Origin of the sequence: uncultured Sphingosinicella sp., from assembly GCF_963974575.1 — a bacterium.
In the GTDB taxonomy this organism is placed as follows: Bacteria; Pseudomonadota; Alphaproteobacteria; order Sphingomonadales; family Sphingomonadaceae; genus Sphingosinicella.
The window spans coordinates 169119-393546 of sequence record NZ_CAXBBQ010000004.1 but is presented as its reverse complement, the minus strand read 5'-3'; the positions used below and the strand labels follow the sequence as shown (position 1 = coordinate 393546).

Annotated in this window: 224 protein-coding genes (2 of these 224 only partly in view); 131 read left to right on the top strand and 93 right to left on the bottom strand. The window is 66.0% G+C overall.

Annotated elements, in window-relative coordinates; genetic code table 11:
• The 3 genes in view from AAC014_RS09895 to AAC014_RS09885 are tightly spaced (at most 1 nt apart) and all read right to left on the bottom strand, a layout consistent with a single transcriptional unit that may run on beyond the window.
• A protein-coding gene (locus AAC014_RS09895; RefSeq protein WP_339707678.1) for a molybdopterin-binding protein crosses the window boundary here: on the bottom strand, positions 1-359 show its beginning. Its footprint begins 403 nt before the window's first position; 359 of the gene's 762 nt are visible here — the first part of the coding sequence; its start codon is at positions 357-359; its stop codon lies beyond the left edge, outside the window.
• Positions 356-1147, bottom strand: coding sequence for a cytochrome b/b6 domain-containing protein (locus AAC014_RS09890; protein WP_339707675.1), 792 nt, complete (start codon positions 1145-1147; stop codon positions 356-358). Before AAC014_RS09890 ends, AAC014_RS09895 begins: the two co-directional genes overlap by 4 nt.
• Before the next feature lies 1 nt (position 1148).
• On the bottom strand, positions 1149-2045 hold the full coding sequence (locus AAC014_RS09885) for a hypothetical protein (protein ID WP_339707673.1): 897 nt from the start codon (positions 2043-2045) through the stop codon (positions 1149-1151).
• 80 nt (positions 2046-2125) lie between these two features.
• Here AAC014_RS09885 and AAC014_RS09880 point away from each other — a divergent pair, with 80 nt between their 5' ends.
• The 6 genes from AAC014_RS09880 to AAC014_RS09855 all read left to right on the top strand — a co-directional run bounded on the left by AAC014_RS09880 (position 2126) and on the right by AAC014_RS09855 (position 7031).
• The gene (locus tag AAC014_RS09880; protein WP_339707670.1) at positions 2126-3313 is read left to right on the top strand and encodes a toxic anion resistance protein; all 1188 of its coding nucleotides are present in this window, start codon (positions 2126-2128) and stop codon (positions 3311-3313) included.
• Positions 3314-3316: 3 nt separating this feature from the next.
• On the top strand, positions 3317-4030 hold the full coding sequence (locus tag AAC014_RS09875; protein ID WP_339707667.1) for a hypothetical protein: 714 nt from the start codon (positions 3317-3319) through the stop codon (positions 4028-4030).
• 78 nt (positions 4031-4108) lie between these two features.
• On the top strand, positions 4109-5401 hold the full coding sequence (locus tag AAC014_RS09870) for an acyl-CoA dehydrogenase family protein (RefSeq protein ID WP_339707664.1): 1293 nt from the start codon (positions 4109-4111) through the stop codon (positions 5399-5401).
• On the top strand, positions 5402-5896 hold the full coding sequence (locus AAC014_RS09865; protein ID WP_339707661.1) for an NAD(P)H-dependent oxidoreductase: 495 nt from the start codon (positions 5402-5404) through the stop codon (positions 5894-5896).
• A gap of 9 nt (positions 5897-5905) precedes the next feature.
• A complete protein-coding gene (locus AAC014_RS09860) occupies positions 5906-6679 on the top strand; it encodes an SDR family NAD(P)-dependent oxidoreductase (RefSeq protein ID WP_339707658.1) in 774 nt (257 codons plus the stop codon).
• A 61-nt stretch (positions 6680-6740) separates the two neighbouring features.
• Entirely contained in the window at positions 6741-7031 is a 291-nt protein-coding gene (locus tag AAC014_RS09855) for a hypothetical protein (RefSeq protein ID WP_300539483.1), read from the top strand.
• Here the strand turns inward: AAC014_RS09855 and AAC014_RS09850 are convergent.
• Positions 7016-8884 carry an NAD(P)/FAD-dependent oxidoreductase gene (locus AAC014_RS09850; protein WP_339707651.1) on the bottom strand — a complete coding sequence of 623 codons (1869 nt, stop codon included), beginning with the start codon at positions 8882-8884 and terminating at the stop codon, positions 7016-7018. The genes AAC014_RS09855 and AAC014_RS09850 overlap by 16 nt on opposite strands.
• Before the next feature lie 147 nt (positions 8885-9031).
• On the opposite strand from AAC014_RS09850, the gene AAC014_RS09845 reads away from it, so the two are divergent.
• Positions 9032-9973, top strand: a complete 942-nt coding sequence (locus tag AAC014_RS09845) for a hydroxymethylglutaryl-CoA lyase (RefSeq protein WP_339707648.1) — start codon at positions 9032-9034, stop codon at positions 9971-9973.
• Here the strand turns inward: AAC014_RS09845 and AAC014_RS09840 are convergent.
• The 3 genes from AAC014_RS09840 to AAC014_RS09830 are packed head-to-tail and all read right to left on the bottom strand — an operon-like array spanning position 9961 to position 12572.
• A complete protein-coding gene (locus tag AAC014_RS09840; protein ID WP_339707645.1) occupies positions 9961-11259 on the bottom strand; it encodes an MFS transporter in 1299 nt (432 codons plus the stop codon). The two genes, AAC014_RS09845 and AAC014_RS09840, sit on opposite strands and share 13 nt — an antisense overlap.
• A complete protein-coding gene (locus tag AAC014_RS09835; RefSeq protein WP_339707642.1) occupies positions 11256-12128 on the bottom strand; it encodes a DMT family transporter in 873 nt (290 codons plus the stop codon). The genes AAC014_RS09840 and AAC014_RS09835 overlap by 4 nt, the downstream gene beginning before the upstream one ends.
• Positions 12129-12188: 60 nt before the next feature.
• On the bottom strand, positions 12189-12572 hold the full coding sequence (locus AAC014_RS09830) for a hypothetical protein (protein ID WP_339707639.1): 384 nt from the start codon (positions 12570-12572) through the stop codon (positions 12189-12191).
• 201 nt (positions 12573-12773) lie between these two features.
• Between AAC014_RS09830 and AAC014_RS09825 the strand changes: the two genes are divergently transcribed.
• From AAC014_RS09825 to AAC014_RS09810, 4 genes are all read left to right on the top strand, one after another.
• Entirely contained in the window at positions 12774-13358 is a 585-nt protein-coding gene (locus AAC014_RS09825) for a urate hydroxylase PuuD (RefSeq protein WP_339707893.1), read from the top strand.
• Between the two features lie 157 nt (positions 13359-13515).
• Entirely contained in the window at positions 13516-15219 is a 1704-nt protein-coding gene (locus AAC014_RS09820; protein WP_339707636.1) for an EAL domain-containing protein, read from the top strand.
• Positions 15216-16751, top strand: coding sequence for an ATP-binding protein (locus tag AAC014_RS09815; RefSeq protein ID WP_339707633.1), 1536 nt, complete (start codon positions 15216-15218; stop codon positions 16749-16751). Before AAC014_RS09820 ends, AAC014_RS09815 begins: the two co-directional genes overlap by 4 nt.
• Positions 16752-16761: 10 nt before the next feature.
• Positions 16762-17496 (top strand): response regulator, encoded by a 735-nt coding sequence (locus tag AAC014_RS09810; RefSeq protein WP_339707630.1) that lies wholly within the window; start codon positions 16762-16764, stop codon positions 17494-17496.
• On the opposite strand, the gene AAC014_RS09805 is transcribed toward AAC014_RS09810, so the two are convergent.
• From AAC014_RS09805 to AAC014_RS09770, 8 genes are all read right to left on the bottom strand, one after another.
• Positions 17493-18461, bottom strand: coding sequence for a zinc transporter ZntB (locus AAC014_RS09805; protein ID WP_339707627.1), 969 nt, complete (start codon positions 18459-18461; stop codon positions 17493-17495). The genes AAC014_RS09810 and AAC014_RS09805 overlap by 4 nt on opposite strands.
• Positions 18458-19234, bottom strand: coding sequence for a siroheme synthase (locus AAC014_RS09800; RefSeq protein WP_339707624.1), 777 nt, complete (start codon positions 19232-19234; stop codon positions 18458-18460). Before AAC014_RS09800 ends, AAC014_RS09805 begins: the two co-directional genes overlap by 4 nt.
• A gap of 22 nt (positions 19235-19256) precedes the next feature.
• A complete protein-coding gene (locus tag AAC014_RS09795; RefSeq protein WP_339707621.1) occupies positions 19257-20012 on the bottom strand; it encodes a phosphoadenylyl-sulfate reductase in 756 nt (251 codons plus the stop codon).
• Positions 20005-20430 (bottom strand): DUF934 domain-containing protein, encoded by a 426-nt coding sequence (locus tag AAC014_RS09790; RefSeq protein ID WP_339707618.1) that lies wholly within the window; start codon positions 20428-20430, stop codon positions 20005-20007. Before AAC014_RS09790 ends, AAC014_RS09795 begins: the two co-directional genes overlap by 8 nt.
• Positions 20423-22057, bottom strand: coding sequence for a nitrite/sulfite reductase (locus tag AAC014_RS09785; protein ID WP_339707615.1), 1635 nt, complete (start codon positions 22055-22057; stop codon positions 20423-20425). The genes AAC014_RS09790 and AAC014_RS09785 overlap by 8 nt, the downstream gene beginning before the upstream one ends.
• Positions 22057-22353, bottom strand: coding sequence for a DUF2849 domain-containing protein (locus AAC014_RS09780; protein WP_339707612.1), 297 nt, complete (start codon positions 22351-22353; stop codon positions 22057-22059). The genes AAC014_RS09785 and AAC014_RS09780 overlap by 1 nt, the downstream gene beginning before the upstream one ends.
• Positions 22350-23096: a uroporphyrinogen-III C-methyltransferase gene (cobA, locus tag AAC014_RS09775; RefSeq protein ID WP_339707610.1), complete on the bottom strand. Its 747-nt coding sequence runs from the start codon at positions 23094-23096 to the stop codon at positions 22350-22352. Before cobA ends, AAC014_RS09780 begins: the two co-directional genes overlap by 4 nt.
• A 91-nt stretch (positions 23097-23187) precedes the next feature.
• Positions 23188-23946, bottom strand: coding sequence for an enoyl-CoA hydratase (locus AAC014_RS09770; protein ID WP_339707607.1), 759 nt, complete (start codon positions 23944-23946; stop codon positions 23188-23190).
• Positions 23947-24046: 100 nt separating this feature from the next.
• Between AAC014_RS09770 and AAC014_RS09765 the strand changes: the two genes are divergently transcribed.
• The 5 genes from AAC014_RS09765 (at position 24047) to AAC014_RS09745 (ending at position 30720) form a co-directional block, all read left to right on the top strand.
• Positions 24047-25693, top strand: a complete 1647-nt coding sequence (locus tag AAC014_RS09765; RefSeq protein ID WP_339707604.1) for a thiamine pyrophosphate-binding protein — start codon at positions 24047-24049, stop codon at positions 25691-25693.
• The gene (locus tag AAC014_RS09760; protein WP_339707601.1) at positions 25690-26919 is read left to right on the top strand and encodes a hydrolase; all 1230 of its coding nucleotides are present in this window, start codon (positions 25690-25692) and stop codon (positions 26917-26919) included. The genes AAC014_RS09765 and AAC014_RS09760 overlap by 4 nt, the downstream gene beginning before the upstream one ends.
• 87 nt (positions 26920-27006) lie before the next feature.
• The gene (locus AAC014_RS09755; protein WP_339707598.1) at positions 27007-28026 is read left to right on the top strand and encodes an arginine N-succinyltransferase; all 1020 of its coding nucleotides are present in this window, start codon (positions 27007-27009) and stop codon (positions 28024-28026) included.
• Positions 28013-29446, top strand: coding sequence for a succinylglutamate-semialdehyde dehydrogenase (gene astD, locus AAC014_RS09750; RefSeq protein ID WP_339707595.1), 1434 nt, complete (start codon positions 28013-28015; stop codon positions 29444-29446). Before AAC014_RS09755 ends, astD begins: the two co-directional genes overlap by 14 nt.
• Positions 29443-30720, top strand: coding sequence for an N-succinylarginine dihydrolase (locus tag AAC014_RS09745; RefSeq protein WP_339707592.1), 1278 nt, complete (start codon positions 29443-29445; stop codon positions 30718-30720). The genes astD and AAC014_RS09745 overlap by 4 nt, the downstream gene beginning before the upstream one ends.
• Here AAC014_RS09745 and AAC014_RS09740 read toward each other — a convergent pair.
• From AAC014_RS09740 to AAC014_RS09730, 3 genes are all read right to left on the bottom strand, one after another.
• Positions 30699-32078, bottom strand: coding sequence for a YdiU family protein (locus AAC014_RS09740; RefSeq protein ID WP_339707589.1), 1380 nt, complete (start codon positions 32076-32078; stop codon positions 30699-30701). The two genes, AAC014_RS09745 and AAC014_RS09740, sit on opposite strands and share 22 nt — an antisense overlap.
• Positions 32075-32728, bottom strand: a complete 654-nt coding sequence (locus AAC014_RS09735) for a TetR/AcrR family transcriptional regulator (protein WP_339707586.1) — start codon at positions 32726-32728, stop codon at positions 32075-32077. Before AAC014_RS09735 ends, AAC014_RS09740 begins: the two co-directional genes overlap by 4 nt.
• 70 nt (positions 32729-32798) lie before the next feature.
• A complete protein-coding gene (locus AAC014_RS09730) occupies positions 32799-34544 on the bottom strand; it encodes a hypothetical protein (RefSeq protein ID WP_339707583.1) in 1746 nt (581 codons plus the stop codon).
• Positions 34545-34654: 110 nt separating this feature from the next.
• On the opposite strand from AAC014_RS09730, the gene AAC014_RS09725 reads away from it, so the two are divergent.
• Both AAC014_RS09725 and AAC014_RS09720 read left to right on the top strand, forming a co-directional pair.
• Positions 34655-35809 (top strand): glycosyltransferase family 4 protein, encoded by a 1155-nt coding sequence (locus AAC014_RS09725; protein ID WP_339707580.1) that lies wholly within the window; start codon positions 34655-34657, stop codon positions 35807-35809.
• A complete protein-coding gene (locus AAC014_RS09720; RefSeq protein ID WP_339707577.1) occupies positions 35806-36885 on the top strand; it encodes a potassium channel family protein in 1080 nt (359 codons plus the stop codon). Before AAC014_RS09725 ends, AAC014_RS09720 begins: the two co-directional genes overlap by 4 nt.
• Before the next feature lie 4 nt (positions 36886-36889).
• On the opposite strand, the gene AAC014_RS09715 is transcribed toward AAC014_RS09720, so the two are convergent.
• On the bottom strand, positions 36890-37177 hold the full coding sequence (locus AAC014_RS09715) for a PilZ domain-containing protein (protein ID WP_339707574.1): 288 nt from the start codon (positions 37175-37177) through the stop codon (positions 36890-36892).
• Between the two features lie 464 nt (positions 37178-37641).
• Here AAC014_RS09715 and AAC014_RS09710 point away from each other — a divergent pair, with 464 nt between their 5' ends.
• The gene (locus AAC014_RS09710) at positions 37642-39264 is read left to right on the top strand and encodes a hypothetical protein (protein WP_339707571.1); all 1623 of its coding nucleotides are present in this window, start codon (positions 37642-37644) and stop codon (positions 39262-39264) included.
• Between the two features lie 88 nt (positions 39265-39352).
• Here the strand turns inward: AAC014_RS09710 and AAC014_RS09705 are convergent, their stop codons facing one another.
• On the bottom strand, positions 39353-41110 hold the full coding sequence (locus AAC014_RS09705) for a DUF885 domain-containing protein (RefSeq protein ID WP_339707568.1): 1758 nt from the start codon (positions 41108-41110) through the stop codon (positions 39353-39355).
• Between the two features lie 63 nt (positions 41111-41173).
• Here AAC014_RS09705 and AAC014_RS09700 point away from each other — a divergent pair, with 63 nt between their 5' ends.
• A complete protein-coding gene (locus AAC014_RS09700) occupies positions 41174-42544 on the top strand; it encodes a peptide MFS transporter (RefSeq protein ID WP_339707565.1) in 1371 nt (456 codons plus the stop codon).
• On the opposite strand, the gene AAC014_RS09695 is transcribed toward AAC014_RS09700, so the two are convergent.
• A complete protein-coding gene (locus tag AAC014_RS09695) occupies positions 42541-43512 on the bottom strand; it encodes a GlxA family transcriptional regulator (protein WP_339707562.1) in 972 nt (323 codons plus the stop codon). The genes AAC014_RS09700 and AAC014_RS09695 overlap by 4 nt on opposite strands.
• A 114-nt stretch (positions 43513-43626) precedes the next feature.
• Here AAC014_RS09695 and AAC014_RS09690 point away from each other — a divergent pair, with 114 nt between their 5' ends.
• Positions 43627-44454, top strand: coding sequence for an alpha/beta hydrolase (locus tag AAC014_RS09690; RefSeq protein WP_339707559.1), 828 nt, complete (start codon positions 43627-43629; stop codon positions 44452-44454).
• 53 nt (positions 44455-44507) lie between these two features.
• Here AAC014_RS09690 and AAC014_RS09685 read toward each other — a convergent pair whose 3' ends face one another.
• A complete protein-coding gene (locus tag AAC014_RS09685; RefSeq protein ID WP_339707556.1) occupies positions 44508-45191 on the bottom strand; it encodes a DJ-1/PfpI family protein in 684 nt (227 codons plus the stop codon).
• A gap of 81 nt (positions 45192-45272) precedes the next feature.
• Between AAC014_RS09685 and AAC014_RS09680 the strand changes: the two genes are divergently transcribed.
• Complete coding sequence (locus AAC014_RS09680) at positions 45273-46238, top strand: helix-turn-helix domain-containing protein (protein ID WP_339707553.1); 966 nt, start codon at positions 45273-45275, stop codon at positions 46236-46238.
• On the opposite strand, the gene AAC014_RS09675 is transcribed toward AAC014_RS09680, so the two are convergent.
• Complete coding sequence (locus AAC014_RS09675) at positions 46210-47280, bottom strand: beta-N-acetylglucosaminidase domain-containing protein (protein ID WP_339707550.1); 1071 nt, start codon at positions 47278-47280, stop codon at positions 46210-46212. The genes AAC014_RS09680 and AAC014_RS09675 overlap by 29 nt on opposite strands.
• Positions 47281-47310: 30 nt before the next feature.
• On the opposite strand from AAC014_RS09675, the gene chrA reads away from it, so the two are divergent.
• The 4 genes from chrA to AAC014_RS09655 all read left to right on the top strand — a co-directional run bounded on the left by chrA (position 47311) and on the right by AAC014_RS09655 (position 52094).
• Positions 47311-48645: a chromate efflux transporter gene (gene chrA / locus AAC014_RS09670; RefSeq protein ID WP_339707547.1), complete on the top strand. Its 1335-nt coding sequence runs from the start codon at positions 47311-47313 to the stop codon at positions 48643-48645.
• A 39-nt stretch (positions 48646-48684) separates the two neighbouring features.
• Entirely contained in the window at positions 48685-49383 is a 699-nt protein-coding gene (locus AAC014_RS09665; protein ID WP_339707544.1) for a hypothetical protein, read from the top strand.
• 29 nt (positions 49384-49412) lie between these two features.
• Positions 49413-51569, top strand: coding sequence for a methylmalonyl-CoA mutase (gene scpA / locus AAC014_RS09660; RefSeq protein WP_339707541.1), 2157 nt, complete (start codon positions 49413-49415; stop codon positions 51567-51569).
• Between the two features lie 84 nt (positions 51570-51653).
• On the top strand, positions 51654-52094 hold the full coding sequence (locus tag AAC014_RS09655; RefSeq protein WP_121052213.1) for a hypothetical protein: 441 nt from the start codon (positions 51654-51656) through the stop codon (positions 52092-52094).
• Between the two features lie 36 nt (positions 52095-52130).
• Here AAC014_RS09655 and AAC014_RS09650 read toward each other — a convergent pair whose 3' ends face one another.
• A complete protein-coding gene (locus tag AAC014_RS09650) occupies positions 52131-53255 on the bottom strand; it encodes a right-handed parallel beta-helix repeat-containing protein (RefSeq protein ID WP_339707536.1) in 1125 nt (374 codons plus the stop codon).
• Between the two features lie 106 nt (positions 53256-53361).
• On the bottom strand, positions 53362-53886 hold the full coding sequence (locus AAC014_RS09645) for a CDP-alcohol phosphatidyltransferase family protein (RefSeq protein WP_339707890.1): 525 nt from the start codon (positions 53884-53886) through the stop codon (positions 53362-53364).
• 115 nt (positions 53887-54001) lie between these two features.
• Between AAC014_RS09645 and AAC014_RS09640 the strand changes: the two genes are divergently transcribed.
• The 4 genes from AAC014_RS09640 to arfB are packed head-to-tail and all read left to right on the top strand — an operon-like array spanning position 54002 to position 56145.
• Positions 54002-54421 (top strand): TIGR01244 family sulfur transferase, encoded by a 420-nt coding sequence (locus AAC014_RS09640; protein WP_339707533.1) that lies wholly within the window; start codon positions 54002-54004, stop codon positions 54419-54421.
• Between the two features lie 4 nt (positions 54422-54425).
• Complete coding sequence (locus tag AAC014_RS09635) at positions 54426-54818, top strand: hypothetical protein (RefSeq protein WP_339707530.1); 393 nt, start codon at positions 54426-54428, stop codon at positions 54816-54818.
• Between the two features lie 5 nt (positions 54819-54823).
• A complete protein-coding gene (locus tag AAC014_RS09630) occupies positions 54824-55729 on the top strand; it encodes a sterol desaturase family protein (RefSeq protein ID WP_339707527.1) in 906 nt (301 codons plus the stop codon).
• On the top strand, positions 55726-56145 hold the full coding sequence (gene arfB, locus AAC014_RS09625) for an alternative ribosome rescue aminoacyl-tRNA hydrolase ArfB (protein WP_339707524.1): 420 nt from the start codon (positions 55726-55728) through the stop codon (positions 56143-56145). Before AAC014_RS09630 ends, arfB begins: the two co-directional genes overlap by 4 nt.
• A gap of 63 nt (positions 56146-56208) precedes the next feature.
• Here arfB and AAC014_RS09620 read toward each other — a convergent pair whose 3' ends face one another.
• The 6 genes from AAC014_RS09620 to AAC014_RS09595 form a co-directional block, all read right to left on the bottom strand.
• The gene (locus AAC014_RS09620; protein ID WP_339707521.1) at positions 56209-57558 is read right to left on the bottom strand and encodes an ammonium transporter; all 1350 of its coding nucleotides are present in this window, start codon (positions 57556-57558) and stop codon (positions 56209-56211) included.
• A 15-nt stretch (positions 57559-57573) separates the two neighbouring features.
• Entirely contained in the window at positions 57574-57912 is a 339-nt protein-coding gene (locus AAC014_RS09615; RefSeq protein WP_339707518.1) for a P-II family nitrogen regulator, read from the bottom strand.
• A gap of 171 nt (positions 57913-58083) precedes the next feature.
• Positions 58084-58290 (bottom strand): DUF2007 domain-containing protein, encoded by a 207-nt coding sequence (locus AAC014_RS09610; protein ID WP_339707516.1) that lies wholly within the window; start codon positions 58288-58290, stop codon positions 58084-58086.
• On the bottom strand, positions 58290-58856 hold the full coding sequence (locus AAC014_RS09605) for a pyridoxamine 5'-phosphate oxidase family protein (protein WP_339707513.1): 567 nt from the start codon (positions 58854-58856) through the stop codon (positions 58290-58292). The genes AAC014_RS09610 and AAC014_RS09605 overlap by 1 nt, the downstream gene beginning before the upstream one ends.
• A 20-nt stretch (positions 58857-58876) precedes the next feature.
• Entirely contained in the window at positions 58877-60295 is a 1419-nt protein-coding gene (tldD, locus tag AAC014_RS09600; protein WP_339707510.1) for a metalloprotease TldD, read from the bottom strand.
• A gap of 24 nt (positions 60296-60319) precedes the next feature.
• Positions 60320-60520, bottom strand: coding sequence for a zinc-finger domain-containing protein (locus tag AAC014_RS09595; protein WP_121052190.1), 201 nt, complete (start codon positions 60518-60520; stop codon positions 60320-60322).
• 375 nt (positions 60521-60895) lie between these two features.
• Between AAC014_RS09595 and dksA the strand changes: the two genes are divergently transcribed.
• From dksA to AAC014_RS09575, 4 genes are all read left to right on the top strand, one after another.
• Positions 60896-61360 (top strand): RNA polymerase-binding protein DksA, encoded by a 465-nt coding sequence (gene dksA / locus AAC014_RS09590; RefSeq protein WP_121052532.1) that lies wholly within the window; start codon positions 60896-60898, stop codon positions 61358-61360.
• A 154-nt stretch (positions 61361-61514) separates the two neighbouring features.
• Positions 61515-61994: a flagellar basal body-associated FliL family protein gene (locus tag AAC014_RS09585; RefSeq protein ID WP_339707503.1), complete on the top strand. Its 480-nt coding sequence runs from the start codon at positions 61515-61517 to the stop codon at positions 61992-61994.
• A complete protein-coding gene (gene fliM / locus AAC014_RS09580; RefSeq protein ID WP_339707501.1) occupies positions 61991-63058 on the top strand; it encodes a flagellar motor switch protein FliM in 1068 nt (355 codons plus the stop codon). Before AAC014_RS09585 ends, fliM begins: the two co-directional genes overlap by 4 nt.
• Positions 63059-63061: 3 nt before the next feature.
• Entirely contained in the window at positions 63062-64669 is a 1608-nt protein-coding gene (locus AAC014_RS09575; RefSeq protein ID WP_339707498.1) for a hypothetical protein, read from the top strand.
• On the opposite strand, the gene cysQ is transcribed toward AAC014_RS09575, so the two are convergent.
• The 3 genes from cysQ to AAC014_RS09560 are packed head-to-tail and all read right to left on the bottom strand — an operon-like array spanning position 64639 to position 66381.
• Entirely contained in the window at positions 64639-65424 is a 786-nt protein-coding gene (cysQ, locus tag AAC014_RS09570) for a 3'(2'),5'-bisphosphate nucleotidase CysQ (protein WP_339707495.1), read from the bottom strand. The genes AAC014_RS09575 and cysQ overlap by 31 nt on opposite strands.
• Positions 65421-65741, bottom strand: coding sequence for a GntR family transcriptional regulator (locus AAC014_RS09565; protein WP_339707492.1), 321 nt, complete (start codon positions 65739-65741; stop codon positions 65421-65423). Before AAC014_RS09565 ends, cysQ begins: the two co-directional genes overlap by 4 nt.
• Before the next feature lie 58 nt (positions 65742-65799).
• Complete coding sequence (locus AAC014_RS09560) at positions 65800-66381, bottom strand: nitroreductase family protein (protein WP_339707884.1); 582 nt, start codon at positions 66379-66381, stop codon at positions 65800-65802.
• Positions 66382-66486: 105 nt separating this feature from the next.
• Here AAC014_RS09560 and AAC014_RS09555 point away from each other — a divergent pair, with 105 nt between their 5' ends.
• Positions 66487-68523, top strand: a complete 2037-nt coding sequence (locus AAC014_RS09555) for a TonB-dependent receptor (protein WP_339707489.1) — start codon at positions 66487-66489, stop codon at positions 68521-68523.
• A gap of 22 nt (positions 68524-68545) precedes the next feature.
• Here AAC014_RS09555 and AAC014_RS09550 read toward each other — a convergent pair whose 3' ends face one another.
• On the bottom strand, positions 68546-69043 hold the full coding sequence (locus AAC014_RS09550; RefSeq protein WP_339707486.1) for a DUF6265 family protein: 498 nt from the start codon (positions 69041-69043) through the stop codon (positions 68546-68548).
• Positions 69044-69334: 291 nt separating this feature from the next.
• Between AAC014_RS09550 and AAC014_RS09545 the strand changes: the two genes are divergently transcribed.
• Genes AAC014_RS09545 through AAC014_RS09525 form a run of 5 tightly spaced genes read left to right on the top strand, consistent with a single transcriptional unit; the run spans position 69335 to position 75105 of the window.
• The gene (locus AAC014_RS09545) at positions 69335-70900 is read left to right on the top strand and encodes an oligopeptide:H+ symporter (protein ID WP_339707483.1); all 1566 of its coding nucleotides are present in this window, start codon (positions 69335-69337) and stop codon (positions 70898-70900) included.
• A complete protein-coding gene (locus AAC014_RS09540) occupies positions 70897-72318 on the top strand; it encodes an amidohydrolase (protein WP_339707480.1) in 1422 nt (473 codons plus the stop codon). Before AAC014_RS09545 ends, AAC014_RS09540 begins: the two co-directional genes overlap by 4 nt.
• Positions 72315-73613, top strand: coding sequence for an amidohydrolase family protein (locus AAC014_RS09535; RefSeq protein ID WP_339707477.1), 1299 nt, complete (start codon positions 72315-72317; stop codon positions 73611-73613). The genes AAC014_RS09540 and AAC014_RS09535 overlap by 4 nt, the downstream gene beginning before the upstream one ends.
• A gap of 20 nt (positions 73614-73633) precedes the next feature.
• Positions 73634-74323 carry an NnrU family protein gene (locus AAC014_RS09530; protein WP_339707474.1) on the top strand — a complete coding sequence of 230 codons (690 nt, stop codon included), beginning with the start codon at positions 73634-73636 and terminating at the stop codon, positions 74321-74323.
• A complete protein-coding gene (locus AAC014_RS09525; protein WP_339707468.1) occupies positions 74314-75105 on the top strand; it encodes an SDR family oxidoreductase in 792 nt (263 codons plus the stop codon). Before AAC014_RS09530 ends, AAC014_RS09525 begins: the two co-directional genes overlap by 10 nt.
• Here AAC014_RS09525 and AAC014_RS09520 read toward each other — a convergent pair.
• Entirely contained in the window at positions 75102-76100 is a 999-nt protein-coding gene (locus AAC014_RS09520) for an aldo/keto reductase (protein WP_339707465.1), read from the bottom strand. The genes AAC014_RS09525 and AAC014_RS09520 overlap by 4 nt on opposite strands.
• Entirely contained in the window at positions 76072-77511 is a 1440-nt protein-coding gene (locus AAC014_RS09515) for an alanine/glycine:cation symporter family protein (protein ID WP_339707462.1), read from the bottom strand. The genes AAC014_RS09520 and AAC014_RS09515 overlap by 29 nt, the downstream gene beginning before the upstream one ends.
• Before the next feature lie 94 nt (positions 77512-77605).
• Here AAC014_RS09515 and glmM point away from each other — a divergent pair, with 94 nt between their 5' ends.
• From glmM to AAC014_RS09485, 6 genes are all read left to right on the top strand, one after another.
• Positions 77606-78943 carry a phosphoglucosamine mutase gene (gene glmM, locus AAC014_RS09510; protein WP_339707459.1) on the top strand — a complete coding sequence of 446 codons (1338 nt, stop codon included), beginning with the start codon at positions 77606-77608 and terminating at the stop codon, positions 78941-78943.
• Complete coding sequence (gene thiD, locus AAC014_RS09505; RefSeq protein WP_339707456.1) at positions 78940-79740, top strand: bifunctional hydroxymethylpyrimidine kinase/phosphomethylpyrimidine kinase; 801 nt, start codon at positions 78940-78942, stop codon at positions 79738-79740. Before glmM ends, thiD begins: the two co-directional genes overlap by 4 nt.
• Entirely contained in the window at positions 79737-80348 is a 612-nt protein-coding gene (gene rnhB, locus AAC014_RS09500; RefSeq protein ID WP_339707453.1) for a ribonuclease HII, read from the top strand. Before thiD ends, rnhB begins: the two co-directional genes overlap by 4 nt.
• Positions 80349-80543: 195 nt before the next feature.
• Positions 80544-81647, top strand: a complete 1104-nt coding sequence (locus AAC014_RS09495; protein WP_339707450.1) for a DNA methyltransferase — start codon at positions 80544-80546, stop codon at positions 81645-81647.
• A gap of 3 nt (positions 81648-81650) precedes the next feature.
• Entirely contained in the window at positions 81651-82709 is a 1059-nt protein-coding gene (gene folP, locus AAC014_RS09490; RefSeq protein ID WP_339707447.1) for a dihydropteroate synthase, read from the top strand.
• 103 nt (positions 82710-82812) lie between these two features.
• Complete coding sequence (locus tag AAC014_RS09485) at positions 82813-84021, top strand: hypothetical protein (RefSeq protein WP_339707444.1); 1209 nt, start codon at positions 82813-82815, stop codon at positions 84019-84021.
• On the opposite strand, the gene AAC014_RS09480 is transcribed toward AAC014_RS09485, so the two are convergent.
• Positions 84018-85199 carry an acetyl-CoA C-acyltransferase gene (locus AAC014_RS09480; protein ID WP_339707438.1) on the bottom strand — a complete coding sequence of 394 codons (1182 nt, stop codon included), beginning with the start codon at positions 85197-85199 and terminating at the stop codon, positions 84018-84020. The two genes, AAC014_RS09485 and AAC014_RS09480, sit on opposite strands and share 4 nt — an antisense overlap.
• A 5-nt stretch (positions 85200-85204) precedes the next feature.
• Positions 85205-86767, bottom strand: coding sequence for an ABC transporter substrate-binding protein (locus tag AAC014_RS09475; protein WP_339707435.1), 1563 nt, complete (start codon positions 86765-86767; stop codon positions 85205-85207).
• A 243-nt stretch (positions 86768-87010) separates the two neighbouring features.
• Here AAC014_RS09475 and AAC014_RS09470 point away from each other — a divergent pair, with 243 nt between their 5' ends.
• The 6 genes from AAC014_RS09470 to AAC014_RS09445 are packed head-to-tail and all read left to right on the top strand — an operon-like array spanning position 87011 to position 91827.
• Positions 87011-88021, top strand: coding sequence for a cysteine synthase A (locus AAC014_RS09470; protein WP_339707881.1), 1011 nt, complete (start codon positions 87011-87013; stop codon positions 88019-88021).
• An 18-nt stretch (positions 88022-88039) separates the two neighbouring features.
• Positions 88040-88759, top strand: coding sequence for a cell division ATP-binding protein FtsE (gene ftsE, locus AAC014_RS09465; protein ID WP_339707432.1), 720 nt, complete (start codon positions 88040-88042; stop codon positions 88757-88759).
• The gene (locus tag AAC014_RS09460; RefSeq protein WP_339707429.1) at positions 88756-89649 is read left to right on the top strand and encodes an FtsX-like permease family protein; all 894 of its coding nucleotides are present in this window, start codon (positions 88756-88758) and stop codon (positions 89647-89649) included. Before ftsE ends, AAC014_RS09460 begins: the two co-directional genes overlap by 4 nt.
• Positions 89646-90191: a YdcF family protein gene (locus tag AAC014_RS09455; RefSeq protein WP_339707426.1), complete on the top strand. Its 546-nt coding sequence runs from the start codon at positions 89646-89648 to the stop codon at positions 90189-90191. Before AAC014_RS09460 ends, AAC014_RS09455 begins: the two co-directional genes overlap by 4 nt.
• Positions 90191-90874 (top strand): lysophospholipid acyltransferase family protein, encoded by a 684-nt coding sequence (locus AAC014_RS09450; protein ID WP_339707424.1) that lies wholly within the window; start codon positions 90191-90193, stop codon positions 90872-90874. The genes AAC014_RS09455 and AAC014_RS09450 overlap by 1 nt, the downstream gene beginning before the upstream one ends.
• Positions 90874-91827 carry a DUF2125 domain-containing protein gene (locus tag AAC014_RS09445; RefSeq protein ID WP_339707421.1) on the top strand — a complete coding sequence of 318 codons (954 nt, stop codon included), beginning with the start codon at positions 90874-90876 and terminating at the stop codon, positions 91825-91827. Before AAC014_RS09450 ends, AAC014_RS09445 begins: the two co-directional genes overlap by 1 nt.
• On the opposite strand, the gene AAC014_RS09440 is transcribed toward AAC014_RS09445, so the two are convergent.
• Entirely contained in the window at positions 91772-92680 is a 909-nt protein-coding gene (locus AAC014_RS09440; RefSeq protein WP_339707418.1) for a prephenate/arogenate dehydrogenase family protein, read from the bottom strand. The two genes, AAC014_RS09445 and AAC014_RS09440, sit on opposite strands and share 56 nt — an antisense overlap.
• Complete coding sequence (gene hisC, locus AAC014_RS09435) at positions 92680-93780, bottom strand: histidinol-phosphate transaminase (RefSeq protein WP_339707415.1); 1101 nt, start codon at positions 93778-93780, stop codon at positions 92680-92682. The genes AAC014_RS09440 and hisC overlap by 1 nt, the downstream gene beginning before the upstream one ends.
• Before the next feature lie 168 nt (positions 93781-93948).
• Here hisC and AAC014_RS09430 point away from each other — a divergent pair, with 168 nt between their 5' ends.
• From AAC014_RS09430 to AAC014_RS09410, 5 genes are all read left to right on the top strand, one after another.
• The gene (locus AAC014_RS09430) at positions 93949-94248 is read left to right on the top strand and encodes a hypothetical protein (protein WP_339707412.1); all 300 of its coding nucleotides are present in this window, start codon (positions 93949-93951) and stop codon (positions 94246-94248) included.
• 187 nt (positions 94249-94435) lie between these two features.
• Positions 94436-94867 carry a nucleoside deaminase gene (locus tag AAC014_RS09425; protein ID WP_339707878.1) on the top strand — a complete coding sequence of 144 codons (432 nt, stop codon included), beginning with the start codon at positions 94436-94438 and terminating at the stop codon, positions 94865-94867.
• Positions 94868-94968: 101 nt separating this feature from the next.
• The gene (locus tag AAC014_RS09420; protein ID WP_339707409.1) at positions 94969-95712 is read left to right on the top strand and encodes a LuxR family transcriptional regulator; all 744 of its coding nucleotides are present in this window, start codon (positions 94969-94971) and stop codon (positions 95710-95712) included.
• 155 nt (positions 95713-95867) lie between these two features.
• Positions 95868-96491 (top strand): acyl-homoserine-lactone synthase, encoded by a 624-nt coding sequence (locus tag AAC014_RS09415; RefSeq protein ID WP_339707406.1) that lies wholly within the window; start codon positions 95868-95870, stop codon positions 96489-96491.
• Positions 96492-96600: 109 nt separating this feature from the next.
• Positions 96601-96843, top strand: coding sequence for a hypothetical protein (locus tag AAC014_RS09410; protein WP_339707403.1), 243 nt, complete (start codon positions 96601-96603; stop codon positions 96841-96843).
• Here the strand turns inward: AAC014_RS09410 and AAC014_RS09405 are convergent.
• Positions 96818-97291: a cytochrome c gene (locus tag AAC014_RS09405; protein ID WP_339707400.1), complete on the bottom strand. Its 474-nt coding sequence runs from the start codon at positions 97289-97291 to the stop codon at positions 96818-96820. The genes AAC014_RS09410 and AAC014_RS09405 overlap by 26 nt on opposite strands.
• A 157-nt stretch (positions 97292-97448) precedes the next feature.
• On the opposite strand from AAC014_RS09405, the gene AAC014_RS09400 reads away from it, so the two are divergent.
• Both AAC014_RS09400 and AAC014_RS09395 read left to right on the top strand, forming a co-directional pair.
• A complete protein-coding gene (locus AAC014_RS09400) occupies positions 97449-97817 on the top strand; it encodes a PRC-barrel domain-containing protein (protein ID WP_339707397.1) in 369 nt (122 codons plus the stop codon).
• A gap of 94 nt (positions 97818-97911) precedes the next feature.
• On the top strand, positions 97912-98886 hold the full coding sequence (locus tag AAC014_RS09395) for an esterase-like activity of phytase family protein (RefSeq protein ID WP_339707394.1): 975 nt from the start codon (positions 97912-97914) through the stop codon (positions 98884-98886).
• Positions 98887-98945: 59 nt separating this feature from the next.
• Here the strand turns inward: AAC014_RS09395 and rpmB are convergent, their stop codons facing one another.
• Positions 98946-99242: a 50S ribosomal protein L28 gene (gene rpmB, locus AAC014_RS09390; protein ID WP_293776792.1), complete on the bottom strand. Its 297-nt coding sequence runs from the start codon at positions 99240-99242 to the stop codon at positions 98946-98948.
• Positions 99243-99326: 84 nt separating this feature from the next.
• Positions 99327-100091 carry a ZIP family zinc transporter gene (locus AAC014_RS09385; RefSeq protein ID WP_339707390.1) on the bottom strand — a complete coding sequence of 255 codons (765 nt, stop codon included), beginning with the start codon at positions 100089-100091 and terminating at the stop codon, positions 99327-99329.
• 120 nt (positions 100092-100211) lie between these two features.
• Between AAC014_RS09385 and AAC014_RS09380 the strand changes: the two genes are divergently transcribed.
• Both AAC014_RS09380 and AAC014_RS09375 read left to right on the top strand, forming a co-directional pair.
• Entirely contained in the window at positions 100212-100493 is a 282-nt protein-coding gene (locus AAC014_RS09380; RefSeq protein ID WP_339707389.1) for a YciI family protein, read from the top strand.
• 172 nt (positions 100494-100665) lie between these two features.
• Positions 100666-101997: a hypothetical protein gene (locus AAC014_RS09375; RefSeq protein ID WP_339707387.1), complete on the top strand. Its 1332-nt coding sequence runs from the start codon at positions 100666-100668 to the stop codon at positions 101995-101997.
• On the opposite strand, the gene AAC014_RS09370 is transcribed toward AAC014_RS09375, so the two are convergent.
• A complete protein-coding gene (locus AAC014_RS09370; RefSeq protein WP_339707385.1) occupies positions 101994-102608 on the bottom strand; it encodes a TetR/AcrR family transcriptional regulator in 615 nt (204 codons plus the stop codon). The genes AAC014_RS09375 and AAC014_RS09370 overlap by 4 nt on opposite strands.
• Positions 102609-102728: 120 nt before the next feature.
• Here AAC014_RS09370 and AAC014_RS09365 point away from each other — a divergent pair, with 120 nt between their 5' ends.
• Both AAC014_RS09365 and AAC014_RS09360 read left to right on the top strand, forming a co-directional pair.
• On the top strand, positions 102729-105041 hold the full coding sequence (locus AAC014_RS09365) for a TonB-dependent receptor (protein WP_339707383.1): 2313 nt from the start codon (positions 102729-102731) through the stop codon (positions 105039-105041).
• A 44-nt stretch (positions 105042-105085) separates the two neighbouring features.
• Positions 105086-106309, top strand: coding sequence for an MFS transporter (locus tag AAC014_RS09360; RefSeq protein WP_339707380.1), 1224 nt, complete (start codon positions 105086-105088; stop codon positions 106307-106309).
• 269 nt (positions 106310-106578) lie between these two features.
• Here the strand turns inward: AAC014_RS09360 and AAC014_RS09355 are convergent, their stop codons facing one another.
• From AAC014_RS09355 to AAC014_RS09345, 3 genes are read right to left on the bottom strand one after another with little or no spacing between them, the layout of a single operon-like run.
• Entirely contained in the window at positions 106579-107328 is a 750-nt protein-coding gene (locus AAC014_RS09355; RefSeq protein WP_339707377.1) for a class I SAM-dependent methyltransferase, read from the bottom strand.
• A 13-nt stretch (positions 107329-107341) separates the two neighbouring features.
• Complete coding sequence (locus AAC014_RS09350) at positions 107342-108511, bottom strand: acetyl-CoA C-acetyltransferase (protein WP_339707374.1); 1170 nt, start codon at positions 108509-108511, stop codon at positions 107342-107344.
• Between the two features lie 39 nt (positions 108512-108550).
• The gene (locus AAC014_RS09345) at positions 108551-109639 is read right to left on the bottom strand and encodes an alpha/beta hydrolase (protein WP_339707371.1); all 1089 of its coding nucleotides are present in this window, start codon (positions 109637-109639) and stop codon (positions 108551-108553) included.
• On the opposite strand from AAC014_RS09345, the gene phaR reads away from it, so the two are divergent.
• Positions 109638-110183 carry a polyhydroxyalkanoate synthesis repressor PhaR gene (phaR, locus tag AAC014_RS09340; RefSeq protein WP_339707368.1) on the top strand — a complete coding sequence of 182 codons (546 nt, stop codon included), beginning with the start codon at positions 109638-109640 and terminating at the stop codon, positions 110181-110183. The genes AAC014_RS09345 and phaR overlap by 2 nt on opposite strands.
• A 12-nt stretch (positions 110184-110195) precedes the next feature.
• On the opposite strand, the gene AAC014_RS09335 is transcribed toward phaR, so the two are convergent.
• Genes AAC014_RS09335 through AAC014_RS09320 form a run of 4 tightly spaced genes read right to left on the bottom strand, consistent with a single transcriptional unit; the run spans position 110196 to position 113942 of the window.
• Positions 110196-111140 carry an acetyl-CoA carboxylase carboxyltransferase subunit alpha gene (locus AAC014_RS09335; RefSeq protein ID WP_339707365.1) on the bottom strand — a complete coding sequence of 315 codons (945 nt, stop codon included), beginning with the start codon at positions 111138-111140 and terminating at the stop codon, positions 110196-110198.
• Positions 111141-111149: 9 nt separating this feature from the next.
• Positions 111150-112037 (bottom strand): tyrosine recombinase, encoded by an 888-nt coding sequence (locus AAC014_RS09330; RefSeq protein WP_339707875.1) that lies wholly within the window; start codon positions 112035-112037, stop codon positions 111150-111152.
• 2 nt (positions 112038-112039) lie between these two features.
• Positions 112040-113821 carry a hypothetical protein gene (locus AAC014_RS09325; protein ID WP_339707362.1) on the bottom strand — a complete coding sequence of 594 codons (1782 nt, stop codon included), beginning with the start codon at positions 113819-113821 and terminating at the stop codon, positions 112040-112042.
• Positions 113802-113942 carry a hypothetical protein gene (locus AAC014_RS09320; RefSeq protein WP_339707359.1) on the bottom strand — a complete coding sequence of 47 codons (141 nt, stop codon included), beginning with the start codon at positions 113940-113942 and terminating at the stop codon, positions 113802-113804. The genes AAC014_RS09325 and AAC014_RS09320 overlap by 20 nt, the downstream gene beginning before the upstream one ends.
• A gap of 101 nt (positions 113943-114043) precedes the next feature.
• On the opposite strand from AAC014_RS09320, the gene AAC014_RS09315 reads away from it, so the two are divergent.
• Together AAC014_RS09315 and aroB are read left to right on the top strand one after the other, a co-directional pair.
• Complete coding sequence (locus AAC014_RS09315) at positions 114044-114622, top strand: shikimate kinase (protein ID WP_339707356.1); 579 nt, start codon at positions 114044-114046, stop codon at positions 114620-114622.
• Positions 114619-115707 carry a 3-dehydroquinate synthase gene (gene aroB / locus AAC014_RS09310; RefSeq protein WP_339707353.1) on the top strand — a complete coding sequence of 363 codons (1089 nt, stop codon included), beginning with the start codon at positions 114619-114621 and terminating at the stop codon, positions 115705-115707. The genes AAC014_RS09315 and aroB overlap by 4 nt, the downstream gene beginning before the upstream one ends.
• A gap of 247 nt (positions 115708-115954) precedes the next feature.
• Here the strand turns inward: aroB and AAC014_RS09305 are convergent, their stop codons facing one another.
• Positions 115955-117580, bottom strand: coding sequence for an alkaline phosphatase D family protein (locus AAC014_RS09305; RefSeq protein ID WP_339707350.1), 1626 nt, complete (start codon positions 117578-117580; stop codon positions 115955-115957).
• Between the two features lie 150 nt (positions 117581-117730).
• On the opposite strand from AAC014_RS09305, the gene AAC014_RS09300 reads away from it, so the two are divergent.
• Genes AAC014_RS09300 through AAC014_RS09290 form a run of 3 tightly spaced genes read left to right on the top strand, consistent with a single transcriptional unit; the run spans position 117731 to position 120132 of the window.
• On the top strand, positions 117731-118507 hold the full coding sequence (locus AAC014_RS09300) for a class II aldolase/adducin family protein (protein ID WP_339707347.1): 777 nt from the start codon (positions 117731-117733) through the stop codon (positions 118505-118507).
• A 48-nt stretch (positions 118508-118555) separates the two neighbouring features.
• Positions 118556-119494, top strand: coding sequence for a metal-dependent hydrolase (locus tag AAC014_RS09295; protein ID WP_339707344.1), 939 nt, complete (start codon positions 118556-118558; stop codon positions 119492-119494).
• Complete coding sequence (locus tag AAC014_RS09290; RefSeq protein ID WP_339707341.1) at positions 119491-120132, top strand: trimeric intracellular cation channel family protein; 642 nt, start codon at positions 119491-119493, stop codon at positions 120130-120132. The genes AAC014_RS09295 and AAC014_RS09290 overlap by 4 nt, the downstream gene beginning before the upstream one ends.
• On the opposite strand, the gene AAC014_RS09285 is transcribed toward AAC014_RS09290, so the two are convergent.
• From AAC014_RS09285 to AAC014_RS09265, 5 genes are all read right to left on the bottom strand, one after another.
• Positions 120129-121154 (bottom strand): NADP-dependent oxidoreductase, encoded by a 1026-nt coding sequence (locus AAC014_RS09285; protein WP_339707338.1) that lies wholly within the window; start codon positions 121152-121154, stop codon positions 120129-120131. The two genes, AAC014_RS09290 and AAC014_RS09285, sit on opposite strands and share 4 nt — an antisense overlap.
• Before the next feature lie 68 nt (positions 121155-121222).
• Positions 121223-121555, bottom strand: coding sequence for a DUF423 domain-containing protein (locus AAC014_RS09280; RefSeq protein WP_339707335.1), 333 nt, complete (start codon positions 121553-121555; stop codon positions 121223-121225).
• Complete coding sequence (locus AAC014_RS09275; protein WP_339707332.1) at positions 121555-122703, bottom strand: acyl-CoA dehydrogenase family protein; 1149 nt, start codon at positions 122701-122703, stop codon at positions 121555-121557. Before AAC014_RS09275 ends, AAC014_RS09280 begins: the two co-directional genes overlap by 1 nt.
• On the bottom strand, positions 122700-123095 hold the full coding sequence (locus AAC014_RS09270) for a RidA family protein (RefSeq protein WP_339707329.1): 396 nt from the start codon (positions 123093-123095) through the stop codon (positions 122700-122702). The genes AAC014_RS09275 and AAC014_RS09270 overlap by 4 nt, the downstream gene beginning before the upstream one ends.
• A 158-nt stretch (positions 123096-123253) precedes the next feature.
• Complete coding sequence (locus AAC014_RS09265; RefSeq protein WP_339707326.1) at positions 123254-124765, bottom strand: CoA-acylating methylmalonate-semialdehyde dehydrogenase; 1512 nt, start codon at positions 124763-124765, stop codon at positions 123254-123256.
• A gap of 118 nt (positions 124766-124883) precedes the next feature.
• Here AAC014_RS09265 and AAC014_RS09260 point away from each other — a divergent pair, with 118 nt between their 5' ends.
• Positions 124884-125765 (top strand): LysR family transcriptional regulator, encoded by an 882-nt coding sequence (locus tag AAC014_RS09260; protein WP_339707323.1) that lies wholly within the window; start codon positions 124884-124886, stop codon positions 125763-125765.
• Here AAC014_RS09260 and AAC014_RS09255 read toward each other — a convergent pair.
• Positions 125762-127579: a monovalent cation:proton antiporter-2 (CPA2) family protein gene (locus AAC014_RS09255; RefSeq protein ID WP_339707320.1), complete on the bottom strand. Its 1818-nt coding sequence runs from the start codon at positions 127577-127579 to the stop codon at positions 125762-125764. The genes AAC014_RS09260 and AAC014_RS09255 overlap by 4 nt on opposite strands.
• A 79-nt stretch (positions 127580-127658) precedes the next feature.
• Between AAC014_RS09255 and AAC014_RS09250 the strand changes: the two genes are divergently transcribed.
• Positions 127659-128132, top strand: a complete 474-nt coding sequence (locus AAC014_RS09250) for an isoprenylcysteine carboxylmethyltransferase family protein (RefSeq protein WP_339707317.1) — start codon at positions 127659-127661, stop codon at positions 128130-128132.
• Here AAC014_RS09250 and AAC014_RS09245 read toward each other — a convergent pair.
• Genes AAC014_RS09245 through alr form a run of 4 tightly spaced genes read right to left on the bottom strand, consistent with a single transcriptional unit; the run spans position 128116 to position 131154 of the window.
• Entirely contained in the window at positions 128116-128553 is a 438-nt protein-coding gene (locus AAC014_RS09245) for an iron-sulfur cluster assembly scaffold protein (RefSeq protein ID WP_339707314.1), read from the bottom strand. The two genes, AAC014_RS09250 and AAC014_RS09245, sit on opposite strands and share 17 nt — an antisense overlap.
• Positions 128554-128582: 29 nt before the next feature.
• Complete coding sequence (locus tag AAC014_RS09240) at positions 128583-129353, bottom strand: ATP-binding cassette domain-containing protein (protein ID WP_339707312.1); 771 nt, start codon at positions 129351-129353, stop codon at positions 128583-128585.
• Positions 129350-130135 carry an ABC transporter permease gene (locus AAC014_RS09235; protein WP_339707309.1) on the bottom strand — a complete coding sequence of 262 codons (786 nt, stop codon included), beginning with the start codon at positions 130133-130135 and terminating at the stop codon, positions 129350-129352. The genes AAC014_RS09240 and AAC014_RS09235 overlap by 4 nt, the downstream gene beginning before the upstream one ends.
• Positions 130132-131154, bottom strand: coding sequence for an alanine racemase (alr, locus tag AAC014_RS09230; protein ID WP_339707872.1), 1023 nt, complete (start codon positions 131152-131154; stop codon positions 130132-130134). The genes AAC014_RS09235 and alr overlap by 4 nt, the downstream gene beginning before the upstream one ends.
• Positions 131155-131313: 159 nt before the next feature.
• Between alr and radA the strand changes: the two genes are divergently transcribed.
• Genes radA through cysS form a run of 3 tightly spaced genes read left to right on the top strand, consistent with a single transcriptional unit; the run spans position 131314 to position 134774 of the window.
• Positions 131314-132699: a DNA repair protein RadA gene (radA, locus tag AAC014_RS09225; protein ID WP_339707306.1), complete on the top strand. Its 1386-nt coding sequence runs from the start codon at positions 131314-131316 to the stop codon at positions 132697-132699.
• Between the two features lie 17 nt (positions 132700-132716).
• Positions 132717-133352, top strand: a complete 636-nt coding sequence (locus tag AAC014_RS09220; protein WP_339707303.1) for a CvpA family protein — start codon at positions 132717-132719, stop codon at positions 133350-133352.
• Positions 133353-133394: 42 nt separating this feature from the next.
• Positions 133395-134774, top strand: a complete 1380-nt coding sequence (gene cysS / locus AAC014_RS09215) for a cysteine--tRNA ligase (RefSeq protein ID WP_339707300.1) — start codon at positions 133395-133397, stop codon at positions 134772-134774.
• Between the two features lie 9 nt (positions 134775-134783).
• Here the strand turns inward: cysS and AAC014_RS09210 are convergent, their stop codons facing one another.
• Positions 134784-135215 (bottom strand): MAPEG family protein, encoded by a 432-nt coding sequence (locus tag AAC014_RS09210; protein ID WP_293776879.1) that lies wholly within the window; start codon positions 135213-135215, stop codon positions 134784-134786.
• Positions 135216-135321: 106 nt separating this feature from the next.
• Here AAC014_RS09210 and AAC014_RS09205 point away from each other — a divergent pair, with 106 nt between their 5' ends.
• A complete protein-coding gene (locus AAC014_RS09205) occupies positions 135322-137643 on the top strand; it encodes a patatin-like protein (RefSeq protein ID WP_339707291.1) in 2322 nt (773 codons plus the stop codon).
• A 105-nt stretch (positions 137644-137748) separates the two neighbouring features.
• Complete coding sequence (locus AAC014_RS09200; RefSeq protein ID WP_339707288.1) at positions 137749-139233, top strand: replicative DNA helicase; 1485 nt, start codon at positions 137749-137751, stop codon at positions 139231-139233.
• Positions 139234-139237: 4 nt separating this feature from the next.
• Here the strand turns inward: AAC014_RS09200 and AAC014_RS09195 are convergent, their stop codons facing one another.
• From AAC014_RS09195 to lgt, 9 genes are all read right to left on the bottom strand, one after another.
• Complete coding sequence (locus tag AAC014_RS09195; RefSeq protein WP_339707285.1) at positions 139238-140020, bottom strand: hypothetical protein; 783 nt, start codon at positions 140018-140020, stop codon at positions 139238-139240.
• A 69-nt stretch (positions 140021-140089) separates the two neighbouring features.
• Complete coding sequence (locus AAC014_RS09190) at positions 140090-140560, bottom strand: pyridoxamine 5'-phosphate oxidase family protein (RefSeq protein WP_339707282.1); 471 nt, start codon at positions 140558-140560, stop codon at positions 140090-140092.
• 92 nt (positions 140561-140652) lie between these two features.
• A complete protein-coding gene (locus tag AAC014_RS09185; RefSeq protein WP_339707279.1) occupies positions 140653-142443 on the bottom strand; it encodes an ABC transporter ATP-binding protein/permease in 1791 nt (596 codons plus the stop codon).
• 17 nt (positions 142444-142460) lie between these two features.
• Complete coding sequence (locus AAC014_RS09180; protein WP_339707276.1) at positions 142461-143027, bottom strand: DNA-3-methyladenine glycosylase I; 567 nt, start codon at positions 143025-143027, stop codon at positions 142461-142463.
• 1 nt (position 143028) lies between these two features.
• On the bottom strand, positions 143029-143961 hold the full coding sequence (locus AAC014_RS09175) for a ribose-phosphate pyrophosphokinase (protein ID WP_121052045.1): 933 nt from the start codon (positions 143959-143961) through the stop codon (positions 143029-143031).
• 102 nt (positions 143962-144063) lie between these two features.
• Complete coding sequence (gene pgeF / locus AAC014_RS09170) at positions 144064-144828, bottom strand: peptidoglycan editing factor PgeF (protein ID WP_339707272.1); 765 nt, start codon at positions 144826-144828, stop codon at positions 144064-144066.
• Complete coding sequence (locus AAC014_RS09165; RefSeq protein ID WP_339707269.1) at positions 144825-145349, bottom strand: GNAT family N-acetyltransferase; 525 nt, start codon at positions 145347-145349, stop codon at positions 144825-144827. Before AAC014_RS09165 ends, pgeF begins: the two co-directional genes overlap by 4 nt.
• Complete coding sequence (locus tag AAC014_RS09160; RefSeq protein WP_339707266.1) at positions 145346-146356, bottom strand: SAM-dependent methyltransferase; 1011 nt, start codon at positions 146354-146356, stop codon at positions 145346-145348. Before AAC014_RS09160 ends, AAC014_RS09165 begins: the two co-directional genes overlap by 4 nt.
• Positions 146353-147192 (bottom strand): prolipoprotein diacylglyceryl transferase, encoded by an 840-nt coding sequence (gene lgt / locus AAC014_RS09155; RefSeq protein ID WP_339707263.1) that lies wholly within the window; start codon positions 147190-147192, stop codon positions 146353-146355. The genes AAC014_RS09160 and lgt overlap by 4 nt, the downstream gene beginning before the upstream one ends.
• Positions 147193-147295: 103 nt before the next feature.
• Here lgt and AAC014_RS09150 point away from each other — a divergent pair, with 103 nt between their 5' ends.
• The 8 genes from AAC014_RS09150 to AAC014_RS09115 all read left to right on the top strand — a co-directional run bounded on the left by AAC014_RS09150 (position 147296) and on the right by AAC014_RS09115 (position 156257).
• Entirely contained in the window at positions 147296-148483 is a 1188-nt protein-coding gene (locus tag AAC014_RS09150; RefSeq protein ID WP_339707260.1) for an acyl-CoA dehydrogenase family protein, read from the top strand.
• 9 nt (positions 148484-148492) lie between these two features.
• Positions 148493-149629 carry an acyl-CoA dehydrogenase gene (locus AAC014_RS09145; protein ID WP_339707257.1) on the top strand — a complete coding sequence of 379 codons (1137 nt, stop codon included), beginning with the start codon at positions 148493-148495 and terminating at the stop codon, positions 149627-149629.
• Position 149630: 1 nt separating this feature from the next.
• Positions 149631-151352: a class I adenylate-forming enzyme family protein gene (locus AAC014_RS09140; protein WP_339707254.1), complete on the top strand. Its 1722-nt coding sequence runs from the start codon at positions 149631-149633 to the stop codon at positions 151350-151352.
• Positions 151353-151365: 13 nt separating this feature from the next.
• Positions 151366-151941: an HD domain-containing protein gene (locus AAC014_RS09135; RefSeq protein ID WP_339707251.1), complete on the top strand. Its 576-nt coding sequence runs from the start codon at positions 151366-151368 to the stop codon at positions 151939-151941.
• 44 nt (positions 151942-151985) lie between these two features.
• On the top strand, positions 151986-154250 hold the full coding sequence (locus tag AAC014_RS09130) for a molybdopterin cofactor-binding domain-containing protein (protein ID WP_339707248.1): 2265 nt from the start codon (positions 151986-151988) through the stop codon (positions 154248-154250).
• Positions 154250-155269, top strand: coding sequence for a ferrochelatase (gene hemH / locus AAC014_RS09125; protein ID WP_339707245.1), 1020 nt, complete (start codon positions 154250-154252; stop codon positions 155267-155269). Before AAC014_RS09130 ends, hemH begins: the two co-directional genes overlap by 1 nt.
• A 61-nt stretch (positions 155270-155330) precedes the next feature.
• Positions 155331-156053, top strand: coding sequence for an acetoacetyl-CoA reductase (gene phbB / locus AAC014_RS09120; protein ID WP_339707242.1), 723 nt, complete (start codon positions 155331-155333; stop codon positions 156051-156053).
• A 3-nt stretch (positions 156054-156056) separates the two neighbouring features.
• Positions 156057-156257 (top strand): ribbon-helix-helix domain-containing protein, encoded by a 201-nt coding sequence (locus AAC014_RS09115; RefSeq protein WP_339707239.1) that lies wholly within the window; start codon positions 156057-156059, stop codon positions 156255-156257.
• 12 nt (positions 156258-156269) lie between these two features.
• Here AAC014_RS09115 and AAC014_RS09110 read toward each other — a convergent pair whose 3' ends face one another.
• Together AAC014_RS09110 and purE are read right to left on the bottom strand one after the other, a co-directional pair.
• The gene (locus AAC014_RS09110; RefSeq protein WP_339707236.1) at positions 156270-157331 is read right to left on the bottom strand and encodes a 5-(carboxyamino)imidazole ribonucleotide synthase; all 1062 of its coding nucleotides are present in this window, start codon (positions 157329-157331) and stop codon (positions 156270-156272) included.
• Positions 157328-157816 carry a 5-(carboxyamino)imidazole ribonucleotide mutase gene (gene purE / locus AAC014_RS09105; RefSeq protein WP_339707233.1) on the bottom strand — a complete coding sequence of 163 codons (489 nt, stop codon included), beginning with the start codon at positions 157814-157816 and terminating at the stop codon, positions 157328-157330. The genes AAC014_RS09110 and purE overlap by 4 nt, the downstream gene beginning before the upstream one ends.
• A gap of 132 nt (positions 157817-157948) precedes the next feature.
• Between purE and AAC014_RS09100 the strand changes: the two genes are divergently transcribed.
• The 3 genes from AAC014_RS09100 (at position 157949) to AAC014_RS09090 (ending at position 160932) form a co-directional block, all read left to right on the top strand.
• Complete coding sequence (locus AAC014_RS09100) at positions 157949-158680, top strand: GGDEF domain-containing protein (protein WP_339707230.1); 732 nt, start codon at positions 157949-157951, stop codon at positions 158678-158680.
• A 79-nt stretch (positions 158681-158759) separates the two neighbouring features.
• Positions 158760-160166, top strand: a complete 1407-nt coding sequence (mgtE, locus tag AAC014_RS09095; protein WP_339707228.1) for a magnesium transporter — start codon at positions 158760-158762, stop codon at positions 160164-160166.
• Positions 160167-160170: 4 nt separating this feature from the next.
• Positions 160171-160932 (top strand): response regulator, encoded by a 762-nt coding sequence (locus AAC014_RS09090; RefSeq protein ID WP_339707226.1) that lies wholly within the window; start codon positions 160171-160173, stop codon positions 160930-160932.
• A gap of 7 nt (positions 160933-160939) precedes the next feature.
• Here AAC014_RS09090 and AAC014_RS09085 read toward each other — a convergent pair whose 3' ends face one another.
• The gene (locus AAC014_RS09085; RefSeq protein WP_339707224.1) at positions 160940-161632 is read right to left on the bottom strand and encodes a head GIN domain-containing protein; all 693 of its coding nucleotides are present in this window, start codon (positions 161630-161632) and stop codon (positions 160940-160942) included.
• 62 nt (positions 161633-161694) lie between these two features.
• Positions 161695-162789 carry an ATP-dependent 6-phosphofructokinase gene (locus tag AAC014_RS09080; RefSeq protein ID WP_339707221.1) on the bottom strand — a complete coding sequence of 365 codons (1095 nt, stop codon included), beginning with the start codon at positions 162787-162789 and terminating at the stop codon, positions 161695-161697.
• A 370-nt stretch (positions 162790-163159) separates the two neighbouring features.
• Here AAC014_RS09080 and AAC014_RS09075 point away from each other — a divergent pair, with 370 nt between their 5' ends.
• A complete protein-coding gene (locus AAC014_RS09075) occupies positions 163160-163993 on the top strand; it encodes a THxN family PEP-CTERM protein (protein ID WP_339707218.1) in 834 nt (277 codons plus the stop codon).
• 75 nt (positions 163994-164068) lie between these two features.
• Here AAC014_RS09075 and AAC014_RS09070 read toward each other — a convergent pair whose 3' ends face one another.
• Both AAC014_RS09070 and AAC014_RS09065 read right to left on the bottom strand, forming a co-directional pair.
• A complete protein-coding gene (locus AAC014_RS09070; protein WP_339707215.1) occupies positions 164069-165580 on the bottom strand; it encodes an acetyl-CoA acetyltransferase in 1512 nt (503 codons plus the stop codon).
• Positions 165580-166863 carry an acyl-CoA dehydrogenase family protein gene (locus AAC014_RS09065; protein WP_339707212.1) on the bottom strand — a complete coding sequence of 428 codons (1284 nt, stop codon included), beginning with the start codon at positions 166861-166863 and terminating at the stop codon, positions 165580-165582. Before AAC014_RS09065 ends, AAC014_RS09070 begins: the two co-directional genes overlap by 1 nt.
• A 197-nt stretch (positions 166864-167060) precedes the next feature.
• Here AAC014_RS09065 and AAC014_RS09060 point away from each other — a divergent pair, with 197 nt between their 5' ends.
• The 20 genes from AAC014_RS09060 (at position 167061) to AAC014_RS08965 (ending at position 189411) form a co-directional block, all read left to right on the top strand.
• Complete coding sequence (locus tag AAC014_RS09060; RefSeq protein ID WP_339707209.1) at positions 167061-167324, top strand: hypothetical protein; 264 nt, start codon at positions 167061-167063, stop codon at positions 167322-167324.
• 285 nt (positions 167325-167609) lie between these two features.
• Positions 167610-168083 (top strand): hypothetical protein, encoded by a 474-nt coding sequence (locus AAC014_RS09055; RefSeq protein WP_339707206.1) that lies wholly within the window; start codon positions 167610-167612, stop codon positions 168081-168083.
• Positions 168080-169024, top strand: a complete 945-nt coding sequence (gene rsmH, locus AAC014_RS09050; protein ID WP_339707203.1) for a 16S rRNA (cytosine(1402)-N(4))-methyltransferase RsmH — start codon at positions 168080-168082, stop codon at positions 169022-169024. Before AAC014_RS09055 ends, rsmH begins: the two co-directional genes overlap by 4 nt.
• Positions 169021-169536 (top strand): hypothetical protein, encoded by a 516-nt coding sequence (locus AAC014_RS09045; RefSeq protein WP_339707200.1) that lies wholly within the window; start codon positions 169021-169023, stop codon positions 169534-169536. Before rsmH ends, AAC014_RS09045 begins: the two co-directional genes overlap by 4 nt.
• An 80-nt stretch (positions 169537-169616) precedes the next feature.
• Positions 169617-171230: a penicillin-binding protein 2 gene (locus AAC014_RS09040; protein WP_339707869.1), complete on the top strand. Its 1614-nt coding sequence runs from the start codon at positions 169617-169619 to the stop codon at positions 171228-171230.
• Positions 171231-171233: 3 nt separating this feature from the next.
• A complete protein-coding gene (locus tag AAC014_RS09035; RefSeq protein WP_339707197.1) occupies positions 171234-172649 on the top strand; it encodes a UDP-N-acetylmuramoyl-L-alanyl-D-glutamate--2,6-diaminopimelate ligase in 1416 nt (471 codons plus the stop codon).
• A complete protein-coding gene (murF, locus tag AAC014_RS09030; RefSeq protein ID WP_339707194.1) occupies positions 172646-174013 on the top strand; it encodes a UDP-N-acetylmuramoyl-tripeptide--D-alanyl-D-alanine ligase in 1368 nt (455 codons plus the stop codon). The genes AAC014_RS09035 and murF overlap by 4 nt, the downstream gene beginning before the upstream one ends.
• Position 174014: 1 nt before the next feature.
• Positions 174015-175085 carry a phospho-N-acetylmuramoyl-pentapeptide-transferase gene (gene mraY, locus AAC014_RS09025; protein WP_339707191.1) on the top strand — a complete coding sequence of 357 codons (1071 nt, stop codon included), beginning with the start codon at positions 174015-174017 and terminating at the stop codon, positions 175083-175085.
• Positions 175082-176419: a UDP-N-acetylmuramoyl-L-alanine--D-glutamate ligase gene (murD, locus tag AAC014_RS09020; protein WP_339707187.1), complete on the top strand. Its 1338-nt coding sequence runs from the start codon at positions 175082-175084 to the stop codon at positions 176417-176419. The genes mraY and murD overlap by 4 nt, the downstream gene beginning before the upstream one ends.
• The gene (locus tag AAC014_RS09015) at positions 176416-177579 is read left to right on the top strand and encodes a putative peptidoglycan glycosyltransferase FtsW (protein ID WP_339707184.1); all 1164 of its coding nucleotides are present in this window, start codon (positions 176416-176418) and stop codon (positions 177577-177579) included. The genes murD and AAC014_RS09015 overlap by 4 nt, the downstream gene beginning before the upstream one ends.
• Positions 177576-178709 (top strand): undecaprenyldiphospho-muramoylpentapeptide beta-N-acetylglucosaminyltransferase, encoded by a 1134-nt coding sequence (murG, locus tag AAC014_RS09010; protein WP_339707181.1) that lies wholly within the window; start codon positions 177576-177578, stop codon positions 178707-178709. The genes AAC014_RS09015 and murG overlap by 4 nt, the downstream gene beginning before the upstream one ends.
• Positions 178706-180118, top strand: coding sequence for a UDP-N-acetylmuramate--L-alanine ligase (murC, locus tag AAC014_RS09005; RefSeq protein ID WP_339707178.1), 1413 nt, complete (start codon positions 178706-178708; stop codon positions 180116-180118). The genes murG and murC overlap by 4 nt, the downstream gene beginning before the upstream one ends.
• Before the next feature lie 20 nt (positions 180119-180138).
• A complete protein-coding gene (murB, locus tag AAC014_RS09000; RefSeq protein WP_339707867.1) occupies positions 180139-181023 on the top strand; it encodes a UDP-N-acetylmuramate dehydrogenase in 885 nt (294 codons plus the stop codon).
• Complete coding sequence (locus AAC014_RS08995) at positions 181020-181928, top strand: D-alanine--D-alanine ligase (protein ID WP_339707175.1); 909 nt, start codon at positions 181020-181022, stop codon at positions 181926-181928. Before murB ends, AAC014_RS08995 begins: the two co-directional genes overlap by 4 nt.
• 113 nt (positions 181929-182041) lie before the next feature.
• Positions 182042-182806 carry an FtsQ-type POTRA domain-containing protein gene (locus AAC014_RS08990; RefSeq protein ID WP_339707172.1) on the top strand — a complete coding sequence of 255 codons (765 nt, stop codon included), beginning with the start codon at positions 182042-182044 and terminating at the stop codon, positions 182804-182806.
• Positions 182803-184074, top strand: coding sequence for a cell division protein FtsA (gene ftsA / locus AAC014_RS08985; RefSeq protein WP_339707169.1), 1272 nt, complete (start codon positions 182803-182805; stop codon positions 184072-184074). The genes AAC014_RS08990 and ftsA overlap by 4 nt, the downstream gene beginning before the upstream one ends.
• A 114-nt stretch (positions 184075-184188) precedes the next feature.
• The gene (gene ftsZ, locus AAC014_RS08980; protein WP_339707166.1) at positions 184189-185679 is read left to right on the top strand and encodes a cell division protein FtsZ; all 1491 of its coding nucleotides are present in this window, start codon (positions 184189-184191) and stop codon (positions 185677-185679) included.
• 131 nt (positions 185680-185810) lie between these two features.
• Entirely contained in the window at positions 185811-186938 is a 1128-nt protein-coding gene (locus tag AAC014_RS08975; protein WP_339707163.1) for a CaiB/BaiF CoA-transferase family protein, read from the top strand.
• Positions 186935-188251, top strand: coding sequence for an SPOR domain-containing protein (locus AAC014_RS08970; RefSeq protein ID WP_339707160.1), 1317 nt, complete (start codon positions 186935-186937; stop codon positions 188249-188251). The genes AAC014_RS08975 and AAC014_RS08970 overlap by 4 nt, the downstream gene beginning before the upstream one ends.
• Positions 188251-189411 carry a deoxyguanosinetriphosphate triphosphohydrolase gene (locus tag AAC014_RS08965; RefSeq protein WP_339707157.1) on the top strand — a complete coding sequence of 387 codons (1161 nt, stop codon included), beginning with the start codon at positions 188251-188253 and terminating at the stop codon, positions 189409-189411. The genes AAC014_RS08970 and AAC014_RS08965 overlap by 1 nt, the downstream gene beginning before the upstream one ends.
• Here AAC014_RS08965 and AAC014_RS08960 read toward each other — a convergent pair whose 3' ends face one another.
• On the bottom strand, positions 189412-191073 hold the full coding sequence (locus tag AAC014_RS08960; RefSeq protein ID WP_339707154.1) for a GGDEF domain-containing protein: 1662 nt from the start codon (positions 191071-191073) through the stop codon (positions 189412-189414).
• Positions 191074-191281: 208 nt separating this feature from the next.
• Here AAC014_RS08960 and argS point away from each other — a divergent pair, with 208 nt between their 5' ends.
• From argS to tatC, 8 genes are all read left to right on the top strand, one after another.
• Positions 191282-193015, top strand: a complete 1734-nt coding sequence (gene argS / locus AAC014_RS08955; RefSeq protein ID WP_339707151.1) for an arginine--tRNA ligase — start codon at positions 191282-191284, stop codon at positions 193013-193015.
• 1 nt (position 193016) lies between these two features.
• On the top strand, positions 193017-193871 hold the full coding sequence (locus AAC014_RS08950; RefSeq protein ID WP_339707148.1) for an SPOR domain-containing protein: 855 nt from the start codon (positions 193017-193019) through the stop codon (positions 193869-193871).
• Positions 193872-193878: 7 nt separating this feature from the next.
• Positions 193879-194886: a beta-N-acetylhexosaminidase gene (gene nagZ, locus AAC014_RS08945; RefSeq protein ID WP_339707145.1), complete on the top strand. Its 1008-nt coding sequence runs from the start codon at positions 193879-193881 to the stop codon at positions 194884-194886.
• The gene (locus AAC014_RS08940) at positions 194883-195644 is read left to right on the top strand and encodes a ScpA family protein (protein ID WP_339707142.1); all 762 of its coding nucleotides are present in this window, start codon (positions 194883-194885) and stop codon (positions 195642-195644) included. The genes nagZ and AAC014_RS08940 overlap by 4 nt, the downstream gene beginning before the upstream one ends.
• Positions 195641-196279 (top strand): SMC-Scp complex subunit ScpB, encoded by a 639-nt coding sequence (gene scpB / locus AAC014_RS08935; RefSeq protein ID WP_339707139.1) that lies wholly within the window; start codon positions 195641-195643, stop codon positions 196277-196279. Before AAC014_RS08940 ends, scpB begins: the two co-directional genes overlap by 4 nt.
• A gap of 82 nt (positions 196280-196361) precedes the next feature.
• Positions 196362-196589, top strand: coding sequence for a twin-arginine translocase TatA/TatE family subunit (locus AAC014_RS08930; protein ID WP_121051966.1), 228 nt, complete (start codon positions 196362-196364; stop codon positions 196587-196589).
• A gap of 23 nt (positions 196590-196612) precedes the next feature.
• Complete coding sequence (gene tatB / locus AAC014_RS08925) at positions 196613-196942, top strand: Sec-independent protein translocase protein TatB (RefSeq protein WP_339707130.1); 330 nt, start codon at positions 196613-196615, stop codon at positions 196940-196942.
• Positions 196939-197715, top strand: a complete 777-nt coding sequence (gene tatC, locus AAC014_RS08920) for a twin-arginine translocase subunit TatC (RefSeq protein WP_339707127.1) — start codon at positions 196939-196941, stop codon at positions 197713-197715. The genes tatB and tatC overlap by 4 nt, the downstream gene beginning before the upstream one ends.
• 29 nt (positions 197716-197744) lie before the next feature.
• Here the strand turns inward: tatC and AAC014_RS08915 are convergent, their stop codons facing one another.
• A complete protein-coding gene (locus AAC014_RS08915; RefSeq protein ID WP_339707124.1) occupies positions 197745-197876 on the bottom strand; it encodes an entericidin A/B family lipoprotein in 132 nt (43 codons plus the stop codon).
• 214 nt (positions 197877-198090) lie between these two features.
• Positions 198091-199260, bottom strand: a complete 1170-nt coding sequence (locus AAC014_RS08910; protein ID WP_339707121.1) for a histidine kinase dimerization/phosphoacceptor domain -containing protein — start codon at positions 199258-199260, stop codon at positions 198091-198093.
• 12 nt (positions 199261-199272) lie between these two features.
• Between AAC014_RS08910 and AAC014_RS08905 the strand changes: the two genes are divergently transcribed.
• The 10 genes from AAC014_RS08905 (at position 199273) to AAC014_RS08860 (ending at position 208172) form a co-directional block, all read left to right on the top strand.
• On the top strand, positions 199273-199740 hold the full coding sequence (locus tag AAC014_RS08905; RefSeq protein WP_339707118.1) for a hypothetical protein: 468 nt from the start codon (positions 199273-199275) through the stop codon (positions 199738-199740).
• A 180-nt stretch (positions 199741-199920) separates the two neighbouring features.
• On the top strand, positions 199921-200715 hold the full coding sequence (locus tag AAC014_RS08900) for a response regulator (protein WP_339707115.1): 795 nt from the start codon (positions 199921-199923) through the stop codon (positions 200713-200715).
• 68 nt (positions 200716-200783) lie between these two features.
• Positions 200784-200924, top strand: a complete 141-nt coding sequence (locus AAC014_RS08895; RefSeq protein ID WP_170151780.1) for a hypothetical protein — start codon at positions 200784-200786, stop codon at positions 200922-200924.
• Positions 200925-200946: 22 nt separating this feature from the next.
• Positions 200947-201693 carry a NepR family anti-sigma factor gene (locus AAC014_RS08890; RefSeq protein ID WP_339707108.1) on the top strand — a complete coding sequence of 249 codons (747 nt, stop codon included), beginning with the start codon at positions 200947-200949 and terminating at the stop codon, positions 201691-201693.
• Positions 201694-201707: 14 nt separating this feature from the next.
• Positions 201708-204473 carry a bifunctional [glutamine synthetase] adenylyltransferase/[glutamine synthetase]-adenylyl-L-tyrosine phosphorylase gene (locus AAC014_RS08885; protein ID WP_339707105.1) on the top strand — a complete coding sequence of 922 codons (2766 nt, stop codon included), beginning with the start codon at positions 201708-201710 and terminating at the stop codon, positions 204471-204473.
• Positions 204473-204934: a peroxiredoxin gene (locus AAC014_RS08880; RefSeq protein ID WP_339707865.1), complete on the top strand. Its 462-nt coding sequence runs from the start codon at positions 204473-204475 to the stop codon at positions 204932-204934. Before AAC014_RS08885 ends, AAC014_RS08880 begins: the two co-directional genes overlap by 1 nt.
• A complete protein-coding gene (locus AAC014_RS08875; protein WP_339707102.1) occupies positions 204927-205724 on the top strand; it encodes a ferritin-like domain-containing protein in 798 nt (265 codons plus the stop codon). The genes AAC014_RS08880 and AAC014_RS08875 overlap by 8 nt, the downstream gene beginning before the upstream one ends.
• Before the next feature lie 110 nt (positions 205725-205834).
• Positions 205835-206977, top strand: a complete 1143-nt coding sequence (locus AAC014_RS08870) for a M23 family metallopeptidase (protein ID WP_339707099.1) — start codon at positions 205835-205837, stop codon at positions 206975-206977.
• 63 nt (positions 206978-207040) lie between these two features.
• On the top strand, positions 207041-207370 hold the full coding sequence (erpA, locus tag AAC014_RS08865) for an iron-sulfur cluster insertion protein ErpA (protein WP_339707863.1): 330 nt from the start codon (positions 207041-207043) through the stop codon (positions 207368-207370).
• Positions 207371-207401: 31 nt separating this feature from the next.
• On the top strand, positions 207402-208172 hold the full coding sequence (locus AAC014_RS08860; RefSeq protein WP_339707096.1) for an exodeoxyribonuclease III: 771 nt from the start codon (positions 207402-207404) through the stop codon (positions 208170-208172).
• Here AAC014_RS08860 and AAC014_RS08855 read toward each other — a convergent pair.
• From AAC014_RS08855 to AAC014_RS08830, 6 genes are all read right to left on the bottom strand, one after another.
• A complete protein-coding gene (locus tag AAC014_RS08855; RefSeq protein ID WP_339707093.1) occupies positions 208169-209314 on the bottom strand; it encodes an N-acetyltransferase in 1146 nt (381 codons plus the stop codon). The two genes, AAC014_RS08860 and AAC014_RS08855, sit on opposite strands and share 4 nt — an antisense overlap.
• A gap of 8 nt (positions 209315-209322) precedes the next feature.
• On the bottom strand, positions 209323-210096 hold the full coding sequence (locus AAC014_RS08850) for a sterol desaturase family protein (protein ID WP_339707090.1): 774 nt from the start codon (positions 210094-210096) through the stop codon (positions 209323-209325).
• A 74-nt stretch (positions 210097-210170) separates the two neighbouring features.
• Entirely contained in the window at positions 210171-211337 is a 1167-nt protein-coding gene (locus AAC014_RS08845) for a hypothetical protein (protein ID WP_339707088.1), read from the bottom strand.
• Between the two features lie 8 nt (positions 211338-211345).
• On the bottom strand, positions 211346-212821 hold the full coding sequence (locus tag AAC014_RS08840) for an oligosaccharide flippase family protein (RefSeq protein WP_339707085.1): 1476 nt from the start codon (positions 212819-212821) through the stop codon (positions 211346-211348).
• 62 nt (positions 212822-212883) lie between these two features.
• A complete protein-coding gene (gene lptG, locus AAC014_RS08835; RefSeq protein WP_339707082.1) occupies positions 212884-213987 on the bottom strand; it encodes an LPS export ABC transporter permease LptG in 1104 nt (367 codons plus the stop codon).
• On the bottom strand, positions 213984-215207 hold the full coding sequence (locus tag AAC014_RS08830; RefSeq protein WP_339707080.1) for an LptF/LptG family permease: 1224 nt from the start codon (positions 215205-215207) through the stop codon (positions 213984-213986). The genes lptG and AAC014_RS08830 overlap by 4 nt, the downstream gene beginning before the upstream one ends.
• Before the next feature lie 121 nt (positions 215208-215328).
• Here AAC014_RS08830 and AAC014_RS08825 point away from each other — a divergent pair, with 121 nt between their 5' ends.
• The 4 genes from AAC014_RS08825 (at position 215329) to AAC014_RS08810 (ending at position 218600) form a co-directional block, all read left to right on the top strand.
• The gene (locus tag AAC014_RS08825) at positions 215329-215874 is read left to right on the top strand and encodes a DUF2141 domain-containing protein (protein WP_339707078.1); all 546 of its coding nucleotides are present in this window, start codon (positions 215329-215331) and stop codon (positions 215872-215874) included.
• Between the two features lie 2 nt (positions 215875-215876).
• Positions 215877-216848 carry a diacylglycerol kinase family protein gene (locus tag AAC014_RS08820; RefSeq protein WP_339707075.1) on the top strand — a complete coding sequence of 324 codons (972 nt, stop codon included), beginning with the start codon at positions 215877-215879 and terminating at the stop codon, positions 216846-216848.
• Complete coding sequence (locus AAC014_RS08815; RefSeq protein WP_339707072.1) at positions 216845-217762, top strand: hypothetical protein; 918 nt, start codon at positions 216845-216847, stop codon at positions 217760-217762. Before AAC014_RS08820 ends, AAC014_RS08815 begins: the two co-directional genes overlap by 4 nt.
• 148 nt (positions 217763-217910) lie before the next feature.
• Positions 217911-218600, top strand: a complete 690-nt coding sequence (locus tag AAC014_RS08810; RefSeq protein ID WP_339707069.1) for an MBL fold metallo-hydrolase — start codon at positions 217911-217913, stop codon at positions 218598-218600.
• Here AAC014_RS08810 and AAC014_RS08805 read toward each other — a convergent pair.
• The 4 genes from AAC014_RS08805 to AAC014_RS08790 all read right to left on the bottom strand — a co-directional run bounded on the left by AAC014_RS08805 (position 218590) and on the right by AAC014_RS08790 (position 222833).
• On the bottom strand, positions 218590-219798 hold the full coding sequence (locus AAC014_RS08805) for an aminotransferase class I/II-fold pyridoxal phosphate-dependent enzyme (RefSeq protein ID WP_339707066.1): 1209 nt from the start codon (positions 219796-219798) through the stop codon (positions 218590-218592). The two genes, AAC014_RS08810 and AAC014_RS08805, sit on opposite strands and share 11 nt — an antisense overlap.
• A gap of 9 nt (positions 219799-219807) precedes the next feature.
• Complete coding sequence (locus tag AAC014_RS08800; protein ID WP_339707063.1) at positions 219808-220056, bottom strand: acyl carrier protein; 249 nt, start codon at positions 220054-220056, stop codon at positions 219808-219810.
• A gap of 70 nt (positions 220057-220126) precedes the next feature.
• Positions 220127-221035: an NAD-dependent epimerase/dehydratase family protein gene (locus AAC014_RS08795; protein WP_339707060.1), complete on the bottom strand. Its 909-nt coding sequence runs from the start codon at positions 221033-221035 to the stop codon at positions 220127-220129.
• A 13-nt stretch (positions 221036-221048) separates the two neighbouring features.
• Positions 221049-222833 carry a fatty acyl-AMP ligase gene (locus AAC014_RS08790; RefSeq protein ID WP_339707057.1) on the bottom strand — a complete coding sequence of 595 codons (1785 nt, stop codon included), beginning with the start codon at positions 222831-222833 and terminating at the stop codon, positions 221049-221051.
• Between the two features lie 165 nt (positions 222834-222998).
• Between AAC014_RS08790 and AAC014_RS08785 the strand changes: the two genes are divergently transcribed.
• A complete protein-coding gene (locus AAC014_RS08785) occupies positions 222999-223520 on the top strand; it encodes a RecX family transcriptional regulator (protein WP_339707054.1) in 522 nt (173 codons plus the stop codon).
• Here AAC014_RS08785 and AAC014_RS08780 read toward each other — a convergent pair.
• A protein-coding gene (locus AAC014_RS08780) for a molybdopterin-binding/glycosyltransferase family 2 protein (RefSeq protein WP_339707051.1) crosses the window boundary here: on the bottom strand, positions 223511-224428 show its 3' portion. It continues 660 nt past the right edge of the window; 918 of the gene's 1578 nt are visible here — the last part of the coding sequence; its start codon lies beyond the right edge, outside the window; its stop codon occupies positions 223511-223513. The genes AAC014_RS08785 and AAC014_RS08780 overlap by 10 nt on opposite strands.

The window sequence follows — 224428 nt, the reverse complement described above, 5'->3', positions numbered from 1 at the left end:
CGTGCGGGAAGGGCGCGGATCGCAACCAGCGACAGGGCCAGCGAGCGCTCGACCAGCCCGTCGACAACGAGCCGCCAGTCCGCAAAGCCGTTCGCCGCATGGCGCGCATAGGCTGGGTCTGCCGGCAGCGTGTTGCCGTTCATGCGGAACACAGGCGACATCTCCGCCGCGCTAAACTCCCGCGCCAGCGCGTCGCGGTCGCTGATCAGGCGCTGCGCGCGCATTGTAAGCTTTTCGGCGCTGAACAGGGCCTCTCGGAAGCCTTCGCTCTGGCCGAGCCGGTCGCAGCCCGAAACCGCGAGGCCGGCGCCGGCAACGAGACTCCCTATGATTCCGCGACGGGTAACAAGGTGTTTCATGGGGTATCATCCGGTATGCGGTGGCGGCCGGTGATCATCGACCTGATCCCGGTCAAGGGGCCTGAGAGCAGCACCATCAGCAGATGCACGAGGATGAAGGCGGTGATCAGCGTCGCGCTGATGAAATGCACCGAACGTGCCGATTGCCGACCGCCGAACAGGTCGACGAGCCACGGCCACGCCGCGTCCATCGCGGGCGACATGGCAAGACCGCTCAGCACCATCACGGGCAGCAGGACGAACAACGTGCCTGCATAGGCGAGCTTCTGCAGCACATTGTAGCGGAGGGCCGCCTCGCCGCGTGGGAAGCGAAGCCGGGCGTGGGCCTTGATGTCCTGCCACAGGTGGCCGGGCGCAAGCTCCCGCCTGCTTGGTAGAAGCTCAGCGGCATGGCGGCTGGCGACCGTCCAGACGAGGTACAGGCTCCCCGCGACGGCGAGCAGCCATGCGAAAGCGATGTGCCAGCGCCGGGCGAGCGCCAGATTGTAATTGGACGGGATCGTCGCCCAGTGCGGGAAGGCAAGCGCGCGCGAGACGCCGTTCGGGTCGGTCCAGCGTCCGAGCACGCCGGTCGTCTCGACGCGCAGATCGCCGACACGCAGCACGCCGGATGTGCGTGTCGCGTAGATCTCCAGCCAGGCCGGGTCCGGATTGGCACCATATGCGCCCCAATAGAGGCGCGGGTGCGCGTTGAAGATCATCAGGCCGCTCATCAGCAGCACGAACACCGCGATCGCATTCGTCCAGTGCCAGAGCCTGACGGGCAGCCTGTGGCGGCGGACGATCACGCTACCAGCCCTTTGCCGCGATCCAGTAAGGACCGGTGCAGGCGCGGGGGATGCCTTCCAGCAGGTAGCCGGGTGGCGGCGGTTCGGTGGTGCCACCGCCGGAAAGCGACACGGCAGCGCCCACCGTGAGAGCGCCCCCCGCCGCGCCATCACGCACGACGAGCTTGCCGGCGTCTTCGGCGAGCCGGGCGGAGGAGGGCCAGAGCACGAGACGGCTCTCCCCCGTTTCGCTGCCGACGCGCAGGCAGCCGTCCTTCACGAACAGCGTACCCGTGAGCAACGCCCGCATCGCGGCGCCCGAAGGATCACGCGCCTGCGGGAAGTGCGTGACGGCACCGGCGCTTTGCGGCCGGGGGATGCTGTCGTCGCCGACGACATCGAGCGCCACTGCCGGCGAGAGCTTCAGCCTGCCCGCGGCGATGGCGGCCTTCGCCGCTGCATCATCGACGACGTGGAGCAGCACGCGGTTCGCCTCTATATCCCGTTCCGTGCCGACAAGCGCCAGCCCGGCTGCCTTGAAGGCGTCCTTCGCCTCGGTTTCGGCGGCGGAGAGGTCGGCGAGCGAATAGTCGACGCTGCGGGGCACGAAGGCGTCGTCTCCCACGTAGCGCTTCAGCTTTGCGGCGGCATCGCCCTTGAACAGCACCACGGCCTGCGCCTTCGGCTCGTGCTCAAGGTAGAGCCCGGCGAAATCCGGGTCGGAGCGTACGCGGAGCTGGAACACGGCGAGTCGGTCCGCAAGCCGCATTCGCGCCTCCGCCTCCTCAAGGCTGATGCCGAGCGTGCGCGACAGGTGCAGCGCGGAATCTGCCGCGCTTGTCGGCTCGGCCTGCTGCGCGGCCGCGCTCGCGGCGAGCAGTGCAAGCGGGGGCAGCGTCAGGCGGTACAGGCTGTTCACGGCGTTCTCTTGTATTATATGGCTAACACACCCAATATGGTGGTAAGCATAGGACAGGAAACGGATCATTAGGAGCGGTAATGCAAACCGAAACCGAGCTGAAGCTTCAGGCCCCCGATCCCGTGATCGCCGTGGCGCCCGAAAAAGCAGCAGGACTCGTGCCGATCAGCGACGAGAAGAAGACCAAACTTGAAGCCACCGTCGACAGCTTCGTCGACGATCTGCTGGCGCAGGATGCGAACAGCCCCGCCTTCGGCAAGCTTGTCGATGAGGTGACGGCGCTCGGCCGCCGCGAAATCGCCGAGGCCGCGCAGCAATCGAACCGCTTCCTCGATCGCCCGGTGAAGGCGATCAATGCCGAGGGCAATATCGGCAAGGACCTTGTCGCGCTGCGCCGCACGGTCGAAGACCTCGATCCGGGCACGGACGGCAAGAAGCTCGCCCCGCGCAAGATTCTCGGCATCATTCCGTTCGGCAGCCGCGCCAACCGCTATTTCGACAAGTACCGCTCCGCGCAGAGCCATATCTCGGGCATCCTCGACAATCTGTCGAACAGCCGCGAGGAGCTGTTCCGCGACAATGCCGCGATCGACGTCGAGCGCCAGAACCTCTGGAAGACGATGGAGAAGCTTGAGCAGATGATCCACGTCTCAAAGACGCTGGATGCGAAGCTTGAGACGGCCGCGGCGGAGCTTGAGGTTTCCGACCCCGCGAAGGCCAAGGCGATCCGCGAAAGCGCGCTGTTCTACGCGCGCCAGCGGACGACCGACCTGCTCACGCAGATGGCGGTGAGCGTGCAGGGTTATCTCGCGCTCGATCTCGTCAAGAAGAACAATGTCGAGCTGACCAAGGGTGTCGACCGCGCCTCGACGACGACGGTCTCGGCGCTGCGCACGGCCGTAACGGTGGCGCAGGCGCTGACCAGCCAGCGTCTCGTGCTCGACCAGATCACGGCGCTCAACACGACGACAGCGGGCGTCATTGATTCGACGAGCACGATGCTGAGGAACCAGACGGGCGAAATCCACAAGCAGGCGGCATCCGCCACGATCCCGATCGAAACACTGAAGCGCGCTTTCGAGAACATCTACGCCACGATGGATTCGATCGACACATTCAAGATGGAAGCGCTCGCCTCGATGAAGGAAACGGTCGAGACGCTCTCGGGCGAAGTCGAGAAGTCGCGCGGCTACATTGCGCGTGCCGAGGGCGCTGCGCAGGCGCAGGTCAAGGGCCCGGCGACGACCTTCAAGGCGATCGAGGGCTGACCCGTGGCGCGTGACGTTTCGCAGATGCTCGGCCGTGCCGACGAGGCCCTGAAACGCCTTGGCCAGACGCCGGAAGGCCGCGCCGCCGCGCTCAGGCGTACGCAGCGCCAGGCGAAATCGGTGGTGCAGCGCATCGCCAATGCGGGCATGGCAGTGGGCGGGGTCGCGCTGGTCGCGTTGCTTTTCGCGATGTTCATCGCGCCGCTCGGCGTCAACGGCTTCCTGCTGCTCGTGCTCGCGGTGGCGGGCGTCGGCGGCTGGTTCCTGCTGCGCCGCCCGCAGGCGGAGATGCCGACCCCGCAGGCCATGAAAAATGCCGATCTCGCGGCGATTCCCCGCCGCGTCGAGGCGTGGCTGGAGCGCCAGCGCCGCAGCCTGCCGTCGCGCGCGTCGAAGCTCATCGACGAGATCCTGCTGCGCCTCGAAGTGCTTGGTGAGCAGCTTGGGCAGGTGCCGACCGGCCAGCCCATCGCGGGCGACGCGCGCCGCCTCATCGGCGAGCATCTGCCGCGCCTCGTCGACACCTACCTCAAGGTGCCGCAGGCCTATCGCACGCCGGGGAGCGAGCCGGAGCAACAGCTCCTGGAAGGCCTCGTGACCATCGCCGACGAGCTTCGGCGCCTTTCCGAACAGCTCGTGCGCGGTGATCTCGATGCGCTCGCCGTCGAGGGCAAGTTCCTTGAGCAGCGCTACAAGGAAAACGGCACACTCACTTAGACGTCTAACGACCTCTCAATCCCGCGCGGTGGACGCGCGCCCCGGCGCATGTCTATCTGGCAGGCGAGGAGAGGACCCATGGATTTCGATCTGCCCGCCGAGCTCGTCGCCTACCTCGCCGAACTTGACGCCTTCATCGAAGCGGAGATCAGGCCACTCGAGCGCACGGCCGATAACATCCGCTACTTCGACCACCGCCGTGAATGGGCGCGCACCGATTTCGAGAACGGCGGCCTTCCCCGCCCTGAATGGGAAGCACTCCTCGCCGAAGCCCAGCGCCGCGCCGACGCCGCCGGTCACTGGCGCTTCTCCGCGCCGAAAAATTACGGTGGCAGGGATGGCTCCAACCTCTGGATGGCGGTGATCCGGGAGCACTTCGCCGCGCAGGGCCTCGGCCTCCACAACGATCTTCAGAACGAGCACTCGATCGTCGGCAACTTCCCCTTCGTCGCCATGTTCGAGGAATTCGGCACCGAGGCGCAAAAGCAGGAGTTCATCCTCGGCGGCTTCAAGCGCGAGCGCATCGTCGCCTTCGGACTCACCGAGCCCGACCACGGCTCCGACGCGACGCACATGGAAACGCGCGCCGTGCCCGCAACGCGGGACGGTGTGCCCGGCTGGCGCATCGACGGCGAGAAGATGTGGACCACGGGGATGCACGTCGCCACGCATTGCGCGACCTTCGCGCGCACGGACGGCGCAGACGGCGACGCGCGCGGCATCACCTGCCTCCTCGTGCCGTCTGATGCGCCGGGGGTGAAGATCGAGGAATATCTCTGGACCTTCAACATGCCGACCGATCACCCGCGCGTGTCCTTCACGAACGTCTGGGTGCCGGAGGCGGCCGTACTCGGCACCCCGGGCGCGGGCCTCGCGCTCGCGCAGTCGTTCGTCCACCAGAACCGCATCCGGCAGGCGGCCTCCTCACTCGGCGCGGCGGTGTTCTGCATCGAGGAGAGCGTAAAATACGCACGAACGCGCAAACCCTTCGGCAAGCCGCTCTCGGAAAACCAGGCGATCCAGTTCCCGCTCGTCGAGCTTGCGACGCAGGCGGAAATGCTGCGGCTTTTGATCCGCAAGACCGCGTGGGAGATGGACCGGATGCCGCACAAGGCGATCGAGCGCGCGCTTTCGGACCGCGTTTCCATGTGCAACTATTGGGCGAACCGCCTCGTCTGTGAGGCGGCGGATCGCGCCATGCAGGTGCACGGCGGTATCGGCTATTCGCGGCACAAGCCGTTCGAGCACATCTACCGCCACCACCGCCGCTACCGCATCACCGAGGGCGCCGAGGAGATCCAGATGCGCAAGGTCGCCGCCTTCCTGTTCGGCTACATGGGGCCGCGGAAGGCCGCGTTCGCGGACGCGTAAATGACGAAGAGGCTCCTCATCGTTTGGCACTCCATGACCGACGGTACACGCCAGATGGCCGAGGCGGCGGCGGAGGGCGCGCGCCGGGAGGAGGACATGGCGGTCGTGCTGAAACCGGCCCCCGAGGCCAGCCCCGAGGACTTGCTCGCGGCGGACGGTTACATCTTCGCGTGCCCCGAAAACCTCGCCGCGATCGCGGGCGTGATGAAGGCTTTCTTCGACCGCTGCTACTACCCCGCGCTCGGCCGCATCGAGGGGCGACCTTACGTAACGCTCGTCTGCGCAGGCACGGACGGGGCGAACGCCATACGCCAGATCGAACGGATCGCAACCGGCTGGCGGCTGAAACCCGCCGCCGATCCGCGCATCGTGCTGACCCATGCCGATACGCCCGAAGCGATCCTCGCACCAAAGGTGATAGGTCCGGACGATCTTGAGGCGTGCCGGGATATGGGCCATGCGCTGGCGGCGGGCCTTGCGATGGGCATAATATAGGGGATGGTGATGGCGGGTTTCTCGTTCGATCTTTCGGGGCGCGTCGCGCTGGTGACGGGTGCGTCTTCAGGCTTCGGGGCCCGGTTCGCACGGCAGCTCGCGGCAAGCGGCGCCAAGGTCGCGCTCGGCGCGCGGCGCGTCGATATGCTGAGCGCTCTTGCCGACGAGATCGCGGGCGCGGGCGGCGAAGCGCTCGCGGTGGAGATGGATGTCTCGAACGAGGCTTCTGTGATCGCCGCCTACGACCGCATCGAGGGCGCGTTCGGCACGCCGGACAGTATCATCGCCAACGCCGGCATGAACGTCGAAGGCTCAGCGACCGAGCTTTCTGTCGAGGATTTCAATCGGCTCATGGGCGTCAATCTCACCGGCGTATTCCTCACCGTCCGCGAAGGCGCGCGGCGATTGATGGCGGCGGGTTCGCGCGAACGCGGGCACGGCCGTATCGTCATCATCTCGTCGATCACTGCTAATGCGGTGGAGCCGAGCCTAGCCGCTTACTCGGCCTCGAAGGCGGCGGTGCAGCAGATGGGCAAGGTGCTCGCGCGCGACTGGGTGCGACAGGGCATCAACGTCAATTCGATCTGTCCGGGATATGCGCGCACCGAGATCAACAGCGAATGGTTCGACACCGAAGCCGGGCAGAAGCAAATCGCCAAGTTCCACCGCCGGCGCCTGATGGCGGAGGACAGCCTCGACGCGATGCTACTCTACCTCGCGTCAGATGCAAGCGCGGCAGTCACCGGCTCCAGCTTCACGCTGGACGACGGCCAGTCGCTGTAGGGGCTGAACCTTCGGGCCTTGCGTTCGTTTCAGCGTGGGGGCACCGCGAAGGAGAAGTCCCGTGCCGCTCGAAGTCTTTCCCCTGGCGCTCCTCGCCGCGATCCTCGTCACGTTCGCGGCAGGCGTCTATCTGCTCATCCACTTCCGTGCGCTCGCCCGCCTGTTGCCGAGCCGTCATCTGGTACCGGGGCCGAAAACCTCCCGAACGCCGCCGCAGTCGCGCGGCCTGGTGATTGCCGCGCTCATCGCCTTCAACGTTGGCTGGATCGCCAGCGTCGCGATCTGGAGCTTTACCGCGTCAGGCGAAGCGAATGATGCCGTGGTTTCTGTGCACGGTCAGGCGAGTTCATAGTCTGAGGGATCAGGCTTCAGCGTCGCCGCCCAGTAGTCGACGAGCGCGAACGGCCAGTTCTGGCTGACGCGGCCGGTCGCGTTCTTGTACCAGCTCGAAACCCCCGGCTGACCCCATGCCATCCGCGCGTTCCCTGCATCGACGCGGGTATTGAACACGTCGTGCACGTCCTCGCGCACATCGAGCGTTCTCGCGCCCGCTTCGCCGAGCATCCCAAGCGCGCGAACGACGTAGCGCACCGAACATTCCGAAAAGAAGATGATGCTGCCGTTGACGACGATGTTGGTGTTGGGCCCGTAGAGCATGAAGAAGTTCGGGAAGCTTGGCACGGTCATGCCGAGATAGGCGCGCGCGTCGCCTTGCCAGCGCTCGTGGAGCTCGATCCCATCCCGGCCCACAACCTTGAACGTCGACAGGAAATCGCTCGCCTTGAAGCCGGTGCCGTAGATGATCACGTCATAGTCGTGGGTTTTGCCGTCCGCCGTCACGATGCCGGTCTCGGTGATGCGCGCGATCGGGGTTTGTTCGAGGTGCACGTTGTCGCGGCGCAGCGCGGCGATCCACACGCCATTGTCGCGAAGGCTCCGCTTGCCACCGATCGGATAGTCCGGGATCACGGCGGAAAAGAGATCGGGCCGCCCTTCGCACTGCAGGCCGATCTGCTGCACCAGCGCATTCCGGAGTTCGAGGTTCATCGCGCCGATCGTACCCGGCGGGCCGTTCCATGCCTCGTCCGCTTTCACGAACGGCAGGATGCCGTCGGTCATCATCCAGAACAGCCAGAACCTGTACCACTTCTCGTAGAAGGGCACGTTCTCCAGCAGCCACTGGACATTGTCGGTGACGGGATCGTGGTAGTTGGGTGTGGGGCCGCCCCACGGCGGCGTGCGCTGGAACACCGTGAGGCTCTCCACATCCGCCGCGATTTCCGGTACGAACTGATAGGCGCTCGCGCCCGTGCCGATCACCGCGACGCGCTTGCCTTTGAGGTCAACGTCATGCCGCCAGCGCGCGCTGTGGAAGGCCGGGCCCTTGAAGCTGCCGACGCCCGGAATGTCGGGAAGGCGCGGTTGGTTGAGCTGCCCCACGGCGCTGATGAGCGCATCGGCTTCGATGCTGCCCGCGTGCCGCCCGAATAGCGTCAGGCGCCATAGCGAGGCTGCGTCGTCCCACTCCGCCTTGTCCACGCTCGTTCCGAAGCGGATCAGCGGGCGAAGGTCGTATTTGTCGGCAATGTCGCGGAAGTAGGCGAGCAGCGTTGGCTGCGTCGAATAGTGTGCGGGCCAGTGGTGGTTTGCCTCGAACGAGTAGGAATAGAGGTGGCTCGGGTTGTCGACGCGGCAGCCGGGGTAGGTGTTCTCCAGCCACGTGCCTCCGACATCCTCATTCTTTTCGATGACGATGACCTCGTGCCCCGCCTGCCGCAGGCGGATGGCAGCCAGAAGCCCCGACATGCCGGCGCCGACGATCGCGATGCGCTTCTTCACCGGCGCAGGCTCGGGTCGTTTCGGATCGGCGCTTTCAAGCCCCAGTTCTTCCACCAGGAACGGCACATAGTGCTTCGGAATCTCCGCCCCCGCGATGAAATCCATCATCAGGCGCACGGTTGCCGCATCGGGCGGCGGGGGCAGGGGGGCGCCGGCAAGGTTTGCGCTGATCGCCGCTGTCGCGCGCTCCCGGACGGTGTTTTGCAGCGCGGGCGGGAGGTTTCCCTGCCCGTCGCCGAAGAAATCGTAGGTCGGTCGGTTTTCGGGCGTCAGCAGGCTGGTGTCGCCGGTCAGATGAACGAGCGCGCAGATCAGCGACGGGATGTGCGCTTCGGTGAGCGCGGCTTCGATTCGGCCTCTAGTCATGGCGGTCTCTCCCCAGAGCCGTTCCATCATTGCGCCAAACCTTCGCCGGCACAGGCCCCCCAACTTGAGAGCGTGTCGCTTTTGAGAGGGATTGACCTTGCCGCCGAAATGCCCAAGTCGGACGCAGCGATTTGCAGGAGAGACGGCATGGCAGACGTGACGATCGTTGAAGTGGGCGCGCGCGACGGCCTCCAGAACGAACCGGAGATCGTTTCCACCGCCGACAAGCTCGGCCTTATCACGCGGATGATCGACGCGGGCGTGCGGCGCGTCGAAGTCGCGAGCTTCGTCAATCCGAAACGCGTGCCGCAAATGGCAGACGCTGAAGCGGTGATCGCGGGCCTGCCCGATCGCCGCGACGTCTCCTACATCGGGCTCTGCCTCAACAAGCGCGGCGTGCTGCGCGCCATCGAAAGCCGCGAGGGCAACAAGCGCGGCGTCGACGAGGCGGGCTGCGTGCTCGTCGCCTCGAACACGTTCGGCGAGCGCAACCAAGGCCAGACAATCGATCAGGGGATTGCCGAAAACCGCGAGATGCTGCGCCTCGCGCGCGAAAACGGGCTTGTCGCACAGGTCACGATCTCGGCGGCGTTCGGCTGCCCGTTCGAAGGCTATGTGCCGCCCGAAACCGTGGTGCGCTGCGTAGAGGCGATGGCAGAGGCGGGCGCCGAGGAGATTGCGCTTGCCGATACGATCGGTGTTGGCGTGCCTGCACAGGTGACGGACCTGTTCGGGCGCGTGCGCGCCGCAGTGGGAGACGGCATCCGTCTCCGCGCGCACTTCCACAATACGCGCGGCACCGGCATCGCGAACGCGTGGGCAGCCTATGCGGCGGGCGTGAAGGTGCTCGATTCCTCGCTCGGTGGGCTCGGCGGCTGCCCGTTTGCGCCGAAGGCGACCGGCAACATCTCGACCGAAGAGCTGCTATTCATGCTGGATGGCTCAGGGGTCTCGACCGGCGTTGACCTCGCGGCGGCGATCGCCGTGAACCACTGGTTCGAGACGGTGATGGGTCGGCCGTTGCCCTCGATGGTCGCGAAGGCAGGTCCGCGGCCCGGCGAATACCCTACCGCCAGCTACTGCGTCTGAATCTCGTCCCGGTCGAGGTCGGAACCCAGCAGCGGGTTCTTCAGCGAATAGAGCAGCATCGCGAGCAGCAGCACCGCGCTCAGCAGGTAGGGGAGCGGCTGCCAGACCTGATAGAGCGCGATGCCGATTGTCGGCGCGATGATGAACGACGCGCCGTTCACGGCGGTGATCGCGCCCGCCGCGCCGCCCTGATCCTCAAGCCCCACGGCGAGTGAGGCACCGGCGCTGAACCCCGGCCGCGCGAAGCCGTAGCCGAGCGAGGCGATCGCGAACGACAGCACGATTCCGTAGAAATCGGTCGAGGCCGCGAGCAGGATCGATCCGACAGCCCCAAGCCCCGCACCCCAGCGCAGCAGCAGTTTCGGCCCAAGGTGGAGCATCGGGATCAGCGCCCACTGCGCGAGCAGCGTCGCGGCGGCGGCGGCCATCAGCGTGATGCCGATGAAGGTCTGCGCCTCGATGGGCGGCAGACCGAGCCGGTCGATGATGAAAAAGCCGAGTGACTGACCGCTCGCCGCCTGCGCGTTGCCGATGGCAAGCCCGTAGATCGAAAAGGGCAGGATGCGTGGGTCGCGCCACGACAGGCGGCGATGCGTCCGCGTCCGCGCGCCGTGGGTGCTGCGCGGGCCGGTTGCGACGGTCGGCTCGAGATTGGCGATCGGCCGGTCCTCGCCTGCGCTCGGCGCATCGGCAGGAAGGCGCCGGGAGACGATGATGAGCGTGATTAGCGCGAACGCCGCGAACGCGAACATCGGCCCCGAAAGCGTGACGACCGGCAGCACGAAGAACGGCGCCACCGCAGGCCCGACGATCGTGCCGAGCCCGAATGCGGACGCGAGTATGGAAAGCGCCCGCGTACGCTCCGCGGGGCTTGTTCGCGAGGCGACATAGGCCTGAGCCGCGGGGTTGGAGGCTGATCCGAACAGACCGAACAGCGAACGCGCCGCAGCGAAGATGATGAACACGGCGATCGGCGCGATCAGGTGCTTGAGCCCGGCGAGGATCACGAACGCGCAGATCAGCTTGGAGACGAAATATCCGCCGAGCCCTAGCAAAATCAGTGCCTTGCGGCCATAGCGGTCCGAAGCATCCGCCCAGCGCGGCGCGGCGAATGTCCACATCAGCGCCGAAAATGAGAAGATCGTCGCAACCAGCAGGTCGGGGATGCCGAGCTCGCGCCCGATAGTGGGCAGTACCGATTGTAGCGCAGTGTTGCCTGCAGCGACCACGAACAGCACGAGGAACAGCAGCGCGAAATCGCTGCGAAGGCCGCCCGCCGGGTTCATACGGCGACCGGCTTGCGCCGGCCCGACCACGCCGTCATCAGGCAGGCGCCCGCCACGATCGCACCGCCAAGCATGACCTGCGGGCGCACGCCCTCATCGAACAGCCACCAGCCGAACAGGGCCCCCCAGCCGAGCGCGGTATATTCGAGGACCACCAGTTTCTGCGCTTCGGCACGCGCGTAAGCAAAAGCGAGGAGCAGGGTGCCGCCCGTACCGAGCGCGCCCATCAGCGCGAACAGCGGGAGCGCGCCGGGGGCAGGCAGCGACGCTGCGAACAGCGCGAAGGGCGCCGTGTAGAGCGCCGGAAAGGCGGCGGCGAGAAAGCTGATGACCTGCGGATCGTCACGCGTCGCTCGCTGCCTGAGCAGAACGACAGAGAGCGCATAGAGCACGGCCGACACGAAAACGGCTGCGACCCCTTCGTTGCGGTTGGGCATCGGCACCGGGACATGGCCGGTTACCGTCACCAGAACCCCGCCGAACCCTATCAGGCACGCCGCCACGTTGATCGCACGCATCCGTTCGCCGAGCAGAACGCGGGCGATGAGCGGCACCAGCAAGGGTGCGATGAAAGAAATCGCGATCGCCTCCGCGATCGGGATCGCCCAGAGCCCATAGAAGAAGAGGTATGCCGCGCCTGCGATGACAAGCCCGCGCACGGCATGGCCCCGCAAGGTCTCGCGCGAGAACGCGACCTTGCCGAGGCGCAGCAGCGGCAGCGCGATCAGCGCACCCGCGACGTAACGCATGAAGGTGACGGTGATGATGGCATGTGTCTGCGCGCCGAGCTTGATCGCACCGTCCATCGCGCACAGCAACGCGATCGCCAGAAAGGCAAGCAGCATCGGCGGGGCAGTGGACGGGCGCATGGCCTCGCTGCTTGCCGAGGCGCGGCCCGTACTGTCAATCCGCGCGAAGTGCGAGGGCGGCTATTTTTGGGGCTTGGGCGGGCAGCGCGTCTTGTCGCCGTTCACGCAGGCCTGCCAGTCTGCGATCTCGCGCTGGCGCTGCTCGTAGGCGGCGCGCGCGGCCTCGTACTCCGCTTGCGCCTGCGCGGTGCGTGCAACCGCTGCGTCATGCTCGCGCAGTTGCGCTTGATATGCGGCCTGCGCGGCGGCGTAGCCTGCATCGCTGGCATCGGTGCGCGCCTTCGCCTCAGCGTTCAGCCGCTTGCGGGCGCTGATTGCGGCGGCATCGTCGGGCGCGGCGGCTTCATCCACGACCGTGAGCGGGGCGGGCGGCGCCGGTTCCGGCACGGCCACCGGCTGCAACACCTGCGCGGCCATCAGGAACGCTGCGTGGAGCAAGATCATCAGTCTTCCTTTCTGATCGGCACTGGCACCCCGTCCGTTCGGTCAGTTGTTGCCGGAAATGCCGTCTATCATCACCTGAACGCTTCTACCTTCAACAATTTCAGCGTAGTTATGTTTCTCAATCACACTGTGGGACGGACCTCTGCTGCGATCGCGGCGCGCATCAGGGTCGAAACAGGGAACGCCGCGGGGGAACTGCTGATGGGCAAAATTCTTGAAAATCTGCATCTTACGTTGGGTCTGGGACTGGTCCTCGCGATCGCCCTGATCTTCGGGCTGCATGGCGATTTCGCCGCCAACGGCGCGCTTTTCGGGCAGACCGTGTTGCGCTGGCTGCACGTGTTCGCGGGCATCACCTGGATCGGGCTGCTCTACTACTTCAATTTCGTCCAGATCCCGACGATGCCGTCGATTCCGGCCGAACAGAAGCCGGCGGTGAGCAAGCACATCGCCCCCAAGGCACTGTTCTTCTTCCGCTGGGGCGCAGCCTTCACGGTGCTGTTCGGCCTGCTTCTGGCCGGTCATCTCGGCTACCTCGTCGAGGCGCTGACGCTTCAGCCGTCGTTTCAACTGATCGGCATCGGCATGTGGCTGGCGCTGATCATGGCGTTCAACGTCTGGTTCATCATCTGGCCGAACCAGAAGAAGGCGCTCGGCATCGTGCCGGCCGAAGACGCGGCAAAGGCGAAGGCCGCGCGCGTCGCGATGCTGGCGAGCCGCACCAACACGCTGCTGTCGATCCCGATGCTCTATGCGATGGCGGCCTACCAGTCCTGGCCGATCTAAGCCGAAGACACGGCGCAAGGCCACGCAAGACGGGGGCGGTCCTTTGGGGCCGCCCCTTTTCGTTCCACAAGTGTGGCTTAGAGAATGTTTACCTTATCCTGCGAGTGTCCGCTGAGCCTCGCGCACCGGTCCGCGCGTGGTGCACGGAGTACTTGGCTTGTTCGAAACACAGTTGCGCATCCGTTCACTTGTCTTTGCCGGCGCGGCCTCTGTCGTGATCGCCTTGCTTGTGTTCGCCTACAGCCTTGGTTGGCCGCCGAGCCTCCCGTCGGCGGGCTCGCTGCTCGTTCTGGCCGGTCTCGTGATCGCCAGTGCCGCGGCTGTTTTCGCTGCAGTGCACTATACGATGGCGCCGGTCGTGATCGCGGTCGAGAAGCTCACCGATTTTGTGCGCCCGCGCCGCGACGGTGATGTTCCTGCGCCGATCCCGCGTGCCGTGCGCCGCACGCTCCCCAAGCTGACGGCGGCAATCGAACTCTTCAAGAAACGCATCCAGACCAATATCGACACGATCCAGCAGACCGCGCTGCAGGATCCCGTCACCGATCTTCCCAATCGCCTCAGCTTCCGCCGCACTGTGGAGCGCCACCTGCGCAGCATGACACGCCGCGAGGGCGCGAAGAGTGCGATCCTGTTCATCGATCTTGATCGCTTCAAGTCGGTGAACGACAGCCTCGGCCACGCGCAGGGTGACGTGCTGCTGGCGATGTTCGCGGCTCGGATGCGCGTGCTGCTTTCCGCCGAATCGAATCGCCGTGGCCCCGGCTGTGGGGAGGCCATGCTGGCGCGTCTTGCCGGCGATGAGTTCACCATCCTCCTCCCCGATGCGGCGGGGGCTGCCGATGCCACCAAGCTCGCGCGGCAGATCCTGCGCGCCATGCAGGAGCCATTCGAGTTCGCGGGCCAGTCGATCGTGATCGGCGCCAGCATCGGTATCTGCATCGCGCCCGACGATGGCGAGACCTACGAAACGCTCACCCGCAATGCCGACACGGCGATGTATTACGCGAAGGACAGCGGTCGGAATCAGTATCACCTGTTCGAAGCCGCAATGCACGAGCGCGTGCGCGACCGGCTGCAGCTCGAATCGATGCTGCGCGCGGCGATCGCGGGCGGGCAGTTCGAACTGCACATGCAGCCGCAGATCAATGCGGAAAGCGGCGAGCTCGTCTCGGCGGAGGCGCTCATCCGCTGGCGCCACCCCGACAAGACGCTGCGCGCGCCCGCTTCGTTCATCGATATCGCCGAAGACAGCGGTCTCATCGTCGATGTCGGCCGCTGGGTGATCGCGGAAGCCGCACGGATCGTCGGCGAATGGCACGCCCGCGGCGACAAGCTCAAGCTCAGCGTCAATGTCTCGCCGCAACAGGTGGAGCGCACCGATTTCGTGCGGCATGTCCGCGCGTGCATCGAAGCCTCGTCAGCCCCGCCCGAGATGCTGGAAATCGAAATCACCGAATCGACCGTGATGTCGTCCGACCCCGTGATCGTCGATCGCCTCGCCGAAGTGCGCGCGCTCGGCATCAGCATCGCCATTGACGATTTCGGTACGGGCTATTCAAACCTCGCGCGCCTCAAGGATCTGCCGATCGATCGGCTGAAAATCGACCGTTCGCTCGTGAAGGACGTCGCCACCAGCGCGGATTCGCGTACCATCATTCAGGCGATTGTCAGCCTTGCGGGAGGGCTCGGTTACGAGTGCGTCGCCGAAGGCGTCGAAAGCGAGATTCAGGCCGATATCCTCAGCGTTATCGGCTGCGAAATATTGCAGGGCTACTGGATTTCGAAGCCGATCCCGCTCGCCGAATTCGAAACCTGGCGCGACGCGCATGAGCCGGAGCATCTCGGAGCAGCGCTTTGACGAATGCGAAGGTGCGCTCAGGCTTCAGGGCACGGCTTGAGCGTCTGCCCTTCCGCGTCAAGCTTGCCGCGGCGGTTCTGTTCGCATGTACGGTGGCGCTCGCGCTCGCCAGTTCGGTGTTCGCCTATCTCCAGTATCAAACCGTCGTCGCGGCCACCTACAAGATCCAGGAGCTGACCACGCAAGGCGTCGCCAGCATCGCGGCGGGGCCGATCCTTGCCGGCGATACGGACGAAACGCTGCGCGTGCTGCGCCAGCTCGATTCGGTGGAGGTGATCCGGCAGGTGCGGGTGCGCGACGTGTCGGGCAAGGACATCATCACACTGAAACGCACCGCGCCCGCTCCCAAGGGGCGAAAGGCGGTCTCTTCGGCGCCGATCGTCGCCAAGGGCAAGATGCTCGGCTCGATCGAGATCACCACGGTCCAGAAGTTCGAGACCAAGCCGTCGTTCGCTTATCTGTTCGCCGTCATCGGGATCATCGCCGTCGCGTTCCTCGTGTCGCTGTTCTTCGCGGCAGGGATCAGCGTTCTGCTGTTCCGGCCGCTCAAGGTCATGACGCTCGCCATGGAGCGCATTCGCGACAGCGGCGACTACAGCCAGCGCGTCGAACGGCTCGGCGACGACGAAACGCGGCGCGTCATCGATTCGCTGAATGCCATGCTCGACGAGGTGGAACGCCGCGATCACGAGCTGGCGTCGGCTGCAAGCGAGCTTGCGGACGCGCGCGACGTCGCGCAGCACGCCAACGAGGCGAAATCGCAGTTCCTTGCCAACATGAGCCACGAGCTGCGTACGCCGCTGAATGCCATCATCGGGTACGCCGATGTGCTGAGGCAGGACCTCTCCGAACAGGGGCAGACGCAGCTTTCCGAGGATGCGCGCTGGATCGACGGATCGGCGCGGCATCTGCTCAGCATGATCAACGAGCTGCTCGACATGGCGAAGATCGAAGCGGGCCGCATGGAGATCGATGTGCACGAATTCAGCGTGCAGGGTCTCCTCGAAGAGGTGCGCTCGACGCTGGAGCCGCTCGCGCAGCAGCAGGGCAACCGCCTTGAGCTGCGCATCGCGCCCGATGTCGGCATTGCCGAGCATGATTCCACGAAGCTCCGCCAGTGCCTGATCAACCTTGTCGGCAATGCCTGCAAGTTTACCAAGCAGGGCCATGTCATCCTGTCCGCGCGGTCGCTTACCATTGCGCGGCGTGACTGGATCGAGATCAGCGTATCGGATTCGGGCATCGGCATGACGCCCGAGCAGGTGGAAAAGCTCTTCCAGCCTTTCGTGCAGGCGGATGCCTCCACGACGCGCCGTTTCGGCGGCACGGGCCTCGGCCTTGCCATCACCGCTCGGCTTGCCGAACTGATGGGCGCACGCCTTTCGGTCGATAGCCTCCCCGGTGTGGGCTCCACATTCAGCCTGCGTTTGCCGCGTAAGCATCAGGAATCGCTGCGCGAATGGGACGATGCGACGGGCTCGCAAAAAGGGTCAATTAATAATCAACCAAATCCTGACACCATGGCGGCCTAAAGAACAAAACATGGGCGTATCGATGACAGTGAATGCGGGAGACCGGAACGGATGCCGAATCCTCGTCGTAGACGACGTGGAGGCGAATCGTTCTGTGGTGTGCAGGCGTCTTGAGCGCCTGAATTATACGGTGGTCTCTGCGGATAGCGGTGAGGCTGCGCTGCAGCTCATCGAGAAATCGCCCCCCGACCTCGTACTGCTCGATTACATGATGCCGAACATGAACGGCATTGATGTGCTGCGCGAGCTGCGCACGAATTCACGCGTCAGCGAGGTGCCGGTGATCATGCTCACCGCGCGCGCGGACGCGCAGACCGTGGTCGCATCACTCGAAGCCGGTGCCGATGACTATGTCTCGAAGCCAATTGATTTCGACGTGCTTTCCGCGCGCATTGAGGCGCAGCTTCAGCGCCGGCAACATGCCGCCAACCTGAAGCTCGCGAATGCCAAGCTCGACGAGCGGGTAACGCGTCGCGCCATCGAGCTTTCGGAACTCGAGGAACAGCTCGAACTTGAAAGCGAACAGCGCCGGGTCCTCCAGAGCGAGGTCGAGCGCCTGATCGCGGACCGCAAGGCCGTGCTCAGCACGGGCGTCAACCCCGATCTCATCGAGCAGCCGCTCCAGCGCATCGCGCAGATCGCCGATAGCCTTGCCGATCCGGGCCGCGCCGACATGCCGGTGAACCCCGCGGCGATTGCCGAGATCGCGGCACTCGCACGGCAGGCGCTGGGCTCCGTTCGCTAGCGGAACCAGCCCTTCATGCGAAGCCAGGCGAGTACGCCGAGGCCAAGCGCGAGGTTGAAGCCGACGACGGCATAGAAGGCCCACGCTTCATCGGCGTAGGGAATTCCCGAGACGTTCATGCCGATAAGACCCGTGATGAACGTCAGCGGCAGGAACACCGCCGACACGATCGACAGCACGAGCGTGCGGTTGCCGACCGCCTCTTGACGAAGATCGGAAAGCTGGTCTGAAAGCACCGCCGCCTGATCGCGCACGGCATCGATTTCCTCGATGATCCGCGTCACGCTATTCGCCGCCGCCGAAAGATTGATGCGGTCGCTCTCGTCGAAGAATCCGAAGGGGCCGCTTGCAAGCTGCGTGAGCGCGTCTCGCTGCGGCGAGATGAAGCGCCGCAGGCCGATCGCCGTGCGGCGCACATTGCCGATGCGCGGGCGCAGTTGGCTGCGGCGCTCGTCGATCACGTCCTCCTCCAGCAGGTCGAGGCTTTGCGAAAGATCGTCGAGCGTGTGATCGATGCGCCGGATCAGCACGTCGGCAAGCTCCACGATGAAATCGCCGGCGTCGCGCACCGCGCGATCGCGCAGCACGTGCTCCATGTCGGCGATGGCGAGCAGCGGGCGGAAGTTGATGCTGAGCACCTCGCCCGCCATCACCCACAGGCGGATCGAAACGAGATCGTCGGGGTCCGCGTCGGGGTTTTCGTTGACGCCGCGCAGGATGACCAGCGCGCCTTCACCGATCTTCACGGCACGCGGCCGGGTTTCGAGTTCCAGCAGCGACCAGACCGCCGCTTCGGGGACGCCGGATTGCTTTTCCAGCCATTCGCGGCACGCCGTGTCGTTGCCGTCGATGTGGCGCCACAGCAGCGCGCACGCCGGCGCCTCGCCGGAACCGGGCGGCGTATCGATGCGCGTCGCCGTGCCGTCGGGCAGGATCGTGTAGGCGAAGCTGCCCTCGGGCGTCATGAAAGTCTCCGCAGGATAACGGTCAGCCCCGGGCGAGAAGCGCTGGAATCATCGGGCAGTCGAACGGCATCGCGGCGCCCGCGGTCGAGCACGGCGGCGGGAACATCCGCGCCGTGCACGATCGTGTCGGCGCGGGAGAGCAAGCGCAGTTGCCGGAGCGTCAGATCGTCGGGATCGTCGCTTACGAGCACGATCTCGTGGCGTTCGGCCGTATCTGTGTCGCTGAGCGCGAGCGCGGTTTCGATCCGGCTGTCCACGTTGGAAACCTCGTGCAGCGGATCGAGCGCAGCGCCAGGGGCGAGCAGCCTGTCCCAGAACCGTCGTCGGCCCGATGGTGTCGGCCGCGCGTCCGTCACGCGATCGCGTGCGGCGCGGATGCTCCGGGCAAGATCGCCGAGCGAGGCGGGGAGCAGCGCTTCCAGACGTTCGCGCAGCGCCTTCGCAAGCGTCGCTGAGGCTCCGCCCGTGCCGATCGCGACGAGCACGGGCGAGCGGTCGATGATCGCGGGCACGGTGAAGTCGCAAAGGTCGGGGCGATCGACCACATTCACCAGCATCCCCTGCGCGTGCAGCACCGCCACGTCTGCAGGGCTCGTCTCCTGAGCGATGAAGGCGATGCGCGCCGCATCGGGGTCGTCGGTAATGAGCCCGCCTGCCGCTTCGATCAGGCGCCGTTTGGCCTCCGCGGCCACGCCGTCGCCGACGAGGAGCACGGACATGCCCTTCAGATTCAGGAAAACGGGAAGCTGGTCCATCGGCGGCAGGAATGCCACGCCTGTGCGGGGCTGGAAAGCCTCAGAAGCTCGGCAGTTCGCTCACGTTGTCGGTGTGGATGCCGCACTCGGTCTTGTCCCAGCCGCGCCAGCGCCCGGCGCGCGGGTCTTCGCCCGGCTTCACGACGCTCGTGCAGGGCTGGCAGCCGATCGACAGATAGCCTTCCGCTTCCAGTGGGTGCCGGGGCAGGTCGCGCTCCGCGAAGTACGCCTCGAGATCGGCCTTCACCCAGTCGCCGAGCGGGTTCATCTTCAGGCGCCCGTCCTCGATCTCGAACCGGGGAATGTTGGCGCGCGTCTGCGATTGGAAAGCCTTGCGGCCCGAAATCCAGCTGTCGAGGCCCTGCTTGGCCCGCGCGAGCGGCTCCACCTTGCGGATCGCGCAGCAGCCGTCCGGGTCGTAGGACCAGCGCAGCCCGGTCGCATCCTTCGCTTCAATGACGGCGGCATCGGGCGTCACCACGTCGCGATTGGTCATCCCCAGCCGGTCGAGCAACTGCACGCGGTAGCGCTCGGTTTCCGGGAACATCTTCAGCGTGTCGACGAACACCACCGGCACAGTCGGATCGACGCGCGCGATAAGGTCCAGGAGCACCGCGCTCTCCGTGCCGAACGAGGAAACGACCGCCGTCTTCCCGAGCAGCTTTTCATCGAACACCGTGCGCAGCATTTCGAGCGTGTCGACGCCTGCAAAGCGCGCGTTCAACGCGTCGGCGTCTTCCTGCGTGTAGGCAGGGCGCACGTCGATGGTATCGAGCTTGCGGGCTGCATCAGCCATGACGGAGGCCCCACACCGGCGAACGTCCGTCCGCCGCCTTCTGATAGACATGCTCGTAGCGCGCGAGCGCGCGGCCGAGTGCGTCGGCATCGATATCGGCCTCGGGCGCGAAACTGTCGAAGCCGCAGCGCCGCATGAACGGAATCTGATCGACGAGCACGTCGCCCGCCGCGCGCAGTTCGCCGGTGTACCCGGCTTCGCGCAGGATACGCGCCGCTGAATAGCCCCGCCCGTCGCGGAACTTCGGAAATGCGATTTCGATCAGGGCAAGCTGGCCGAGATGCGGGATCAGTTTCCGCGCATCCTCGTCCGACTCCAGCCGCACGGCGGTGGCGTTGCTCTGCCCGAGGAAGGCGTCAAGCGTCACCGCCGGTTCTTCGTGCGCGGCGTCGTCGCGGAAGCGAAGTGCGTTACCCATAAATCGCCTCCTTGAACGGGTCCATGCCGACACGGCGGTAGGTATCGAGGAAGCGTTCGCCCTCGGTGCGCAGCGTACGATAGGTTTCGACCGTGCGCTCGATCGCGTCGACGATACCGTCCTCGTCGAAGCCGGGGCCGGTGATGCGGCCGAGGCTCGCGTCTTCCGCGCCCGAACCGCCGAGCAGCAGCTGGTAATTCTCCGTGCCCTTGCGGTCGACGCCGAGGATGCCGATGTGCCCGGCGTGGTGGTGCCCGCAGGCGTTGATGCAGCCGGAAATCTTCAACTTCAATTCGCCGAGATCGCGCTGGCGGTCGAGACCTTCAAAACGCTTGGCGATCTTCTGCGCGACCGGGATCGAACGCGCGTTCGCAAGGCTGCAATAATCAAGGCCGGGGCAGGCGATGATATCGCTGATAAGGTCGAGGTTCGCGCTCGCAAGATCGGCCGCCACCAGCTTCTGCCAGATCGTGTAGAGATCGGCCTTCTTCACATGCGGCAACACGATGTTCTGCGCGTGCGTGACGCGAAGTTCATCGAAACCGTACGTCTCCGCAAGGTCCGCCATCAGGTCGATCTGCGCCGACGACGCATCGCCCGGAATGCCGCCCACCGGCTTCAGGCTGATGTTGACGATCGCATAACCCGGCTGCTTGTGCGCCTTCACGTTCTGGTCGAGCCACACCGCGAAATCGGAGTCGCTGCGATCGACCGTGTCCGCAATGCCGGTTTCGAACGGCGGTGGCGCGAATTGCGCGGCGATGCGCTCGAATTCGCCCGGCGGCGGATCGAGGCCGAGCGTCTTCACGTGCGCCCATTCTTCTTCCACTTGCCGCGCGTATTCCGCCGCGCCGAGTTCGTGGACGAGGATCTTGATGCGCGCCTTGTAGATGTTGTCGCGGCGCCCGTAGCGGTTGTAGACGCGCAGGCACGCTTCCAGATAGCTGAGGAAGTCCTGCGTCGGCAGGAACTCGCGGATCACCGGCGCGACCATCGGCGTGCGGCCCATGCCGCCGCCCACGAACACGCGGAAGCCGAGCTCGCCCGCATCGTTATGATAGAGTTGCAGCCCGATGTCGTGCAGCTTGATCGCCGCGCGGTCTTCTTCCGCCGCGACGATCGCGATCTTGAACTTGCGCGGCAGATAGCTGAATTCCGGATGGAACGTTGACCACTGGCGCAGCAGCTCCGCCCACGGGCGCGGGTCCGTCACCTCGTCGGCGGCGGCGCCGGCGAACTGGTCAGACGTCGTATTGCGGATGCAGTTTCCGCTCGTCTGGATCGCGTGCATCTCCACGCTCGCGAGATCGGCGAGAATGTCCGGCGCATCCTCCAGCTTGATCCAGTTGTATTGGATATTCTGGCGTGTGGTGAAATGGCCGTAGTCGCGGTCGTACTTGCGCGCGATGTGCGCCAGCATCCGCATCTGGCGGCTGTCCATCGTGCCATAAGGGATCGCGACGCGCAGCATGTAGGCATGAAGCTGCAGGTATAGCCCGTTCATCAACCGCAGCGGCTTGAACTGGTCCTCGCTGATCTCACCCGCAAGGCGCCGCTCAACCTGGTCGCGGAACTCCTCGACGCGGGCATCGACGATCGACTGGTCATATTCGTCGTACTTGTACATCAGATCACCCAGCTTCCCGCCTTCGGATCGGCGGGCTTGATATTGAGGTCGAGCCGCACGGTGGGGCCGAGAGCACGAATCCGGTCCTTGATATGGCCGGGGCGGGGGCCATCGGGGGTGGCCTCACCGTCGATCACATAGGGTGCGTTCACGCGGCGCGCGGCTTCCTCGGCGGCGGCAATCGCCTCGCCGTGGCCATCGACGTCCACCGCGTCGGCGACATGGCGCGACCAGTCGCTGCCCGTCCACCAGACTACATCGCCGGTCTTGAGATCGTTTCCGGTAAGCAGCTTCACGCCTGCATCTCCAGTTTTCTGATGTCCACGTCCGCACCAAGCGCGGCGACCGCGCCGACGACGATAAGCGCCGGGCTTTTCACGCCATGCCGCACGACGCTGCCTTCAAGGTCGGCGAGGAGGCTGCGGATGACGCGCGCGCCCGGTAGCGTGCCGCGCTCGAGAATCGCGACCGGCACGTCCGGCGTCAGCCCATCCCCCATCAGCTTTTCCGCGATGGCGGCGGCGGTGGCGACGCCCATGTAGATGACAAGCGTGCGGCCCTTACCCGCAAGCCCCGCCCAATTCTGTTCGGTGAGGCCCTTGCACTGTCCGGCGACGAAGCTGACGATGGACGCATGGTCGCGGTGCGTCAGCGGCATCAGCGCTTCGGCCGCCGCGCCGAGCGGCGAGGAGATGCCGGGGACGACCTCCACGGGCACGCCCGCGGCGCGCGCAGCTTCCACTTCCTCGCCGCCGCGCCCGAAGATGAACGGGTCGCCGCCCTTCAGGCGCACGACGGTGTTTCCGGCCTTCGCCTCGGCGACGAGCAGCGCGTTGATGTCGTCTTGCGCCATCGTGTGGCGCGCACGCCGCTTGGCGACGCTGATGCGGCGGGCGTCATGCGGCGCAAGGGCAAGCACGCGCGCATCGACGAGCCCGTCGTGCACGACGACATCGGCAAGGCCGAGCGCCCGCGCAGCGCGCAGCGTCAGCAGGTCCGGATCACCCGGCCCGGCGCCGACAAGAATGAGTTTGCCCATGGTCATGGAGCGTTAGATGGTCCGCCCGCGCGCGAAGGCCAAGCAAGGCTTTCTTTGGGTGCGCCAAGCGGGGCTTGGCAGCGCGCGGAAATCAGCCGAAATTCGGCGGCCGCTTCTGCATGAAGGCGGTGGCGGCTTCCATGAATTCCGGCGATTTCAGCCGCTCGGTGAAAAGCTCGCTTTCCAGCATCAGTCGCGCTTCTGTTTCAGCGCGGTTTCGGCGCAGCAGGCCCTTCGTCAGCTTCACCGATTCCGGCGCTTTCGCGGCGATGTCGTGCGCGATGCGCCGCGCTTCGGCCTCAAGCTCGGCATGCGGCACGAAGCGGGATGCGAGGCCGATTTTAACGGCCTCCTCGCCCGAAAGCCGCCGTCCGGTCAGGAACATGTCGCTCGCCAGCGCCGTGCCGACGACCTGGGGCAGCAGCAGCGACGATCCGGCCTCAGGGATCAGCGCAAGGTCCGTGAACGGCGTCTGCAGCATCGCGTTTTCGGACACCACGACGAGGTCGCAGTGCAGCAGCATCGTTGTGCCGACGCCGACAGCAACGCCGCCCACCGCCGCCATCAGCGGCTTTTCCGCGTTCAGGATCGATCGCAGGAAGCGCGCGACCGGCGTGTCCGTCCCGCGCGGCGGATTCGACTGGAAGTCGACGAGATCGTTGCCCGATGTGAACGCCTCGCCCGCGCCGGTCAGCAGCACCACGCGGATGCCGTCGTCGGTTTGCGCGCCCTCGATCGCGTCCGCCATCGCCGCGTACATGGCGTGCGTCAGCGCGTTCTTCTTCTCCGGGCGGTTCATGGTGACGACGAGGACGCGGCCGTCGCGTTCGATGCGGATATGATCGGTCATGCCGGGCTCAATGCCGGAAACGCGCGGCGGTTGATAGCTACGAGAGGGGAGAGGCTTCGCACGGCTTGACTTCGCTCCCCCACACGGGCACCGATCCACCATGCCGAGCGTGGCCGCAACCATCGCCGAAACTCTCGTCCATCAGGGCGTCAGCCACGTATTCTGCGTTCCGGGCGAATCCTACCTCGCCGTTCTCGACGCGCTGCACGACGTGCAGGACAGGATCGCGCTCATCACCTGCCGCCACGAAGCCGCCGCCGCCAACATGGCGGAAGCCTATGGAAAGCTGAACGGCAGGCCGGGTGTCGCGATGGTCACGCGCGGGCCGGGCGCGACGCACGCCTCGATCGGCGTGCACACGGCGTTTCAGGATTCGACGCCGATGCTGCTGTTCGTCGGCGATGTCGGTACCGACATGATCGGGCGAGAGGCGTTTCAGGAGGTCGATTACCGCCGCATGTTCGGCGCGCTCGCCAAGGGCGTGTTCGTGCTCGACCGCGCCGATCGCGCGCACGAAGTCGTCGCTTCCGCCTATGCGCTCAGCCTTTCCGGGCGGCCGGGGCCGGTGGTGATCGCGCTGCCCGAGGATGTCCTCACCGAGGAAGCGCTGGCGGCCGTCGCCACGCGGATCGAACCGCCGCAGGCCTCGCCCGATGCGTCTGCCATAGCGGCGCTTGCCAACATGCTCGATGCTGCCGAACGCCCGCTGCTGTGGCTCGGCGGGCCGGGCTGGACAGCCGAAGACGTCGCGGCGGTGCAGAGCTTTGCTGAAAGCGCGAACCTTCCCGTTGTCACGTCGTGGCGGCGCAAGGACCGCTTCGACAACGCGCATCCTAGCTATGCGGGCGAACTGGGGCTCGGTTCGAACCCGAAGCTCGTCGAGCGTGTCAAATCGGCCGACCTTATCATTGCGCTCGGCACGCGGCTCGGCGAGGTGGCGAGCCAGGGCTATACGTTGCCTGCGGTGCCGACCCCCGCGCAAAGCCTCGTCCATATCCATCCCGACGCCGATACCTTGGGCCGCGTCCGCCGCCCGGCGCTCGCGATTCAGTCGTCGATCCGGCTTGCCAGCGCGGCGCTCGGCGAACTCGGCTTCGTGATCGACGGTTCGCGCTGGGCGGACTGGACCCGCGCCGCGCGCGCCGATTACGAGGCGTGGACGCAGCCCACAAGCGTTGTGAACGGTGTTAACATGGCGGAAGTGATCAGCCATCTTGATGCCACGCTCGGCGCCGACACCATCTACTGCAACGGGGCGGGCAACTTCGCCGGGTGGCTGCACCGCTTCCATCAGCATCGCCGCATCGGCACGCAGCTTGCGCCGACCTCTGGCGCGATGGGCTACGGCGTTCCCGCCGGGATCGCCGCGAAGCTGCTCCAGCCGGAGCGCGAGGTCGTGGTGCTCGCGGGCGACGGCGACTTCCTGATGTCGGGCAATGAGCTCATCACTGCCGCGCGCTACGGCGCCAACGTGCTGTTCATCGTCGTCGACAACGGCCAGTACGGCACGATCCGGATGCATCAGGCGCGCGATTTTCCGGGGCGGCAATCGGGCACCGCGCTCGTGAACCCCGATTTCGCCGCCTTCGCGCGCAGCTTCGGCTGTCACGGTGAAACCGTCGATCGCACCGAAGACTTCCCCGCCGCGCTCGTCCGCGCCCGCGTAAGCGGCGTCCCTGCGCTCATCGCGGTGAAGACCGACCCGCGTGAGATCGCCCCCGGAAGACGGCTGGGCGACGACGCATGACCCGGCTCACTGATGCCGAAGCGGGGGCGCTCGCGTTCCTCGACGATGCCCACGCGCCCATGCTCGCGGCGATCGAAAGCTGGGCGGCGATCAACACCGGCAGCCGCAATCTTGCGGGCCTCGCGCACTACGCGGATGTGCTCGCCGAAGCCTTCGCGCCACTCGGCGGCGAGATCCGCCGCGTGCCGCCTGCGCCCGTCGAGGCGGTGGACGCCGCGGGCCGCACCTATGCGCTCGCGCACGGCGACAACCTGCACATCGTCATGGACCGCCCGGCGAACAAGCGCGTCCTCCTCACCGGGCACATGGACACGGTGTTTCCTGTCGATCACCCCTTTCAGGCGCTGCGCTGGCTGGCCGACGGTGTGCTGAACGGGCCGGGCGTCGCGGACATGAAGGGCGGCATCGCCGTGATGCTCTGGGCGCTCCGCTGCTTCGAAGCGTCACCCTTCGCCCGGCAGCTGGGCTGGGAGATCATCCTCAACAGCGACGAAGAGGTGTCTTCGCTCGGCTCTGCGCCGCTGCTCGCGGAAACCGGACGGCGCTGCCAGATCGGTCTCACCTTCGAGCCGTCCTCGCTGCCTGACGGCACGCTCGCTGGCGCGCGCAAGGGCAGCGGCAACTTCTCCGCAGCCATTGCGGGTAGGGCCGCGCACGCGGGCCGCAATCCCGAAGAGGGCCGCAACGCCATCATCGCCGCCGCCGACCTCGCGCTCCGGCTCGACGCCATGAAGGGCCCGACGCTTTCGGTGAACGTCGCCAAGCTGGATGGTGGCGGCCCCAACAACGTGGTGCCCGATACCGCCGTGCTGCGCTGGAACATGCGCCCTTCGACCTTCGAAGACCAGCACCGCGCCGCCCACGCCGTCGCCGATGCGATCAGCGCCGTTGCCGCCGCGCACGACGTTTCGATCCAGCTTTCGGGCAGCTTCGCGCGCCCGCCGAAGCCCATGGACGCGCACCAGCAGAAGCTCTTCGACCTCGTTCGCGCCTGCGGCCTCGATCTTGGTCTCGACATCGGCTGGCGCGACACCGGCGGCGTCTGCGACGGCAATAATCTCGCCGCGGCGGGGCTTGCGGTCGTCGATACGCTTGGAGTACGAGGTGGCTCGATCCATTCGGATCAAGAGTATCTGCTTACCGTGTCCCTTGTTGAAAGGGCGCGGCTGTCGGCACTGATCCTGATGCGTCTCGCGCAGGGTGCCTGGGACGGCCACGGGGCCTGATCGGCGCCGGCGCCGATCGCCGGAAACGATATCGTCCCCGATACACGACCACACGTGTTAAGGCGCGCCCGCGCCGGGGGAGTATATATGGTCTGGTTCATTCGGCCCGCGCGTGCGGACGATGTCGATGCGCTGCTCGTGCTTGCCGGACAGACGGGCGGCGGCTTCACCAATCTGCCGCCGGACCGGGATGCGCTCGCGCGCCGCATCGGCTGGAGCTGCGAGAGCTTCGCGCGCGAAGGCGCACTCCCGCAGGACGAGCTTTACATGCTGCTGATGGAGGAGGCGGAGACGGGCCGCATCGGCGGCAGCGCGATGATCTTCTCGCGCCTCGGCGGCGAATGGCCGTTCTATACGTACAAGATCGCGACCGTGAACCAGACCTCGAAGGAATTGGGGCGCAACATCACGATGGAGGTGCTGCACCTCACCAACGATTTCAACGGCGCTGCCGAAGTTGGCGGCCTTTTCCTGCTGCCGGAGCTTCGCGCCGAAGGCCTTGGCCGCCTGCTCGCGCGCAGCCGCTACCTCTTCATGGCCCGCCACCGTGAACGCTTCCCCACGCGCGTCGTCGCCGAGCTTCGCGGTTGGCACCACCCGGACGGCAGCTCGCCGTTTTGGGACGGGCTCGGCCGCAAGTTTTTCGAGATGCCTTTCCAGGAAGCCGATCACTTCAATTCGCTGCACGGCAACCAGTTCATCGCCGATCTGATGCCCCGATATCCCATCTACACCGCCCTGCTTTCCGAAGAGGCGCGCGCGGTGATCGGAAAGCCGCACGACACCGGCGTCCCCGCGCTGAAGCTGCTCGAAAAAGAGGGTTTCATCTACGAAGGCTATATAGACATCTTCGACGGCGGCCCCACCGTCTTCGCCTACATCGACAACATCCGCACCGTGCAGCAGTGCCGCTCACTCCCGGTCGCCGATCCCGCGTCCGCCGAGAGCGGCCCGGTGAGCGCGCTACTCGCAAAAGGCACGCTGCAGGACTTCCGCGCGTGGCAGAGCAGCGCCGCCGAAACACCGCAGGGCCTTTCGCTCACGGCAGACGAGATAAGGTTGCACGGCCTTCAGTCCGGGGAAATGATCAGCCATGTCGCAGCCTGAACTCGTCTCGACCGATCCGTCCACGGGCGAGGAGGTCTGGCGCGGGCCGGTCGCCAGCCTTGAGGATGTGAACCGCGCCGTCGTCTCTGCGCGCGCAGCGCAGCCGGGGTGGGAGGCGCTGCGGCTTTCGGAGCGCGTCGAGCTGATGCGCAAATACCAGAACGTCGTCCGCGATCGCGGTGACGCCCTCGCGGCGATGATCTCCCGCGAAACCGGAAAGCCGCTCTGGGAAACGAAGACAGAGGTGCAGAGCGTCATCGGCAAGGTCGATATCTCGCTCGGCGCCTATCAGGAGCGCACGGGCAACCGGAAAAAGGAGGGCGAGGGCTTCACGCAGCAGCTTCGCCACCGGCCGCACGGTGTGCTCGCCGTGCTCGGCCCGTACAACTTCCCCGCGCATCTCCCCAACGGTCATATCGTTCCGGCGCTGCTGGCGGGCAATACCATCGTCCTTAAGCCTTCTGAGCTGACCCCCGGCACGGCGGCGCTGCTGCGCGAATGCTGGATGCAAGCGGGGCTGCCCGAAGGTGCGCTGGAAATCGTGCAGGGCGACGGCGACACCGGCCGCGCGCTCGCCGGGCACGAAGGCATCGACGGGCTGCTGTTCACGGGCAGCGCCACGACAGGCCACGCGCTCGCCCGCCAGTTCGCCGAGACGCCGCACAAAATCCTCGCGCTCGAAATGGGCGGCAACAACCCGCTTATCGTTTGGGACGTGCGCGAGGTGGACCTTCCCGCGGCCGCTGCGCTCATCGTCCAGTCCGCGTTTCTCTCCGCCGGGCAGCGCTGCACCTGCGCGCGCCGCCTGATCGTGGAGGAAGGCAAGCACGCGGCGCTCGTTGAGCAGGTCAAGGCCCTCATGGACAAGCTCATCGTCGGCGCTCCGTTCGATGAGCCGCAGCCGTTCATGGGGCCGGTGGTCGATAATCGCGCCGCCGACCGGCTTCTGGATCAGGCATCGGCGCTTACGTCCAAAGGCGCGGTCGCCATCCGCCCGCTGACCCGGATCACGCCGGACCGGCCATTCCTCACACCCGCGTTCCTCGATGTGACGGACGTTCCGCACCGCCCGGATGAGGAGATGTTCGGTCCCGTGCTGCAACTAATCCGCGTGCCGGATTTCTCGGCCGCGATGATGGAGGCGAATGCCACGCGCTTCGGGCTTTCCGCCGGGCTCGTCGGCGGTGATCAGGCGCTTTACGACCGCTTCTGGTCGGGCGCCCGTGCGGGCATCGTCAACTGGAACCGACCGACAAACGGTGCTGCATCGAACGCCCCGTTCGGCGGCGTGGGGGCGAGCGGAAACCACCGGCCGAGCGCCTATTATGCGGCGGATTACTGCGCGTTTCCGGTCGCGAGCCTTGAGGAAGTCAAGGTGCGCGGGGCGATCACGACGGGTTTGAAGGCGGACGAGGAATGAGCGCGGTCGAGGTGAATTTCGACGGGCTGATCGGCCCGACGCACAATTACGCCGGGCTCAGCTTCGGCAATATCGCCAGCGCGAAGAACGCCGGCGGCACGTCGCGGCCGCGGGCCGCCGCGCTGCAAAGCCTCGGCAAGATGCGCTTCCTGATGTCGCTCGGTCTGCCGCAGGGCTTCCTGTTACCGCACGACCGCCCGAATGCCCCGTGGCTGCGTACGCTCGGCTTTGCGGGCAGCGATGCGGAGGTCTGCGCGGCGGCGTTCGCGGCGGACCCCGTACTGTTCCGCAACGCCATGTCAGCCTCGTCGATGTGGACGGCGAACGCAGGCACGGTGTCGCCCGCGCCGGATACGGCGGACGGGCGTGTTCACATCACCGCGGCCAATCTCTCCACGATGGCGCATCGCAGCATCGAACACACCGAAACGCACCGACAACTCGCCGTCGCGTTTGCGGACACGCGGCACTTCGCCATCCACGCGGCGACGCCCGGCAAGTTCGGAGACGAGGGTGCGGCGAACTTCATGCGCCTGTGCCCGTCGCATGGTGAGAAGGGCGTCGAGGTCTTCGTTTATGGAGAGGACAAGCAGGGTCGCTTTCCGGCGCGGCAGGATCGGCGCGCATCGGAGGCGGTCGCGCGCCTGAACGGTGTCGGCGATGCGATCTTCTGGCCGCAGTCCGACGCGGCGATCCAGGCCGGCGCGTTCCACAACGATGTCGTCGCGGTCGCGAACGAGCGTGTGCTGTTCGCGCACGAGCAGGCGTTCGAGAACAAGGAAGCGCTCTACGCGGAGCTGCGGCGCCGCTTGCCCGAGGTCGAGATCGTCGAGGTTCCGGCAAGCGCGGTGAGCCTTGAGGACGCGATCGGCTCCTATCTGTTCAACTCGCAGCTCGTCACGCTGCCCTCGGGCGAAATGGTGCTCGTGTTGCCGAAGGAGAGCGAGGAGAACGCGCGCGTGATGGCGTGGCTTGAAACCATGCTCGCCGGTAACGGCTCGATCCGCGCCTGTCATTTCATCGACGTGCGCGAATCCATGAAGAATGGCGGCGGCCCCGCCTGCCTCCGCCTCCGCGTCGCGGTCAGCGAGGCGGTACTCGCCGCGATCGATCCGCGCTTCCTACTCGGTGATGCGAAGGCGGATGCGCTCGAACGGCTGATCGAAACGCATTGGCCCGAAAGCATCGCCCCCGACGATCTCGGCAATCCAGCGCTTTGGGAAACGGCGTGGGAAGCGCGGCGGGCGCTCTTTCAGCTTCTGGAGCTGGCGTAGGCCTCGCCCATCCGGCGGATGGCGGCGATCTTTGTGTTGAAGGCGCTCCAGTCGTCGGCCTCGTCTATGGGTGCCCAGATGGCTTCCACCTCGTCGATCAGCATCGTGCAGGGCTCGGCGTCCGACCAGTAGGGGTGCGCGCAGGTGTCGACGGTTTCGTAAGCAGCGACTGCCGTGTGGAACGGCGCGAAGACGTCCGTGTCGTACACGGCGTTTGCCGCGCGCCGCTTGCCGCCGCGCCAGTCGAACCAGAAGCGGTCGGGGGCTATGTCGGTGGCGGCGAGCGCGGTTTCGATGGTGAGCGCCAGCGCTTCATCGGAATTCGCATCGCGGGGCTTCACGCCGAGCCGCCACACGTAGCGCTCGGCGAGCGCCGCCTCGTAGCGTTCGGGATAGGTCTTCAGCGCCGGGATCAGGCTTTCGGCGGGCGCGACGGTGCGCAGCGCCATCGCGAGTTGGTGCACGTTCCATTGCAGCGCCTCGGCCTGCCGTCCGAAGCTGTAGAGGCCGAACTGGTCGAAGTAGGCGGCGGTGAAGCCGTCGTCCCAGCGCGGCACGAAGCGCCAGGGACCGTAGTCGAAGCTCTCGGCGGTGATGTTGATGTTGTCGGTGTTGAGCACGCCGTGAACGAAGCCGGCCGCGCGCCAGCTTGCCGCGAGTCGCGCCGCACCTGCGACGGCATGGTCCATCAGCGCGGCGTAGGGATCGTCGTGCGTGCCGCCGACGAAGTGGCGGAGGCAGTAGTCGACGAGTGGGGGGATGGCGTCTACTTGCTTCAGATAGGCGAGGCGCTGGAAGGTGCCGTAGCGGATGTGGCTGTGGCTGAGGCGGACGAGCACGGAGGAGCGTGTCGGCGAGGGTTCGTCGCCGCGCGTCAGCGCCTCTCCGGTTTCAATGAGCGAGAAGCTCTTGGAGGTGTAGACGCCGAGCGCCTCCAGCATCTCGGTCGCCAGCACCTCGCGCACGCCGCCTTTCAGCGTCAGCCGCCCGTCGCCGAAGCGGCTGTAGGGCGTCTGGCCCGATCCCTTGGTGCCGAGGTCGAGCAGCCGGTCCGCGCCGTCGCGCAGCTGCGCGAACAGGAAGCCGCGTCCATCGCCGATCTCGGGGTTGTAGGTGCGGAACTGGTGGCCGTGATAGCGGAGCGCTAGCGGCTGCTCGAGGTTGTCTGGAAGCGGCGCGAAGCGGCCGAAGTGCTGCAGCCACGCCTCATCCGTAAGATTACCGAGGCCTAGTGTTTCGGCGTGGCGCTGGTTCCGGAAGCGCAGGATCGTCTGCGGAAAGACCGCGGCCCGAACGGGATCGTAATAATCACTGCCGAGTTCGAGAATGGCGGGGTCCGGACGGTAGCGTCCCGTCATGCCTCGCGCGGGTGCGGCAGGCGGCAGGCGCAGCGCACATAGCGGATGGTCTCCGCCTCGACACGCTTTCTCAGCGCTTCATCCGCACCGGGCGCAAAGGCGATGTCGAGTGCCGCACCGACCGCCGAATAGGTCAGCTCCGCGGCGATCTTCGTATCGACGTCGGTCAGGTCGAATTTCTTCGCCATCGCGCGGTATTGATTTTCCACCCACGCCGCGACGACCTCGTGCGAGGCGCGGTAGAAGGGCTCGGCGTCGGGGTTCGATTTCAACCCCATCTTGCCGCGGCTCGCCGTGCCCGCGCAGTTGGCGTTCACGATGTTTTCCCACGATTTCTGGGTGGTGCAGTATTCGAAGCAGCGCTGGATGGTGATGCCGGGCTCAAGGTCTTCAAGGCGATCGCCGGCTTCCATCGCCGCGCACATGCGCTCGCCGTACATGCGGCCGAGCTCTTCCAGAAGGCTGCGTTTGGAGCCGAAGTGATAGAAGATCGAGCCTTCCGAAACGTCTGCCGCGCGGGCAATGTCGGCGGTGCCGGTTTTCGCGAAGCCCTGCGTTGAAAACAGGTGATTAGCCGCTTCCAGCACGCGTTGACGCGTTTCTGCCGGATCGTATCGCCGCGAACGGCTTTCCGCTACGCGCGTTGCCATAAAACCTCGAATATCTCCACAGCCAGAACGATGATATGGGGACTTTTGAGTGAGAGTCAAAAGATTCGTGTCAAATGATCTGGCGCTCAAGATGCTGCGCCAGATATTCGAGCGTCGCGATGCGCCGGTAAAGACCGGTGTCGCTGACCGCTTTCATTTTAAAAAATTGCTGCATGTGCGGGAAATGCAGGTCGAGCACGCGGCCGAGGAAGGCGGGTGTGAGCAGCCCGCCGTGCTCATCGCGGATCGGCCCCAAACGGCGACGCACCGCATAGCTGCGCTGACGCAGCCACGGTGGCCGCACGCGGGTGCCGAGCTCGTTCATGCGGTGCGAAAGCGTCGGCGGGTGGTCGAAGCTGTAACCGTAGTCTGAAGGATAGGCCGCAAGGACGGGGTCGATGTGCGTCAGCAGCGCGGCTTCGAAGCGGCCCGCGTTCTTCCAGGCAAGCGGCAATTGCAGTGCGCCTTCGATCACCTCGTGGTCGAAGAACGGCATGAAATAGGCGCCCTGCCGTCCCACGACGCTGATTTCGCGACCGAAGAACGCGCGGCAGCGCATCCGCGGGTACAGCTGTTCAATGAGCGTGCGGCGCAGCTTGCCCGTTGCGCCTGGTTTCTCGATCGCCTTCAGCGCTTTCACTTCCAGCCGGTCAATAAAGCCTTCGGGATCGAACGCGTCGGTGACGTCGTTCAGCGTATAGCGCGCGAAGAAGGCCCCCATCACCTGCCGGGCGGTCAGTGCGCGGTCGGGCAGGTAAAAGAAGTTGCGGAACACTTCGCCGCATCCGCCGGAAACCGCGAGCTGGCCGCCTTCCTGCCGCTGGTGACGCGCGTAGGCGTTGCCGCCGTTGTCGAACAGCCCGCCATCGGTGACGAGCGCGTCCGTCTCGTGGAAATTCCGCGCCACGATCGCGGGGAAGTCGTCTGGCGTGATGCTGGCGAACGACGCCTTTTCGAAGGGCTCGAAGCGGAAATGTTCATGATCCGCAATATGCCGCGCCACTTCGACATCGCCGTCGCCGGGGCTGCCGTAGACGTACACATGCGGGCTGACCCCGGCGTCGCGCAGCAGCGCGAGCGCAAGCCGGCTGTCGAGCCCGCCGGAAAGCGGGCACTGCATCCGGTCGCCGAACGCCTCGGCATAGATGCGCGCTGTGCCCCGCAGGCGTTCGGCCTGCGCCGCGATGCGTTTTTCGATCGGTGTCGAGGAGACGCGTTCGGGCAGAGGTTTCGAGACGCTTGTCCGCACGGCTTTTTCGCCGAGTTCCATCTGCGCGTCCGGCCCCAACCGCTTCAGCTCGCTCACGACGGTGTCGTCGCCCGTGGGAAACACGTTGAACGCAAACTCGTAGACGCCCTGCGGATCGAAGGTCACGCGGTCGAGGCTTTTCGCGGCGGCGAGGAAGCTCGTCGAGACGACGTCCCAGTTCGCGTCGTGGAAGAGCTGGAAGGCGCCGAAGAAGTCGGTGAACGCGAAGGTCCGCCCGGCCTTGTGGACGATCGCGGCGAACTGCCCTGTCGTGTTCGACCAGTCCTCGAAGGGAAAGCGGAAGTCGCCAAGCAGCGCGCGGAGCGCCGACTCGCCGAACTTGCCGTCGTGGATCAGCGTCCCCGCGACCGCGATGAAATCCTCTCCATCGCGGTGCACGCACACATGGCTGTCGTGGATCGGTGCGGCATGGAAGCCGGCGTGCGCGGCGCTGCGGATCGGCGTGAACCGGGTGAAGCCGTGCAGGCGAAATTGCGCCTCGGCAGCGGCGATGTGCGCCGCGTCAGCGTCTTCCTCCGTCACTCGGCACAGATAAAAGCCGCCCATGCCGCCCCGTTTTCCCGTTCGTATTCTCGCAACGAATGCCGCGTGATCGTTAATTTCTCGCGCTTTGTCACGCCTTTATCAGCGTATCAACACTGCTATAAGCCGAAACCATGCCTCTTATGCCGCCTTCCAGCCGGCCGCGCCTGCTGCACCTGCACTCGACCTTCGATCTCGGCGGTAAGGAAGCGCGTGCCGTACGCCTGATGAATGCGTTCGGCGATGCCTACACGCACGACATCGTGAGCGCTGTGCCCGCGGCCGTCGGCGCTGCCCGCCAGATCGCCCCGCATGTGGATGCGCGTGTGCTTCAGGATTTCCCTGCGCTCGCCGGACGCCTCACCCTCGCGAAGTTGAAAGCGATCGGCGCGGCGATCACGCGCGGACATTACGACCTCGTACTGACCTACAATTGGGGCGCGCTCGACGGCGTGATGGCGAACCGCCTGTTCGCGCGCCGCCCGCTCGTCCACCACGAGGACGGTTTCAACGACGACGAAGCCCTTCGCCAAAAGCCCGCGCGCGTCCTCTACCGTCGTCTTGCGCTACCGTCTGCGTCCACGCTCGTTGTGCCGTCCGAGGTGCTGGAGCGGATCGCACTCGGCCCTTGGAAGCAGCCGCGCGACCGCGTGGTTCGCATTCCGAACGGCATCGACAGCGCCCTTTTCGCCGCGCCGCCACCTGCGGGCAGTATTCCCGGCTTTGAAAGGCGTGAAGGCGAGGTCATCGTCGGCACGCTCGCGGGCTTGCGCAAGGTAAAGAACCTTCCGCGCCTCGTCCGCGCCTTTGCGGCGGCGACGCGCATCGTTTCCGTGCCTGCGCGCCTTATCATCGTCGGCGAAGGGCCGGAGCGAGAGGCGATCGCTGCGGCAGCCGCGGACGCTGGCATTGCCGACCGTGTCCTTATGCCGGGCTTCCTCGGCAAACCCGAAACGTGCGTGGGCCATTTCGACATCTTCGCCTTGTCGTCGGACAGCGAGCAGTTCCCCCTCAGCCTCGTGGAGGCGATGGCGGCAGGGCTGCCGGCAGTCGCCACTGACGTAGGCGACGTCCGCGCCATCGTGTCGGAACGCAACCGGCCGCTGATCGCGCCCGTCCCGGACGACATGGTGTTCGGCAGGCTCCTTGCGCGCATGATCGGCGATCCGCTGCTCCGCGCCGAGATCGGTGCCGCGAACCGCGCGCGCGTTATCGCCGAATACGACGAGGCGGTGATGGTGGAACGCTACCGCGACGTGTATTCGCAGGCGATGGCGAGCATGACATGAGAATCGAGGATCGTTTGCGCCGCGTAATGCGGCCGACGCTGCCGGGCCTGCTCGCGCGCACCCGCGATGAGGGCGGTCGGCTGCGGCGTCCGCCCACATTTTCGCCGCTCGGCAGCCTTGCGCTGCGTGTCTGCATTGTCCTTGCACTGCTCGGCGTCGCGCTCGCGGGGCACTGGTTCGATCGCGCAGGCTATCGCGATGCCAACGATCCCGAAAACGAGATCAGCTTTGTCGATGCCGTCTATTTCACCGCCGTCACCGTAACGACGACGGGCTTCGGAGATATCGTTCCCGTCACGAACCGTGCGCGTCTTTTCGATGCGATGGTGGTGACGCCGATCCGCCTGTTCGTGTGGTTGCTGTTCCTTGGCACCGCGTATCAATTCCTCGTCCAGCACATGTGGGAGAAGTGGCGCATGAAAAGCATCCGCGCGGGCCTGACGCAGCACTATGTCGTCGCCGGCTACGGCACCACGGGCACCGCCGCTGTCGAGGAACTCGTCGCGAATGGTGTCGATCCCCAGCGCATCGTGGTGATCGATCCTTCGCCCGCGCGCATCGAGGCGGCGCTTACCGTCGGTGTCATGGGCCTGGAAGGGGATGCCACGCGCAATGAAACTCAGTCGCTCGCGCGTATCGAGGCGGCAGAGAGCTTCATCGCCTGCGGCGGGCGTGACGATACGAGTGCGCTGCTAGTGCTCACCGCGCGCCAGCTCAATCCGAACGTGCGGATCAGCGCGATCATCAAATCCGAAGACAATGAGTATCTCGTCAGGAAAGCGGGCGCCGACACCGTGATCAATCCGGTCACGCTCGGCGGGCATCTGCTCGCGCGCGCGGCGGGCGGTAGCCATGTCGTGAATTATATCACCGATCTCGTGACGGCGGCTGGGCGCGTGCAACTCGTCGAGCGGCCGGCGAATGCTGACGAAATTGGAAAACCGCTTGCATCCTGCAAAGGCGGTCTCGCCGTGCGTATTATTCGCGGCGATCAGGCGATTGGTTTCTGGGAGCCCGGCGCGGCAATCATTGCCTCGGGCGATATCATCCTCGAAATCGTTCCGGTGGCGGCCTGAAACGTCAGGCGATCGCGGCGGCCCTGTAGACAGGTTTTTCGGCCGCCCGTTCGAACACCAGACCGCAGCGGTTGCCGATTACCCACACGACACGTGCATCGACCTTGCCGGTCGTGTCCGTCTCGAACCGGATGCGTGTGCCTTCCTCGGGCGGGGACGGGAGTTCGATCATGGCGCCGCCGAGCGAAATGTTGCGAACTGCAACCGTGCTGCGTCTCCGGCCCACTGTAATCGCGCCGGACATGCGGGTGGAAACCCGTCCGCGCGCGTCGCTTGTGCTGTCTTCAATCATTCCAGCTCTCCCCCACGTGATGCAACTTGGATGCAACTCTGTTTTCTGTCTTCGTTACCAATTCCCACCCCGTCTCGCGGTTCTTCAGAACCGGTTTGCGGCGGCGACTTCGGAGGACGCAGTCGCCGCCGCCGGGGTGTGACCGTGATCGGTTGAGAGGAACAGGATCACGGCCAAGAGTGTTGGTGTTCGTTCGGGTAGGAAATCGGATGAAAGGTGACCTGGGGAGTAAAAACCGGTTGCTGCGATGGTGATTTACGATAGATTCGGCTTCGCGCCGCGGTTTTCGGAGGGAATTCGGCGGGGCAAAATGAGCCGCTTGTAACAGTTACATGCGGGGTTTTGGAATCGCCCAACTTTCTTGTGAAATCAGGAGCATGCACCTTTAACTGAAAGTTAATACGTTTCTGTTTCGTAACGATCGGGTGTCGGAAAATAAACCAAAGGGGGAGGGAGGTCTTTCGATGCACCACGACCCCATCAAGCCGGAGGGGTCGCTCTGGCGCAGAGTGGAAGCGGAACTCGAGGTGATCGAGGCTGATCCCGCTTTTCAGAGATCGCCAGTCATGCGCCGTCTCTTGCGATTTCTGGTAACGGAGACGCTTGCCGGACGCGGTGAAACGCTGAAGTCTTATGCGATCGCGGTCGATGCCCTTGGGCGCGAGGCGAGTTTTGATCCGCAAACGGATTCCTATCCCCGCGTGCAGGTCGCGCGCCTCAGAAAATTGCTTGATGCGCACTATGCGCACACGCCTCCCGTCTCGGACGTGCAGATACGTGTTCCAAGCGGCGGCTATGCCGTGGAATTCGTTGGGGAGGCTCCCGCGCCCGTCACCTCGAAAATTGTCAAATCGAAAACGGAATTGATGCGCTACGCCGCCATTGGGGGCGCGGCAATTGCGGTTTTGTTGGCTGCATTTTTCTTCTGGCGTCCCGAACAGAATGTCTGGCGCGTTCGCAATTTCCCGGTGGTTTATCTTGCACCGGTTATTGCGCTTGATCCTGCGCAGGCGCAGCGCGGCGCCGCTGTCGATCTGACAGGAGGTTTGCGCGATGGGTTCGACAGGTTCACAGCCGTTGATGTCTCCAACGAGCTTTCACGTGCGGCCGATTATCGGCTCGACGCGACCCTGCGTGCCGTTCCTGGCGGAACGCGTATCAACGTCACGCTCACGCAGCTTGATACTGGCCGCGTGGTATGGTCGCGTTCCGGCCTGCGCGAACCTATCGAAGGACGCGTGTTCGATATTGATGAGGTTGCAGCGACGCTGAGCGCGCGACTCGCGCAGCCCGCGGGCGTCATCCACGGCGATGGGGATCAGCGGAATATCAGTATCAATACGCCCTACGGTTGCTGGCTGGCGTTGCGGTCTTTTTGGCGAATGATGCCGCCGGACGACGAGGCTACAGTTCGCAATTGTGTCATGAGCTGGGCGAGTGAAGATCCGAAATCCGCAATGGCGCGTAGTGCGCGGTCCTGGTTCCTGGCGCAGGATGCACTGAAGCTGAAAGGCAAGGAGCGGGATGATCTCCTGGCGCAGGCCCATCAGGAGGCGCAGAAGGCGGTAGATCTTCAGCCGAACGATCCGGGTGCGCAATATTCGCTGATGCGAACGGCGCTTTATCTGGGGCTTGAACGGCAAGCCCGTACCGCGGCGGATCGGGTCGTCTTCCTCAATGGCAATAATCCGGAGTTCATGTCCGGAGTCGCCATGTTCAAGATCATGATGGGCGACGCTGATGGCGAGGCCGTGCTGCGTAAGGCGCTGTCTCTCCACGCCCACCCGCCACAATGGGTGCAGTCGGGTCTGTTCTTTGCTGCCGTCGCGCGGGATGATGGGCCTGCCGCGCTCGTCGCCGCGGAGGATTTCCAGGTGCCTGCCGGGCCGCCGCTGCAACATGCGATGACGGCGATGGCATTGGCCCGTATCGGGCGAATGCCGGAAGCGCGCAGTGAGTGGGAAAAGGTGGTGGAGGAAGATCCGCGATACGCCGAAAATCCGGTGAGCATATTCGATCCGCTTCCCCTTGCGCCCATCGTACGTGACCGGAGCATCGCCTGGTTGCGGCTGGTCACGGACGTTTAGGGCGGATCGAATTCAGCGGTCCCGCCGGTCCATCCTGTTCGGAGGGACGCCCCTCCCCGTAAGGGAGGGAGGAGGCTGATCCATCGATTTAATTGCGTGCAGCCGTCTGCGCCGCGAGCCATTCGTTGAAATAGGCTTCCAGCACGTCGAGCGGCACGGCGCCGTTTTCCAGAACCGTGTCGTGGAAGGTGCGGATGTCGAATGCGTCGCCCAGTTCCCGTTCCGCGCGGGCGCGCAATTCGCGGAACTTGAGTTCGCCGATCTTGTAGGCGAGTGCCTGCCCCGGCCAGGTGATGTAGCGGTTCACTTCCGCGTCGACATTGGCTGCGGAAAGTGCCGTGTTTTCCAGCATGAAGTCCACCGCCTGCTGTTTTGTCCAGCCCTTGGCGTGGATGCCGGTATCGACGACGAGGCGGCACGCGCGCCACATCTCATAGGAAAGGCGGCCCATGTCCTTTTCGGGCGTATCGTACAAACCCATCTCGATACCGAGCCGTTCTGAATAGAGACCCCAGCCTTCGACGAACGCCGTGAAGAATGCCCCGTGTTTGCGGAAATCGTGGAGGTCGAGTTCCTGCTGCAGTGCAATCTGCAAATGGTGTCCCGGCACCGCCTCATGCACGCCGAGCGCGGGGAGTTCGAACAGCGGGCGCTGATCGAGTTCGGTGAGGTTGACGCGGTAGACACCCGCACGGCCCGCTGCGATCGCGCCGGGTTCGTAATAGGCGGTTGTGTTGCCCGCCGCCTGATCATCCGGGATTGGCAGCACCGTGTAAGGCAGGCGCGGCAGCTTGCCGAACAGCTTCGGGAGATGGCCGTCGATCGTCTTCGCGAGTGCGCCCGCGCGCAGCATCAATTCCTCGCCGGTCTTCGCGTAATATTTCGGATCGGTGCGCAGCATGGCGATGTAGGCCTTGCGGTCGCCCTTGAAACCCGATGCTTTGACGACCGCGTCCATCTCCGCGCGAATGCGGGCAACCTCGCTGAGCCCGAGCTGATGAATCTCCTCGGCGGTCTTGTCCGTCGTCGTCTGCTGGTTGATGCGGTAAGCGTAATAGGCCGCGCCGTTTTTCGTCTCGGAAATGCCGACGCTCTTGCGGCATTTGGGCGCGTATTCCGCCATGTAGAATTTCAGGAAATCGCGGTACGCTGGCGTCACCACCGTATCCACGGCCTTTTCCGCGCGCGCCTTCAGCGCGGTCCAGTCGCCGTCTGAAATCGTCGCGGGTTTCGCACGGAATGGATACATGAAACTGCTCTGCGCGGCGCTCGGCGCGATGCGGCCCTCGATCGTCTTTTCGAACCCCGCCATCGGCACGCACGGCTGCGTGAAGCCATCGGCGATGGCGCGGCGCGTGACGGCGATGCCGTCGGCGTTCTGTTTGCCATAGGCTTCAAGGCGGCCGACGTAGCTTTCGTAGTCCGCCTTGTTGAAGAACGGGGAATCGTCGGCAAGGCCGGCGAACGCCATGTGCCAGCCATAGCGGTTGGTGAACAGCACCGTGCGTTCCTGCCCGAACGCCGCGCCGGCGACGCTGCTTTCCAGGCTGCGTTTTAGGATACGGTAATCGATGCGGTCGGCCTTCGGCAGCGCGTCGATGGAAATCGTGTCCAGCCGTTTCAGGAAGGCCTTGTCCGTAGCCAGCCGCCGTTCGTATCCGGCAAGCGAGATGTCGTCGAGCTTGCCGTCGCCGCGCCGGTCACCGAGGCTGGTGGCAAGGCGCGGGTTCTCGACGAGCGCCATCTGCCAGATATCGTCGCGCAGTTTCGCGAAATCGTCGGCGGGCGCGGCCCCCGCACTGGATGCGATAAGCGACAGGGCGATTGCGGTAGCGCCGAGTTTCATGTGGGTCTCCCTGGGGAAATTGTTATACGTCTGCACGATAAGCCGGCGGCTGGGGAGCGCAAGATGACGATATCGGAAGACGCGGAGCCTGAAGCCGCGCACATGGTGGAAGACCGCCGCTTCCTCGGTCATCCCATCGGTCTTGGTTATCTCGCCTTCACCGAAGCGTGGGAGCGCTTTTCCTTCTACGGCATGCAGGCGCTGCTCGTCCTCTACATGACGAAGGAACTGCTGCTTCCGGGGCACGTCGAAAACGTCGCGCTGTTCAAGCCGTTCAGCGCGCTTTTCGGTGGCATCGAAGGGCAGGCGCTCGCCTCGGCGATCTTCGGCACCTATGCCGCAAGCGTCTACCTCACCCCCATCCTCGGCGGCTTCCTCGCCGACCGCGTTCTCGGCAAGAGACGCACCATCCTGCTCGGCGCAGTCACGATGGCGGTCGGTCATTTTCTGATGGCGTTCGAAGCCGCCTTCCTTTTCGCGCTGCTCTGCCTCGTGCTCGGCAGCGGCATGTTCAAGGGCAATATCGCAAGCCAGGTCGGCGCGCTTTACGGCCCCGGAGACCTGCGCCGCGCCGACGCGTTCCAGATCTTCTATCTCGGCATCAACGCGGGCGTCATCGCCTCGCCGCTCATCGTCGGCACGCTCGGCGAAACCGTCGGCTGGCATTGGGGCTTCGGCGCGGCGGGCATCGGGATGCTGATCGGCCTTGCAATCTATGTGGCCGGGCAGAAGCATCTGCCGCGCGAGCATTTCGAGCCGCAGGGAAAGACCGCAGTGGCCGTGCCGAAGCTGGAAGCCGGGGATTGGCCCGCCGTGATCGCGCTCGTCCTGCTCATCCCTGTGCTCGCTGTTGCGATCGTGCCGAACAACCAGATCTTCAACGCCTATCTCGTCTGGGGCGACCAGCAGTTCGACCTGAACTTCATGGGCGAGAAGCTGCCGACGACCTGGCTTGTCACGCTGGACGCCATCGTCAGCGTCAGCTTCCTCGCGCTCGTTGCGCTGTTCTACCGTTGGTATGGGAAGCGCTGGAAAGAGCCCGATGAGATCACCAAGATCATCATCGGTTCGGCCTTCTCGATCGGCGGTATGCTCTGCCTTTACATGGCGGCGGAAACGCAGGGCGCGGGGCAGAAGATCGGCCTGGCATGGCCCGTGGCCTTTCACGTCATCAACAGCATCGGCTTCGCGCACATGCTCCCCGTCAGCCTCGCTCTGTTCGCGAAGCTCGCACCCAGGGCGATCAACGCCACGGTGATCGGCCTCTACTACCTCGCCTTCTTCACCGCGAACGCGCTCGTGGGCTGGATCGGCGGATTTTACGAAACGATGCGGACGACCGAATTCTGGCTGCTCCATGCCGCCCTCGCGGCGGGCGCGGGCGTGGTGTTCGTCCTCTTCAAGCTCGTCATGGGCCGCCGCCTCGCGGCTTAGGCAGCAGCTGCGGTTCCGAAGCGGCGGCGGTAGTCGCCGGGGGTGAGGCCGACGCGCTTCTGAAACACCTTGCGGAAAGCACCCGCGTCCTCGTAGCCGACCTCCCACGCGATCCGGTCCACGGGGCGCTTTGAAAACTCCAGCAGTTCGCGCGCCTTGCCGACCCGAAGCTGCTGGCAATATTCGGTGGGCTTCATGCCGGTCGCGCTGCGGAAGCGGCGCAGGAAGGTGCGCTCTTCCATCCCGGCATGTTCGGCCATCGCGCTCACGCTCACGTCGCGGCCGCCCTTGGCCTGCAGCCAGTGCTGCACCTTCAGGATCGGTTCGTCGCCGTGCGTCAGTTGCGGCGCGAAGGTGCTGTAGTGGCGCTGCTCGCGCCCCACGGGATCGACGAGCAGGTACTGCGCCGTCTCGAGCATTATGGAAGGCCCGAGGAAGCGGTCGACGAGTCGGAGGCCAAGATCGGTCCACGCCATCAGTCCGCCCGCCGTGATGATGTCGCCGTCCTCCACGATCATCTTGTCGGCATCGAGCTTCACATCGGGGAAGCGGCGCTGGAATTTTTCCCCGAACATCCAGTGCGTTGTCGCCGTGCGCCCCGCGAGGAGGCCGGTCGCGGCAAGGATGAACGCGCCGCCGCACACCGAGCCGAGCGTCGCGCCCTGCGCGTGGCGATCGAGCAGCCAGCGCGCATAGGGCTCGGTCTCCGTCGGCGTCGGCACCTTCGACAGCGCGCCCGGCACGACGAGCACGGCGGGGCACGACCCGGCGCCGGGCATCGTGTCGAAACTGCGTCGGAAGCCTTCGTCGGTTCGCTCCCAGTGGCTCACCCGCAGGCGCTCGCCCCCGTGGAGCTTCGATCGCTCGCCCGCGATCCAGAACAAGTCGCTGAGCCCGTGGATCATACCGAGCTGCGCGCCTGGGTAGATGACGATGCCGATTTCGGCGACTGCGCGATCGTTTGTCACTTTTGACCCCTACAATGTCGGTTCCGCCAATCCGCACCCTGCAGCAGCCTGCGTAGAACGTCCATCAGAAGCCGACGCGAATGCAGCGGCAGACAGTCAGGAAGGAACCAAGTCATGAGCACGATCACCACAAAAGACGGCACCCGCATCTTCTACAAGGACTGGGGCTCGAAGGACGCGCAGCCCATCGTCTTCTCGCACGGCTGGCCGCTCACGGCCGATGTCTGGGATCCCCAGCTCGTGTTTTTCGCGAACGCCGGCTACCGCGTCATCGCCCACGATCGCCGCAGTCACGGCCGCTCCGATCAGGTGTGGCAGAACAACACGATGGACCAGTATGCCGACGACCTCGGCGAACTGATCGAACAGCTCGACCTCAAGAATGTCGTTCTCGTCGGCCACTCGACGGGCGGCGGCGAGGTGACCCGCTATGTAGGCCGGCACGGCACGGACCGGGTCGCGAATGTGGTTCTGCTCGGCGCGGTACCGCCGCTGATGCTGAAGACCGAGGCGAACCCCGGCGGCCTGCCGCTCGAGGTGTTCGACGACATCCGCAAGAACACGTTCGGCAATCGCTCGCAGTTCTTCAAGGACATCGTCGTGCCCTTCTACAACTACAACCGCGAGGGCGCCGTGCTTTCCGAAGGCATCCGCGACAATTTCTGGCGGCAGGGCATGATGGGCGGGCTCAAGGGCCAGCTCGACTCGATCAAGGCCTTCTCGGAAAGCGATTTCACCGAGGACCTGAAGAAGATGGACGTGCCCGCGCTCATCATTCACGGCGATGACGACCAGATCGTGCCGATCGGCGCCTCGGCGCTGCTCTCCTCGAAACTGGCGCCGAAAGCGACGCTGAAGATCTACGAGGGCAGCGGTCACGGCATCTCGGAGCAGGAAGCCGACCGTTTCAACGCCGACGTTCTCGCCTTCATCAAGGGCTGAACCGTCAACAAACGATCAGGCGCCGGCGGGTGGGTCCGCCGGCGCCTTCGTTTTCAGCGCGCGGAAGCGAGGGAGGATATTTCCGTGCGCCGAAGGTCGAAGCCGCGCGCGGTCATCGCCGCGCGCGTCATCTCTAGAATGGGTTTGCGCGCCGTTTCCGGCGTGCCGCCGCCAAGCGGCGCGGGGTCGTATTCAAGCGCCAGCTGGATCATCTCGGCAATGTCGCGGCCGTGCAGCTTCTCGACGATCCGAAAGCCGAAATCGATTCCGGCAGTGACGCCGCCGCCCGAGATGCGATTCCGGTCCTCGACAACGCGCTCGGCGACGGGAATCGCGCCGAAGCCGCTCAGCAGATCACGCCATGCCCAGTGGCAGCCCGCCCTGTAGCCGGTCATCAGCCCTGCCGCCGCGAGGATCAGCGAACCGGTGCAGACGCTGGTGATGAACTGCGCGCCCTCCGCCTGCTTTCGCAGCCACGTCAGTGCGACGTCATCGTGCATCACCGCCGACGTGCCATAGCCGCCCGGCACGCAGATCATGTCGAGCTGCGGGCAGTCCTCGAACGTGGCGGTGGGCACGAAGGTGAGGCCGCAATCGTCGTGGATGAGATCGCGCGTTTTCCACACGAAGTGCAGCTTCGCGTTCGGCATTCGCGCCAGCACCTGCGCGGGGCCGGTCATGTCGAGCTGGGTCAGCTCCGGATAGAGCAGGAAGCCGATTTCGAAGGTTTCAGTCATGGCGTGTGTCCTCGGGTTGGCGGAATGCTCGTAGGCATTCCGCGCCTTGGCGGAAATGACAATAATCTGTATATTCATGCCATGCGGACCATCTTCCTTGTTTTCCCCGGCTTCCAACTGCTCGACCTTTCAGGCCCTGCCGCCGTCTTCGGCGGCGCGGCCGAGGGATTGGGAAACGACGCTGAGGTTGTCACGGTGTCGGCCGAGGGCGGGGCGGTGATGTCGAGCTGCGGCGTTGCCGTCGCGACGCTTCCGCTGCCTGCGTTCGATACGCTGGACACGTTGCTCGTGGTCGGCGGCGACAGCCCCGGCCTGCGTGCGTTGATGGGGGATCGGCGGACCGGCGAATGGTTCCGGCGAGCCGCTGCCACGGCGCGCCGCTATGGCTCGATCTGTTCGGGTGCGTTCGCGCTCGCGGCATGGGGGCTCACCGATGGCCGCCGCGTCGCCACGCACTGGAACGGCGCGCATCTGCTTGCCGAAGGCTTCCCCGGCACCGAGGTGGATGCCGATGCGATGTTCGTTGAAGACGGCGCGCTCTGGACCTCCGCCGGTGTGACGGCGGGGATCGACATGGCGCTTGCGATGGTGGAGCGGGATCACGGGCCGCGCCTTGCGAACGCCATCGCGCGGCGACTGGTGCTCTCGGTGCGGCGCCCGGGCAACCAGTCTCAATATTCGCCGCTGCTCCGCGCGCAGGCGAAGGCGGCCGGGCGCTATGCCGATCTCGTGGGCTACATCGCCGCGAACCTTGAGCAGAAACTCGATGTGGAGACGCTCGCTGCGCGTGTTCGCGAGACGCCGCGCAGCTTCCACCGCAATTTCCGCGCGGCGACCGGCAAGACTCCTGCCGCCTTCGTCACCGCCGCAAGGCTGGACCGTGCCCGCGCGCTCCTCGGCGAAGGAGCGCCGGTGAAGACCGCCGCCGCCGCGTGCGGTTTTTCCTCGCCGGAGCATTTCACGAAAAGCTTTTCAGGCGCCTTCGGCCTGTCGCCCGCCGCGTGGCGGTCGCTCAACGCTACTGGGTCTGCACCGCTTCGCCAGTGATCAGGTAACCGCCTTCGAGGAAGCGGGCGACTTCGTCAGCGGCCGGGTGGTCCATCGCCTTGTATTTCGAGCGCAGCGATGTGCAGCGCTCGCCCGGAATGCGGTCGAGGCCGCTGTCGTTCAGGGAGAGAAGGTCGGTTTCAAGCGCCTCGGCAAGGTCGCTGCCGTAGCATTGCCGCGCGGCTTCGAGGAACGCGGCGGCATAGCGATAGGCGTCGCCTTGCGCATAGCTCATCGCGAGCGTCATCGCGGGCGCGAGCGTCAGCCATGGTTGCAGCGCAGGGTTGATTGCGTGTCCCGCCACGCTCCCCGCGATGCCATGCCGCCCGGTGAAGGCGCGCAGGTGCAGGAAGCGCGACATGCGCGGGCCGTCGTTGACGGGGTAATTGTCCCACAGCACGGGCTTGCGGCGGAGCTGCTCCGACACGCCGTCGAGGTGCCCGCGCGTGAACTCGCGGCTGCAGACTTCCTCGCCGGTCCAGAACACGTCCGCTGCCGGATCGAGCAGGCGGCCGAGGTCTTCGAGATAGTTTGCCGGCCGCGCACCGAATACGCGGTCGAGCACGGGGTCATCGCTGTAGTAGCTCGGACACATCAACACGCGTGCGGGCAGGGTGCTTGCGGCGTGATGCACGATCGCGGCCTGCGTTTCGGCCAGGCCCGGAATGTCGCCGTGCATGTCATCGAAGAGGATCGCGATGACGTCCGGACGGAGCGCGCCCAAGGCTTTTAGCCGCGCTGTGAGCGCCGCCTTGCCTGCGCCGCTCCAGTCGTTGTGAAGCTCGTATGGGGTGAGGCCGATGCCGAACGCCACGCCCGCGTCGCGGCAGGCGTCTGCGAAATGCGCCAACGCATCCATCGCCTCGGCAGGGTGGTCGTCCTGCCATTGGCGGCGGAGGTACGCGTCCGCCTTCGGGGCGTAGATGAAGAACGAGAAGCCATGCGGCGCGAGGCTGCGCATCACGTGCGTTCGGTCAGCCCATGTCCAAGGCTCTCCGAAATAGCCTTCGATAAGGCCGAGCGGCGGTGTCGTTCCGGTCATGGCGGGACCCGTGTAGCGGCTTTCGAAAGGATGGCAAAGGCGAGGGGGGCGTGCGACAGAAGCGGCGTGAGCGAGCCTGTCCCCTCCGTTTCGTTTTCAGAAGCCGCGCGCGTCTGGGCGCGGATCGGCGTGCTGTCGTTCGGCGGCCCGGCGGCGCAGATTGCGCTGATGCACCGGATGCTGGTCGACGAGAAGAAATGGGTGGGCGAGGCGCAGTTCCTGCACGCGCTCAACTTCTGCATGTTGCTGCCGGGGCCGGAGGCGCAGCAGCTTGCGACCTATGTGGGCTGGCTGTTGCACGGGGTGCGCGGCGGGCTCGTCGCGGGGCTGCTGTTCATCCTGCCCGGGATGCTCGTCATGCTCGGACTTTCGGTGCTCTACGTCACGCTTGGGCAGGTTCCGGCGGTCGAGGGCCTGCTGTTCGGCCTGAAGGCGGCGGTGCTGATTATCGTCGTGGAGGCGCTCGAACGTGTCGGCCGCCGTGCGCTCGGTTCGGGGGTCGCCCGGCTGCTTGCCGTGCTCGCATTCGCGGCGCTGTTCCTGTTCGGCGTGCCGTTTCCGGTCGTGGTGCTGGGGGCGGGCCTGATCGGCTACGTGGCGGGACGGCGCGGCTCGACGCTGTTCGCCCGCGCGCCGGGCGATACCGCGCTCGACATGGCCCCGCGCCGCAGTTCGCCGCTGGCGATTGTCAGCCTCGCCGTCCTCTGGCTCGCACCGCTCGGTCTGCTCTGGCTGCTGCTGCCGGGCAGCGTCTACGCGGAGATCGCGCGCTTCTTCTCGTGGCTCGCGGTCATCACCTTCGGGGGCGCTTATGCGGTGCTCTCCTACATGGCCGACGTCGTTGTCGGCGGTTTCGGCTGGATGCGCCCCGGCGAAATGATGGATGCGCTCGGCCTTGCCGAAACCACGCCCGGACCGCTGATCCTCGTCACGCAGTTCGTCGGCTTCATCGCGGCGTGGCGCGAGGGCGGCGGTTCGATCGGTGCGGGCGTCCTCGGCGCGCTGCTCACGACATGGGTGACGTTTGCGCCGTGTTTCCTCTGGATCTTCGCGGGTGCGCCCCACATCGAGCGGCTGCGCGGCAATCGCGCGCTTGCAAGCGCACTCGGGGCGATCACGGCGGCGGTTGTGGGCGTCATCGCCAATCTCGGCCTCTGGTTCGCCGTGCATTTCCTGTTCGCGCGCACCGCGCGGCTTGATGCTGGACCGTTCGATGCTGTTCTGCCGGACTGGGCGAGCCTCGACGTTGCCGCGCTGGCGCTCACGGGGGTGCTTGGCCTTGTCGCATGGCGCTGGAAGCTCGGCATCGGCTGGCTGCTGCTGATCGGCGTAGGCCTGGGGCTCGCCGTTCAGGCCGCGCTTTAGGAATCGACCCTGCCGCCGGGTGGCGATATAGCGCGGACCATGCGCAGCCTGATCCCTTTCATTCTGCTGCTTGCCGCGCCCGCTATGGCGCAGGAGGCGGCTGACGTGCCGGGCGTTCCCGCCGAATGGTTCGCCGCGAAGGAGAGTGCCGCGGCGGCACGTGCGCCTGATCTCGATGCCTTGGGCAAGGAGGTGCTCGACCGCGCTCGCTGGTCCACCACGACGCAGGCCTGCAAAACGCTCACGCGCACCGAGCCCTATGGGCTTCAGCCCGCCACCGCCGACCGGCTGGTGAGCGAAGGGCTGAAGGCTGGGGCATTCGTCGGCGCGTGGACGTTCTATGCGCGCACCGACTGCGCCGAAACGCCGCTGCTGCGCTACCTCTACATCGCCGAAAGCGACGGGCGGAATCTGTTGCTCGTCGTCAATCGCGGCGAGGCGATCTCGACGCCGAGCCAGATGCGCGAGACGAGCAAGCTCGCCGCCAAGGCCGCCTACGACCGCGCAAAGCAGCAGCAACCCTCGTGCGAGGTGACGAGCGTCGGGATGCGCCAGGCGCGGATCGCGGCGACGGACGGGGATCTTTCACCCATGCAGTTCGGCACGCGCTTCGCGGGCGGCTGGAGCGAGGCGTGGGACTTTGTGGCTTGCGGTCGCCGCGCGACCGTGACAGTCCGATTTGAAGCCGATGGCAAGGGCGGCGCTTCCGCGCGCGTGACGGACGTCACGCTGTCCTGAGCCGGGCGACGGGGATTACGGAGAGTTTGATGACGGAAAAGCCGACGCTGGACGCCTGGAAGGCGCTCGCCGACAAGGAAGTGAAGGGCAAGAGCCTCGATTGGCAGACGCCCGAGGGCATCGTCGTGAAGCCCCTCTACACGGCCGAGGATGTCGCCACCGACCCGGGCCTTCCCGGCTTCGCGCCGTTCACGCGCGGCGTGCGCGCCTCGATGTACGCAGGGAGGCCGTGGACGATCCGCCAGTATGCCGGTTTCTCCACCGCCGAAGAATCAAACGCCTTCTACCGCCGCAACCTCGCCGCCGGGCAGAAGGGCCTGTCGGTGGCCTTCGACCTCGCCACGCACCGCGGCTATGATTCGGATCACCCGCGCGTCGTCGGCGACGTGGGCAAGGCGGGTGTCGCGATCGATTCGGTCGAGGACATGAAGATCCTGTTCGACGGCATCCCGCTCGATCAGATGTCCGTCTCGATGACGATGAACGGCGCGGTGATCCCCATCCTCGCCTTCTTCATCGTCGCGGGCGAGGAGCAGGGCGTCGACCGGAAGCTGCTCGACGGCACCATCCAGAACGACATCCTGAAGGAGTTCATGGTCCGCAACACCTACATCTACCCGCCGGAGCCTTCGATGCGGATCATCTCCGACATCTTCGGCTACACCTCGCGGGAGATGCCGAAGTTCAACAGCATCTCGATTTCCGGCTACCACATGCAGGAAGCCGGCGCGACGCAGGTGCAGGAACTCGCCTTCACCATCGCGGACGGCGCCGAATACGTGCGCTACGGCGTCGCCTCCGGGCTCGATATCGACAAGTTCGCGGGGCGGCTGTCGTTCTTCTTCGCGATCGGCATGAACTTCTTCATGGAAATCGCGAAGCTGCGCGCCGCACGCGTGCTCTGGCACCGGGTGATGACGAACCTCGGCGCGAAGGACGAGCGCTCGAAGATGCTGCGCACGCACTGCCAGACCTCCGGCGTGTCGCTGACCGAGCAAGACCCCTACAACAACGTGATCCGCACGACGATCGAGGCGATGGCCGCGATGCTGGGCGGAACGCAGTCGCTGCACACCAACGCGCTTGATGAGGCGATCGCGCTGCCCACCGATTTCTCGGCCCGCATCGCGCGCAACACGCAGATCGTGATCCAGGAAGAGACGGGGATGACGAAGGTCGTCGATCCGCTCGGCGGCTCTTACTATGTCGAGGCGCTGACGCAGGACCTCGTCGACAAGGCGTGGGAGATCATCGAGCGTGTCGAGGCCGAAGGCGGCATGGCGAAGGCCGTGGCGGCGGGCTGGCCGAAGGCAATGATCGAAGAGGCCGCCGCCGCGCGTCAGGCGCGTGTCGACCGCGCCGAGGACGTGATCGTCGGCGTCAACAAATACCGGCTCGCCAATGAAGACCTTCTGGAGACGCTCGAGGTCGATAACGACAAGGTCCGTCAGGGCCAGATCGCGCGCATCAACGCCGTGAAGGCTGCGCGCGATGATGCGGCCTGCCGCGCCGCGCTCGAGGCGCTGCGCGATGGCGCGGCGAAGCCTTCCAGCATCGAGAACAACCTCCTCGCGCTCGCCGTCGAAGCCGCGCGCGCGCGCGCAACGCTCGGCGAAATCTCGTCGGCAATGGAGGAGAGCTTCCAGCGCTACGGCACGACGCCGACGCCGGTGAAGGGCGTGTACGCTGCGCCCTACAAGGGCGACAACCGCTGGGACCAGGTTGTGGAAGGCGTCAAGGCCGTAGAACGCCGTCTCGGCCGCAAGCCCAAGCTCCTCGTCGCCAAGATGGGCCAGGACGGGCACGATCGCGGCGCGAACGTCATCGCGTCGGCCTTCGGCGACATGGGCTTCGACGTGGTCTCCGGGCCGCTCTTCCAGACGCCTGAGGAAACCGTGGTGCTTGCGCTCGAAACCGGCGTCGATGTCGTCGGCGCCTCGTCGCTCGCCGCCGGCCACAAGACGCTGATCCCCGAGCTGATCCGCGGTCTGCGCGAGCAGGGCCGCAGCGACATCAAGGTGATCGCAGGCGGCGTCATCCCGCCGCAGGATTACGACTTCCTGCGCGATGCGGGCGTTCAGGGCATCTACGGCCCCGGCACCAACGTCGTCGAGTGCGCGGCGGACGTGCTGCGCCTTCTCGGCCACAACATGCCGCCCGCAGGGCTTGCCGAAGCGGCGGAGTAAGCGCCCCCGCGTCTGCGCGGTCCGATTCGGACCCGAACCGAAACCGTGATATGTCTCCCCGTCTCCAAACAGGGGAGACACGTCATGACCTACCGGAAATTTGTCTCGCTTTGCGTTGCGTCCGCGTTTGTCGTTGCCTCACCCGTCGCCGCGCAGGACACGGCGAAAAAGCGCGAGAACGTCTCGTATCACGTCATGGAGTTCGTGAAGTACAAGGAAGGCAAGGGCGAACGCGCCTACGAGATCGTGAAGAAATATTTCGATCCCGCGTCCGTGGCTTCGAAGACCCCGATCCCCGAAGAATACCACGTGCAGTACGGCGATTGGGACGACGTGCTCGTCTGGCCGATGAAAAGCGGGGCCGACATCGAATGGCAGTATTCGCCCGACGACGTCGCCTGGTTCGCGGAACTCCACAAACTGACCGGCAGCAAGGAAGCTTCCGAAAAGCTGCTCGAAGAGTGGAGCGGCCTCATCGCAAACCGCAAGCGCTCCATCGTGCACCGGCATTTACCGAAAAAGTAATGGGCGTACGGGAGGGGCTTCTCGCCCCTTCCGCGTTCAGCGCGTGGCGGGTTTTCTGCGCCCCACGATGATACCCGCAAGCCCGAAGCCAAGCAGCGCGAATATGCCCGACATCGGCGGTTTCAGGGCCATTTCCGCGAAGGTCGCAGCGTTCGAAATATAGCTTGTGGCGGCTGCCTCTCCGTTCACTGTTGCGCGCCCCGTGGCCGCGACGATCGGGCCTTGCTCCTCGACCAGCTCATTGTCGGAGAGCGTCGCGGCATTGGCGGGCACAGAGCGGTTGACGAAGAATGTCACGATACCCGGCGAGCGGTTCACGAAGCGGTTGCCGCTCACGCGCACGGGCCCCGGCGGATTGACGTAGCTGCCGCCCTTCCGCATCTCGAAGCCGTAGGCAATGGCCGTGCAGCAATTGTCCGGGTTGGGCCCCTTCACCAGCAAATTGCCGCTGATCGTCGCTGCGCCGCCCTCCGGCAGATCGATGAGGTAGGAGGCCGAGCCGTTTGTGTCGTCGATCCGGTTGCCCGTGATCCGCGTGTCGAGCGCGCGGGATTTGATGTAATGGCCGCGCGCGCCTCGCTCGAACGTCGATCCCGTCACCACCAGCCGTGCGATGCCGTTCGCATAAACGGCATGGCCCACGCGGTCCGGCGCGCGGCTTGCCGTCTCCGTGAAGCGCGAACGGCGCACGGTCAGCACGCCACCCACGCTGTTCGCAAGGATTCCCATCTCGTTCCCGATAAAGCGAGCGTCGGTCACGCTGAGGTTGCGGCCTTCGGCACGGATTCCCGCGCCGTTTCCGTCTGCCGCGCGGGCGCCTTCGAATGTGAGTCCCGCGATCGTCACGTCATCCCCGGCGATCACGAACAGCCCCTTGCCGGCCACGGTGTCGCCGTTCACCACGACGCTGCCCGGCACGGCGTTCGCCGCGGCGCGGATGGTGAGCCCGTCGGCATGGAAGCGCGCGCCTGCGTAGATCCCGGGCGCAAGGACGATGGTGTCACCGGCCTTCGCGTCGCGCGAGGCTTCCGTCAGCGTCGCATAGGCGCCGTTGCCCCCGACTGCGAGCGTCGCCGCCGATGCGCCGGCCGAGCCCGTTGCGAGGGCGGCTGCCAGAGCAAGTCTCAGTGTCATGTCCGCAGACCTCGTCATTGTCGTCATGCCGCGCGTGCCCATCGACCGCGCGGGCCGCTCATGCCCTGCAAATGATGACGGTTTCAATCGCGTGCACCCCGAAAGCCGGGTGGAGCGCTTGGCAGGCGGGACATTACGCATCCGTTCCGTGCCGGGCGCGTTTCCAGCGCTGCGCATAGTGGACGGCCGAAACGATCGTCAGGAAAGTTGCTGCAATCATCAGGACTTGCAGAAAAGCCGGGGCCTTCAGCGCGTCGGGCAGCGGCAGCAGGATCAGCGCCACCAGCAGCATTTGCACCGCGTTTCCCGCCTTGCCGAAAAGGCCGGGGCGCAGTTCGTCGGCGTGTCCGCGCGCCCGGGCCCAGACGCTTGCGGCAAGCACAAAGCTCTCGCGCACTGCGACGACGAGCGCGAACCAGCCGGGAAGCAGTCCCGTCCACCACAAGAGCGCGATGGCCGTGCCGACGAGCAGCTTGTCGGCAACCGGGTCCATCAGCCGCCCGAACGTCGTGATGCTGTTCCACCGCCGCGCGATCCAGCCGTCCACCGCATCGGTGATGGCGGCGACAGCGAAGAGGATGCCCGCGCGCGTCAGATCACCCGAAATCAGGTACAGCGCCATCGGCACCACGAGCAGCAGCCTTAAGACGGTCAGCAGATTGGGAATGTTGATAGGGCGCCTCCCCTACTGTTTTAGTCGCCAGTCTCGTCTGCGCAGGATAGACGAGGCATGAATATCATGCACGCCTGTGCCCGGTCTTTTGGAGGAAACCATGTTCCTGAAGCTCAGCGAAACCGTTTCGGTCGCGCCGCAGATCACGGCTGCCGATGTCGGCGCCGCGAAGGCGGCGGGCTTCACCGCGATCATCAACAACCGGCCCGATGGCGAAGCGCCCGATCAGCCGCCGGGCGAAACGATCGCGGCGGCGGCGGCGGCCGAAGGGCTCGCTTACGCCTATATCCCGATGTCGCACGGCGGCATCACGCCTGACATGATCGAGGCGGTGCGCAAGGCGCTCGAAGGCCGGAACACGCTGATGTTCTGCCGTTCGGGCACGCGCTCGACGATGCTCTGGGGCCTCGCCGAAGCGTCGGCGGGCAAGGATGCCGATGCGCTGGCGCAGGCTGCGCGCGCCGTGGGATATGATCTGTCGCCGATCTATGGCGTCATGCGGCAGATGGCTGCGCGGTAGCATCATGCTCGGCCAGACGCTGATCTCGATCGGCGGCATCGCGCTCGTGGTCCTGCTGGCGCGCTGGCTTGGCGTGCAGCGTCCGGCGGCGGGCCTCGATGCGAAGGCCGCGGCCGATCTCGCCGAGTTCACGCTTGCCGGGTTCGCGGCGGAGGATGTCGCGGTCGGCGCAGACGGCGGCGCGCTGGTTTTGGGGCAGGGCGGGCGCTTCGCGCTCATCAAGCCGCACGGATCGCACTGGGCGGTGCGGGGTCTCGCCGCACCGGTGCAGGTGACTGTCGAAAGCGCTGACTTGATCGTGGAGAGCGGTGATCCCATGTTCGGCGCGGTTCGCCTGCGGATCGGCGCGGAAGCGGCGGAAACGCTTGCCGCGCGGCTGCGGGCACAGGCTGGATAAGATCGATGGACTTGCCCGATCCCGTTGCGCTCGCCATTCCGGCGTTCATCTTGCTGATGGTGGCAGAGGTGCTTTGGGTGCGTTTCGGCGGACGCGGCGAGTATGAGTGGCGCGATACCGCCACGTCGCTCGTCATGGGCTTCGGCAGCACGATCGCCGGCCTCATCACGGGCGGGGCGGTGATCGCGGCGGCTTACTGGCTGCACCAGTTCGCGTTTCTCGATCTCGGCTGGCACTGGTGGGTGTTTGCGCTCTGCATCCTCGCCGACGATCTTGCTTATTACGTATTCCACCGCAGCGCGCACCGCGTACGCTGGTTCTGGGCGGCGCACGTCATCCACCATTCGAGCCAGCACTATAATCTCTCCACGGCGCTCCGGCAGACGTGGACGGGTTTCTTCGCGCTCGCGTTCATATTCCGGATGCCGCTGTTTCTTGTGTTCGATCCGGCGATGGTGCTGTTCGCGTCGGCGATCAACCTCGTCTACCAGTTCTGGATTCACACCGAAGTCGTCGGCCGGATGCCGCGCTGGTTCGAGGCGGTGATGAACACGCCCTCGCACCACCGCGTCCATCACGCGACGAACCCGCGCTATCTCGACAAGAATTACGCGGGCATGTTCATCATCTGGGACAAGATGTTCGGCACGTTCGAGCCCGAGCGCGACGACGAGCCCTGCCGCTACGGCATCGTGAAGAACCTCGGCAGCTTCAATGTGTTTTGGACGGCGTTCCACGAATGGATCGGCATCGCGAAGGACGTGTGGCACGCGCCCACGTGGGCGGCGCGCTGGAACTACATGGTGAAGCCGCCGGGCTGGAGCCACGACGGCAGCCGCGACACGTCGGAGACGATCAAGGCGCGTTGGGCGGAGCGGCAGGCGCGGCTCTCGGCAGAGCCCGCCGAATGATCTCCATCGGGCGCGGGCTCGCCATCGATCCATCCGAGATCACGCTCAGTTTCATCCGCGCGAGCGGCCCCGGCGGGCAGAACGTCAACAAGGTTTCGACTGCGGTCGAGCTGCGTTTCGATCTCGCGCGTGCGCCGTCGCTGCCCGAGGCGGTGAAACGCCGGGCTGCGCGGCTCGCGGGGCGGCGGCTGACGCTGGAGGGGGTGATCGTGCTGCGCGCCGATCGCTTCCGTACGCAGGAGATGAACCGCGAGGATGCGGAGGCGCGTCTTGTCGCGCTGCTCTCGGAAGCCGCCGTGCCGCCGACGCCGCGCGTCAAGACGAAGCCGGGCAAGGCGGCGAAGGCGCGCCGCACCGACGCCAAGACCGGGCGCGGCAAGGTGAAGGCGCTGCGCCGCAAACCTTCGGATATCTGATCCGAAAAGGAGAGGGGCGGCGTGGTTGCCCACACCGCCCCGGGATTTACGCAGGTACTAAACTCAGTAGTTGTAGGCGCGTTCGCCGTGTTCGCCGAGGTCGAGACCCTCGCGCTCGACTTCCTCGGTGACGCGGAGGCCGGTGACGACCTTAGCGATACCAAAGGCAATTGCCGAGCCCACCGCTGCCCAGATGATGGCGACCACGACCGCCTGGATCTGGATGATGAGCTGGGCGCCCATGGCGTAGTCTTCACCGCCCGGTCCGCCGAGCGACGGGAGCATGGTCACCGCCGTGAGGATCGAGCCAATGATGCCGCCCACGCCGTGGATGCCGAACGCGTCGAGCGAGTCGTCGAAGCCGAGCTTTGCCTTGATCTTCATGACGAAGATGCAGCAGGCGACGGCTGCGATGGCGCCGAGCAGGATGGCGCCGAACGGACCGGAGTTGCCCGCCGCCGGCGTGATTGCCACGAGGCCCGCGATGGCGCCCGAGCAGGCACCGAGCAGCGAGCTCTTGTGGCCGAGCGCGCGCTCGGTGAGCATCCAGAACAGCACCGCCGCAGCCGTGGCGACGAAGGTGTTGATGAGCGCGAGGCCCGCCGAACCATTCGCTTCAAGAGCCGAACCGGCGTTGAAGCCGAACCAGCCCACCCACAGGAGACCCGTGCCGATCAGCGTCATGGTCAGCGAGTGCGGCGCCATGACTTCCTTCTGGTACCCGATGCGCTTGCCGAGGATGATCGCGCCGACCAGCGCCGAGACACCGGCATTGATGTGGACGACCGTACCGCCGGCGAAGTCCAGCGCGCCCCAGCCGAAGATCAGGCCGGTCGCCTCATCCGTGCCGCCGAGATACCAGACCATGTGTGCGATTGGGTAGTAGACGATGAACAGCCAGACGATGGCGAAGACCATCAGGCCCGAGAACTTCATGCGCTCGACAAGGCCGCCGACGACGAGCGCGACGGTGATCGCCGAGAAGGTCATCTGGAAGGCGACGAACACGAATTCCGGGATCACGACCCCGTCCGTGAAGGTCGCGGCCGTGGAGTCGGCTGTCACGCCGGCAAGGAAGAACTTGCCCGTCGAGAGGAACTGGTTGGCGTCGCCGCCGAACGCGAGGCCGTAGCCGAACATCACCCAGAGGATCATGGCGAGGCTCGCCACGGCGATGATCTGGGTGAGCACCGAGAGCATGTTCTTGGTGCGGACGAGGCCACCATAGAACAGCGCGAGGCCGGGGACGATCATCGCCATGACGAGCACTGTCGCCACGATCATCCAGGCGGTGTCGCCCTTGTCGGGAACCGGCACGGCCGCAGCCGCTTCCTGTGCGAAGGCCGGCAGTGAAAACAGCAGGGGGGCGCTGAAAGCCAGCGCGCGTCCCGCCAATCCAAGAGTTGGTTTCATTCCTTACCCCCAGTTCTAAAGAGCGGTTTCGTTGGTCTCGCCGGTGCGGATGCGCACGGCGCCGCCGACATCGATCGTGAAGATCTTGCCGTCGCCGATGCTTCCGGTCGCGGCGGCGGCGGAGATGGTTTCAACCACACGCGGAGCAAGGTCGTCGGCGGTGACGATCTCGAGCTTCAGCTTCGGAACCATGTTCACGGTGTATTCGGCGCCGCGGTACACTTCCGTGTGCCCCTTCTGGCGCCCGTAACCCTTCACCTCCGTCACGGTCAGTCCCTGCACGCCGATGTCGCTCAGGGCTTCGCGCACCGGGTCGAGCTTGAATGGCTTGATGATAGCAATGATCAGCTTCATGCCTTGCCCCCTCCTGTGTGTTTGTGCCGGGGAGGCGATTTGCATGATGCGTGCCAACTGCTGCAGCGCAGCAAAACGGACGACTCCACCGTCGTAGCCGTCAGTTTGTGATTAAAAATTAGGCGATGAAGAGGTGTCGCCTAGATTCTAGGCGAGGAGGTTGACGAAAGTTTAATCGCCGGCCCGGTCCAGAATCGCTTTTGCGCGATCGACGTCGCTTTCATCGACCATCAGCCGCGCCGAAGCGATCGGCCCAAGCCCAAGGCTCGACACGCCCGCATCGAAAAGCACTGCCGGAATCCCCTCCGCTTCGAGCGCAAGGCGGGCGACATCGGCATCGATGCGGGTCGAATACTCGCGCACCATCGCGAGCGGCATCAGGCGTCCTCGCTCACGTAGCGGTCGGTGACGCGGACTGGCAGTCCGTCGATGCTTCGCGTGCGGTCGGCGCGGCGCTTCACCCAGGCGGATGGATCGTTGCCAGCCTGCTTGTGGTACTTCACCAGCGTGGGCCGTTCGCGCTCCAGCGTCATGTGCGGCACGCCCCAGCCGCAGCTCGTCTGCGTGCTCTCCACCGTGATGTCGAAGATCTGCCGTGTGCCGGGCAGGATCGTGAAATGCGCCGCGAGCGCGTCCCACTCCGCGTCCTGCGGCAGCACAGGCCGCCCGTGCCCGTAAATGCGGAAGATGAGCGCGGGATTGTCGAATGCGCAGAACATCAGCGTGATGCGCCCGTCCGCCGCGAGGTGTGCGTGCGTCTCGTTCCCCGATCCGCCGAGATCGAGATAGGCGACGCGCTTCGGCCCCAGCACGCGGAAGCAATCATAGCCTTTGGGGCTGAGGTTGATGCGTGCGTCCGGCGCGGCGGTCGCCACGAAGAACACGGGCTGGCGTGTGATGAACGCGATATGGTCGTCCGTCAGTGCGTCGAAGAAGTCCGCCATGTGCCCGCTCTCCTTCCGTCTCAGGCGGCGGTGCCGCCCACCGTCAAGCCTTCCAGCATCAACGTGGGCTGGCCAACGCCCGCAGGCACCGATTGTCCGCCCTTGCCGCAGATGCCGACGCCTTCGTCGAGTTCGAGATCGTTGCCGATGGCGACGACCTTCTGCATCGCTTCCGGTCCCGATCCGATCAGCGTCGCGCCCTTGATCGGGGCGCCGAGTTTGCCGTTTTCGATCCGGTAGGCTTCGGTGCAGGAAAACACGAACTTGCCGCTGGTGATGTCCACCTGTCCGCCGCCGAAGCTCTTCGCATAGATGCCCGATTTGGCGCGGGAGAGAATCTCGGCCGGGTCGTCCTTGCCCGCGAGCATGAACGTATTCGTCATGCGCGGCATCGGCGCGTGCGCGAAGCTTTCGCGGCGGCCGTTGCCGGTGGGCGCCACGCCCATCAGCCGCGCGTTCAGCCGGTCCTGCATGTAGCCCTTCAGGATGCCGTCCTCGATCAGCACGGTGCGGCCGGTCGGCGTCCCTTCGTCATCGATGGTGAGCGACCCGCGCCGGTGCTCGATGCTGCCGTCGTCCACGATCGTGACGCCGGGCGACGCCACGCGCTCGCCGAGCTTGCCGGAAAAGGTGGATGCGCCCTTGCGGTTGAAATCGCCTTCCAGCCCGTGGCCGACCGCTTCGTGCAGAAGCACGCCCGGCCAGCCCGGCCCCAGCACCACGGTCATTTCGCCCGCCGGCGCGGCGACCGCGTCGAGGTTCACCAGCGCCTGCGCGAGCGCGATGTCGATGGCGCGCTCCCACGTCGCGTCCTCGAACAGCTGGTCGTAGAGGTAGCGTCCGCCGACGCCGTGGAATCCGGTCTCGCGCCGCCCGTCCTTCTCCGCGACGATCTGCACGTTGATCCGCACCAGCGGCCGGATGTCGGACGCGCGGAATCCGTCGCCGCGCAGAATCTCGATCGCGGACCAGCTCGCGGTGAGCGAGGCCGAGACCTGCACCACGCGCGGATCGCGTGCCCGCGCTGCGGCGTCGATTCGCTCCAGCAGCGCAACCTTGCGCGCGAAGGGAATCGCGCTGATCGGGTCGTCGTCCACGTAGAGCTTGCGGTTGGTCCGTGCAGGCGGGGCAGCCAGCGTACCACCATGCCCGCCGCGCACCAGCGCCACGGTTTCGCCCGCGCGCCGGATCGCGGCCTCGCTGATCTCGTTGGCGTGCGCGAAGGCGGTGGTCTCGCCCGAAACGCCGCGCAGGCCGAAGCCCTGCGTCGTGTCGAAGCTGGCGGATTTCATGCGGCCGTCGTCAAAGCTGAAGCTCTCGGCGACCGTGTGTTGCATGTAGAGCTCGCCGTCGTCGGTGCCGGCGAGAACGTCGGCGACGATGCGCTCGGCGTGAGAGGGGTCGAGCTGCGAATAAAACAGGCGGGTTGGGTCGGTCATACGCCCGATATGGGCGCTAAGCCTTTATTTGTCACGTGTGTCGGCGGGTCCGCCCGAAAGGATGAAGCGCCGATCGCAATAGCCGCAATCGACGAAGCCGTGCTCCATCTCCATGTAGACGCGGGGATGGCCGAGCGGTCCCTCGTCGCCGTCGCACGACACGCGCGTGCTGTCGACATAGCGGATTTCGGGGACGAATGCGTCTTTCGGGGCGGTGGCGTTCATGGATGTCGCGCTTAGCACCGGTTTTTCGCGGCCTCAAGCCTGCTCAGACAAAGTGCTGAGCGATCACCGGTCCAAGCGCGATTGCCGCGATGAAAGCCGTCTTGAGCGCGCTGAGTGCCAACACGCGCCGGCGAGAGATGGGAGCCATGAACATCGCGCGACGATGGCGCGGAAAAGGTTAGCAAAGTCTTAATATCGACGGTCCTGCAACAGTTCGGCGATTGAATTTGCGCGGCACTCATCTAGCCGCTTGCCGCGTGCAGATACGGACGGTATAGCCCGCGCCGGGAGCGGTCGTTTCGCGCGCGCCTCACGAGCTCGCGGGCCGAACGGTCGGGGCAGGAGTTGCGTTAAATGATCGATACGGTTGAAGGAATGTCCGTCCTGGCCGACGACGACGATAATCTGAAATCGGCTGCCGCGAACGGCATCGAATTGCCGCAAGGCTATGTCCCTTCGGAGGACGAGCCTTTCATGAATCCGCTGCAGCTGGCGTATTTCCGCAAGAAGCTTCTCGATTGGAAGGACGACATCCATCGCGAAGCGAAGGAAACGCTCGCCCAGCTCCAGAAGGAGCCGCTGCAGGAAGCCGACGCCACCGACCGCGCTTCGAGCGAGACCGACTGGTCGATCGAGTTGCGCGCGCGGGATCGGCAGCGCAAGCTGATCAACAAGATCGACGCTGCGCTGCGCCGCATCGATGCGGGCGAATACGGCTATTGCGAGGTGACTGGCGAGCCGATTTCGCTGAAGCGTCTCGATGCGCGCCCGATCGCCACGATGACGGTCGAGGCGCAGGAACGCCACGAGCGCAACGAGAAGATCACGCGCGACGAATAGCGCGGTCTGGCCTGCGGCTAGATCGTTACGCGAAAGTCACGGAAAACCACGCCCCTCTGCGGGGTTGCCCGCGCTCATGCGTCCATCATGCGCAACGCCTCGTTAACTACGCAGCGGCTAGTTTGCACCACTGGGTTGCAAACTGGCGGGGCCGATGACGCCGATCGATGATGCCATACGGCCGGAGGAACTGGCCGCGCTGGAGGCTGCCTTGCCGCGCAAGTGGTGGAGCGGCAAGCGTATTGTCACGGCTGCGCTGATCGCTGCGGCCATCGTCGCCGCGCTTTACGGTCTTCAGTGGGCGTCGGCGCCCGGCGTGCTGACGCCCGCGATTCCCTATTATGTCGAGGTTCCGGCGATGACCGTGAACCTCCGCACGAAGGGCGGCGAACGTCGCTACCTCAAGGTGCAGGTGGTGATCGAGGCCGCGAGCCGCGAGGATGCCGCCGCGATCAAGGCCCGGCTTCCGGCGGTGATCGACGGCTTCCAGTCCTATCTGCGCGCGCTGCACCCGCAGGATCTCGGCGGCGCGTCGGGCACGTACCGCATCAAGGAAGAGCTGATGGTGCGGATCAACCGCGCCGGGCCGGGGCGGGCGAGCGACGTGCTGGTGCAGGAGCTGATCCAGCAATGACCAGCCGCAGCATGAAGTTCGACCCCGAGGCCTGGCTTCGCGACGATATCGAGGCAGAGTGGGCGCTGACGCGGGACCAGATGCAGCGCACCGCGCAGCAGGCGGCGCACACGCGCGAAACGCAGCGCGGGATACCGGCCTCCGATCAGGCGGGCATCGACGCCATCATCAACGCCGGTCTCGTTTCCACTGAGCGGCTGCCGATGCTCGATGTGGTCTTCGATCGCCTCGTCCGGCTAATGACGGCGAGCCTGCGCAGCCTCACCTCCGATACGGTCTCGGTCTCCATCGAAACGGTTGCCCCGGTGCGTTTCGGCGCGTTCCTCAACGACCTGCCGCGACCCTCGCTGATCGGCGTCGCGCAGGCGCGTGCGTGGGACAATTCGGCGCTGCTCATCGTCCGCCCGGACCTCGCCTTCGCGATGGTCGACGTGCTGCTCGGCGGGCGTCGCGGCGTGCCCCCGGCGCGGACCGGCGGGCGGGGTTTCACGGCGATCGAAACGAAACTCGTCACGCGCCTCATCGATGTCGTGCTGAGCGATCTCGGCGCCGCCTTCGCCCCGCTGGCTTCGGTTGCGTTCGAGCGCGACCGGATCGAAACCAACCCGCGCTTCGCCGGGATCGCACGTCCCACCAGCATCGCCGTCAACGCCCGCTTCCGTATCGAGGTCGATGAGCGCGGCGGGCTCCTTGATCTTATGATCCCCCATGCGACGCTCGAGCCGGTGCGCGCGCTGCTCCTTCAGCGTTTCACGGGCGAGACGTTCGGCCGCGACAGAATATGGGAACGGCATCTGGCGTCGGAGCTTCAGCGTACCCGCGTCGAGGTCGAAGCGGTTCTCGGCGAGCAACAGATGACGCTTGCCGAGGTGATGGGTTTCAAGCCCGGCCAGACGCTGCTTTTCGGCACGCGCGAGGAGCACCCGGTCGCGCTGCGCTGCGGCGGGCGCACGATCGGGCATGGCCGCATGGGCCGCTCCGGCAATCAGGTGGCGGTGCGGCTCACCGACCGGGAAACCGAACCCCAGCCGGGAAAGACGTTCCGCCTGCGCGGCGAGGACTAGGCCATGCGCCTCGCACCCCGACGTTTGCTGCTGTTCGCCATGCTCGCGCTGGCGATCCCCGCGCCCGTGTCGGGGGACGCGCCGAACGTGCGCGCCGCGCTGCAGGCGCTCAGCGTCGCGCCCGATGCCGAGCGCCCCGAACGGCGCTGGCGGCTCGCGCAGGACTATGCCGCCGCCGGTCTCCATGCCGAGGCGGATGGCGTGCTCGGCGTGCTTGCCGCCGATTCACCCCGCCGCGCGGAAACCTCTGAATTCCGTCTTCTGCGCGCCGAGGTTCTCATCGCGCTCGGCGCCCCTGCAACGGCGTTGGCCGAGCTTGATACGCCGACGCTTGCCGAAGTGCCCGCCGCCTGCCTTCAGCGCCTCGCCGCGTCCGCGCGGCTGCGCGACCACGCCGGGGTTGCCGCCGCGCATCGCTGCGCCGCTCCGGCGCTTGGAGCGCTTCCGGCCACGGCGCGGGCGCCCTATCTGATGGCCGCCGTGCGCACCTATGCGGAGGCGGGCGACATGGCTGCGGCTGCGGCGGTGCTGCGCCGGATGGGTGGGCTGTCCCCGGTCCAGCAGGGCGAGGCCGAATATTGGCGGGGCGTCACGCTGCGCGGCGATGCACCGGCGGCGCTCGCGCATTTCCGTCGCGCTGCGGCGGGGCCGAATCCGATCGCGGCGCTGCGGGCCGAGGTTGCGGCCACCGAAATCGAGGTCGCGGCCGGACGTCTCACCCCGAAAGCTGCGCTCGCCCGCCTTGAAAGTCTCGATAATGTCTGGCGTGGCGGGGCTGCCGAGCGCGATCTGCTGATGGCGCTCGGGAGTCTTCGGGATGCGACCGGCGACGTTTCCGGCGCCTTCGCGGCGTGGAGCGCGGTTGCGGGCGGTGTCCCGGACCTTTCGAAGCGGTTCTCGGCTGCTGTCGCAGACGCGCCGCCCGATCAGGCCGTGGCGTTGCTGGGCGCGTATCCCGATTATGCTCCCCAAGGCGCCGAGGCCGATGCCCTGATCCGCCGCCTTTCCGAGCGTCTCGCGGCTGCGGGCCGCCTCGCGGAGGCCGCGCGCCTCCTCGATCACCAGGTCGCGCATCGCCTCGAAGGCACGGCGCGGGCGAGCGTCGCGGTGCGGCTTGCCGACCTCCTCGTGGCGAGCGGCAATCCACAGCGGGCGCTCGCCATCCTTGCGGAAACGCGCGCCGCGCTTCCCGCCGATCTCGATCTGCGCCGCCGTCAGGCGGAAGCCGCCGCGCGCATCCGCACCGGCGGCGCGGCCGAGGCCCGCGCCCTGCTCGCGGGCATCGATGGTCGCCACGCTGACATCCTGCGTGCCGAAGCCGCGTGGGAGCTGGAAGACTGGCCAGCGGTGATCGCCGGGCTCGAACCCTTGCTGCCCGAAGGCGCGGCGACCGCACAGGACGCAGGCCTGATCCTTCGCGTCGCTGTCGCCGCCGCCCGGCAGGGCGATCGCGAGCGGCTCCGCAGTCTGGAGAGGCGTTACCGCACGATGCGCGGCCAGGCCGCTCGTGCGCTCGAAGCCCTTGTTGACGCCCCGCGCGACCCGCGCGTCCTCGCGGCCGTCACGGAAACGGTATCAACCTATTCGGTGATCGAAGGCAGCGCGGCGTAGGCGTCGGGGTCGCCCCACGCGAGGAACGGCCCATTGAGGTAATCCGCCTTGCCGTAGCGGAACGGCGCGCCCGCAGCATCGACCATCGCGCCGCCCGCGGCGAGCAGCACGGCGTGCGCCGCCGAGGTATCCCACTCCGATGTCGGCCCGAAGCGCGGATACACGTCCGCCTCGCCCTCGGCGATCATGCAGAACTTCAGCGACGATCCGCTCGGCTTCACGTCCGCGCCGGGAATGCGCGCGACATAGGCCATCGTGCGATCGTCGTTGTGCGACCGGCTGGTGACGACCACGGGCCGCGCCGGAAGCGCCCGGCAGCGGATCGGCGTTTTAGCGTCGCCATCGAACCGCCACGCGCCGTCGCCGACGATGCCCGCCCAGATCGTACCCGTGCGCGGTGCCATCACCAGGCCGAACACAGGGCTGCCTTTGTCGATGAGGCCGATGTTCACCGAATAGTCCGCCCCGCCGTCGAGGAAGCTCTTGGTGCCGTCGAGCGGGTCAATCAGCCAGAAGCGCTCGGCGATGGCGGGCTTGCCATCCGCCTCGCAGGCTTCCTCGCCCACGATCTGCGTGTCGGGATCGATCTGCCGGAGCGCCGCGACGATCAGCGCCTCGGCGCGCTCGTCCGCTTCGGTTACGGGCGAGCGATCGGCCTTGGTGCGCGATGCGGCGCCGGCTTCGCGGATTTGCTCGATGAGGGTTGCCGCGTCCCGGATCACCGGGAGCAGCGCGTCAAGAAAGGGGCGTGTCACGCATCCGCGGTATCGAAGAGTTCCGCGGGTTTCAAGCCGATCCGGTCGATGTGGCGGCGGATCGCCGGCCACTCGTGCGTCAGGAACTGCTTGCGTTCATCGGTGACCAGCCGTTCGCGCGCGCCCGGCTCCACGAACAGCCCGAGCCCGCGCCGCGCCGAGACGAGCCCGGCGGTCTGCAGCTCCTGATACGCCTTGGAGACGGTAAGCGGGTTCACCTGCTGTTCGGCGGCAAGCGCACGCACCGAAGGCAGCGAATCCCCGACGCCGTACTCACCGTCAATGATCGCAGCCGCGATCAGATCGCGAATCTGCACATAGATCGGACGCGTTGTTTGCCACATAGTGTTATAAAACCATAAGACAGTAGCACGGTCAACCCGCGCTCCACACACTCACGACGTCTTCGAGGTCCGGGCGCGGGCGCTCTTCCAGCGGTTTCCCCGGCGTGCCGAGGAACATGAAGCCGACAATGCTGTCGCCGGGTTCGCCGAAAAGCCGCGTCACGCTCTCCGAATAGGCCGCCCAGCCCGTCAGCCAGCACGATACGAAGCCCTCGGCGTGCGCGGCGTGCGCCAGTGTCATCGTTGCGGCGGCAGCCGATGCGGCCTGTTCGGCGAGCGGGATGTGCGATTCGGGTTTGGGACGGAAGAGCGTGACGACCAGCGTGGGTGCCTGCCGCGCGAAGTCGCGGATCGCCTCGCGCTCGATGCGACCGGCGTCCGGTTTCTCGGCCAAATAGATCGCGTCCAGCGCCTCGCCGAGCGCACCGCGCTCGCTTTCCGGCACGATCACGAACCGCCACGGCGCGAGCTTGCCATGGTCGGGCACGCGCGCTGCCGCGCTCAGGATGCGCCGCAGCTGCGCCTCATCCGGGCCGGGCGCGATCATGTCGCGCGCCTTGCCGGAGCGGCGGGAGAGAAGCAGCGACATGGGCGTGGTGCGGTCGTTGAACACGGTCACGGATGGTTTGCCTTCTTGCCGTTCGCCGATAGGCGGTTGCCGGGGGGAGGGGTGCTCGCTAGCAGATGCGCCTCCGGAAAAGAAAGTCAGGTCGCCATTTTGCGGTATCGTTTTTGCCTTTTGCTCGCCTCCGCCGTCCTCGCGCATCCTGCGGCCGCCGATGACACGATCGTGGTGACCGGCCATGCGCTCGAACAGCCGCTAGGCTCGCAGGCCTATGCCGTGCAGGTCGTGGACGGCGCAGCGCTTCAGGACGTCCCGGGCGGGCTGGAAACAGCGCTGGAGGCGGCCTCCGGCTTCCAGATGTTCCGCCGCACGGACAGCCGCTCGGCGAACCCGACGAGCCAGGGCGCGCAGCTTCGCGGCATCGGCGGCAACGCCTCGAGCCGCGCGCTGGTGCTGCTCGACGGCGTGCCCGTCGCAGATCCGTTCGCGGGATGGATCCCGTGGCCCGCGATTCGCCCCGAAAGCCTCTCTTCGGTGCGCATCACCACGGGCGGCGGTGCGGGCGCGTTCGGCGCGGGCGCGCTCACCGGCGTCATCGAACTGTCGAGCGTGGGGCGCGACCGCACGCCTGTCGTCGGTATCGACTACGGCAGCCGCGATTCGGTCGCGGCCTATGCGGGCGCGACTGTCCCGCTCGGCGGCGGCTTCATCGCGCTCGATGCCGGATACGATCGCGGCGACGGTTTCCATCTCCTCAAGCGCTCGCAGCGCGGGGCCATCGATATCCCGGCCTCCTATGAGCAATACGGCGGCGCGGTGCGCTTCGTCGTGCCGGTGGGCGAACAGACCGAGCTTCAGGTTCGCGGCGCGGCGTTCGCCGACGACCGCGTGCGCGGCATCGATATCGTCGATTCGGCGAACAGCGGCACGGACGCGAGCGTGCGGCTGGTGTCGCGCGGAACGCTGCCGTGGGAAGCGGTTGCCTATCTTCAGACGCGGGATTTCTCGTCGCGCTTCGCCCGCATCGCGGATGACCGGAACACCGCGTCATCGGTGCTTGACCAGTATGCTGTTCCGGCGACCGGCTACGGCGTGAAGGTCGAAGTCCGCCCCACGCTCGGCGCTCATGCCCTGCGTCTCGGCGCGGATTGGCGCGGCGCGAGCGGCGAGACGAAGGAGTTCTACACGCCGGTGGCGAACGCCTTCACGCGCAAGCGCGAAGCGGGCGGCGACAGCAATGTTTACGGTGTTTTCATTGAGGACGACTGGCGGCTGACAGACGCGCTGCTGCTCACGGGCGGCGTCCGCCTCGATCGCTGGTCGCTCGCGAATGGCCATCTCGACGAGCGGCAGCTGACGGGCGCGGTTCTCACCGATACGGACTTCGCGAAGCGTTCGGGCACGGAGCCAAGCGGGCGTCTCGGCCTTGCGTTTTCGGCGACCCCCGCGCTCACGTTGCGCACCGCCGGGTATCTCGGCTTCCGCGTGCCGACGCTCAACGAGCTGTACCGGCCGTTCCGTGTCGGCGCGGATGCGACGGCCGCGAACGCGGCGCTGAAGCCCGAACGGCTGCGCGGCATCGAGGCGGGGTTGGATTACCGCCCGCTCAGCACCGCGCACCTCTCCGCCACGGTCTTCTACAACCGCGCCAAGAACGCGATCGGCAACGTCACGCTGGCGCAAGGGCCGGGCGTGTTCCCCGGTGTCGGCTTCGTCGCGGGCGCTTATCGCCAGCGGCTCAATCTCGACGCGGTGGAGGCGTGGGGCATCGAAGCGAATGCGGGCCTCGATCTCGGCCGCTGGTCGCTCGGCCTCTCCTATGCCTTTACCGATGCCACGGTGGAAGCGAGCGGCGTGTCCGCAGCGCTGGACGGTATGCGCCCCGCGCAGACCCCGAAGCATCAGGCGAGCGCATCTGCAAGCTGGCGCGTCGACGGTTGGAGTGCCGGTATCACTGCCCGCTACGACGGTGTGCGCTACGAGGACGATCTGCAGACGCTCCGTCTGGACGAGGCGCTGACGCTCGATGCCTTCGCCGAAGCGCCGCTGGGCAACGGGCTTTCGCTTCGCCTCGCGGCGGAAAATCTCGCAGACGCGAATGTCGAGGCCGGCCGCACCAGCGACGGCATCATCGATCGCGGCCAGCCGCGCACGCTCTGGGTCGGCATCCGCTGGCGCCCCGGGCGCTGAATTTAAGGGAAGCACGCTTCGATCAGCGCTGGCGCATTAGGCGGAACGGGACTTCCTTTGCGGTGCCTTTCTCGGTGATTTTCACCCACATGACGAGAGAATCGGGCCCGGTGCGTTCGATTGTCATGCCGTCGAAGAACCAGCGGTCCTTCTCGATGGCGACGAGCGGAAAGACCACGGGTTTGCCGGTTTGATCCTCCCAGCCGGTCATGTCCGGGTTGAAGTGGCGCACGCGATAGGCCAGTGACTGGCCGACGGGGACATAGTCGACGATTTCGGTAAACGCGATGCCGCCCTTGCCGTCAGCCATGACGAAATGGCCCGTGATCCGGCCGCCGAGCGGTGCGGAATAGGTTTCCGTCACCGCCGCGCCCATTCCCGTGCCAACCCAGCTTCCTGCAAGCCAGGAGAGCTGATCGATGGAGGCAGGCGGCGAAACGCTGCCGTCCAGCGAACGCGTATTCTGCGCGGCGGCGGGAGCGGAGAGAGCGAGCGTGAAGGCGATCAGAGCGCGGATCATGACATGGGCCTCCGGTTGAACACAGCATAGCGTTTCCAGATGCCGGGTCCATCCGGTGTCGCCGTTGTGGCGCGGCCGCGATTTCGGCCTGCGATGTCAAAAAAGAAGGCCGAAGACGAACGCGCTCCTGACCGCCGAAACATTCTTTCAATGCGCCGGACGCGGGGCTAGTCTCGCGCCATGGGAGAGCGGCGCGGCCTGATCGCTGCCGTTCGAAAAAGGGAAGAGGGTCCAGGACCAATGACTCAACCGACGGGGGCTGCCGCCGGCGCCCTTCCAGCAAGCGATTCCATGGGAACCATCCTCGGGCATCCCAAAGGGCTGTTCGTGCTGTTCTTCGCCGAAATGTGGGAGCGCTTCTCCTACTACGGTATGCGGGCGCTGCTCATATTCTACCTCGTCCAGCACTGGATGTTTTCGGATCAGAAAGCGTCGGTGATCTACGGCGCGTACACGGCCCTCGTCTACATCACGCCCGTCATCGGCGGTTATCTCGCGGATCGCTGGCTCGGACAGCGCAAGGCAGTGCTGTTCGGCGCGGTTCTGCTCAGTTTCGGTCACCTGCTCATGGCGGTTGAGGGCGATGGCGGCCAGGGCGGCACAGCGATCAGCGTCTTCTGGCTGGCGCTCGCCTTCATCGTGGTCGGATCTGGTTTTCTGAAGGCGAACATCTCGGTGATCGTCGGGCAGCTTTATCCGCGCACCGACGTGCGCCGGGACGGCGCCTATACGATCTTTTACATGGGCATCAACTTGGGCGCCGCGATCGGCGCTATTATCGCGGGCTATCTCGGGCAGACCTACGGCTGGAGCTACGGCTTCGGGGCGGCCGGGCTCGGGATGCTTCTGGGGCTCGCGGTCTTCGTCTGGGGCAAGCCCTATCTCTTGGGTCGCGGCGAGTCGCCCGTACCTCAAAAACTGACGCAGCGGGTTGGCGGCATCTCGTTCGAATGGCTGCTCTATACGCTTTCTTTCCTGGGGGTCGGCCTTGTGTGGCTGATGATCCAGTTCCAGGAATTCGTCGGACTGCTTCTGGGTATCTCCGGCGCCATCCTCGTCGGCTACGTGCTCTATACGGCGGTTGCGAAACTCTCCCGCGAAGATAGGGACCGTATCTTCGCCGTGATGGTCCTCATCCTCGGTTCGATCCTGTTCTGGTCGCTCTTCGAACAGGCGGGATCGTCGCTCAATCTGTTCACCGATCGCCACGTGAACCGCGAGATTTTCGGCATCGAGATCAAGGCGGCGATTTTCCAGTCGCTGAATGCCATCTACATCGTGCTGCTTGCACCGCTGTTCGCCGGTCTTTGGATCGCGCTCGGCCGGCGGGGGCTGGAGCCGTCCGCAGGGGCGAAGTTCGGGCTCGGGCTGATCCAGCTCGGCGTGGGCTTTTTCATTCTGGTGGCAGGCGCGGAGGCAGCCGGCCTCGGCGTGCCGACCCCGGTCATCTACATCTTTCTGATCTACCTGCTGCACACCACCGGAGAGCTTTGCCTCTCACCCGTCGGGCTCAGCGCGATGAACCGGCTTGCGCCCTCCCACATGGCCAGCCTGATCATGGGAACGTGGTTTTTCGCGTCCGCTGCGGGCAATTTCGCTGCCGGTCTGATTGCAGCGGCAACCGGTGCGGATCACGGCGGCGGCGAGGGCGCGGCGAAGGAGGTCGTGCTTGGCGTCTATTCGAACGTGGGTTGGGTGGCGATTGCGGTGGGCATCGGCTTCTTGGTGATTTCCCCGTTCATCCGCCGTCTGATGCACCTCGATACGCTGAAAGATGATGGCGAACTGGCGGGTGCCGGGGAGATCGGCGAGCCGCAGGCGGCAGGGATCAATACGGCAGCGGAGACGCGTCCATGAAGAGTCTGGTTTTTGCGCTTGCATCGGCGGCGTTGCTTTCCGCCTGCGCAGGTCAGCAGGAAGGACCGAAAACCGCCGCCGGCAAGCCGGCCCGCGATCTGCCGGTGATCGAAAAGAACCCGTTCCCTTCCGTCTACAAGCCCTATGCATCGCAGCCCACGCTGATCCGCGGCGTCAACATCTATGACGGCGCGGGCGGCAAGATCATCGGCGGCGAAGTGCTGCTCGTGGATGGCAAGGTCGCCGCGATCGGCCAGAGCGTCACAGCGCCCGAAGGCGTCAGCGTGATCGATGGTGCCGGCAAGTGGGTGACGCCCGGTGTCATCGACGTGCACAGCCACCTCGGCAACTATCCGTCGCCATCGGTGGAAGCGCACCAGGACGGCAATGAGGTGACCGGCGCGAACACGGCGGACGTGTGGGCCGAACACGGCGTCTGGCCGCAGGACCCCGGCTTCACGCGTGCGCTCGCGGGCGGCATCACCACGCTCCACATCCTTCCCGGTTCGGCGAATCTGTTCGGCGGGCGCGGCGTTTCCCTGCGCAACGTGCCCGGCCGCACGGTGCAGGAAATGAAGTTTCCGGGCGCGCCCTACACGCTCAAGATGGCGTGCGGCGAAAATCCCAAGCGCGTCTACGGCAGCCGCAACCAGAAGCCGGGCAGCCGCATGGGCAACATCGCGCTCGACCGCGCCACATGGGCGAAGGCGCAGGAATATGATCGCAAGTGGGATGAATACGAAGGCAAGGTGAAGGCGGGCACCGCCGCGCTGAAAGACGTGCCTGCGCGCGACATCGCCATGGATACGCTGCGCGGCGTGCTCGATGGCGAGATTCTCGTCCAGAACCACTGCTACCGCGCCGACGAAATGGCGCTCGTGCTCGATATGGCGAAGGAGTTCGGCTACAAGGTCACCACCTTCCACCACGCGGTCGAAGCGTACAAGATCGCCGATCTTCTGAAGGCGAACGGCACCTGCGCGGCGATGTGGGCGGATTGGTGGGGGTTCAAGATGGAATCCTACGACGGCATCCGCGAGAACCTGCCCTTCGTTCATGCGGCGGGCGGCTGCGCGATCACGCACTCAGACGATGATCTCGGCATTCAGCGACTCAATCAGGAAACCGCGAAGGCACTGGCGGACGGCAACCGCGCAGGCCTCGATATCAAGCCCGAGGAAGCGTGGACGTGGATCGGCATCAACGCCGCGAAGGCGCTTGGTCTCGACAAGGAAATCGGCAGTCTCGCGCCGGGCAAGCGCGCCGATGTCGTGCTCTGGAACGGCGATCCGCTCTCGGTGTACGCAAAGGCCGAGAAGGTCTGGATCGATGGCGCGCTGATGTTCGATGCACTGTCGCGGATGCGCCCGGTCAGCGATTTCGAGCTTGGCCAGCCGGGTGAAGGAGACCCGAAATGAAGCGTCTGCTCTCGCTCCTTGCGCTGACGATCGCGATGCCTGCATCCGCGGAAACCATCGCCATCGTAAACGGCAAGGTCGCCACCATCGCCCGCGCCGAACCCATCGAGAACGGCACCGTCCTTATCCGCGACGGACGCATCGTCTCGGTCGGATCGAACGTCGCCGTCCCAGCGGACGCGCGCGTCGTCGATGCCGCCGGCGGCTGGGTGACGCCCGGCCTTTTCGCCGGCTACTCGCGCGTGGGCATCGTCGAGGTCGATGCGGTCTCGGGCACCAACGACATCCAGGCCAACGCTGCGCCCTACGCCGCGGCGATCGACATCGCGCCCGCGGTAAACCCGCTCACCACCGCCATCGCCGTCACCCGCATCGAAGGCGTGACACGCGCCGCGGTGATGCCGGATGCGGGTAACGACATCTTCGGCGGGCAGGGTCTCGTGCTGTCGCTCGGTGAGGGAACGCCGATCACGCGGGCGCAGGCATTCCAGTTCATCGTGATGGGAGAGGCCGGCGCACGCCTTGCGGGCGGCTCGCGCGGCGCGTTGTTCGCGCGTCTTGCCGACGCGTTTGCCGAAGCGGCGGCTTACGCGCGCAACCCTGCGGGCTATGGCTACGGCCGTGATCGCGGTTCGCTGCTGAAACGGGCCGATGCCGCCGCGCTTGCGAAGGTCATCAGCGGCGAGGTTCCGGCGGTGGTCAGCGTCAACCGCGCCAGCGACATCGTGAACGTGCTCGCGCTCAAGAAGACTTACCCGCGTCTGCGCCTCATCCTCGCCGGTGCGGCGGAAGGCTGGACGGTGGCGGACAAGATCGCTGCCGCGGGCGTTCCGGTGCTCGCCTCCGTCGCGCCCAATCTGCCCGAAAGCTTCGAGGTGCTTGCTGCGACGCAATCGAACGTCGGGCGCTTGATCCGTGCGGGCGTGAAGGTCGCGATCGTGCCGATTGGCCGCGATCTCAACCATCAGGTGCGGCTCATTCCGCAGCAGGCGGGCAACCTCGTGGCGCAAGGCCGGATTCCGGGCGGCGTTCAGGTGAGCCACGCCGAAGCGCTCGCGGCGCTGACGAGGAACCCGGCGGAGATTTTCGGGCTCGGCGGCGAACTCGGTACGCTCGAACCCGGCAAGCGCGCCGACGTCGTGGTCTGGTCGGGCGACCCGATCGAGCTTGCCTCGGCACCGACCGCTCTTTTCATCGATGGCCGTGCAACGCCGCTCGAATCGCGGCAGACGAAATTGCGGGATCGTTACAATCCGCTGAAACAGGATACACTGCCCAAACAGTATAGCCGCTAGAACAAGGGGAGGGCCGGGAAATGGCCGAGCTTGCAATCGCCGTTGCGTCGTTTGTGCTTACCCATTTCATCCTGTCCCATCCCCTCCGCGCGCCGCTCGTCGCAAGGATCGGCGAGAAGGGTTTTCTCGGTCTCTATTCGCTGGTCGCGTTCGCTACGCTGATATGGGCCGTGCTCGCCTACCGCGCCGCGCCCACGGTTCAGCTCTGGGTGCCGCCCCTGTGGGTGGTGCATGTCGGCTGGCTCCTGATGCTCGTTGCCAGCATCCTCTTCGTGGGATCGTTCCTCGCGCCCAATCCGGCGATGGTGGAGGCAGGGAGGGTGCTTTCGAAAGGGACTGAGCCCAAGGGCGTGATGGGCATTACGCGACATCCGATGATGTGGGCGTTCGGCCTCTGGGCGATTGTGCATGTCACTTCGACCGGCCGCCTCGAAACGCTGATCCTCGCGGGCGGCATCGGCGTATTGGCGCTTGTCGGCGCATGGCTGCAGGACGGCAAGAAGGCCGTGCAGCTCGGTGCGGCGTGGGCGGCCTATGCAGCGCACACCAGCTACTGGCCGCTTGGCGCGCAGCTTTCCGGCCGTCTCGGCTGGTCTCGCATCTGGCCCGGCGTGCTGCCGGTCGTCATGGGTCTTGCCCTCTATGTCATCCTCGTGATGACGCACCCACTCGTCATCGGCAAGTCGACTGGCGCGATGCTGTGGAACTGACCGGCAAGACCGTGTGGATCACGGGGGCGTCGTCGGGCATCGGCGCTGCGCTTGCCGAGGCATTCGGAAAGGCAGGGGCACAGATCATCCTCTCGGGGCGTCGGGAAACCGCGCTCACAGATGTCACGCGGCGGCTTGAAGGTGAACGGCTCGTCCTGCCGTTCGAGGCGACCGATTATGCCGCGCTGCCCGGCATCGTCGATCGGGCGTGGGCCTGGCGCGGCGCGATCGACATTCTCGTCAACAATGCCGGCATCTCACAGCGTTCGATGGCGCTCGATACCGATTTCGGAGTCTTCCGGCAGATCATGGAGGTCGATTTCTTCGCGCCGCTCCGGCTTACCCAGTTCGTGCTGCCCAAGATGGTGGCGCGGGGACAGGGGCATTTCGTCCAGATCGCGAGCGTTGCGGGCAAGATCGGTGCACCGATGCGTACCGGCTACTGCGCCGCGAAGCACGCGCTTGTCGGTTTTTCGGATGCGCTCCGCGCCGAGGTCGCACAGCACGGCATCGGCGTCACGGTGGTCACGCCCGGCTTCGTGCAGACGAACATCGCCGAGAATGCGCTCGACGGCCATGGCAAGCGTTTCGGCCCCAAGGAAGATCCGGTCGGCCACGGCATCAGCGCCGCCGAGGCTGCGGCCGAAATCCTCGCCGGCCTGCGCGCCGGAAAGCCGGAGATACCGGTAGGCCGAGGCCTTGAAATGCAAGCGCTCTGGTTGAAGCGCTTGGTGCCGCGATATGTGTTCAGGCGCGTCGCGAAGATGGCGCCGAAACGCTAGATTCGCAGCATCGCCAGCTTGCCCGGCGTGTCGTAGCGTTCGCCCGCCGTGCCGCCCACAGGTGCAGCGGCGTTCAGCGCGGCGACGTCTGCGGCGGTAAGGGCGAGGTCGGCCGCCGCTGCGTTTTCTTCCAGTCGCTTCACCTTCTTGGTGCCGGGAATCGGGATGATGTCCGGCCCCTGCGCCAGCAGCCATGCGAGCGCGACCTGCGCGGGCGTCGCGCCGTGCGTGTCCGCGATGCGCTTCACGGTGGCGACGAGTTCCATGTTCGCGTCGAAGTTCGCGCCCTGATAGCGCGGGTCGTTCCTGCGATAATCCGTTTCGGGATAGTCCTCCGCCCGCTTCACCTCGCCGGTCAGGAACCCGCGCCCGAGCGGCGAATAGGGCACCAAGGCGATGCCGTGTTTGCGGCAGGTCGGCAGGATGTCGTTTTCGATCTCCCGCTCCCACAGCGAATATTCCGATTGCAGCGCATCGACCCGGTGTGTTGCGACTGCGCGTTCCAGCGTTCCGACCCCGGCTTCGGAAAGGCCGATGAAGCGGATTTTGCCCTGGGCCTGCAGATCCGCCATCGTGCCGACGACATCCTCGATCGGCACGTCGGGGTCGACGCGGTGCTGGTAGAACAGGTCGATCACGTCGGTCTGCAGGCGTTTGAGGCTCGACTCGCAAACGGCGCGGATGGTCTCGGGCCGGCTGTCGGTTCCCCGCACACGCCCATCGACAATCTTGAAGCCGAACTTGGTGGCGATGAACGCCTTGTCGCGCTTGCCCTTCAGTGCGTCCCCAAGGAATTCCTCGTTCGCGTAGGGGCCATAGACTTCGGCGGTGTCGAGGAAATCGATACCGATCTCAATCGCACGGTGGATGGTGCGGACGGCTTCGTCCCTGTCCACCTCGCCATACATCGCCGCCATGCCGGAAAGCCCGACGATGCCCATGCAGCCGAGCCCGATGGCCGAAACGTCAGTCGTGCCGAGGTTGCGCCGTTTCATCATCGATACCCTTTCCGTAAATCGTTCCGGCCTTCACGCTGGCAAGGAAGCCGCTCATCTCGCGTCTCACGGGTACGGCCAGCAGCGCAAGCCCGATCAGGTTCGGCAGCACCATCAGGAAGAACAGGCTGTCGATAAGGTCCACCACCTTGCCCGGGGAAAGGACGGCGCCCATCGGTTGCAGCAGGCAATAGAAAAGCTTGAAGGTGAGTTCGCTCGTGCGGCTGTGGCCAAACAGGTAGCCCCAGGCCTGAAGCCCGTAATATCCCCACGAAATCAGCGTGGAGAACGCAAAGAGCAGAACGGCGACCGAAAGCACATAGGGGAACCATGCCGTCACGGTGCCAAACGCGGCGGAGGTCATGGCGATGTCCGTGTAGCCGTCGTTGTAGACGCCCGTGACGACGATGATGAGCGCGGTCATCGTGCAGACGATCATCGTGTCGAGCAGCGGTTCGATCAGCGCCACCATGCCTTCGGATGCCGGGTGGTGCGTTTTCGCCGCGCTATGGGCGATGACCGCCGTGCCGACGCCGGCCTCGCACGAGAAGACGGCCCGGCGCATTCCGACGACGAAGCTGCCGAGGATGCCGCCCGCAACGGCATCGGACGAAAACGCGGCGCTCACGATGGTTGCGAAGGCGCCGGGAATCGCGCCTGCGTTTGCAACGAGAATGACCGCGCCGCCGCCCAGATAGACGAGGCACATCATCGGAACGAGCCGCGCCGCGACCGTTGCGATCGATCGCACCCCGCCGACAATAACGATGCCGACGGCAATCGTGAGGATGAGCCCGTAGACGAGCCCGTTGGCCGGCGTGCTCTCGATGCCGGTAATCACCGTCAGCTGGCTGAAGCTCTGGTTGACCTGGATCAGTGGCAACGCACCACCAAGCGCGAAGAAGGCGTAGAGGCCGCCGAGCTTCCGCCCGGTGTTCGGCAGGCCCAGCCGTGCGAGCCCGTTTTTAAGCGTATACATCGGCCCGCCGCGCACTTCGCCCGAAGCGCTGAATTCGCGGTACATGAGCCCGAGCGTCACTTCGGCCGCCTTTAGCGCCATCGCGAAAAAGCCGATCACGAACATCCAGAAGGCCGCACCCGGCCCGCCGAGCGCAATGGCGATGGCGACGCCGCCGATGTTGCCGAGCCCGATCGTACCGGAGAGCGCTGTCGACAGCGCCTGAAACTGGCTCACCGTTCCCGGCGCGCTGTCGTCGGCATGGCGGCCGCGGATCAGCTGGAAACCGATGGCGACGCCGCGCAGTTGGGGAATGCCCAGCCACAGCGTGAAGAAGAGCATTGCGGAGGCGAGCGCCAGTACGACAAGCTCTAGCTCTGTGCCGAAAAAGGGCACTTTCGTGAAGACGAATGCAGAGAGCTGGTCGATAAAACGACCCATTGCTTCGATCATTCCGTGCGGCCCGCCCTTCATTTTAACAATTTTGAGGCATAAAGAGCCTGTTATGAGCGCGTGTGCAAGACACGCGGGGCTGGAGAGGATGAATATGGGCCGGCGCTATTTCGGCACCGATGGGATCAGGGGTCTCACCAACACCGTACCGATGACGCCGGAAATCGCGATGCGCGTCGGGCAGGCGGCGGGCGCGAAGTTCCTGCGCGGCGATCACAAACACCGCGTCGTCATCGGCAAGGACACGCGGCTTTCGGGCTACATGATGGAATCCGCGCTGATCGCGGGTTTCACCAGCGTCGGCATGGACGTGGTGATGGTAGGGCCGGTGCCGACTCCGGCGGTCGCGATGCTCACGCGCTCCATGCGTGCCGATCTCGGCGTCATGATCTCGGCGAGCCACAACGCCTATCAGGACAACGGCATCAAGCTGTTCGGGCCGGACGGTTACAAGTTGTCGGATGCGGACGAGCTTGAGATCGAGGCGCTGCTCGAGGTCGCGCCGAAACTCGCCGATCCCGAGCACATCGGTCGCGCCAAGAAGATCGAGGACGCGCGCGGGCGCTATATCCACTTCGCGAAGTCGACCTTCCCGGATCACCTGCGCCTGGATGGGCTGAAGCTCGTCGTCGATTGCGCGAACGGCGCCGCGTACAATGTGGCGCCGAGCGCGCTTTGGGAGCTTGGTGCGGACGTCGAGGTGATCGGCGTCAATCCGAACGGCTTCAACATCAACGACGATGTCGGTTCCACGAAACCCGCGGCGCTTCAGAAGAAGGTCGTCGAAATGGGCGCGCACATCGGTATCGCGCTCGATGGCGATGCCGACCGGCTCATCATCGTCGATGAGCGCGGCCAGATCGTGGACGGCGACCAGCTGATGGCGCTCGTCACCAAGAGTTGGCACGCGGCGGGCCGTCTCAAGGGCGGCGGGCTTGTCGCGACGGTGATGTCGAATCTCGGCCTCGAACGCTATCTCGGCGGTCTCGGCCTCGCTCTGGAGCGTGCCAAGGTCGGTGACCGCTACGTGCTCGAAGCGATGCGCGCCAAGGGCTTCAACGTCGGTGGCGAGCAATCGGGCCACATCATCCTTTCAGACTATTCGACGACCGGCGACGGCCTCGTTGCCGCGCTGCAGATTCTCGCCGTGCTGGTGGAAGACGGAAGACCCGCCTCCGAAGTGCTCACGCTGTTCGATCCGCTGCCGCAGCTCCTCAAGAACGTGCGCTTCAACGGCGGCCAGCCGCTCGACACCGATAGCGTAAAGGGCGTCATCGCTGCTGCCGAGGCGCGTCTCAGCGGCACGGGCCGGCTCGTCATCCGCAAGTCGGGGACGGAACCGCTCATCCGCGTGATGGCGGAGGGCGAAGACATGGGCCTCGTCGAACGCGTCGTCGATGAAATCTGCGAAGCGGTGGCAAAGGCGGCATGACCAGGCCCCAGCAGGCACGCGTCCTCGTCATCGCGGGATCGGATTCCGGCGGCGGTGCCGGCATTCAGGCCGATATCAAGACGATCGCCATGCTGGGCGGCTATGCCACGACCGCGATCACGGCCATCACGGTGCAGGACACGAACGGCGTTCACGACGTGCATGCCGTCCCGGCCAGTGTGATCGCGGCGCAGATCGAGACGGTGCTTGCCGACATCGGCGCCGATGCCATCAAGATCGGGATGCTCGGCAGCCAGTCGGTGATCGAGGCGGTCGCCGGTGCGCTCACCGACGTTGCCGTGCCGATCGTGCTCGATCCGGTCATGATCGCGAAGGGTGGCGCCCACCTGCTGCGTCCCGATGCGGTCGAGGCGCTCACATCGCTGCTCGTGCCGATGGCGGACGTGGTGACGCCCAACATCGTCGAGGCGGAGGCGCTTTCGGGCAAGAAGATCCGCTCGCCGGAAGATGCCCGCGACGCCGGGGAAGCGATCCTGGAGCTTGGTGCGAAGGCGGTACTGGTGAAGGGCGCGCATCTGAAAGGCGACCAGATCAGCGACTGGCTGGTGACGCCGGGCCGCGCCAAGGAATGGGTCGATTCCCGCATCGCCACCAAGCACACGCATGGCACGGGCTGCACGCTCGCCTCGGCGCTCGCGGTCGGCCTTGCGCAGAAGATGCCGCTCGAACAGGCGGCATGGCGCGCGCGCGATTATGTGCGCCAGGCGATCCTGGCGGCGCCGGGCTTCGGCGCCGGGCACGGACCGCTCGGACATGGCTGGCCGCTCGCGCGGTGAAATACGCAGGGCCGGACTACAGCCACGAGGCGCGCTGCGCAGGTCAGGTCGCGGGTGTGGATGAGGCCGGGCGCGGACCCCTCGCCGGGCCGGTGGTTGCGGCGGCGGTGATCCTCGATCCTGCCTGCATCCCGGATGGTCTCAACGACAGCAAGAAACTCACCCACGCGCGGCGCGAGGTGCTGTTCGATATCGTCATGGGCTGTGCCCGTGTCGGCATCGGCGAGGCGAGCCCCGAGGAGATCGACCGGATCAACATCCTGCAGGCGACCTTCCTCGCGATGACGCGTGCCGTCGCCGCGCTGCCGGTCGCGCCGGACCACGTGCTCGTCGACGGAAACCGGGCGCCGCGCTGGACCTACCGCTGCGACACGATCGTCGGCGGCGATGCGCGTTCGGTGTCGATCGCGGCCGCTTCGATCATCGCGAAGGTGACGCGTGACCGGTACATGGTCCAGCTCCACGAGGCGCACCCCGATTACGGCTGGCTCGAGAACAAGGGCTACCCGACGCGCACGCATCTGGAGGCGGTTTCACGGCTCGGTGTCACCGTCCATCACCGTCGCAGCTTCGGCCCGGTGCAGCGCGCGTTCGAATTCGCGCGTTGAGTCGTTTTCGCAACACCCACTAGGGCTGGCGTGTGCCGATCCGCGCCATCGCAAGGGGTTGCGGTCAAGACTTCATGTTTAATGGAATCTTAAGTTAACTCTGCAACTCTTTGAATCCATGGACTCTTGACGCAAGAGTCCATGCCGGGCCAAGGTCCGCGCGCATTTGGAGCAAGTGGGCGAACAGGGGGCATTATGGCGGCCAGACCGGACGGCATCGACGAGGCGTCACGCGTCTCCTCGCGCATCATTCTGGGCGATTGCATCGCGGAGATGGAGGCCATGCCGGCAAAGTCGGTGGACCTTATTTTCGCCGATCCGCCCTACAATCTTCAGCTGAACGGCGACCTGTTCCGCCCCGAAGGCGGCCGCGTGGATGCGGTCGATAACGACTGGGACAAGTTCGACACGTTCGGCGCCTACGACAATTTCACCTGCCGCTGGCTTTCCGCCGCACGCCGCATCCTGAAGGACGACGGCACGATCTGGGTGATCGGCAGCTACCACAACATCTTCCGCGTCGGCACGGTGCTGCAGGATCTCGGCTACTGGATCCTGAACGACATCGTCTGGCGCAAGACGAACCCCATGCCGAACTTCAAGGGCACGCGCTTCACCAACGCGCACGAAACGATGATCTGGTGCTCGAAGTCCGAAAAGGCGCGCTACACGTTCAATTACCATGCGCTCAAGATGATGAACGACGACGTGCAGATGCGATCGGATTGGACGATCCCGATCTGCAACGGCGGCGAGCGCGTCAAGGTCGGCGGCGTCAAGGCGCACCCGACGCAGAAGCCCGAAGCGCTGCTCTACCGTGTGATGATGGCGGCCTCGAACCCCGGCGACGTGGTGCTCGATCCGTTCCTCGGCTCCGGCACCACGGGCGCGATGGCAAAGAGGCTCGGTCGCAGCTTCATCGGCATCGATCGCGAGCAAGCCTATATCGAGGTCGCTGAGAAGCGCATCGCGGAAACGACACCGCTTTCGCCCGACGCGATGCAGATCACGCGCGGCAAGCGGCAGGCGCCGCGCGTTGCGTTCGGCACGCTTGTCGAGGCCGGGCTCATCCTGCCGGGCCAGGAACTCGTCGACACGGCCCGCCGCTACCGCGCGCGCGTCCGCGCCGACGGCAGCCTCGCGTTCCGCGGCGATGCCGGCTCGATCCACCAGATGGGCGCCGCGGCACAGGGCGCGCCTTCGTGCAACGGCTGGACCTTCTGGCACATGGAACGCGGCGGTGCGCTCGAACCGATCGATACGGTGCGCGAGGCCTATAGGCGCGATATCGCGGCTTGATCCGTGAAAACCTACTACCGCCCCACCGGCTTCGTTGATGCGCCCTTCGGCTACGACGGGCAGGTGCAGCGGCTTGCGGGTGGCCTCACCTGGTTCTCGGCGGTCGAGATCATCGAACGCAGCGCCGGCAAGCGCGTGTCGCAGCGGCTGGTGCCTGTCTCCGAGATCGATACCACGCATCCGCTCTGGGCACGGCTGACCGCGCCGCGTGCACCGATCCAGCTCGGCGAGCGCACCGTGCGCTTTTCCGAGCCCTCGGTCATGGCGATCCTCAACCGAACGCCGGACAGCTTCTCGGACGGCGGCCGTCATGCGACCGACGACGAGGCCGCCGCCGCTGCGGTCGCCATGGCGGCGGAGGGCGCGGCGATCCTCGATGTCGGCGGCGAATCCACGCGCCCCGGCGCTGCCGAAGTGTGGGAGCAGGACGAGATCGCGCGCGTCGTGCCCGTCATCGAGCGGCTGGCCAAGGCGGGCGTCGCCGTCTCGATCGACACGCGAAAGAGCACCGTGATGGCCGATGCGCTGTCGTGCGGCGCGGGCATGGTCAACGACGTCTCCGGCCTCACACACGATGAACGCGCGCTCGAAACCGTGGCGAAGGCCGGCTGCCCCGTCGTCATCATGCACACGCAGGGTGGCCCCGAGACGATGCAGCGCGATCCGCAGTACGAAGACGCGCTGCTCGACGTTTACGACTGGCTGGAAATGCGCGTTGATGCTGCAGTTGCGGCCGGTATCGCGCGCGACAAGATCATCGTCGATCCGGGCATCGGCTTCGGCAAGACCGTGCGGCACAGCCTTGAAATCCTGAACGGCCTCTCGCTGTTCCACGGCCTCGGCGTTCCCGTGCTGCTCGGCGCCAGCCGCAAGCGGATCGTCGGTGCGCTTGCGAACGAAGCGCCTGTCGATCGCCGTCTCGGCGGCTCGCTCGCGCTGGTGATGGCGGCGATCGGGCAGGGCGTGCAGATGGTGCGCGTGCACGACGTTTTCGAATCGGTGCAGGCGATCCGTGTGTGGCGGGGCCTGCGCGACGCGGCGCTCAGCCCGCCCACGCAGTAGGTCGTCGCCCGGCACGACATCTGCCGCTTGTGAGCGCGCCCGGCCCGCGAGTAGAACGCTGCCGTATCTGGCGGGAGTGGCCCCCATTCGATTCGTGCTTGGATTGCTGGCTCTTATCCTGTTCGCTGGTGCGGCTGCGCTCACCGGAGAGCCCATCGTCGCGCCCGACGTGCCGAGCGCATCCGACGTCCGCGCAGCGCGTAACCTGGCGGTTGCGCTTGCGGAAGTCGCTGCCGCCGAAGAGCCTGCACCGGTCACGGCCTCGATCGCGGATATGGAGGGCGCCGCGCGCGTCCTCACCAACGGCGTCCCCCGGCTTCGCCTGTCCCCCCGCGTCGCGGACGACGCGCTTGCCGTGAAGGCCGCGTTTCGTCTTTCCGGCGGCACATGGCTCACGGGCGGCGTGCACATCGCTGAGGTGGAAGACTACGGCTACCCGCAGATTTCGGCGAACATCGGCGCGCTGCCGATCCCTACTCTGCTTCTTGAGCCGTTCCTCGGACTTGCCCACAAGGCGGCGGAGATGCGCGCCGGCACGCGCTTCCCCACGACGCGCGAGGCGATCCTCGCGTTCGAGGCGGGGAAGGGCACGGCGAATGTTATTCTCGATCTTCCGCGGGGTTTCATGAAGGGTGTCAGCAAGCTCGCCCCCTCGGACGACGCCATCGATGGGCGCCTCGCCAACCGGCTGTACGTCGCGGCGCACCAGCGGCTGGATGGGCAGTCGCTCGATTTGCCGCAGGTCTATGCCGCGCTGTTCATGGGCGCGCCCCGCGACGGGAATGCCGCGCGTGCACACGCGCGGGCGGCAATGGTCGCGGCTGCGATGCTCGTCGTCGGCCCGCGCACGGGGCGCCTTGCGCGCGATGGGGAGGACTCGTTCAGTCCCAGGCTGCCTGCCACCCTGTCTGTGACGCTGGCGGGGCGCGAGGATCTTGCCAAGCACTTCACGCTATCGGCGGCGCTTGCTGCCGCGGCCGATCCGGCGATCGGGCGCGCGCTGGGCACGTGGAAGGAACTCGATGACAGCCTTGCGGGCGGCAGCGGCTTTTCGTTCGTCGATCTCGCCGCGGACCGCGCCGGGCTTCGGCTCGGCGAGGCGGCAACCAGCCCGGTGCGGGCCGGAACACTCTCGTCGCGGTTCGCGGCCGGTGTCCCTGAATTGCTGCCCCTCGCGGCGCTCGGTTTCGGCGAAGGGATGAGCACACGCGCGTTCGAACACCGCTATCGCGACGTTTCCAGCACCGAATATGCGGAGGCTGTCGCCCGGATCGACCGGGCGCTCGATACTCTGCCGGTGATGCAGCGCTAGTTCAGGCGCTCGACCGCGAGTGCCGTTGCTTCGCCGCCACCGATGCAAAGGCTGGCGACGCCCTTCGTGAGCCCAGCGTCGCGCAGCGCGCCGAGCAGCGTGACGATCACGCGTGCGCCGGAGGCGCCGATCGGGTGGCCGAGCGCGCAGGCGCCGCCGTGGACGTTCACCTTGTCCTCGTCGAGCCCGAGATCGCGGATCGCGCACATCGCCACCACCGCGAAGGCTTCGTTGATCTCGTAGCGGTCGACGTCATTTGCCGACCAGCCGACCTTCTTCAGCAGCTTTTCGATCGCGAACACCGGCGCGGTCGTGAACCATGCGGGGGCCTGTGCGTGCGTCGCGTGGCCGAGGATGCGGGCGATCGGCGTCAGGCCGCGCGCTTTCGCCGTCGATTCGCGCATCAGCACCAGCGCCGCGGCGCCGTCCGAGATCGAGGAGCTGTTCGCCGCCGTCACCGTGCCGTCCTTCGCGAACGCGGGCTTCAGGGTCGGGATCTTGTCGAGCTTCGCCTTGCCGGGCTGTTCGTCGATGCTCACCGTCACGTCGCCGCCACGACCGCTGACCGTTACCGGCACGATTTCGTCGGCGAACTTGCCGTTCGCGATGGCGCCCTGCGCGCGCGTTGTCGAGCGCACGGCGTAAGCGTCCTGCGCCTCGCGCGTGAACTGGTAGTGGCGCGCGGTTTCCTCGGCGAAGGTGCCCATCGCGCGGCCCTTGTCGTAGGCGTCCTCAAGGCCGTCGAGGAACATGTGGTCCTTCACCTCGCCGTGGCCCATCCGGTATCCGCTACGCGCCTTGGGCAGCAGGTAAGGGGCGTTCGTCATCGATTCCATGCCGCCCGCGACCATGATCTCGGCGCTGCCCGCAAGGATGATGTCGTGCGCGTCCATCGTCGCTTTCATGCCCGAACCGCACATCTTGTTGAGCGTCGTCGCGCCGACGCTTTCGGGGAGCCCCGCGCCGAGCAGCGCCTGGCGCGCCGGGGCCTGGCCCTGGCCCGCGCCGAGCACGTTGCCCATGATCACCTGATCGATATCGGCGGCCGGAACTCCGGCCTCCTCAAGCGCGGCGCGGATCGCGGCGCTGCCGAGCTGGCTGGCGGTGAGTGCCGAAAGGTCGCCCTGAAAGCCGCCCATGGGGGTGCGCTTGGCGCCGACGATGACGATTGGATCCACGGGTGCTACTCCTCTTTCGTTCCGGTCATCGCGAGACCCGAAAGCGGGTGCGCACCGGCGACATTGTTTTCCCAGCCCGTCACGCGCCGCGATACCAGCGACCAGCGGATCGGCGACAAGACGGCAATCAGCGGCGCATCCTCGGAAATCAGTCGGTTCGCGCGCCGTTGCAGCTGGATGCGCGTACCGGGATCGTCCTCGGCGGCCGCGTCGGCGAGTAGCTGGTCAACCGCGGGGTTGCAATAGCCGCCAAGCCGTACCGCGCAGGTGAACGGCTGCAGGAATGTGTCGGCAACCGGCGCGCGCGCGATGCGCTCGACGGCGGCAAGATCGAAGTCACCCTTCTCGATCGCGCGCCGGTGCGAGAGAGTGCCTCGCGCATACGCCTTCACGCGAACGCCGATCACGCCCCACGAATTGCTGATTGCGGCAAGCAGGTCTGCGTGTTCGCGGCCGTGGGGTATGGCGACAGAGAGCGTCAGCGGCTGGTTGAAGGTATAACCGGCTTCGGCGAGCAGCCTCACCGCCTCGCTCTCCCGCACGTCGGCGGACCATCCGGCCCAGTCGCCCGCGCTCCCCGCATAGGCATCGGGAAGTGTCGGCGGCAGCGCCGAATAGGCAGGCTGCAGGCCGGTGACACCGAACAGGCGCGAGAGGATGCCGCTGCGATCGAATGACATGGCGAGCGCGCGGCGCACGCGGATGTCGGCGAGGGGGCCGGAGCTGGTGCGCGCCAGATAGAAATAGAGGCCCCATGTCGGCTCCAGCCGGAGCGCCTGCGAATCGCCGACCGTCCGTGCCGCGCGCAGCCCGGTGAGGCGGCCACCGCTCACGATGTCGAGTTCGCCCGCGTTGAAGCGCCGGATTGCTCTCTCCGCGTCGGTACGGGAGAGCATGGCTCCGGCGAGCGAGACTGTATCGGCCGCATAATAGGCGCTGTTCTTCACAAGGTGCAGCGCACCGTCCGCATCGCCCGCGTCGTCGGCCTGCGTGAACGCGCCCGAAGCGGGCGGGGTCTTGCCCGAGCGGATGATCGCCGCGGCCGGGTCGGCGAGCAGTTGCAGCAATGCCGGTTCGGGCTTGGCGAGCGTGATCACCACGGTATCGGGACGCGGATCGGAAACGCCGAGCATCCGCGCCGGGCGCCGGTTCGCCGCGATGAGCGCGGCGTTGTTGATCATCATCAACTCGTCGCGGAGCGGATTCCCGGAGCCGGGGCTGACGATGCGCCGCATCACGGCAACGACATCGCCGGAGGTGAGCCGCCGACCGTCCGCCCAATAGGCCTCGCGCAGCTTGAACACGTAGGTGAGCCCGTCGTCGCTCACCCGCCAGCTAAGCGCCAGCGACGGCGCCACGCGTCCGCTTCGCTCAAGCGTCGTGAGCCCGATGTGCATGGCCCTCACCGCGGCGTTTTCGAGGCTTTCTTCGGCAACCAGACTTGCGCCGTCGTCGTTCACGAAGGCCATGCGGAGCGTGCTGTCGCCATCGCCGTCGCCGTCCGTGGCGCGATCGCAGCCGCCAAGGGCGAGCAGGCAGCAGGCGGTTATGATGGCGGCTCGGATCATCCTTCATGATCTAGACCAGCAGTGTGGCAATTTCAGCCGCGCATTTTCGGTTTCGTCACGAATCTGACCCGCACGCGCGCTAGGCTTGAATTCTCGAAGCGCGGACGGGCCTTTCCCTTCGCGCCGCGGTTCCCCCAAACCGACTTTACCGGCGGCGCAGAAATGCGCCGCCGATCTTTCGTGCCCCTGTCATGAAGGCGCGATTGCATGGGGCGGCGCGCGTCGGTAAGCCTTGCATTCACCATGCCAAGTCACATCTCCCGCGCGCCCGCGCACGATATCCTGAAGCTTATTGGCGGTACGCCGCTTGTTCGCCTGCGTGGCCCGTCGGAACGCACGGGGTGCACGATCCTTGGCAAATGCGAGTTTCTCAATCCCGGCGGCTCGGTGAAGGACCGCGCCGCGCTCTACATGATCGAGGCTGCCGAGCGCGAAGGGCGCCTGAAGCCAGGCGGCATTGTCGTCGAAGGCACGGCGGGGAACACCGGCATCGGGCTGGCGGTGGTTGCGAATGCGAAGGGCTACCGCACGATCATTGTCATGCCTTCGAACCAGTCGGTCGAAAAAATGGCGACGCTGCGCGCGCTCGGTGCCGAGCTGGTTCTGGTGCCGCCCACCAAATATGCCGATCCCGAGCATTTCCAGCACCGTTCGCGCCGCATCGCGGAGGATACACCCGGCGCAATCTGGGCCGGGCAGTTCGACAATCTCGCGAACCGGCAGGCGCACATCGAAACCACTGCAGAGGAGATTTGGGCGGATACCGGCGGCGCGGTGGACGGCTTCACCTGCGCGGTCGGCACCGGTGGCACGCTCGCGGGCACGGCGATGGGCCTGAAGGCGAAGAATTCGGACATCCGCATCGCGCTCACCGATCCCTACGGCGCGGCCATGTATTCCTGGTTCGCGCGCGGCGTGCTGGAATCCGAAGGCTCGTCGCTTGCCGAAGGCATCGGGCAGGGTCGCGTCACGGCGAATATCGACGGCGCGCCGGTCGATACGCAGTTCCGCGTGAGCGACGAGGATGGCGTCCGCGTCATGCACGAGCTGCTGATCGAAGAGGGGATTAGCCTCGGGCTCTCATCGGGTATCAATGTCGTCGGCGCTGAGCGGCTCGCCGAGGAGATGGGACCGGGTCACACCATCGTCACCGTGCTCTGCGATTCCGGGCTGCGTTACCTCTCCAGCCTCTACAATCCGGCGTGGCTCTCGGAAAAAGGCCTGCCGGTGCCGGATTGGCTGAGTAAGCCGTGACGTTTCGATGAGCACCCCGTGAGCACGATCGTCCGCTTCGACAATGTCGGCCTGCGCTACGGCACGGGCGCGGAGGTGCTGCGCGACATCGGTTTCCGGCTCGAAACCGGCGCGTTCATGTTTCTCGTCGGCTCGTCGGGGGCGGGCAAGACCTCGCTGCTGCGGCTGCTCTATCTCGCGCAGCGCCCGTCGCGCGGCCGCATCGACATGTTCGGGCGCGATATCACCAGCCTGCCGCGCACCGCGCTTCCCGCACTGCGCCGCCGCATCGGTGTCGTGTTGCAGGATTTCCGCCTGATCGAGCACCTCACGGCCTTCGACAATATCGCGCTGCCGCTGCGCATCGCGGGCGTGCACGAGGCGGAGGTGAAGGCGCATGTCGATGAGCTGATGGCGTGGGTCGGCCTCGCCGAGCGCCGCGATGCGCGCCCCGCCGTGCTTTCGGGCGGCGAGCAGCAGCGTGTCGCCATCGCGCGGGCGGTGATCGCCCGGCCCGATATCCTGCTGGCGGACGAGCCCACCGGAAACGTCGATCCCGAGATGGCCGGGCGGCTCCTGCACCTGTTCCACGAACTCAACCGCCTCGGCACGACCGTTGTTGTGGCGACGCACGCGCTGCACCTGATGTCGCGCGTGCCCTCCGCGATCACGCTGCGGCTCGATCGCGGCGAGATGCTCGATCCGACGGGTGTGCTGCGCAATCCGTCGGCGGCCGAGCCTGCGGAGCTCAGCTTGTGATCGCCTGGCTGCAGCCGCGCGCGCAGCGCTACCGGTTCCTGCCTGAAGGCCGGTGGGCGGGGGGCGCGCTGCCGTGGATCATCGGCATGATGACCTTCCTCGCGACGCTCGCGCTCGCGGGCGGCATGGCGCTTTCGAACGGCGCGGCAGCGCTCACCGGCGGGCTCTCGCGCAGCTTCACCGTGCAGATCGTCGAGCCGAACCCCGATGTAAAGCGTGAGCAGACCGCGGCCATCGCCGCGATGCTGCGCGCCCGCGCCGACCTTGCGGACGTGGTGGTGCTCGGCGATGCAGAGCTTCGCGCGCTCGTCGAACCGTGGCTCGGCTCGGGCAACATCGGCGAAGATCTGCCGCTACCCGCGATGATCGACGCGCGCTGGAAGAGCGGCACGGGCGACATGACGGCGATCGGCGATGCCGTCCGCGCGCTGGCTCCCACCGCGCGCATCGACACGCACGCCCAGTGGTTCCGGCCGCTTGCGGGCGTCGTCGAGGTGCTCAGATGGCTTGCCGTCTCGATCGGCGTGCTCGTCGTCGCCACGACCGCGGCGATCGTCGCGCTCTCCGTCCGCGCGGCGCTCAGCACGCATGGCCCGACGATCGAAACGCTGCACATCATGGGCGCGGAAGATCGCACCGTCGCGGCGCTTTTCGAGTATCGCTACGCCATTCAGGGCCTTGTCGGCGGCGTGATCGGCGCGCTCGGGGGGCTCGCCGTCATCATCGTCATCGGCAACCTGCTCGGCCAGTTCGGTGGGGGACTTGCGGGTGAAATCGGCCTGTCGCCGCTTGGCTGGACGGCGCTTGCCGCCGTGCCGCTGCTCGTGGCGCTGCTCACGATCCTCACGGTGCGGATCACGGTCGGGCGGAGGCTCAAGCAGCAGCTATGACCGCGGTTCTCGTGCGCTCCGCCATGCTGCTTGCGCTCGCGTGGATCGCGGGTTTCGTATGGTTCGTGCTGAGCCTGCCCGAACCCGCGCCGGACGACATCCGCACCGAAGCCATCGTCGTGCTGACCGGCGGACCGGGGCGCATCGCGCGCGGCGTTGATCTGCTGCGGGCAGAGAAGGCGGACAGGCTGCTCATCTCGGGTGTCGATGCGAGTGTCCGGCCGATCGAGCTTGCCGTCGAGCTCAACGTGCCTGCGGACGTGTTCGAATGTTGCATCGATCTTGGCAAAGAGGCTGCGGACACGCGTGGCAACGGCGAGGAGATCGCGGCGTGGGTGAAGCAGCACGAGTATAAATCCGTGCGCCTCGTCACCTCGCAGTTCCACATCAAGCGCGCGACGGCGGAAGCGCGCGCGCGGATCGGTTCAGGGGTCAAGCTCGTGCCCGATGCAGTGCCCGCGCGTCTCTCGGCGCGCCTGCTTGCGCTTGAATACAGCAAGTTCCTCTTCAGGCGCCTGCTGCTGCTGATGGGTGAGGCCTGATGATTGTGCTCCGTTCGATTGCCTTTGCGCTTGTCTTCTATTTCGTGGGCGCGCTTCTCGTTATTGCCGCGGCGTTCGATGCGCTGATCTCGCGTCGCCGTGCACACGTCGGCGCGCGGCGCTGGTCGGCGTTCTTCCTCTGGTCGTCGTCGCGGATCGCGGGCGTACGGCTGAAGATCGTCGGCGAACCGCCAAAGGGTCCGGTGATCATCGCGATGAAGCATCAGGCGGCGTACGAGACGATGGCGACGCCGCGCCTGTTCCGCTGGCCCGCCGTGGTGATGAAGGCCGAGCTGATGCAGATTCCGGTCTGGGGCTGGGTCGCGCGCCGTCACGGCTCGATCCCGGTCGACCGCGATGCGTCGTCGGCGGCGATGCGCACGATGCTGCGCGTTGCCGAGCAGGCGGTCGCGGAAGGCCGCGAGATCGTGATCTTCCCCGAAGGTACGCGCACGCCTGTGGGCGAGGCGCCACCGCTGAAGCCCGGCGTCTCGGGGCTCTACAGGCTGATGAAGCTGCCCGTCGTTCCCGTCGCACTCGATTCGGGAACGTTTTGGCCGCGCCACGGTTTCTGGAAGCGGCCCGGCACGATCACCATGCGCTTCGGCGAGGTGATTCCCGCCGGGCTCGACCGCAAGACGTTCGAGACGCGGCTGCACGCCGCCATCAACGAGGTGCCGTGATGCGCCACCTGCCGTTCTGGGTGCCGGTGCTGCCGCTGCTGCTGGGGCTGATCGCTTATTGGTTGTATTGGCAGGGCGAGGCGAAAGGCTTCGGTGAGATCGTGGCCGCGCGCATCGGTGCGCCTGTGGAGACCGCAGGCTTCCCCTACCGGATCGAGGCACGCGCGGCCGACGTTGCTATCCGGCGACAGACGCGCGAGCTTTCCTTTGCAGCCCACGCGTCTTCGGTGGTCGTCAATCGTCAGCCGTGGCGAACGGGCCATGTCGTGATCGCGGCGGAGCAGCCGCGGCTGCAGCTCGCGCTCACGCGGCTCGCAGGAATGCGCCTCGATGTCGAAGCGCCGGCGATGCTGGCGAGCGTGCGGCGGCCGGGCGACACACTCGAACGCCTGTCGATGCAGTTCGAAACCGCGAAGGTTTGGCTCCCGTTCGCCGGTGGGCCGTTTGACGCGACGAATTTCGAGCTGCACCTGCGCGAAACCCCCGGCGGCGAACCGCAAGGCAAGTCCCCGACGCTGCCCGTTCAGGCCGAAGCGCGGATCGCCGGAACGCTGGACCGCGCCGGTGCCAGCCTTGGCATCGACATTCCGCTGTTCGTGACTGCGCGCGCCCCGATCGGCGCGTTGGACGGCTGGCGGAATGGCGGCACGATCGAGGTGAAAGGGGCGCAGCTTCTTGCGAAGGACAAGCCGCTCGCCGATATCGACGCTACGCTCGCGCCGCTTCCCGATGGCCGCATCGTGGTATCGGGCACGATCAAAAGCGAATGCCCGTTCACGGTGAAGGCGCTTCTCGAAGGCACGGGCCCGGCGGCCGAATATCGCGCGCGCCGCGCCCGCACGATGACGCTTACCGGAAACAGCGCAGCGGGGTTCGTGGTAGGCGAACCCGAAGGCGCTACCGGTGGTCCCGTCCGAAGTCAGGAGCCGCCGTGTCCTGTCCTGCATCGATAATCGTGCGGCGGATGTCGCGCGTGCGTGTGAACAGGTTGAACAGCGTGTCTCCGTCCCCCCAGCGGATCGCGCGCTGAAGCGCGGTCAGGTCTTCGGTAAAGCGCTGCAGCACCTCGAGCACCGCGTCCTTGTTGGCAAGGAACACGTCGCGCCACATCTGCGGATCGGACGCGGCGATGCGCGTGAAGTCGCGGAAGCCGCCCGCCGAATATTTGATCACTTCGGACCGTGTCACGCCTTCAAGGTCTGAAGCGGTGCCGACGATCGAATAGGCGATCAGGTGGGGCAGGTGGCTCGTCACCGCCAGCACCAGATCGTGGTGCTGCGCGTCCATCGTCTCGACCTTGCTGTCGAGACGCTTCCAGAACTCGGCAAGGCGCTCGATCGCCGTCTCGTCGGTGCCGGGAAGCGGCGTCAGGATGCACCAGCGCTGGTGGAAGAGTTCGGCGAAACCCGCATCCGGGCCGGACTTTTCGGTGCCCGCCACTGGGTGCGCGGGGATGAAGTGCACGCCTTCGGGGACCAGCCCGGCGAGCGCGGCGACGCTCGCCTTCACGGACCCGACGTCGCTGACGATGGCGCCTTTTGGCAGGTCGTCGCGCATCTCCTCGATCGCGGCGCCCATCTGCCCCACCGGCACGCACAGCACCACGAGGTCGGCGTCGATCACGGCGGCGCCGGGCGTGTCGGCGATATCGTCAATCAGGCCAAGCTCATCGACGCGCGCGCGAACGGCGGCGCTGCCGTCGTAGCCCACGAGCCGCACGGTCGGCATGTGTAGCCGCACGGCGCGCGCGAGCGACGAGCCGATGAGCCCGAGCCCGATGATGGCGACGCGGGAGAAGGGCAGCATCAGCCGAGGAAGGCGCGAAGAGCGCCGATCACGGCCTGCGTTTCCTCGTCGGTGCCGATCGAGATGCGCAGTGCGTTGCCAAGGCCCTGGTTCGGCAGCCAGCGCGTCAGGAAGCCGCGTTCGGTGAGGTAGGCGTTCGCCGCCTCTGCCGTGTGCGCACCCGTTTCCGGGAACGTCACCAGCACGAAGTTCGCGGCCGAAGGCACCGCGCGCAGCCCCTTGTTGCCGAGCGCTTCGATGGCCTCGACGAGCACCGCGCGGTTGCGGGCGTTGTCGGCGCGGCATTTCGCCACCCAATCTTGATCGGCGAGCGCCGCGACTGCGCCCGCCTGTCCCGCGCTCGTCACGTTGAACGGCCCGCGAATGCGGTTCACCATGTCGATTACGCCCGGCGCGCCATAGGCCCAGCCGATCCGTTCGGCGGCAAGCCCGTAGATCTTCGAGAAGGTGCGCGCCATCACGACGTTCGGATGCACGCGCGCGAGCGCGGTGCCGTCGTCGTAGCCCGGCTCATCGACATATTCGGCGTAAGCGGAATCGATCACCAGCAGCACATGCGGCGGCAGCCCCGCGTGCAGGCGTTCTACCTCGCTCTGCGCGATCAGCGTACCCGTGGGATTATTGGGGTTGGCGAGATACACGATCTTCGTCCGCTCGGTGACGGCGGCGAGCAGCGCATCGACATCCGCCGTATAGTCGGTGTCCGGCGCCGCGACCGGCGTCGCGCCCGCACGCTCGGCGGCGATCGGATAGACCATGAAGCCATGGCGTACGTAGAGCACCTCGTCGCCCGGCCCCGCGTAGGCGAGGGCGATGCACTGCAGAATCTCGTCGGAGCCGGTGCCGCAGACGATGCGGTCCGCCTCGATGCCGTGGAGTGTGGCGATCGCCTCGCGCAGGTCGTGGCTGCTGGCGTCCGGGTAGCGGTTCGCCTTGCCGACGGCGGCGCGCATCGCCTCGATCGCCTTCGGGCTCGCGCCGAGGGGGTTCTCGTTCGAGGAGAGCTTGACCAGCGTCACACCCGGTGCCGCCTTGGCGCGGCCCGGCACATAAGCCTCGATAGCGCTTATCCAGGGCTTCGCGGTCGGGGCTTTCGTCATATCGCCAGCTTTCCTGCTCTCTGTTCGGACGGCACGGGCATTGGACGATGCAGCGCGCGGTTGCAAGAGAACGCGGTCGGAAAATCGTGTCGACCCTGAAACAACGGATGAAACCAAATCCGCACACCGCGCGTTGGCGGCTCAGTGAAAACAACAGGGAGATATGCCGTGGATAAAGGCAGTCGCACCATCGTTATCGTCGTCGCTGTGATCGTTCTGCTGGCCGTCGTCGGCTATGCCCTGGGTCTGTTCAATGTCGACGCAAGCGGCGATCTGAAGACGCCACAAGTCAGCGTCTCGGGCGGTGAGATACCGGAAGTTCAGGTCGAAACCGGCGAGATCAACGTCGGAACGGAAACGGCAAACGTTCCGGTTCCCGATGTCGAGGTCAAAACCGACAATGTCGAGATTGATGTTCCGACGGTGGATATCACACCTGCCGGAGACGACGGTAGCGCCAAGCAGTAAGCAACAGCATTGCCGTCGAGCGCCCCGGCCGGAATCCCCCTCCCGCCGGGGCGCACAATTTTTGGGGTTCTAATCGCTTCGGCGTGATTGACCTTGCGCGCCGCGTCGTTGAAACCGGTGCTGTGCACGCGCAAGGCAGCCAGACATGAGCGTAGGCTCTCTCTCCGATTTCGCAGCCGGCGGCGCGATGGCCGCGGCGCTCGGCGCGGCGCGCGCGGCAGCGGAACGCGGCGAGGTTCCGGTCGGCGCCGTGATCGTCGATGCGGACGGCACCGTGCTTGCAGCCGAGGGCAACCGGACGCTTGAACTTTCGGATCCCACCGCCCACGCCGAGATGCTGGTGATCCGCGCCGCTGCCGCACGCCTCGGCTCCCAGCGGCTCTCGGGGTGCGACCTCTATGTCACGCTCGAGCCGTGCCCGATGTGCGCGGCGGCGATCAGCGCGGCGCGCATCCGGCGGCTCTATTACGGCGCGTCCGATCCCAAGAGCGGGGGCGTCGAGCATGGCCCGCGCATCTTCGCCAGCCCCTCCTGTCACCACCGCCCGGAGGTGTATCCCGATATCTCCGCGTCCGCCTCCGCAGCCCTGCTGCGCGAATTCTTTGCCGCGCGGCGTTAACACTCGTCTCAGGATTTGCGTCTAAGTGCCGATATCGGATAGGTTTTATCCGAATCAAGGGGTCCGTGAGTGCAAGGGGTCGTCACCGCAAGGGACGAGAAATGCTGTTCAAAAAAGTGCAGGCGTTCGTGGACAAGGCCAAGAAGGCCGACGACCTGCTGACCCTCACTGATCTTACACAATCGATTACCGAAGAGCTCGGTTTCGATTGCTTCGCATTGCTGCATTCGCCGCGGCAGAACAGCGTGCCTGCCGAAACCGTGCAACTCACCACCTATCCGGGTGCGTGGGTCGAAATGGTTCGCGACCGTGCGTACTGGGTGGATGACCCCGTGTTCGCGGCCTGCGAACTCGCGGTTGCGGGTTTTCCGTGGACGCATATTCCCGACATGGTGGTGCTGAGCGAACGCCAGCGCGACGTGATGCGCTTTGCGCGCCAAGAGGGCCTGCTCGACGGCTTCACCGTGCCGATGCCCAAGGGCGGCACGACTGTCGGCCTCTGCTCGTTCGCGACGCGCCGCGAACGCGGGAACGATCACCATGCCGCGGCTGCGGCGCAGTCCGTGGGCTGGTTCGCGTTCGAAGCCGCCCGCCGCATCAGCGCACACGAGCCGATTCTGTTGCCCCCGGCGGCGGCGCTGACCCCGCGCCAGCTCGATTGCATCGTGCTGTACGCGCGCGGCAAAAGCGATGCGATGATGGGCCGTCTGCTCGGCATCAGCCCCAAAACGTGCAACGAGCATATCGAGATCGCCAAGCGCCGCTACGGCGTTGCGACCCGACAGCAACTGCTCGCCCGCGTGCTGTGGAACGGCCAGCTCAGCTTCGCAGATATCCTGAGCTGACGGGCACTTTCAGGCGTACCTGACTCAAAATAGCCTCAAAGGTGAAACACGTTCGCAGTCCCCGGTAGTTACCGGGATAGTAACCATACATATTTTTGAGTTAAGAAGGAAAAACTGCTGGTGCGCTGTACGGCGCGGTGTTTCGTGAGGGGGCTATGATCAAGTTCATAACGGCGAGGAACAGGTCGCAATATCGCGCGCTCATCGATCAGATGCACCAGGACCGCAAGCGCGTGTTCGTGGACTGGCTGAAGTGGGATATCCCGGTCGTCGGCGATAAGGAAATCGACCAGTACGATACTGATGACGCGATCTACATCATCGATGTCGATGCGGAGGGCAACCATGTCGCCTCGATCCGCCTGCTGCCGTGTTCGGTTCCGACGCTGATGGCTGAACATTTCTCCGACATGGTGCAGAGCCCGGTTCCGGCGGACGACACCGCGTGGGAAATGACGCGCCTGTGCGCCAATCCCAACGTCAAGGACAAGCTCGCCCAGTGGACGGGCCGCAAGAACATCACCGTTGCCGCGATCGAGTTCGCGCTGATGCGCGATATCAAGCAGCTCATCTTCGTGACGCATTCGAGCTGGGTGCCGACGATCCTGTCGGTCGGCTGGGACATCGAACTGCTCGGCCTGCCGCGCAAGGACGGCACGGACTCGATCGCCGCGATGCGGATCAACGTCACGCCCGAAACGCTGACGCTGATCCGTCGCAACTGGGGCGTGAAGGAATCGCTGCTGCCGGCCGAAGAGACGCTTTCAGCGGTCGCCTGAGGAGGCGTCGCCCGAAAGGGACGACGAGTTCAAAACATGCTGGACACCAAAGTCGCGGCTTCGCGGCGCGATGCCGCGCGTTCTTTCAAGATGCCAATCGGCAAATCGAATGTGTTGTAATTGCCGGTCGTGCGCGGCGTTCGCGCTGGCCGGGCGGGTCAGCGAGGCGAAGGCGCTGCTCGATGCCATCAACGTCGGTGGATTGTTCGATCCGGAACAGGACGAGGCTGCGCGTACGGCGGGCCGTGCACTTCTCGATGTCGTGCGGAAGCGCCTTGCAGACGGTGTGGAGGATGCGCGCCGCCTGCCGACGCTGTGCGATCCGCTCAGCCGGGAGGACCGAGCGTCTTGAGATAGGCGACGAGGTCGTTGATCTGCTCGGGCGAGAACTCGAACGCGGGCATGTCGCCGTGGCCTACGAACACGCCCTCGGCAAAGGCTTCGGCGATGTAGTCGGGCGGATAGCTCGTGAACAGCGTCGCGAACGACGGGGCGGAGGCGTGTGTGCTCTTCTGCCCGGGCTGCGTGGCGTGGCAGCGCGTGCAGTTCGCCTCGGCGAGCGCCTTGCCGCGCGTGATGGCGGGAACGTCACGCGAAAGCTCCGAAGGCGGTGGCGGATTGCCCTCGGGCATCGGCGCGGGGGGTGCCGCCACCGGCGTCTGCGCCGGCTGCGACGCGGGGGCTTCGCTTTCGGCAGGCTTTTCCGCGTCCTTCTTCTTCTCGCACCCGGCGAGGACAAGTCCCCCCGCGAGCGCGATCATTGCCAGCCTTGCTGTAACTCCCGGAATTCCCATGCGCATACCTGTCTCCTCGCGCGCACAATGCCGTCTGCACAGCCCGCGTCAACGGGGCGGATGCGACGAACGGCGTGTTTTGCTCCTCGGTTCATCCCGATCGCGGGGAACCGGCCGGGGCCGCCTCCGTTGGTCAGGTATATCCAATGGAGGAGAGCTTATGATGCAGAACGAAAAAACGAGCGAGACCAACGACCTCATCTCGTCGGAGAAGGTGGACGGAACGTCCGTTTATGGCCGTGACGGCGAACGGATCGGGTCGGTCAAATCGCTGATGATCGAGAAGCGCGGCGGCCGGGTGACCGACGCTGTCGTCTCCGTCGGCGGCTTTCTTGGGATGGGCGAGAAGTACCACAGCCTGCCGTGGTCGACGCTGAAGTACGACACGGATGTGGACGGCTACCGCCTCGACGTTACCGAAGACCAGCTTCGCAGTGGTCCGACGTTCGACGACGCGAGCCGGGATACGGCGCTCGATCGCGCGTATCAGCACCGCGTCTATTCGCATTATGGTGTGAACCCCTACTGGTAAGCACCGGTTAGACGCGCGCAGCGGCTCGCGGCCTTTAAGGGGTCAGCGGGCCGCTGTTTGCATTCGGTGATGCCGCCGCCTATGCCGATTTCCCATGCGCGTCCCCGTCCTGCTTTTGCTTGCCATCGCCGCCTGCGGCAATGCCCCACCGCCCGCCATTGAGCCGCTTGCCGTCGAAAGTGTCGCCGTGCCCTTCGATGCCCGCGATGCTGCGAGGCAGGGGGAGGGGCGCCTCAGATATGCGGGCGGCGTGGCGCTGCGATCGGCCACGTCTTGGTTCGGCGGTCTCTCGGGGCTTCGCTGTCCCGATCGGTGTTACGCGGTCGGCGATGCCGGTATCTTACTGAGTTTCGACCGCGTGGAGCGGGATGACCGGCTCGTCGGCATCGAAAACGTCCGCGGCGGCATGCTTCTCGACCGCGACGGCGCGGCCGGGACAAAGGCGACGCGCGACGCGGAATCGCTCGTGCTCAGTCCGGGCGGCGCCGAGGCGCTGATCGGTTTCGAGCGCACGAACAGCCTGTGGGTCGTACCTTTGGGCCAGCCCGAATGGCGCGCAAAGCAGGTCTACACACTTCCTGAAATGAAGGACTGGCCGCTGAACGGCGGCGCTGAAACCCTCGTCATGCTCCCCGGCGGCGTGCCGCTCGTCATCGCCGAAGAGGCGCCGGACGGCGGAGACCGGCCCGCGATCGCCATCGGCGCTGTGCAGCGCCCGGACGGCACGCGCGCGAACCTCGCGTTCCGCTACCGCCCGCCCGCGGACTTCTCGCCGACGGACGCTGTCCTGCTTGATGATGAACGCCTCATCATCCTGAACCGCGCCTTCTCGCCGCTTACAGGCGTTGCGATGGCACTCGTCGAGGTGCCGCTCGCGGAGATGCGGGAGGGGGCGACCGTGCAGGGCAGGGAGATCGCGCGTCTGCGCCCGCCTGTCAGCATCGACAATATGGAGGGGATCGACATTCGCCGCGAAGGCGAGCGCGTGTTCATCTATCTCGTCAGCGACGACAACTTCAACGCCGCGCAGCGCACGCTGCTCCTGAAGTTCGAGCTGCTTCCCGAATAAGAAGAAGGGCCGGCGGATCATCTCCACCGGCCCTTCGAAATCTTCGAAAATGAACCCGCTCAGGCGGCTGCGGCGGCGTTCAGCTTCTTCTTGATGTCGCGCTTCAGACGGCGCGCCTTCAGGCTCAGCTTCTCGTCGCGGGTCTTGACCAGCCAGTTGTCGAGGCCGCCGTTGTGCTCCACCGAGCGCAGGCCGTGCGTCGAAACCTTCAGGCGAACGGTGCGCCCGAGCGTATCGGAAATCAGCGACACGTTCTGAAGGTTCGGCAGGAACACCCGCTTGGTCTTGTTGTTGGCGTGGGACACATTGTGACCCACTTGGCGGCCCTTACCGGTCAGTTCGCAAACGCGCGACATCGTTTTCGTCCTCGAATCTTGAGTTTCAGCCGTGGCTTGAAAGTGGGCGCCTATAGGGGAGCCACGCCGTCCCGTCAACCGCGCTCATCCGCTGCCGAGCTTCGAAAGCACGAAGGCGAACAGAAATCCGGTCACTGCGATCAGGCCTGCGAATTCGGGCGTTTCCTCTGTGGCCTCGGGGATCATGGTGTCGACAAGCATGGCAAGGATGCCGCCCGCCGCGACCGCCGTGGCCGCGGCGATCACGTTCGGGTTGGCGCCTGCGAGCAGCAGGTTGCCGAGCATCGCCGCGATGCCGGAGGTAAGCGCGATGCCTCCCCAGACGCCGAAGATATAGGCGGGCCCGCGCCCCGCCGCGCGCATCCCGGCGGCGCTCGAAAGCCCCTCCGGCACGTTCGAGAGGAACACGGCGGCGACCATCACGAGGCTGACGCCCGTGCCGTCGAGCAGGCTGACGCCAATCGCGATCGATTCGGGGATGCCGTCGAGCAGTGCGCCGACGGCGATGGCCAGCCCGCCGCTCTCCGCGGCCGGCGTCTGGCTTTCGCCGGGGTTGTAGCCTGATCGCTTGCGGTGCCGCGCGCCCCGGCGGGAGATCGCGATGTTTGCGGCGGTATAGATAATGGCGCCGCCCAGGAGCCCTGCGGCGGCGGCATCGAAGCCGCCCTGACGATAGGCCTCGTCCATCAGGTCGAAGGCGACGGCAGAGATCAGCACGCCCGAACCGAACGCCATCACCACCGCGATCAGCCGCTGCGAAGGGCGGCGGAGCGTGGCGAAAGCGGCGCCGATCAGCAGCGCGCAGCCGCTGCCGAAACCCCACATGCCTGCTTCAAGCCATTGCGGCACGGCACCCCCACACGCTTCGCCAATATCTCGGCATAGTGGAGTGTACCCCAAAAGTCTCGCTGTGGCGGCTGCGCGCAAACCGCTCTTTCATCGCCGATCTTTCCGTTCTAGACGGGAATCATGCCTCTTTTCGCGATCCACTGCATCGACAAGCCCGCCAGCAGCGACCTGCGCGCCGCAACCCGGCCCACGCACCTCGAATATCTGGAACGCGTCGGCGATCGCCTCCTCGTCGCCGGGCCGCTGCTCGATGAAGAAGGGCGGCCGATCGGCTCGCTGCTCATCATCGACTTCGACGATCGCAAGGCCGCGATTCAGTTTGCGGCGGATGATCCCTATGCGCTGGCCGGGCTGTTCGCATCGGTCGCGGTCACGGCATGGCGGCAGGTTCTTCCAAAGTAGTCGTTTGTACGCGGCCAGGGGGGTTGGGGCGGTCGAACCTTGTCGGCCGTGCGATGAATCGGCGCGTTTCATGACGTCATGACGTTGACGCTCCGGCCGCGCTGCGGCACATGCGCCCTATCGGGTCTGTAGGCGTTCCTCTTTCACCGGCCCCCCGGCGCGATGGATATTCATGGACGTTCTTCGACATTTTGGTTTGAAGCATGTGCTGTTCCGGCAGGAACCGCACGGGCAGCTCTATCTGCACCATGCCTTCGAGGCGGCACTCTCGGAAATCGTGGACGCCGTGCTGGCGTGCGAGAGCGTAACGCTCGTGGGCGCTGCGGGCATGGGCAAATCGCAGCTGCTGGCGGCAGCAGCGCGAGAGCTTGCCGCGCGCGGCGTGTCGGCGGCGAGCTTCGCCGGCCCCGCACTCGTCGCGCAGGCCGATTTCACCAATCTCGATGCGATCTTCGTCGACGAGGCTGATACCGCCGCTCCGCGCGTGCTCGATGCCGTTCTTGCCAAGGCCGCCCAGAACCGCGTCACCACCGTGCTTGCCGCGCTCGAGTCTTCGCGGATCGGCAAGCCGGGGCGGCTTGTCAGGCTGGCGCCGATGGCGGGCAGCGAAATCGCGGATTTCCTCGTCGATGCGTCCGCCGCTGCGGGCCGGCCGGATCTGTTCACGGCGGCCGCGCAGGAAGCGATCGTCGATGCGGTTTCGGGCAATCCGCGTGCTCTGAAGCAGATCGCCGGGGCGGCGCTTCTGGAGGCGATGTTCGACGGCGGGGTCGTCGTCGAGCAGCGCCACGTGCTCGCTGCGATCGCCGCCCGCCCCCCGCTTCCGTCGGCCGAGCCCGATTATGTCCTCGAAGCGCCGCAGCGGCCGCAGCGCGCGGCGCCGCGTCAGCCCCAGCCCGAGCCCGAGCCTATCGTCGTCGCCACACCGGAACCCGAAACGCCGCAGCCCATGGTGCCGTGGGCAGCAGAGGAACCGCGCCGCCGCTTCGGCGCGCGCGGCTTCATCGCGGCCACGGGGGCGCTCGGCCTTCTGATCGCGGCAGCGCTCGCCTACGCGGTCGATACGTTCGGGTGGGACCGCATTTCCGCGTTCCTGCACCTCCCCGAAACCGCGCGGCCCGCAAGCAGCGAACTGCGTCCTGTCCCGCAAGGCCCCGCGCCGGGCTTTTCGGAGCCCGAACTCGCCGTGCTGCCGGACACCGGCGACATCATCGACGAGCCGGTCGCGCTCCCCGCGCTCACCGAAACGCTTTCGGACGGCAGCACGGTGGTGCCGCCGCCGGTGCCCGATGCCACGACGCCGGGCTACCGCCCGCCGTCGGCGACACTGCCCACGATTTCGGCAGCCGTTCGCGCGGGTATCGCCAATCCCTCGGTCGGAACAACGCGGAGCGTCGCAGGATCACTGCCGCAGGAAGGCCCCGCGATAGAAGGCCGCGAGGCCCTCACCGAACCTCATTCACCGGCCGTCGAAGCGACGCCGCTGCCCGCGATCAAGGATTAGCGCCGCCGAATCCCCTCGGCGATCATCTCGTTGGCGAGCGTCGCGACGGTTTCCGGGTCGGACGAATCGTCCAGCACGCAGTAACGCAGGCCGAGAAAGACGTTGATGCCCATGATCGCCCAGGCGTGTGCCTCGCTCACGTCCTCGCGAATCTCGCCGCGCGCGGCGCCTACCTTCAGCCTGTCCAGGATGCGCTGCGCCGTGCCCTGATAGTGCTGTCGGTAGCTTTCGGGGTCCGCGAACTCGGCCTCGTCGATGATTCGGTAGACCTCCTTGTGCTCGCGCGCGAACTCCAGGAAGGCCCGCAGCGCTGCCCGCTCGCCTGAAAGCGTGTCCGTGGTGCGGGCAATGGCTTCGCCGGCACGCTCGCCGACGCGGGCGGACATGTCGCGCACCAGCGCGCGGAAGATTTCATCCTTCGATTCGAAGTAGGTGTAGAAGCTGCCGAGCGCCACGCCCGCCCGCCGCGTGATCCCGCTGATCGAGCCCTCGTGGAACCCTTTTTCGCCGAATTCGACAGCCGCCGCGTCGAGCAGTGCGCGCTGCGTTTTGCGTCCGCGCGCGGTTCGTGGCTCGCGGTCCGCCTGTTGCGGAATTGCATCGGTTGCCATCGACCTCCCCTTCATTCTTTCCCCACCCCATAATTCAATTTGAAAGGTGGTTCAACTTTCAGTATTGGCGATTCAACACAAGGGCCATCGGGCTCGACTTTACAGCATTGGGGAGGAAGAATGCGCCGCATTTCGATTCATTCCGTACTTGTCGCCACCACCGCACTGGCCGCTTTTGCGCCGCTTCCAGCCTTCGCGCAGGACGCAGCGGTGAGCGAAACCATCGAGGATGCGATCGTCGTCACCGCTCGCCGCCGCGAGGAAAGCCTGCAGGATGTTCCGATCGCGGTCACCGCGATCAGCGGCGCCCAGCTCGAGCAGCAGGGCGCGCTCGACATCACCGAGATCAGCGAAAGTGCCCCGAACGTGACACTCGAAGTGTCGCGCGGCACCAACACCACGCTCACCGCCTTCATTCGCGGCGTCGGCCAGCAGGATCCGGTCGCGGGCTTCGAGGCGGGCGTTGGTCTTTATCTCGACGATGTGTACCTCAACCGCCCGCAGGCAGCTGTGCTCGATATCTATGATGTGGAGCGTATCGAGGTGCTGCGCGGCCCGCAGGGCACGCTCTATGGCCGCAACACGATCGGCGGCGCGGTGAAGTACGTGACCAAGAAGCTCGCGGCCGATCCGATGCTGCGCCTGCGCGGCACGCTCGGCACCGATGAGCAGGCGGACCTCGTCGTCACCGGCAGTATCCCGGTGGGCGATGGCACGCTCCGTCTCGGCGGCTCCCTCGCGCGTCTCAGTCGCGGCGGTTTCGGCGAGAACCTCACCACGGGTGACGACAACTACAACAAGGACGTCTGGGCCGGTCGCGCCACCGCCGAGATTCACGGCGATGCCGTGTTCGTGCGCTTGTCGGGCGACTACACCAAGGACAAGAGCAACCCGCGCGGCGGTCACCGTCTGATCGCGGGCATCGCCAGCGGCACGCCGGTGCTTGACGACGTGTTTGACAGCCGCGGCGCGCTTGATGATCCCAAGCAGAAAGTGAAGGCGTGGGGCACGACGCTGTTCGTGGAAGCGAATCCGTCCGATTTCGTGACGCTGCGCAGCATCACCTCCTACCGGAAGGACGACAGCGACACGCCGATCGACTTCGACGCACTGCCTGCGGTCGATGTCGATGTGCCCGCGACGTACAACAACAAGCAGCTCTCGCAGGAAATCCAGTTCCTCTACCAGAACGGCGGATTCAGCGGCCTCATTGGCGGCTACTTCCTCGATGCGAATGCGAAGACGGCGTTCGACGTACGCCTGCCGGGCGGCGTCACCGCGCTCACCTTCGGCGATGTCGATACAGAGACGTTCGCGATCTTCGGTGATTTCACCTACGATCTCAGCGATCAGTTCAGTGTGTCGGTCGGCGGCCGCTACACGTGGGATGAGCGCAGCTCGACGGTCCTCAGGCAGGTCTTCCTCGGCGGCGGCTCGCCGTTCTTCGGCGGCGGCGGCACACTCTTCGCCACCACGTCGGATTTCTCCGGCACCGCGACCTTCAAGGAGTTCACGCCGCGCGCCTCGGTCAGCTTCAAGCCAAGCGAGAACCACAACCTCTACGCAAGCTATTCGAAGGGCTTCAAGGGCGGCGGCTTCGATCCGCGCGGCGTCAGCACGGCGGCGCCCGATACGAACGCGGACGGCGTCCGCAGCTACGACGAGATCTTCGATTTCATCTCGTTCGAGCCTGAAACCGTCGACAGCTACGAGATCGGCTGGAAGGCCTCGCTGTTCGATCGCCGCCTCCGCTTCAGCCTCGCGGCGTTCCATGCCGACTACAAGGACGTGCAGATTCCGGGTTCGGTCGGCACCGTCATCGGCGGCCAGCAGACCTTCATCGGCGTGACGACGAACGCCGGCAAGGCGCGCATCCAGGGCGTCGAATTCGAAGGCAATGCCGTGCTTGCGGAAAGCTTCGGCACTGCGGACGATCAGCTCAGCTTCAACTGGGCGCTCGGCTATATCAACGCCGACTACAAGCAGTTCATCGACAGCCGCGGCATCGACGTCGCCGATCGCCGCAACTTCCAGAACACGCCGGAATGGACGGCTGCCGGTACGCTCGCCTATTCGGTGCCGGTCGCTTCGGGTACGCTGAACGCCAGCACCACGCTCTCGTATCGCAGCAAGACCTATCAGTTCGAGCTGCCCGCCGAGGGCCTCGACCAGAAGGGCTACGCGCTCTGGGACGTTAGCCTTGTCTGGTCGTCGGATAGCGACCGCTTCAGCCTCGGCCTCCACGGCAAGAACATCCTCAACAAGGAATACATCACCTCGGGTTACGTGTTCCTCAGCCAGAATGCCGACACGGGCGCCTACAACCGCACGGGTGCAGGCGCGCTCATCCCGACGCTCGGCACGGACGGCGTGCTCACGGCCTACTACGGCAACCCGCGCCAGGTGTTCGTCACGGCCGGGTACACGTTCTGAACGGTTCCTCCTCCCCCAACCTTGGCCCCGGCACGCAAACTCGCGTGCTGGGGCTTCTTCTATTGGTTTACACGTTCAACTTCATCGACCGGCAGATCATCGGCATCCTCGCCGGGCCGATCAAGGCGGACCTCGGCCTTTCGGATACCGAGCTCGGCCTGATGGGCGGGCTCGCCTTCGCGCTGTTCTACTCGGGCCTCGGCATCCCCATCGCCATCGCTGCCGACCGCATGAGCCGCAGCAACATCATCGCCATCTCGCTCGGCCTTTGGAGCCTGTTCACCGCAGCATGCGGGCTTGCCGGAAACTTCTGGCAGCTGTTCCTGGCGCGCCTCGGTGTCGGGGTGGGGGAGGCAGGCGGCGTCGCGCCGTCCTATTCGCTCATCGCTGATTATTTCCCACCCGATCAGCGCGCCCGCGCGCTCGCCGTGTTCTCGTTCGGCATTCCGGTCGGCTCCGCGCTCGGCGTCATGCTCGGCGGCTGGGTTGCGAGCACGATCGACTGGCGCTTCGCCTTCATCGCCGTCGGCCTTGCCGGCCTCCTCATCGTCCCCGTCTTCAAGCTCGGCGTACCGGAGCCCGAGCGTGGCCGCTTCGATCCGCCCGCCGGAGAGCGCCCGCCGGTCCGGCACGTGCTCGCCACCGTGGTCGGCAAGCCCACCTTCTGGTTCATATCCTTCGGCGCTTCGTGCAGTTCGATGTGCGGCTACGGCCTGATGTTCTGGCTGCCGTCCTACTTCGGGCGCAGCCTCGGGCTCGGCCTTGCCGAAATCGGCCTCTACATGGGCGCGATCCTGTTCTTCGGCGGCATCGCGGGCGTGTGGGCGGGCGGCTGGCTCGGCGACCGCCTCGGCCGCGGCAGCAAGCGCGCCTACGTGCTGGTGCCCGCTGCGGCCTTCGTGGTCGCGGTGCCCTTTTACGTGGCGGGTATCCTGCAATCGTCGCTCGCGCTTGCGTTCGTACTTTTCCTCGTACCGCAGGCGCTTGCGCTGATGTGGCTCGGCCCCGTTATCAACGCCGTGCAGGGTCTCGTCCCGCCCACGATGCGCGCCACGGCGTCCGCCTGCTTCCTGTTCGTGAACAACCTCCTCGGCATCGGCGCGGGCACGCTCTTCTTCGGGGCGGTGTCAGACCTCTACGGCAGCCGCTTCGGCGACGAATCACTCCGCTACGCCATCCTCACCGGCCTCGGCTTCTACCTCCTCGCGGCCGGCTTTCTCTGGCTCGCTTCCCGCCGCATCGAGCGCGACTGGCATCGTTTCACTTAGCCACCATCACCCTCCCACCGAGGGAGAGGGTGGCTAAAAGTTAACGAAACGTAAATTTCCACCTTGGCGGAGATCGTTCCGGTGCTATCAATACGTCATGCGTATGCTGGCTCGCATCGGACGGTTGTTCAAGATCACCAACGGCTTCGAGGCCGGGGTGATCATTTATGCGCTCGCCCTCGGTGCGGCGCTGCGCGGCGAGGCATATCTTAAGGCATATCCGGGCGGCTTCGGCTGGGCGCTCTTCGCGGCGTGTATGCTCGCGGTGCTCATGGCTGGGGCGGCGCTCGTCGATGGGGTTCGCGCGGCAAATCCGGAGCTGGCTGCCGAGCGGCGGCTCCTGCGCGTGACACGCGGTGCGCGCGGCCTACGGGGCTGACAGCAAGCCCATCGGTTTTCCTTGCAAGCACGAAGTGAATGCCGCCCAGCGCGGGCAGCAGGCGCGTCAGCGGCCGGTCCAGCCATTTGAGGCCGCGCACCGGCGGCGCCACCAGCGCGGTCTTCCACGCAATGGGTTCGAACATCGCCTCGCGCAGCAGCGCGCTGAGGCCATTTCGGCCATAGGGCTGCCCCTGTCCGAAGGGGGTCGATTCGAAATGCGTCCATACGCCCGCGCGGTTCGGCACGATCAGGATCAGCTGGCCCGCAGGCGCCAGCACGCGCCAGAGTTCGCGCAGCAGCTTCGGCGGATCGGCGAATTCGAGCGCGTGCACCAGCAGCGCCTGATCGAACAGCGCTTCCGTGAACGGCAGATCGGTCTCGCGCGCGCTCACCGCGCAGGAAGGCCCCCGGCGCGGCCATGCCCGCGCGCCCTGATCGGCGGGCATCACCATGCACAGCCGCTCGACGCGCGCAGGATCGAGGCCCTGTAGCAAAGGCGCGGGGTAGCCCATCGCAAGCAACCGCGCCGAGGCATCGGTGCGGACGGCAGGGGCGACGATCTGCGCGAGCAGCCGCGCCGTCCGGCGCCCGTCCGCGCCCGCGTAATAGGCCCTGAGCGTGTCCAGGCCCGGCCGCATCACGGTGCCGGTGCTACCGCTCCACGCACAGCGCGATGCCCATACCGCCCCCGATGCACAGCGTGGCGAGGCCCTTTTTCGCGTCGCGGCGCTGCATCTCATGGAGCAGCGTCGTCAGGATGCGCGCGCCCGAGGCGCCGATCGGGTGGCCGATGGCGATGGCGCCGCCGTTGACGTTCAGCTTCGCGGGATCGAAGCCGAGCTCCTGCCCCACGCACAGCGCCTGCGCCGCGAACGCCTCGTTGGCTTCGATAAGGTCGAGGTCGCCGACGCTCCAGCCCGCCTTCTCCAGCGCCTTGCGCGACGCGGGCACCGGGCCGATGCCCATGAAGGCGGGGTCGACACCCGCGCTCGCCCACGATGCCACGCGCGCCAGCACCTTCGCGCCGCGCTTGGCCGCCTCGTCCGCCGACATCAGCACCAGCGCCGCGGCGCCGTCGTTGAGACCGCTGGCATTCGCCGCCGTCACCGTGCCGTCCTTCTTGAACGCGGGCTTCAGGCCCTGCAGGCCTTCGATCGTGGCACCCGCGCGGATATATTCGTCCTGATCCACAACGGTGTCGCCCTTGCGGCCCTTGATCGTCACGGGGACGATCTCGTCCTTGAAGCGGCCCGCAGCGCGCGCGGCCTCGGCTTTGTTCTGGGAGGAAACCGCGAAGGCGTCCTGCGCCTCGCGGTTCACCTGATACTTCTCGGCGAGGTTCTCGGCGGTGATGCCCATGTGATAGCCGTTGAAGGCGTCCCAGAGGCCGTCCTTGATCATCGTGTCGACGAATTCGATCGCGCCCATCTTCTGTCCGCCGCGCAGGTGCTGCGCGTGGGGTGACAGGCTCATCGATTCCTGACCGCCTGCGATCATGATGCTGGCGTCGCCGTTCTGGATCGCCTGCGTCGCCAGCGCGACGGCGCGGAGGCCCGATCCGCACACCTGATTGACGCTCCACGCCGGCGTTTCCTTGGAAATACCCGCCGCCATCGCCGCCTGCCGCGCCGGGTTCTGCCCCTGCGCTGCTGTCAGCACCTGACCGAGGATCACTTCGGAGACCGCGTCGGCCTCCACGCCCGCCTCGGCAAGCGCTGCGGAAATGGCGATGCGCCCGAGTTCGTGCGCGGGGGTATTGGCGAAGCTGCCGAGAAAACTGCCGACCGGCGTACGTTTTGCGGCGACGATGACTGCGTCCATGGGGAGTCCTTTCCGATTTCCCCGCCTATGTAGTGCGCTTCAGGCCGTGAGCCAATCGGCGAGCGGCTGCCAGAGCTGCGCGCGCGCGTTCGATCCCACCATCATGCCGACATGTCCCGCATCGATCAGCCGCGTTTCGCCGAACGGCTCGACCGCGATCGCAGGCACCAGTCGGTCGGTGCGCGAAACGATGTTGAGCGTGGGTTTCACCGGCGGGCCGATAATTTCGCCGCCCACGCGCCAGCCGCCTTCGATGGGCACGTTGGCGCCGAAGAAATCCTCGAAGCATTCGCGCGCCGCCGGAATCGTCAGGGGCGCTCCGGTGTTCGCCCAGTCCTCGACCGCGACGAACAGCCGCGCGGCCTCCGAGGCCGGATCAAGCGCCCCGAAGCGCTCGTACTTCGCAACCGCACCCGCCGGATCAAGCGACCAGAAGGCGGGCTGGACAAGGTCCATCGGCATTCCGCCGAGCGCGGGCAGGGAAGGCGCTACGCCCTGCCAGTATGCGGTGAGTTCCTGTCGCCGCGCGGCCGGATAGCCCGCGAAGTCCCACGGTGCGGCGATCGTCGCCACGCGCCGCACGAGCGGGTGCGACGCGGCCGCGAGCGCCATCGTGCCGCCGAGGCAGTAACCGACAAGATCGAGCGGTTCGCCCACGCCATCCAGCAGCGGCCGCAGCCGCGCGGTCACGTACCCGCCCACGGAAAGCGCGGCCTCCGCCGCGCCGGGCACCCGCCAGTCGACGAGCAGCGGCCGAACGCCGCGCCCGGCGAGATAGCGCAGCAGGGAGCGCTCCGCCGTCAGGTCGAGCACATCGGCGGTGTTGATCAGCGACGGCACGAACACGGCAGGCCGGCCGCTGCCGCCATAGTCGCGCAGCACCGCACTGCCGCACGATGCGATCACCGGCATCTCCGGCAGGTCGCGCCGCCAGCCGGACTGTTGATAGGCGGCAAGCGCTCCGAGAAACCGTTCCATTCGCGCGCGGTCCGCGCCGATCGCCTGCCGGGCATGATCCAGGAACAAAGGCAGCGGATGCGGCCCGCGCGGCGCGCCCGATGCTGCGTGTTGCTGCGCAGCATCGCCGCGTGCTATGAATTTCGCACCCGCAGCATCGAGGTCGTTCATGTCCGACGAAGAAACCAAATCCGACCCGATCATCATCAAGAAATACGCCAACCGCCGCCTTTATAACACCGGCTCGTCGAGCTACATCACGCTCGATCACCTCGGCGAAATGACGCGTGAAGGTATCGACTTCAAGGTCGTGGATGCCAAGTCCGGCGACGACATCACCCGCTCGGTGCTCACGCAGATCATCATGGATGAGGAAAACCGCGGCCAGACCATGCTGCCGACGCCGTTCCTCCGCCAGCTCATCGCGATGTACGGCGATTCGATGCAATCGATGGTGCCGCCCTATCTCGAAGCCTCGATGGCCGCGCTGCGCCGCAATCAGGAGCAGTTCCGCAAATCGATGGCCGGCGCGTTCAATCCGTTCGAAACGATCGCCAAGCAGAACATGGCGATGTTCGAAGCGGCCGCCAGCATGATGGCCGGCAAGACGCCGCCCGAAGGCGGCGCGCCCGCCGAGGAGACCTCCGAACTTGCCGATCTCAAGCGCGAGATGGCCGAGCTTCAGGCAAAGCTGGACAAGCTAGGCAAGAAGTAACGGGAAGGGGCGTCAGCGCCCCATCGCCAGGAACTTCGCCCGCCGGTCGTCGCGCACGGCGTCGGTACTCATGCCGTCCATCGTTGCGAGCTGTGTCTCCACGGCGTCGCCCAGCATCTTGATCGCCGCCTGCGGGCTCCGGTGTGCGCCGCCCACGGGCTCGGGCACGATCACGTCGATCAGGTTCAGCGCTTTCAGATCCTGCGCGGTCTGCTTCATCGCCGCCGCCGCGTCCGCCGCCTTGTCCGATGTGCGCCACAGAATGGACGCGCAGCCTTCGGGCGAGATCACCGCGTAGACGGAATGTTCGAGCATGATGATCCGGTTCGCGGTGGCGAGTGCCACGGCGCCGCCCGATCCGCCTTCCCCCACGATCGCTGCGACCATCGGGGTGCCGAGCTTCAGGCAGGCTTCGGTCGATCGCGCGATGGCTTCCGCCTGTCCGCGCTCCTCGGCGTGGATGCCGGGGAACGCGCCCGATGTGTCCACGAAACTGATGACCGGCAGCCCGAAGCGGTCAGCCATCTCCATCAGGCGCACCGCCTTGCGGTAGCCTTCGGGTTTCGCCATGCCGAAATTGTGCTTGAGGCGGCTCGCGGTGTCGGAGCCTTTCTCGTGCCCCATCACCATCACCGGGCGGCCCCGGAAGCGCCCGGGTCCACCGATGATCGCGCAGTCCTCGCCGAACTTGCGATCGCCTGCGAGCGGCGTGAAGTCGGTGATGAGCGCGGCGGTGATGTCTTTCAGGTGCGGCCGCGCGGGGTGGCGCGCCACCTGCGTCTTCTGCCACGGCGTCAGCTTGGCGTAGATCGCCTTCAGCTGCGCCTCGACCTTGGCTTCCAGCTTCTTCACCTCGGCGTCGATGTTGACCGCGCCTTCGCCGGCCGACGCCTTCAGTTCCTTGATGCGCGTCTCCAGTTCGGCGACGGGCTTCTCGAATTCGAGATACGTAATCATCGCCCCCGCCTAGTCATCTTGGGGCCGATCGGCAAGCGGGTGCGCGCGGTTGACGAGCTCGACAAGGTGCGCGGACTGCACATGCGTGTAGATCTGCGTCGTCGCGATGTCGGCGTGGCCCAGCATCGATTGCAGCGCGCGAAGGTCCGCGCCGCCCTCTAGAAGATGCGTCGCGAACGCATGGCGCAGCACGTGCGGGGAGACGCGCAGCGGCGAGATTCCGGCAGCCGCCGCCAAAGTCTTGACGATCTGAAACAGCCGCACGCGCGACATGTGCGTATTGCCGGAGGGGAACAGATACTTTTCACCCGGCGTCAGCGTCGCCGCCCACGCCGCCACGGCCTCCCCGGCGTGTGTGGAAACGGGCACCATGCGTTCCTTGTCGCCCTTGCCCTTCAGCACGGCATAGGGCGTGCCCGGCTTGATCGCCGCGCGCGGCAGCGAGACGAGTTCGGTCGCGCGCAGCCCCGATCCGTAGAGCAGTTCAATGAGCGCCTTCAGCCGCAGCCCCGCCGGGCCGGATGCGGCCTCCTCCTCGACGACCGCGAAGATCCGGTCCACCTCCTCGCGCGACAGTGTCTTCGGCAGCGGCCGGCCTTTTGTGGGGGAGGCGAGGTCGCCCGCCGGATTGTCGCCCCGCAGCCCTTCGGAAACCAGGAACGCGAAGAAGCGCCGCACGGCGGAGAGCTTGCGCGCAAGGCTCGTCGCGGCAAGGTCGCGCCATTCGTGCATCAGCCGTTCGAGCGTTCGGGCGTCCGCCGCCGCGAGCCCGCCGGAAAGCGCCGCGCTCGCCTGCGCAAGGTCGCGGCCGTAGGCGGCGATGGTGTTTGCTGCCGCGCCGCGCTCGGCGGCCATCATGTCGAGGAACAGCGCGATCGCGCGGTGGTCGCCCGGCAGGCTCAACGCCGCGTCACCGCCTCGATCGCCATCATCCGCGCCTCGCGCGTAAAGCCGGCGCGATTGAGCGCCCCGACGATGACCGAAAGCTGCGCTGGCGACACGCCCGCCCAGTTCGATTGCAGCCCGACCCCCGCCAGGATCGCCACTTCGCCGCGCCGCTTTTCGAGCGCCGCCGCCGCGATCCGCCGCGTATAGCGATTGTCGAGCGACCCCACGCCGAGGTCGTCGGCAAGGCCCTTCCAGTCGCCATTGGGGTTGAGCGCCTGCATTGCGGCGGCGAACATTGCCGCCTTGCGGTCTGCGCGCTTGCCCGAAAGCGACTCGTGCCATGCGCGCGCCTCACCGACGTCGCCGTTCGCGATTTTCCCGGTGCGATCGGCGAGCGCGAGATACGGCCACGCCGCGCGCCGCGCGTCCTCCGGTCCGTCCGCCAGCACCGGCCACCATTTCAGCGCTTCGCGCACAAAACCGGCCGAAAGCATTGATTCGATCAGACCCGGCGCATCGTCCGCCTGCGCGGCGGCGGGCGGGATGCGCGCGGCGGCGGCGGCGGTGCGTACGAGCGCGCCATAGCGTTCCTGCGGCGTTTCGGCGGCCTGCCAGATGCGCTGCATCGCGGCGATGCGCTCTTCGGCGTTGCGGCCCGCATAGGCGGCCCGGATGTCGGTGATAGTGTCCTCACCCTCGGCGCCCGGTTCGATCGCGGCGACACGCGCGGCGGCGAGCGCGGCGAGTTCACGCGCGGAGGCGATACCGTAGGCTGCGGCGATCGGCGCAGCGACGGCGCGCCGGTCGATGGAAAGCCCCGGCGCGCGCATCATCCACCCGGCAAGCGCCACAGGCGGACGTGCGAGCAGCGTTTCGGGAATCTCGATGCCCGCGGCCGTTGCCAATCCGAAGCGATACGCGCTCAGCGATTTCACCTCGTTCCAGTCGATATTGGCGCCCCGGCCTTCGCCCGTCACCACGGTCGCGGCGCGTTCGGCGAGCACGATGTCGATCATCGGCATGGCGCGGCGCGCGCGCAGCCGGTCGAACTGCGCGGCGGCGGTGATGTCGTCGCCTTCAAGCCCCGCGCAGATCGCATTCGCGGCTTCCCAGAACGGCAGCTTGGAAAACGCCTTCGCATTCGGCGCGAGCGGGCAGAGCGCCGGAAGGTCTCCGGCAGCGAGGTGTACCTGGCTCGCCACGGCGTAAAGTCGCGGCGTGTAGCGGTCGAGCGGAAGCGCATCGACGAGCAGCTTGGCGCCGTCCACCTCACCCATGCGCAGCAGCAGCAGCGCGCGCTCGGCAAGCCAGTCGGCGGGGCGCACGCCGCTGGGCGTCGGCACCTGTGAAAGCAGCGCGCGGCGCAGCAGGATATGCCCCCAGCGCGAAGCGATCGGCGGCTTCGTGCGCTGCAGAAGGCCGTTCAGGAAGCGCCCGTCGCTGTTCTGGAACGCGCCCATGCCATAGCCGCCAAGCCGGGCGGTCAGCGGGCCTGCGACGTCGAAGCTGCCTGCACGCGACGGGCCGCTGGCGAAGGGGTCGGGTGCAGCGGGTGTCTGCGCCGCCGGGCCGGGTCCGGCAGGCTGTCCCGGGGTTGGCACGCCTTCGACCGCTCCGGCGGGAGCCACGTCCGCACCGGGCGCAGGGGTGAGAGGCCGCGGCGCGGGCGGCGGCGCTTCGGGCGGCGGCGCGCCGAACACGTCGGGCAGCAGCGACTTCGGGGCATCCTGGCCGGATGCCGCCGTTGCCATGAACAGCGCAGCGAGGGCGGTGCTAGAGACCCAGCGTTTCATTCGAAACCGGTTGCTCCACGCGCGCAGTCGTGTGCGGAATATCGATGAACATCAGCACCACGCCGCCGATCACGACGACGGCGAGAATGATGACAAACAGCCAGAATAACAGGCGGGACAATCGCATCTCCGAAGCATTCGCGTTGGTTACGGTCCGCTGCAAGCGCAGGCACGGCGGAGCGCGCTTGGCCTTCGGCGAGGCGCCTGTGTATAGCGAGTGCGATGAACGCTTGCGAACCAAAAAAAGCCTCCCCGCCGCCTGTTCGCCGCAGGCGCGGTCTCAGCCGTTCCGTCGTGCTGGTGGGGCTGATGGGCGCGGGCAAAACCACGATCGGACGCCGCCTCGCGAAGCGCCTCAACCTTGAATTCGTGGATGCCGACGAAGCGATCGAAGAGGCCGCGGGCCTTACGGTTTCGGAGATTTTCTCACGCTACGGCGAAACGCATTTCCGCGAAGGCGAACGCCGCGTGATCGCGCGTCTCATCTCCGGTATGCCCAAGGTGATCGCCACCGGCGGCGGCGCGTTCGTTGATCCCGAAACGCGCGCGCGCGTGCTTGAAAACGCAATCGCGGTCTGGCTAGACGCCGATATCGATACGCTCGTCGAGCGTGTTTCCAAGCGCGATCACCGCCCGCTCCTCAAGGACAAGGACGCCGGGCAGGTGCTTCGCGATCTCGCTGCGGTGCGCAATCCGTTTTATGCCGAGGCGCAGATTCGCGTGCCGAGCCAGCCCGCGCCGCATCATATCGCCGTCGAGGCCATCGTGGCGGAGCTCCGCCGTCTGGGGGAATCCGCGTGAAAGAAGTGGTACGGGTGGAGCTTGGCGCGCGCGCCTACGATATCGTCATTGCGCCGGGCATCCTTGCCGATGCGGGGCGCGAGATCGGGCTGCCCAAAAGCGGTCGGCCCCAGCTCGTCGTTACCGATGAAACCGTCGCGGCCGCGCATCTTGAAAAGCTGGCCGCCGCGCTCGCCCGCCCGATCGATCCCGTGATCTTCCCGGCAGGCGAGGCGACCAAGAATTGGCGGTCGCTCGAAACGCTCGTCGAGCGCATTCTTGCCGCAGGCGTGGAACGGGGTGATGCGGTTATCGCGTTCGGCGGCGGCGTCATCGGCGATCTCACCGGCTTTGCCGCTGCCGTCGCGCGGCGCGGCTGCGAATTCGTGCAGATCCCGACGACGCTGCTCGCGCAGGTCGATTCGTCTGTCGGCGGCAAGACGGCGATCAATGCTGCAGCGGGCAAGAACCTCGTCGGCGCCTTCCACCAGCCTTCGCGCGTGCTCATCGATCCCGAACTTCTCGATACGCTCGGCCCCCGCGAAATGCGCGCCGGCTATGCAGAGGTCGTGAAATACGGCCTGCTCGGCGACGCGGATTTCTTCGCGTGGTGCGAGGGCAACGGCGCCGCGCTCCTTGCCGGAGACCGCGCCGCGCAGGTCCATGCCATCGCGCACAGTTGCCGCATGAAGGCGGCGATCGTCGCGGAGGACGAGCGCGAGACGAGCGGCCGCCGCGCGCTCCTCAACCTCGGTCACACCTTCGGCCACGCGTTCGAGGCCGAAACCGGCTTCTCCCAACGCCTGCTCCATGGCGAGTCGGTCGCGATGGGCATGGTCATGGCCTTCGCCTTCTCGGCAGCGCGCGGCCTCTGCAGCGCCGAAGACGCCGCCCGCGCGCAGGCCCACCTCGCCGCGTCGGGATTGCCCGTCACCCCGGCGGGCTTCGGCTTCAACGTCGAAGCCCTCGTCCACCACATGCAGCAGGACAAGAAGGCCGCAGGCGGCACCACCCCCTTCGTCCTCGCCCGCGCGATCGGCGACGCCTATCTCGACAAAACCGTCGCGCTCGCTGAAGTTGCCGCCTTCCTCGCGCCAAGACTGTAAACGCACCATCTTGGGGCTTCCGTAATAGGATTGCCCATGCAAGGCAGGGCCGCTGCTCTTTGAAGCGCGCGGCGTCCTGCGCGTATTGATATCCTCAACATCGAACGTGCGAAGTGTCGCCGCGCACGAACCCGCGCACGTCCGCGCGGGGCATGTCTCAACTTCATCAACTTCGTGGGAAATCCGGGCCTCAGCGGCACACCGGAGCGGCCACTCCAGCCGCTCCCGTCCTATTTTACAAGGCCGGTCACGCGATGCGGTTCGTGCCCGGCCGCACCACCGCGCTGTGCGTGGCCGCGATCGCGGTCGATCGCGCCCGGATCGTTTCCAGGAAGTGCCAGTCACACTGCGCCGCGTCGGGCGTCAGCGACAGCGTCATGTAGCCCCGGCGCTCGGTCTCGCACCATTTGAGTTCGGGGTTCGTGCCGATCAGCGCCGCTGCGACCTGCTTCGGGTCCGCCCCGCGCATGTAGCTTTCCATGCCCGGCGAGGTGACGCCCTGCACGCCGAACTCGACGCCTGCGGGCGACCCATTGTTGGCAAGGTCGTAGGCCCACGCGTTGTGACTGTCGCCGGCGAGGTTCAGCAGGTTGGCACCCGCCGCCTGCGCGCTCGCCAGATAGCGTGACCGCGCCGCCGGGTAGCCGCCCCAGGAATCGAAGTTGAACGGCAGGCCCACTTTTCCGGCGAGAACGCCCGCCTGAAAGCGCTGCTTCACATAGTCGGGCGGCGTGCCCCCGAGCCACGAGGCATTGGCATCCGCCGGCGTTTTTGTCTCGCCCGCCAGAATCTGCTGCGCGACCACTTGCCAGCGCTTGCCGCCCTTCACCGATGCCGCAAGCGCATCGGCCAGAAACGCCTCCTGCGGTGCGCCCAGCATCTGGCGCGCAGGGTCGGCCCACACCGTGTCGCGAAACGCGCCGAGTGCCTTCGCCGGATCGTCGGCGAGCTTGAAGGCGTCGGCGAGCTCCAGTTGCCGGTCGCGGCCCTCGGCGCGCGTGTCGAGCCGGATCAGCGTCGCGAGGTCGCCGATTTCATAGGCCTTGTAGGGTTCGTCCGACATCGGCAGCCAGTGCCGATACGCCGCCTTTGCTGCCGCCTTGCGCGTCTCCCACGGGCCTTCGGTCTCGCTCTGGTGGTTCTGCGCGCCGTCCTTCCATGTGTCGTTCGTGAACTCGTGGTCGTCCCAGATCGAAATCATCGGGAAGCGCTGGTGCAGCGCCTGCAGATCCTGATCCCGGCGATAGGTGGCGTAGCGGGCGTGGTAGTCGGCAGGCGTCACGATCTCGTTGGCCGGTTCAAGGATACGCCCCGGCATCGCCTCGGCGGCACTCGGGTACGTGCCGCGGCCGTATTCGTAAATGTAGTCACCGAGGTGGACGAGAAGGTCGATGTCCTGCCGCTCCGCTGCGTGGGCATAGGCATTGAACAGGCCGAACGGCAGGTTGGAGCACGAAAACACCGCGATGTTGAAGCGCCCTGTGCGCTCCGCCGGCAGCGTCCGCGTCCGCCCCGTGGGCGAGGTTTCGCCCGACGCCGTGCGGAAGCGGTAGTAATACCACCGCCCCGGCTCCAGCCCTTCGGCGCGGGCGCGGGCGCAGTAATCAGTGGAGGCGTCCGCAACGGCTTCGGCGCGCGCCACGATCCGCGTGAAGCCCGAATCCTCGGCGACCTCGGCGGTCAGCGCTGCTGCATCCCCGGCGGGCACATAGCGCGTCCACAACAGCACGCCCGTCTGCAACGGCTCGCCGCTTGCGACATTGTGCGTGAAGCCGCGGCTCAGTGTGGTCGCCCATGCGCGGCCGGGCATGGCGGCCGCAAGGCCGGCGACACCCGCTCCGAAAAGGTCGCGGCGACGGAGGTGGATGCTCATGATGGCCCTTCCCGATGGTATTCGGCAGCCTGTTAGGCGCGGAATGTGACAGGCAGATCACGCGCTCCAAACCCCGAAACCTGCCAGCTTTGATTTGTGGCCGGGCTGGGGCACACTCAGTGAAAGGCTGAATCACCCGGGGAGATTATCATGGCCACCGCGATCCAGATGCCGTCGGTGCAGAGCAAGGTTTCAGATGAGGAATGGAGCGCCCGCGTCGATCTCGCGGCGGCATACCGCCTCGTCGCGCTCTATGGGTGGGACGACATCATCTTCACGCACCTCTCGGTGCGCGTGCCGGGGCCGGAGCATCACTTCCTCATCAATCCATACAATCTGATGTTCGAGGAAATCACGGCGTCGAGCCTGGTAAAGATCGACGTACACGGCAACGCCGTCGGCGAGACGCCCTACGTCACGAACCCGGCGGGTTTCACGATCCACTCGGCGATCCACATGGCGCGCGAGGATGCGAAGGCTGTGGTCCACCTCCACACGCCTTACGGACAGGCGGTTTCGGCGATGGAATTCGGCCTGTTGCCCCACACGCAGACCGCGATGATCGCGCAGCACGACGTCGCCTATCACAACTATGAAGGCATCGCGACGGACCTCGACGAACGCGAACGGCTGGTCGAAGACATCGGCACGAAGAACGCCATGATCCTGCGCAATCACGGGACGCTCACGGTGGGTGAGACGGTGGCGGACGCCTTCATGCGCATGTATTTCCTGGAACGCGCCTGCGAAGCGCAGGTCCACATGCTCGCCGCCGGACGCGAGAACCTGAACACACCGCCGCAGGGCACGCCCGAAAAGGTGAAGGACCAGTCGACCGGGCAGGGGATGATGCTCCTCAACAAGATGCTGGCATGGCCTGCACTGCTCAGGAAGCTGGACCGCATGGACCCCTCGTTCCGCAACTGACCGAGCGCCGTTGAACGCGGGCGCACCGCCCAATAAGGTGCTGCCGGCATGGACAATCTCACACACTCGCTCGCCGGATGGGCGCTCGGCGAAGCGGGCCTGAAGCGCAAGACAGGGCTCGGCGTCGCCACGCTGATCATTGCGGCCAATCTGCCGGACATCGACGCGATCGGGCTTCTTTTCGGCGAAAACCTGGCGTTTCGGCGCGGCATCACCCACGGACCGCTGGCGTGGCTGATCCTCATTCCGGGCCTTGCCCTTGCCATGCAGGCGTTCGACCGCTGGCAGACGCGGCGTGGAACGCGGCCTGCTGGTCGTCCGCCGGTGCACCTCGGGTGGCTCTTCGCACTCTCCGCCATCGGTGTGCTCTCGCACCCGGCGCTCGATTTTCTCAATGTCTACGGCATCCGCCTTCTGATGCCGATCACCGAGCGATGGTTCTACGGTGATACGCTGTTCATCATCGACCTGTGGGTGTGGCTTGCGCTCGGGTTCGGGGTATTCGTCTCGCGCCGCCGGAAACGCGAAGGGCCGGCGCGGGCGGCACTCATCGCGGTTGCGGCCTACATCGGTCTTATGGGCTACGGCAGCCATGTGGCGGAGCGGCGCACGGCGGTCGCCGTCGCCGAAGCCGGCTACGGCACGACGCGTCAAGTGGTGGCGAGCCCTCCGCCCATCAACCCGTTTCGGCGGGAGATGATTTACGATGTCGGTGGCCGCTACGGTCATGGAGAGGCAAACCTGCTGCCGTTCCGCCTTTCTATAGGTGCTCCCATCGAAACGAATATGGACGATCCGGCGGTTGCCGAGGCCGCCCGCACCAGCAAGCAGGCGGCCGACTTTCTCTATTGGTCGCGCATGCCCTTTGCCGAGGTGACGCGCGAGGCGGGCAGGGCGCACGTCGTGCTCGGCGACGCGCGCTTCACAGATCGACCGGGCACGAACATGTTTCGGATCGAACTGACCGTACCGGATGATGCGCAATGACCGAACTGCCGCCCGTACCGCTCGGCCCCGTCGTTCTGTGGGCCGATCTTGCCGGCATCTTCGTGTCGGCGCTGGGCGGCGCATTGCTCGCCGTGCGGCACAAGCTCGATGTGTTCGGCGTGTTCGTGCTGGCGATTGTCACAGGGCTTGCGGGCGGCATGGCGCGCGACGTTCTGATCGGAGCAACGCCGGTCGCAGCGCTTGCGAACCCCCTCTATCTGCCCTCCGCGCTCGCCGCTGGTGCCGTCGTTTTCTTCGGGCATCGGGTGATCGAGCGGGCGAGCCAGCCGGTGATGCTGTTCGATGCGATGGCGCTGGGCTTCTTCGCCGTCGCCGGCGCGCGCAAGGCGCTCACCTACGGTATCGACCCGCTACCCGCGGTGCTGCTCGGCGTGCTGACGGCGGTCGGCGGCGGCGCGCTCCGCGATGTCCTCCTTGCCGAGGTGCCGCGCGTGCTCAAAGTCGGCGAACTCTACGCACTCGCGGCGATGCTCGGCGCCACGATTGTTGTGGCGGGCGACGCGCTCGGCCTGCCGTCGACGCTTGTGGGTATCGCGGGGGCTCTCGGAACCTTCGCGCTGCGCATGGTGAGCGTCCGCTTCGGCCTCACGGCCCCGCGTGCGCCGGGTAGCGACTAGTCGGCGACCTTCACCACCGCTTTGCCGAAGTTCTTGCCCTCGAGGAGCCCGATGAACGCCTTGGGCGCGTTCTCCAGCCCTTCGGTCACATCCTCGCGGTAGACGAAGGGCTTCTCGCCCTGCCAGCGCGTCATGTCGGCGGCGAACTTCGGCATCGTCTCGGCCCAGTAGTCGCTGACGATGAAGCCTTCGAGGTGGAGGCGCTTCACGAGGACGGCGCGCATCAGCTCGGCCATCAGGATCCTACCGGAGAGTTCCTCGCGGCTCGTCGCGTTGTAGGCGGCGATGAGGCCGCAGACGGGGACGCGGGCGAAGTCGTTGAGACGGGGGAGCACGGCCTCCCAGACCTTGCCGCCGACGTTCTCGAAATAGATATCGATGCCCTTAGGGGCGGCTTCCTTGAGTGCAGCGCCGAGGTTTGCGTCGTGGTGATCGAGGCAGCTGTCGAAGCCGAGTTCGTTCACGACGAAATCGCACTTCGCCTTGCCGCCGGCGATGCCGACAGTGCGACAACCGAGACGTTGGGCGATCTGTCCGACGACCGCGCCGACTGCGCCCGAGGCGGCTGCGACGCAGACGGTTTCGCCCGCTTTCGGCTGACCGATCCGCATGAGGCCTGTGTAAGCCGTAAGTCCGGGCATTCCGAGCATTCCGAGGTGATAGGAGAGCGGGAAGGGGCCTTTGGGCAGCGCGCGCAGTTCAGCGGCGGGGAGCACCCAGTGCGACTGCCAGCCCGAACGCCCGGCGACGATGTCGCCCGGCTGGAAGCGACTGTCGCGAGACTCGATGATCTCTCCGACCGTCTCCCCCTCCATAACGCCGCCTACCGGTACGGGCGCAGCGTAGGATGCGCCTTCGGACATGCGACCACGCATGTACGGATCGAGGGACATCCACAGCGTGCGGGCGAGCACCTGTCCCTCGCCCGGCGCGGGAAGCTCGGTTTCGACCCACTTGAAGTTGTCCGCCGTGGGCGCGCCCTGCGGGCGGCTGGCAAGTGTCCATTGCTGTGAGATGGTCATGGCGCGTCTCCCGATTCGAATCGGGAGACGCTAGCGCGTTTCAGCGCGCCGCGCCGCTATTCAAGGCGTCAGGCGCGAAGCGCGTGCCAGATGAGGAGCGCCCATCCGGCGATCATCAACACGCCGCCGATCGGCGTCACCGCGCCGAGCCAGCGCGGCAGGCCGAGTGCCATCAGATAGAGCGTACCTGAAAAGACGAGCGCGCCGAGCGTCATGCTCCATGCCGCCGCGGGTGCGCGCGTCATCACGGCAAGCGCCGTCGCGGCATGGGCGAGGCCATAGACGGCGCCGGTCGTGACCCAGGTCTTCGCCTGAGGGTCCGTCATCGCGTGCGCGCCGAACGCGCCGACTGCAACGGCAAGAAGGCCATTGAGGGCAGCGAGCGCGGCGAGCGGCGCCATCAGTTGGCGGCCCGCATCAACTCACGCGCGATGACGACGCGCATGATCTCGTTGGTTCCTTCGAGGATCTGGTGGACGCGAAGGTCGCGGTAGAGCTTCTCGATCGGATAGTCCTGCAGGTAGCCGTAGCCGCCGAACATCTGCAGCGCGCGGTCGACGACCGACATGCCGGTATCGGTAGCGAAGCGCTTCGCCATTGCCGAGAACTTGGTCTTGTCGGGCGATTTCGCCGTCACCTTCGCGGCGGCGGCATAGAGCAGGATGCGCGCAGCCTGAAGTTCCGTCTCCATGTCGGCGAGGCGGAATTGCGTGTTCTGGAAATCGGCAATCGCCTTGCCGAACTGGCTGCGCTGGCGCGTGTAGGCGAGCGCCTCATCGATCGCGCGCTGCGCGCCACCCAGGCTGCAAGCACCGATGTTGAGGCGGCCACCGTCGAGGCCGGCCATGGCGATCTTGAAGCCGTCGCCCTCGCCGCCGACGAGGTTTTCGACCGGAACGCGCACGCCGTCGAAATTGACCTGCGCGGTCGGCTGCGCGCGCCAGCCCATCTTGCGCTCGTTGGCGCCGAAGCTGACGCCCGGCATGTCCTTCTCGATGACGAGGCAGGAGATGCCCTTGGGGCCTTCACCGCCGGTGCGCACCATCGTGACGTACACCTCGTTCTGTCCCGCGCCCGAGATGAACGCCTTCGAGCCGGTAACGACATAATGGTCGCCGTCGCGTACAGCCTTGGTCTTGAGCGCCGCGGCGTCCGACCCCGACCCCGGTTCGGTGAGGCAGTAGCTCGAAATCCGGTCCATCGTGACGAGGCTCGGCAGGTACTTCGACTTCACCGTCTCGGAACCGAAGCTGTCGATCATCCACGAGGCCATGTTGTGGATCGAGATGAACGCGGAGACGGCCGGGCAGCCATAGGCCATCGCTTCCATGATCAGCGCCGATTCGAGGCGCCCGAGGCCGATGCCGCCCGAGGCTTCCGACACATAGATCGCCGCGAAGCCGAGCTCGGCGGCGGACTTGATCGTGTCGCGCGGGAAGACGTGGTCTTCATCCCACTTCGCCGCGAAGGGCGTGATGGCGTCGGCGGTGAAGCGCTGCGCCATTTCCTGGATCGCGCGCTGGTCGTCGGTGAGGTCGAACTGGGTCATGCTGGGGTTCCTACAATGGCCTCGGCCTCGATTTCCACTTTCCATTCGGGGCGCAGCAGGGCTGCGACAACGACCATCGTGGAGGCGGGACGGACGTCTGAGAAAAAGGCGCCGTGCGCACGGCCGACAGCATCCGCATCGGCGGCGTCGGTAAGGAACATGCGCATCCGCACGACGTCTGCCGCACTGCCGCCGAGCTGTTCGATCGCGGCAACGATGATCGCAAGGCAGCGCGCAGTCTGGGCTTCGGCGCCGCCGGGTGTGGAGCTGCCGTCGGGCTCGACGGGGGCAGTGCCGGAAACGAGGATGCGGTTGCCCACACGCACAGCGCGGGAGAAGCCGATCGTGGCCTCGAAGGGAGAGCCTGAGCTGGCTTTGGTGCGTGTCGTCATGAATCCTCGCTTACGCTTTGCCGGGGTGGAGCATATTGGATGCAGCGCTTGTTAGCTGTCCCGTGCGACCTTGTGGAGAGGGCATGGAAGGATAAGCGGGCCCCACGAACCGCTCATATTCAAAGGCCCTCTCCCGAGGGGAGAGGGCCTTGAGCAGATCACCCCATCGTGGGAATGACGAAGGCGTTGCTGCCGTCCGGCGAGCCATCCGGCCAGCGCTGGGTGATGGTTTTCACCTTGGTCCAGAACTTCACGCCTTCCATGCCGTGCTGGTTGGTGTCGCCGAACGCCGAGCGCTTCCAGCCGCCGAACGTGTGATAGGCGACCGGCACCGGGATCGGCACGTTGATGCCGACCATGCCGACGTTGACGCGCGCGGCGAATTCGCGGGCGGCGTGGCCGTTGCGCGTGAAGATGGCGACGCCGTTGCCATACTGATGTTGCGTCGGGAGCGTCAGCGCGTCCTCGAAGCTGTCGGCGCGGACCATCTGGAGCACGGGGCCGAAGATTTCTTCCTGGTAGGTGCGCATGCTCGTCTTCACGCGGTCGAACAGGCTCGGCCCGACAAAGAAGCCGTCCTCGTGGCCCTGCAGGGTGAAGCCGCGGCCGTCGACGACAAGCTCGGCGCCTTCATCCACGCCCATCTGGATGTAGTTCTCGATCTTCGCCTTGTGCGCGGCGGTGACGACCGGGCCGTAGTGCGCCTCTGCGTCGGTGGAGACGCCGACACGAAGCGCGGCGATGGCGGGGAGCAGCTTTTCGCGAAGGTTCGCGGCGGTCTTGTCGCCGACCGGCACGACGACCGGCAGCGCCATGCAGCGCTCGCCCGCGGAGCCGAAGGCAGCGCCGGCGAGATCGTTCACGACCTGATCGAGATCGGCGTCCGGCATGACGATGCCGTGGTTCTTGGCGCCGCCCATCGCCTGCACGCGCTTACCGGCGGCGGCGCCGCGCTGGTAGACGTAGTGCGCGATGTCCGACGAGCCGACGAAGCTGACGGCGTGGATATCGGGATGATCGAGGATGGCGTCGACGGCGCTCTTGTCGCCGTGGACGACGTTGAGCACGCCCGCCGGAAGGCCGGCCTCCATCATCAGCTTCGTGAGTTCCACCGGAACCGAGGGGTCGCGCTCCGACGGCTTCAGGATGAAGGCGTTGCCGACAGCGATGGCGACGCCGAACATCCACATCGGGATCATGCCCGGGAAGTTGAACGGCGTGATACCGGCGACGACGCCGAGTGGCTGGCGCATCGAATAGACGTCGATGCCCGGGCCCGCGCCCTGCGTGTACTCACCCTTGAGCGCGTGTGGGATGCCGCAGGCGAACTCGATGACTTCGAGACCGCGCTGGATGTCGCCCTTCGAGTCGGCGATGACCTTGCCGTGTTCGGAGGAGAGAAGCTCGGCGAGCTTGTCCATGTCGCGCTCGATGAGGCGCTTGAATTCGAACATCACACGCGCGCGGCGCTGCGGATTGGTCGCGGCCCAACCGATTTGCGCGGCCTTGGCCACCTCGACCGCACGCGCGATCTCTGCGTCCGTCGCGAACTGGACGCGCGCCTGCACCTTGCCGGTGTTGGGATTGAACACGTCGCCGAAGCGACCGCTGGTGCTCTTGACGGTCTCGCCGCCGATGAAAAGGTCGATTTCGCGCAAGGTGCCGGACATGCTCGTTCCCCAAGGATAGGCCGAAAGTGGCGTTGGCGCGCTTATCGGCTTTCGCATTTCGGCAGGCAATTCCCCAGATTCGCATTACGCTGCTGCGATTTTGCAGTATGGAAACCCAGTGAACTGGGATGACCTGCGCATTTTCCTGTGCGTCGCACGCACGCAGCGGTTGAACGCGGCGGCGCGCGAACTCGGCGTCGATGCGACCACGATCGGCCGGCGCCTGGCGCGGCTGGAGCGCGATGTCGATGCCACACTCTTCGAACAGGGTCCTGCTGGCTACGTGCTGACCGAGCGAGGCCGCGCGCTTGTGGAGCACGCGGAGGCGGCGGAGCAGGCGGCGCTGCGCTTCGGCGGCGAGGTTTCCGGCGAGGCGGGGCCGGGCGGCATGGTGCGGGTGAGCGTCGTCGAAGGGTTCGGCACTTGGATCGTGGCGCGCGCGCTTCCCGATTTTCATCGCCGCCACCCGCGAATCGTCATCGATCTCGTTGCGGGGAGCGGCCTGCTGAGCCCGTCACGGCGCGAGGCGGATATCGCGATCATGCTCGCGCGCCCGCAGCACGGCCCGCTCGTGGCGCGCAAGCTCACCGATTATCGGCTCGGCCTTTATGCGAGCCCTGCCTACCTTGAGAGCGCGGGGGTTCCCGGCACGCGCACCGATCTCCTCGATCACAGTATTGTCGGCTATGTCCCCGATCATATTTTCACGCCCGAACTCGATTATCTGGGGGAGGTGCTTCCCGGCCTCGAACCGGCCATTCGCAGCACCAGCATCAACGCGCAGCACGAAATGGTCGCGGGCGGCGGCGGCATCGGGGTACTGCCACGGTTCATGGCGGCAGGAGATGCGCGCGTCGTGCCGGTGCTTGCGGACGACGTTACGCTGCGGCGCAGCTTCTGGCTGGTGATGCACCGCGACATGCGCCGGTTCGCGCGCATCGCCGCCTTTTCGCAGTGGATCGACGAAGTTGTGGCCCGTCGGCGGGACGTCTTGCTCTAGGCAATATGCCCGGATTGCGGGCTGTCATCATCAAGCGCGTAGGGAATTTCGCCGAGGCCCTCGTTCGCAGGGAGCGGGTAGGTGCCGTAGGTAAGGTCGAGACCGGCACGAAGGTCGCCGCTGGCGATCTGGAGAGCGAGGCGCTCGCTGTCGCGCTCACGATATTCGGCCTCGATCTCATTGATGGTCTTGTCGTCGACGTCCGCGGCCTTGAGCGCCGCGCGGCCCATTAACACAGCGCTTTCATGGACCTCGCGCACCACCGCGTCGCAGTCCGCATTGGCGAGCTGCATCACATGCCGTCGGTCGAACGCCCGGATCAACACCTTGAGGTTGGGGAATGTGCGCCGCACGATGCCCAGCATCTCGTTGGTGATCTGCTGACCGTCGTTGCAGTAGATGAGGAGTTGCGCTTCCTCCGCGCCCGCGATGCGAAGCACGTCGAGCCGCGTGCCGTCGCCGTAATAGACCTTGCGGCCGAAGCGGCCAGAAAGCTCTATCTGCCCAGGTTTGCGGTCAATGAGCGTAACAGGAATGCCGCGCGCCGCGAGAAGCTGGTTCACCGTCTGGCCGAAGCGGCCGTAGCCGACGATGATCGCCGGGGCGTTCTCGGCCTTTTCGGGGCCTTCGGCATCGTGGTCTTCACTATCGTGCTCGACGAGCCTGTCGACGCCGGCGATGAGAAGCGGGGTGAGCGCCATTGAGACGGTGACGGCGGCGGCGAACAGGCTGGAGGCCTCGGAGGCAAGCAACAGCCCGCTTTCGGCCGCTGTCAGCACGACGAAAGCGAACTCGCCGCCCTGTGCAAGATGGACGCCGGTGAGCGCTGCATCGCGCCAGTTCGAGCCGAAAAGGCGCGTGAGAAGCGCGATCACGGTGAACTTCACGCCGATCAGGATGGTGACATAGAGCAGTATGCGCGCCGGCTCTTTCAGGATGATCGAAAGATCGAGCATCATGCCTACGGCCATGAAGAAAAGGCCAAGCAAAAGCCCCCGGAAGGGGTCGATGTCTGCCTCCACCTCGTGCCGGTAGGGGCTGTCGGCAAGCATCACACCCGCGATGAATGCGCCAAGGGCCATCGAAAGCCCGAAGCTTGCCATCAGGAAGGCGGAGCCGACGACCATCAGCAGCGCGCCGATGACGAACACCTCGCGCGTGCCCGTTTGCGCGATGAGGCGAAACAGCGGGTTCACGAGGAAGCGCCCGGCAAGCACGAGTGCACCGATCGCGACGAACGATTTCCAGACCAGCTCCCAGCCTTCGGGCGATTCGGAGACCGGCGTGCGGGAGAGCGCCGTCGTTACGATCAGCAGCGGAACGATCGCGAGGTCCTGCATCAGATGGATCGAGATGATGCGCTGACCGAGCGGCGTGTTGATCTTGCCCTGGTCGCGCAGGATCTGCACGTCGAGCGCGGTGGAGGACAGCGCGAGCGCGAGGCCGATGACGAGAGCGGCCTGCCAGGTGAATATGGTCGTGAGGAGCAGCGCCCCCGTGATCGCGAACCCGCAGAGCAGCACCTGCGCGCTGCCCAGCCCGAAAATGTCGTAGCGAAGATCCCACAGCCGCTTGGGGCGCAGTTCCAGGCCGATCACGAACAGCAGCAGCACCACGCCGAACTCGGCGAAGCCGAGTGTCGCTTCGGGATCGGTGACGAGGCCGAGCAGATGCGGCCCGATGATCATGCCCGCCACGAGATAGCCGAGCACCGCGCCGAGCTTCAGCCGGTGAAACAGCGGCACCACCGCGACCGCCGCCGCAAGATACACCACACCATCGCGAAGCAGGGTGGAATCACCGCCGACGGCCATCAGCGCGCGGCCCGATTTGCGGTGCGCGGGGAGGGGCGGTAGACGCAGGGGGAGCGAAACGGAGGCATCGGCACCGGTTATGAAGATCGACGAGGACAGCCCACAGGTACGCTTCCCGCCACCGTTCGTCTACGCCGGGATGCTGCTTCTGGGGCTCGGAATCGGGCGCCTGCTCGGCGATCCGCCGATCGGTCTCGACATCAGGGTCTCGAGCATCGCCGGCATGATTCTGGCCATCGCTGGACTCGGCCTCATCTTCGCGGCGCTGCTGCGATTCAGGAGGGCAGGCACGAATCCCGAACCGTGGCGGCAGACGACGGCATTCGTGGCGAGCGGCGTCTATCGCTGGACGCGGAACCCGATGTATCTCGGCATGGCGCTGATCTTCGCGGGGCTCGCGCTCATCTTCGACAGTCTCGCGACGCTCCTGCTGCTCCCCTTCGTGGTGATCCTGATCGACCGGCAGGTGATCGCGCGCGAAGAACGCTATCTCGAAGCGAAGTTCGGGGACGACTACCGCGCCTACAAGGACAAGGTCAGGCGCTGGCTGTGACGGTGGCGTCTTCGGCGGCGCTCGCGGCCGCATCGAAGGCGAGCAGGATCGAGGGATGGCGCGCCTTGTAGGCCTGCGCCGGGCGGAAGATTTCGAGGTCGGGCCAGCCTGCCGGGACGTCGCCTTCGGCCTTCAGAAACGCGGCGAGTGAGGTATGCGCGACGCGAAGGTCTGATGCGGACTTGCCGAGCACGCCCGCGCCGAGGATCGAGGCCGAGGCCTGCCCGAGCGCGCAGGCGCGCACCTCCTGGCCAAAGTCGATGATGTAGCCGGCGGTATCCAGAACGACGTCGGCGGTGACGCGGCTACCGCAGATCGGCGAGACCTTGCGGCTCGTGCCCTGCGGCGCGGCAAGGCGCGTCTCGTGCGGGATCGTCGCGGCGAGGCGCAGGATCGCGGTGTTGTAGAGCGGTTCGGACATCGCGGCTGATATAGGGCGGCGAGGCGCCGCTAGCCAGTCTCGCCGTCGTCTGCGCGGCCGTGGACAAAGCGGTCGACGTAGTCGTTGCCGCTGTTTTCAAGATCGGCGACCTTGCCTTCCCAGTGGATGCGGCCGTCCTTCAACATGGCGACGCGGTCGGCGATGCGGCGCGCGCTCGCCATGTCGTGCGTGATGGTGACGGCAGTGACGCCGAGATCGGTGACGAGGCTGCGGATCAGCCGGTTGATCGTGTCGGCGCGGATCGGATCAAGGCCTGTTGTGGGCTCGTCGAAGAAGATGATCTCCGGCTCCGCCGCGATGGCGCGGGCAAGCGCGACGCGCTTCTGCATGCCGCCTGAAAGCTCGGACGGCTTCAGGTCCGCGACCGGCGCATCTAGACCCACCTTCGCAAGCAGATCGACCGCCTTCGCGTGCATCGCCTTCGCGTTCGTCGCGCGGCCCCGCGTCAGCCCGATGGTGATGTTGCGCCACACGGGAAGCGAATCGAACAAAGCGCCGCCCTGGAACAACATGCCGATGCGGCTTCGCAGTTCCGTGCGGTCCGCGCGCGAGGCCGAGGCGAGATCGACGCCATCCAGCCGGATCGTGCCGCTGTCGGTGGGGAGGATGCCCAGAATGCATTTCAGCATCACGGATTTGCCGGTGCCGGAGCCGCCGATCACGACCAGCGATTCGCCGGGGGTGACCTTCAGATCGATATGATCGAGCACGACCTTCGGCCCGAACGTCTTTCGGACACCGACAAGTTCGATGCTGCCGCCGCGCATTTCCGCGCTCATGTGCCGAACACCAGCACGGTGATGATGAGGTTGGCGAGGAGGATCAGCACGAACGCGCTGACGACCGCGTTCGTCGTCGAACGGCCGACGCCCGCCGCGCCGCCCATGCTGCGGAAGCCGTGGTAGCAGCCCATGATCGCGATGATGAAACCGAACACCGCCGCCTTCACGAGGCTCGACGAGACGTCGTCCCACTCGAGGTACTGGCGCGTGGTGGCGAGGTAGGACGTAACGTTGAAGCCGAGGCGCTGCGTGCCGATCAGGAAGCCGCCCATCACGCCGAGCGCGTTCGAAACGAGCACGAGCAGCGGCAGCACGATCACGGCGGCGAAGAGGCGCGGCGCGATCAGATACTGGAATGGATCGGTCCTGAGCGTCGTCAGCGCGTCGATCTGCTCGGTAACGCGCATCGTGCCCAGTTCCGCCGCCATCGCCGAGGAGACGCGGCCCGCGACCATCAGCCCGCCGAGCACGGGGCCAAGCTCGCGCACGATGGCGATGACGGTGACGGCGGGCACGGTGCTTTCCGCGTTGAAGCGGCTGCCGCCGACGAAGATTTGCTGCGCCAGCGCTGCGCCGGTGAAAACGGCGGTGAGACCGACCACGGGGAGCGAAAACCAGCCGATGATCAGCATCTGTTCGAGGAGGCGGCCGAAATAATAAGGCGGACGCACGGCGGCGGCGAGCGCGCGCAGCGTGAAGAGTGCAACCCGGCCGATGCTGGCGAGTGCGCCGAGCGTGGCGCGGCCGGGGTGGGCAAAGAAGGCGACGACTGCGTTCATGTGTAAATGCGCTCATAGCGGGCGCCGAGCCCGGTCAGCAACTCATACTCTGAAAGCCCGGACTGTGCGGCGGCTTCGGCGAGGTTGTAGGCGATGTCCACCCAGTCGCCGGGGGCGACCGCCGGGCTGTCCGTGATATCGATGATGATCATGTCCATCGATATGCGCCCCACGACCGGCGCGCGCTTGCCGGCGACAACAGCCGCGCCGGTGTTTGAAAAGCCCCGCAGATACCCATCCGCATAGCCGACGTTGAGCACGGCGAGCCGGCTGTCGCGTGGGGTCGTCCATGTCGCGCCGTAACCGGAGATTTCGCCGGCAGGCACGTCGCGGCACTGAATGACGCGCGCGGAAGGAAACACGACCTGATGCAGCCCTGCGATGCCGCCGTACAGCCCGATACCGGGGCGGACGTGACCAAAGGTGTAGTCGCGCCCAAGGAAGATGCCTGCAGTGTTCGCAAGCGCGCCGCGGATGCCGAGCGCCATGACCACCGCTTCAAAGCGATCACGCTGCAGCCCGTTCAGCGGATGATCCGGCATGTCGGCGCAGGCGAGGTGGGAGTGAACGGTGTCCACATCCATCCCCGCGAACATCTCGGTGCAGAAGCCCCGCCAGTCGAAGCCGAGGCGGTTCATCCCGGTATCCACCATGATGTCGCAGCGCCGGCCCTGGCCATGCGCGCGCCACAGGGCCACCTGCTCCGGGCTGACGAGCACGGGGTCCGCGTCGATCGAGAGTGCGGCGGGAAGATCGGCGGCATCAACGCCGTGCAGTACCTTTACGCGAAGGTCCGGAGGGTGGCCTTCGAGCGTCGCCGCCTCCTGCCAGTTGGAGACGTAGACCGTTCTGCAGCCTTCCGCATAGAGCCGGTTCGTCACGGCCTTTGCACCGAGGCCGTAGCCGTTTGCCTTTACCGCCGCGCCGGTATCTACGCCGGAAAGAGCGCGAAGTTGTCGCCAGTTGGCTGCAAGTGCGTCGAGATCGATGCGGAGGCGGAGGGGAGACGGCGGGATCATATGTGAGGACGGATAGCCGTGCGGCCCCTGATGCGCAAATGCCTGTTGGGGGTTGGCGGGCACCTCCTTTCCCCGACCCTGTGCCTGGCAGGGAGAGGGAGTTGTGTTTCGTGTGGGTGATCGATATGTTCTTTTTATGTTCTTGATCTCGGGTGGTGAATGGCGCGGCTGAAAACCCAGTTTGTCTGTCAGGCGTGCGGCGCGGTGAGCCCGCGTTGGGCGGGGCAGTGCGGCGAGTGCAAGGAGTGGAACAGCATCGTGGAGGATGCGGGCGCGGTGGTGACGCCGTTCTCGGCGAAGCAGTCGCTATCGCGCGGCGGTGCAGCGTTTCGCCTGCAATCGCTCGATGAAGATACGCCGTTGCCGCCGCGGCTGCCCACCGGGATCGCCGAGCTTGACCGCACGCTTGGCGGCGGTGTGGTGCCGGGCAGCGCGATCCTGATCGGTGGCGATCCGGGCATCGGCAAATCGACGCTGCTGCTGCAGGTCGCGGGCAAGATGGCGCTGGCCGGCAAGCGAATCGTCTATCTGTCCGGCGAGGAGGCCGCCGATCAGGTGCGGCTGCGCGCGCAGCGGCTTGGGCTCGGCAAGGCGGACGTGGCGCTCGCCAGCGTGACCTCGGTGCGCGACATCCTGACGACGCTTGCCGAAAACCCGGTGCCCGACCTGCTGGTGATCGATTCGATCCAGACCATGCATTCAGACATGCTGGAGGGAGCGCCCGGCACGGTGAGCCAGGTGCGCGCCGCCGCGCAGGAGCTGATCCGCTATGCGAAGTCCGAAGGGGCCGCGGTGGTTCTTGTCGGGCACGTGACCAAGGACGGGCAGATCGCCGGGCCGCGCGTGCTCGAACACATGGTCGATACCGTGCTCTATTTCGAAGGCGAACGTTCGCACCAGTACCGTATCCTCCGCGCCGTGAAGAACCGCTTCGGCGGTACCGACGAGATCGGCGTGTTCGCAATGGGAACGTTCGGGCTGGAAGAGGTTTCGAACCCGTCGTCGCTGTTCCTCACGCAGCGCGAGGCGCCGGTGCCGGGATCGGTGGTGTTCCCCGCGATCGAGGGCACGCGGCCGGTGATGGTGGAGGTGCAGGCGCTCGTCGTGCGTCTGCCTTCGGGCGCGACACCGCGCCGCGCGGTTGTAGGCTGGGATTCGGGGCGGCTTGCGATGATCCTCGCGGTGCTGGAGGCGCGCTGCGGGCTCAACTTCTCGACCTGCGAGGTCTATCTCAACATCGCGGGCGGCCTGCGCATCTCGGACCCTGCGGCGGACCTCGCGGTCGCTGCCGCGCTTGCCTCGGCGATGGCGGAGCGACCGATCCGGCTCGATACGGTGGCGCTCGGCGAAATCGCGCTTTCGGGCGAGGTTCGCGCCGCGCCGCACCTCGGACTCCGCCTCAAGGAAGCGCAGAAGCTCGGCTTCGAGCGCGCCTTCCTGCCGGGCGGCGCGACCGCGAAGGGAGACGGCGTGCCCAATGGTATGAAAGCCACAGGCTTCAAACATTTGTCGGGGCTTGTTGACCACCTCTGCGGCTCGGATTAGGGCCGCGAAATATGGACATGACCGGGTTCGACATCGTCGTTCTGCTCATCGTGGGCGCGCTTGCCGTGCTCGGCGCGATCCGGGGGTTCGTTACCGAGATTCTCACCCTGCTCGCATGGGTCGCGGCGGTCGTCGCGCTCAAGATCTTCTACCCGGCGGGCAAGCTCATTGCGGCGGGCATGGTCGGCAGCGAGGTCGCGGCGGCGGCGATCGCCTTCGTCGTCATCTTCTTCGGCACCTTCTTCCTGTTCCGCCTTGTCGGGCGGTTGCTCGGCGATCGCACCAAGCGTTCGGTGATCGGGCCGATCGACCGCGTGCTCGGGCTCGGCTTCGGGGCGGTGAAGGGGCTCATCGTCGTCAGCCTCGTGTTCCTCGTCGTCACGCGCGGTCACGCGCTCATCTGGGGCGGGAACGAGAAACTGCCGGAATGGCTGATCGCCGCGAAGACGGAGCCATTGCTCGACATCACCAGCCGCGCGATCATCGACTATGCCGAAGACCGGCAGGAAGGGCTCGGGCTTGGTGACGACAGGCCGCGCGCGGCGCCCGAGGATCAGCACTACAGCGATACGAGCGGCGGCGAGGGCTACACGCACGAAGAGCGCGACGCGCTTGACGATCTGCTGGACGATTCGAGCGGCACCGAGATTTAGCCGGAGTTTCCTTCGCGGCGGATTCGCGCTAGGGGCGCGACCATGACCGAAATCCGCCTTTACAACACGCTGACGCGCCAGAAGGACGTCCTCACGCCCGCCGACAAGAACCGGGTGACGATGTATGTGTGCGGCCCCACGGTCTATAACCGCGCGCACATCGGCAACGCCCGGCCCGCCGTGGTGTTCGACGTGCTGTTCCGGCTGCTCCGCCACACCTATGGCGAGAACGCCGTGCACTACGCGCGGAACTTCACCGACATCGACGACAAGATCATGGCCGCCGCAGAGGCCGAGGGCGTGCCGATTGAGACGATCACGAAGCGCTACGAGGATTTCTACCGCGCCGACATGGGCGCGCTCGGCGTGCTGCGCCCGACGTATGAACCGCGCGCGACGGAGCATGTGCAGCAGATGGTCGCGATGATCGCGGCACTGATCGAGAAGGGTGCGGCCTATGCCGCCGATGGCCATGCGCTGTTCGACATCACGAAAGATGCCGCCTACGGCACGCTGTCGCGCCGCCCGATGGATGAGATGATCGCGGGCGCGCGTGTGGAAGTGGCGCCCTACAAGAAGAACCCCGGCGATTTCGTGCTCTGGAAGCCGAGCGTGGCGGGCCAGCCGGGCTGGGACTCTCCCTGGGGTCGCGGGCGCCCGGGCTGGCACATTGAATGCTCGGCGATGATCGAGGCGCACCTCGGCACCACGATCGACATCCACGCCGGCGGCCTCGACCTCCAGTTCCCGCACCACGAAAACGAATGCGCACAAAGCCGCTGCGCCCACGACGGCGCGCCGCTCGCGAACATCTGGATGCACAACGGCTTCCTCTCGATGGACAAGGAGAAGATGTCGAAGTCGCTCGGCAATGTGGTGACGGTGGGTGAGCTTCTGGAGCAGCGCCACAAGGGTGAGACGCTGCGGTTAGCGTTGCTGATGGCGCACTATCGACAGCCACTGGATTGGAATGAGCGGCTTATCGAGCAGGCGAAGGCGATGCTGGATCGCTGGTATCGCTTGTTGGAAGATGAACAGGTTGACGCCGTTGGCGATGTTGAAATTGAAGCAGTGCTAGCCGACGACCTCAACACTCCGGCCGCTATTGCCATTTTGTCCGAGTTTGCGAACAGCCGCAAACTTGAACGCCTCTGGCGAGGCGCTCGTATGCTCGGGATACTTTCGCATTCCCCGGATGCATGGTTTGGTCGGGTTCGACCTGAACCAATGGTCGTGGAAACCAGCATGGGCTCCGTCGAGCTGTCATCTGGTGACGAGATCGAAATGCGGATAGATGCCCGCGCCGCGGCCAAGGCTGCGAAGAACTGGGCCGAGGCCGACCGAATCCGCGATCAGCTGAAAGCGGAGGGCATCCTGCTTGAGGACAAGCCGGACGGGACGACGGTCTGGCGGCGCGCGTAGGCGCGGCGGTCAGTAGATCGCCGCGACCTCGCGGACGATCATGATGCCGAGCGCCACCCATGAAAGTGCGAAAAGCGCGAAGCGGATCATCACGCGGTTGATGGTCGCCTGCACCAGCGAATGGAGCGCGCGCAGGATCACGTAGGCCCATGCCGCGAGCACGTGCCACTGGTCGGCGTGGCCGAGGAGCACGATGGCGATGACCATCGCGTAGAAGAGCGTCGGCGCCTCGAAGAGGTGGTTGTAGTTGTCGGCCACCCGCCGCGCCTCGCTCGGGAGCGTGTTCAGCGACCCCGGATGCTGCGCCGATTGCGGATCGATCTTCGCTTGGTTCATCGCGGGAATCCGGGTGGCGTACATCCACACAAACATCACCAGATTGAGCAGACCCATCGCGACGATGGTCTGCAGCATCGAGATCACGTTGCTGTTCAAGGTCATGGGCATCCTCCCCCTGTTGGTTCCTAAGCACGGAACCTGCGCCTTCGGCCGCCCGAGCGCAACCCTCACGGTCGACAGGGAGATTCCGTCCCGATATGGTCCGCCCATGCGTGAAAAAGAGCTTCGGCTGGCCCTCGTTTGCTACGGCGGCATCAGCCTTGCCGTTTATATGCATGGCATTACGCAGGAGATCTGGAAGCTGCTGCGTGCCAGCCGCAGCTGGCATGATTCCGATCCGGAGCTGCCGGGCGGCGACACCGAACCCGTGTATCACGACCTCCTCGACGCGATCGGGCAGCATGTCCGCCTGCGCGTGCTTGTCGACATTGTGGCGGGCGCGTCGGCGGGCGGCATCAATGGCATCTTCCTCGCGCAGGCGATCTCGACCGGGCAGAGCCTCGCGCCGCTCGCCGACCTCTGGCTCGACAAGGCCGACGCCGACGAGCTTCTCGATCCCGAGGCCGTGCCGAAATCGCGCTGGAGCAAGTTCTACGCGCGGCCGCTGCTCTGGATGGCGCGCGGGCAGATCGATCCCCTGGACGAGATCGTCGAGAAGGGTGCGCGCGAGGAGCTACGCATCAAGGTTTCGCGCTTCATCCGCTCGCGCTGGTTCGAGCCGCCGTTTTCGGGTGAGCACTTCACCGAGCTGCTGATGGGCGCGTTCGAGGCGATGGCGGAGACGAAGGCGGCCTCGCCGCTGCTGCCACCCGGCCAGCCGCTCGACCTCTTCGTCACCGTCACCGACTATCACGGCTACCCGGAACGCCTGCGCCTCCACAGCCCTGAAGAGGTGATGGAGGTGGAGCACCGGAAACTCATCACCTTCCGCGATTCAAGCGAGCGCGGGGCGGAGCGGAAGCTCGCCGACATCCCTTCGCTCACCTTCGCGGCGCGGGCGACGGCGTCGTTCCCCGGGGCCTTCCCGCCCTTCCAGCCGAGCGAACTCGACCGCGTGCTGGCAAAGGACAGCAAGCCCTGGCCGGAGCGCACGGCCTTCCTGTCGCGTGTGTTCCCGCACCGCGCAACGAGCGGCCTCGATCCGTCCCACGCGGTGCTGCTCGATGGCAGTATCCTCAACAACGCGCCATTTGCGCCGGCGATTGCAGCGCTTCGCCAGCGCCCGGCGCACCGCGAGATCGACCGGCGCTTCGTTTACATCGATCCCAAGCCCGGCATCCGCAGCATCGGCACGCGTACTGACGCTTCGAAGCCGCCGGGCTTCTTCTCGACGATCCTGCGTTCGCTCTCCGACATTCCGCGCGAGCAGCCGATCCGCGACGATCTCGATCATCTCGCCGGCCTGTCCTCACGCGTGCGCCGCCTTACACACGTCGTCGAGGGCATACGCGCCACTGTCGACGAAGCAATTGAGGACGCGATCGGTCGCCGCCAACTTCGCGCCAAGATCTCACCCGCCAAGCTCCAGCAGTGGCGCGCGCAGGCGAATGCCGAGGCGGTGCTGCGCGCGGGTTTCACCTACCCATCGTATGCCCACCTGAAGCTCAGCCAGATCGTCGAGGAGATGGCGCGGCTGTTCGCCGACCTCGGCGGGCACGAGCGCGATGTGGCGGAGCGCGTCCGCAAGGAGGTCTGGCGGCACGTCCGGCGCAGCGGCATGGACCGGGTGACGAAAACGACGCGCCCGAAGGACGCCGACGCGGACCTCTTCGTACAGTTCCTGCGCCGCTACGACCTCGGCTTTCGGGTCCGGCGGCTGCGCTTCATCGTTCGCCGTGTCAACGAATGGGGCGATGCAGGCGGTTCGGAAGAGTTGCAGAAGGCCGAAGCGCTCAAGGCCTCGCTTTATGAACTGCTCGCACCCTATCTCGATCGGCGCCGCCTCGCCTTCTATGGCCCCTGGGTTCGTGACCCCGCCGCCTCTGCGAACGAAGACGCGGTGGCGGTGATCGAAGCCTATGGGGAGGCGCTCGGGCTCACCGATTTCGACGCGCTCGGCGACGCGCGGCTTGCCGCGATCATCACGGACTGCACGGCGCCGGACCTCCGCGCCCAAATCCTGAAGGCCTATCTCGGCTTTCCCTTCTACGACATCGCCACCTTTCCGCTGCTCCAGGGCGAGGGACTCGACGAGTTCGACGAGATCAAGGTCGACCGCATTTCGCCGGACGACGCGCGCGCGATCCGTGAAGGCGGTGCGCTTGCGACATTGAAAGGCATCAAGTTCAACAGCTTCGGCGCGTTCTTTAGCCGCGCCTATCGGGAAAACGACTACCTCTGGGGCCGCCTGCACGGAGTAGACCGGGTGATTGACATCGTCGTGTCGGCGCTTCCCGAAGGCAAACGCCTCGACGCGGGGTTCGTGACCAGCATCAAGAAACGCGCCTTTCATGCCATTCTTGATGCCGAGGAGGCGCGGCTTACGGCTGTGCCCGACCTTATCGAGGAACTGCGCAAAGAAATCGGGTGAGGGCAGAGCTGTGGGTTATCCACAGATAACAACACAGAGTCGCCCCGACGTATATTTCGCCGATGGACTTGCGACGCGGCCTGCAATCTCCTGTATAGTGCCTCCATGCTGACACCACTCCGCGCCGTACCGGCTCCTGCCGCTGACTCGCCGACTCTCCCGCATAACCTGGATGCGGAGGCGGCGCTGCTCGGCGCGATGATGATCGACAACCGGCTTGCCGAGGACGTGCAGCTGAAGCTGCGCCCCGAACATTTCTTCGAGCCGGTGCACGGTGAGATTTACGCCGCGATCCTGAAGCTCGTGGACCGCGCCATGCTCGCAACGCCGGTGACGCTGCGGCCGATGTTCGCCGATCACCCTGCGCTCGCCGAGCTCGGCGGCCCTGCGTACCTCGCGCAGCTTACCGAGCAATCCGCGGCGTTGATCGCCGCGAAGGACTTCGCGGCGCAAATCTACGACCTCGCACTGCTGCGTGAACTCGTGCGCGTCGGACGCGAGATGGTGGTGAGCGCGTCTGACACTTCGCAGGACGTGAACCCGCACGATCAGATTCAGCAGGCCGAACTTGCGCTCTACAAGGTCGCCGAGGAGGGCGAGGTCTCGAACTCGGTGAAGAGCTTCGCTCAGTCCGCGACGCTCGCCGTGCAGATGGCCGAGCGCGCCAAGCAGTCCGGCGGACATCTTTCGGGTATCACCACGGGTCTCAATGCGCTCAACACCAAGATCGGCGGACTTCATCGTTCCGACCTCATCATCCTTGCCGGGCGTCCCGCGATGGGCAAGACCGCGCTTGCCACCAATATCGCCTTCTCGGCCGCCGAACGCCTGATGAAGGATCGCGCCGATCAGATCGACAAGACGAGCGGCGCGGGTGTCGCTTTCTTCAGCCTCGAAATGTCGGCGGATCAGCTGGCGACGCGTATCCTTGCCGAGCAGGCGCGGATCAGCTCCGAAGACCTTCGCATGGGCAAGATCAATCAGGCGCAGTTCCGCGATCTCGTCCGTGCGTCCGCAGCGCTGCAGGATTTGCCGCTCTACATCGACGATACGCCCGGTCTCACCATCGCAGCGATGCGTTCGCGTGCGCGTCGGTTGAAGCGGCAGAAGGGCGTCGGCCTCATCGTGGTTGACTATCTTCAGCTTCTGCAGGGCAGCAGCCGGCAGTCAAACGAAAATCGCGTGAACGAAATCTCGGAAATCACGCGCGGCCTGAAAACGCTCGCCAAGGAGCTGAACGTGCCGGTGATTGCACTGTCGCAGCTCTCACGTGCCGTCGAGCAGCGCGAGGACAAGCGGCCCCAACTTGCCGATCTTCGCGAATCCGGCACCATCGAGCAGGATGCCGACATCGTACTCTTCGTCTACCGCGACGAATATTACCACGCCCAGAAAAAGCCCGAGGACGGCACCGAGAAGTTCGAGAAATGGATGGAGCGCGGTATCACCATCCGTGGTCGCGCCGAGGTGATCGTGGCCAAGCAGCGTCACGGCTCCACCGGCATCGTGGATTTGCATTTCGAAGCAATCCACACGCGTTTCAGCGATCTTGCCGACGATGCGCACCTTCCGGAACGCGATTACGAATAAGCCGCTACTTCGCCTTCAGATATTGCGGCTTCACGAGCGCGCGGACCGCATCCGTCATCGGCACCTCGATCTGGAAATCGCCCTCGGCATATGGCCCCGCCACGTAGGGTCCGAGCAGGATGCGGAAACCCGAAATATCCTGTCCCGGCCATGATACCAGCGCCACCGGCTGATCTCCGATCGGCGGGCAATCGTCGAACATGTCGTTCTCGATCGCGCCGCGCCGCGAGACGCGCTCCGCATCGAGCGCGGTGCAATAGGCAGGGGTGAGCAGCTTCTCTGCAGCGGTCCAGTCAATGAAGAGATCGCTGAAGCTGATCTCGCGGCGCTCGATCTTCTCCCAGTATTTCACCGCGAAGCCGTGGTTCGGATGCGCGCCGCCCGTATACATCGAGATGTCGGCGCGAACGTTCAGCAGGGCAGGTGTGTCGGCGGCGACCGTCCAGTCCTGCACGAAGAAATGCGATATCTTCGGCGCGTCCGCCGGCCGCAGCTTCATATCTTCCACCGCGCCTGCCTGCATCTCCTCCGCGCTTGCAAGCGCCTGCGCGCGCAGAGCCGAAAGCATCGGCGGCGCCTCTGCAAGTTCCGGCGGCGCACGCCACAGGAAATCGAGTTCGGCTGTCTCGCGCTTCACGAGCAGATCGGTTGCCGGAATTGGCGCTGCTGCTCCGACAGACGGTGTGCTGTTCGTCTCGGCGGCGACGGTGTTTGTTTTTTCGGCTTCCCTCGCATCGCACGCCGCCAGCATGAGCGTTGCCACAATCATTACGCAAGCGCGCTTCATATCGCTTTCTCCGCTCCGATCTCCGGCGGCAGCTTACCGGCCGATTTCGCGGGGGGCAATTGCGCTCGCCTAGTGCAGATTCACCTCGGCAACCTTGTCCTTGTAGGCTTTCTTCGGATCGATTCCGAGGAGAAGCTTCACGCCGGCAAAAAGGCTGTTCTCGTTCAACCAGATTTCCGCGTGTTCGGCGTCGAGCCTTAGCAGCGCGAGCTTCGGGTCGGTTTTTCCGCCTTCGTACCATGCGGCGATGAATGGATTCCACAAGCGTTCGATAACGGCCTGATCGTTATCCATCCACAGCGTGCCGTGAACCGTGGCGAAGAGGTCGTGATCCTTGGCAGCGAATGTCGCGATCGCGCGCTGCCCATCATCCAGCGCCTGAACAATCCCGTTATCGCGGGCCGTGAAGAACCAGATCGGCCCGCGACCTTCCTCCTCCACCATTGCCGTCATGGGACGCGTATGACCGTCCTCGACGCCATCGAGTCCAAGCATCATCGTTCGGTCTGACTTCAGTGCTTTCCAGAAGCGGGTTTCCATTTCGGCTTCGTTCGCCATGTCGAATTCTCCCTTGTGTAGGAAGGAAACAGTTGCCGCCCTTAGCGGTTCCGACATGCGCTGGATCGTTTTCGTTATTCGGCGGCCTCGGAGAGGTCGTCGGCTTCCGTCTGCTGGCGCATCCACATTTCCGCGTAGAGGCCGTTTGTCGCGAGCAGGCCGTCGTGGCGGCCCCGTTCGACGATGCGGCCCTTGTCCATGACGAGGATCTCGTCGGCATCGACGATCGTCGACAGCCGGTGGGCGATGACGAGCGTCGTGCGGCGCGCCGACACAGTCGAGAGCGCATCCTGTATCGCTGCCTCGGTGCGACTGTCGAGCGCGCTCGTCGCTTCGTCGAGGATCAGGATCGGCGGGTCTTTCAGGATCGTGCGCGCGATCGCGACGCGCTGCTTCTCGCCGCCCGAGAGCTTGAGGCCGCGTTCGCCGACGACTGTGTCGTAGCCTTGCGGCAGCGAGACGATGAAGTCGTGGATCTGCGCTTGCCGCGCGGCCGCCTCGATTTCCGTCTGTGTTGCGCCTGCGCGGCCGTAGCCGATGTTGTAGCCGATCGTGTCGTTGAACAGCACCGTGTCCTGCGGAACGATGCCGATGGCGGCGCGAACGCTCGCCTGCGTCACCGTGCGGATATCCTGACCGTCGATGGTCACGCGGCCCGCCTGGATATCGTAGAAGCGGTAGAGGATGCGGGAGAGCGTCGACTTGCCGGCGCCGGATTCGCCGACGATGGCGACAGTGTCGCCGGGGGGGATTTCGAAGCTGACGCCGTGCAGGATCTGGCGTTCGGGATCATAGCCGAAATCGACATTCTCGAAACGCACCGCGCCGACGCTGACCGCAAGTGGCGGGGCGCCGGGCGCGTCGGCGATCTCGGGCACGGTGTCGAGCAGGCCGAACATCGCCTCCATGTCGATCAGGCCCTGCTTAATCTCGCGGTAAACCCAGCCGAGCATGTCCAGCGGACGGAAGAGCTGCATGAGCAGCGTGTTCACCAGCACCACGTCGCCGACGGTAAATTTGCCCTGGCTCCAGCCCCACACCGTGTAGGCCATGGCGCCCGCCATCATGATGTTTGTAATCAGCGACTGGCCGATGTTGAGCGCGGCGAGCGAATTCTCGCTCTTGATCGCGGCGCTCGCGTAGCTCTGGAGCGACTGGCTGTAACGCTGCCGTTCCAACGCTTCGGCGCTGTAGTATTTCACCGTTTCGTAGTTGAGCAGCGAATCGACGGCGCGCTGCGTGGTGCGGTTGTCGGTATCGACCATGCGGCGGCGAAGCTCGCTGCGCCATTCGGTGACGCGGCGGGTGAACCAGATGTAGAGCGCGACGATGACGAGCGTCGCCGCGACGATCTCGAAGCCCATCTTGATCTGGAAGATCACGCAGACGGCGGTCAGTTCGAGGATCGTGGGCGCGATGTTGAAGGCGAGGAAATAGAGCATCGTGTCGACGCTCTTGGTGCCGCGCTCGATGATGCGGGTGAGCGCGCCGGTGCGGCGTTCGAGGTGGAAGCGCAGCGAAAGGTCGTGGATGCGGGTGAAGACCTCGCCGGCGAGGTCGGCGCCGGCGGTCTGGCCGACACGCTCGAAAATGACGTTGCGGATGTTGTCGAACAATACACCGCCGAACCGTGCGGCGGCATAGGCGAAGACGAGGCCGACGCCGAGCAGGAAGCCCTGGTTCGTGGGCGTCGCCATCGAATCGATCACGCCCTTGTATGCGAAGGGCATGATCAGCATCGTCGCCTTGGCAATCAGGACGAGGATGAGCGCGGAGACGACGCGCAGCTTGAGGCCCGGCTTGTCGGCGGGCCACAGGTAGGGGAGGAAGCGGCGCAGCGGGTGCTGCTGCGAGGTGGTCGTCATGCCCTGTAGATAAGCGTTCAGGCCGGCGCCTTCCAGCAGGTGCTGACGTGATCGTTCACGAGGCCGACCGCCTGCATGTACGCGTAGATGATGGTCGAGCCGACGAAGTTCATGCCCGCCTTCTTGAGCGCCTTCGAAATGGCGTCGCTGAGCGGGGTGGAGGCGGGGACGTCCTTGAAGCTTTTGGGGCGGTTCACGAGCTGCTTTCCGTCCACGAAGGCCCAGAGCCACGCATCGAAGCTGCCATGCTCGCGCTGCATATCGAGGAATACGGCGGCGTTTCGGCGCGCGGACCAGACCTTCAGACGGTTGCGGACGATGTTGCCCGTCGCCAGTACCTGCTCAAGGTCGTCGTCCGTCATCGCGGCGACGCGGACGGGGTCGAAATCGTGGAAGGCGGCGCGGTAGCCGTCGCGCTTTTTCAGAACGGTTTCCCAGCTGAGCCCGGCCTGCGCACCTTCGAGGATGAGCATCTCGAACAGCTTGCGGTCGTTGTGGACGGGAACGCCCCACTCGTCGTCGTGGTATGCGGCGTAGAATTCCTTGCCGGGACTATTGCCGAAACAGCGGGGTTTCGCGCTCATGCTAGTCGAACAGGCTGGAAACCGAGGACTCGTCGGCGATGCGGCGGACGGCCTCGCCGAGCAGCGGTGCGATCGTGAGCTGGCGCAGCTTCTTCGCGTTCGCGATCTCGGGGCGTGAGATCGAGTCGGTGATGACAAGTTCCATCAGCTCCGAACCTTCGACGCGGGCGACGGCGCCGCCTGAAAGTACGCCGTGCGTACAGTAAGCGACAACGGCCTTAGCACCCGCGGCACGGAGCGCGGCAGCTGCGTTGCAGAGCGTGCCCGCCGAATCGACGATGTCGTCGACGAGGATGCAGAAGCGGCCTTCGACGTCGCCGATGATGTTCATGACTTCGGATTCGCCGGCGCGCTCGCGGCGTTTGTCGACGATGGCGAGCGGGGCGTTGTCGAGCCGCTTGGCGAGCGCGCGGGCGCGCACCACGCCGCCGACGTCGGGCGAGACGACCATCATGTTTTCCGAGCCGTAACGGGCGAGGATGTCGTCGCTCATCACCGGGGCGGCGTAGAGGTTGTCGGTCGGGATATCGAAGAAACCCTGAATCTGCCCGGCGTGGAGATCGACCGAGAGCACGCGGTTGGCACCCGCAACGGTGATGAGGTTGGCGACGAGCTTCGCCGAAATCGGCGTGCGCGGGCCGGGCTTCCGGTCCTGCCGGGCGTAGCCGAAGTAGGGGACGACGGCGGTGATGCGCTTGGCGCTCGCGCGTTTCAGCGCGTCGATGCAGATGAGAAGTTCCATCAGGTTGTCGTTCGCCGGAAAGGCTGTGGACTGGACGACGAACACGTCCTCGCCGCGCACATTCTCGTGGATTTCCACGAACACTTCCTCGTCGGCGAAGCGGCGGACGCTCGCCTGCGTCAGCGGCATGTCGAGGTAACGGGCGATATCGCCCGCGAGCTGAAGGTTGCTGTTGCCCGCAAGCAGCTTCATGGCGCGCGAATCCCTGTTTTTGTGGCGGTGACGAGTCGGTCGGTTCACTAGCGGCCACAGGCGGCGCGGGCAACGCCTATGACATCTGTGTTGCAGTCGGGGTCAGGCGGGAAGACCGATCAGCGCGATCTGCCGCCCGTAGTCGGCCTCTCCCCGGTGCGTCGCGCGGCGGAAGCTAAAGTAGGCCTCCGTGTTCGCATACGTGTCCTCGCCCAGCAGCTGAACGCGCCCGATGCCCGACGCCGCGAGCCTTGCGCCCACGTAGGCCTCAAGGTCGAACTGGTGGTGCCCGGCGCGGCCATCGAGGAAGAAACGCTCGTTTTCCGGGTCTGCTTCGCAGAAACGATGGAAGAAGGCCTCGTCCACTTCATAGGACGCGCGGGCGATGCAGGGGCCGACGGCGGCGGCGATACGCTCGCGGCGAGCGCCGAGCGTTTCCATCGCCGCGACAACGCTGTCGGTGACGCCGCCGAGCGCGCCCTTCCAACCCGCGTGCGCCGCGCCGACGACGCCCGCGTCGCGGTCCGCAAGCAGCACGGGCGCGCAGTCCGCCGTGAGGATGCCGAGCAGCAGGCCAGGCGTCGCGGTCGCGAGCGCATCGGCGTGCGGGCGGGCATCATCCGGGTATGGTGCGGTCACGGCGATGGTGTCTGGGCTGTGGACCTGATGCAGCGTCACGAGCTTCGCGCCCGGCAACACGGCCTCCACCGCACGGCGGCGGTTTTCGGCAATGGCAGTGCGGTCGTCCTGCGACCCGAGCCCGACGTTGAGCCCCGCGACGATGCCTTCGGAAACGCCGCCCCGCCGCCCGAGGAAGCCGTGGGGGACGCCGTCCAGCGCGCCGGCATGAAGGACGGGAACGCTCATGGGCGCAGCACCTTGCGATAGATGAAATCGTGATCGGCCTGCTCGCCCACCATGAAGCGGTGGTCGCCGACCTTCTCGAAGCCGTAGTTCTCGTAGACCTTCTGCGCCCGGTAGTTTTCGGACCAGACGGTGAGGTACATGTCCTGCCAGCCGCCCATGTTCGCCCATTCGAGCGCCCAAGCCATCATCGGCTGCGCGATGCCGCGCCCGTGCCATGCCTTCAGGATATAGAGCTGGCGCAGTTCGCACTTGCTGCGCCCGTCGTCCTCCACGGGAAGGTAGGGCGGACCGACCTTGCAATAGGCCACCATCTTCCCGTCGGCTTCGGCGATCCGAAACGCGTAAGCCGGGTCCGCGAATTCCACGGGCATTCCCTCGGGGCCGAATACGGTGACGAGGAAGTGATCGAGGTCGTGTTTCGCGTAGAGGTGGCCGAACGTCTCGATGAACGTCTGGCGGCTGAGTTCGCACAGCACGGGCAGATCCGCTGCGGTGGGTGCGCGGAAAACAATGTCGCTCATGCGCCGAAGCCTGCAGGCTCAGGCCAATCCTTGTGCGTCAGTGCAAGCACCTTGAACAGGCTCCCCATCGTTTGCGGCAAGGTCAGTCGCCGCATTGCGCCCGCTATAGCATGGCGGGCTTCCGGGTCGAGGCTGCGCGAGAGACGCTCGGCGCGCGCTTCGATGCCGAGTGCGACCAGGAAGGGGCCCTGCAGTGCTAGCGGCGAAATATGGACGCCTGCCGCGCGTGCTGTCTCGGCAAGCGCTGTGAAATCCACATGCGCGGTGAGGTCATGTTCGCCTGGCGCTGCAAGCGGATCGGCGGCGGCATGGGCCGCAAGCGCCTGCAGGGAATCGCCCTCGGCGGGGCCTTCATAGCCGTAGTCGATAAGGAGTGCTGCACCACCTTCCGCCGCGATCCGGGCGGCGAGGGCGCCGGCATAATCAGCGCGCGCGGGCGCGATTTCGCGGATTGCATCGCCTTCGGGCGTAAAGACGAAGGCCTCCTCCGAAACACCGATGCGCCGTTCCTGCCATTCGCCATCCACGCGCACCTCCTGCCGGATGGGGAGGGCGTCGAAGAACTCGTTGGCGACGACGAGGAGGGGCGCGCCTTGCGGCACCTCGGCGAGATCATTGTGCCACTCGGCTGCCGGGACGCGCTGCGCCTGCGCCGCGCGCAGCGTGGGGCTCGTTTCCACGAAATGGACGCGGATCGCGTCGGCGAAGGCGGGGAGCGCGCGGGCGGCGCGCAGCAGGTCCGCCATGAGCGTGCCGCGTCCGGGGCCGAGTTCGACGAGGTTCACGCGCGCTGGTCGCCCGGCGCGGTCCCAGAGGTCCGCCATCCAGAGGCCGATGATCTCGCCGAACATCTGGCTGATTTCGGGCGCGGTCGTGAAATCGCCGCCGCGCCCGAAGGGATCGCGCCCGGCGTAATAGGCCGCGACGCATTCCGCCATGTAGCGATCGACGCCGATCGGGCCGCGCGCTTCGATCTCCGCGGCGAGCTTGCGCCCGAGCGGGGTCATTTGGCGAGCGCTCGCCTGCCCGCCGTCGCGACGAAGTAGGCACCGGCGACGATCATCGTGGTGGACAGCGTCTGGCCCATGGTGAGACCCCACGACAGCGTGCCGAGCTGCACGTCGGGCTCGCGGAAATATTCAACGACGAAGCGGAACACGCCGTAGCCCAGCATGAACGCGCCGACGAGAAGCCCGGGCTTGTAACGGGCGTCCGTCTTCCAGAAGAGATACCAGAGGATCGCGAACAGCACGATGCCTTCAAGCCCCGCCTCGTAGAGCTGGCTCGGGTGGCGGAGCACGTCGCCGCCGGTGGGGAACTTCATCGCCCACGGCACGTCCGTCGCGCGGCCCCAAAGCTCGCCGTTGATGAAGTTGGCGATGCGCCCGAAGAACAGGCCGAACGGGATGGTGCATGCGATATAATCGTGCACGCGCAGCCAGCTCAGCTTCTGCTGCCATGTGTAGATAAGGAGTGCGATCGACACGCCCGCCGCGCCGCCGTGGAACGACATGCCGCCTTCCCACAGCTTGAACACGTCGGAGATATGGCCTTCGGGGCCAAAGAAGCGCTCGAAATCGTAGAACAGAACATAGCCGACACGGCCGCCGAGGATGATGCCGAGCGTTACCCACGTGACGAGGTCGTCGGCGTGGCGGCGTGCCATCGGCGCCCCCGGTTTTGCCAGCATCTTCAGCAGATACCACCACGCGACGATGATGCCGCCGATATAGGCGAGGCTGTACCAGCGGATCGGGAGGCTGGTTTCGGTGAAGGGCAGGGGAATGCGGAACCAGACCGGATCGATGCTGGGGTAAGTAAGCGCGGCCTCGATTGCGAACATACGGCTGTCTGCCCTCAAAAACGACGGGATTGCCCCTGTGGACGCCGCGCACCATAGTGCCGGGAGAGCATAAGGCAATCGGATGCGGGGAGGGTTTTGGCCTATGGCCGAGCCGCTGGAAGAGTTTCGCGGCGAAACGCGCGCGTGGCTGGAGGCGAACTGTCCGGCCGAGATGCGCGAGCGGGTTCTGGAGGAAGCCGACGTCTGCTGGGGCGGGCGCAATGTCCGCTTCAAGAACGACGCGCAGCGGCTGTGGCTGGAGCGTATGGCTGCGCGCGGCTGGACGGTGCCGGAATGGCCTAAGGAATATGGCGGAGGAGGACTCTCGGCCGAAGAGGCCAAGGTGCTCGCCGAGGAGATGCGGCGCATCCACGCGCGGGCGCCGCTCAGTTCGTTCGGCATCTGGATGCTGGGACCGGCGCTGCTGAAGTACGGCAATGAGGCGCAGAAGGCCGAGCATCTGCCGAAGATCGCGCGCGGCGAAATCCGCTGGTGCCAAGGCTATTCGGAGCCGGGTGCGGGGTCCGACCTCGCCGCGCTGAAGACGAAGGCCGAGGACAAGGGCGATCACTGGCTGGTGAACGGCTCCAAGATCTGGACGAGCTATGCCGATCAAGCCGACTGGATATTCTGCCTCGTCCGCACCGAGCCCGACGCGCCCAAGCACGAGGGCATCAGCTTCCTGCTGTTCGATATGGCGTCCGAGGGCGTTTCGACCTCGCCGATCAAGCTGATCAGCGGCTATTCGCCGTTCTGCCAGACCTTCTTCGACAACGTGAAGGTGCCGAAGGAAAACCTTGTCGGCATACGCGGCAAGGGCTGGTCGATCGCCAAGTACCTGCTCACCCACGAACGCAGCTCGATTGGCGCCGACTTCGGGACCGGCGGGCGCGATACGGCGGCGCAGATCGCGAAGAAGCGCGTCGGCACGCGGGCGGACGGCGCGCTCGCCGACGAAGGCCTGCGTGTGGACCTCGCACGGCACGACATGGATACATTGTGCTTCGCGCTCACCATGGAGCGTGTGAAGGACGAAGCGAAAGCCGGGCAGGACATCGGACATTTGTCATCGATGCTGAAGCATGTGGGTTCGGAACTGAACAAGTCGCGGCAGGAATTGCTGATGAGTGTGTTCGGTAGCGACGGGCTGCTGTGGGACGGCGAGGGCGCGCACGACGGCGACATGGCGAAGGCATGGCTGCGTTCGCGCGCGAACTCGATCGAGGGCGGCACGGCGGAGGTGCAGCTCGGCATCATCGCCAAGCGCGTGCTCGCGCTGCCCGATGCGTAAGGAGTGACGATGGCGCTGGTGCTGACTGACGAACAGGCGATGATCCGCGAGGCGGCGGACGGCTTCTTCGCGTCCGAAGCGCCGGTTTCGGAGCTTCGACGGCTGCGTGACGCTGCCGATGCGATCGGCTTCTCGCGCGACCTCTGGAAGCAGATGGCCGAGATGGGCTTTGCGGGCGTGCTCGTGCCCGAGGCGCACGGGGGCAGCGGGCTGGGACTCGTCGCGGCGAACCTCATTCAGGACGCGATCGGTCGCAACCTGTCGCTGTCGCCGTTCCTTTCGACGGCGGTGCTGGGGGCGACGGCGCTGGCGGCGGCGAACGATGAACAACAGGCCGCGCTGCTGCCGAAGCTCGCGGCGGGCGACCTACTGCTGGCACTGGCGAGCGACGAGGCTTCGCGCCATGCGCCGCACCTGATCTGCACGCGCGCCGAGGCAGCCGGGAACGGCTTCCGGCTTACGGGTGCCAAGACCTTCGTGCTCGACGGGCACGTCGCCGACAGGCTGATCGTCGCCGCGCGAACCTCGGGCGAGGACGGGGACCGGGACGGCATCACGCTGTTCCTCGTCGACCCGAAGGCGGCAGGCGTCGATGTGCGCCGGACGATCATGGTCGACAGCCGCAACGCCGCCGATGTCCGCTTCGACGGTGTGCAGGTGGACGGCGCGGACGTGATCGGCGCGGTGGGGGAGGGCGCGGTGATCCTCGACCGTGTGCTCGACGCCGGGCGCACCTGCCTTGCCGCCGAGATGGTCGGCGTATCGGCGCAGAGCTTCTCGATGACGGTCGGCTATCTGAAGGAACGCGATCAGTTCGGCCGCAAGATCGGCAGCTTCCAGGCGCTCCAGCACCGCGCTGCTCAGCTTTTCTGCGAGATCGAACTGGCGAAATCGGCGACGCTGAAAGCCGCGCAGGCGCTCGACGCAGGCGACAAGGACGCGCCGCTCTACGCGAGCCTTGCCAAGGCGAAGGCGGGTGCGGTGGCGCGACTTGCGACGAACGAAGGCGTGCAGATGCACGGCGGCATCGGCATGACCGACGAATACGACATCGGCTTCTTCATGAAGCGCGCCCGCGCCGCTGAAACGAGCTTCGGCGACCTGTCGTTTCATGGCGATCGTCTCGCCCGCATGTTAGGGTATTGAAATGCTGACCGAACTCGACAAGGCGCAGGACAAGGCTATCGCGGCGATCACGGCGCCGGGCACCCAGCTGGAGGTGATCGAGAAGACAGTGCGGGGTGTCCCGCTGAAGGTCTTCAAGAACGCGCCGCCGACGATGCGCGAGTTTTTCCAGTTCTTCTTCACACACAATGCCGCGCGCGAATTCCTCGTCTACGGCGAGGAGCGTATGACCTTCGCGGAGGTTTACGCGAAGGCGCTGTGCATCGCGGCGGCGGTGCAGCACAAATACGGCATCGCCAAGGGCGACCGCGTGGCGATCGCCATGCGCAACTATCCCGAGTGGATCATGGCCTATATCGGCCTCGTTCATCTGGGCGCGGTGGTCGTGCCGATGAATGCGTGGTGGCAGGCGGAGGAGCTTGCCTACGGGCTGTCCGACAGCGGCGCACGGCTTGTGATCGCGGACGAGGAACGGCTGCGCCGGTTCGGCGCGATCGAGGGCCTGTCGGTGCCGGTGGTTGCCGTTCGGACCAGCCATGGCGTCGCGGCCGAGCATGGGGCCGACCTTCTTGACGATATCCTCGAAAACGGCCCGACCGATACGTGGTATCTGCCGCCGCTCGCACCCGGCGACGATATCAGCATCCTCTACACGTCAGGCTCGACCGGCTTCCCGAAGGGCGCGGTGTCGACGCATCGGGGCGTCGTGCACGGCGCGTTCTCGTATCTGGTACAGGGCCTTGCGCTGCTCAAGCTCTCTGAAGCCTCGGGTGCATACGTGCCGCCGCAGCAGATCATGCTGCTCACCGTGCCGCTGTTTCATGTGACGGGTCTCGTGCCGCTGATGCTGGTCTCCATCGCGATCGGGCGCAAGTTCATCATGATGCACCGCTGGGACGCGGGCGAGGCCTTGCGGCTGATCGACAAGGAGAAGTGCACCTATTTCGTCGGCGTGCCGACGATGACGCACGAGATCATGTCGCATCCGGAGCGCGACAAATACGACCTTTCCACCGTGACGGACTGGGCGGCGGGCGGCGCGCCGCGCCCGGCGGAGCATGTCGAGCGGCTGGCGAAGGCGATCCCGACGGGCAAGCCCGCGATCGGCTATGGCCTTACCGAAACGAACGGCGTGGGCGCCGGCATCCTCCGCGAGTCCTACCTCGCGCGTCCGACTTCGACGGGTCGTGCTTCGAAGCCCGTCGTCGAGATCGCGATCCTCGACGACGACGGCAACGCGCTTGCGCCGCACGCGGTGGGCGAGGTGTGCATCCGTTCGGCGGCGAACGTGCGTGGCTACTGGCGGCGGCCGAAAGAGACGGCGGAGGCTTTCGACAAGGCGGGATGGTTCCACACCGGCGACCTCGGCTACCTCGACGAGGACGGGTTCCTGTTCATCGTCGACCGCAAGAAGGACATCATCATCCGGGGCGGCGAGAACATCAGCTGCCAAGACGTCGAGGCCGCCATTTATGCGCATCCGGCGGTGCTGGCGGCGAGCGTGTTCGGGCTTCCCGACGACCGGCTCGGCGAGATCGTGGGTGCCGTGGTCTACCTGAAACCCGGCGAGAAGGCGGAGCCGGAGGCGATCATCGACTTCACGCGCCAGCACCTCGCGGCGTTCAAGGTGCCGGCGCGGCTGTGGGTCTCGGCAGAGCCGTTGCCGCGTCTGGGATCGGAGAAGATTGACAAGGTGAGCCTGCGGAAGACCTACCGCGAAATCCACCGTGCCGAGGCGGTCTGAAAGGAAAGACGTTATGGCGACGAATGTGATGCAGGGGCAGGCGGCATTCCGGCGGATGCAGGACGGGACGCTTGATGACTGGATGATCATCGCGCGCGAGCACATGGCGCACCAGAAGGCGGCGGCGGGGATGCAGATCATGGACACGCTCCGGCGGCTCGGAGACATGACATTGGGATTTGCCGCGGACCAGCTGACCCACGCGCTGATGACCGCGACGCTTGCGCGGCGCGCGGGTGCGAATGATGCGGAGGTTGTCGCGGCGCTTTGTCATGACATCGGCAAGGTGATGTCGGTGCCGAACCACGGCCCGATCGCAGCGGAGATGCTGAAGCCTTACGTCTCGGACACGGTCTATCACGCGGTTTACTGGCACCAGCATTTTCAGGGGCAGTATTACTACAACCACCTCGGCAAGCCGACCGACCTCCGGATGCAGTTCAAGGATGCGCCGTGGTACGGCTTTGCCTGTCGTCTGGTGGACGAATGGGATGCCCCCGCGTTCGATCCAGACTTCGATGTCGACAGCCTCGAAAGCTTCGAGCCCGAAGTGGTGAAGGTGTTTTCCAGCCCGCACGCAATGATCTGACACACCGCATCGACAGGCCTCGTCTGCCGCGATAAACCGCAGGGATGGACGCCAAGACACCACCGCCCGCCCAACGGAAACGGGAGCTTCCGAAGCTGCCGCAGATTTCACGCCGCAAGCTGCTGATCGGTATCGGCGCGGGCGCGGGGCTTGCGATCGGGTACGCCGTGTGGCCGCGCCGGGTGCCGCTCAATCTCGCGGTGCGCGAGGGCGAGACGCTGGTCAATGCCTGGCTCAAGATCGGCGCGGACGGGCGCATTGTGATCGCCGTGCCGCAGGCGGAAATGGGGCAGGGCGTCTACACGTCGCTGCCGCAGCTTCTGGCGCACGAACTCGGTGCGGACTGGAAGATGATCTCCGTGGAGCCCGCGCCGCTGCATCCGGTCTACGCCAATCGCGCGATGGCGGAAGGCATGGCGGCGGAAGCGCCCGGCTTCCTGCAAGGCATCGTGCGCTGGGCGGCGACAACGATGGTCGAGCGCTATTCGCTGCAGCTGACCGGCGGTTCGACCTCGGTCGCGGCCTATTGGGAGCCGCTGCGGACGGCGGGCGCGGCAGCGCGCGCGCTGCTCTGCGCGGCGGGCGCGAAACGGCTGGGCGTCGATGTGGCGGCTTGCGACACGGCGAACGGCTTCGTGGTGGCGCCCGGAGGCAAAAAGATCGCGTTCAAGGATTTGCTCGCCGACATCGATCCCGATGACGCGCCCGAGGAACCCGAATGGCGCCCGGACGGCAAAGGGCCCTTTCTCGGCCAGCCGATGCCGCGCCTCGACACGCCCGCGAAGGTGGACGGCAGCGCGCAGTTCGGTGCGGACATTCGCCTGCCGGGCATGATTTATGCGGCGATCCGCGGCGTGCCGCACGGCGCGAAGAAACTGGCCTCGGCGCAGCTTCCGAAGTCGGCGCGCAAGGGCGGCGTGATCGGGCTCGTCACCGGCGCGCGCTGGTACGCGGTGACGGGGGACACGTGGTGGGCGGCGCGGCAGGCGCTCGACCTCGTCGATCCTGATTTCGAGCCCGGCGAGACGATGGCCGACAGCCTCGCGATCGAGGAGGCGCTCGATACGGCGCTCCATGGCGACGACGGCACGATATTTGCCTCCAGCGGCGACATCGACGAGGGGCTTGGCGCGGGCAAACGGATCGAAGCCGACTATTCGGTGCCGTTCCTTGCGCACGCCTGCATGGAGCCGATGACGGCGACGGCGCGCTTCGAGAACGGCAAGGTCGAGGTGTGGGTGCCGACGCAGTCCGCGACGCTCGTCGTGTGGCGTGTCGCCGATGCACTCGGCATCGCCGAGCAGGACGTGACGGTGTTTCCAACGCTGCTCGGCGGCGGCTTCGGGCGCAAGGCGGAGGTGGATGCAGCGGTGCAGGCGGCGCTGATCGCGCGGGACGCGGGCCGCCCCGTGCAGCTCATCTGGCACCGCGAGGAGGACATGGCGCGCGACATGTACCGCCCGCCCGCCAAGGCGCGGGTGCGCGGCACCGTGAATGCCGACAAGCGGATCGGTGCGTTCGACATCAAGATCGCTGCGCCGAACCTTGGCGAGAGCTTCATGTCGCGCAACATCCCCGCGCTGGCGAGCGGCGGTGATAGCGCGGCGATGCTGGAAGGCGCGCTTGCGCTTCCGTACGCGGTGCCGGTGTTCCGCGCCGCGCATGTCGACGTGCCGACGCCGGTTCCGCTCGGCTACTGGCGCTCGGTGGGGCACAGCTACACGGCGTTCTTCTGCGAAAGCTTCGTTGACGAGCTGGCGCACGCCGCCGCCGTCGATCCGTTCGAGTTTCGCCTGCGCATGATGGAGGACGGATCGCGCGAGGCCGAGGTGCTGAAGACCGCCGCGTCGCGCGGTGCGTTCTCGGCGGAGAGTGAGGATCACGTCGGCCGCGGCATCGCCATCCACAAGAGTTTCGGTTCGATCGTCGCCGAGGTCGTCGAGGTCGAAGCGCCGAGCATCGAGCAGGTGACGGTGAAGCGCGTGACGTGCGTGATCGATTGCGGGCGCATCGTGAACCCGGACATCATCAAGGCGCAGATGGAAAGTGCGATCATCTTCGGCCTTACCGCCGCGCTGCACGGGCAGGTGCGCTTTACCGACGGTGAGGCGGAGCAGCTCAATTTCGATACCTACCCGCTGCTGCGGATGGACGAGACGCCCGAGATCGACGTGCACATCATGGAATCGGATGCGCCGCCAAGCGGCGTGGGCGAACCCGGCGTGCCGCCGCTCGCGCCCGCGCTCGTCAACGCGATCTTCGCCGCGACGGGCGAACGCCTGCGCGACCTGCCGCTGTATCGCTATTGATGTTGCCGCAAGGTCATCCGCCGGTCGCCGATCCAAAGGTCGGCGTCCTCATCGTCAACCTCGGCTCACCGGACGCGCCGGAGCCGGCTGCGGTGAAGCGCTACCTGAAGGAGTTCCTGTCCGACCGGCGTGTCGTCGAAATCCCGGCGCTCCTGTGGCAGCCGATCCTGCGCGGCATCATCCTCAACACGCGCCCGGCCAAGAGCGCGGCGCTCTACGCCTCGATCTGGGATCGCGCGCGGGGCGATTCGCCGCTTCGCGTTGTCACGGCCGACCAGACGTCGGCGCTGCAGGCCGCGCTTCCCGACGTCCGCGTGGATTTCGCCATGCGCTACGGCAATCCTTCGATCCCGGACCGGCTCGCCGCGCTCAAGGACGCCGGCTGCACGCGCATCCTCGTGATGCCGCTCTATCCGCAATATTCGGCGGCGACGACGGCGACCGTCGTCGACAAGGTCAGCGAGAGCCTGAAGACAATGCGCTGGCAGCCTGCGCTTCGCTTCCTGCCGCCCTATCACGACGACCCGCTCTATATTGCCGCGCTTGCAGAGGATGCGCGCACGGCGCTCGAGGCGCTCGATTTCGAGCCGGACGTGCTTGTCGCCTCGTTCCACGGGATGCCCGAGCGCACGCTGCATCTCGGCGATCCGTATCATTGCCACGCCCAGAAGACGGGGCGGTTGCTGCGTCAGGCGCTGGGGCTGGGCGAAGCGAATTTTCGCACTGCGTTCCAGTCGCGTTTCGGCAAGGCCGAATGGCTGAAACCCTATCTCGACAAGACGCTCGCAGGGCTGCCGGATGAGGGCGTCCGCAAGGTGGCGGTGATCGCGCCGGGCTTCAGTGCCGATTGTCTCGAGACGCTCGAGGAGATTGCGATTCAGGGGCGCGAAATCTTCCTCCACGCGGGCGGCACGCATTTTGCCTATTTGCGTTGTCTCAATGCAGGCAACGCCGGAGTGCAGATGTTGAGAGGACTTGCCGCGCGCGAACTTGCCGGTTGGCGCGAATCGGGTCATTGATTGTAACAGGACTGAAAAAAGCGAGCATTACCGGCCAATTGCACTTGGGAGGAGAGTCATCATGGGTCGCGTAGCTATCGTCACCGGCGGATCGCGTGGCATCGGCGAGGCGATCAGCCTCGAACTTCAGAAATTGGGCATGAAAGTCGCCGCGAATTACGCGGGCAACGACGAGAAGGCGCGCGAGTTCACCGCGCGCACGGGCATCCCGACATACAGATGGGACGTCGGCGATTTCGATGCCTGCCAGGAAGGCGTCCGCAAGGTCGAAGCCGATCTCGGCCCGGTCGACGTGCTCGTCAACAATGCCGGTATCACGCGCGACGGCACGCTCACGAAAATGGATCGCAAGAGCTGGCAGGAGGTGATCGACGTCAACCTCGGCGGCTGCTTCAACATGGCGAAGGCCGTGTTCGACGGCATGAGATCGCGCGGCTACGGGCGTATCGTCAACATCGGATCGATCAACGGGCAGGGCGGCCAATACGGGCAGGTGAACTACGCCGCCGCCAAATCCGGCATTCACGGCTTCACGAAGGCGCTGGCGCAGGAAGGCGCGCGCTTCGGCATCACCGTGAACGCGCTCGCGCCGGGATACATCGATACGGACATGGTGGCGGCGGTGCCCGAAGCGGTGCTTGAAAAGATCGTGGCCAAGATCCCGGTCGGCCGGCTCGGCAAGGCGAGCGAGATCGCGCGCGGCGTCGGCTTCCTCTGCGCCGAGGATGCGGGTTTCATCACCGGATCCACGCTGTCGCTCAACGGCGGCCAGCACATGTATTGAGGCGTGTCGGGGCTCATCAAGCGCTCGGTGACGATCGCCGGGCATCGTACTTCGGTGAGCCTTGAACCCGTGTTCTGGGACGCGCTCGTCGCGGCGGCGGAGGCCGAAGGGCGCTCCGTCAACGCGCTCGTCGCCGAGATCGACGAGGCGCGGACCACGAACCTTTCAAGCGCGATCCGCGTTTTTCTGTTCGAGCGGCGCTAGGGCAGCGCGTCCCTACTCAAGCCAGGTGACGTGGCCCATCTTGCGGCCGGGCTTCACCTCGCTCTTGCCGTAGAGGTGCAGGTGCGCGCGAGGGTCCGCGAGGATCGCCGCCCAGTCGTTCGCGTCCTCGCCGATCAGGTTCTTCATCCGCACGGCGCGCGCGCTGAGGCCGGTTTCGCCGAGCGGAAGCCCGCAGATCGCGCGGATATGGTTCTCGAACTGGCTGGTGTGCGCGCCCTCGATCGTCCAGTGGCCGCTGTTGTGGACGCGCGGGGCCATCTCGTTGAACACCGGCCCGTCGGCGCAGGCGAAGAATTCGAGCGTGATGAGCCCCACATAGGAAAGCGCGTCCGCGACCTTGCGCGCCATTGCGGCGGCTTCCTCGACGTGTGCCGCGATCGCGGCCGGGGCGGGCACTTCGGATAGCGCGAGAATACCGCTTTCGTGCGTGTTGCGCGGCGCCGGGTAGACGACGCTGCTGCCATCCTCGGCGCGCGCGAGCAGGATCGAGAATTCGGCGTCGAAGCGGACGAAGCCCTCGTAGACCGACGGGTTTTCCCCAATGTCGGCCCATGCAGCGTCGATAGACGTATCGGCATCGATGCGGACCTGTCCCTTGCCGTCGTAGCCGAAACGGCGCGTTTTCAGGATGCCGGGGGTGCCGATCTCGCGCACGGCCGTTTCAAGCTCGGCGCGCGAGGAGACGGCGCGGTAGGGCGCGGCGCGGCCGCCGAGGCCGGTGAAGAAGTCCTTTTCGGCGAGGCGATCCTGCGCGATGCGCAGCGCGCGCGCGCCGGGGCGCGTCGGCACCCGCGATTCGAGGAATTCGAGGCTCGCGGCGTCGACATTCTCGAACTCCACCGTCACCACATCCACCGCGACCGAGAAGGCTTCGAGCGCGGCGTGATCGGTGTAGGCCGCGCGGGTAACGGCGGCGGACACGTCGCCGGCGGGAAGCTCCGCCTCCGGCGCGAAGATGTGGACGCGATAGCCCATGCTGGCTGCCGCCATCGCGAGCATACGGCCAAGCTGACCACCGCCGAGGATGCCTATCGTAGAACCGGGCGCGATCATTCGGGCTTTTCGGCGACCGCCTCGGTCTGCTTCGCGCGCCACTGGACCAGCCGCTGGTGGACCTCGGCATCGTGCGTGCCGAGAATCGCAGCGGCGAGCAGCGCGGCGTTGATAGCGCCGGGCTTGCCGATGGCGAGCGTGCCCACGGGGATGCCGCCGGGCATCTGGACGATGGAAAGCAGGCTGTCCATGCCCTTCAGCGCCTTCGATTCGACAGGAACGCCAAGCACGGGGAGCGCGGTCATCGACGCGGCCATACCCGGCAAGTGGGCGGCGCCGCCCGCGCCCGCGATGATGACCTTCAGCCCCCGCGCGGCCGCGCCGTGCGCGTAGCCATACAGCCGGTCAGGCGTCCGGTGTGCTGAAACGATGCGCGTTTCATGTGGGATTTCAAGCGCTTCGAGCGTTTCCGCGGCATGACGCATGGTTTCCCAGTCAGACTGGCTGCCCATGATGATGCCGACCAGCGGCTGTGTTTCCGACATGCTTTCCCGCGCACCCTTCCCCGAAAGCGGCGCAACCTACTTTCGGCTCGCCTCGCTGTCTATGTTCACCTTACGCACATTATTTTATGCGCAGAATGCCTATCATGGCCCGCAACTGGCCGGGAGAAAAGGATGACGCGTATCGATGAGGGCGGACGCGCCGCGCGTGCCTACGGGCGCGTGCAGACACGTGCCGCGCTCGCATCGGTGCCTGCCGTGGGTGACACGCTGGCCGGAATTCCCGAGGCTGAACCCGCCACCGCGATCGCGGAAGTGGCGGCGGCGGCCTTGCCGGAGCATCTTCGCGATGCGTTCGTCGCGCTGCTCGCGGAAACCGAGGAACTTCGCCGGACGCTCGCCATCGCGCGGCGACGCATCGAGGAGCTTGAACGGCTGGTCGAGGCCGACGAACTGACGCCGGTCGCCAACCGGCGCGGGCTGATCCGCGACCTGGCCCGCACGCTCGCGGAGGTGGGGCGGCACGGCGTTCGTGCGGCGCTGATCTTCATCGATGTCGACAAGCTGAAAATGGTCAACGACCGGTACGGCCACCTCGCGGGGGATGCCGCGCTCGTCCATATCGGCGAGACACTGCAGGCGAAACTGCGCGAATCCGATACGGTGGCACGCCTAGGCGGCGACGAGTTCGCGGTGATTCTCCGCCACGTCGATGCGCAGCAGGCGCAGGCAAAAATGGAACAGATCGTGGCGGCGGTCGCGGCGACGCCCGTGAACGTGCGCGGCGAGAGCTTCACCATCACGATTTCGGCGGGCCTTCATGTGCTCTCGCCGGGCGAGACCGTGGAAGGCGTGCTGCGGTTCGCAGACGGTGCGATGTACGCGCACAAGACCAACAAGCGCTGACGGATAAAAAGTTTCCGCGCGGCAGGTCCGGTGGCGCGTTCCGATGGAAATGTAACGTCCGCGCGCTATAAGCGGCGCCATGTCCGATGATGTTCAGGATAAGGATCAGGCTCCCGCGCCGCGCGAGGCGCTGGAAGACAACCGGCTGACGGGCGCTTTCGTCGACGAAGTGACGGACGCGCTCGCCGCCGGCGATACCGCGCGCGTGCAGGAACTCGCCGAGCCGCTGCACCCCGCCGACATCGCCGACCTTATCGAACAGGTGGAACCGCACCGGCGTCAGCTGCTCGCCGCCGCGCTCGGCGACGTGCTCGATGCGGACGTCATCTCGGAAATGAACGAGGTCGTGCGCGAACAGCTGATCGACGTGCTCGATGCCGGGCAGGTCGCGGACGTCGTCACGCAGATGGAGACCGACGACGCGGTCGCCATCCTGGAGGACATGGACGAGGAGGACCAGGCCGAAGTCCTCCGCTCGCTCCCCGCCGACGAGCGCGCCGCCATCGAGGAGGCGCTGAGCTACCCGGAAGAATCCGCCGGTCGCCTGATGCAGCGCGATCTGATCGCGGTGCCCGAATACTGGACCGTGGGTCAGGTCATCGATTTCCTGCGGCAGGCGGGCGACGACGTGACCAGCGACTTCTGGGAAATCTTCGTCGTCGATCCCTCGCACAAGCCCGTCGGCACGATGCGGCTCTCCCTGGTGCTGCGCTCGCCGCGCAACGTGCTCGTCACCGACGTGATGAACCGCGAGCAGACGCTGATCCCGGTCGACATGGACCAGGAAGAGGTGGCGCTGCGCTTCCAGAAATACGCGCTGATCTCGGCGGCGGTCGTCGACACCTCCGGGCGGCTTGTCGGTGTGGTGACCGTCGATGACGTCGTGCACATCATTCAGGAAGAGGCCGACGAGGATATCCTGCGCCTGTCGGGCGCGGGCGACGGCGACATCAACGACAACGTGCGCGAGATCGTCTCGACGCGCCTGCGCTGGCTTGTCCTCAATCTCGGCACGGCGATCATCGCTTCCATCGTCATCGGTTTCTTCGCGGGCACGATCGAGAAGATGGTGGCGCTCGCCATCCTGATGCCGATCGTTTCGGCGCTCGGCGGCAATGCCGCGACGCAGACGATGGCGGTGACGGTGCGCGCGCTTGCCACCGATCAGCTCACCGAGACAAATACGCGGCGTACAATCACGAAGGAGATTCGCGTCGCGGTGATCAATGGCGCGGCGATCGCGACTCTGGTTGGCGTGGCGGCCGGGCTCTACTTCGCGAACGTGCACCTCGGTCTCGTCATCGCCACGGCGATGATCGGCAACATCATCGTCGCAGGCCTCGCCGGCGTGATGGTGCCGCTGACGCTCGACCGCATGGAGGTCGATCCGGCGGTGTCCTCGCCCGTGTTCGTTACGATGACGACGGACGTGATGGGCTTCCTGTTCTTCCTCGGCCTCGCCGCTGCGACTGGCCTCGCGGGTTAGGCGGGTGACCGAGGTCATCCTCGTCGATGACGAGCGGCTTGTCGCCAAACTCTATGGCCGCGCGGTGGAAGCGGCGGGCTATCAGGCGACGCTGTTCGGCGATGCGGAATCGGCGTTCAAGCACATCACCCAGCGCGAACCGGCACTGCTCGTCACCGATCTCAACATGCCCGGCCTTTCGGGCTATGCGCTCGCCGAACGGATCATGGAGCGCGGCCTCAAGCACTTTCCCATCATCCTGATGAGCGCGGACGATACCGCCGAGCTGATCAAGGCGGGGGTCGCGTCGGGCATCGACGATTTCCTCGTGAAGGGCGTGGGCTTCGATCGGTTTCGCGCGCGGCTGGATCACTGGATGAAGGGGCCGTTTCACGGGCTTCCCGCGCACGTCCGCGTTGCGGCGCGTGAGAGCCTTGCGCGGAGCGGTACGCCGGAAACCCCGATTTCCCACCTGCACGGTTCGCTCGATCGCATCACGGGACGCGCCGCTGTGACGGTGGAGGATCTTCTGGACGCGGTGGGCGGCGAATACGGGCGTTCGGCGGCCGAGGCGCTGCGGCTTCTGGGCGTTATCGACGGCGTGCTTGCGCTCCTCGCCCGTTCGAACGGGCTCGCGCAGCTACGCCGGCTTGAAGCGATGGCGGGGGTGGTCGACAGGCTCGGCGACCCATGGCAGGGGCGTCTTCGTCCCTACATCGATCGGTTCGAGGCCATCGCTCAAGACGCCACCTTTCGGCACGCCGCGCAGTCGCTGAGACTGCGTTAGCCAAGCGTCACGCGCCGCAGCTGACCTTGCCGCTGCCCAGCGTCTTCACCTCGCACTGCGGTTTGCCGAGAATCTTGATGTCGCCCGAGCCCGCGATGCTGAGCTTCGCATGTTTGACGACCTCGGTGGTGATATCGCCCGAGCCCGCGATCTTGCCGGTGAGCGACTGGCACTTGAGGCCGGGGGCATCGATGTTGCCGGAACCGGCAATCGAGATTTCGGCTGCGCCGCATGTGCCGGTCATCGCCATGTCGCCCGATCCGGCGAGCGATGCGTCGAGACGGTCCGCGGTGACCACGCCGACGTTGAGATCGCCCGAACCCGCGAGCGAGAGCTTGACGTCCTGACCCTTCATCCGGTCGATCGCCACGTCACCCGATCCGGCAAGGCGCGCATTTCCGAGCGTATGCGTGGTGACGTAGATCGTAAGTACCTCGCCGTCCTTCCAGGAAAACCACGTATCCGATCTCTTCTCGCGGATGCGCAGCGTGCCGCTCGCGACCTCGACTTCCAGGCGATCGATCGATTTCTGGTCGCCGACGGCGCGGACGCTCGGTGCTTTGCCGGTGGCGACAATCACCTTGTGCGGCACGGAAACGGACAGGGCCTCAAACCCGGTCACCGTGTATTTCTGCTCGGCGGCAAAGGTGGGCGTGGTGAGCGCGAGGAGGGGAAGAGCGACAAGAAGAGCGTGTTTCATGGGGGACGATCTCCAAACTGTGTTGTTGAAACAATACAGTGGGTGCGCGTGTCTGTCGACCCTCAATAGAGGAACATCGGCATCCCTTCGACGCTCTTCAGCCGCGCGCGGTACTGTTCGCGGTCGTAGAGCCGGTCCACATCGACGTGTTTCGCGCCTTGGAGCACGCTGTTCGCCGGGACATGGCAATAGTTGCCGCTGGTCAGCGTCACCATCCGGCCGGTTTCGCGCCGTTCGATCAGCTGGACGGCAAGCGCGCCGAAGGCGAGGCCGACCATGCGATCGAGCGCGTCGGGCTCGCCCGCGCGCATGAGATAAGCGAGTTCCTGAAGCACTGTGCCGCCGCCGCCCGCCATTTCGATGGCGCGCGCGATGCGGTGGCCGACGCCGACATCGTCGCGCGCTGTCGCCGAGCTGGACATGTCCGCTGCCGCCCCGCCGACGAGGCTTGCGCCTTCGGAGACCACGAGAACCGCGTAGTTCGCGGGATTGGTCGCCTTGTCGCGCGCGAGCAGCGGCAGCAGCGCATCAAGGTCGGCAGGCACTTCGGCGATCACCGTGCGATCGACCTGTGCGAGGAAGCCCGAAAGGAGCGCCGTTTCGCCTGACCGGCGGCCGAACAGTTCGACCACGGCGATCCGTTCATGGCTTTCGGTGGTCGTGCGTAGCGCATTGATCGCAGCGACCGAGCGTGTCACCGCGGTCGAGAAGCCGATGCAATAGTCGGTGCCGTTCACGTCGTTGTCCATCGTCTTGGGGATGGAGATGACCGGAACGCCGAGGCTGTCGAGATGGGCGGAAAAGCGCAGGGTGCCGTCGCCGCCGAGCGTGATCATCACGTCGATCCCGAGGCGTTCGAGCACGCGCATCACATGCGGCGTGCGGTCTCCGCCCTTCGCGGTGCGCGGATCGCAGCGCGAGGTATGGAGGGTGGTGCCGCCGAGCCGATCAAGCCCGCGCACCCGCTCTCGGTCGAGCGCGACGGTGTTCGCCGCGATCGAGGCAGGATCGTCGGGATCGATGTCGAGCAGCCCCTGCCACCCCCGCCGGAAGCCCACGACTTCCCAGCCGCGGTCGTCTGCCGACAGGGCAACGGCACGGATACAGGGGTTGAGGCCGGGCACGTCCCCGCCGCCTGTCAGAATGCCGAGGCGCATCATCTTCTCCTGCTGTGAGGGGGGACTATGCCGCCCGCCACCGGAGGCGTCGAGGGCGGGAGGGGAACTGTCGTGATTTTTTACACTATCGTTTCCGTGCGAAACGTGTGGAAGAAAATCCGCAGAAATTCGAATGACTTAATGGTTAATTTTAAACCGCGACGGGGTCTTTTCCGCAAGCCGGCCCGCCAATTCCCCCGGAAAGGGCGGCCGGAACGTTGGCAATTCTTACATACGCGCACCACCCATACCGGACTTGGCAATTTTCGCATTGGAATTGTTATTATTTTCAATGAGTTGTCGGAATTTTTGTGTTGTGGCACACGGCTTGCAGAGATGCCGGCAATTGGTTCTTACAGGAGTAGGTAGAGTGAAGTCAGCGTTTCTCACCAAGGTTCTGCCGGCCGCCGCGCTTGTCGCTGCAACGGCTTTCTCAACGTCCGCCCAGGCCGTCGTGGTGAACGAATGGAGCTATGATGTCTCCGCGTCGTTCACGTCGGCTTCGCCGGATCTCGGAACGCCCGGCGGCTTCATCTGGGGTCCGCTCCAGATTTCGTGGGGACGTCCGACCGGCACGATTTCGCCCGGCGGTGGCCGCAGCGCTCTGACGATCGGCGCGACACCGGCGCTCGGCACTGTCTTCACGAACGGCGCGGATGCCGCAGCGAACAGCCTGACGCACTCGAACAACGTCATCAACAACCGTTCGGGTGAAAACTGGCAGCGCCTCGACACGTCTTCGATGAAGATCGATGTCGCGCTCACCTCGGTCGATCCGGTCATCGGTGCCGTCGATCCGTTCATGCTGTCGTTCGTCATCGACTTCCTCGAAACGGACAACAATCCGGAAATGCCCGGCCCCAACTATTGCGCCGATGGCGTAATCCAGAACTCGCAGGGCCCCGGTTGCCGTGACATCTTCGTGATCTCGGCGGGCAGCCTGACGCAGTATTTCGAACTCGACGGCGAGACCTACAAGTTCTCGTTCTTCGACCTTGGCGGTGCGATCGGCACGCTTTCCGACGATGCCTGCGCGGCTGTCGGTCAGGCTTCGGGCTGCGTCGGCTTCCTGACCCGCGAGGAACTGGAAAACGTCGTGAACTTCGGGTTCAACATCACCCATGTGCCGGAGCCTGCCGCGCTTGCGCTCTTCGGCCTTGGTCTTGCCGGTCTTGGCCTGGCGCGCCGCCGCCGCAAGGCCTGAACGCCGAGCCTGAACAGGGAGGCGCTGATGGGAAACCATCGGCGCCTTTTCCCTTTTGGGAACCGTGGTGCCCGTTCAGATGAGCGCGGCGATGTTCGGCTCTCCTGGGGAAACGCGCAGCCGGTGGCCGATCACTGGCGTTTCCATCAGCGGTTCGAGCCGGGTGTGCATCTGCGCGAGAAAGCGCTCGCCGCTATCGAGGCGCCCGATGATGATCGCGAACATCGGGGCGCCCTTGTGATGCACGACCGTGAACGTCTCCAGCTGCCCATCGCCTGCGGGGGTTTCCGTGAACGGGGGTGACGGCATGGCGTCGATCGCGGCCTGGTACGACGCGGGGTCACTGCGCCCGTTGTAGCCCGGCGTCGTCGTGTACACGCCGAAGCTGTGTTTCGTCAGGAAGCCGCCGTTGGCGAACACGAAGCCCCATGCGCCGGTGTCGTCCCGACAGTGCTCCACCACCTCCGCGATCGCGTGCAGCGAATAAGCGTTGCCCGGGCCGCCGAAGTAGGGAAGGCCGCCGGTGAGCGTCAGGCGGGCAGGGTCTTCGGTCGGCAGGCCGATCATCGCGACGGCAATTTCCACCGCCACGGGGAAGCAGCTGTAAAGATCGATGTAGCCGAGGTCGTCCGCTGTGATGCCCGCCTGCGCGAGTGCGTGCGCCGCGCCGATGTGGATGGCAGGCGACGTCGCATAGTCGATGCGTTCGCTCACCAGGATTTTCTCGTGCGTGTCCGCCGAGCCGTGTAGATAGACGCGCCGGTCCGCGGGCACGCCGAACCGGTCTGCGGCCTCGGTCGACATCATCAGCACCGCCGCTGCCTGATCGACGAACATGTTGGCGCACAGGCGCTTGGTATAGGGGTAGGCGATGATGCGGTTGTCCTCGCTCGGCGCGACGAGCGCCTCCGCCGCATAGGCCGAGCGGATCTGCGCGAACGGGTTTTCCGCCGCAACGGCGCTGAGCGGCGCCATCAAATGGCCGATCTCGGCGCGGTGCTGGAGCGGTGACCAGCCCATCGCTGCGCCGAACGCGTTTTCGAACAGCGGATAGACGCTCGTGGGCAGGGCGATGCCGTGGCGGATCTCGTGGCCGCTGGCATAGCGCGTTTCCTCACCACAAGTCGCGGGATCGGACGGCGCCTCTTCACCCCAGTCGAGCTTGAGGCCTGCCTTTTCCGCGCGCGCCTGCGTTCGCAGGGCCTCGCCGCCGACGATGAGCGCCACCTCGCTTTCGCCGTTCGCGATGCGCTCGGCGAGTGCGTTCACGAACATCTGCGGCGTGTTGCCGCCAACCGGGGCGTAGATGAGGTCGCGGGGATGCGCGCCGATGCGCCGGGCGACGGCGTGGGGCAGGTTGCGGTACGTGCCGAAGGGGGACGGAAAAGCGCCCCCGGAATCGGCGAACAGCCGGATGGCTGCGAGCGTGTCGATCACACTCGCCGCATCCGCGCCGCTGTCCGCGATCGCCCCGCGCGCCGCCTCGGCAAGCAGGTCCGCCGGCGACAGGCCGAGGGCCGGATCGTCTTCCCGGCCGACCTGCTGGGCCACGCCGACGAGGACGGGTGTGCGCGGCCCGGCGGACATCAGCGGATGCCCGGCACTTCGGTGCTCGGTGCCTCGTTGCCGGCGCTGTTACCCGCGTATTTCTTGTATTCCATCAGCGCGATGGTGCGGTTGTGCACCTCGTCCGGCCCATCGGCGAGGCGCAGCGTGCGGATGCCCGCGTAGCTGCTGGCAAGCCCGAAATCCTGGCTGACACCGCCACCGCCGTGCGCCTGAATGGCGTCGTCGATGATCTTCAGCGCCATGCGCGGCGCGGCGACCTTGATCATTGCGATCTCGAGCCGTGCCGCCTTGTTGCCGACGCGGTCCATCATGTCCGCGGCCTTGAGGCAGAGGAGGCGGGTCATCTCGATGTCCGTACGCGCTTCGGCGATGCGCTGTTCCCAGATGCTGTGCTCGGAAATGCGCTTGCCGAACGCTTCGCGCGTCAGGAGCCTGCGCGCCATGCGCTCCAGCGCGCGCTCGGCGGCACCGATCGTGCGCATACAGTGGTGGATGCGGCCCGGCCCGAGGCGGCCCTGCGCGATCTCGAAACCGCGGCCCTCGCCGAGCAGGATGCTGTCTGCCGGCACGCGCACGTCATCGAGGAGGACTTCGGCGTGGCCGTGCGGCGCGTCGTCGTAGCCGAAGACGTTCAGCATCCGCTCGACCTTGATGCCCGGCGCGTCCATCGGCACGAGGATCTGCGACTGCTGGAGGTGCTTGGGCGCCGACGGGTCGGTCTTGCCCATCACAATCGCGACCTTGCAGCGCGGATCGCCGACGCCCGACGACCACCATTTGCGGCCGCTGACGATATAGTGGTCGCCATCACGGCGGATGCGCGTCTCGATGTTCGTCGCGTCCGACGATGCGACGGCGGGTTCGGTCATCAGGAAGGCGGAGCGGATTTCGCCGTTCATCAGCGGCCGCAGCCATTTTTCCTGATGGTCTTTCGTGCCGTAGCGCATCAGCACTTCCATGTTGCCGGTATCGGGCGCGGAGCAGTTGAAGACCTCCGCCGACCAGATGGCGCGGCCCATCTCTTCAGCGAGGGGCGCGTATTCGAGGTTGGTGAGCGTCGTGCCCTCGAAGGCGAATTCGCTGACCGGCTTGCCGCCGTGGCTTGGCGGCATGAACATGTTCCACAGGCCCGCGGCGCGCGCCTTCGGCTTCAGCTCCTCGATCACGGGCAAGACCTTCCAGCGCTCGCCAGAGGCGACCTCTTCGGCATAGCGCTTCTCGTTGGGGTAGATGTGCTCGTCCATGAACGCGCGGACGCGGCCGATCATCTCGCGGGCTTTCGGGGAATATTCGAAGTTCATGGGGCCGTTCCTTCGTCTGTCGTGTTCGGGTCTATCCATAAGCCCGGCACATGCGCTGTCACTTCCGAAGGATGATAGGCGAGGCGTGCGTAAATGGGGATCACTCGACATGGGCGGCTGGCTGCACTACCTATAAAGGCGCAGTCGCGCGTGGAGGGGGCGCCCGACAAACTGAAGACAAGGATAAAATGAATCGAGTGCGCCTGGGCCTCACCGGCCTTGCTTTGGTGTTTTTGCTGGTCATGGCAGCGGCGATCCTGCTGCGCCCGCCGGCTGAACCCGAACCGAAAGCGAAAGAAGATCCGCTCGCGACGCTGGGTGTGGCGCCGGGCGCTGACAAAAACACGGAGCCGGCACCCGAGCTGCCGCCTTCGGTGCTGCAAACACCGCCGCTCGATACGCCAGAGCCGCTGACCGACCCGCTCGTCATCGACGAGAGCAAGGATTTGACCGAAATCTGACGGCGACTCACCGCCGCATTTCACACACCGACTTATCCACAGGCTCGTGTGCACCCGCACGCGGGCCTGACTGCTATTGTTTCACCTGCGTAAACCCACGCGATTCTGCGAAAATCCATGGCATAAACATCAAATCCCATAAATTCCCATTGAAACCCATGAAATACCCATGATACTCCGTTTTCCACAGGGGAGCGGGGATTCAGCCCTCGGTACTGGCCTAACGCGTTAGCCTTTCGGGTTTCGCGGCCGGGGACTGCATTGCCCGCTGATTGGAAGCCGCGCGTGAAACGGGATTTGTTCAAGGGATTTGCGATCAACGCAGTCGACGCCAAAGGGCGGCTGTCGATCCCTGCCGGCTACCGTTCCACGATCGAAGCGCGCTCCGCCGTGAAGGAAGTCACCCTGTCCCTGCGGTTCGAACCGAACCACATCCGCGCCTACGACGCCTACTACAACGACTTCATCTACCAGCAGATCGAACGCCGCTTCACGCCGGAGCAGGAGGTGGAACGCGCCGCCGCCCTGCAGCGCGAATTCAGCTTCGTCGAACCGCTCCCCTACGATGCCAACGGGCGGATCATGCTCCCCGCCGCCACCCGTGAGGCCGCCGGCATCGATCGGCTCGCCTGCTTCCTTGCGTTCGCCGACTATTTCGAGATCTGGGACCCGAAGGCGCTGCTCGCTTCGGATCGTGCCGACCCCGCCACGGTTTTTCATGTCCGCAATCTCCTGAAAGAGCGCGGGGAGGCGATATGATGGTGGCCCCTCATATCCCCGTTCTTCTCGAAGCTGTGCTCGCCGGTATTTCTCCCATCTCTGGGGCAAGCGTCGTCGACGGTACGTTCGGTGCCGGCGGCTACACGAATGCGGTGCTCGCAGCGGGCGCCGGGCATGTCTATGCGTTCGATCGCGATCCAACTGCCATCGCGGCGGGTGAGGCGCTGGCGGGTGCGAACCCGGACCGGCTGACATTGATCCACGAACGCTTCTCGCTGATGGACCGGGCGCTCGAAGCGCGGGGCGTTTCGACCGTGGACGCGATCATGCTCGATATCGGCGTTTCATCGATGCAGATCGATCAGGCGGCGCGCGGCTTTTCGTTCCAGGCCGACGGCCCGCTCGACATGCGCATGTCGAGCGAGGGTCCGAGTGCGGCCGATCTTGTGAACACGATGGACGAGGCGGCGCTTGCCGATCTCCTCTACCAGTATGGCGAGGAGCCGCGCTCGCGCCGTGTCGCGAACCATATCGTGGCGGCGCGGCCGATTGCGCGCACTGGTGAACTCGCGGCGATTGTCCGCAAGGCGCTTGGCCACCGGCCGGGCGCGCCGAAGGACCCGGCGACGCGCACCTTCCAGGCGCTGCGCATCGCGGTGAACGACGAACTCGGCGAACTCGATGCCGGTCTCCGCGCGGCTGAACGCCTGCTGCGTCCCGGCGGACGGCTTGCCGTGGTGAGTTTCCACAGTCTTGAGGACAGGGCGGTGAAGCGCTTCCTGCGTACGCGCAGCGGGGGAGACCCGCAGGGCTCGCGCCACCTGCCCGAGGCGCGGATCGGGGGGTCCGCGCCGACATTTCAGGCGGCGAAAGCCGTTCGCCCAGATGCAGCGGAAATCGCGGCGAACCCGCGCGCCCGCTCAGCCACACTTCGTATCGGCACGCGCACCGATGCACCCGCATGGAAGGATGACGCATGATCCGCTCGCTTGGCTCCGCCGGTCTTGCCCTCGTGACGCTGGGAGCGGGCCTCGGCCTCTATCTCGTCAGCTACAGCGTGGGCGCAGAGCGCAGCGGCATCGCGAAGCTGGAGCGGCAGATTGCCACCGACCGCCGCGATATCCGCGCGCTGGAGGCGGAACTCCGCGTCCGCTCCAACCTGCCGCAGCTTGAGCGCTGGAACGCATCGGCGCTGGCGCTTGCCGCACCAAAGTCGGGGCAGATTCTGGAAAGCGAAGTGCAGCTCGCCAGCCTCGTGCGTCCGCACCAGCCGGACGCGATGCCGGCGGACGTGCGCCTGGCCAGAGTCGAGCTGCCGGCGCCTGCCGAGCGGGAGATGCGCGTGGCGTCGGTTGACCCGGCGCCCCGGGCCAAGCTCCCGGTACTGCGCGAACGCGCCGAACCGGGCCTGTTTTCCGCGGGTTTCGTGGCCGAGATCGACGCCGCCGCGGACGATGAGCGCGCGTCGTTGACGCGCGTGTCGCTGCGGTGAGCCCGGCCGCACAACGCCAGCTTCGAATCCAGCTTGCCGGCAAGCGGCAGGCGCAGCTTGCGCGGTCGCGGCAACGGCTCATGATCGGCATCATGTTGTTCACCGCGCTGGTGGGCATCATCGGGCTCCGCCTTGGCGAACTTTCCCTGAGCGGATCGAGCGCGGTTGCAGCGACGCGGCAGATCGCCTTCGCGCCGCCGCGCGCCGACATCGTCGACCGCAACGGTGCCGACCTCGCCACGACGTTCGATGCCTTCGCGCTCGCCGTGCGCCCGCAGGCGGTGGTCGGCGATCCTGAAGTGCTGGCGCGCCGGATCGCGAAGGTCCTGGGCCGCGAGAGCGCGCTGCCGATCTACAAGGAAATCACCCATCACGGGAAATATCGCTACATCCAGCGGCGAATTCTTCCCGCCGAGGCAAAGGCGATCAACGCTATTGGTGAGCCGGGGCTGGTGCTGGAGCGCGAGCAGGAACGTATTTATCCCAACCAGTTCCTGGCCGCGCACGTCATCGGTTACACCAATGTCGACGGTGTCGGGCAGGCGGGCATGGAGCGCGCCTATCAGGACCGGCTCACCGATCCCGAGCTGCGTGACAAGCCGCTCGAACTCGCCATCGATGCGCGCGTGCAGCACGCTGTCGAGAGCGAGCTTCAGACGGCAATGACCAAGCATAGCGCGATCGGGGCTTCGGGCATCGTGCTCGACGTCCACACAGGCGAGGTGCTCGCGCTTGCCTCGCTGCCGGAACTCAATCCGAACAAAGCCGGTGCCGTCAGCCCAGACGCAATCTTCAACCGCGCCACGCTCGGCGTTTATGAGCTTGGGTCGACCTTCAAGGCGCTGACGATGGGTATGGCGCTCGACACCGGCGTCATCACCTCGATGTCGCAGCAATATGACGCGACACATCCGCTGCAGATGGGCCGCTTCCGTATTCGGGACGATCATCCGAAGGCACGCTGGCTGACGATCCCCGAGATCTTCATGTATTCCTCGAACATCGGCACGGCGCAGATCGCGCAGGAGATCGGCTCCGCGCGACAGCAGAAGTTCCTGAAGGAACTCGGCTTCATGGCGCCCGCCGAGATCGAACTGAAGGAGCGTGGGCGCACGCTCTATCCGGCTCAATGGGGCGAACTCGCGACGATGACCGTAAGCTACGGCCACGGCATCGCGGTGACGCCCCTCCATCTTGCCAGTGCCTATGCGGCACTCGTCAACGGCGGCGTCTGGAGGCCCGCCACGCTTCTGAAGGTTCAAGGCGGAGGGGTCGGGAAGGGCCGCCGTGTCTTCAGCGAGGAAGCGTCGCGGACAATGCGGGCAATGCTGCGTCTCGTGGTGACGCATGGCACTGGCAAGCAGGCAGAAGCGCAGGGGTATCGCGTGGGCGGCAAGACCGGAACGGCGGAAAAACCCGACGGCGGCCGCTACAACCGCAACGCGATGGTGACGACATTCGCGGCGGCATTCCCGATGGACGACCCGAAATATGTCGTGATCGCCATGCTCGACGAACCCAAGGGAACCAAAGAGACCTATGGTTTCCGCGGCGCGGGTTGGAATTCCGCGCCCGTTGTTTCAAAGGTGATCAGCCGCATCGCGCCGGTGCTCGGCGTTGCCCCGAGCGACGTTCGCGACGTCGATCTCAACCCTCTCCTGGCCTACGTCCAGGGCAAGCAGCCGACCGGATAAGGAATGCGCCTCAAGGACCTCGTGGAAAACGGTAGCGATGCGACGATTACCGGCTTTGCGATCGATCACCGAAAGGTCGCGCCGGGAACGATCTTCGGCGCCTTCCGCGGAACGCGCTTCAACGGTGAGGATTTCATTGCAGACGCGGTGAGGGCCGGTGCGGTGGCGGTCGTGGCGAGTCCGGAAGCGAAGGTCGAAGGCGCGCTTCACGTTGCCGACAACGAGCCGCGCCGTCGCTTCGCGGCGCTGGCGGCGAAATTCTTCGCGCCGTTCCCGGCGACGACGGTTGCGGTGACGGGCACCAACGGCAAGACCTCGACGGCAGAATTGACGCGGCAATTGTGGCGCATGGCGGGACATGTCTCGGCCTCGATCGGGACGCTCGGTGTGACGACCGCCGACGAGCAGATCTCGACCGGCCTCACGACGCCGGACGTGGTGACGTTCCTGTCGAACATGGCGGGGCTGGCGCGCGAGGGCGTGACGCACGCGAGCTTCGAGGCGTCGAGCCACGGCCTCGCGCAATATCGCACCGAGGGGCTGCCGGTGCGGGCCGGAGCGTTCACCAATCTCAGCCGCGATCATCTCGACTACCACGAGACGATGGAAGCCTATCTCGAAGCCAAGCTGCGGCTGTTCACCGAGGTGACGGACGGCGACGGCACGGCGGTGATCTGGGCCGACGACGGAGTTTCCGACCAGGTGATCGCGACGGCGAAGGCGCGCGGGCTGAACGTGCTTACGGTCGGCACGAAGGGCGAGGCGCTGCGGCTCGTCTCGCGCACGCCGAACCAGCTTGGCCAGACGCTGATGATCGCGGCGGGTGCCGTCGAGAAGAAAGTCGAGCTGCCGCTGATCGGGGCGTATCAGGCCGCGAATGCACTCGTCGCGGCGGGGCTGGTGATCGCGACCGGCGGCGATGTTGCGACGACACTCGGGCATCTTTCGCGGCTGGTCCCTGTCCGGGGGCGGCTGGAGCGCGCGGCGCTGACGCGCGCGGGCGCGCCGATCTATGTCGACTACGCGCACACGCCGGACGCGATCCGCGCGGCGATCGAGGCGCTGCGGCCGCACGCGAAGGATCGGCTGCATATCGTGCTGGGTGCGGGCGGCGACCGCGACAAGGGCAAGCGGCCGGAGATGGGCAAGGTCGCGACACAGCTTGCCGACGTTGTTTATGTGACCGACGACAATCCGCGCTCCGAAGACCCGGCGACGATCCGTGCCGAGATCATGGCGGCAGCGCCGGGCGCGACCGAGATCGGGGACAGGCGCAGTGCCATCGGGGCAGCCATTGCGGCAGCGGGCGCGGACGACATCGTACTGATCGCGGGCAAGGGGCACGAGCAGGGTCAGATCGTGGGCGATCGCATTCTGCCCTTCGATGATGTCGCGGTCGCGCGCGAGTGCGCGGCATGAGCCTTTGGACGGCGGCCGAAATCGCGGGCGCCACCGGCGGAACCCCGAGCGGCGACTTCGTTGCCGAGGGGGTGACGTTCGATTCGCGTGAAATCATCGGCGGCGAACTGTTCATCGCGATGAGGGGCGAGGCGACCGACGGGCATCGTTTCATCGAAGGCGCGCATGAAAAGGGTGCGGCGGGTTTCCTCGTAAGCGAGGATTGCGCGTATCCGCATGTGCGCGTCGCGGACAGTTTCGAGGGGCTGCAGGCGCTCGGGCGCGCGGGGCGTGAACGGGTGGGCGCGTGCGTGGTGGGTGTTACCGGCAGCGTCGGCAAGACGAGCGTGAAGGAGGCCCTCCGCCAGGCGTTTCAGGAAATCGAGCCCGAACACACGCACTGGTCGGTGAAGAGCTACAACAACCACACCGGCGTGCCGCTGAGCCTTTCGCGGATGCCGAGGGACACGCGGCTCGCGGTGTTCGAAATGGGCATGAACCACACGGGCGAACTCGCAGTTCTCACGCGGCTGGTGCGGCCGCACGTCGCCGTGGTGACGTGGGTGACGTCCGCGCACCTCGCGTTCTTCGATGGCGAAGAGGCGATCGCGGACGCGAAGGGCGAGATCTTCGAAGGGCTGGAGCATGGCGGCGTCGCGGTGCTGCCTTTCGACAGCCCGCACTGCGCCCGCCTGCGCGCGAAGGCCGAGCGGCACGCGGCGCGCATCATCAGCTTCGGCAGCGGTGCGGGCGCCGACGTGCGCGCAGTCCAATCGGCGAGCGACGCGGGCGGATCGACTGTGATCGCGGATGTCGAGGGGAGCCGCGTCGCGTACCGCATCCCGCTGCCCGGCGCGCACTGGATCGCGAACAGCCTTGCCGTGCTCGCCGCGGCGCACGCGGCGGGCGTCGATCTCGCCGCCGCAGCGCTCGGGCTATCCCAAATGCAGGGCCTCGAAGGGCGCGGCGCGCAATACCGGATCGCCGCGAAAGACGGCGAGGCGCTGCTGATCGATGAGAGCTACAATGCCAACCCGGCCTCGATGGCGGCCTCGCTCGCGGTGCTCGGCACCGCCAAGGCGACGCGCCGCATCGCCGTGCTGGGACCGATGCGCGAACTCGGCGACGCGAGCGAGCGCCTGCACGCCGATCTCGCGCCGCATGTGAGCGCGGCGAAAGTCGACGTGGCGGTGCTGGTCGGCGACGAAACGATCCCGCTGGAGGGTGCCCTCCCTCGCGGAATCGCGGTGGTTCGCGTAAGCGACGCCGCCGGTGCCCGCGCGGCGCTTTCGGACATCATCGCCGCCGGCGACGCCATCCTGCTCAAGGCATCGAACAGTGTCGGGCTCGGGCGGGTCGCCAGCGCGCTGCGGGGGAACAACTGACATGCTTTATATTCTCGCCGAAGCGCTCGACTTTCCCGGCATCCTCAATCTGTTCCGCTACATCACGTTCCGTTCGGGCGCGGCGGTGATCACCGCGCTTGCCATCGGGCTCATCATCGGGCCGCGCATGATCGACTGGCTGCGCGTAAAACAGGGCAAGGGCCAGCCGATCCGCGAGGATGGACCTGCGAGCCACCTGCTCACCAAGCGCGGCACGCCGACGATGGGCGGGTTGATGATTCTGATTTCCCTTTCCATCTCGACGCTGCTTTGGATGAACCTGGAAAACCCATACGTCTGGGCGTGTCTGTTCGTGACTCTGGGTTTCGGCGCGATCGGCTTTTCAGACGATTATTCGAAGGTTTCCAAAGGCAGCCACAAGGGCGTTTCCGGGCGCACGCGGCTGCTCCTGGAATTCATCATCGCGGGCATCGCCTGCTGGGCGATCACCGACGTGACCGACACGCGGCTGTTCTTCCCGTTCACGAATTTCGGCCTCGATCTCGGGCCGTTCTATATCCTCTTTGCGGCGTTCATCGTCACAGGGTTCGGCAACGCGGTGAACCTGACCGATGGCCTCGACGGGCTGGCGACAATGCCGGTGATCATCGCCGCGCTGACCTTCGCGCTCATTGCCTATCTCGTCGGCAACATCCGCTTTTCGGATTATCTCGGCATCCTGTTCGTGAACGGCGCGGGCGATCTCACCGTGTTTCTCGGCGCGCTGATCGGCGCCTGCCTCGCCTTCCTCTGGTACAACGCGCCGCCCGCAGCGGTCTTCATGGGCGACACAGGCAGCCTCGCGCTCGGCGGGGCCTTGGGGTCGGTCGCGGTCGTCACGAACCACGAAATCGTGCTGATCCTCGTCGGCGGTCTTTTCGTGCTGGAAACCGTCTCGGTGATCGTGCAGGTGGCGAGCTTCAAGCTCACCGGCAAACGCGTCTTCAAGATGGCTCCCATCCACCACCATTTCGAACAGCTCGGCTGGCCCGAATCGACCGTGGTCATCCGATTCTGGATCGTTTCCATCGTACTGGCGCTCGCCGGCCTTGCGACGCTGAAGCTCAGATGATCACCGCGCGCGCCTTCGCCACCCGGCACTACGCCGTCTTCGGCCTCGCCCGCACCGGGCTCAGCGTCGTCGCGGCTTTGCGGGCGGCAGGCGCGACGGTGACAGTGTGGGACGACGACGCGAAGAAACGGGCGGCGATCGAGGACGTGCAGGTCCATGTCGCCGACCTGAATACGGCGGACCTCTCCGCGTTCGACGGGATCGTCGTGTCGCCGGGCGTACCGCTCAACACACATCCGCTCGCCGCGCGCGCGGCTGCGGCAGGTGTGCCGGTGCTCGGCGACATCGAGCTGTTCGCACAGGCGCGCGCCGAACTCCCGCCGCACAAGGTCGTCGGCATCACCGGCACCAACGGCAAATCGACGACGACCGCGCTCATCCACCATATTCTCGCGCACGCGGGTGTTCCCGCGAGCATGGGCGGCAACATCGGACTGCCGATCCTGTCGCAGGACGCCTTGCCGGAGGGCGGGGTTTACGTGCTGGAGCTTTCATCGTTCCAGATCGACCTGACGCAGAGCCTCGCGTGCGACGTGGCGATCCTGACCAACATCACGCCCGATCACCTCGATCGTTATGACGGCATGGCGGGTTATGCCGCGTCGAAGGAGCGCCTGTTCGACATGCAGGCGGAAGGTGCCACCGCCATTTTCGTGTCGGACGACGACCTTACGGACGCCATCGCGAAGGCGCGGAGCGGCGTTCCGGTCTCGTTCGACGACGTTGTTTCAGAGGGCGTGTCGCTGGTGAATGGTGCCGTCTATGTCGACGGCGAACTTCTCGGCTATCAGGCGGATTGGCCCTCGCTCGCCGGACCGCACAATGCGCAGAACGCGGTCGCGGCCATCGCGGCGACGCGGGTTCTTGGTCTCGAGCCCGCAGCGATCAAGGCGGGTCTTGAAACCTATCCGGGCCTTGCGCACCGCATGGAGCGGGTCGCGGAAATCGGCGGCGTGCTTTACGTCAACGACAGCAAGGCGACGAACCCGACCTCGACCGCGCCTGCGCTTGCCGCTTACCCTGCGATCCACTGGATCGTGGGCGGCAAGCGCAAGACCGACGAACTCGATGCGTGCCTGCCGTATCTCGGTCACGTGCGCGCCGCTTACGTGATCGGCGACGCCGAAATGGTCTACGCGCATCTGCTCGGCGCCTATGTACCGGTGATCCGGGCGGGCACGGTGGAGCGCGCGACGCAACTCGCGGCGGGTGCCGCGAAGCCGGGCGAAGTCGTGCTGCTGTCGCCGGCCTGCGCGTCCTACGACCAGTTTCGGGATTTCGAACAGCGTGGCGACGTCTTCAAGGGCGCGGTGCAGGAGCTTGGCAAGGCATGAGCACGCCCCTCGGACGCGCGGACAAGACGCTTCTCGGCCGCTGGTTCTGGACCATCGACCGGCCGCTGCTCGCACTCGTGCTGGTGCTGATCGGCATCGGGCTCATCGCTGTCGCGGCGGCGTCTCCTGCGGCGGCGCATCGCTATTCGGGCGGCAGCGTGAAGCTCGACGACATGTATTATTTCAAGCGGCAGCTGTTTTGGATTCTGCTCGGCGTGCCGGTAATGCTCGGCGTTTCGATGCTGACGGTTCCGTGGGCGAAGCGGCTGTCGCTGATCGGCACGCTGGTGTTCATCGTCGGACTTGCCGCAGTGCCGTTTTTCGGCGTCGAAGCGAACGGCGCGGTGCGCTGGTTGAGCCTCGGCGGCTTTCAGCTGCAACCGTCGGAATTTCTGAAGCCGCTGTTCGCGGTGACGAGCGCCTGGGTGCTGGCCTCGCGCTTCGATGACGGCGATGTTCCCGCGTTCAGCGTGTCGTGCGGGCTGCTCGTGCTTGTCGTGGCGATGCTCGTGATGCAGCCCGATATCGGCCAGTCGGCATTGTTCGTCGGGGTCTGGCTTGTGCAGGCGGTGCTTGCAGGCATGAGCTTCGCGATCCTTGGGATCGTGCTTGCGGCGGGCGTCGCGGCGCTTGTCGTGGCGTATCTGTTCGTGCCGCACGTGACGAGCCGTATCGACCGCTTCCTCACCGGCGACGGCGACACCTACCAGATCGACAAGGCGCTCGACGGATTTCGCGCGGGCGGGCTGTTCGGCGCGGGGCCGGGCGAGGGACAGAACAAGTTCTCGCTGCCCGAACCGCACACCGATTACATCTTCTCCGTGATCGGCGAGGAATTCGGCGCGATCGCGTGCACCGCCATCGCCATCCTGTTCCTCGCGATGATCGTGCGCGTGCTGCTGCAGCTCCTCGAAGAAGAAGACCCATTTGTGTTCCTCGGCGCGGCGGGGCTCATCACGCAGATCGGCGGGCAGGCGATGATCAACATCGGCGTGAACCTGAACCTCTTGCCTTCGAAGGGCATGACGCTGCCGTTCATCAGCCACGGCGGATCGTCGTTCCTCGCGCTTTCGATGGGCATGGGTCTGTTGCTGGCGCTGACGCGGCGCAACCGCTTCCTCAAATCCTCGCCCTATGTGCCGCGGGGGCGCACGGCATGAGCGCGCGGCACTTCTACGTCGCGGCAGGCGGCACCGGCGGGCACATGATGCCCGCGCACGCGCTTGCCGAGGAACTGATCGCGCGCGGCCACACCGTGTCGCTGATCACCGACGAACGCGGCGCGCGGCTGCAAGGCATCCTCACCAAAGGGCCGCGCCATGTGATCGAGGCGTCGACGCTGGGCAAGAATCCGCTGAAGTGGCCGGGCGCGTGGCTGAAGATCCGCGCCGGGCGCAAAGCGGTTTCGCGACTGATCGCGGAAGATTCGCCCGCCGTGGTGATCGGCTTCGGCGGCTATCCCGTGCTCCCCGCGATGCTTGCCGCGCAAAAGGCGGGCGTGCCGACGATCATCCACGAGCAGAACGCCGTGCTCGGCCGCGTGAACCGCCTCGTCGCAGGCAAGGCGGACGTGATCGCGACCTCGTTTCCCGACACCGCGCGCGTGAAGCCGGAGATTTCCGACAAGGTCGCGCTCGTCGGCAATCCCGTGCGCGATGCAATCGCGGACATCGGCAAGGCACCGTATCCCCCGCTGGAGACGGACGGCATCTTCCACGTGCTGGTGACGGGCGGCAGCCTTGGCGCGAGCATTTTCGGCGAGGTGGTGCCGCCGGGGCTCGGGCAGCTCGATGCGAGTCTTCGCCACCGTCTGCAGGTGATGCAGCAGTGCCGCGCGGAGGATATTGAGCAGGTGCGGAGCGAATACCGGCGGCTCGAAATTCCGGCCGATCTTTCCACCTTCATCGACGACATGCCGGCTGCGATGGCATGGGCGCATCTCGTGATCGCGCGCGCTGGCGCCTCCACGGTGAGCGAACTTTGCGCGGCGGGACGTCCGGCGATCCTCGTGCCGCTGCCGATCGCGACCGATGATCACCAGGCCGCGAACACGCGCGAAGTCGTTTCGGCGGGCGGTGCGCGCATGATGCGGCAGAAGGGTTTCAAGCCTGCGGAACTCGCGCGGCAGATCGAAGCGATGGCGCTGCAGCCGGGCGCGCTCGCCAATGCCGCACGGCGCGCCCTGTCCGTCGGGCGGCCGAACGCATCGCGGGCGCTCGCCGACCTTGCCCTGCGGCTGGCCGGTGTGCCATTGGCCCTCGAAACCCCAGAGATCGGAGCCAGCGCATGACGGGCATCGCCCGCGACATCGGAACGATTCACTTCGTCGGCATCGGCGGCATAGGCATGTCCGGTATCGCCGAGCTGATGCACAACCTCGGCTACAAGGTGCAGGGCAGCGACATTGCCGAAGGCTATGTGATCGAAGGGCTGCGCAAGAAGGGCATCGACGTCCACATCGGGCATAAGGCGGAGAACCTTGGCGATTCGGCGGTGGTGGTAACATCGACCGCGATCCGGCGCGGCAATCCCGAGGTCGATCTGGCGCTTGAAAAACGCATCCCGGTGGTGCGGCGCGCGGAGATGCTTGCCGAATTGATGCGGCTGAAATCGACCGTGGCGGTGGCGGGGACGCACGGCAAGACGACGACGACCTCGATGGTCGCGGCGCTGCTCGACGCGGGCGGGCTCGACCCGACGGTGGTGAACGGCGGCATCATCAACAGTTACGGATCGAACGCGCGGCTCGGCACCAGCGACTGGATGGTCGTGGAGGCCGACGAGAGCGACGGCAGCTTCCTGCGTCTGCCGCCGACGTTCGCGATCGTCACCAACATCGATCCCGAACACCTTGATCACTACGGCAGCTTCGACCAGATCAAGCAGGCATTCGTGGATTTCGTGGAGCATGTGCCGTTCTACGGCGCGGCGATCCTGTGCATCGATCACCCGGAGGTGCAGGCGATCCTGCCGCGCGTGCGGGATCGGCGCGTCGTCTCCTACGGTTTTTCCGCGCAGGCCGACGTGCGCGGCGAGAACGTGACGCCGGTGCCGGGGGGCAACCGCTTCGACGTGCTGATCACCGACCGCGACGGCAACCAGCGCCGCATCGACGGGCTCGAACTGCCGATGCCGGGGCGGCACAATGTACAAAACGCGCTTTCCGCCGTTGCGGTGGCGCTCGAACTGCAGATTTCGGGCGAGGATATCCGCAGCGGCTTTGCAAAGTTCGGCGGCGTGAAGCGGCGCTTCACCAAGGTCGGTGAGGTGGACGGCGCGTCGATCATCGACGACTACGGACACCATCCGGTCGAGATCAAGGCGGTGCTCGCGGCCGCGCGCGAAGGCGTGAAGGGGCGGGTGATCGCGGTGGTGCAGCCGCACCGGTTTACGCGCCTGCGCGACCTGATGGCGGAGTTCCAGACCGCGTTCAACGACGCCGACACCGTGTACGTCGCGCCGGTCTACGCGGCGGGCGAGGCGCCGATCGATGGCGTGGACGCGGCGCATTTGCTTGCCGGCCTCAAACGGTCCGGCCACCGCGACGCCTACACTGTGGAAGGTGCCGAGGATCTGGCGCAGAAACTCGCCGCCACGATCCGCGAGGGCGACATGGTCGTGTGTCTCGGCGCGGGCGACATCACCAAGTGGGCGGCTGGGCTTGCGGATGCGATCCGCCGCGAACGGGGAGCGGCGTGACGGCGGCCGCGGCCGAACGCATGATCCCTGCCGCCGCGGGGCGGCTGACTCCGGACGCGCCGCTGGCGCCGCTCGTATGGTTCAAGTCGGGCGGCAAGGCCGAGTGGCTGTTCGAGCCGAAGGATGCGGCCGATCTTTCGGCATTTCTCGCGGCGCTTGAGCCGGATGTGCCGGTGATGGCGCTCGGGCTCGGTTCCAACCTCATCGTGCGCGACGGCGGCGTGCCGGGCGTGGTCGTGCGTCTCGGCAAGGCGTTCGCGGCGGTGGAACAGCTCGACGAGGTAACGCTGCGCTGCGGCGGCGGGGCATCGGGCATCCTCGTGTCCTCGACGGCGCGCGATGCGGGGATCGGGGGGCTGGAGTTCCTCCGTTCGATTCCCGGCACCGTCGGTGGATTCGTGCGCATGAACGGCGGCGCCTATGGGCGGGAGACGGCGGACATTCTCGTCGACTGCGAGGTGGTGCTGCGTTCGGGCGAGCGCAAAGTCCTGAGCCGTGACGATCTCGGCTACACGTATCGCCACAGCGCGCTTCCTGAAGGCGCGGTGGTGATTGCCGCCACGTTTCGCGGCACCCCGAGCGACCCCGCCGCGATCAGTGCAGAGATGGACCGGATCGCGGAGGCGCGCGAGGCTTCGCAGCCGCTGCGGACCAAGACCGGCGGCTCGACGTTCAAGAATCCGCCGGGCGACAAGGCGTGGCGGCTGGTCGATGCGGCGGGATGCCGGGGGCTGATGCGCGGCGGCGCGCAGGTTAGCGAAAAACACTGCAATTTCCTGATCAACACGGGCAGCGCCACCAGCGACGATATCGAAGCGCTCGGCGAGGACGTGCGCCGCCGCGTGAAAGAGACGCAGGGCGTTGAACTCGAATGGGAAATCCAGCGCGTGGGAGTGGCGAAATGAAGGTTGCGGTGCTGATGGGCGGCTGGTCAAACGAGCGCGAAGTGTCCCTCACCAGCGGCAAGGGAATCGCCGACGCGCTGAAGCGTTTGGGCCATGATGTTTACGCTGTTGACATGGGGCGCGACGTTGCCGCAAAGCTGAGTGAAATCAAGCCTGACGTCGTGTTCAATGCCCTGCATGGAACACCCGGGGAAGACGGCACGGTTCAAGGAATGCTCGACGTGTTGGGGGTGAAATATACGCATTCGGGTCTGGCGACGTCGGTCATCGCGATCGACAAGGAACTGACGAAGCGCATCCTCGTGCCTGCCGGGATCCGTATGCCCGAAGGTGTCATCGTCGACTCCGCCAGCGTGCACGAGCGCGATCCGCTGCCCCGCCCCTATGTGCTGAAGCCGGTGAATGAAGGTTCCTCCGTGGGCGTCGCCATCGTCACCGACGAGAGCAACTATGGCACGCCCATCGCTTCCGATGCGCCGGGTCCGTGGGCACAGTTTGAAAAGCTGCTCGCCGAGCCCTTCATTCCGGGCCGTGAACTCACCGTCGCCGTGATGGGCGATGAACCGCTCGCCGTGACCGAACTGATCCCGACACGCGGCTTCTACGACTACGACGCCAAATATACCGATGGGCTCACCGTACATCAGTGCCCGGCTGAGATTTCCGAGGAGGTCGCCGCCGAAGCGATGGCGATGGCGCTGAAGGCGCACCGCGTGCTCGGCTGCAAGGGCGTCAGTCGTTCCGATTTCCGCTACGATGAAAGCCGTGGCCTTGCCGGGCTCTACCTGCTCGAAGTGAACACCCAGCCCGGCATGACGCCGCTTAGCCTTGTGCCCGAGCAGGCCAAGTATCGCGGCATCGATTACGACACGCTCGTCGCGCGCATCCTGGAAGACGCGGCGTGAGCGAACGGATCACGCTCAAACGGGGGAAGCGCCCGCCGCCGCAAAGGGCGAGACCGCCAGCGCCGCGCGCGCGGACGGCGGGTCCGAAATCAAGTCGGCTGATGGCGCCGGCGGTGTCTCTGGGCGCTGCCGGCATCGCGCTGTTTGCGGCCTGGCTCTACCAGCTTCCTGACAAGCTCTGGATGGCGGCGGCCATGGGCGTCGCCGACGCGGGTTTCGAGGTGAAGAACGTGGAGGTGAGCGGCCTCAAGACGATGAGCCGCTTGCCGGTCTACACGGCGGCGCTCGACGGCGCTTCGGATTCGATGCTGCTCGTCGATCTCGACGACGTGCGCGACCGGCTGCTCATGCTGCCGTGGGTGAAGGATGCGAGTGTCGGCCGCCGCCTTCCCGACACGCTTGCGATCGACATCACCGAGCGGAGGCCCTACGCGATCTGGCAATATCGCGGCGAGCATCGGCTGGTGGATACCGAAGGCGCGGTGCTGCCTTCCCAGAACATCGCGCGCTATGCGAAGCTGCCGATCGTGGTCGGCAAGGGCGCGAACACCGAGGCGGCGAACCTGATCGCGCTGCTCCATGATTACCCGGCGGCGGCGAAACACGTTGCGGGCGCGGTGTGGATCGGCGAGCGCCGCTGGGACCTGAAGCTGAAATCGGGCGAGACGCTGGCGCTGCCCGATGATTACGCCGAAGCGCGCGCCGCGCTTGGAAATTTCGTGCGGATCGACCGGGATTCGGGGCTTGTCGACAAGGGCTTCAGCCGTTTCGATATGCGCCTTGCCGACCGGCTGACCGTGCGCATCTCGCAAAACGACAAGAAACCCACGGTCGCACAGCCAACCACCCAACCAGCAGTAGGCGGAACAGAAATATGAGAGTGGGGCGGGGCAACGGCAGCCGGGGCGAGCGGACAATCGCGGCGCTCGATATCGGCTCGTCGAAGGTCGCGGCGCTCATTGCCGTCAGCGACGGTGAGGGCCCGCCGCGCGTGATCGGTACCGGCCAGCGCGCCTGCACGGGGTTGCGTCAGGGCCTCGTTGCCGATCTGGAGCGCACCGAAAGCGCGATCCGTGCCGCGATGGAGCAGGCTGAGCGCAATGCGGGCGTGACGGTCGAGAACGTCGTCGTCAGCGTTTCGGCGGGCGGGCTCGACAGCGAGATCGTGTCGGTCGAGGTCGATATCGGCGGCCAGCGCATCGAGCGCGGTGACATCGATCACGTGCTTTCCGAAGGCCGCGCGCAGCTCGACGCGGGCGGGCGCACGATCCTGCACGCGCAGCCCGCGCTTTACACGCTTGATGAAACGACACGCGTGATGAACCCGCTCGGCCTTCATGCCAATCGGCTGGGCGTCGATATCCACATCATCACGGCGGATACACCGCCGGTGAGGAACCTCGATCAGTGCGTGCGTACGGCGGACCTTGGGGTGCAGACGATCGTCGCTTCGCCGATCGCTGCGGGGCTCGCGTGCCTCGCGCCTGAAGAGCGAGAACTCGGTGTCGCGCTCGTCGAGATCGGTGCGGGCGTGACCAATGTGGCGGTGCATGTGCGCGGCATGCTCGTCGGCCTTTCGGTGATTCCGATGGGTTCCGAAGACATTACCGCCGACATCGCCTCCACCTTCTCCACCCGGCGCATTCATGCCGAGCGCCTGAAGACGCTCTACGGTTCTGCGACGACGAGTCCGCGCGACAACCACGACATGATCGAGATCCTGCCGATTTCCGAAGATGACGACGTGGAGCCGACGCGCGTGCCGCGCGCGCAGATCGTCGCGGTGATTCGCGACCGGCTCGACATGCTGTTCTCCGACGTGGGGGAACGCCTCAACGAAATGGGCTTCAAGGGACCGCGCGGACGCCAGATGGTGCTGACGGGCGGCGGCGCAGAGCTCAAGTGCATCGCGGACTTTGCGCAGGGGCTGCTTGGGCGGCACTGCCGGGTCGGCCGTCCGCGCGGGCTCGTGGGGCTTCCCGAGGCGCAGGTCGGCAGCGCGTTTTCGACGCTCGCGGGCCTCGCGCTCTACGGCGCGGAGGATCGCGAAGACCTATGGGCGGGCAGTGTCCGCGACGGTGGGCAGATGCGGATGTCGCGCTCGCCGTGGGGCCGGATGATCGAAGTGCTGAGGTCCAACCTGTGACGACATACCAGATGTTGATTTTTTTTCGTCTTGGGGATTCACGCGGAATCGATCCTGTCGTAGTGTTTAACAAATGCGCTCTTGTGGGGGGCGCCGGCGCCAAAGGAGAGCATCATGAGTCTTGAGTTGCAACGCCCCGAGCTTACCGAACTGAAGCCGCGGATCACGGTGATCGGCGTCGGCGGCGCGGGCGGCAACGCGGTCGCAAACATGATCTCTTCGGGCCTCGAAGGCGTCGATTTCGTGGTGGCGAACACCGATGCGCAGGCGCTCTCGGCAGCGACGGCGGAAACCAGGCTCCAGCTGGGCCTCAAGATCACGCAGGGCCTCGGCGCCGGTTCGCGTCCCGAAATCGGCCGTGCGGCCGCCGAGGAAACGCTCGGTGAAATCGAAGGCGCGCTGGATGGTTCCCACATGTGCTTCATCACCGCCGGCATGGGCGGCGGCACCGGCACCGGCGCGGCGCCCGTCGTCGCCAAGGCGGCGCGTGAGCGCGGCATCCTCACAGTCGGCGTCGTCACCAAGCCGTTCGCGTTTGAAGGCGCGCGCCGGATGCGTTCGGCCGAAGAGGGCATCGCCGAGCTTCAGAAGCACGTCGACACGCTGATCATCATTCCGAACCAGAACCTGTTCCTGATCGCCAATGCCAACACGACCTTCAAGGACGCGTTCGCGATGGCCGACCAGGTGCTGCACCAGGGCGTGCGGGGCATCACCGACCTGATGATCATGCCCGGCCTCATCAACCTCGACTTCGCCGATATTCGCACGGTGATGAGCGAGATGGGCAAGGCGATGATGGGCACCGGCGAGGCCGAGGGCGAGAACCGCGCCATCGAAGCGGCGGAAAAGGCGATCGCCAATCCGCTGCTCGACGAAGTTTCGATGCGCGGCGCCAAGGGCGTCATCATCAACATCACCGGCGGCGAAGACCTCCGCCTGATGGAAGTCGATGAAGCCGCGAACCATATCCGCGAGATGGTGGACCCGGACGCCAACATCATCGTCGGCTCGGCGTTCAATGCCAATCTTGACGGCAGGATGCGTGTTTCGGTCGTCGCGACGGGTATTGATATGGCGACGAAGTCGGCCGAGCCCGCGCGGACATCTTCGACGCTGAGCGGTTTCGGTGCAGTTGCGGGCAGCTTTGCCCCGGCGGCGCCGATCCGCCCGGCCGCGGCTGCTGCACCGGCACCCGCGTCGCAGCCGTCAGAGGATCGGCAGATCGTCCTCGAACCGCCGGTGGCGGCCGAAGAACCGAGCCTCGTTGCCGAGGCCGAGCCTGTCGAAGACGCGCAGCCGGGCTTTTCGGACAATGTGATGCCACTGCGTATGCCCGAGCCGGTGCGCGAAGCCGCGCCGGAGCCGGTTGCCGCCGAAGCGCCGCCCGCACCGATCAACGAGCCGGTCGAGCGCCCCTATGTGGAACCGCGAACCGTGCGCGAGGAACCGCGCCCGGGTCCGACGCTGTTCGAGCGCATGATGAACCTCAGCCGCGGTGCCGACAAGGCACGCGCCGAAGAGCCGCAGCCCGTCGCCGAGGAGCCGGCCGGGCAGGATCCGCTGGAGATTCCGCGGTTCTTCCGCCGTCAGGTCAACGACTGATCCGGGGATCAGGCAGAACTCAGGAGGGCCGGGCGGCAGACCCGGCCCTCACTGTTTCGTGACCTTGCGGACGCGCACCGCTTGACCGCATCGACGCTGCGTCGCAAATCGATGGCAGGAAAGGGAGAGGCATGGCGGGACCGCTTTCGGGCGTTCGTATCATCGAAATGGCGGGGCTCGGACCGGGGCCTTTTGCGGGCATGATGCTTGCCGATCACGGCGCGGAGGTGATCCGCGTCGATCGGCCGGGCGGGATACCGGAAACGGTGCTCGGCCGTTCGCGGCGCTCGATCGTCGTCGACCTGAAATCGCCCGAAGGCATCGCGGTAATGCGCAAGCTCGTGAAGACCGCAGACGGTTTGATCGAGGGGCTGCGACCCGGTGTGATGGAGCGGCTCGGGCTCGGCCCTGACGTGCTGCTCGGTGATAACCCGCGGCTCGTCTATGGCCGCATGACGGGTTGGGGACAAACGGGTCCGCTCGCGAACGCGGTCGGCCACGACATCAACTATATCGCGCTTTCCGGCGCGCTGCACGCCTATGGCCGCGCGGGTGAGAAGCCGACGCCGCCGATCAATATGGTCGGCGATTTCGGTGGGGGCGGCATGATGCTCGCATTCGGTATGGCCGCCGCGCTGCTTTCGGTGCACAAAACGGGCAAGGGCCAGGTGCTCGACGTGGCGATGACCGATGGCTCCGCCGTGCTGATGGGCATGATCTGGGGCTTCTTCGGGCAGGGCGCGTGGAAGGATGAACGCGGCGTCAACATGCTCGATACGGGAACGCACTTCTACGACACCTATGAATGCAAGGACGGCGGCCATATTTCGATCGGCGCGATCGAGCCGCAGTTCTACGCCGCGCTGCGCCGCATCGCGGGGCTTGAGAACGATGCCGAATTCGACGCGCAGATGGACCGGTCGCATTGGGTCCCGCTCAAGACCAAGCTGACGGCGCTGTTCCTGACGAAAACGCGCGCGGAGTGGTGCGTGCTGATGGAAGGCACGGACGTGTGCTTCGCGCCGGTGCTGTCACTCACCGAGGCGCCATCGCACCCGCATAATGCGGCGCGCGGCACGTTCATCAATGTGGGCGGGATGACGCAGCCCGCGCCCGCGCCGCGCTATTCGGAGACGGTAACGGATATGCCGACACCGACGCCGCGCTCGGGAGCGGATACGGCGGCGATCCTCGGCGAACTCGGCTACTCGGATGCCGACATCGCGGCACTGGCGGACGAGAAGGTGATCGCGACATGATGCGCGTTGCCGCTGCCCTGCTGCTTCTCGCGGCGACGACCGACCCTTCGCTCGCGCAGTCGCGCAAGGAAAAGGACGACGGGGCGGTCGCCGCGCTGAACAACCCGGCGCGGCTCGTCACCATCGGCGATCATGCCCGCAATTCCGGCGATTTCATGCTGGCGCTGAGCTTCTTCGAACGTGCACTTGGGATCGACCCCGGCTTCGTGCCCGCGCTCAGGGCCTCGACCGAAGTCGCGCTCGCGATGCGGATGCCGCAGGCGCAGTCGTATGCGGAGCGCTGGGTGCGCGCGACGCCGAAGGACGGGCTTGCGCACCTCGCGGTCGGCGCCGCGCTCGTGCAGCAGAACCGGCCGACGGAGGCGCAGAAGTCTTTCGCGCTCGCCGAGGCGGCGGGCGGACCGGCTGCGGCGATTGCCATGCAGCGCGGCCTTGCCTTCGATCTGCTTGGGCAGAGTCGCAACGCGCAAATCGCCTATGCGGACGCGATGCAGCGCGTGCCCGGCGACCGCTCGATCATCGAGCATCTGGCGCTCAGCCTCGCGATCGGCGGCGACAATGAAGCGGCGATGCAGCTCTTGCAGCCCGAGGCGGAAAAGGCGTCCGGCCAACCGAGTTTCGAACGCACGCTGGTGCTTGTCCACGCACTTGGCGGGCGGCGCGATCTCGCGCGGCGCATCGCGACCGCGAATCTCAGCCCGCAGGCAGCCGCCGGCGCAGGCGACGTGCTCGAACGCATCGCCAGCCTGCCGACCCCGGCCGCGAAGGCGGCTGCCGTGCACCTTGGCATCCTGCCCGACGCGGGGCGGCCCGCGCAGGCGCCGGCAGTCGTAGCACAGGCGCCAGCATCTCCGCCGCCCGAGCCTGTGGCGGAGGCGCCCGTGAGGGAAAGTCCGCAGATCGAAAGTTCGCAGATTGAAAGCCCGCCACCGCGCGCGCCGGAACCTGCGCCCGAAAAGCCGGCGCCTGAAAAGCCTGTTGCAGCCAAACCCGCGCCGAAGCCGGAACCGCTCCCTGCCGGGCTGCCGAAACTCTCGGCGGTGCAGCTCAAGGCGGCGCATGTGTGGCTGCAGCTTTCCAGCAGCCCGGACCGCGCGCTCGTTTCGGACGACCTCGCGCGCTTCAAGCGCAAGGCGGGCGCGATCGGTAACTACAACGCCTATGTGCAAAGCGTCGCCGGTACGCACCGCCTGCTGATCGGGCCGTTCCGCTCGGGCGAAGACGCGCAGAAGGTGTCGCGGCGGCTGAAGGCGGCGGGTGTGGACTCCTATATCAACCGCGCACCGGCCGGGTCCGCCATCGCGCCGCTCTGATGCTGGCGCCCTACGCCTCGAACCCCGCAGCCACGCGGGGGCGGCTTCATTTCGAAAGCCCGAGCGCGCGCCGCGACGCATTCCAGCGCGACCGCGACCGCATCATCCATTCCACCGCGTTCCGCCGCCTGAAGCACAAGACGCAGGTGTTCGTGTCGCCGGACGGCGACCATTTCCGCACGCGGCTGACGCACAGCCTCGAAGTCGCGCAGATCGGCCGCGCCCTCGCGCGCACGCTGCAGCTCAATGAAGACCTGACCGAAGCGCTCTGCCTTGCGCATGACCTCGGGCATCCGCCGTTCGGCCATGTCGGCGAAGATGTGCTGGCCGCACGCATGGCGCCGTGGGGCGGCTTCGACCACAACGGCCACACGATCCGGATGCTGACCACGCTCGAGGTCCGCTACGCCGATTTCGACGGGCTCAACCTTTCGTGGGAAACGCTGGAGGGGCTTGCCAAGCACAACGGGCCGGTGACGGCGCCGGGCTGGGCGCTTGGCGGCTACAATGCGCTTCACGACCTCGACCTCGGGACGCACGCGGGGCCGGAGGCGCAGCTTGCTGCGCTTGCGGACGATATCGCCTACGACAACCACGATCTGGACGACGGTCTCCGTGCCGGACTGTTCACGCTCGGTGATGTCGCGGCGGCGGTGCCGCTCGTCAGCGAATGTCTGGACGCTGTGCGTGCGCGGCACCCGGGCGCGCCCGAGGACAGGCTCGCGGCCGAACTCGTGCGGTTCCAGATCGGGCGCATGGCCGACGACCTGATCGAGGAAACCGTGAGGCGGCTTGCCGCGCTCGCACCCGCCGACGTGGACGCTGTTCGCAGCGCGGGAGCGCCCGTTGTGGGCTTTTCAGAGTCGATGCAGGCGGCGGAGCGCGATCTCAAGCGCTTCCTCTACGCGAACATGTATTTCCACGCGCGCAACCTCGCGATGCGCGAGCCCGCTGCTGCGGTGACGGGCGAACTGTTCGACACGCTCCACAACGATCCTTCGGCGCTGCCCGCGGATTGGCTGGCGCGCTTGCCCGAAGCCGAACCGGCGCGGGCGCGCCACATCGCCGATTTCATCGCGGGCATGACCGATCGCTATGCGCTCAAAACCTTCGAGGCGCTTGGCGGGCAGATCGCCTTCCCGCCGGGCGCGATCATCTGATCAGCCGGCGACCGCCTGCGCGTTGCGGTCGCTTCCCCGGAAGATCACGCGGTTCCGGCCGTGTGCTTTCGCCTTGTAGAGTTCCTGATCGGCCCAGCCGTACAGGCGCTGGAAGCTGAGCGCCTGGTCCGCCGAGGCGACGCCGATACTGGCGGTGACGGCATGACCGGTACGAAGCTCCGGGTGCTGCAGATCGGCGATGCCGCGCCGTACGCTTTCGGCGAACTGGCGGATGCCGATGGGAGTGAGCCCGGTAACGCCGAGCACGAATTCCTCGCCACCGATGCGCCCAGCGACGCACAGCGGCCCTTCCCAGCGTTCGAGCCGGCGTGCGATCCGGCACAGCACGGCATCGCCCGCTTCGTGGCCGTAGGTGTCGTTGACGCGCTTGAAATGGTCGACATCGATCAGCAGCAGGCCGAAGTGCTCGCCCGGCGCGGCGCGGCCCTCGATCATGAACTCGGCGCGGTCCACGAAGCCGCGCCGGTTGAGGAGGCCGGTGAGCGCATCGCGGCTGGCAAGCTCGCTCATGCGCGCTTCCGCTGCGCGTGCACGGTCGCGCTCCTCGCGGAGGTGCGCGATCCGCAGCGTGACGGCGATCGAAAGCGACACGGTCTGCATTGCGGCGGCGACCAGCATCACAACCTGTGACCCACCCCCGTAGAGCCATTCGTCCATGTCGACGACCTGGGTGAGCGCAAGCGTCGCCATCGGCAGCGCCCATGCCCAGGCAAGCGCCTTCGCGTCCGCGTTACCGGCGCGGCAGGCGTTCACGAGGCCGATTGTGACGAGCGCGAGCACCGACAGGGTGAGCACGCCGACAACACCGATCTGCCAACCAAGCGCCGGTCCTGTTTCAAGGGAAACGAGAATACCGAACGGCAGGATGAAAAGGCCGAGCACGAGCGCCCCGATGCGGAGCGCGCGCGGCCCCATATCCTTCCCGAGCGCCACGACGCCGCTGATCGTGGCGAGTGTGACGGCAAGGCAGGCGAGAAAGGTGCAGATTTGCGAAGACCAGCCGGCGAGGCCGGGCGCGACGATCAGCGCAAGTTGCGACCAGAGCAGGCCCCATACGACCATCGTAATCCCCCAGAGCCCGTGCCAAAGGAGAAAAACGCGGCGCAGCGCCACCCCCACGGAGAGCGTGTAAAGCGCGCCGAGCGCAAGGAGGGTGATCGCGCTGCCGACGATGACCGGCAGCACCGCAGCCTGCGCGTTGGCTTCCGCATCACCGGGCAGGCGGATTCTCAGCATGTCGTGGCTCGCCAGCCCATCGAAACGGAGGACGACGGCTTTGACCGACGCGGTGAGCATGGGCGATTCGAAGGCGATCTGACCGCCCGCTCGCCAGTGCGCGCCATAGTTGCCGCGCCGAACCGACTGAGATGCCGTGCGCCCGTCCGCGTACGCGAACAGCGCTGTTAATCGCTCAAAGCGGGTTTGGTGAACGTAAACGATATGCGAATCAGCCGGCGCTGCGATTTTCAGCCAGAGGCTTCGTTTTTGATAGTCGGCAGGCTCCGCTGAACAATCGAATACACCCGGATCGGCGGCCGAGAGTTCCGTTACCGCATAGCAAAAGCGGGCATCCGCGCGCGCCTCATCGCCCGCTGTGGCGGCGATAAGCAATAGAAATGCAAAGGCAATTACGCGGTACATAAGAATGATGGACGCATACTCGTGGTAGGGGGCTGTTGTCAGCCCACCATGCGCAAAGGGCGATAAAAAACCGTTACGGATGTTTTCAAAACGAAAACATCCGACCGGCGAACTCTGCCGCGCGGACGGCGACGGATGCTTGGCGCGCACGGGGAAAGCGGTGTAAGGCCCCGGGCAAATCTCATTTTTGCAGATAGCAGGCCTGGTCGTGAGCACTGTTTTTGAAACCTATACGGCGGCGGTCCACGCCGCGCTCGATGCGCTGGAGGCGGCGGGGACGATTCCGGTCGGGCTCGACCGCAAGGCGGTGGCGCTCGAACCACCGCGCGATCCTTCGCACGGCGACCTTGCCACCAACGCCGCGATGGTGTTGGCGAAGCCCGCGGGCAAGCCGCCGCGTGCGATCGCCGAGCCGCTTGCCGCTGAGCTTGCCAAGGCGTGGGGCGTCGCATCCGTGGAGATGGCGGGGCCGGGCTTCATCAACATCCGCCTCGATCCCGCTGTCTGGATCAGCGAGCTGAACGCCATTCTGGCGGCAGGCGGCGAATATGGCCGCACCGGCATGGGCAAGGGCGTTCACGTCAATGTCGAGTACGTGTCGGCCAATCCCACGGGACCGATGCACATGGGCCACTGTCGCGGCGCCGTGGTTGGCGATGCGCTCGCCGCGCTGCTTGAATTCGCCGGGCACGAAGTGACGCGCGAATATTATGTGAACGACGCGGGCGGGCAGGTGGATGTGCTCGCGCGCTCGGTGCACCTGCGCTATCGCGAGGCGCTGGGCGAGGCGATCGAGATTCCCGAGGGCCTCTATCCGGGCGATTATCTGAAGCCGGTGGGCGAAGCGCTCGCGGCGGAGTTCGGCAACGCCTGGGTCGGCAAGCCGGAGAGCGAATGGCTGGTGCTGTTCCGCACGCGCGCTGTCGACGCGATGCTCGTGCTCATCAAGGCCGATCTCGCGCTGCTCGGCATCCACCACGATCTCTTCTCATCCGAAGCCGAGGTGCAGGCGGCGGGCGAGGCGGACCGGGCCGAGGCCGAACTGCGCGCCAAGGGCTACGTCTACGAAGGCGTTCTGGAGCCGCCGAAGGGCGAGCTTCCCGACGACTGGGAGCCGGTGGAACTGACGCTGTTCCGATCGACCGCGTTCGGCGACGATGTCGACCGGCCGCTGAAGAAGTCGGACGGGTCGTGGACGTATTTCGGCGCCGACATGGCGTACCACAAGCGCAAGGCCGAGCGCGCCGACCAGCTGATCGACATCTGGGGCGCCGACCATGCGGGCACGGTGAAGCGGATTCAGGCGGCGGTCGCGGCGCTGACGGACGGCAAGCCGTTCGACGTGAAGCTGGTGCAGATGGTGCGCCTGTTCCGCGCCGGCGAGCCCGTGAAGATGTCGAAGCGTTCGGGTTCGTTCGTGACGCTGGCGGACGTGGTGCGCGAGGTCGGCAAAGATGTCGTGCGCTTCATGATGCTGACGCGCCGTGCCGACGCGCCGCTCGATTTCGATTTCGCCAAGGTGGTGGAGCAGTCGAAGGACAATCCGGTCTTCTACGTGCAGTATGCGCACGCGCGGATTTACTCGCTGGCGCGCCGGGCGGCGGAGGCGGGTTTCACCGTTGCCGCGCCCTCGGCGGCTGATCTCGCCCGGCTCGATGAGACCGAGCTCGATCTCGTGCGGTTTGCCGCGCAGTGGCCGCGCATTATCGAGGCGGCGGCGAACGCGCGTGAGCCGCACCGCATCGCCTTCTATCTCGGCGATCTTGCCGCTGCGTTCCATGCGAACTGGAACCGGGGCAACGACGATCCTTCGAAGCGCTACCTGATCGCGGACGATCCCGGCATCACCAACGCGAGGCTGGCGCTGGCGCGTGGGCTGGGGCAGGTTATCGCGAACGGCCTTCATGTGATGGGTGTGACCCCGGTCGAGGAGATGCACTGAGATGGCGCGCGGTTACCGGGATGACGAGGACGACGAAGCGCTGCCGTGGCTCGAGCCCGCGGAGCCGGAGGATGAGGACGAGGGCCGGGCCTTCCCTTATCGCGGCCTCATCATCGCGGGTGCCATCATTGTGGCGACTGTCGCGGTGCTGTGGTTCGTGGTCGAATGGATCGGCGGAGGCCGCGGCACCGATACGGTTGCGGCGACCGACGAGGTGCCGCTCATCCAGGCGCCGGACGGGGCCTACAAGGTCCGCCCCGACGATCCCGGCGGGCTCGATGTGGATGCCGACAGCCTGACGCACTCGGTCGCCGAGGGGCAGGATCCCGACAGCGAGCTTGCGCTCGACATGATCCCTGAAGAGCCCGTGCCCGTCATTCCGGCAGCGCCCGTGCGGAGTGCGCCGGTGCCCGAACCCGGCACGGTAGCGCGCGCGACCGTGCCGCCGTTAGCGCAGAAGGCGCTTCCCGCCGAGAAGGTGCAGCCGAAGCCGGTGGAAAAGCCGGTCGCGAAGCCCCCGGTCAAGGAAACGTCGAAGCCGGTGCAGAAAGTCGAGACGCCGAAGCCCGCGCCCGCGAAAGCTGCAGCCCCGAAGCCAGAGCCCGCAAAGGCGACAGGCAGCGTTACCGTCCAGCTCGGCGCGTTCAACAGCACGGCGAGCGCCGATCAGGTGTGGTCGAAGCTTTCGGGGCGTGTTGGCGCACTCGGCGGCCTGCGCAAGTCGGTGCAGCCGGTCGAAAGCGGCGGCAAGACGCTTTACCGCCTGCGCGCGGGCGGCATCGCTTCCGAAGCGCAGGCCGGCAGCGTTTGCGCGGCCGTGCAGGCGGCGGGCGAACAGTGCGTGATCGTGCGCTGAGCCGCGCGTGACGCCGCTGCTGCTCGGCCTTTCGGGGCTTAATATCACGGACGACGAACGCGCGCTGTTCGGCGCGGCTGACCCGGCTGGCTATATCCTCTTTGCGCGCAATATCGATACGCCTGAGCAGGTGCGCGCGCTGACCGCCGATCTTCGCGCGCTTGTCGGGCGGGACGATCTGCCGATCCTCATTGATCAGGAAGGCGGGCGCGTCGCGCGGCTCGGGCCGCCGCACTGGCCGCTGTTTCCGCCGGCGCGGCGCTTCGGCGAGGTGTTTGGCGTGGCGCCCGTCACGGCCATCGAGGCGGCGCGGCTGAATGCCAAGGCGATCGCGCTCACGCTCGCGGACCTCGGTATCAGCGTCGATTGTCTACCGGTGCTCGACGTGCCGGTGCTGGGCGCGCACGACATCATCGGCGACCGCGCTTATGCGCTGGAGCCGGGCGCGGTCGCCTCGCTCGGCGACGCGACGCTGCGAGGGCTGCGCGCGGGCGGCGTCGTCGGTGTCGTCAAGCACATCCCGGGGCACGGGCGCGCAGCGGCGGACAGTCACCTTGAACTCCCCGTGGTCACGGCGGATCGTGCGGCACTCGAAGCCGATTTCGCGCCGTTCCGCGCGCTCGCCGCTGCACCGATGGCGATGACCGCACATGTGCTTTACGAGGCGCTCGACCCCGCCGCCTGCGCCTCGCAGTCGAAGATCGTTGTCGAGCAGACGATTCGCGGCACGATCGGTTTCGATGGCCTGCTGATGGCGGACGATCTCGGCATGAGCGCGCTGGGCGGCACGCTTCCGGAACGGCTCACGGGTGTGCTCGCGGCGGGCTGCGACCTCGCGCTCCACTGCAGCGGAGACTTTGCCGAGAACGCCATGCTTTGCGAAACCGCGCCAGCGATGACCGCGGAAGCGCTCGACCGGCTGGCACGCGCGATGGCCTGGCGCCGCGCCGAGGGCGAAACCGACGTCGCGGCGCTTGTCGCGAGGCGGGACGCACTGTTAGTCTCCGCCGCATGACCGAGATCGTTTCGATCGACTTCAATGGCAACGAAAGCGAACGCCTGAACCTCGATATCGAGGGCTGGGAAGGTCCGCTCGATGTGCTGCTGCACCTCGCGCGCGCGCAGAAGGTCGATCTGGCGCGGATATCGATCCTCGAACTCGTCGAGCAATATCTCGTCTTCATCGCCGATGCGAAGACGCTGCGACTGGAACTGGCGGCCGATTACCTGGTGATGGCGGCATGGCTCGCCTATCTGAAATCGTGCCTATTGCTGCCGAAGGAGGAGCAGGAGGAGCCGAGCGCTGAGGAGCTGGCGCTGCGCCTGCAACTGCGCCTGCAACGCCTTGATGCGATGCGCGAGGCGGGCGCGCGGCTTTTGGCGCGCGACCAGACCGGGCGCGACGTCTTCATGCGCGGCGCCCCCGAGGGCGTGCGCGTTGTGACGAGCGCCACATGGGACTGCGAGCTTTACGACCTCTTGAAGGCCTATGGCGCGATCAAGGGCCGTCAGACACCGCGCGAGTACGCGGTACGGCGGCGCCCGGTCTTCTCGCTCGAAGAGGCGCTGGATCGGCTCGAATCGATGCTCGGCACCGCGCTTGACTGGACCGTGCTGTCAAGCTTCCTGCCGGACGGCATCACGGATGACGACTTCCGCCGGTCGAGCGTCGCGAGCAGCTTCGTCGCCGCGCTCGAGCTCACGCGGCTCGGCAAGACCGAGCTGTCGCAGGCGGATAGTTTTGCCCCTCTCTTTCTCAGAAAGCGCCAATGAGCGACGCGATTGACGACGATCTCCGGTTCCAGCGCATCATCGAGGCGACGCTGTTCGCTGCCGACAAGCCGCTGACGCGCGAGCAGATCGCCGAATTCCTGCCCGAAGGCACGCCGGTGCAGCCGCTGCTCGATGCGCTTGCGGAAAGCTATGCGCCGCGCGGGGTCAACCTCGTGCAGCGCGGCGGCAAGTGGCACTTCCAGACGGCGGCGGACCTCGGCGATATCCTGCGGCGCGACGAGGACCAGACGCGCAAGCTCTCCCGCGCGGCGCTCGAAACGCTGGCGATCATCGCCTACCACGAACCCGTGACGCGCGCGCAGATCGAGGAAATTCGCGGCGTTTCGATCTCGAAGGGCACGATCGACGTGCTGATGGAGGCGGGGTGGGTGCGTCCGGCCGGCCGCCGCGAAGTGCCGGGACGGCCACTGCTCTATGCGACGACGCAGGGTTTCCTCGTCCATTTCGGACTCTCCACGCGCCGGGATCTGCCGGGCCTCGCCGAGCTGAAGGCAGCGGGTCTCCTTGAACCTATCGATGTCGCCATGAACCAGCTCCAGTTCGAAAAGCCGCCCGAAACCCCGGACGCTGACGAGACCGACACCGAGGAAGAAATGGACGACGAGGCGCTCTAGGATTCGCAATTTTGCGTGCGGGGGACTAGACAGGGGCTAAGGCGCTGCCGATATCGCGGGCAGCGGAAACGGAGTACGGACCATGGGTGGTTTCAGCATCTGGCATTGGCTGATCGTCGGCATCGTCGTCATTCTGTTGTTCGGAAAGGGCCGAATCTCGGATGTGATGGGAGACCTCGCCAAGGGCATCAAGAGCTTCAAGAAGGGGCTCGCCGAAGACGAAACGCCCGCCCAGCCCCGTCAGCTTGGCCAGGCTTCGCCCGACCAGACGATCCGCAGCGAAACGCCCCAGGAAACGCCGCGTAGCTGACAGTCCTCCATCCGGACGAATAAATGTTCGACGTCGGCGCGCCCGAACTCCTGCTGATTGGAATTATCGCGCTCCTCGTCGTGGGGCCGAAGGACTTGCCGCGCCTGCTGCGCACCGTCGGCAATTGGGTCGGCAAGGCGCGCGCGACAGCGCGGCACTTCCGCACCGGCGTTGATGCCATGATCCGCGAAGCGGAGATGGAAGACATGCAGAAGCAGTGGGAAGCGCAGAACGCTGCGATCATGAAGGCGCACCCCGCGACTCCCGAACCGTCGGCACCGGCAGCGGATGGTCCCGCCGAAGACGTCCCGCCACCTGAAACGGCGCCCGACACAGGCAAGCCGCAGGCATGAGAGACATTGACGACAGCAAGGCCCCGCTTCTCGATCACCTGATCGAGCTGCGCCAGCGTCTGCTTTATTGCGTCATCGCACTAATTGCCGCGTTCGGCATCTGCTTCGCGTTCGCAGACGATATTTTCGCCTTTCTCGTGCAGCCGCTGGTGAAGGCGAAGGCCTCGCAGCTCATCTACACGAAGCTCTACGAAGCGTTTTTCGTGGAGATCAAGGTAGCGCTGTTCGCGGCGTTCCTGATCGCGTTTCCGATCATCGCGAACCAGCTCTGGCTGTTCATCGCGCCAGGGCTCTACAAGTCGGAAAAGAAGGCATTTCTGCCTTTCCTGATCGCAACGCCGGTTCTTTTCACGATGGGCGCTGCGCTCGCCTATTACGTGGTGATGCCCACGGTCTTCACGTTCCTGCTGGGCTTCCAGACGACGGATGCGGGTATTCCGCAGCAGGCGCTGCCGGCGATGGACGATTATCTGTCGTTCGTGATGGGGCTGATCTTCGCGTTCGGCTTCTGTTTTTTGCTGCCGGTGCTGTTGATGCTGCTGGCGCGTGCGGGGATCGTGAACGTCGCGCAGCTGCGCTCGTTCCGCCGCTATGCGATCGTCGGCGCCTTCGTAGTCGCGGCCGTGCTCACACCGCCGGACGTGATCTCCCAGCTGCTGCTCGCGATCCCGCTGATGGTGCTCTATGAGGCGGGCATTATTGGCATCATTCTTACTGATCGCCGCGCCGCGCGTGTGAAATCTGCGGAGGAAGCAGGGGACGCCGCCGAGTAGCCGCGTCCCCGTTTTCCCGACTCTTACGCTTAATTGGCCGTGTCTTCGACCGCTTCGCCGGCCGACTGGACGTCCTTGCCGACACCTTCGACCGTGTTGCAGGCAGCAGCGGCCAGCAGCGCAACGATAACAGCGATCTTTGCACCCATTTTATTGCGCATGTTCATTCTCCCATAAACTACCCGGAGAAAACGGTTGTCGCCTCAATAGGTTTCATCGGACCGTTCCGGAGCAGCACAAAAAGAAAAGAGCCCGATGCCGGCGGGGGGCAGGCAAACGGGCTCTTGTGGGACAACGAGAGCGGGGGGGCAAAGTTCGCTGTCCGTATCGCATTAACGACGAATCGCTGGCGCGGTTCCATCGCCTGAAAGAAATTTATCTCGCCCGAGGCTTCAGCGGGAATTCAACACTATAGCAGGGCACGTCGGCATCGTAGGTAAGCCGCCCGCGGAGCTGACGGACCATCCCGCTTACGATGCGCGCGGCAGCGCGGGTCTCCGTAGGCGCTAACGGATCGTCCTCTCCGAATGCGTCCGAGCAGATTTGCAATTCACCCCCGCGTTCGGTGCGGCGGACGTGAACATCGATCACCATTTTTTCGCGGCCCTCCGCCGCCGCAAGACGGGCGGCGAATGCGATCACCTCGGTGATGAGGAAGGCGAGCGGCACGGCGGCATCCTGGCTGATATGCAGGCGCTCGAGGTGCGTGTTGATGCGCGGCTCGACAAGCTTCGCGGTGGGAATGAGCTGCTGAAGGCTGGCGCACAGGTCATGGGCAAGCGCCGTGAAATTCACACCCTGCGTTTCGCTTTCCTCGTAAAGCCAGCGGTGCACGATCGAAAGCGCGCCGACACGCATCTGGATGCTGGCATAGGCGCGCGCCACATCGGCCCCGTCCGCCTCGCGGGCCTGGATGCTGATGAGGCTGGCGATGATCTGGAGGTTGTTCTTCACGCGGTGGTGGACCTCGCGCGTCAGGCGGCGCTGTTCGGTGAGCGCGGCGTCCACCTCCTGCCGCGCTTCCGCCATGTCCTGCGCCATCGCGTCGAACGTCTCGGCGAAGGCCTGCATCTCGTCGGTCTGTCCGGCACGTCCCGAAAGGCGCACCCGGTCGTCGCCCGCGCCGTAGGCGCGCACGCCGCTTGCCATGTTCTGCAGCGGGCGCACGACGAATCGCCGCACGACCATCCAGCCGATGAGCAGTGCGGCGATCCACATCAGCGATGGCGCCGCGATCGCGAGCACATCCGCTGCGGCAAGGTGTGTAGCGGGAACGATCGTGGTGAGCGCGAACGGCGCAATCGAAAGCGGGCCCGCCGCGACGACCTGCCCGCGCCCGCCAGACTCGTTCACGCGGCGCACCGTCAGGAGCCCACCTGGCACCGAGGCGCCAGGTGGGGCGCTGCCAAGGATCGCCTTGTCGCCCAGCCAGACGATGGTGGAGCCCTCCATCGCGGCGATCTCGCCGAGGCGTGCCTTCAGGCGCGAAATCGATGCCGTTGCTACAATGAGCCCGGGCTCTCCGGTTTTGGGTTCTTCACGCACAGCCAAGAACACATGATCGCCGCCAGGCCAGATCAGGTTTTCACGTTCGCTTTCCGCGGCAAGGAGCGTGAGTTCGGCGGCCGATGGCTTGGTGCCGCCGTTGCTTTGGCAGATCGGGCGGCCAAGGCTATCGGCCCAGATGATCGAATCGAAGGTTTCCGCGTCGTCGAGTGCGTTCGCCGCTTCGGTATTGCATGTCCGGCCGTCATTGAGGCCGCTTTCGTTGCGAAGCAAAGCGCGCAAAACGAGAAAATCGACGTTGAGCAGATCATCGACGACACGCGCGGTCGCTCGGAACTGGTTTTCGGCGCGCACAAGTTCCGCCTCGCGGGCGTTTCGGATGCCGTCGGCCGCCAAAACGGCGGCGAGAATGCCGATCGGCAGCAAGGCGAGCGTGAGGGCGACAGCGAGCTGAAAAGACAGCGAACGCCGTGGTCCGGACCCTTTGAGTTCAGAACCTTGGCCGGAACTTTGCCCTGAACCCGGGCCTGAATCTTGGCCCGAAACCTGAATTTCTACGTTTTCAGCCATTGTCCCCAACGAACTTAGATATGGGGCGAAACAAAAGAAAGGCTCGACCGTTCCAATGCTTGCCGCCACTTTCGTGTGGGGTGGCCACCATTCGGGGGTGGTCCGGGTTTCTAGGAGGCAGACAAACACATGACATTGGCAGCGAAGCTCGCGCCGCACCTTCCACTGCTCCGCCGTTATGCGCGGGCTCTTACGGGAACGCAGCGCGACGGGGACACTTACGTGCGCGCGGCGCTGGAAGCGATCGTGAGCGCGCCGGAGGATTTTCCGCGCGATGTGGACGAAAGGCTGGCACTCTACCGCGTTTTCCACGCCATCTGGTCTTCTTCGAACATCGACGTCGATTCGGAAGAGCCGGCGGCAACCAATTTCGAGCGCGCCGCCCACGAACGTCTCGCAGCGATCACGCCGCTGTCGCGCCAGGCGCTGCTGCTCACCGCGATGGAGGGCTTTTCGCACGAGGACGTCGGCTATCTGATCGATCTGGACCCGGACAGTGTCTCGGGTCTCGTGAAGGAAGCCATGGACGAAATCAGCCGGCAGACGCACACACGCGTGCTCATCATCGAGGACGAGCCGATTATCGGCATGGACCTCGACAGCATCGTGCGGGATCTCGGCCACGATGTGACCGGCATAGCGGTCACGCGCGATGAGGCGGTGGCGCTGGCGATCGAAACCGAGCCGGGGCTTGTGCTGGCGGACATCCAGCTTGCGGACGACAGTTCGGGCATCGACGCGGTGAAGGACATTCTCGGCCGATTCTCAGTGCCCGTGATCTTCATCACGGCCTTTCCGGAGCGCCTCCTCACCGGCGAGCGTCCGGAGCCGACCTTCCTCATCACAAAGCCGTTCCAGCGTTCGACCGTTTCCGCGGCGATCGCGCAGGCGCTATTCTTCAATAGCACCGCGGCAATGCAATGATGCTTCCGTTCGCTGCCTTGTGAGGGGACGGACAGAGGCATAGCCTTCACCAAGTAGGAGTCAGGGCCATGGAAAAAGACCATGAAACAGTGAGGACAAACCAGGCGAGGGCCGGGGAAACCCCGCACATCGTTCGGTATATCCTGATGTTCTCGGTTACGATGGTGGTCCTGATCTTCGCGGCGCTGCTGTTTTTCTGGTCGCGCTGAAAACGACCCGAGGGGGAAAGACATGATCGAACAGAAGATCGGTGGGCAGGGCGCCGCCAGCCCCGTCAGTGCAGATGTGATCGGTGGATTCCTCCGCTCCGCCTACGCCGATGCGGCAACACAGCCACTGCCGCAGGCGTTTCTCGACCTGCTTGCCCGGCTGGAAACGAGCCCCGAAGAGCCAAAGACGGGGCAGCTTTCCGACAAGGCGTTCAAGGATGAGCTTACGGCGATCATCCCGCAGTTGCGTGCCTTTGGGCGTTCGCTTTCGGGCAATCGCGACATGGCGGACGATCTTGTGCAGGAAACGCTGCTGAAGGCGTGGGCTGCGCGCGATCGCTTTCAGGCAGGGACGAACATCCGCGCGTGGACCTTCATCATCCTGCGCAACCTGTTCCTCAGCCAGATGCGCCGCGCGCGTTTCAAGGGCGAGTGGGATGAACTCGTCGCCGATCGGATCCTGTCCGCGCCCGCCGGGCAGGACAAGCAGATCGAACTCGCCGACCTGCAGCGCGCACTCCTCGAACTGCCGCCTGCGCAGCGCGAGGCGCTGATCCTTGTTGGCGCGGGCGGGTTTGCCTATGAAGAGGCGGCGTCGATCTGCGACTGCGCGGTCGGCACCATCAAGAGCCGCGTTGCGCGCGGCCGCGCCGCGCTCGAGCTCGTGATCGCGGAAGGCAGGCTGCCGTCGCGGCGCGGTTCGACCGCATCGGGCACGACTGCGCTTGACGAGATCATGGGACAGGTGGATCAGCTGGCGCGCGACTAACGAAAGGGCTCTCCTTGGCGGAGAAAACGCCAGCGCTGCCGGCCGAACTCGTACGTATACTCACCGAAACCGGCATTTCCGCCGCGCTTGAGGATGTGGACGCCTGTGCCCGCGCATGGACACATTCGCCCTATCTGCGCGCGCTGATGCGCCGCGAGGACGAGGTGCTCCTGAGCTACCTCGCAGAAGGCCCCGAGCCGCTGATGGAAACGGCGCTCGCGCTGCTTGACGGCCCGGATGCCGACGGCGCCGCGATGCGCGAGGCAAAGCGTATCGCGGCCATCGCCATCGCGCTCGCCGACATCTCCGGCCGCTGGCCGCTCGAAAAGGTGACGGCGGCGCTGTCTGATCTTGCAGACCGCGCCATCGACCGCGCGATCCGCATCGCCATCGACGAGCGTATGCCCGGCGCGGGACCGCAAGGCTTCACCGCCATCGCGCTCGGCAAACTCGGCAGTCGCGAGCTCAACTATTCGAGCGATGTCGACCTGATCCTGCTGTACGACCGCGACCAGCTCGCCGTGCGCGAGGGCGACGACCCGGACAATACCGCAGTCCGCATCGCACGCCGGATGGTCGAGCTGATGCAGATGCGGGATTCGGGTGGCTACGTGTTCCGCGTCGATCTTCGGCTACGGCCGGCCTCCGAGGTGACGCCGATCGCCATGCCGATCCGCGGCGCGGAGACCTATTACCAGTCCGAAGCGCTGGCGTGGGAGCGCGCGGCGTTCATCCGTGCGCGTGCCGTGGGCGGCGACGTGAAGATGGGCAAGGACTTCCTTGCCGCGATCGAGCCTTTCGTCTGGCGCCGCTCGCTCGATTACACCGCGGTGCGCGACATTCAAGACATGTCGCTGATGATCCGCGACCATTATGATGAGCGGCAGGAGGTCGGCCCCGGCTATTGCCTGAAGCGTGGGCGCGGCGGCATCCGCGAGGTCGAGTTCTTCGCGCAAATCCACCAGCTGATCTTCGGCGGGCGCGACTGGACGCTGCGCCAGCCCGCGACGCTCGATGCGCTCGCGGCGTTGGTCGCGGCGGAACGCATCAAGCCCGATGAGGCGGAGACGCTCGCCGCTGCCTACCGCGTGCTCCGCACGTCAGAGCATCGCCTGCAGATGCTGGAGGACGCGCAGACCCACCAAATCCCGACGCGTGCGCCGGAGCGCAAGGATCTCGCGGCGCTCGCGGGGTATCGCGACTGGGCGGCGATGGAGCGCGAGATCAAGCGCCATGCGATCGCCGTCGGCCGCATCTACGACGCGCTGATCGCCGAGGCCGAAGTGGACCGCCTGCCGCGCCAACCCGCCCAGCTGAAGGCTGCGCTCAAGAAAGCCGGGATCGGTCCGCACGCCGACCTTGCAGACCTCATCGCCCGCTGGCGCGACCGCAGCTACCGCGCGCTTCGCAGCGATGCGGCCCAGCGCGAGCTCGAAAGCGCGCTCCCCGGTCTCATCAAAGCCTTCGCCGCGGCGGGAACCGGCCGAGAGGCGCTGCTGCGTTTCGACGACTTTCTCGGCGCGCTGCCCTCCTCGATCCAGTTCTTCGCGCTCATCGAGGCGAATCCGCGCGTCGCGCTGCTTCTCGCGCGCGTTCTGGAACTGGCGCCGGTGCTCGCGGGTAAGCTCGCGCGGCGGCCTGAGATCGTCGACATCATGCTGTCGAACGAGGCGTTCGCGCCGCTGCCGTGCGCCGAAGACCTTACCGACATGCTGCGCGCGCGCCTTCGCCGCCACGATGCGCTGGAACTCAAGCTCGACGAGGTGCGGCGCTTCGTGGCCGAACGCCGCTTCCAGCTCGGCGTGCAGATCATCGAGGGCGGCGCGGACCCGATCCGCGTCGGGCGCGATCACGCCAAACTCGCTGACGCCGCGATAGCCGTGCTCGCCGATGCGGTACAGGCCGAGTTCGCCGAGACGCACGGCCGCGTGCCCGGCGGGCGGCTGCTTGTGCTGGGCTTCGGCCGTTATGGCGGCGCTATCCTCACCGAGAAATCCGATCTCGATCTCGTGTTCCTTTTCAGCGGTCACCACGAGGCGATGTCGGACGGCGCGAAGGCGCTGCCCGCGACGACATGGTTCAACCGGCTCGGCCAGCGCCTCACCGGGGCGCTTACCGTCAGCACCGCCGCGGGGCCGCTGTTCGAGGTGGATACGCGCCTGCGCCCCTCCGGCCAGCAGGGCCTGCTCGCGGTGAATATCGATACGTTCGCGCGCTACCAGCTGGAGGAAGCGTGGAGCTGGGAGCACATGGCGCTCACCCGCGCGCGCGTCGTCTATGGGACGGAGGAAGACCGCGCCGCGGTTTCGGCGGGCATCACGGCGGCGCTGACAAAGCCCCGCGATACAGAGCGCTTCAAGGCCGAAGTGCTGGAGATGCGCGGCGACATGGCGAAGGCCCGCCGCGATGGCGGCCTGTGGGATGTGAAGCACGCGCCGGGCGGGCTCATCGATCTCGAATTCATCGTGCATTTCCTCCAGCTTTCGCGACGCGAGGGTCTTGATCCCGATCTCGGCGCGGCGACGGCGCATTTCGTGAAGGCGGGTGCGTTGTCCGAAGACGTGCTCGGCGCCCATGACCTGATGACGCGCCTGCTCGTCGTTCTCCGGTTGATCGAGGGCGACGAACCGCCGAAGCAACCCGCGGCGGCAAAGGCGATGATGGCGGCCGCCACGCGCATGGCTGATTTCGACGCATTGAAAGCCGCGCTGGAGGACGCCAAAAGGGCCGTTCTTGCCGCCTGGGAGGCGGTGTTCGAGGTCAAACGAAAGGCACGATGATGACGAAGCCCGGTTCGAAAGCGCCCGCCTTCACGCTGGACAGCGAAGATGGGCCTCTGTCCCTCAAGGATTTCGCGGGCAAGAAGCTCGTGCTCTATTTCTACCCGAAGGACGATACGTCCGGCTGCACGCGCGAGGCGATCGATTTCACCGGGCTCCTGCCGCAATTCGACAAGGCCGACACCGTCGTGCTCGGCGTTTCCAAGGACACGGTCGCGAAGCACGGGAAGTTCCGGGCAAAGCACGACCTCGGCGTGAAGCTCGGCTCCGATCCCGACGCGAAGGCCATCGAGCAGTACGGCGTCTGGGTCGAAAAGACGCTCTACGGCCGCAAATACATGGGTATCGAGCGTGCGACTTTCCTCATCGGCCGCGACGGCAAGATCGCCGAAGTGTGGCACAAGGTGAAGGTGCCCGGCCATGCCGAGGCCGTGTTGAAGGCGGCGCAGGCGCTTGGCTGAGACGATCGGCGCGGCTGCGGCCGAGGTTCTGCTGACGGCCGACCCGGCGGAGAAGTCGCGGCTTTCCCGGCACTATGCGGGGCGCTGGCGCGCGGGCGAACTCGCTGCCGTTTACGACGCGGCGATGCCGGATCGCCCCGCGCGTCCTCCGCATCCCGAATTGCTGCCGCCCTCGCGGATGCCGAAACGGGGGCGGGCAGGTTCGGAGCGCAGCCGGATCGCCCTGCTGCACGCGCTCGCCCACATCGAATTCAACGCCATCGACCTCGCGTGGGACGCGGCGGGCCGTTTCGGCGGTGCCATGCCGCGCGCCTTCACCGACGATTGGGTGGCGGTGGCGGACGATGAGGCGCGGCACTTCGGATTGCTTGCGGATCGGCTCGCGGACCTCGGCGCAGCCTATGGCGATCTCCCTGCGCACGACGGCCTGTGGGAGGCGGCGATGGCGACTGCAGACGACCTGCTCGCACGGCTCGCCGTGGTCCCCCAGGTGCTCGAGGCGCGCGGTCTCGACGTGACGCCCGCGACCGAATCCCGGTTGCGCGCAGCAGGCGACACGTTAAGCGCCGACATTCTGAACACGATCTACCACGATGAAATTGTTCATGTTTCGGTAGGGAATCGCTGGTTCCGACACCTTTGCGACGAACTGCGAATCGAACCGGCCCAAACGTTCCAGTTCCTAGTCAGTTCCCGATTCAAAGGTGCGTTGAAACGCCCCTTCAACGACTCGGCGCGAATCGAGGCCGGTCTGACGCCGGCATTTTATGATTCACTTGCAAGCGCTTAGGCGGCTTGTCACCTAACGCTCCGGGCTCGGAGGGCATGGGGTCCAAAAACACGAGTTAGACGAATCTATTGCGCGGACATCGCGTTTGCGCAGTGCGGGGGTCTTGTTTGGTGCTGGATTTAAAAACGGTCGCATCCGGGTTTCGGGACAAGGTCGCAAAGCGGCTGCCCGAGCGCGAATTTCTTCATTACAAGCGCGATGTCGGTATGCAGGTGTACCGCCTGACGACGCGCGCGCAGGTCATCGGCCTCAGCGGCCTTGCCGCGCTGCTGACCTACACGGCAGTGGCGACGAGCGCGATGATCGGCAGCAGCACGGTCGAAGCGTCGGCGGAGAACGAAGTCTCCGCCATGCGCGCCGAACTCGCGGCGCTGCGCCAGGGTGTCGCGAAGACGACGGCGCGCGTCGAGCAGCGCCAGCAATTTCTCGCCCAGCTCGTTTCCGGCAAGGCGGACCCGTCACAGCTCGCGGCGCTGATGCCCGCGCTCGCGCCTGCCGCAGGCGTCGGCGGTTCGGCGGTCCTGAAGCCGCTCGCCGAGCTGGACCGCGCACAGCTTGCGCTTGCTGATCACGCCCGCACGGCTGCCGAGGCCCGCTTCGAGTCATCGAGCGCGCTCATTCGCCGTCTGGGTCTTCAGCCGACGCGTTTTCTAAAACAGTCGACGTTCGGCATGGGCGGCCCCGAAGAGAAGGCGGATTCGCCGCTCGCGGGCGCAGAGCCGCAGTTCAAGGCGCTGTTCGTCAGCTGGCAGAAGCTCGATCTGCTCGAAAAGGGCATGAGCGCCATTCCGTCGCTGAAGCCGGTGAAGGCTTACACCTACACCTCGGGCTACGGCGTTCGCTATGATCCGTTCACGGGCGATACCGCGATGCACAAGGGCGTCGATCTGGCCGGTCCGGTCGGCGAGCCGATCCACGCGGCTGCGGACGGCGTTGTCGTCGATGCGCGCTATCATCCGGGCGGTTACGGCAAATATGTCGAAATCGACCACGGCGCCGGCATCGTGACGCGCTACGGCCACATGTCGCGTCTCGACGTGAAAAAGGGCGATCGTATCGCCCGTGGCGAACAGATTGGCGGCATGGGCTCCACGGGCCGTTCCACGGGCAGCCATCTCCACTACGAAGTGCTGATCGATGGCCGCCAGGTGAACCCGATGCCGTTCCTCGAAGCCGGCGATCGCGTGCTCGCCGCGCAGCAGAGCGCCGGTACAATCGCGGTGGGCGGTCCTGCGGAGCCGACCGGGAACTGATCGTTCTTATCATCTGCGGTGCGCGTCATTGAACTGCGTACCGCAAACCCCTATCTCTGCGGCATGAGCGCACTTCACCTCACCGAAGCCGCAGCGGCGCGCGTTGCCGCCATTGCCACCCGGCAGGGCGGCGTGCCTGCAATCCTGCGGCTTTCCGTCGAAGGCGGGGGCTGCGCGGGTTTTCAATATCGCTTCGGCCTCGAAACCCAGATCGCGCCCGAAGACCTCACGACCGAAACCGGGGGCGTGAAGCTTGTCGTCGATCCTGTTAGCCTCGATCTGTTGGAAGGCTCCGAAGTGGATTTCGTCGAAAGCCTCGGCGGGGCGTCCTTTCAGGTGCGCAATCCGAACGCGGCGTCGGGCTGCGGCTGCGGCACGTCCTTCTCGGTTTGACCGCACGCGTGCGGGGCGTTAGCCCTGCGCCATGCGCATCGCCACCTTCAACGTCAACGGAATCGCCGCGCGCCTGCCGCGCCTTCTCGAATGGCTCGAGAGCCGAAAGCCGGACGTGGCCTGCCTGCAGGAAGTGAAGTGCATCGATGAGCGCTTCCCGGCGGCGGATATCGAGGCGCTCGGCTATCACGTCCTCGTCCACGGTCAGAAGGGCTTCAACGGCGTCGCGATCCTCAGCCGCGAGCCCGCAGCCGAAGTGCAGCGCGGGCTTCCCGGGGACGACGCAGATGAGCAGGCGCGTTATCTCGAAGCCGATGTAAACGGTGTTCGCATCGCTTCGATCTATCTGCCGAACGGCAATCCACAGCCGGGGCCGAAGTTCGACTATAAACTCGCGTGGATGAAGCGGCTGGAAGCGCGCGCGGCGCTGCTGCTGGCCTCTGAAATGCCTACGGTGCTTGCCGGCGACTACAATGTGGCGCCCGAAGACCGCGACGTGTTCAGTATGCAGGCGATGGCGAACGACGCGCTCGTGCAGCCCGAATCCCGCGCCGCGCTACGCCGGATCGTCCATCAGGGCTGGACGGAAGCGCTGCGCGCCGTGCACCCGTCGGATGACCATCTCTATACGTTCTGGGACTATCAGGCGGGCTGCTGGCCGCGGAACGCGGGCCTGCGCATCGATCATTTTCTGCTCTGCCCGCGCGTCGCCGACCGGCTTACGAACGCGACCGTGGACCGCGAGGCGCGCGGGGCGGAGAAGGCCTCCGACCACGCGCCGGTCTGGATCGATATCGCTTAGAGCGCCTTTTCGTAGACCCGGTAGGTCTTCGTGATCTTCGATTCGATGATCTCGGCGATCGACTTCATCGGGCCGTTGTCATCTAACACCCAGCCAAGTTCGCCCTGCGTCGCGCCGTAAACGCTGACGGCTGTGCGGCGGATGTGCTCGACCATCATCAGCGCCATGAAGCTGGCAAGGCGGCTGCCCTGCATCGATTTGCGCACGCCCATCAGCGGCACACGCATCCGGCGGACCTTCGGCGCGCGCAGCCGCCAGAGCAGCTTCGCCCAGCCGAACGGCAGCAGCTTGCCGTCGAGGTCGGCAGTCATCTCGTTGACATCGGGCAGCGTGATCATGAAGGCCACGGGCTCGCCGTCCACCTCGCAGATGCGGATCAGGTCTTCGAAGACGATCGGCTTCAGCTTCTTGCCGACATACGCCACTTCCGAAGGGGTCAGCGGGATAAAGCCCCAGTTGTCGGACCAGGCATCGTTCAGGATGTCGAGGATTAGCGCGGCTTCGGAATCGAAGCGGGACTTGTCGACATTGCGCATTCGGATGCGGCTGGATTTCTCCGCCGCCGCAACGATCCGGTTGAACGCGGGCGGGAATCCGGTCGCGATCGGCAGTTCGTAGGTGTGCAGATCCTTCACACCGGCGTAGCCGCTGCCTTCGACCAGCGCTTCGTAATAGGGCAGGTGGTGCCCCATCATGACCGTGGGCGGCAGTTCGAAGCCGCTGACGAGGAGGCCGGGCTCATCCCAGATCGAAAGGCTGAACGGTCCGAGAGAGCGTGTCATGCCCTTTTCCCGTAGCCAGCTTTCCGCCGTCTCCAGCAGCGCCGTGGCAACCGCTGGATCGTCGACACACTCGAACATGCCGAACTGGCCGGTGCCCGCGCCCATGTGCTTCAGCACGAGCTGGTCGACCTGCGCGGAGATGCGCCCGACGGGCTTTCCATCCCGCCATGCCAGCCAGAGAGCGGCCTCGGCGTGCTCGAACCACGGGTTACTCTTCGCGCCCCCGATCAGGCCGTGCACCTCACTCTTCAGTGGCGGCACCCAGTTCGGATCATCGGCGTAAAGCGCCCAGGGCAGATCCACGAACGTCTTGCGGTCGGCCGCGGTCACGACCGGCCGGATAGAGATGCCGCCCCCCATGCCGAGAATCAGGCCGCTTTTTTTATGCGCTGGCGCGGATGGCCCTCGGCGACGCCGCCGGACATCGATGCCACCCACGGCCATTTCTCGGCAGCCTGCGGTGTGTAGCCGAGGTTGAACACCGTCTCGCTCTTCTCCGGGCGTTCGGGGCGCTGGTAATAGGTGCCGAAAACCTTGTCCCACACGAAGCTGGTGATGCCGAAATTGCCATCCTCGTCATGGAAATGATGTTCCATGTGGCGCGTTTTCATCTCGACCAGCCACGGCGAGCGCGGCTTGTAGGAGAGATGCTGGATGCAGTGACAGAATTCGTAGAAGCAGGTGGTGAGCAGCCCGGCGCCGAAGCCCCAGGCCGCGCCGCCGATGCCGCCGATCGCGTAGCCGACGGGGATGGTGACGATCGCGATGGTCGGTAGCGTCGTGTAGAGCGCGCCGAACAGCACCTCGAGGTGGTTCGGGTCCTGATGGTGATCGTAGTGAATGCGCTTCCACGTCCGCGCCGTCAGCGGCGACTTGAACATCCAGTTGCTGTGGAGGACGTAGCGGTGCAGCAGGAACCACGCCAGCGGATAGGCCGCGACGGCGATGGCGGCGGAGGCCGCGCCGCGCAGCAGCGTCGTGGGATAGGCATAAGCGACATAGGCGCAAGCCACCGTCAGCAGCAAATACGCCTGAATGGCGTAATACTGGAAATACGCGACGACGAGCTCGCGGAACGTCATCTTCGACAGATTGTGGCTCTTGCTCCACATGCCGAGCCGATAGCCCTTGAGAAGCTGCATACCTTTGATCCTGTGCACTTCGCGGCCTTGGCCGCAGCCTGATGCCGCCTGTATTTCGTCGCAATACGGCATATTTAGGACCGCACTGTGGTCGATGCCAGTGCATGGGACGCGGAAACGCCAGTGAGAAACCCAGCGATCGCCGCCGCTGCACGTGCCGATGCGCCGCTCCAATCGCCGCCGACGGCAGCGGACACCGCGGCGTTCTGCCGCGCGCTGTAGGCGGCGTGCGCCGCGCCCGCGCGCGTAATGGCGGGGAGAACGTCGGAGAGGTCCGTCACCACATCGCCAAAGTGCCAGAAGGCGTAATTCGGATCATCCTTCCAGTCCGCGCCTGTGCTATCGAGGAACACGCAAGGACGGGGGCGGGCAAGGAACTCGTAAACCTGGCTGCTGACATCGCCCAGATAGATGTCGGCGGCGTTGGTATACGTCATGTCGCACGAACGCGCAGACCCGGCGTCGACGATGAGGCGGCCGGGAATGGCACGCGCCTCGAACGCCGCGCGTTCCGCTGCTGATGCGCCCTCGAACAGCCGAATATGCGGCGCGACAATCAGGTTGAATTCGGATTGCGCCGCGAACGCGTCGATAATCTGCGCGCCCCAGCGCGGCCACGAGCCGAGCCTCCCATCGAAATGAGGATTGTACAGCACGGTGGGCCTGTCGTTGTCGAACAACTTTGGACGACCCGCGCCGAGACGTTCGAGCGCGTCGAGTTTCGTCGAACCGGACACCGCGATACGCGACTTCGAGACGAGGCCTGCGTCCGTCATGCGGCGGGCGTCCTTCTCGCCCGATACGATGACGAAATCGAACAGCCGCAGCCGGGGTTCGAAACCGCGCGCGCGATCCCCTGCGCCATGCGGAATGTGGATGAGCAAGGGACACCCCGGCAGCTTCTTCAGGATCGTCGATGTCCGCTCGGTGAGAACGACCGCATCGAAGCTGGAAAGACGTCCCTTGTTCGCCAGAAGGCGGGGCAGTTTCATTGCACGCAGCCCGGGAATGATCCTGCCCATCAGCACGGACCAGCGCGGCGCAGGAAAATCGGTAATCAAGAGGCGCGAATCGGGCCACGCACGCGCGACCTCTTCAAGCATGCGGCGCTCGTCGTCTTGGGTAACGAAGCAGGTGACTTCAAAGCGCGGATCGCGTCCAAGCTCCGCCGCGACGGATGCGCTGTGTAGCACTTGGTGCGCGCCGCCGACGAACAGGAAAGCGACACGCTTGGGGGCCATAATACGTCCTATTGAGGGCTGGATAGCCCCAACGTTCTTCCGCTCCGGCCAAGGTTTTGCCGTTCGCGCTCCGTCAGCACGAACCGCAGCCCGAGCCAGACGAGAACCAGCGCCGCAACGATAGGCAGGAGGATGTCGAGCCACAAGGGAAATGGCTGGTGGTGGCCGAGCAGCGCCCAGATCAGCAGCGACGATCCGCCGATGATCGCGAAGCCTCGTCCGAATGGTGCTTCGAAGGGATGGAGGCGGTCGGTGTACCAGAGTTCTGCAAGCGCCAGCCATTCCATCACGAACACGCCGCACGCGACGCCCCAGGCCATCGCCATGGCTGCATCGCCTTCCCACAAAAGCCACGTGACGAGCAGCCAGACGACACTGCCGAGCACAGCGTTCGTGGTCGGCAGGATGCGAGGTTGCAGCATCTGGAGAATGCCGTTTGCCGGCCCGGCGATGGAGTTGATACCGCGCGCCAGCGTCAGCACGATGATGAGCGGCGCCGCGGCGGCGGCTTCACGTGGGAACAGCAGAAGGATCGGCCCCGCGAGTAGGGCGAGGAGCAGCGCCATCGGCAGCAGCAGGATCATCGAAAGCCGCGATGCAAAGCCGTAAATGGGATTGATGCGGCCCTTGTCGTACATCGCCTGCTCGGCCGCGAGCGGCTGTATGACATAATGCAGGCTGTGCCGCACGATGAGCGGGATCGAAGCGATCTTGCGCGCGATTCCGAAAAGTCCCGAGGCGCTGGCCCCGGCGGCGCCTGGAAGCATCCAGTTGAGGAGCAGCGGCGGCACGTCCGAAAAGGCGCGCGCTGCGATATTGGCGGGCAGGATTCCGAACCCCGTGCCGAGAAGATCGCCGAGCACGTCGCGGTCGAAGGGCGCGTGGAGAAGCAGGCGCACGTCGTAATAGCGGCTGAGCAGCCGCCAGCCGAGCAGCGCGGTGATCGTGAGAGAGGCGAGGTGCGCAACGATCAGGCCCATCGTCATCCATCCCGCAAGCCAGGCGGCGCCGGCCATCACCAGCCGGACGATCTGTTCCCAGAAAATCCGCAGCCGGACTTCGGGGCCAAACGCCTTGCGCGCCCGCGCGGCGGAGGTGGCGAGTTCCACGAATGTCCAGAGCGGCAGTGCCCATGCGAACACGCCGACGGCAAGCACGAGACTGTCCTTGTCTTTCGGCGCGGCGTTGAACAGCGCGGCGACCGGCGCTGCAAACACGCTGACACCGATCGCGATCAGGACGCTCGGCACCATGCCCAGGATGAGCGCAGTCTTCAGCGCACTGTGCGCCCGGTCCTCGCTTGTCGCCTGGGGGATGGTGCGCTGCATGGCGCTTGTCATCGCAAGATCGGCGACGTTCGATACGATGTTCACCGCCGCCCACAGAGCCATGTATATCCCGTAGGTGGCCAGCCCGAACATCCACACAAAGGCCGGCTGCGCCACCGCCTCGATCAGAGCGCCGAGCCTGGCCATCGCAACCACGCCCGCACTCCTCACAACTGCTTTTTTGCTGATACCCCTTCCGCTCGAACGGTCGGCGTGTGTCATTCTTCGGTCCTGAACAGCACCGCTTCGCCGACGAGGAAGAACAGCAGGAACGGCGCCCAGCCCGCGGCCCATGGCGGCACTGTGCCGAACTCGCCCATCGCCACCATGAAATTGTCGGCAACGAAATAGGCAAAGCCGAGCGCCATTCCGACGACCGCGCGGGCGAAGAGCCTGCCCGAACGGGCGAGACCGAACGCCGTGACGGCGCCGAGCAACGGCATCAGCACGGCCGAAAGCGGCAGCGACACTTTGTGATAGAGCGCAACGCGCAGCGAATCCGTGCCGCGTCCCACCGATTCCAGAAGGCGTGTCTGCTTCCAGAGATCGGCGATGTTTGTCCGGTCCGGATCGGGAGCGCGCATCGTGAAGCGGTCGGGCTCGATGCCCGTGCCCAGCCGGATTTCCGGTGCGCGGGAGAGCGCGCCGGTGCGCACCGTGAAGATGCGGACGTCGTTCAACAGCCAGGCGTTGCCGTCCGGGCGGCCGCTTTTCGCGGTGATGATCTGACGCAGGCGGCTGCCGTCGCGGCGGTCGACGCGCACATCGTGCAGCTCGGTCTCCTTGCCGCTTCCCGTCACGCTGTCGGCATGGATGATCTCGCGCCCCTCGCGTACCCACACGTCGGTGAGCGGATTCGTGTCGATTTCCGCATCGCGCCGGTATTCAGCCTTTTCCCACGCGATGAGTTCGGCATTCGTCCGCACCAGAACCAGCTCGTTGAAGGTGAAGTGAAACAGCGAAAGCCCCAGCGCTGCCGCCATCATCGGGTAGAGGATCTGGTGCGCGGAAAGCCCGGCGGCGCGGAAGATCGTCACTTCGCTGTTCTGGCTCAGCGTCGCCATCGTCACGAGCGCGCCGAGCAGCACGGAGAAGGGCAGGAATTGCGAAATGAGCTGCGGAACGCGAAGCTGCACATAGCGCAGCAACTCGGCGTTGCCGTTGCCGTCGATGGCCAGGATCTTGTTCGATTCCGTGAGCAGGTCGAGCGTCTGCAATATGGCGACGAGGCCGATCGCGAACGCGAGCGTGCGCATCATGAACAAGCGCGCCGTATAGGTCGCGATGGTCGGCGAGGGCCAGAGCGAAAGCGCGCTGCTCATGCGGTTTTCGCCCGCGCGAAACGGCGGCGGATCAGGCGCCACAGGCTGACGATCCACTTGGTGACGATGCCCGCGCCGCGCTCGATCATCGCGATCGGCTGGCCGCCCGGCACGTTCGCGAGTACGTGGAAGAACCACGCGCAGAGCAGGCTGAAGGCAATGAAACTGCCCCACTGGCTGAGCACGATATCGGCTTTCCCCGCGGCGCCGGATCGCTCTGCGGCCTCTGAAATCTCGTTGTAGACGATAAGGATGGTGAGCGCCGCGAACACGCCGACTGCCGAGGTCGATCGCTTCGGCGGCACCGCGAGCGCCACCGCGAGCAGCGGGATCACCATCACCGCGAACACTTGCACCAGTCGCCGGTGGAGGTTTGCGCGCACCGCCTCCCGATTTTCCTCGGTGGTGGTGCCTTGGCCGAGATAGCCGACACGGTAGAGCTCGGGAAGCGTCAGCTCGTTGTCGTCGGCTTCGGCGCCGCGAATGCGGAACAGCTCGATCTGTGGCAGGTCGATGGGCAGGTCGTGCATACGGAAGGTCAGCACGCGCGGCTGCTTGTAGCCGGGCGCGTCGTGCACGAGCGTGCCGTCGGTGAGCCGCAGGAGGATAACGTCCGGATCGTCGGTCGCAAGGAATGTGCCCCGCGCGGCGGTGACGGAAACGGTCTTGCCGTCCGCGCTCTGGCCGCTGACGAAGATGCCGCGCAGGTCGCGGCCGTGGTCGCGGCTTTCCTCGACACGGATCGTCGTGTTGCGCGCAACCTGCACGAACTCGCCCACATCGATCGTGGCGCCGAGCGCGCCCGAGCGCAGCTCGAACTCCAGCCCCTCATAGGCATAGCGGCTGATCGGCTGGATGAAGCCCACGATGAGCAGCGTCAGGAGGCCAAGGAGCAGCGCGTACATATAAGGCACGCGCAGCATCCGCATGTAGCTGATTCCCACGGCGCGCATCGCGTCGAGTTCGCTCGAAAGCGCCAGATTCCGGAAAGCGAGCAATATGCCCAGAAGAAGGCCGACCGGGATTCCAAGGCCGAGATACTGCGGAATGAGGTTGCCGAGCATACGCCAAACGACCGATGCAGGCCCGCCTTCGTTCACCACGAAGTCGAACAATTTCAGCATCTTCTCCAGCAATAGCAGCATGGCCGCGATCATCAGTGTCGCGAACAGCGGCACCGCGATCAGCCGCGCCATGTACCTGTCGAACTGGGCCAGCATCTCTTGGTTTTGTCGATCCTTGGTCAAATTTTGGCCGCAAGCGGACCCGATACCACGGTGAGACAGGGATGCATCAACAATTTGGTGATTCGAAAAAGGGGGAAGGTCGAGGAGGTTCATGGTGCTGAAGCGTTCATATGCGATTTTCCCGGGGCTGATCCGTTCGCTCGTTGCGACGACGGCTGTTCTTGGCGCATTTTCAGCACCTGCGGCCGCCCAGACAATCATCGGCCCTGAAGCCGCGGCCTGCGCGCCGGGCGCGCGCGGACCGGCTGCGCTTGTTCGCGTTTACGGCTTCAAGGATCGCGTCGGGAAGCTCCGCGTTCAGCTTTACAGCGACAACCCCGACGAGTTCCTCGAAAAGGGCAAGAAGCTGAAGCGCATCGAACTGCCTATGACTGGGACGGGCGACATGAACGTCTGCATGGCGCTGCCCCGTTTCGGCGAATTCTCGCTGGCCGTGCTCCACGACCGCGACATGAACGGCAAGCTTTCTGTTTCGAAGGATGGTGTCGGCTTTTCGGGCAATCCGAAACTCGGCCTGTCGAAGCCCGACTATGAGGACGCGATGTTCGTCGCGCGCGACGGTGTCACCGTCGTGGATGTCATCCTGAACTATCGTCAGGGGCTGTTCTCCGTGAAACCCCTTGTAGCAAGGCGCGACTGAATATGGCCTGTGTCGCGCTCCTATCCAACCCGCGCTCGACCGGTAACAAGTCGGTATTGCCGCGCATTCGGGAGTTCGTGGCGCAGCATCCCAATATCTTCCACTACGAGGTGGGGGATATCTCCGAAGTGCCGGATGCGCTCGCCATGATTGCGCGCGTGAAGCCCGCCGTGCTCGTCATCAACGGCGGCGACGGCACCGTGCAGGCGGCGCTCACCGAAATCTACAACGGCCACCACTTCAAGGGCGCAGTGCCGCCGCTCGCGGTGCTGCCGAACGGCAAGACCAACCTTATCGCGCTCGATCTCGGTGCCGGCGCCAATCCGGTCGAGGCGTTGTCGAACATCCTCAAGATCGTTGAGACGGGTGTCGATCCGCACGTCGTCGCGCGACAGCTCATCGCGCTCAGCGACGGCATCGCGGCGCGCCCCGTGTTCGGCATGTTCCTCGGCGGGGCCGGCCTCGCCGAAGCGATCCTGTTCTGCCGCAACAAGATCTATCCGCTCGGCCTGCCGAACTGGGTCAGCCATCTGATCGCAACGATCGTCGTGATCGCGAGTGTGCTCGTCGGTGCGGGTGCGCGGTGGAATCCGGTGCGGCCGAGCCCGATGCGTGTGTCACTGCAGCGGGACGGCGTGCCGGTCGAAGGCAGTTTCCTCGTGCTGATGGTGACGACGCTCGAGCGCTTGCTGCTCAATTTCGCTACGCCGTTCAGCGATCGTGCCGGCCCCCTGAAGCTGATGGCGATCGAGCAGCGCCGGGCAACGGTGTTGAAGGCGCTGGTGTCCGCACTTGCCGGGCGGCTCGGCAGCGCGCGCTTCAATGGCCTGCATCTGAGGCGTGGTGACGAGATCCGTATCGAGGGCAAGCGCGCGAGCGTCATCCTCGATGGAGAGCTTTATGAGGCGGGCGAGGGTCATTCGATCGTGCTGACGCCGACCGCGCCGGTGTCCTTCCTCAACCTCGCGGCATGACGGCACTCGTGCCGCTTGTCGCGGCCGAGCTGGAAACGCCAGCCGCTCCTGAAGTCTCTGATTTCGCGAGGGCGATCGCGGAGCGATGCGGGGGCGCCGCACAGGCCGTGCTGTTCTATGGCTCGTGTCTCAGGAGCGAGGACCTCGGCGATTCGCTGCTCGATTTCTACCTGCTCGTCGATTCCTACGACCGCGCCTACACGCGCCGCTGGATGGCGACGGCCAACCGGCTGATCCCGCCGAATGTTTTCTACGCGGAGCACGAAGCGCTGCGCGCCAAGTTCGCGGTGATGACGGTCGAAGATTTCGCCCATGCCTGCTCACCGGATTGCGACAATGTTTCGGTGTGGGCGCGCTTCGCGCAGCCCGCGCGGCTTGTGTGGGTGCGCGGCGATGCAGCCCGCGCGCGCGTGATCCGCGCGGTTGCGACAGCCGCGCCGACATTGCTGAAGACCGCGCGGCCGATGCTCGACGATGATCTCAGTGTCGAGGCGCTGTGGACCGGCGCCTTCGCGCTCACCTACGCCTCCGAACTCCGGTCGGAACGGGCCGGGCGCGGCCAGTCGATCTTCGAAACCGATCCCGCGCGCTACACCGCCTTCACCGCGCCCGCTATCGCGGACAGCGATCTCGCGGCGGAAGTGCGCGGCGGCATCGTCCACTTCCGCGCGGATGCCGATCGCAAAGCGGGCGAACGCGTGTGGGCGAGACTCCGCCGCCGGGGCAAGCTGCTTTCGGTGCTACGGCTCGCGAAGGCCAGCTTCACCTTCACGGGTGGCGTCGATTATATCGCGTGGAAGGTGAATCGCCATGCGGGCGCGGGCATCGTCGTGAAGCCCTGGCACCGCCGCTTTCCGATCCTTGCCGGGCTCGTGCTGCTTCCGAAGCTGATCCGCAAGGGCGCGATACGGTAATCGCGATCGAAATTCTCGCAGCGGCAATCCGAAGCTCGACTTCTGTGACGGCTTCGTCAAAAAAGTGGAAACATCCGTTCGGGTGATCTTTCGAGGGGAGGCCCGTATCCAAACGCGAACCACCGAGATCGCTCCGGGTATCCACCGCGTGTCGACACATATCGCCGATATTGCGCCGCCCGCGGGTTTCACATTCAATCAGTTCCTGATCATTGCCGATGAACCCCTGCTGTTTCATTGCGGGCCCCGGTCGCTCTTCGCATCAGTCTCGTCAGCCGTCGCTGCCCTCCTGCCGCTTGATCGCCTCCGCTGGATCAGTTTCGGGCATATCGAGGCCGATGAATGCGGTGCGATGAACCTGTGGCTTGAAGCCGCGCCCGGCGCACAGGTCGTTTACAGCCCGCTTGGATGCAATATCTCGGTCAATGATCTCGCGGACCGTGCGCCTCGGGCGCTTGGCGAGGACGAGGTGATGGATCTTGGCGGCAAGAGTGTTCGGCTTGTTCCCACGCCGCATGTTCCGCACGGCTGGGAGGCGCAGATGCTCTACGAGGAAACGACTGCCACACTCTTTTGCGGGGATGTGTTCACGCAGGTCGGGGACGGTGAGGCCGTAACAGCAAGCGATATTGTTCCTGCAGCCATGGCCGCAGAAGACATGTTCGGGGCGACCAGCCTCACGCCCGATACCGCGCCAACGCTGCGCCGACTGGCGGATCTGGCGCCCAGCCTGCTCGCCGTCATGCACGGCTCATCCTTCCGCGGAGACGGGGCGAAGGCGCTTCGCAGGCTGGCCGACGAATACGAGCGGCGCCTGAACGTCGCGGCTATGCGTTGAGCGGAATCCCCGCGATCCCGGCTGCCTGCACGAAGCGATCGATGATGATGTCCACCTGCTCGGCACGGTGTTCGGCGCACAGCGAGCAGCGCAGCAGGAACATGCCGGCGGGCGTAGCCGGCGGGCGCGCCATGTTAACGTAGACGCCAAGCTCGATGAGCGCGCTCCACATGCGCGCGCAGGCTTCCTGGCCCGGCATAAGCACTGCGATGATCGCGCTTTCCGCCGTCTCGGTGGCGATGGTGAAGCCCTTGGCTTTCAGCCCGCCATGCAGTTTGCGGCTGTTTTCCCACAAATGTTGGCGCTTGTTATGCGCGTGCTTCAGCTTGCGGATCGATGTCGCCGCCGTGGCGACGACGCTCGGCGGCAGCGAGGCGGTGAACACATAAGGCCGGCAGACGAGACGCAGCACCTCGAACTTCGGGTGGTTGGAAACGACGAAGCCGCCCACCGTGCCCACCGATTTCGAGAAGGTGCCGACGACGAAATCGACGTCCGCCTCAACGCCTGCCGCCTCGTAAACGCCGCGCCCGTTCGGGCCGAAGAAACCCATGCCGTGTGCCTCGTCGACGACGACCATCGCGCCGTGTTTCTTGGCGACCGCGACCATTTCTCTGAGTGGCGCGATGTCTCCGAGCATCGAATAGACGCCTTCGAGGACGACGAGCTTGCCCGCCTCCGGCGGCAGCCGACCGAGACGCTTGTCGAGGTCCTCCACGCTGTTGTGCCGGAAGCGTACGATGTCGGCGTTGCCCATCGCGCAGCCGTCGTAGATGGATGCGTGGCTGTCGGCATCGAGGATGATGTATTCGCCCCGCGCGGCCATCGTCGCCATCAGGCCGAGGTTCGCCTGGTAGCCGGTGGAGAACACCATCGCGTGGCTGGTACCGTAGAAATCCTTGAGCGCTTCCTCGACCTCGCGGTGGCCCTGATAGGTGCCGTTCAGCACGCGGCTGCCGGTGGTTCCTGCGCCGAATTCGTCGAGCGCCTGCTTGCCCGCCGCGATCACGTCGGGGTCGAAGGTCATGCCCATGTAATTGTAGGTGCCGACGAGAATGGTCTCGCGCCCGTTCACCGTCGCTTCGGTGGGGGAGTGGACGTGCTCCATCACGAGATTGAACGGGTCGTTGACCCCCGTCGCCAGTAGCGCCGCCTTTTCAGCAATGATCGGGTCGAATTTATCGAAAAGATCGCCCATCGTCTCGCCTCAGCCGTTCACGATCTTGGCGACGGCATCGGCAAGCTGGCCGATCGTCTCCAGCTCAGGGAGCAGGTTCATCGGCAGGATGATGTCGTATTCGTCCTCGATGTTTGCGACGAGGTCCATCACGGTGAGCGAGTCCAGCTCAAGATCGCTCGCGAAGCTCGTGTCCTCGGAAAGCGCGATCCCCTTGCGGTTCAGCGGCTCGATCAGTTCCATCAGCTTGGGGAGGATGGTGTCGCGTGTGTGCGCCATGCGTATGTCCTGAAATGTCGTTGCGGTTCGATGCCAATAGATTGTGGCAGGGGATAGGCAGGCGCGCGGCCTAAATCCAGCCTGCGCTTCTATACCATTCGGCTGTTCGCGCGATGCCTTCGGCGGCAGGCACCTCAGGCGCCCAGATGCCGAGTGCGCGCAAGGGGGCGCTGTCCGCCACCCAGTCCGGATGCGCGAGATAGCGCGCGCGGTCGAAGCTGAGCGCCGGCAGGCGCCCGGCAAGCTTCGCGCCGAGCGTATCGATCGCTGCGCCGAGCTTGAGCGCGGCCGGGGGAAGAGGGACATAAGTCGGCGTCTTGCCGAGCGCCGCGGCAATGTGCGCGGCCATCTCGCGATGGCTGAGGCCGCCCGGCGTTCCGTCGTCGATTTCGAAAATGCCGCTTGATGTCGGGTTTTCGGCAAGTGCCAGCAGCGCGCGGGCGAGGTCGGCGACCTCGACGATGGAAAAGCGCCCGCTGCCCGGCAGCAGCGCCCAGCCACGTGCGACGAGCTTGTAGAGGTTCGCCGTCTCGCGGTCGCCAGGCCCATAGACAGCGGGCGGGCGCACGATCGCCGCATCGGGGCGGGAGGTTTCGACGAGCGCGTCGGCGGCGGCCTTGGTGTTCCCGTAGATCGAGAGCGCCGGCTCGCGCGCTGCGAGCGAGGAGACATGCACAAAGCGCTGCACGTCGCGGCTCGCCGCCAACATCGCACGCGTGCCCTCGACATTGCCTGCAGCAAACTCCAGCGGCGTGCGGGCGTTGATGATGCCCGCGACATGGATCACCGCATTCGCGCCCTCTGTCAGGCGGGAGAGCGCATCGCGATTACCGAGATCGCCCGCAACCCATTCGACGCCAGGCCGTTCCGGTTGGGCGCGGCGCGCAAGCGCGCGAACCGCGTGGCCCTTTTCAAGCGCAAGATCGATCAGCTTCGACCCGACGAAGCCGGTTCCGCCGGTGATGGCGAGTGTCGTCATGCGCGGGGCGGCGTCAGGCCGCGATGTCGAAGGGCTGGATTTGGCCGGAGAGGTAGAGCGCGCGCGCCTTGGAGCGGCTGAGCTTGCCCGAGCTGGTGCGGGGCAGCGTGCGCGGGGGGACCAGTTCGACGATGCAGTTCATGCCGGTGATGGCACGTACCTTGGTCTTGATCGTCTCGCGGAGGTCGGCGCGTTCCGCAGCATCGCTGGTCCGGCACTGCACGAGCACGGCAGGAGATTCTTCGCCGCCTTCCGTGGTAATCGAGAAGGCCGCGATATCGCCCGCCTTGAAGCCGGGAAGCTGCTCGATCGCCCACTCGATGTCCTGCGGCCAGTGGTTCTTGCCGTTGATGATGATCATGTCCTTGGCGCGGCCGACGATATAGAGCGCGCTCTCCAGCATGTAGCCCATGTCGCCGGTATCGAGCCATTCGCCCTGAAGCGCGGCGCGGGTCGAAATCTCATCGCGGAAATAGCCGGTCATGATGCTGGGGCCAGCCACGAATACCTTGCCGATCTGGCGGTCGCCGAGGCGGCGGCCCGATTCGTCGCGGATTTCGATTTCCATGCCCGGCAGCGCGACGCCGCAGTTCACGATCGCGCGCATCCGGCCGGTGCCCGCGCCCGCATCTTCGCGCTCGCCCGAAAGCAGACGTTCGTCGACGAGATCGGTGACGATGCCGGCGCCCACCGGAGAAATGGTGACGGCAAGCGTCGCTTCGGCGAGGCCATAGCTCGGGAGGAACGCACCGCCCGAAAACCCGGCGGGCGCGAACGCTTCGACGAAGGCGTTCATCACGTCCGGGCGGATCATGTCGGCGCCGTTGCCGGCGACCCGCCAACGTGACAGGTCGAAACGCTCGGCGACATCGGTCTGGCTGGAGACGCGTCGGGCGCAGATGTCGTATCCGAAGGTCGGCGAATAGGAGAGGCTGTGGCCCTCGTTGCGCGTGATGAGCGCGAGCCACGACAGCGGACGGCGCGCGAAATCCTCGGTCGCGAGGTAGTCGGCGGAAACCTGGTTCGCGATCGGCGCCATCAGGCAACCGACGAGGCCCATGTCGTGATAATAAGGCAGCCACGAAATGACACGGTCGTCGCGCTGCAGTTTCACGCCCACGGCATGGCCATTGAGGTTCGCGAGCAGCGCCTCGTGCGTGATTTCCACGCCGTGCGGGAAGCGCGTCGAGCCGCTGGAATACTGGAGATAGGCGATGTCGGCCTTGCGCGCCGAAGGCAGCGCGGCGGGCTTTGCTTCGCGCGCCATGAAGTCCAGCCAGTCGTGCGCAGTGCGGCAGCGCAGGCCGTGCGCGGCTTCCGCCACGATCGCGGCGAGGCCGGACGGTGCGAACGCGATCTCGGGATCGCACGACGTGAGCTGGCTGCGAATCTGCTCTACATAGCCTTCGCGTCCGCCGAACGAGGTCGGCAGCGGCAGCGGCACGGGCAGCGCACCGGCGTATATGGCGCCGAAGAACAGGCTCACGAAATCCGCGCTCGTCTCAGCGATCAGCGCCACGCGGTCGCCCGGCTTGATGCCGGCGGCGATCAGCCGGTAGGCGTTGGCAGTCGCATCGACCTTGAGGTCCGCGAACGTCAGGACGCGCGCGAGCCGTGCCCGCGCATCGAAGAAGTTGAGGCCGCGGTTGCCCTGCGCCGCATAATCCAATGCTTCGCCAAGCGTGTTGAAATCCGCCAGACGGCGCGGCAAATCGTCGAGCGTCGGCGTTGGCGCCAGCGCCGTTTCATCGGCGCCGGACAGCGCAAGCGCGCTCGAATCCGAAGTGCGATTCAGCAAGTCCCCGAACCTCCTCAGCTCTTCTCGGCGCAGCGGCGGCTTTTTCTCGCCGCTCATAAACCTCGCCAAATACACGACTCCTTGGCCACTTGCAAAACAGGCCAGCGTCAGCCTTTGCCGGAATGTGACGTTCAAAATTGGGTCCGACTATGGCAGGAACATGGCGTGCGTACCGAAAAAAGCCGAAAACCGCCCACGCCGCTCGATGAAGAAGCGCTTCGCGCGCTCGCGCTCAGGTATGTGGAGCGCTACGCGACCTCTGAAGGCAAGCTGGCATCCTACCTCAGCCGGAAGCTGCACGAGCGCGGCTGGGCCGGGGAGCGCGACGCCGACGTGGACGCCATCGTCGCGCGTTTCGCGGAGTTGCGTTACGTCGACGATCGCACGTTCGGGGAGGCGCGGGCGCGGGGGCTTGAGCGGCGCGGCTACGGCGCGCGACGAATCGGGCAGGATCTGCGCGCGGCGGGCCTTGCCGAAGACCTGCGGGGCGAGATCACGGGCGCGGTCGATGCGCGCGGTGCGGCCATGGCCTACGCGCGCCGCAAGCGCTTCGGCCCGTTCGCGCGGGAAGCGCCTGATCGCGCAGTGCGGCAGAAGCAGTTCGCGGCGATGCTGCGCGCGGGCCACGATTCGCGCGTGGCCGCCGAGATTCTTGATATGCGGGACGTGGACCCCGATTACGTGTAGCGCGCCCGTGCCGCCGCGAGGGCTTCGGGCGTGTCGACATCCATGAAGATCGCGTCGCTCTCCACCGGCACCTCCACGATATCGTCCGCGAACTCGGCGAGCAGCGCCTTGCCGCCCACGTCGCCTTCAAGACCTCGCAGCCGCGCGAAATAGCGCCGGCCCCAGGCCACGGGATTGCCGCGCTTGCCGTTGTGCACGGGCACCGCGATGCGGTTCGCGTCCGCAGCTGCCGCGAGGCTTTCGATATGCCCCGCGCTTAGCTCCGGCATGTCGCCCAGCAGCACCAGCGCTGCCGACCAGTCTTCGGGCACGGCGGCGATGCCCGCTGCGAGCGATTGGCTCAGACCGTCAGCGTAGCGCGCAGCGTGGACGCTCGGCACACCGTAGTGCCCCGCTAAGGTCGCGATTTCCGCTTCGGCGTTGCCCGTGACAACGATCGCGGGAAGTCCGGTCCCTTCCACCGCCTCGAGCACGTGCGCGAGCACCGGCTTGCCGCCGAGGTCCGCGAGCAGCTTGTTCGCGCCCATGCGCACGGAACGTCCTGCCGCGAGCACAACAGCGCCGACGGTGCTCCCCGCCGCCGGTTTCGGGCGTGGTTCCGGGCGAGGAACATCTGCCAGCAATCCGCCTGCACCCATGCGGGCGATGTCCTGGCCGCTGACGTCAAGGCCCGCCCACAGCCGTTCCAGAACCCAATCGAAGCCGTTGCGGCGCGGGCTCCGCGCACAGCCCGGAAGGCCGATCACGGGCCGAGTGCCGATGTGCGCAAGGCACAGGAGGTTGCCGGGGTCGACCGGCATCCCGAGCCGCAGCACGGCCCCGCCTGCCTGTTCGATCGCGGCGGGAATTACGTCGCGCCGGTCGCTGATCGCCGAGGCGCCGCTGATGAGGACGATGTCGGCCTCCGC

Coding starts and splice junctions, on each gene's coding strand:
- AAC014_RS09880 (WP_339707670.1), top strand. CDS start 2,126: ATGCAAACCGAAACCGAGCTGAAGCTTCAGGCCCCCGATCCCGTGATC.
- AAC014_RS09870 (WP_339707664.1), top strand. CDS start 4,109: ATGGATTTCGATCTGCCCGCCGAGCTCGTCGCCTACCTCGCCGAACTT.
- AAC014_RS09865 (WP_339707661.1), top strand. CDS start 5,402: ATGACGAAGAGGCTCCTCATCGTTTGGCACTCCATGACCGACGGTACA.
- AAC014_RS09860 (WP_339707658.1), top strand. CDS start 5,906: ATGGCGGGTTTCTCGTTCGATCTTTCGGGGCGCGTCGCGCTGGTGACG.
- AAC014_RS09850 (WP_339707651.1), bottom strand. CDS start 8,884: ATGACTAGAGGCCGAATCGAAGCCGCGCTCACCGAAGCGCACATCCCG.
- AAC014_RS09845 (WP_339707648.1), top strand. CDS start 9,032: ATGGCAGACGTGACGATCGTTGAAGTGGGCGCGCGCGACGGCCTCCAG.
- AAC014_RS09840 (WP_339707645.1), bottom strand. CDS start 11,259: ATGAACCCGGCGGGCGGCCTTCGCAGCGATTTCGCGCTGCTGTTCCTC.
- AAC014_RS09835 (WP_339707642.1), bottom strand. CDS start 12,128: ATGCGCCCGTCCACTGCCCCGCCGATGCTGCTTGCCTTTCTGGCGATC.
- AAC014_RS09830 (WP_339707639.1), bottom strand. CDS start 12,572: ATGATCTTGCTCCACGCAGCGTTCCTGATGGCCGCGCAGGTGTTGCAG.
- AAC014_RS09825 (WP_339707893.1), top strand. CDS start 12,774: ATGGGCAAAATTCTTGAAAATCTGCATCTTACGTTGGGTCTGGGACTG.
- AAC014_RS09810 (WP_339707630.1), top strand. CDS start 16,762: ATGGGCGTATCGATGACAGTGAATGCGGGAGACCGGAACGGATGCCGA.
- AAC014_RS09805 (WP_339707627.1), bottom strand. CDS start 18,461: ATGACGCCCGAGGGCAGCTTCGCCTACACGATCCTGCCCGACGGCACG.
- AAC014_RS09795 (WP_339707621.1), bottom strand. CDS start 20,012: ATGGCTGATGCAGCCCGCAAGCTCGATACCATCGACGTGCGCCCTGCC.
- AAC014_RS09790 (WP_339707618.1), bottom strand. CDS start 20,430: ATGGGTAACGCACTTCGCTTCCGCGACGACGCCGCGCACGAAGAACCG.
- AAC014_RS09785 (WP_339707615.1), bottom strand. CDS start 22,057: ATGTACAAGTACGACGAATATGACCAGTCGATCGTCGATGCCCGCGTC.
- cobA (WP_339707610.1), bottom strand. CDS start 23,096: ATGGGCAAACTCATTCTTGTCGGCGCCGGGCCGGGTGATCCGGACCTG.
- AAC014_RS09770 (WP_339707607.1), bottom strand. CDS start 23,946: ATGACCGATCATATCCGCATCGAACGCGACGGCCGCGTCCTCGTCGTC.
- AAC014_RS09765 (WP_339707604.1), top strand. CDS start 24,047: ATGCCGAGCGTGGCCGCAACCATCGCCGAAACTCTCGTCCATCAGGGC.
- AAC014_RS09760 (WP_339707601.1), top strand. CDS start 25,690: ATGACCCGGCTCACTGATGCCGAAGCGGGGGCGCTCGCGTTCCTCGAC.
- AAC014_RS09755 (WP_339707598.1), top strand. CDS start 27,007: ATGGTCTGGTTCATTCGGCCCGCGCGTGCGGACGATGTCGATGCGCTG.
- astD (WP_339707595.1), top strand. CDS start 28,013: ATGTCGCAGCCTGAACTCGTCTCGACCGATCCGTCCACGGGCGAGGAG.
- AAC014_RS09745 (WP_339707592.1), top strand. CDS start 29,443: ATGAGCGCGGTCGAGGTGAATTTCGACGGGCTGATCGGCCCGACGCAC.
- AAC014_RS09740 (WP_339707589.1), bottom strand. CDS start 32,078: ATGACGGGACGCTACCGTCCGGACCCCGCCATTCTCGAACTCGGCAGT.
- AAC014_RS09735 (WP_339707586.1), bottom strand. CDS start 32,728: ATGGCAACGCGCGTAGCGGAAAGCCGTTCGCGGCGATACGATCCGGCA.
- AAC014_RS09730 (WP_339707583.1), bottom strand. CDS start 34,544: ATGGGCGGCTTTTATCTGTGCCGAGTGACGGAGGAAGACGCTGACGCG.
- AAC014_RS09725 (WP_339707580.1), top strand. CDS start 34,655: ATGCCTCTTATGCCGCCTTCCAGCCGGCCGCGCCTGCTGCACCTGCAC.
- AAC014_RS09720 (WP_339707577.1), top strand. CDS start 35,806: ATGAGAATCGAGGATCGTTTGCGCCGCGTAATGCGGCCGACGCTGCCG.
- AAC014_RS09715 (WP_339707574.1), bottom strand. CDS start 37,177: ATGATTGAAGACAGCACAAGCGACGCGCGCGGACGGGTTTCCACCCGC.
- AAC014_RS09710 (WP_339707571.1), top strand. CDS start 37,642: ATGCACCACGACCCCATCAAGCCGGAGGGGTCGCTCTGGCGCAGAGTG.
- AAC014_RS09705 (WP_339707568.1), bottom strand. CDS start 41,110: ATGAAACTCGGCGCTACCGCAATCGCCCTGTCGCTTATCGCATCCAGT.
- AAC014_RS09700 (WP_339707565.1), top strand. CDS start 41,174: ATGACGATATCGGAAGACGCGGAGCCTGAAGCCGCGCACATGGTGGAA.
- AAC014_RS09690 (WP_339707559.1), top strand. CDS start 43,627: ATGAGCACGATCACCACAAAAGACGGCACCCGCATCTTCTACAAGGAC.
- AAC014_RS09685 (WP_339707556.1), bottom strand. CDS start 45,191: ATGACTGAAACCTTCGAAATCGGCTTCCTGCTCTATCCGGAGCTGACC.
- AAC014_RS09680 (WP_339707553.1), top strand. CDS start 45,273: ATGCGGACCATCTTCCTTGTTTTCCCCGGCTTCCAACTGCTCGACCTT.
- AAC014_RS09675 (WP_339707550.1), bottom strand. CDS start 47,280: ATGACCGGAACGACACCGCCGCTCGGCCTTATCGAAGGCTATTTCGGA.
- chrA (WP_339707547.1), top strand. CDS start 47,311: ATGGCAAAGGCGAGGGGGGCGTGCGACAGAAGCGGCGTGAGCGAGCCT.
- AAC014_RS09665 (WP_339707544.1), top strand. CDS start 48,685: ATGCGCAGCCTGATCCCTTTCATTCTGCTGCTTGCCGCGCCCGCTATG.
- scpA (WP_339707541.1), top strand. CDS start 49,413: ATGACGGAAAAGCCGACGCTGGACGCCTGGAAGGCGCTCGCCGACAAG.
- AAC014_RS09655 (WP_121052213.1), top strand. CDS start 51,654: ATGACCTACCGGAAATTTGTCTCGCTTTGCGTTGCGTCCGCGTTTGTC.
- AAC014_RS09650 (WP_339707536.1), bottom strand. CDS start 53,255: ATGACGACAATGACGAGGTCTGCGGACATGACACTGAGACTTGCTCTG.
- AAC014_RS09640 (WP_339707533.1), top strand. CDS start 54,002: ATGTTCCTGAAGCTCAGCGAAACCGTTTCGGTCGCGCCGCAGATCACG.
- AAC014_RS09635 (WP_339707530.1), top strand. CDS start 54,426: ATGCTCGGCCAGACGCTGATCTCGATCGGCGGCATCGCGCTCGTGGTC.
- AAC014_RS09630 (WP_339707527.1), top strand. CDS start 54,824: ATGGACTTGCCCGATCCCGTTGCGCTCGCCATTCCGGCGTTCATCTTG.
- arfB (WP_339707524.1), top strand. CDS start 55,726: ATGATCTCCATCGGGCGCGGGCTCGCCATCGATCCATCCGAGATCACG.
- AAC014_RS09620 (WP_339707521.1), bottom strand. CDS start 57,558: ATGAAACCAACTCTTGGATTGGCGGGACGCGCGCTGGCTTTCAGCGCC.
- AAC014_RS09615 (WP_339707518.1), bottom strand. CDS start 57,912: ATGAAGCTGATCATTGCTATCATCAAGCCATTCAAGCTCGACCCGGTG.
- AAC014_RS09610 (WP_339707516.1), bottom strand. CDS start 58,290: ATGCCGCTCGCGATGGTGCGCGAGTATTCGACCCGCATCGATGCCGAT.
- AAC014_RS09605 (WP_339707513.1), bottom strand. CDS start 58,856: ATGGCGGACTTCTTCGACGCACTGACGGACGACCATATCGCGTTCATC.
- tldD (WP_339707510.1), bottom strand. CDS start 60,295: ATGACCGACCCAACCCGCCTGTTTTATTCGCAGCTCGACCCCTCTCAC.
- AAC014_RS09595 (WP_121052190.1), bottom strand. CDS start 60,520: ATGAACGCCACCGCCCCGAAAGACGCATTCGTCCCCGAAATCCGCTAT.
- dksA (WP_121052532.1), top strand. CDS start 60,896: ATGTCCGTCCTGGCCGACGACGACGATAATCTGAAATCGGCTGCCGCG.
- AAC014_RS09585 (WP_339707503.1), top strand. CDS start 61,515: ATGACGCCGATCGATGATGCCATACGGCCGGAGGAACTGGCCGCGCTG.
- fliM (WP_339707501.1), top strand. CDS start 61,991: ATGACCAGCCGCAGCATGAAGTTCGACCCCGAGGCCTGGCTTCGCGAC.
- AAC014_RS09575 (WP_339707498.1), top strand. CDS start 63,062: ATGCGCCTCGCACCCCGACGTTTGCTGCTGTTCGCCATGCTCGCGCTG.
- AAC014_RS09550 (WP_339707486.1), bottom strand. CDS start 69,043: ATGATCCGCGCTCTGATCGCCTTCACGCTCGCTCTCTCCGCTCCCGCC.
- AAC014_RS09545 (WP_339707483.1), top strand. CDS start 69,335: ATGGGAACCATCCTCGGGCATCCCAAAGGGCTGTTCGTGCTGTTCTTC.
- AAC014_RS09540 (WP_339707480.1), top strand. CDS start 70,897: ATGAAGAGTCTGGTTTTTGCGCTTGCATCGGCGGCGTTGCTTTCCGCC.
- AAC014_RS09535 (WP_339707477.1), top strand. CDS start 72,315: ATGAAGCGTCTGCTCTCGCTCCTTGCGCTGACGATCGCGATGCCTGCA.
- AAC014_RS09530 (WP_339707474.1), top strand. CDS start 73,634: ATGGCCGAGCTTGCAATCGCCGTTGCGTCGTTTGTGCTTACCCATTTC.
- AAC014_RS09520 (WP_339707465.1), bottom strand. CDS start 76,100: ATGAAACGGCGCAACCTCGGCACGACTGACGTTTCGGCCATCGGGCTC.
- AAC014_RS09515 (WP_339707462.1), bottom strand. CDS start 77,511: ATGATCGAAGCAATGGGTCGTTTTATCGACCAGCTCTCTGCATTCGTC.
- glmM (WP_339707459.1), top strand. CDS start 77,606: ATGGGCCGGCGCTATTTCGGCACCGATGGGATCAGGGGTCTCACCAAC.
- thiD (WP_339707456.1), top strand. CDS start 78,940: ATGACCAGGCCCCAGCAGGCACGCGTCCTCGTCATCGCGGGATCGGAT.
- AAC014_RS09495 (WP_339707450.1), top strand. CDS start 80,544: ATGGCGGCCAGACCGGACGGCATCGACGAGGCGTCACGCGTCTCCTCG.
- AAC014_RS09475 (WP_339707435.1), bottom strand. CDS start 86,767: ATGATCCGAGCCGCCATCATAACCGCCTGCTGCCTGCTCGCCCTTGGC.
- AAC014_RS09470 (WP_339707881.1), top strand. CDS start 87,011: ATGCCAAGTCACATCTCCCGCGCGCCCGCGCACGATATCCTGAAGCTT.
- AAC014_RS09455 (WP_339707426.1), top strand. CDS start 89,646: ATGACCGCGGTTCTCGTGCGCTCCGCCATGCTGCTTGCGCTCGCGTGG.
- AAC014_RS09450 (WP_339707424.1), top strand. CDS start 90,191: ATGATTGTGCTCCGTTCGATTGCCTTTGCGCTTGTCTTCTATTTCGTG.
- AAC014_RS09445 (WP_339707421.1), top strand. CDS start 90,874: ATGCGCCACCTGCCGTTCTGGGTGCCGGTGCTGCCGCTGCTGCTGGGG.
- AAC014_RS09440 (WP_339707418.1), bottom strand. CDS start 92,680: ATGCTGCCCTTCTCCCGCGTCGCCATCATCGGGCTCGGGCTCATCGGC.
- hisC (WP_339707415.1), bottom strand. CDS start 93,780: ATGACGAAAGCCCCGACCGCGAAGCCCTGGATAAGCGCTATCGAGGCT.
- AAC014_RS09425 (WP_339707878.1), top strand. CDS start 94,436: ATGGCCGCGGCGCTCGGCGCGGCGCGCGCGGCAGCGGAACGCGGCGAG.
- AAC014_RS09420 (WP_339707409.1), top strand. CDS start 94,969: ATGCTGTTCAAAAAAGTGCAGGCGTTCGTGGACAAGGCCAAGAAGGCC.
- AAC014_RS09415 (WP_339707406.1), top strand. CDS start 95,868: ATGATCAAGTTCATAACGGCGAGGAACAGGTCGCAATATCGCGCGCTC.
- AAC014_RS09410 (WP_339707403.1), top strand. CDS start 96,601: ATGTGTTGTAATTGCCGGTCGTGCGCGGCGTTCGCGCTGGCCGGGCGG.
- AAC014_RS09405 (WP_339707400.1), bottom strand. CDS start 97,291: ATGCGCATGGGAATTCCGGGAGTTACAGCAAGGCTGGCAATGATCGCG.
- AAC014_RS09400 (WP_339707397.1), top strand. CDS start 97,449: ATGCAGAACGAAAAAACGAGCGAGACCAACGACCTCATCTCGTCGGAG.
- AAC014_RS09395 (WP_339707394.1), top strand. CDS start 97,912: ATGCGCGTCCCCGTCCTGCTTTTGCTTGCCATCGCCGCCTGCGGCAAT.
- rpmB (WP_293776792.1), bottom strand. CDS start 99,242: ATGTCGCGCGTTTGCGAACTGACCGGTAAGGGCCGCCAAGTGGGTCAC.
- AAC014_RS09380 (WP_339707389.1), top strand. CDS start 100,212: ATGCCTCTTTTCGCGATCCACTGCATCGACAAGCCCGCCAGCAGCGAC.
- AAC014_RS09375 (WP_339707387.1), top strand. CDS start 100,666: ATGGACGTTCTTCGACATTTTGGTTTGAAGCATGTGCTGTTCCGGCAG.
- AAC014_RS09370 (WP_339707385.1), bottom strand. CDS start 102,608: ATGGCAACCGATGCAATTCCGCAACAGGCGGACCGCGAGCCACGAACC.
- AAC014_RS09365 (WP_339707383.1), top strand. CDS start 102,729: ATGCGCCGCATTTCGATTCATTCCGTACTTGTCGCCACCACCGCACTG.
- AAC014_RS09355 (WP_339707377.1), bottom strand. CDS start 107,328: ATGCGGCCGGGCCTGGACACGCTCAGGGCCTATTACGCGGGCGCGGAC.
- AAC014_RS09350 (WP_339707374.1), bottom strand. CDS start 108,511: ATGGACGCAGTCATCGTCGCCGCAAAACGTACGCCGGTCGGCAGTTTT.
- phaR (WP_339707368.1), top strand. CDS start 109,638: ATGTCCGACGAAGAAACCAAATCCGACCCGATCATCATCAAGAAATAC.
- AAC014_RS09345 (WP_339707371.1), bottom strand. CDS start 109,639: ATGAACGACCTCGATGCTGCGGGTGCGAAATTCATAGCACGCGGCGAT.
- AAC014_RS09335 (WP_339707365.1), bottom strand. CDS start 111,140: ATGATTACGTATCTCGAATTCGAGAAGCCCGTCGCCGAACTGGAGACG.
- AAC014_RS09325 (WP_339707362.1), bottom strand. CDS start 113,821: ATGAAACGCTGGGTCTCTAGCACCGCCCTCGCTGCGCTGTTCATGGCA.
- AAC014_RS09315 (WP_339707356.1), top strand. CDS start 114,044: ATGAACGCTTGCGAACCAAAAAAAGCCTCCCCGCCGCCTGTTCGCCGC.
- AAC014_RS09305 (WP_339707350.1), bottom strand. CDS start 117,580: ATGAGCATCCACCTCCGTCGCCGCGACCTTTTCGGAGCGGGTGTCGCC.
- AAC014_RS09300 (WP_339707347.1), top strand. CDS start 117,731: ATGGCCACCGCGATCCAGATGCCGTCGGTGCAGAGCAAGGTTTCAGAT.
- AAC014_RS09295 (WP_339707344.1), top strand. CDS start 118,556: ATGGACAATCTCACACACTCGCTCGCCGGATGGGCGCTCGGCGAAGCG.
- AAC014_RS09290 (WP_339707341.1), top strand. CDS start 119,491: ATGACCGAACTGCCGCCCGTACCGCTCGGCCCCGTCGTTCTGTGGGCC.
- AAC014_RS09285 (WP_339707338.1), bottom strand. CDS start 121,154: ATGACCATCTCACAGCAATGGACACTTGCCAGCCGCCCGCAGGGCGCG.
- AAC014_RS09280 (WP_339707335.1), bottom strand. CDS start 121,555: ATGGCGCCGCTCGCCGCGCTCGCTGCCCTCAATGGCCTTCTTGCCGTT.
- AAC014_RS09275 (WP_339707332.1), bottom strand. CDS start 122,703: ATGACCCAGTTCGACCTCACCGACGACCAGCGCGCGATCCAGGAAATG.
- AAC014_RS09270 (WP_339707329.1), bottom strand. CDS start 123,095: ATGACGACACGCACCAAAGCCAGCTCAGGCTCTCCCTTCGAGGCCACG.
- AAC014_RS09265 (WP_339707326.1), bottom strand. CDS start 124,765: ATGTCCGGCACCTTGCGCGAAATCGACCTTTTCATCGGCGGCGAGACC.
- AAC014_RS09255 (WP_339707320.1), bottom strand. CDS start 127,579: ATGGCCGTCGGCGGTGATTCCACCCTGCTTCGCGATGGTGTGGTGTAT.
- AAC014_RS09250 (WP_339707317.1), top strand. CDS start 127,659: ATGAAGATCGACGAGGACAGCCCACAGGTACGCTTCCCGCCACCGTTC.
- AAC014_RS09245 (WP_339707314.1), bottom strand. CDS start 128,553: ATGTCCGAACCGCTCTACAACACCGCGATCCTGCGCCTCGCCGCGACG.
- AAC014_RS09240 (WP_339707312.1), bottom strand. CDS start 129,353: ATGAGCGCGGAAATGCGCGGCGGCAGCATCGAACTTGTCGGTGTCCGA.
- AAC014_RS09235 (WP_339707309.1), bottom strand. CDS start 130,135: ATGAACGCAGTCGTCGCCTTCTTTGCCCACCCCGGCCGCGCCACGCTC.
- alr (WP_339707872.1), bottom strand. CDS start 131,154: ATGATCCCGCCGTCTCCCCTCCGCCTCCGCATCGATCTCGACGCACTT.
- radA (WP_339707306.1), top strand. CDS start 131,314: ATGGCGCGGCTGAAAACCCAGTTTGTCTGTCAGGCGTGCGGCGCGGTG.
- AAC014_RS09220 (WP_339707303.1), top strand. CDS start 132,717: ATGACCGGGTTCGACATCGTCGTTCTGCTCATCGTGGGCGCGCTTGCC.
- cysS (WP_339707300.1), top strand. CDS start 133,395: ATGACCGAAATCCGCCTTTACAACACGCTGACGCGCCAGAAGGACGTC.
- AAC014_RS09210 (WP_293776879.1), bottom strand. CDS start 135,215: ATGACCTTGAACAGCAACGTGATCTCGATGCTGCAGACCATCGTCGCG.
- AAC014_RS09205 (WP_339707291.1), top strand. CDS start 135,322: ATGCGTGAAAAAGAGCTTCGGCTGGCCCTCGTTTGCTACGGCGGCATC.
- AAC014_RS09200 (WP_339707288.1), top strand. CDS start 137,749: ATGCTGACACCACTCCGCGCCGTACCGGCTCCTGCCGCTGACTCGCCG.
- AAC014_RS09195 (WP_339707285.1), bottom strand. CDS start 140,020: ATGAAGCGCGCTTGCGTAATGATTGTGGCAACGCTCATGCTGGCGGCG.
- AAC014_RS09190 (WP_339707282.1), bottom strand. CDS start 140,560: ATGGAAACCCGCTTCTGGAAAGCACTGAAGTCAGACCGAACGATGATG.
- AAC014_RS09185 (WP_339707279.1), bottom strand. CDS start 142,443: ATGACGACCACCTCGCAGCAGCACCCGCTGCGCCGCTTCCTCCCCTAC.
- AAC014_RS09180 (WP_339707276.1), bottom strand. CDS start 143,027: ATGAGCGCGAAACCCCGCTGTTTCGGCAATAGTCCCGGCAAGGAATTC.
- AAC014_RS09175 (WP_121052045.1), bottom strand. CDS start 143,961: ATGAAGCTGCTTGCGGGCAACAGCAACCTTCAGCTCGCGGGCGATATC.
- pgeF (WP_339707272.1), bottom strand. CDS start 144,828: ATGAGCGTTCCCGTCCTTCATGCCGGCGCGCTGGACGGCGTCCCCCAC.
- AAC014_RS09165 (WP_339707269.1), bottom strand. CDS start 145,349: ATGAGCGACATTGTTTTCCGCGCACCCACCGCAGCGGATCTGCCCGTG.
- AAC014_RS09160 (WP_339707266.1), bottom strand. CDS start 146,356: ATGACCCCGCTCGGGCGCAAGCTCGCCGCGGAGATCGAAGCGCGCGGC.
- lgt (WP_339707263.1), bottom strand. CDS start 147,192: ATGTTCGCAATCGAGGCCGCGCTTACTTACCCCAGCATCGATCCGGTC.
- AAC014_RS09150 (WP_339707260.1), top strand. CDS start 147,296: ATGGCCGAGCCGCTGGAAGAGTTTCGCGGCGAAACGCGCGCGTGGCTG.
- AAC014_RS09145 (WP_339707257.1), top strand. CDS start 148,493: ATGGCGCTGGTGCTGACTGACGAACAGGCGATGATCCGCGAGGCGGCG.
- AAC014_RS09140 (WP_339707254.1), top strand. CDS start 149,631: ATGCTGACCGAACTCGACAAGGCGCAGGACAAGGCTATCGCGGCGATC.
- AAC014_RS09135 (WP_339707251.1), top strand. CDS start 151,366: ATGGCGACGAATGTGATGCAGGGGCAGGCGGCATTCCGGCGGATGCAG.
- AAC014_RS09130 (WP_339707248.1), top strand. CDS start 151,986: ATGGACGCCAAGACACCACCGCCCGCCCAACGGAAACGGGAGCTTCCG.
- hemH (WP_339707245.1), top strand. CDS start 154,250: ATGTTGCCGCAAGGTCATCCGCCGGTCGCCGATCCAAAGGTCGGCGTC.
- phbB (WP_339707242.1), top strand. CDS start 155,331: ATGGGTCGCGTAGCTATCGTCACCGGCGGATCGCGTGGCATCGGCGAG.
- AAC014_RS09110 (WP_339707236.1), bottom strand. CDS start 157,331: ATGATCGCGCCCGGTTCTACGATAGGCATCCTCGGCGGTGGTCAGCTT.
- purE (WP_339707233.1), bottom strand. CDS start 157,816: ATGTCGGAAACACAGCCGCTGGTCGGCATCATCATGGGCAGCCAGTCT.
- AAC014_RS09100 (WP_339707230.1), top strand. CDS start 157,949: ATGACGCGTATCGATGAGGGCGGACGCGCCGCGCGTGCCTACGGGCGC.
- mgtE (WP_339707228.1), top strand. CDS start 158,760: ATGTCCGATGATGTTCAGGATAAGGATCAGGCTCCCGCGCCGCGCGAG.
- AAC014_RS09085 (WP_339707224.1), bottom strand. CDS start 161,632: ATGAAACACGCTCTTCTTGTCGCTCTTCCCCTCCTCGCGCTCACCACG.
- AAC014_RS09080 (WP_339707221.1), bottom strand. CDS start 162,789: ATGCGCCTCGGCATTCTGACAGGCGGCGGGGACGTGCCCGGCCTCAAC.
- AAC014_RS09070 (WP_339707215.1), bottom strand. CDS start 165,580: ATGTCCGCCGGGCCGCGCACACCCGTCCTCGTCGGCGTGGCCCAGCAG.
- AAC014_RS09065 (WP_339707212.1), bottom strand. CDS start 166,863: ATGAACTTCGAATATTCCCCGAAAGCCCGCGAGATGATCGGCCGCGTC.
- rsmH (WP_339707203.1), top strand. CDS start 168,080: ATGATGGTGGCCCCTCATATCCCCGTTCTTCTCGAAGCTGTGCTCGCC.
- AAC014_RS09045 (WP_339707200.1), top strand. CDS start 169,021: ATGATCCGCTCGCTTGGCTCCGCCGGTCTTGCCCTCGTGACGCTGGGA.
- AAC014_RS09040 (WP_339707869.1), top strand. CDS start 169,617: ATGATCGGCATCATGTTGTTCACCGCGCTGGTGGGCATCATCGGGCTC.
- AAC014_RS09035 (WP_339707197.1), top strand. CDS start 171,234: ATGCGCCTCAAGGACCTCGTGGAAAACGGTAGCGATGCGACGATTACC.
- murF (WP_339707194.1), top strand. CDS start 172,646: ATGAGCCTTTGGACGGCGGCCGAAATCGCGGGCGCCACCGGCGGAACC.
- mraY (WP_339707191.1), top strand. CDS start 174,015: ATGCTTTATATTCTCGCCGAAGCGCTCGACTTTCCCGGCATCCTCAAT.
- murD (WP_339707187.1), top strand. CDS start 175,082: ATGATCACCGCGCGCGCCTTCGCCACCCGGCACTACGCCGTCTTCGGC.
- AAC014_RS09015 (WP_339707184.1), top strand. CDS start 176,416: ATGAGCACGCCCCTCGGACGCGCGGACAAGACGCTTCTCGGCCGCTGG.
- murG (WP_339707181.1), top strand. CDS start 177,576: ATGAGCGCGCGGCACTTCTACGTCGCGGCAGGCGGCACCGGCGGGCAC.
- murC (WP_339707178.1), top strand. CDS start 178,706: ATGACGGGCATCGCCCGCGACATCGGAACGATTCACTTCGTCGGCATC.
- murB (WP_339707867.1), top strand. CDS start 180,139: ATGATCCCTGCCGCCGCGGGGCGGCTGACTCCGGACGCGCCGCTGGCG.
- AAC014_RS08995 (WP_339707175.1), top strand. CDS start 181,020: ATGAAGGTTGCGGTGCTGATGGGCGGCTGGTCAAACGAGCGCGAAGTG.
- ftsA (WP_339707169.1), top strand. CDS start 182,803: ATGAGAGTGGGGCGGGGCAACGGCAGCCGGGGCGAGCGGACAATCGCG.
- ftsZ (WP_339707166.1), top strand. CDS start 184,189: ATGAGTCTTGAGTTGCAACGCCCCGAGCTTACCGAACTGAAGCCGCGG.
- AAC014_RS08975 (WP_339707163.1), top strand. CDS start 185,811: ATGGCGGGACCGCTTTCGGGCGTTCGTATCATCGAAATGGCGGGGCTC.
- AAC014_RS08970 (WP_339707160.1), top strand. CDS start 186,935: ATGATGCGCGTTGCCGCTGCCCTGCTGCTTCTCGCGGCGACGACCGAC.
- AAC014_RS08965 (WP_339707157.1), top strand. CDS start 188,251: ATGCTGGCGCCCTACGCCTCGAACCCCGCAGCCACGCGGGGGCGGCTT.
- AAC014_RS08960 (WP_339707154.1), bottom strand. CDS start 191,073: ATGTACCGCGTAATTGCCTTTGCATTTCTATTGCTTATCGCCGCCACA.
- AAC014_RS08950 (WP_339707148.1), top strand. CDS start 193,017: ATGGCGCGCGGTTACCGGGATGACGAGGACGACGAAGCGCTGCCGTGG.
- AAC014_RS08940 (WP_339707142.1), top strand. CDS start 194,883: ATGACCGAGATCGTTTCGATCGACTTCAATGGCAACGAAAGCGAACGC.
- scpB (WP_339707139.1), top strand. CDS start 195,641: ATGAGCGACGCGATTGACGACGATCTCCGGTTCCAGCGCATCATCGAG.
- AAC014_RS08930 (WP_121051966.1), top strand. CDS start 196,362: ATGGGTGGTTTCAGCATCTGGCATTGGCTGATCGTCGGCATCGTCGTC.
- tatB (WP_339707130.1), top strand. CDS start 196,613: ATGTTCGACGTCGGCGCGCCCGAACTCCTGCTGATTGGAATTATCGCG.
- tatC (WP_339707127.1), top strand. CDS start 196,939: ATGAGAGACATTGACGACAGCAAGGCCCCGCTTCTCGATCACCTGATC.
- AAC014_RS08915 (WP_339707124.1), bottom strand. CDS start 197,876: ATGCGCAATAAAATGGGTGCAAAGATCGCTGTTATCGTTGCGCTGCTG.
- AAC014_RS08905 (WP_339707118.1), top strand. CDS start 199,273: ATGATCGCCGCCAGGCCAGATCAGGTTTTCACGTTCGCTTTCCGCGGC.
- AAC014_RS08900 (WP_339707115.1), top strand. CDS start 199,921: ATGACATTGGCAGCGAAGCTCGCGCCGCACCTTCCACTGCTCCGCCGT.
- AAC014_RS08895 (WP_170151780.1), top strand. CDS start 200,784: ATGGAAAAAGACCATGAAACAGTGAGGACAAACCAGGCGAGGGCCGGG.
- AAC014_RS08890 (WP_339707108.1), top strand. CDS start 200,947: ATGATCGAACAGAAGATCGGTGGGCAGGGCGCCGCCAGCCCCGTCAGT.
- AAC014_RS08880 (WP_339707865.1), top strand. CDS start 204,473: ATGACGAAGCCCGGTTCGAAAGCGCCCGCCTTCACGCTGGACAGCGAA.
- erpA (WP_339707863.1), top strand. CDS start 207,041: ATGAGCGCACTTCACCTCACCGAAGCCGCAGCGGCGCGCGTTGCCGCC.
- AAC014_RS08860 (WP_339707096.1), top strand. CDS start 207,402: ATGCGCATCGCCACCTTCAACGTCAACGGAATCGCCGCGCGCCTGCCG.
- AAC014_RS08855 (WP_339707093.1), bottom strand. CDS start 209,314: ATGGGGGGCGGCATCTCTATCCGGCCGGTCGTGACCGCGGCCGACCGC.
- AAC014_RS08850 (WP_339707090.1), bottom strand. CDS start 210,096: ATGCAGCTTCTCAAGGGCTATCGGCTCGGCATGTGGAGCAAGAGCCAC.
- AAC014_RS08845 (WP_339707088.1), bottom strand. CDS start 211,337: ATGGCCCCCAAGCGTGTCGCTTTCCTGTTCGTCGGCGGCGCGCACCAA.
- lptG (WP_339707082.1), bottom strand. CDS start 213,987: ATGAGCAGCGCGCTTTCGCTCTGGCCCTCGCCGACCATCGCGACCTAT.
- AAC014_RS08830 (WP_339707080.1), bottom strand. CDS start 215,207: ATGCTGGCCCAGTTCGACAGGTACATGGCGCGGCTGATCGCGGTGCCG.
- AAC014_RS08820 (WP_339707075.1), top strand. CDS start 215,877: ATGGCCTGTGTCGCGCTCCTATCCAACCCGCGCTCGACCGGTAACAAG.
- AAC014_RS08815 (WP_339707072.1), top strand. CDS start 216,845: ATGACGGCACTCGTGCCGCTTGTCGCGGCCGAGCTGGAAACGCCAGCC.
- AAC014_RS08805 (WP_339707066.1), bottom strand. CDS start 219,798: ATGGGCGATCTTTTCGATAAATTCGACCCGATCATTGCTGAAAAGGCG.
- AAC014_RS08800 (WP_339707063.1), bottom strand. CDS start 220,056: ATGGCGCACACACGCGACACCATCCTCCCCAAGCTGATGGAACTGATC.
- AAC014_RS08795 (WP_339707060.1), bottom strand. CDS start 221,035: ATGACGACACTCGCCATCACCGGCGGAACCGGCTTCGTCGGGTCGAAG.